Source organism: Nocardioides marmotae (assembly GCF_013177455.1).
Classification (GTDB): domain Bacteria; phylum Actinomycetota; class Actinomycetes; order Propionibacteriales; family Nocardioidaceae; genus Nocardioides; species Nocardioides marmotae.
In genome coordinates this window covers 1,580,586-1,808,012 of record NZ_CP053660.1, presented here as the reverse complement: position 1 = coordinate 1,808,012, position 227,427 = coordinate 1,580,586, and the positions used below count along the sequence as shown (strand labels likewise).

The window sequence follows — 227,427 nt, the reverse complement described above, 5'->3', positions numbered from 1 at the left end:
CGCTCAACGTCTGCTACTGCCTCTCCCCCGCCAAGGCGATGGCCGACGTCCGCAAGGTGCTCCCGCTCGGTGACGCCGGCGGGCTCCAGGAGTTCTCCGACGCCGTCGACCGGCGCAACCTGATCAGCCTGCTCACCGCCGAGGACTGGGGCTGGTACATGCCCACCACCGGCGGCGGCGCCATCCCGATCATCTGGGACCGCTCCCGCTTCCGGCTCCTCGAGGGCCGCACCATCAAGGTCCACCCGGCCGAGAAGGGCGTGACCCCGGCCCGCTACATCAACTCCGTGCGGCTGCGCGAGATCGCGACCGGCGAGGTCTACGGCATCGTCAACGCCCACACGATCGCCCGCGCCTCCCACGACGCCCGCCTGACCGACATGCGCCGGATCCCCCGGCTGCGCAAGCACCTCCAGCTGATGCGCGGGGAGATCGAGCGGCTCTTCGGGATGACCGAGCACGTCTTCGCCGCCGGCGACCTCAACGTCAACTACCTCGCCGACCGCAACCGCCGCAACGCCGGGCTGCCGACCAGCGCCTTCGGCGACCTGGTCAGCTTCGACATGCCGCTGATCGGCTCCCGCGGCACCAGGTCGCTGCTCGACTACACCCTCAGCGTCCGCGACGCCGGCGGGCTGGTCGCCACCGACCGCCGCGTGGTCCGCGGGTTCAACTCCGACCACGACGCCGTCGTCGTCACCTACCAGCCCCAGCAGCTGCTCGCCGACGGGCCGGTCTTCAACGACCCCACCGCCGACCCGGCCGACCGGACCGCCGTCCGCGACCGCCAGGTCCGCGCGGTCCGCAACGCCGAGCCCGGCGAGGTCGTCCGGCTCGCGACGGCCCGCCTCGACGACGCCGTGCTCGAGCAGGCGCTGCTCGCCGCGGCCGCCGAGGGTGTCGGGACGCGGGTCGTCGCCGGCGCGGTCACCCCCGCGCTCACCCGCCTCCAGGCCGCGCTCGGCACCGACGCCGGCGCGGCGTCGTACGCCCTGGCGTGCGGGGCGGACTGCCTCGACGGCGGTCGCCACGAGGTCGAGGCCCTGCTCGTCGACCGCGTCTCCCGCCCCACCGACCTCGCCGTCGTCGCCAGCGCCGCCGCGGTCCCGTCGAGCACCAAGTCCTGGACGACCGGGTTCATCTCCACCGACCCCGCGACGTACGACGCGTACGGCGCCGTCCTCGACCGGCTCGTCGCCGCCGCGGCCCTGCCCGGGCTGCCGACCGACCCGGGCACCGACCCGGCCCCCGTGCCGGTCCTCGTGCCGGCCGTGTCGTACCCGGTCGCCGCCGGCGCCGTCGACCCCGTGCTCGACGCCCTCGCCACCGTCGGGTGCGCCACCGGCCCCACCGCCGTCCGCGCGGTCGTCCGCTCCTGGGCGGGCGCCCGCGGCCGGCTCCTGGCCGACCGGCTCGCCGAGCTGCGCCGCGCCGGCTGCGACGTGGCCGTCGTGGTCGGGCCCGGCGTCCTGAGCGGCGTCCGCTCGCGCCTGACCGCCGGCGGTGTCCGGGTCACTCAGGCCAAGGTCGCCCAGACCACCCTCACCGTCTCCGGCGCCACCGAGCGCGCGTGGGTCGGCGGCCCGCCGTGGACCGACCGCGGCCTCACCAGCACCGGCCTCGCCCTCGAGGTGGCCGACCCCGGCGTCGTCACCGCCTACCTCGACGCGTTCACCCGGCTCGCCCCGCCCGCCTGACGCCCGCCCCACCCCGCCGCGGCCGACCCCGCCGAGTCGGCACTTCTGGCCGGTCGAGTCGGCACTTCCGGCCGGTCGAGTCGGCACTTCCGGCCGGTCGAGTCGGCACTTCCGGCCGGTCGAGTCGGCACGTCTGGCCGGTCGAGTCGGCACTTCTGGCAGGACGGCTCCGGAACTGCATTCTCGGCGCGCCACAAGTGCCGACTCGGCGCGCGAGAACTGCCGACTCGGCGGGTGCCGGGGTAGTCCGCCACACCTGCGCCCTTGGACCCCCGCACAAGGGCGCGCCTGTGTCGGACTATCCCGCCGGACGACCCGGAGAACGAGCACGAGAACGAGAACGAGCCGACCCGGGCCCCACGAAAGCGGTCAGGCGGCGGGGGTGACCGGGGTCTTGTTCCGGCCGAGCACCCAGGCCATCGCGCCGAGGGCGGCCAGCTGGAGCGGCCAGCCGAGGGCGACCTTGAGCACGCCGAGGATCGCGACGACGGTGTCGACGTCGATCGCGCCGCCGTGACCGGCGAACCACAGCGGGGCCTGGACGAGCACGCGCAGGAGGCAGGGCAGCACGAGCAGCCAGGTCAGGGTGGTGCAGAGCCGGACGATCTGGCGGTCCTCGTGCCAGGCGGTGGGGTCACCGGTGACGCTGCCGACCATGAAGCCGACCAGCGGCCAGCCGATCAGGCAGGTCAGCGCGAGCACGACGGTGTAGCCGCCGTTGTAGAGGATCCCGGGCAGGAAGTAGGCCAGCGCCTGGTCGTCCTCGCTCCCGCCGCGGCTGGCGGCGATCCGGACGAAGAGCCACCCGATGCCGATGCCGAAGAGCGCGTTGAGCGCGAACTGGACCGTCGAGCGCTGCACGATCCGGACCACGAGCATCGCGGTCGCGGCGGCGACGCTGATGGTGAGCGCGAGCACGAGCTCGCGGGTGGTCAGCCACAGCGCGGTGAACAGGATCGTCGGCACCGCGGCCTCGATCATCCCGCGGCGGCCGCCGAGGGCCTTGGCGAGCTGGGTGCGGACGACCGACTCGACGGTCTCGACGGTGGCGGGGTGCTCCTGCTCGGTGGTCACGGCAGGAGCTCGTAGCGGGGGTTGTAGATGGTCCGGACGCCGTCGTGGGTGCCGATGCGGCCCCGGACGTCGACCGAGCGGCCCGGGACGATCCCGGCGATCTGGCGACGGCCCAGCCACACGACGGTGATCACGCCGGAGCCGTCGAAGAGCTCGGCCTCCAGGGCGGGCACCCCGCCGCGGGGGCGCAGGGTCACGGTGCGCAGCGTGCCGCGCAGGTGGACCCGCTCGCGCTCGGGCGCGGAGGCGATGGTCGCGCAGTCGTCGGCGGCGTACGTCCGGCGCATGTCGCGCGCGTGCTGGTCGCCGCTGTCCGCCCAGCGGCTCAGGGTACGACGCAGCCGGCTCACCCCAGTCGCCTCGCGCTCTCCGGCATCGTCACCGGCAGCGGGTCGCCCGGCGGGACGGCGCCCGTGCCGCGGTGGACCGCGACGGTGGTGATGACGTCCTCCCACTCCCGGCCGGCCTCGGGGTCGACCGCGGGGCGGCCGAGCAGCGTGGCGCGCAGCAGCCAGCGCGGGCCGTCGATGCCGATGATCCGCGAGGGCTGGGTCGCGGCCTGGCCGTCCGCGAGGGTGACCGGGAGGTCGCAGATCAGCTCGGTGCCGAAGCGGCCCGGCCGCTCGGTCGCGGTACCGCCGCGCTGGGCCATCTCGGCCACGATGCGCGGGCGCAGCTCGCTCCAGAGGTCGCCGTTGCGCGGGGCGGCGAAGGCGCGCAGCTCCAGGGCGCCGTCGGAGCCGGTGAGCAGCACCGCCTGCACCTCGCCGGTGCGCTCGTCGACCTGCAGGCGCAGCTCGCGGCCGGGCGCGGCGGCGATGAGCAGCGAGCCCAGGTCGACGCGCTCGCCGTCACCGGGCGGGAGCTCGGAGGAGTCGTAGGGGCCGGTGGGGACCTCGGCCCCCGCGGCCTCGTCGGCGTGCGCGTCCGCGCCGGTCGACCCGCCCGCGGAGGTGGGGTCGGCGGACTTGCGGCGGAACTTCACGGACTTCTCCCTCACCTGGCTGGTCGGGGGCGGTCAGGCACGACCGAACCCCCCGGTAGAACCGTAGCCTCCGGTCCCGCGTGCGGAAGAAGGCAGGACGTCGACCTCCACGAACCGCGCGGTCTCCACGCGCTGCACGACCAGCTGGGCGATCCGGTCTCCGCGGCGCAGCTCGACCGGCTCGGCGGGGTCGAGGTTGACCAGGAGCACCTTCACCTCGCCGCGGTAGCCCGCGTCGACGGTCCCGGGCGCGTTGACGATCGACACCCCGTGCCGGGCGGCGAGCCCGGAGCGGGGGTGGACCAGCGCGACGTACCCCTGGGGCAGCGCGATCGCGATGCCGGTCGGCACCAGCGCCCGCTCCCCCGGCGCCAGCACCACGTCGACGGTGGTCACCAGGTCGGCGCCGGCGTCGCCGGGGTGGGCGTAAGCGGGCAGCGGGAGGTCCGGGTCGAGCCGCACCACGTGGACGTCCAGGTCACTTCGGGAGTCGGGCACAACGGGACCCTAGAGCAGCGGTCGGACGACCAGGTGGGAGGCTGGGACACGTGTCAACGCCCGTCCAGACCCCGCCCGCCGACCACCGCGAGCGCCTCCACGCACCTCTTCGCTGGTGGGTCCAGACGATCATGTTCGTGGCCTCCTTGTGGCTGGCCCTGGTCGTCGCCATCCCCGGTGTGATCGCCTGGAGCGTCTCCGCGCTGCTCCTCCTGATCGCCCTCGGCCTGCTGGCCGGGTACGGCGCCGCGCCGGTGGTCGTGGCCGACGGCGAGCTGCGCGCCGGCCGCGCGCGGATCGGCGTCGAGCACCTCGGCGAGGCCCGCGCCCTCGACGCGGAGGAGACCAAGCGGGTCGCCGGCCCCGAGGCCGACGCCCGGGCCTACCTGCTGCTGCGGCCCTACCTGAAGCGGGCCGTGCGCGTGGAGATCACCGACCCGGCCGACCCGGCGCCGTACTGGCTGATCTGCACCCGGCACCCCGACCGGCTCACCGCCGCGATCACCGCCGCGCGGGCCGGTGCCGGCGACATGCCCGCCTGAGGGCTGGGTACTGTCCCGCCATGGCATCAGACTCCTCCAAGGTGTGGTCGGCTTTCTCCCTCGTCTCCGCCCTCGGCGCCGCGGCGCTGGCCAAGAAGGGCCTGGACAAGGCCTGGCAGCTCGCGACCGGCAGGCAGCCGCCGGAGAACCCGGCCGACCCCGACGTCGAGCTGCGCGAGGCGGTCGCCTGGGCCATCGCCAGCGGTGTCGCCGTCGGGCTGGCGCGCATGCTCGCCCAGCGCCGGGCTGCGTCGTACTACGCGCGCTCGACCGGCCACCTTCCCCCGGAGCTGCGCAAGGACAACCAGCAGGGCTGACCCCCGCCCGACCCGTCCGCCCCCGCCACGGCGGGGTCGGACCACACCGGTGGACCACACCGGTGGACCACACCGGGCAAAAAGCGAAAGGCCCGCGACCGGATGGTCGCGGGCCTCTTGCGCTCAGGTGTCACACGCAGTCGCGGCAGATCATCTTCTTCTCGTCGGCCAGCTGGCTGCGGTGGTGGACCAGGAAGCAGCTCATGCAGGTGAACTCGTCGTCCTGCTTGGGCTTCACCTCGACGGCGAGCTCCTCGTGCGAGAGGTCCGCGCCGGGCAGCTCGAAGGACTCAGCCGCCTCCGCCTCGTCCTCGTCGACCTTCCCGGAGTTCTTGTCGTGGCGACGTGCCTTGAGCTCCTCGATGGACTCCTCGGACTGCTCTTCCTCGTTCTTGCGCGGTGCGTCGTAGTCCGTCGCCATGCGTCGCTCACTCCCCTCGGGCTCGAATGCCACCAACGGCGCCAGATTGTGCACCATCGGCGGGTGGATGCCCACACCGGGAGGGTGGGCAGGGCGGAAACATCAGGGTCAGGTGCCCTATTCCAGGGCTGCGTAACCCGACGCGACCACCGCGGCGCGAAACTCGTCGAACCCGTGGGCGGGCGCCGCGACCATCAGGTCGCGTCCACCGACGCCGGTCAGCAGCTCCGTGCGGGCGCCCGCGGCCCGCGCGACCAGCCCGCCCGCGGCGTGGTCCCACAGGTGGATGCCCTCCTCGACGTAGGCGTCGACGAGGCCCTCCGCGACGTGGCACAGGTCCAGCGAGCAGGCCCCCAGGCGGCGTACGTCGCGCACGCGCGGCAGCAGCCGCACCAGGGCCCGGGCCTGGAGCTCGCGCAGCCCGGCGTCGTAGGAGAACCCGGTCGCGACGAGCCGCCGGCCCAGCGGCGTCGGGGGCGCGACCCGGATCGGCGCCCCGTCGCGGGTCGCGGTGGCCGTGCCGTCGGCGGCGACGTGGGCGACGTACTCGGTGCCGGTCGCGGCGTTGACCACGACGCCCGCCACGACCTCCGCGGTGCCGTCGGGGCGGGTGACCTCGGCGGCGACCGAGACGGCGTACTGCGGGATGCCGTAGAGGAAGTTCACGGTGCCGTCGATGGGGTCGACGATCCAGCGCACCCCGCTGGTGCCGGGTACGTCGTCGCCCTCCTCGCCCAGGACGGCGTCGTCGGGGCGCCGCTCGCGCAGCATCGCCCGGACCAGCGTCTCGCTGGCCCGGTCGGCCTCGGTGACCACGTCGACCTCGCTGGTCTTGGTCGCCGCCACGCCCACGCCGCGCGCGGCGTGCTCGCGCACCACCTCGACCGCCGCGCGGGCCGCCTCCAGCGCGACGTCGCGCAGCTGCTCCCCCGACGGCGGGTCCGCCGCAGCGCTCACTGGTCGATCGGCTCGCGCTCGCCGGTCAGCGTCGGGACGGCGCCGCGCGGGTTGGCGCAGCAGCCGACCGGGCAGCGGTCCCACATCGGGCCGATGGAGCCGACCGCGGCGCGGGCGACCTCCTCGCCGCGCTCGACCGCGGCCCGCTCGAGCAGCAGGTCGCGGACCGCGCGGACGAAGCGCGGGTCGGTGCCGGCGGTCGCGGCGCGCCGGGCCGGGAGGCCGAGCTCCTCCGCGGTCGCCATCGCCTCGGTGTCGAGGTCGTAGATGACCTCCATGTGGTCGGAGACGAAGCCGACGGGGACCATCACGACCGCCGGGACGCCCTGCTCCTTGAGCGCCGCGAGGTGGTCGTTGACGTCGGGCTCGAGCCACGGCACGTGCGGCGCGCCGGAGCGCGAGCAGTAGACGAGCTCGTGCGGGTGCGCCCGCTCGGTCTCGGTGCGCACCCGGTCGGCGATGACCTCGGCGACGTCGAGGTGCTGGCGGACGTAGGCGCCGCCACCCTGGTCCGGCGGGCCGGACAGGTCGTTCATCTGGGTGGGGATCGAGTGGGTGACGAAGACCAGGTGGGCGCCGTCGCGTACGTCGTCGGGCAGGTCGGCCAGCGCGGCCAGGGTCGCGTCGACGACCGGCTCCACGAACCCGGGGTGGTTGAAGTAGTGGCGCAGCTTGTCCAGCTTCGGGGCCGTCGCGCCCTCGGGGAGGCCCTCGACGGCGGCGAAGAGGTTCTCGCGGTACTGCCGGCAGCTCGACCACGAGGAGTAGGCGCTGGTCATGAAGCACGCCGCCCGGCGCACCCCGTCGGCGGCCATCTGCGCCAGGGTCTCGGTCAGGTAGGGGTCCCAGTTGCGGTTGCCCCAGTAAACCGGGAGGTCGACGCCCGCCTCGGCGAGGTCGGCCCGCAGCTCCTTCAGGAACGCGCGGTTCTGGTCGTTGATCGGGGACTTGCCGCCGAAGAGGTAGTAGTGCTCGCCGACCTGCTCGAGACGCTCGCGCGGGATGCCCCGGCCGCGGGTGACGTTCTCCAGGAACGGCACCACGTCGTCGGGCCCCTCGGGGCCGCCGAAGGACACGAGCAGGAGGGCGTCGTACGGCGCCGGGTCGACGTTCGGAGCGGGGCTGGACATGGGCTCATCGTAGGGAGCGCGGCCAACGCCCCCGCGATTGGTGGGCGCCTCGGCGCGGACCTAGATTGGCCCGGCCATGACCGCTGTCGCCGCCTATCGCCGCATCCTCAAGAACCCCGGCGCCGCCCTCTTCAGCGCCACCGGACTGGTCGCCCGGCTCCCGATCTCGATGGCCGGCCTGGGCATCGTGCTGCTGGTGGAGTCCTCCACCGGCTCCTACGGCGTGGCCGGCGCGGTCTCGGCGGCGTACATGGTCGCCAACGCCCTGCTCGCCATCGTCCAGGGCCGCCTGCTCGACGCGCTCGGCCAGGGCCGGGTGCTGGCCACCGCCAGCGTCGTCTTCGGCATCGCCATGGTCGTGCTGGTCACCTCGGTGGAGGCGGGCTGGCCGATCGGCGCGACCTACGCCGCGGCGGCCTTCGCCGGCGGCTCGCTGCCCCAGATCGGCTCGTGCGTGCGGACCCGCTGGTCCTACGTGCTCGAGGCGCCGGCGGACAAGCAGACGGCGTACGCCCTGGAGGCGGTCGCCGACGAGACGGTCTTCATCATCGGCCCGATCCTCGTGACGCTGCTCGCGACGACCGTGGACCCCGTCGCCGGCCTGGCCGTGGCGATCGTCGCGGGCGTCAGCGGCAGCCTGGCCTTCGCCGCCCAGCGCGCCACCGAGCCGCCCCCGCACCGCCACGACCACTCCACCGGCGCCCGCCCGCCGATGCCGTGGCGCACGGTGGCGCCGCTGGCGGTCGGCAGCGCCGCGCTCGGCGTGCTCTTCGGGGCCGCCGAGGTGACCACCGTGGCCTTCGCCGACGAGCAGGGCAACGAGGCGTACGCCGGCGGGCTGCTGGCCGTGTGGGCGCTCGGCAGCCTGGTCGCCGGCTTCGTCACCGGCGCCGTCGCCTGGAAGCGCGGGCCGGCGGTCCGGGTGCGCTGGGGCGCCTTCGCGATGGCCTGTGCAATGGCCCCGCTCTACTTCGTCGACACCGTGTGGCTGATGGGCGTGGTCCTGCTCGCCGGCGGCCTGGCGATCGCCCCGACGCTGGTGGCGACCATGTCGCTGACCGAGCGGGTCGTGCCGGGCAGCCGGCTGACCGAGGGGATGGCGATCATGCAGACCGGCCTGGTCGCCGGGGTCGCGCCCGGCGCGACGATCAGCGGCTTCGTCGTCGACCACCAGGGCGCCTCGGCCGCCTACCTGGTCAGCCTCGGCGCCGGGGTGGTCGCGGCCCTCGCCGCGCAGCTGCTCCCCCGCGGCGACTGACCCGGCGACTGAGCCGACGACTGAGCCGACGACTGACCCGCGCCCGGCGATCCCCGCACCTCGCCGTGGCCCGCCGGATAGGTTGCCGCCGTGGAGTGGAGCAACTGGTCGGGGCTGGAGCAGGCACGTCCGAGCCGGGTGGTGCGGCCCGCCGACGCGGCCGCGATCGCGGCCGAGGTCGAGCGCGCGCGGCAGCGCCGCAGCACGGTGAAGATGGTCGGCACCGGCCACTCCTTCACCGCGATCGCCGCGCCGGAGGAGACGATGCTGGTCCCCTCGGCGATGGCCGGGATCGTGGCGGTCGACCGCGCGGCGCTGACCGTGACCGCGCTGGCCGGCACCCGGCTCCAGGACCTCAACGAGGGGCTCGAGCGGCTCGGCCTGAGCCTGCACAACATGGGCGACATCGCCGAGCAGACGATCGCCGGCGCGGTCTCGACCGGCACGCACGGCACCGGCGGGCTCGCGGGTGGGCTGGCCGCCCAGCTGGCCGGCCTGGAGCTGGTCACCGGCACCGGCGAGGTGCTCCGGGCGACGGCGGAGGAGAACCCCGAGGTCCTCGAGCTCGCCCGGGTCGGTCTCGGCGCGCTCGGGGTGCTGACCACGCTGACCTTCCGGGTCGAGCCGCTGTTCCTGCTGGAGGCCCGCGAGGAGCCGATGGCGTGGGACGCCGCGCTGGCGACGTACGACGAGATGACGGCGAGCAGCCACCACGTCGACCTCTACTGGTTCCCCCACACCGACCGGACGCTGGTCAAGCGCAACGACCGGCTCGCCGCCGACGTCTCCGAGGCCGAGCCGCTGCCGCGGTGGCGCTCCTGGCTCGACGACGACTTCTTGTCCAACTCCGTCTTCGGGGTGCTCAGCGCCGCCGCCAACCGCGCGCCGGGCGTGATCCCGCGGATGAACCAGGTCAGCGCCCGCGCACTCGGCGCACGGACCTACAGCGACGTCGCGCACCGGGTCTTCACCTCGCCGCGCCACGTCGTCTTCCGGGAGATGGAGTACGCCGTCCCGCGCGAGGTCGGGCTCGAGGTGCTGCGCGAGTGCCGCCGCGTCATCGACGCCTCCGACGTGACAGTGAGCTTCCCCGTCGAGGTCCGCTCGACGCCGGCCGACGACGTGCCGCTGTCGACGGCGTCCGGCCGGGACTCGTGCTACCTGGCCTTCCACACCCACCGCGACGCCGACCACCGCCGCTACTTCGCGCTCGTCGAGCCGGTGCTCCGCGCCGCCGGCGGGCGGCCGCACTGGGGCAAGGTGCACACGATGGCGGCCGCCGACCTCGCGGCCGTCTACCCCCGCTTCGGGGACTTCCTGGCCCTGCGCGAGCGGCTCGACCCCGACCGGGTCTTCGCCAACACCTACCTGCGGCGCGTGCTGGGCGACTGAGCCCGAGCTCAGCCGGCGGCGCGCGGAGCGGGTTCCCGCATCGTGCCGAGGGGTTGCGGGGACGGCTCTGAAACTTGTCGAGATCTCGTCTCGATATGCGGTCTGACCTGGGGAAACAGCGCCCTGACTGTCGGTGGCGAGTGCTTGAGTAGACCCATGGCCAAGGACTCGCGACACCACGCACACACCGTGTGCCGGGCTGTCGCAAAGTCCCGGAAGAAGACCCGTGCAGCGGCGACCGCGGAGCTGTGGTCGATGTCCGACGAGGACGTCGAAGCGACCCTGGTGGAGGTGTCGCGGCTGCGTGCGCAGGCCGAGGCGTTGGAGCTGCGGCTGGTCGCGGAGGCCGACCGGCGGCATGCCGGTGAGCGGGCCGGCGCGACCGACACCGCTTCGTGGTGGGCGCACCGCACCAGGCAGGAGCGTCGGGTGGCGAAGGGCCGGGCGCGGCTGGCGGAGTCCCTGGAGCGGCACGAGCCGACCTCGGCTGCGCTGGTCGAGGGTGCGATCAGCGTCGACCACGCCCGCGTCATCACCACGTGTGTCGACCGGCTGCCCGAGGACCTGGAGGATCCGACGGTCCCGGCGCGGGCCGAGCAACACCTCCTTTCCGAGGCGCAGCACCTCGACCCGAAGACGCTCGCGGTGCTCGCCAAGCATGTCCTGACCGTGGTCGCGCCCGAGATCGGGGAGGCCCGGGATGCCCGGGCCTTGGAGCGGGAGGAGCGGGAGGCTCGGGCGAATGCGTGGCTGACGATGTGCCCCGACGGCAAGGGATCGGTGCGCGGGAAGTTCTCCATTCCCGAGCTGCACGGCGCGATGCTGCACAAGATGCTGCTCGCGTTCGCCGCGCCGAAGCACCAGGCCACCACCAAGGACCCCGACGCCGAGGCAGCCGAGCAGGTCGAGCGACGCCCCTCGCCGGAGCGGATGGGCGATGCGTTCTGCGAGCTCCTCGAACGCCTCCCCACCGACCAGCTCCCCAAGCTCGGCGGGCTCAACGCCACCGTCGTCGTGACCATCGACGTCGACTCGCTCATGGACGGGCTGGCGCCCGGGGTGCTCGACGACGGCGGGGTCATCTCCGCCGCCACCGCCCGGCGGCTGGCGTGCGAGGCCGGACTGATCCCGGCCGTGCTGGGCTCGAGGTCCGAGCTGCTCGACCTCGGTCGGAGGACGCGGCTGTTCTCCGGTGCTCAGCGGCGGGGGCTGAACCTGACCCAGCCGACCTGCACCGCCGAGGGGTGCGACTGGCCGGCCCATCTCTGCCACGCCCACCACGACCAGCCCTGGTCCAGCGGCGGGACGACCGACCTGGCCAACGCCCGGAACCTCTGCCCCCGGCACCACACCCGGATCCACGACCCCGCCTACGAGACCACCCACCTGCCCGGCGGGCGGGTCGCCTTCCACCGAAGGACATAGACCGACCGAGCAGATCCACCGAAGCCGCATTCCTCGACCACAGCAGCCGACCCCAGCCCATCACGAGCCCAGTGGTGCCGATCGACGACCTGCACCGACGCCCCGCGGGACGACTGCGCATCCGCGACGCTCGACGGGCCGGTCGGCTCAATCCGGGCCGAGTGAGTCGACCGCTCATGCCGATGAGCGGACGCCCCGGCTCAGTGCGTGTAGTCCTCGAACTCCCAATACGCCCACCGGCCGAGTCGCTCGCCCACCTCGGCCCAGGTGTCGCCGGAGACCGCGCTCACCTTGGATTCGATCCAGGTCTGCAAGGCGCTCACGGAGAATAATTCGAAGTTGACGACGAGATGGTGGCGGCCGGGATAGAAGCCGCTGCCAGCCTGCCGCGCGAGCCACTCAGGGGTGCAGACCGTCAGGTCGAAGGACTCCTCGCCGGACCCGTCGGCAGGACCGGCGATGAAGCGAACGTCGACGGCAAAGTCGGCAGGCTCGATGGGGAGCGATCGCGGGTCCGGGCTCATGGTGAACGAGCGCAAGGCGGCGTGCATCGCGCCATCGTTTCAGTGACCGCCCGGATCTGCCGCGATCCGCGCTGCAAGGGCCGAGTGAGCCCCTACCCGCAAGGACCCGTTGGACGATTGCAGGTTGGTATCGACTCGCCGCCGCATCGCCACGCCTCGCAACCAGGCAGGACAATGCGGCATGCGGTGGCGGCGGGTGCTTCCCGGGGTGGTTCTCGGATTGGCAGCAGCGACTTCAGCCTGCTCCGCAGGCGAGACACAGGCGACTACGCCCGCGCTCGACACACCCGCCCACGCTGGTCCGAAGCCGATCCTCCTCATACACGAAACGAGACCGCGCTTTAGCGCTGGAGCCGTCATCGGCGGCGAACTCGTCGTCACGCGCCAACGCTGCGTCGGGATCCGGTTCAAGGACTTCCCTTCGGTCGAGGATGCCGACGAGACGTACGCGCTCGTTGCGCCCGCCGGGTCTTACGTCACCGCCGACGGCGCAGCCGTTCACTTCCCGCAGGAGGGGACTGTCCCGTTCGGCAGCGAGGTCACTTTTGGGGGCGCTTTCGGGAATACCGGTCGCTCAGTGAGGTCCCCGAGCCCTGGCGCCCTTGCTCAAACAGGCAGCACGGATTCGCAGCGGTGCACTCGACCTCCTGACGGCCGTTCGACCACCTGTCGTCCTGCCCATCATCAGCGCATTCCGGCCAGAAAGAGGCGCGCGGACGGCGGACTGAGAATCCTCCAGATTCAAGCCGGTGCCCCGTTCCCCGCCGACCCCGAGGCCGAGGACTACGCGCGAGCGGCCCTCACCCGGGCCGAGCCCGGCGACCACACCGTCGTCGTCGTCGTCGAGGTCCCCGTGCGGGCGCTCCTGCTGCTGGAGGAGACCGCGGCCGCCATCATGCGACTCGTCGCACACGCCCTCCTCACCGGCATCCCCGACCTGACCGCACACGCCCGCCACGTCCTGGCCGCCTGGCGCGAGCACGGCGCCCAGCCCTACCGAGGCCACACCCGCGCGATGCCGTACGCCGACATCATCGACTCCTACGTGCGACGCATCGGCGCCCATCGCGAGGTCACCTGGGCCGCGGAGCCTCCCGCGGCCGTCCTGAGCCGCTGAACCGCCGCCCTCGACCCACGCGCCCGCGGGTCACGCCGGCGGGCCCACCAGCCGGAACCGGAGGCACACGATGGGGGTCTGGTCCTCGACCGGGGTGCCGACCCGCTCCCAGTAGCGCCGGTGCCCGGCCCGCCAGTCCGCCAGGTCGGCGTCGCCCTCGCCCTCGGCCTGCGCGAAGGACCACGGGACGCCGTCGAACGGCGTCACCTCCACCCCGGTCACCTCGACCGTGCCGACGTGCGCGCCGTCGTCGTCGACCAGCGCGAGCCGCTCGCCGACGTGCTCGAGCTCCTCGCCCTCCTCGTCGTACTCGCTCAGCAGCCCCGCCGTCGCCTGCTTGTCCCCGGCCAGGACGAGACGGTTCAGCTCGGCGCGCAGCGCCCCGGGCGTCCCCAGCTCCAGCGCGCGGAGCCCGCCGACCCGCGGCCAGGTCACCACGCGTCCCGCGCGGGCGAGGAGGTGCACACGCACGCCTTGTTGCCGTCGACGTCCGCGACCACGGTGTACGCCGGCGCCTGGCTGTCGTCCACGACGATCCCGCCGGCGGCCACCGCCGCGGCGATCCGCTCCTCGGCGACCTCGGGCGCCACCCACACGTCGACGTGGAACCGCTGCCGCGGCGGCTCGTGGGGCTCGGTGTCCTGGAACCACAGCAGCGGCACCTGGCCGGTCGCGTCCCAGACGTCGCCGCCGCCCGCCCCCGCGCCCTGCGGCGAGCCGGTGAGGAGCGCTGCCCAGACCGGGGCGAGCAGCGCGGAGCGGGCCGTGTCGAGGGCGAGCTCGATCGTGGTGACCGACCCCGGCTCGGGGACCGCTCCCTGCTCGCCGGCGAGCTCGGTGATCCGGCGGGCGAGGTCGACGTCGCGCTGGGTCACCCACTCCACGACGTGCTCGACGCCCGCGGCGTCGCGGTGGACCGCGTCCGGGCTGACCAGGCGCAGGTCGACGTGGCCGCCGTGGGCGGTGACCCGGGGCGCGGCGGGACCGACCGCCCCGACCTCCTCGGCCGCGTCGGCCACCGCCGCGAGCAGCCGGCCCCCGGCGGCGAGGTCGGTGACGGCGTACCGGCCGTGCAGCGCCTGGCCGAGCTTGCGCCAGTCCGCGAGCCCGGCCGCGGCGATCTCGGCGTTGGTCAGCAGGTCCATGCCGGTGCTCCTCTAGGTCTTCCGGTTGTACAGGCGCAGCGCGATCGGGGCGAAGACGGCGGTGATCGCCACCGACAGCACCACGACGAGCAGGATGTCGCCACCGTCGGCGGCGTCGTTCATCAGGCCGCGGGCGGCCTCGACGAGCAGGGTGACCGGGTTGACGTCGACGAAGGACTGCAGCCAGCCCGGCATCGTCTCCGGCGGCGCGAAGACCGAGGAGACGAAGGTGAGCGGGAAGAGCACCATCATCGAGATGCCCATGACCGCGTTCGGTGTGCGGACCTTGAGCCCGACGATCAGCCACAGCCAGGTCAGCGAGACGCAGAAGAGCACCAGCAGCGCGACGGCCGCGACCACGCCGAGGAAGCCGCCGGGGGCGCGGTAGCCGATCGCCACGCCGACGGTGAGCACGACGGCCGAGGCGAGGACGTAGCGCAGCGCGTCGCCGAGCAGCGCCCCGACCAGCAGCGCCGGGCGCCACACCGGGAGCGAGCGGAACCGGTCGAAGACGCCCTTCTCGATGTCGGTGTTGATCGTCATCGCGGTGTACATCGTGATGAAGATGACCGTCTGGGTGAGGATGCCGGGCAGGGCGTACTGGAGGTACTCCCCCGGCGATCCGGCCATGGCCCCGCCGAAGACGTAGGTGAACATCAGCGTGAACATGATCGGGAACATGGTCACGTCGAAGAGCTGCTCGGGGACGTGCTTGATCTTCAGCAGCGCCCGCCACCCGTAGGTGAGCGAGGCCGAGACCGGACCGGCGTGCGGGGGGCGCTCGGCCCCGCCGACGGCGGCGATGACGGACGCGTCGAGCGAGGGCACTGCATCGCGGGTGGGCTCGCGGGGGGTGGGCTCGGCCCGGGTCGTGGTGGTCATGCCGGGACCTCCTCTGCGGTGGGCTCGTGGTCGGGATTCGGGTCGGCGCCGTCGTCGGCGGGACGGCCGGTGAGGGCCAGGAAGACCTCGTCGAGGCTGGGCTGGCCCAGGGAGTACTCGGTGACCCGCAGGCCGTGCTCGCCGGCGCGGTGCAGCGCGCCGGCCACCCGGGTCGGGTCGCCGACCCGGAAGGACAGCGAGGCGGGGTCGGAGTCGAGGACCGCCTCGGCGGCGAGCGCCTCGGCGAGCAGCGTCGCCAGCGCGGGCCGGTCGCCCGGGTCGGCGATGCGGACCTTCAGTGCGCCCGAGCCGACCGAGGCCTTGAGCTCGCCGCTGGTGCCCTCGGCGATCACCCGGCCGTGGTCGATGACCGCGATCCGGTCGGCGAGCTGGTCGGCCTCCTCGAGGTACTGCGTGGTCAGCAGCACCGTCGTGCCCGCCCGCACGAGGGCGCGGACGATCTCCCAGACCTGGTTGCGGCTGCGCGGGTCGAGCCCGGTGGTCGGCTCGTCGAGGAACATCAGGTCGGGCCGGACCACGATCGACCCGGCGATGTCGAGGCGCCGCCGCATGCCCCCGGAGTAGGCCTTGACCTGCTTGCGCGCCGCCTCGGTCAGGTCGAAGGCCGCCAGCAGCTCCGCGGCGCGGGCCTTGGCGGCCGCACGGGAGTAGCCCTGGAGCCGGGCGATGAGCACGAGGTTCTCCGTGCCGGAGAGGTCCTCGTCCAGCGAGGCGAACTGGCCGGTGAGCGCCACCTTCGAGCGGACCTCGTTGGCCTCGCGCACGACGTCGTGCCCCAGGACGCGGGCCGTGCCGCCGTCGGGTGGCAGGAGCGTGGCGAGCATCCGGATCGTGGTGGTCTTGCCGGCGCCGTTGGGCCCGAGCACGCCGTACACGCCGCCGGCGGGAACCGCCAGGTCGACGCCGTCGACGGCGCGGGTCTCGCCGAAGGTCTTGACGAGACCGTGGGTCTCGATGGCCAGGTCCGCTGTCATGCCGGTCACGGTGCCACCTCGCACCGACAGTGGTCACGGGGGTCTCGTCGGGTTCGCATGGTCCGTCCGACCCGGACCGGCCCTGGGACTCATCGGCGGGCCCCGTGAAGGACCGGTGGTGGACCGGCGCACGGCCCCGTCGACGGAGCGCCCGGCCGGGGCTCAGACGCTCGCGGAGCCGGTGGGCCGCGGGGCCTGCCATCCCCGGAAGATCGCGAGCAGCCGCCACACCAGGCAGACCATGGCGCCGGCGAACGTGACCAGGCTCTGCGGGGCGTCAAGCTCGGTGCCCATCACCGCGACGAAGGCGCCGGCCAGCGCCGGGGTGGCGTACAGCTCGCCGCGGAAGACCACCGGGACCCGCCCGGCCAGCAGGTCGCGCAGGATCCCGCCGCCGATCCCGGTCGTCATCCCGAGCAGCGCCGCCGGGATCGGGCCCAGGCCGTAGTCGAGGGCCTTGAGCGCCCCGGCGACGCAGAACAGCGCGAGACCGAAGGCGTCGAAGACGTTGATGGTGCGCTCCATGCGCCCCAGCGCCGGGTGGTAGCCGAAGGTCAGCAGGCCGGCCGCGACCGGCACGAACAGGTAGCGCCAGTCGGTGAGGGTCTCCGGCGGGGTCGCGCCGATGAGCAGGTCGCGGACGAAGCCGCCGCCCAGGCCGGTGGTGCCGGCGAGCAGGATCACGCCGAAGACGTCGAGGTCCTTGCGCACCGCGACCAGCCCACCGGAGATCGCGAAGACGAAGATCCCGGCCAGTTCGAGGGCGACGAGCGTCGGCACGCTCGGAGGCTACCCGTCCTAGCGATCGGTCTGGCGTAGGCTCTGGCCCCACGACCTGCAGGAACGACCGGGCAAGGACCAGACATCCATGGCGCACCTCGAGCTCACCGGAGTGAGCGAGGACGGGAAGCGCCTGCTGCTGACCGACGACACCGGTGCCGAGCACGAGCTCGACATCGACATGCGCCTCCGGAGCGCCCTGCGCGAGCACCCGCCGAGACGTTTGGAGAAGCAGATGGAGAGCACCCTGCGGCCCCGCGACATCCAGGCCCGGATCCGCTCCGGGGAGTCTGCCGAGGACGTCGCCGCAGCCGCGGGGACCACGGTGGACCGGATCATGGCGTTCGCGGGCCCCGTGCTCGACGAGCGCCGGCACGTCGCCGACCGCGCCCAGCGCTCGTCGGTACGCCGCCGGTCCGGCGAGACCGCCGGCACCGCCCGCACCCTGGGCGAGGCCGTCGAGGCGCACCTGCGCTCGCTGCACGCCGACCCCGAGCGGGTCGTGGAGTGGGACTCCTGGCGTCGCGACGACGGCCGCTGGAGCCTCGTGGCGGCGTACGAGACCCCGAAGCGGAGCGGGATCGCCGAGCTGACCTTCGACCTGCCCGGCAACTTCGTGCTGCTCGACAACGACGACGCCCGGTGGCTGGTGGGCGAGGTGCTGCCCGAGCCGGCCCCCGCCCGCGACGACCTCCAGCAGGTCCGCCAGCGCCGGCTGACCACCGTCGACCCCGTCGACCAGGAGCTCCCGCTCGGCGACGACGCCATCTCGCTGGTCCACGACGAGCCGGTCGACGCCTTCCTCGACACCGAGCCGCCGGCCGAGCCGGCCGTCGCCGCCCGCGAGCACGACCTCGGCGAGCAGGCCGCCGACGCGGTGGCCCTCGACGACGCCGCCGACGAGGCTCTCACCACCGAGCAGCCGGCCGTCCGCGACGACGCGGGCAACGCGGCCGGGGACCAGGCGAGCGACCAGGCGAGCGACCAGGCCGGCGACGAGCCCGCGCCCGCCGAGCAGCCCCCGCCGCGCCGCCCGGTCCGCAAGAGCCGCGGCCGCGCGTCGGTCCCCAGCTGGGACGAGATCATGTTCGGCGGCGGCAAGCAGGACTGAGCCGCCGCGCGGCGCGGCCGGCCGCGGTCAGTCCTGTCCGGTAGCGACCGGCCGGCTGGGGTCGGCGACCCACTCGCTCCAGCTGCCCGGCCACAGCGCGGCCCGCACGCCGGCGACCTCCATCGCCAGCACGTCGTGCGCGGCGGTCACCCCCGACCCGCAGTACGCCGCCACGTCGGCGTCCGGCGTGGCCCCGACGGCCGCGTAGACCGCGCGCAGCTCGTCGGCCTCGCGGAAGCGTCCGTCGGGCCCCAGGTTGCTGCTCGTGGGCACGTTCACCGCGCCGGGGACGTGCCCGGCGACCGGGTCGATCGGCTCGGTCTCGCCGCGGTAGCGCTCCGCGGCCCGGGCGTCGACCAGCACCCCCACGTCGAGGACCCGGTCGACGTCGACCACCGGCATCGAGCCCGGCCGCGCGGTGAAGTCCCCCGCCGGCGGCGTCGTCGGCCCGGTCTCCACCGGCCCGCCGGCCGCGAGCCAGGCCGGCCAGGCCCCATCGAGCACCCGCACGTCGGGGTGGCCGTGGAAGCGCAGCAGCCACCACGCCCGCGCCGCGGCGTGCCCGGCCCAGTCGTCGAGGACCACCACCGGCCGGTCGCCGCGGACCCCCGCGCGGCGCATCGCGGCCTCGAAGACCTCGACCGGCGGCAGCGGGTGGCGCCCCCGCGGGCCGGGCGGCGCCGCGAGGTCGCGGTCGAGGTCGACGTACGCGCTGCCCGGCACGTGGCCGCGCTCGAACTCCGCGCGACCCGGCGGCCCGCCGAGCCGGTAGCGCACGTCCAGCACCGTCGGCGCGGCGTCGCCGGCCAGTGCTTCGCGCAGCTCGTCGGTCGTGGTCAGGGGTGAGGTCACGACCCCATCCTGCCCGCCCGAGCAGCCCCCTGGCGGCCGGCGGCGAACGCGCCTACCGTCGCTGCATGCGAGCGCGCGGCGGGTGGCCCCTCGCGGCCGGGACGGTCGCCGCCGTGCTGGCGTTCCTGGTCAGCCCGCTCCCCGCCGGGGGCGCCCCGGGTGTCGCGGGACCGGCCGCGCTGCCCGACCGGCTGGCGGGCTACTCGTGGCTGACCGGGGACGTGTCGGACTCCGCGCCCGGGCGGGCGGTCGCCCTGCTCCAGCACGGGTACGGCGTCGAGTTCATGGACTGGCCCCAGGCGGTCGTCATGGGCTGGCGCGGGGACTCCTACCGGCGCGTCGGCGAGGCCGAGGATCGCGCGGGCGGCGAGACCCAGGGCGACCCGGCACCCATGCTGCTCTCTCCCGACGGCCGCATGGTGGCGGTCGGCGACCACCGCGCCGACGACCCGGACGCCCCGGACCTCGCCGTGGTCGACCTGGGGACCGGCGGGACGACGTACCGACCCCTGCCCGCGGGCGGGAGCATCCGCCCGCTGGCGTGGTCGGCGGACAGCCGGCTCATCGCCTATCTCGTGAGCGGCCCGACGAACCCCTACAGCAGGCCCGGCCAGGGCGGCGACCTCCTCGTGCTCGACCTCGCCACCGGCCGGGCCACCCCCGTGCCCGGCGCCGAGGACGTGGTGCGGGCGGCGTTCGACCCGACCGGGTCCCGGCTCGCCGTCCAGCACACCCGGGCCTCCGGTGGGGGTCTGGCCGTGGTCGACACCCGCGACGGGAGCACCCGGACGATCAGCCGCGCGGCGCTGCCGGGGCCGGCGGCGTGGTCCCCCAACGGTCGGCTCCTGGCGGTCCTCCGCGGCGGGGGCAGCACGCCGGCGGTGTCCTTCCTGGACCCCCGCACCGGCGCCCTTGTCGGCGACCCGGTGACCGTCGCGCCCGCGGTGCCCGGCTCCACCCTCGTGCTGGGGTGGACGGGTCCCGACAAGGTGGTCGCGTTCGTGCCGGGCCCGGCGGGTGCCGCGAGCGCAGGCGACGACGAGGACCGCGAGGTCGGTGAGGACGACTCCGTCTGGCTCGGGGTCGTCCCGCTCGACGGGGGCGAGCCGCGCACGCTCACCGAGCTCGGGGACCTCGACTCCTTCGGGGTGGCGACGTGGCAGCTGGCCCAGGACGCGCTCCCCGGACTCGAGATCCGCAGCGCCCCCGGCGCCGACCGCGGGCCCTGGCCGTGGCCGTGGCGGGCCGCGCTCGCCGGGGTCATCGGCGCCCTGGCCGCCTGGGGCACCACCCGGGTCACCCGCCATGACAGAATCCGCCGGTGGCGGAACTGCACTTCTTCACCGGGACGATGGACTCCGGCAAGTCGACCCTGGCGCTCCAGACCAACCACAACCACGCCGCACGCGGCCGGTCGGGCCGGATCTTCACCGCCCACGACCGGGCCGGCGAGGCCCGCATCTCCAGCCGGCTCGGGCTGACCCACGAGGCGCTCGAGGTCGGGCGGGACTTCGACTTCTGGCGCTACGTGGTCGACTCGCTCACCCGGGGCGGGCGGATCGACTACCTGGTCTGCGACGAGGCGCAGTTCTACACCCGCGACCAGGTCGACCAGCTCGCCAAGCTCGTCGACGAGCTCCAGATCGACGTCTTCGCCTTCGGCATCCTCACCGACTTCCGCACCGCCCTCTTCGAGGGCTCCCAGCGCCTCGTCGAGCTCGCGGACCGGATGAACGTCCTCCAGGTCGAGGCGCTGTGCTGGTGCGGCAAGCGCGCCACCCACAACGCGCGGACCGAGAACGGCGTCATGGTCGTCGAGGGCGACGTCATCCTCGTCGGCGACGTCGACGACGCCGGGACCGTGCCCGCCGACGTCGCCTACGAGGTGCTCTGCCGCCAGCACCACCGCCGCCGGCTCACCGCCGCCCGCGCCAAGGCCGTCTCGCTCGCCCCCGAGCCGCTGCCGTTCGGCTGACCGCTACGCCTGGGTCTCCCCCGGCGCCGGCCACACCGGACGCCCGTCGACCCAGCTGACGCCCTGGTTGCGGCACAGGCAGAACGGGTGGCCCACCGGGTCGACGTACACGCGGAAGCCGTACCCGTCGGCCTCGACGTGGTCCTGCTTCAGCTCGGCGCCGAGGCCGACCACCCGGGCGTGCTCGGCCTCGATGTCGTCGACCTCGAAGTCGAGGTGGAACTGCTTGGGGTGCTCGCTCTCCGGCCACCGCGGCGCCCGGTAGTCCTCCACCGGCGTGAACGCCAGCTCGACCTCACCGGCCTGGAGGCCCGCCCAGTGCTCGGTGCTGCCCTCCTTGACCGGCAGCCCCGTGACCGCCGCGTAGAAGCCCGCCAGCGCCATCGCGTCCGGGCAGTCGATGATGACGTCGGTCAGTCGCAGCATCCCGCGATCGTGCCACGCACCGGGCCCCTGCTGGTGGCACACTCCCCCGGGTGACGGTCGACGCAGCGCCTCGGGAGCAGACGTACGACGTGCCGACCTCGGCGTGGGTGCTGGCCTGGGCCTCGGTGGTGATGCAGCTGACCGCGCTGGCCGAACGCGGCGCCGCCAACGGCGAGGCTGCTCTCATCTCGGTGCCGCTGTCGGCGCTGGTCGTCGCCTGGTTCTCGGCCGGCGTCATCCGCGCCCGGATGGTCCGCACCTGGCTCGCCGGCATCGTCCTGCTGCTGGTGACCATCGGCAGCGTCGTCGACCTCGTCACCGGCCCGCCTCTGCTCGACCTCGTCGGGACGGCCGCCGCGGTCGCCGCCTTCGCAGCGTTCGTCTCCTACGTCCGCAGCGACTGCTTCGCCGCGCTCCGCGCCGACCGCGACGCCAGCCCCTCCGGCCTCGGCGGCCTCGTCGCCGTCGCGATCCTCGTCGGCGCGCTCGGCGGGCTCATCGCTCCCCTGGACGGCCCCGACCAGGGCCCTGGCGTCCACCTGCGCATCGGCCTGTAGCCCGGTTCCTCCAATGCGCGGGCATGTCGCGGATAGGTCCCGTCCACGGGTGGACCTCGCGGTGATCGGTCGAGAAGGATGGCGGCCATGGCCGACGACATCGTCACCGCTGCGTTGGAATCTCTGGCTGCCGGCAAACTGTGCCGCTCCGCTGCGGTCGACCTCGTTCCGAGGTCACCTGGCCTCTATGCCTTCCACGGCGACGGGGCCGCGTGGTCATCACTCGGCCTCGTTCCCGACTTCGAGAGCCAGCCCTTGTACGTCGGGAAGGCCGAGCGCAGCCTGAACGGCCGCGACGTCGGCACCCACTTCGCGACCGGGAAGACCGGATCTTCGACAGTACGGCGCAGTTTGGCGGCCCTTCTCGTCGATGAGCTCCTACTCATCGCCGTGCCGCGTAATCAGACGAAGCCTGACGGCAGCGCCAACTTCGCACTCGACAGCGCGAGCGACGAGCGCTTGAGCGCTTGGATGGATGAGCGGCTTGCGCTGTCGACCTGGGTGAAGCCTGACGGCGTCGTCGTCGACGAGGTCGAGACCGAGGTCGTCCGTCGCCTCCGTCCTCCGCTCAACCTCGACAAGGTTGGTGAGCCGCGGACGCGGCTGCGCGAGGCGCGCCGACGAATGGCCGATGTCGCCCGCGCCTGGGGGCCCGCGCTCCCGGCAGCGGACGAGGCCCAGGGCTTCGTCGCTCCCGAAGTCCCCGAGTTATCCGGATCTGAGTCGTTCGACGGCCTCGACGCTTGCGTCACCGACTTCTGGCGTTTCGCGATGAGCGACCTTCGTACGAACGCCGTCCGGGGCTATCTCGCCGAGTTCTTGGTCGCTCGCGCCGTCGGTGCGACCGGTCGGCGAGTCGAGTGGGACCCCTACGACGTGACAGCTCCCGACGGGACGCGCATCGAGGTCAAGTCGGCCGGATACCTCCAGGCGTGGGCGCAGCGGAAGCTCAGCACACCAATGTTCCGGGTCGCCGCCGCTTCCGCTTGGAATGCGGAGACGGGCAGCTGGTCCGCCGAGCGACAGTTCAACGCCGACGTCTACGTGTTCTGCCTCCAGACGGCCAAGACCCACGAGGACTACGACCCGCTAGATGTCTCTCAGTGGCAGTTCTACGTCGCAGACCGGATGCGCATCGAACGACGGTCCGCAGTCTCCATGGGACTACCCGCACTCGCGGCGCTGGCCGGTCAGCCAGTTCTCTACGCAGACCTTCGCGCCGCTGTCGTCGCTGCCGCCGAAGCCGGACGCGTCTCCTGAGAGGAACGGCCCCCGCCATGGGGACTGCGCGCAAGTCGTGCTGTCGAGCCCATCTATGGCGGCGAAGTGACGCACGCACACGGCCGCTCTCCCCAGTCGAGCGAGAGAGCGGCCGCTCCGGTATCAGCCCTTACCGAGGGTGCTACCGGCCTTCGACTTTGCGCCCTTGGATGATCCATCGGACGCGAGGGTCTTGCCCGCCTTCGACAGCGCGGGCTTGCTTGGCTTCTTGCTAGCCATGTCGTCACCTCCTCTCATCACCATGATGAGTGGAGCCACCGACAGTCCTGGCAGGTCTGCTCGACCGCCTCGCCGCGGCGATCACCCTAACGACGAATCCGTCGGGTCTGAGGAGCACGTCAGCGGCGATAAGACGCTTGTTCCCGTCGAAACGACTAGGCGCGCAGCGTACTTTGAGCCTGTGCCGAGGCTCGGGGTTGGCGCGCGAGCGACCCGCTAGGGTGCGTTCACTTCACCCACAGGAGCACCGTTGACTGTCCCTGCAGTTCCTTCAGACCCACCGGTCGTTCCATATCGACCTAATCCATTCGCGCCGCGCCCAGGCACGCGGCCACCGGTGCTGGCTGGACGCAGCGCGGAGATGGCAGCCGCCAAGCAGCGCTTGGACACCGTCGCTAGCGGTGGCGTGTTTGCTCCCGGTCTCTTCTTTCTGGCTCCGCGGGGGTTGGGAAAGACGGCACTGCTTGAGGAGATCGGGTCTCTCGCTGCTGAACGAGGCTTTGTTGTAGCGGCCGCGACCGCCGGCAATGGACAGGAACTTGTAGACGTAATCGCTTCCGCGATCCGACGTGAACTATCTAAGGGCCCTCAGGAACTTCGCCAACGTGTCGTAGATGTCCTCGCCCGCCTGAGTGTCACGGTTTCGGTGCCGGGCGTGCAGTTGGGCGTGTCAGCACCGCCTGTCAGTCAGTACGACGGCCTCCTAACTTTCGCGGCCGCGTTGCAAGAACTGAGTACCGCGGTGAGGGAGGCCGGGTACGCGGGCGTGGCCATCATCGTTGACGAGATACAGCAGGCAACGAACGAGAGCTTGAGGCAACTCCTTCCAGCTTTACAAGAGCTCGGAGGTAGGACGTTCAACTCTCCGGTGGCCTTCTTTGCGGCGGGCGTCGTCTCAACGCCGCGAACCCTGGCGGCGGTCTACGGATTCGCCGAACGGTTTGAGTATCGGATGCTTGAACGTCTCGACGACGTGTCGGCAGCCATCGCTTTCCACGCGAATCCCGAATCCGAAGTCGAATGGCTTCCCGGTTCATTGGACGCCGCAATCGCGGTGGCCGCAGGTCACCCGTTCATCATCCAGTCAGTTGGCCACTACGCCTGGGAGGAGAGCGGTGCTACACAGGCCCTGAAGCCCGGGATCGTGCGGGCCGACATCGAGGTGGCCAGCGAGTTGGCTGCTCGGGATCTGCAGCGCATCTTCTCTGCGCGTTGGGAAGATCGAACCGACGCGGAGCGTGAAGTGCTCGGTCAGGTCGCTCGCTACCCGGACGGTGTTAGCCGGTCCGTTCTGGCGCTCGCCATTGCCCTTCCTCGTGACGCTGTGGACAGGGCAGTCCGGGAGCTTTACGACGACGGCTGGCTCGACGTTCGGGGTCTCGAGCATGTGGTGTACGCATACGAGGGCATCAGAGCGGTGGTGACTGGAAGGCTCGGCTCGCACGGTGGCGCAACGCAGGTAACCGGGCAGTTTCCTTCGGCCGGCGATAGTTCATGAGCGTTTCCGTGTCCGGGACGCTCCCAGCCGAATCTGCGCGCGCACCATGTGATGCCAGCTGGAGTTGGTCGGGTGCAGGCGCACGGCACGCGGCGGAATGGGGCAGGTCAGACTGACACCGGACGGTGCAGCAGTCCCGACTGACTCCCAGAAGGTGCCTGCGTCTTGTTGCACTTCCTGGCTGCTACTCCGGAACGCGCCGCCAGTCACTTCGTCAGCGGATGCATGGATGTCGGAGTTGACGTGCAAGGTGCTTCCCAGGCGATCGCGAGAGGAGCATCAGTGCATTCGAGAAACAGAGAGGTGAGTTCGCGGTGAGGCGAGCTGAGCAGGTCAACCAACTGCGCGAGGGAGTCGTCGGCGTGTTAGCACCAGCTACTGACCCGCCACAGGACCGGCTGCTGACTGGGCTGGTCAAACTCGACGAGAACGCGATCGTCGCAAAGCTTGTCGCCGATGACGACGCCTTTGATGACGAGAGACTCCCAATCGACGCCGCGGCTGTTGGCGGAAGCACAGAAGCTGGCGACATCCTGCTCGTTGACCTCAGGACCCGAGGGGATGGCCCCGGTCAGCTTAGGGTCGCCAAGTACACGGCGCACGGGGTCCTCGTCGAGGTTGACCTGACGTTGGTCGACGCCGACCATGTCGCCGCCGTGCAGTTCGCATACCACGGGCTACACAACTGGCTCCCAGAGCGAATCTACAAAGACGATCCGCTCATCGAAGACGGCAAGCTTGTCGGTTGGAGCGCCGAGCTCCGCTATGCCAAGGGGATCACGGTCCCGCTCGACGACGGATTCACATTGCGGTTCAGCACGGGTTGGAACGTGGGGGGCGAGTTTGATCGTCGGACCTTCGCGACACCGCTCAACGTCACCGTCGAGTCCAAAGAGCGACGAAGCATCCGCGAACACATCGGTCGACTCGACGCCGTTCACGCGCTCCTCAACATCGCGCACCGCGAACGGGTTCAGGCATTCGGTGGCTCTGCAAGGTTGACCGAGGATTCCGACTGGTGCGCCTTCTGGGAGACGACATTCATGTCGAAGGACGGCACCCATGACGTCGCGCACTTCTTTCCCTACTTCGGCCTCGACGAGATAGGAGGCATCACGGCGGTCGCGAGATGGATCGACATCGCGCGGGGTCACAGGCGCGCGGTTACTCCAGTCGTGCGACATGTCCTCGAGCCCAGCCAAACCCCGGAGGCGCGACTCCTCTCAACTGCGGCTGCCATGGAGTCGTGGATAGCCGCGCATCGACGGAGTCAAGCCTGGGCGAAGAAGGTCGAGAACGAGGACCTGCCCGGTGCCATCATTCGAACGGTCGATCCATCCTGGAACGACTGGATCGGGGACTCGGACGAGTGGCTTCGCCAGTTCTGGGCGTCGTACAACCATGTCAAGCATCGGCCCGAGGACGACCTCGACCCCAACTTGGTGAACGCGCTCGAGATCGCTGGCCGCTGGCTACTTACTGCCGCAGTCCTAGACAAGTGCGCGGGCAACATGGAGCCGAGCCGACACCTCTTCGGCACCTCACTCGGAGTCGTCGGAGGCAACGTGCGCGGAGTGCTGGGAACATCTCTACGTTGATACTTGGCCGCCTGGCTCACCCGGCTGGAACGCGGCGAAGTTGGGCAGGTCACGCGCGAGTAGGTCACCTACTCGCAGAGTTCGCAGACTCCGGACACTGACCGCTCGATGAAGTGCACCTCGCACAGGCCGCCCCACTCGTCGAGACGTTGAGCTCCGCCGCCATTGTGCGGGGCAAACCAAGGAAGTTCGATGTGCTCGCGATCCCTGAAGTCGACGTAACCCTTGCCGATCCAGGATGCTCCTAAGCCGTTCACTCCCAGCGCGATGTAGGACTCGCTCGCCGGGATCCAGATCGAGTCGTGCTCGATTCCGACGATCGCCTTTCGGATAAGTCTCTTCGCCTCGTCCGTGCGGTGCCCGAAAGCCTCGAGCGCGTCGTCGAGAGACTCGAAGTACTTCCGCCCAACTCCCGCGATCTCCTTCTCGCAGTGCGAGCAGTAGCCGTTTTGATTGACCTGCTCGGGGGTAGCAGGGGTGAGTTCCGAAGTGCCCGACAGATGGGGACAAGCACGAATGTGGACCTTGCCCCTGGCGTGCGTAACGAAGATCTGTTCGCTCATCTCTGGCACGGGTCAACTCTAAGCCGACCCGCAGGTGCCCGCCCGATGCTTGCCTGCGCAGGCGGCGGGACGTCGCAGCCCTCTGAGTAGCCCATAGTGGGCGAAGTGCCCGTGATCTCGATCATCGCCGGGTTCGTCGCCGACGCAACGCCGGGAGCCGCCGGTATCTCGCGTCGCACGGTTCAGGCCGGAGGCACGGCCCGGGCGAGACGCGCATGCAGGTCGGCGACCTGCGCAGCATGCGGCCCGTCGGAGGCGAGGCGCGGGTAGAGCTTCTTCGGCCAGAGCACGTCGACCCCACGGGTGGTGAATGCGCCGCCGATCAAGGGCCAGTCGGACTCGATGAAGCACAGGACGCCGAGCACGGGGACGTCCTCGTCGACGATCAACCGGACGAGCTCGACCTGCTTGAGGACGCCGTCGACGAGCTTGGTCTGGTCGCGGGTGCCGACCATGAGCTTCTCGACCCGGGGGCGGAGGACGCCGCCCTCGACGCGGAGGGACGGGCGCTTGCCGACGTACCGCTTGGCGTCGATGACGTAGATGCCCGTCGGGGTGACGGCGAGGTGGTCGATGTTCGCGCGGGTGCCGGGGATCCGTCGGTCGTGGAGCACGCGGAGGGTGTCGGTCGCGAGCTCGTCGAGCCGGGTGCCGAGCCGCTCCTCCCCGAGCGCACCGGCGTCCCACGCGGTCGTCGACTGCGGGTCGTCGCTCAGGGCGAGGATCAGGCCGCCGAGCTTGGGATGCTTCGCGCGGATGCGCTCCTCGCGCTTCGCCTGGCGACGCTCGTACTCACGCCGGGCGGAGGCTCCGGCGACACCGGCATCGACCGGCCCGGCCTCCACCACGGCGACGCCCGCTCCAGGGGCTTCCGGAGCTGCGGGAGGCTCTCCGCCGATCACGACCGCGACGTCGGCCGACACCGGCGGGGAGCAGGACAGGCACCGGACGGTCTTGGTCGCACGTTCGTACACGGCTTCGGTGCGGGCGTCGAGCGCGGCGTTGCAGACCCGACAGGTCCCGGCGTAGCGCAGCCGCATCCGCTTCTCGGCGAGCTCCTGGGACACAGGACGACGCTAGAGGCCGACCCGCGTCCCCGCGGGAGAACGAGTCAGTCCACCAGCACCGGGATGAGCATCTCCTCGGGCGTGAGCGACCCGTGCAGGCCGACGAGCGTCTTCTCGTAGGCGAAGTCGGTGGTGGAGAAGATGCCATGGTCGCCGGTGGAGGCGACGACGACGTCGCCGAGGCGCGGGAGGACGGAGGCGTCGACGGGGCCGAACCAGCCGCGGCGGATCGCCTGCTCGCGGGTGAGCACGGTCGCCCGCTCCCCCAGCACCGACGACCAGGCGGCGGCGACGTCGTCGACGGCGCCGCGCTGGCAGTAGAGGTGGCGGAAGCGGGCCTCGCCGCCGAGCAGGGCCACGCCGTCGCGGAGCGCGGGGTGGTCGTCGACGTCGAGGCGGTGGTCGGGCGGGCAGTCGACCATGCCGTGGTCGGCGACGACGACGAGCCGGACGTCGGTGGGCAGCGCCTCGCGCAGCTGCTCGGCCTCGGAGTCGATGCTGGAGAGCTGCTGGAGCCACTGGCTGGAGGAGACGCCGTACTTGTGGCCGGTCCAGTCCAGGTCGCTGTCGTAGAGGTAGGTCAGCGAAGGCCGCTCGATCGAGGCGGCCACCGCGGCGGCGATGCGCTCACCGACCTTGTCGGCGCCGACGTACTCCGCGCCGCGCGAGCCCACCATCGTCAGCCCGCTGCCGGCGAACTCCCGCTTGTTGACCACCGTCGTCGTCACGCCGGCGGCGCGCAGCCGCGCGAAGGCGGTCGGGTGCGGCTGCCACTCGAGCGGGTCGACGTCCTTGGGCCACATCAGCGCGTTGAGCAGCCGGTCGGTGCCGGGCACCCGGGAGGTGAAGCCGACCAGGCCGTGCACGCCGGGCACCAGCCCGGTGCCGAGCGAGGTCAGGCTGGTGGCCGTCGTCGAGGGGACCCCGGCGGTCGCCGGCTCCTCGCGCAGCAGCGAGGAGAGGTACGGCGCGTAGTGGGCGTAGCGCTCCAGGAGCCGGTGGCCGAGGCCGTCGACCAGGAACACGACGTACGACGACGCCGGCGGCAGGACCAGCCCGGTGGGCGCGGGGCGATCCAGGCTGGTGGCCGGCTCGATTCCGAGCGCGACGGCCACCGCGGGCACGATGTCGGACAGCGACCGCTGCCCGTAGGCGGGCTCGTGGAACCCCGCCTCGCCGCCCCCCGTCACGACGACCCGGCTCAGCCGTGGGTGGCCGCGGAGAGCGACTCGGCGAAGGAGAGCAGCCCGTGCACGGCGTCGGCGCCGTCCGCGGCCGCCGAGACGCGCAGCGAGAAGTCGTCGGAGGACAGCACGCCGGTGTAGCCGTGGTCGGCGTCGCACTCGGGGTCCGAGCAGCCCGCGGGCTCCAGGTCGATCCGGGCGACGCCGCCCCACCCGACGGTCATGACGACCTCGGCGGGGCGCGAGGGGCCCTTGGTGGGGTTGGCGATGTTGCGGGTGACGACGACCGACTTCACCGCGGAGAGGCTGACGGCCTCGGTGGAGGTCGAGGTGTAGGGCTCGGGGAGGAGGTCGTCGCCGGGGTGCTCGTCGGTGTGGGCGAGGACCAGGCGGCTCGGGGTCAGCACCACGACGCTGAGGTGGCGACGGACCTCGTCGCGCTCGAAGGTGGGCTCGTGGTGGACGAAGAACGAGACGACCTGCTCGCCGCCGACCGCCGCGGCGACGCCGTCCGCGACGACCTCGGGGTAGTAGCCCGTGCGGTCGATGGCGTGCCGGAGCTCGGTGGCCCGGTCCCGGTCGTCGGTGGTGCGGGTGCGCATGCCAGAAGTGTGTCACGCGGCACCCCCGCGGCCCCAACGGCACCGGGGGTGGCTCGGGGCGGCTCGGGAGCGGCTCAGCCCGGGATGGTGTCGCCGGGCAGGGCCGGCATCCGCCGTACGAACCAGTCCGAGCGCGGGTCGGTGACCGGCTCCACGCGGGCGGCCGCGGTCAGCACGCTCGACCCGTGCGCCCCGGCGAGCACGAGCGAGAGCTCGAGCGACCGGACCTGCGGCAGGTCGTTCTGCAGCTGGGAGATCCGCAGGATCAGCCGCTCCACCTCGGCGACGTCGACGACCTCGCTGCCGCGGTAGCCGAAGAGCATCGGCGCGGCCTTGATCTCGCGCACCATCGCCGCGGCGTCCCGCTCGCTCAGCGGCGGGATCCGGTAGGAGCGGTCGCTGAGCAGGTCGGTGATCGGCCCGGAGATGCCGAAGGAGACGACAGGGCCGAAGAGCGGGTCCTCGATCGAGCGGATCGAGACCGGCACACCCGGCTGGGCGACCTTCTGCACCACGAAGCCGGCGCCGGCGGCGTCGCCGATGACCGAGGACAGCGACTCCCACGCGTCGGCCATCTCCTCGGGCGAGTCGATGTTGCGCCACACGTGGGCCAGGTCGGGCCGCTCGCGCAGGTGGTCGGCGGTCGCCTTGAGCACGACGTCCCAGCCCAGCTCCTCGCCGGCCCGGTGGGCCTCCTCGAGGGTGGCGACCCGCCGCAGCGGCCACAGCTCCACGCCGTACGCCGCCAGCAGCTCCGCCAGCGTCGTCTGGTCCAGCTCGGTGCCCTCCGGCTGCTCGCGCAGCACCCGGTCGACGACCGTCTGGGCGGCCCGGCGGTCGACGGCGTCGCCGACCCGCGGCGGGGCGTCGGGGGCGCGCAGCCACACGGCGTACTCCACGACCCGGGCGAGCGCGCGCACGGCGTACTCCACCGCGGGGTAGGACGGCACCGAGCCGCGGCCGGCGGTGGAGCCGGCCACGTCGGGCACGCGCAGCAGCTCGGGCACGCCCTCGGCGCCGAGGAAGGAGGAGACCAGCGGCTTGTCGGACTGCTCGCCGACGGCGGCCAGCACGTTCGCGACGTCCTCGCCGGAGACGTTGAGCGGCGGGATGTAGACCGCGACGACCGAGTCGATCTCGGGGTCGTCGATCGCGGCGTCGAGGGCGTCCTCGAAGTCCTCGGCGGTGGCGTCGGCGCCGAGGGCGACCGACTTGTTGACCACCAGCCCGACGGCGGCGGCGGCGTCGGCGGCGAGCAGGCCGAGCGCGTCGGAGTTGCCGACGATCGCGACCCGGCGCCCGCGCGGCAGCGGCTGGTGGGCCAGCAGCTGGGCGACGTCGAACATCTCCTCGAGGGTGTCGACCTGGATCACCCCGGCCTGGCGGAACATCGCGTCGACGGCCTGCGGCGGCGCGGAGATGCGGCGCACCGCGTGGCCCATCGGCACGCCCTGGGTGGTCCGGCCCGAGCGGACCGCGATGATCGGCTTGCGCAGCGAGACCCGCCGGGCGATGCGGGAGAACTTGCGCGGGTTGCCGATGGACTCCAGGTAGAGCAGGACGACCTCGGTGGAGTCGTCCTCCTCCCAGTACTGCAGCAGGTCGTTGCCGGAGACGTCGGCGCGGTTGCCGGCGGAGACGAAGGTGGACAGGCCCAGGCCGCGGTTCTGCACCTTCTCCAGGATCGCCGAGCCCAGCGCGCCGGACTGGCAGAAGAACCCGGCGCGGCCACGCGGCGGCATCACCGAGGACAGCGAGGCGTTGATCGAGACCGCCGGGTCGGTGTTGATGATGCCCAGGCAGTTGGGGCCGATCAGGCGCAGGCCGTAGGAGCGGGAGAGCCCCACGAGGCGGCGCTGACGCTGGCGGCCCTCCTCGCCGGTCTCGGCGAAGCCGGAGGAGATGACGACCAGGCCGTGCACGCCCTTGGCGGCGCAGTCGAGCACGACGTCCTGGACCGCCTCGGCCGGGACGGCCACGATCGCGACGTCGACCTCGTCGGGGATGTCGCCGACGGTCTTGTACGCCGGCATGCCGGACACCGCGGCGGCGGTCGGGTTGACGACGTACACGCGTCCGGTGAAGTCGCCGGTGACCAGGTGCCGCACGAGCGCCTGGCCGATGGTGTCCTGGCGCCGCGAGGCGCCGATGACCGCGACCGAGCGCGGGTTGAAGAACCGCTCGATCGAGGCGGCCTCGGCCTTGTGCTCGCGGCCCTGCATCAGCCCGATGGCGGTGTCGGTCGCGGTGATCGGGAACTCCAGGACCAGCACGCCGTCCTCGTACTCGCTGGCCACGTGGTAGCCGGCGTCGCGGAAGGTCTGGATCATCCGGGTGTTGTCGGGGAGCACCTCGGCGAGGAACTTCTCCACCCCGCGCTCCCGGCCGGCCTGGGCGAGGTGCTCGAGCAGCAGCTGGGCGATGCCGCGGCCCTGGTGCTTGTCCTCGACGAGGAAGGCGACCTCGGCCTCGCCGGGCCGGACCACGTCGTAGCGCCCGACCGCGATCATCTGCCCGCTCAGCGTCAGCACGAACGCCACCCGGTCGTGGTGGTCGACCTCGGTGAACCGCTTGACGTCGCGGTCGGAGAGCCGCGGCATCGGCGAGAAGAACCGGTAGTACTTGGAGGTGTCGGAGACCCGGGAGTAGAACTCGACCATCAGCTCGGCGTCGGCGGGGCCGATGGGCCGGATGTGGGCGGTGCGGCCGTCCCGGAGCAGGACGTCGGCCTCCCAGTGCCGGGGGGCGGTGGGGGCGTCCTGCTCGGTCACGAGGAGGAATCTAGCCGGTCGCCGGTGTGCCCCCGGTCCGCGCGGCCGGTGCGGCGGGGACAATGCCGACCATGGCACGACGTACGACTCCCCCGCCGCCCGAGGACTTCGAGGAGCACATCCTCGACACCGACATCCAGCAGGAGATGGAGTCGTCGTTCCTGGAGTACGCCTACTCCGTCATCTACTCCCGGGCGCTCCCCGACGCACGCGACGGCCTCAAGCCGGTCCAGCGCCGGATCCTCTACACGATGAACGACATGGGGCTTCGCCCCGACCGGGGCCACGTCAAGAGCGCCCGCGTCGTCGGTGAGGTCATGGGTCGGCTGCACCCGCACGGCGACGGCGCGATCTACGACGCGATGGTCCGGATGGCCCAGCCGTGGTCGATGCGGCTGCCGTTCATCGACGGCCACGGCAACTTCGGCTCGCCCGACGACTCCCCCGCCGCGATGCGCTACACCGAGGCTCGGATGGCGCCGGCCGCGGTGGCGATGACCGCCTCGATCGACGAGGACACCGTCGACTTCCGGCCCAACTACGACAGCCGCGAGCTCGAGCCGTCGGTGCTGCCGGCGGCCATCCCCAACCTGGTGGTCAACGGCACCACCGGCATCGCGGTCGGCATGGCCACCAACTGCGCCCCGCACAACCTGGTCGAGGTCGTCCAGGCGCTGCGCCACCTGATCAAGGACCCGAAGGCCGGCCTCGACGACCTGATGCGGTTCATCCCCGGCCCCGACCTGCCCACCGGCGGCAAGATCGTCGGCCTCGACGGCATCCGCGACGCCTACGAGACCGGCCGCGGCGTCTTCAAGATGCGCGCCAGCGCCCGCATCGAGAACGTCACCGCCCGCCGCAAGGGCATCGTGGTCACCGAGCTGCCCTACGGCGTCGGCACCGAGAAGGTCATCGAGCGGATCAAGACCCTCGTGCAGGCCAAGAAGCTCCAGGGCATCTCGGACATGAAGGACCTCACCGACCGCGAGCACGGCCTGCGGCTGGTCATCGAGGTCAAGAACGGGTTCGTGCCCGAGGCGCTGCTCGAGCAGCTCTACAAGCTCACGCCGATGGAGGACAGCTTCGGCATCAACAACGTCGCGCTCGTCGACGGCCAGCCCCGCACGCTCGGGCTCAAGGAGCTGCTCGAGGTCTTCCTCGACCACCGCTTCGACGTCGTGCGCCGCCGCTCGGCGTTCCGTCGCGGCAAGGCCGCCGACCGGCTGCACCTGGTCGAGGGCCTGCTCGTGGCGATCCTCGACATCGACGAGGTCATCCAGCTGATCCGCTCCAGCGACAACGCCGAGGAGGCGCGCGGGCGGCTGATGGACGTCTTCGAGCTGACCGAGCCCCAGGCGACGTACATCCTGGAGATGCAGCTGCGCCGGCTCACCAAGTTCTCCCGCATCGAGCTGGAGAAGGAGGCCTCGGAGCTGCAGCGCACCATCGAGGAGCTCGACGCGATCCTGGGCGACGACGCGCTGCTGCGGAAGGTCGTCTCCGACGAGCTCGCCGAGGTCGCCACGACGTACGGCACCCCGCGCCGCACCGTCCTGCTGGAGTCCGCGGGCGCGCCGGTGACCAGCGCCGTGCAGCTCGAGGTCGCCGACGACCCGTGCTTCGTCTACCTCTCCTCCTCCGGGCTGCTCGCGCGCACCGCGAACGACGAGCCGCCCGGCCGGGGCGGCGGGCGCGCCAACCACGACGTCGTGGTCTCCGCGGTGCGGGCCACCGTCCGCGGCGAGGTCGGCGGCCTGACCAGCACCGGCCGGCTGGTGCGCATCGGTGTGCTGGAGCTCCCGCAGCTGCCCGGCACCGCCAACGACCCGCACCTGGCCGGCGGCCTGCCGGTCACCGAGATCCTCGCCCTCGAGGCCGGCGAGCGGCTGCTCGGCCTGTGCACCCTCGCCGCCGACGGGCCGGGCCTGGCGCTCGGCACCCGCCAGGGCGTGGTCAAGCGGGTCAACCCCGAGGTGCTCAACCGCGACGACTGGGAGGTCATCCGGCTCGCCGACGGCGACGAGGTGGTCGGCGCCGTCGAGCTGGCGACCGGCGCGGAGTCGCTGTGCTTCGTCACCACCGACGCCCAGCTGCTGCACTTCGGCGCCGACGCGGTGCGCCCCCAGGGCCGCTCCGGCGGCGGCGTCGCCGGCGTCCGCCTCACCGACGGGGCCTCGGTGCTGTGGTTCGGCGCGGTCGACCCCGACGCCCCCGAGGGCTCGGTCGTCGTCACCGCCTCCGGCTCCTCGACGGCCCTGCCGGGCACCGAGCCCGGCGCGGTCAAGGTGACCCCGTTCTCGGAGTACCCGCCCAAGGGCCGCGCCACCGGCGGCGTGCGCTGCCACCGCTTCCTCAAGGGCGAGGACGCCCTGGTCCTCGCCTGGGTCGGCACCGCCCCGGCGCGCGCGGCGGCGGCCAGCGGGGCGCCGGTCGAGCTGCCGCCGGCCACCGGTCGCCGGGACGGCTCGGGCGTGCCCGGGAGCCAGCCGATCGCCGCCTGCGCGGGGCCCGTGGCGGCCCGGTTCGGTGTGCCGGAAGCCACCGAAGCGGCGCCCGGGGGTGTGGAAGGCTGACGACCATGCTCCGCTCCGTCGGCAGGTCGACCCCTGCCCTGCTGTCCGCGCTCGCCCTCTCCGCCGCCCTGCTCACCGGCTGCTCCGGGGGTGACGAGGACGGCCCGGTCGGGGAGGACCGGACGCCAGAGGAGGTCATGGAGCTGGCCAAGGAGGCCATCGACGAGACCAGCGGGCTCTCGCTCAGCCTGACCACCGACGACCTCCCCGAGGGCGTGACCGGCATCGTCGACGCCACCGGGATCGGCACCCACGCCCCGGCCTTCGAGGGCTCGCTGACCGTGCGGATCCTCGGCCAGGACGCCGAGGTGCCGGTGGTGGCGGTCGACGGCAAGGTCTACGCCCAGGTGCCGTTCACCGACGGGTGGCAGGACATCGACCCCGCGGAGTACGGCGCCCCCGACCCGGCCGAGCTGATGAGCACCGACGCCGGGTTCTCCGCCCTGCTTCCGGCGACGACCGACCTCGAGGAGGGTGAGTCGGTGCGCGGCGGCGCCAACAACGACGAGGTGCTGACCGAGTACACCGGCACCGTCCCCGACACGGTCGTGCAGAACGTCATCCCGGGCGCGGCGGGCGACTTCGACGCGACGTACACCGTCACGGCCGAGGGCCAGCTGCGGACCGCGGTGCTGACCGGGGTCTTCTACGCCGACGCGCCGTCGATGACCTACACGATCGGCTTCGACGACTACGGCACCACGAAGGACATCACCGCCCCGTGAGCCACTCCGACCCGGCGGCCGGGAGGCGCACACCCCGGCTGCTGCTCGTGCTCGCCTCGGTGGCCGTGGCCTTCGCCGCCGCCGACACCTACGTCGTCGTGCTGGCGCTGCCGGACATGATGACCGGCGCGGGGATCTCGGTGGAGCAGCTGCAGAAGGCGGCGCCGATCATCTCCGGCTTCCTGCTGGGGTACGTCGCCATGCTGCCGCTCATCGGGCGGATCGCCGACCTGCGCGGCCGCACCCCGGTGCTCGTCGCCGCGCTGGTGCTCTTCGCCTTCGGCTCGCTGGTGACCGCGGCCGCCTACGACCTGCCGAGCATGGTGGCGGGCCGGTTCCTCCAGGGCGTCGGCGGCGGCGGGCTCGTGCCGGCGACGCTGGCGCTGGTGGCCGACCTCTATCCCGCCGAGCGGCGCGGCGTGCCGCTCGGGCTGGTCTCGGCCGTCCAGGAGCTCGGCAGCGTCCTCGGCCCGCTGCTGGGCGCCGTGGTGCTCTCGGTCGCCGACTGGCGCGCGATCTTCCTGCTCAACCTCGCCGTCGGCCTCGTCCTCGCCGCGGCGATCGCCTCGCTGCGCTCCGCCGCGCCGGCGGGCGGCCTCGACGCCGCCGATCCAGCTGGGAGTCCACCGCGACGCGGCCTGCCCGACCTGCTCGGGCTGCTGCTGGCCGCGGTGGCCGCGGTGGCCGGTGGACTGGTCTTCCTGCGGCCCAGCCAGCTGCTGCGCGACCTGACCTGGGGCCAGCTGTTCGTGCCGTACGTCGGCGAGGGCCGTTGGCTGACCCCGGTCGGCCTGGTGGCGATCGGGGCGTCGGTGCTGCTCGTGGTCCGCTGCGCGACCGCGCGGCGCCCGCTGGTGGACCTGCGCTCGTGGTGGCGCGCGGCCCGCGAGGCCGACCTGACGGGCGCGCTGCTGCTGGCGATCGCCCTCGGCGGGGTGATCCTGGCCTTCGCGACCGCCGACCCGAAGGTGCAGGTCTTCTCCGACCAGGGCCTCTGGTACCTCCTCGGCGGCGCGATCGGCGCGGCCGCCTTCGTGGTGCACGTGCGCCGCGCCGAGGCGCCCCTCGTGCCGGCCGGTGCGCTGCGCCGCACGCCCGCGTGGGGCGCGGTGCTGGTCAGCTTCTTCGTCGGCGCCGCCCTCATCGCCGCGCTCATCGACATCCCCCTCTTCGCGCGCACCACGATCCACCGCGACTCCCAGCTGATGGCCGCCTTGGTGCTGCTCCGCTTCCTCGTCGCCCTGCCGGTCGGCGCGGTCGTCGGCGGCTGGCTGACCCGGCGCGTGGGCGCCGGCGTGATCACCGCCGCCGGGATGGGCCTGGCCGCGCTCGGCTTCGCGCTGATGACCCAGTGGGAGGTCGACAGCCTCGAGCACCTCTCCGCCGACCTCACCCTCGTCGTCTGCGGCTTCGGCTTCGGGCTGGCGCTCGCGCCGGTCAACGCCGCGGTGCTCGCCAGCACCGACGACGACGTGCACGGCGTGGCGAGCGCGATGGTCGTCGTCGCCCGGATGGTCGGCATGCTCGTCGGCATCTCCGCGCTCACCGCGATCGGCCTGCGCCGCTACTACGCCCACCTCGCCGACAACCCGCTCCCCTCGGCCCGCGAGGTCTGCGGGGACCGCACCCGCTGCGCGGCGTACTCCGACCTGCTCGCGGCCGCCGGCATCCCCCAGGAGCACGCCGTCTTCGCCGGCGCGGCCGTCGCCGCGGTGATCGCCGGCCTGCTCGCGCTCGTCGTCTTCCGGGGCGCCGCGACCAAGGCCGTCTCGACCGCCGAGGTGCTGCGCGCCCGCGCCTGAGCGTCCGCTACGTTGCGGTCCGTGGCTGACCCGGACTTCGACGACCTGCTCGCCGCGAACCAGCGTTTCGCGGAGACCTTCGACCTCGCCGGCTTCGATGGCGTCGCCCACGCGGGCGTCGCCATCGTGACCTGCATGGACTCGCGGATCGACCCGCTCGGGATGCTCGGGCTCAAGCCCGGCGACGCGAAGATCTTCCGCAACCCCGGCGGCCGCGTCACGCCGCAGGCGCTGGAGGCGCTCGTGCTCGGCGTGCACCTGCTCAACGTGGAGCGGATCCTCGTGGTCCCCCACACCCGCTGCGCCGTCGCCTCGAGCACCGAGGACGAGCTGCGCGAGCGGGTCGGCGCCTCCGCCGGGCAGGACGCCACCTGGCAGCCCTTCCCGGTCGTCACCGACCAGCGCGCCACGCTCGCCGACGACGTGCACAAGGTGAGCAGCCACCCGCTCGTCCCGGACTCGGTGAAGATCGGCGGCTTCATCTACGACGTCGACACCGGGCTGCTCGAGCGCGTCGTCTGAGCCGGTCCTCGCCGGAGGTCGGCGGCTGCGTCAGCAGCCGCGGCGCTCGACGCCGCTGACCGTGACCGGCAGCCGCCCGCGGGCGCGCTCCCGGCCGGCCAGCACGGCCACGAGCGCGCTCATCGAGGCCGGGTCCGAGCCGTACGTCGCGATCCGCACCGGCGCGGTCGAGGTGCCCAGCACCCACGGCCGGTCGGTGGCCACGACGATCCCCGAGCCCGGCGCGGAGCCGCCCGGGCCGACCAGGTGCACCGGCGTGCCGTCGACGACCTGCCGCGGCTCGGCGCGTCGCCAGGCGGCCAGCCGCCGGCGGTCCTTGCGCTTGTTGCCCGTGCGCTCGGGCCGCGGCGGCTTGACGTAGCGGACGGTGCCGAGGGCCAGGCCGGCCCGGCGGGCGGCCGCGCGGAACGACGCCACTGCGCCGGCCTCGCCCAGCGGCACGACCGGCCCGCGGGCGATCCGGCCCGAGCAGGGGCCGGCCACGACCGTGACCGCGCCCGCGGCGAGCCGCCGGGCCGCGCCCGCTGCGGAGCCGGGCGCGGCTCCCCTCCCGTCGTCCGCGTGGTGCTCCAGCAGCGCCACCATCCGGGTGGCTGACTGCTCGAGCCGGCGGCGCGAGAGCCGGCCCTCGCGGACCGCCCGCACGATCGAGGCGCGCGCCGCGGCCGGGTCGGCCGGCATCAGCACGACGTCGCCGCCCGCGGCCAGGAACCGCACCGCCGGCTGCGGCCGCCCGCGCACCGCGGCCATCTCCAGGGCGTCGCTGACCACCAGCCCCTCGAACTCGAGCCGCTCGCGCAGCAGGCCGTGCACCACCGGCCGCGACAGCGTGGCCGGTACGCCGGGGTCGACCGCCTGCACGGCGATGTGGCCGACCATGATCGCCGGCAGGCCGGCCTCCACGGCCGCCTCGAACGGCGCCAGGTCGGTGCGCGCCAGCTCGGCGACGCCTCGGCGCTGGACCGGCAGCCCCACGTGGCTGTCGGTGGTCAGCGAGCCGTGACCCGGGAAGTGCTTGACGACCGGCACCACGCCGGCCGCGCGCAGGCCTCGGGCCGCGGCGATCGACTGGGCAGCGACCACCGCCGGGGTCGACCCCGGTGAGCGGGACCCGATGACCGGGTCGCTCGGGCCCGCAGTCACGTCGGCGACCGGTGCCAGGTCGACGTTGAGCCCGAGACCGCGCAGCTCGGCGCCCAGCGCGCGGTAGGCCCGCTTGGTCAGGTCCCGGTCGGCGGCCGCGCCGGCGGCCATGAAGGCGGGGTAGGAGGTGGTGGCTCCCCCGACCCGCTCGACGATCCCGCCCTCCTGGTCGACCGCCGTCATCAGCGGCCACCCGCGGTCCGCGTCGCGCTGGAGGCGCCGCAGCGACGCGGCGAGCGCCTCGGGGCCGGCGACGTTGTCGGAGAAGACCACCACGCCGCCCAGGTGGAGCGAGCGCACTTGTCCGCTGGGTGCCCGCGTGCCGTCGTACCGCGCGACGATGAGCTGGCCCGCCAGCTCGGGCAGCCGCAGCCGCCGCACCTGCCGGGCTGCCCGGTCGAGCTCGGCCCGGGTCGGCCCCCAGCCGGTCTCCAGGCCGAGCCGCTCCGACGGGCTCGGCGGGGTCTCCGTGCTCTCGGGGCTCCCCGGGGACTGCTCGGCGCTCCCCTGCTCCCCTGGGCCGGCGGCCGGCGACGAGCCGTCACCGGTGCAGCCGGCGGTCAGCGCGAGCGCCGCGGTCGCGGCGACGAGCGCGCGGGCGGCGCGGCGGTTGCGGACGAGCACCCGGCCCATGCTGCCAGCCGGCCCTGCGCCGTCCCGCCCGCCCCGGGGCTCGTCGAGCGCATCGAGCAGCTCGCGCGGATGATCGACTCCGAGGGAACAGGATCGCCGACAGCAGCCCCCGCACTCCAGGCACGAGTGACCTGCGCTAGCGTCGGCGGGTGATCGAGACCACGGGGCCTGCAGACGTCCTGGTCGTCGACTCCCTGGTACGCCGCTTCGGCGACCTGACCGCGGTCGACGGGGTCTCGTTCCGGATCGCTCCGGGTGAGACCTACGGGTTGCTCGGGCCCAACGGCGCCGGCAAGACGACCACCATCTCGATGGTCTCCGGGCTGATCGCCGCGGACTCCGGCACGGTCACCGTCGCCGGCCGCCCGATGACGCCGCGCACCACCGAGCCCAAGAAGCACGTGGGTCTGGTGCCGCAGGAGCTGGCGATCTACCCCGACCTCTCGGCCCGGGAGAACCTCGTCTTCTTCGGCAGTCTCCAGGGCATGCGCGGCGCAGGGCTGACCTCCCGTGTCGACGCGGTGCTCGAGCTGATCGGCCTGACCGACCGGGCCAAGGACCTGAGCAAGGAGTACTCCGGCGGCATGAAGCGCCGGCTCAACATCGGCATCGGGCTGCTGCACCAGCCGACCCTGCTGATCCTCGACGAGCCGACCGTGGGGGTCGATCCGCAATCGCGCAACGCGATCCTGGAGTCGGTCGAGGCACTCTCGGTCGAAGGCATGGCGGTGCTCTACACCACGCACTACATGGAGGAGGCCGAGCGCCTCTGCGACCGCATCGGGATCATCGACTCCGGCAAGCTCCAGGCCGAGGGCACCCGCGATGAGCTGATCAGGCTCACCGGCGGAGTCGACACCATCAGGATCGCAGGCAGCGGGGACCTCGGGTCCGCCGCCGACACGCTGCGCGCGATCCCCGGGGTAGAACGGGTCGTCGCCGACCGGCACTCCGCCACTCTCACCGTGCGGGACGCCCCCGCGCTGATCGCCGAGGTGGTCGGCACCGCCGCCGGCCAGGGCGTCACCCTCTCCGACGTCGAGGTCTCCCGGCCCGACCTCGAGTCGGTCTTCCTCCATCTCACGGGCAAGGCCCTGAGGGACTGAGGGCGAGGACCGACCATGCGTCAGCTGCTGATCCTCACCCTGACCGACCTGCGGCAACGGATCCGCGACAAGTCGGTGCTGATCTTCGCCGTCGTCGTGCCCCTGGCCTTGATGTTCGTCTTCAACCTGGTCTTCGGCAGCACCGACGAGGTGGAGCTCGAGCCACTCACCGTCGCGGTCTCGGCGCCAGCCGGGGACGAGCTCGCCCAGGTCCTGACCAGCGTGGTCCGCACCCTCGACGGTGAGAGCGGCCTGGACGTCACGGTCCGCGAGGTCGACGCCGCGGCCGGCCGTCAGGAGGTCGAGGACGGCGACGCCGCGATGGCACTGGTCATTCCTCGCGGCTTCGGCCAGGCCGCCCAGGCAGGGGAGCCGGTCACCGTGGAGGCGGTGCGCGGCGACGAGGCCGGGGTCGAGGCGACCATCGTGCTCGCGGTCGTCGACGGGGTGCTCGACCAGTTCGCCCACGATGCGGCCACTGCCCGCGCAGGCCTGGCCGAGGGCGTCCCGCCCGAACAGCTGGCCGCGCTGGCGCAACGGGCCTCGAGTGACGGGCCGGCGTACAGCCTGACCCAGGGCGAGGCCTCGGACGAGCAGCTCGACCCCGGCGCCGCCCTGGTCGCAGGACAGACCGGTCTCTTCCTGATGTTCACCGTCAGCTTCGGGGTCACCGGCCTGCTGCTGGAACGAGAGACTGGGACGCTGAGGCGCCTGCGCTCGATGCCGATGCCCGCGTGGCGGATCGTCGCGTCCAAGGCTCTGGTCAGCTTCCTCCTCGGCGTGATCGCCAGTGCTGTTCTGCTCACCGTCGGCGGCCTCCTCTTCGATGCCAGTTTCGGCTCGCCGCTGGCCGTGGCCGCCCTCGTCATGTGCGTCTCGGCAGCCGCGACCTCGGTGATGTTCCTGATCGTGCGCATCGCCCGCACCAGCGAGCAGGCCAGCGTGGCCACCTCCATCGTCGCCGTGGTGCTCGGGGTCGGCGGCGGCGCCTTCTTCCCCGTCAGCGCGGCAGGCGCCTTCGCCCCGTTGCTCGACCTCAACCCCGTCGCAGCGCTGTCCCGCGGGCTGGGCATCACCGCCTCCGGTGGTGGCCTGGGAGACGTCGGCGCGCCGATCCTGGTCATGCTGGGCTTCGCCGCGGTGATGGTCCTGCTCTCTCGCCTCGCGCCTGACCGGGGAGCACTCTCGTGAGGGGGTCGTGGTGAGGAACGTCGCGACTGTGGCGGGCGTCGAGCTGCGGCTCTTCTTGCGCGACCGCGCCAACATCTTCTTCGCCTTCATCTTCCCGCTGCTGCTGGTGCTGATGATCGGCGCCCAGTTCGGTGTGGGAGCGACCACCGGCCGGGTAGCGGTCAGTGAGGGTGGCGACAGCGCCCTGGGTGCCGCTCTGGTCACAGGGCTCGAGTCCGAGGACGTCGAGGTCAGCGATCCGGGGTGGGAGGCCGCCCTGCAGCAGCTGGCCCGAGGCCGAATCGACGTCGCCGTCCGGGTGGACGACGCCGCGCAAGCGGCACACGAGTCGGGCGAAGGGGTCGCCCTGACGATGGTGCGCGGCTCGTCGCCTAATGCCCAGGTCGTGGAGCAGGAGGTGCGCAGTGCGATCGCCAACATCCAGGCAGCCCGCGGCCAGGTGGCGGCGCTCGAGGGGTACGGCGTACCAGCCGATCGCGCCGCGGCCGCCCTGGCGACCGCGCAGCAGGAGCTGAGCGAGCCAGTCCTGGAGGTCATCGACGTCGACGAGCTCAGCGAGGAGTTCGAGGGACTCGGGCAGTTCGACCTCGGAGCCTCGGGACAGCTGCTGCTTTTCGTCTTCCTCTCCACCCTGGCGGGCGCGGCCACGTTGATCCAGGCCAGGCGGCTCGGAGTCATCTCCCGGATGCTGGCCGGACCGATCTCGACCACCCAGCTGATCGCCGGCGAGACACTGGGCCGCTGGATGATCGGCCTCTTCCAGGGCGGCTACATCATGGTCGCCACCTCGTTGCTCTTCGGCGTCAGCTGGGGCAACCTCTGGCTCTCGTTGCTGGCGCTGGCCATCTTCGCCCTGGTCGCGTCCGGGGCGGCGATCCTGCTCGGCACGCTGTTGGAGAACCCGGGCGCGGCGGGCGGCGTCGGCATCGGACTCGGGCTGGTGCTAGCCGCGCTGGGCGGCGCGATGCTGCCGCTGGAGCTCTTCCCCGACACCATGCGCTCGGTCGCCCACCTCACCCCGCATGCCTGGGCGTACGACGCGTTCGCGGAAATCCAGCGCCGCGGCGGCGGCCTGCTCGACATCTGGCCCCAGCTCGGCGTGCTCGCCGGGATGGCGCTGCTCCTGCTGGCGCTCGGCGCCTGGTCGCTGCGGCGCAGCCTGTCCCGGGCGATGTGAGCACGACATGGCCGTCAACCGGAGCCGGAGGGCAACGGTCGCGCGTCGGCGCAAGCGCGGCATGGCCCACGTCGAGCACGATCTGACCGATGCCCAGTAGTCCGCGCTCAAGACCGCCTGGGGTGTGCCTACTGCTGCGGTGCGACCGACAAGGCGTTGCAGCGAGACTGTGTCCTGCCGATCTCGCGCGGCGGTCGCGACACGCTCACCACCAACGCGCCGGCCTGCGGGTCGTAACGCCAGCAGGTGCAACGACGAGGTGACCGCCTGGTTGCGGCGCAAGCGCCTGGACGAGCGGGCCTTCCTGGCGAGGGCGGGAGCGGACGAGCACCCGTCCCATGCTGCCAGGATCGGTCCGAGGGCGATGATTCCGGTGGCCCTCACCGGTCTGCCCGGCGGACCCGACCCGACCGCGCCCAGACCCGGAGGACCCGTGAAGCTGCTGCTCACCTCAGGCGGTGTCACCAACCCCAGCATCCACGCCGCGCTGGAGACCATGCTCGGCCGGCCGGTCTCGGAGTGCCACGCCCTGGTCGTCCCGACTGCGCAGTGGGGCCACCCCGCGTGCGGGCCGGGCTCCGTGCGCGGCCTGGTGGCCGCCCAGCCCACCTGGGCGCCCTCCACCGGCCTCGACTGGGCCTCGCTCGGGGTGCTCGAGCTGACCGCGCTCCCCTCGATCGGGCGCGAGCGGTGGGAGCCGTGGGTGCGCGAGGCCGACGTGCTCCTCGTCGACGGCGGCGACGCGACGTACCTGTGTCACTGGCTGCGGGAGTCCGGCCTGGCCGAGCTGCTCCCGTCCCTGCACGACACGGTCTGGGTCGGGGTGAGCGCGGGGAGCATGGTGCTGACGCCGCGGATCGGCGACTACTTCGTCGAGTGGTCGGGCGCGCCGGACGACCGGACGCTGGGCCTGGTGGACTTCTCGATCTTCCCGCACCTCGACCTGTTCCCGACCAACACGCTGGCCGACGCCGAGCGCTGGGCGGCCGACCTGGGCAACCCGGCGTACGTGATCGACGAGCAGACCGCGATCGCGGTCGTCGACGGCGTCCCCGAGGTGGTCTCCGAGGGCCGCTGGGTCGCCCTCGGCGAGCAGACCGTGGCCTAGCCGCCCACCTGGCGCACGAGCGCGCGGAGCGCCGGGCGGGCGTCTGCCCCATGCTGCCAGCCCGGTCCGACCCACCGACGTACCGAAGTGCTCGAGCCACCCGCGACACGCCGGTCAGCGAGCGTCCGAGCGGTTGTCGGTACGTCCGCCGGTCGCCCGGGCAGTCCCTAGCGCACGAGCGCGCGGAGCGCCGGGCCGACCTGCGCGCGCTCGAGCTGGCGCTCGCCGACGAGGGTGGCCAGGCCGTGCACGGTGCCCCAGAACGCCGTCCCCAGCGCCTCGAGGTCCTCGGCGGCGCGGCCGCGGTCGGCCAGCCAGGCCGCGACGCACTCGGCCAGCAGCGCCTCGTTGCGGGCGATGAGCGGCCCTCGCTCGGGGCCCGGGTCCTGCGGCGGGCACAGCTCGGGGTCGAAGACCAGTGCGAAGGCGTGCGGCCGCTCGGCTGCGAAGGACACGTAGGCCTCCCCGACCGCCACCAGGCGCTCGGCGGGGTCGCTCTCCGCGGCCGCGGCGCCCTCCTGCCGGGCCAGGAAGTCGGCCATGCACGCGTCGCCGATCGCCTTGAGCAGGCCGCCGCGGTCGCCGAAGTGGTGGTACGGCGCCGCGTGGCTCACCCCGGCCCGCCGCGCCACCTCGCGCAGGCTCACCCGGGCCGGCGCCTGCTCCTCCAGCAGCTCGGTGCCCGCATCGAGGAGGGCGCGGCGGAGGTCACCGTGGTGGTAGCCGGACGAGGATCTTGACACGCGAAAGATCCTAGCGCAGGCTGGTGGTGCCCGATCTTTACAGCGACAAGTTGGAGGCCATCGTGCCCCGAGTCCTCGTCATCGACGCCCACCCCGACGACCGGTCGCTGTGCGCGGCACTCGCCGAGCGGTACGCCGCCGGCGCCCGCGCAGGCGGCGCCGAGGTCGAGCTGCTCGCCCTGCGCGACCTGGAGGTCGACCTCAACCTGCGCCGCGGCCTGCACGGCGACCAGCCGACCGAGCCCGACCTCGTCCGCGCCCGCGCGGCCCTGGTCGCCGCCGACCACGTCGCGGTGATCACCCCCGTGTGGTGGGGCTCGGTGCCCGCGCTGCTCAAGGGCTTCCTCGACCGGGCGCTGGAGCGCGGCTGGGCCTACCGCTACCGCGACAACGGCATGCCGGAGGGCCTGCTGGCGGGCCGCTCCGCCCGGGTCGTCGTCACCACCGACTCCCCCGGCTGGTGGCTGCGCGGGCTCATGGGCGACAGCGCTGTGCGTCAGCTGACCCGCAGCACACTGCGCTTCTGCGGTCTGCGGCCCGTCCGCGCCACCCGGATCGGGCAGGTGCACGGCAGCACGGCCGACCAGCGCGCAGCCTGGCTCGACCAGGTCGAGGACCTCGGCCGCGCCGACACCCGGCGTACGCCGCGTCGCGGCAAGCTGATGCCGCCGCTGCCGGCCGCCGAGCCCGAGCCGGTCACCTGACCGTCAGCCCGCGCTCGGCTCGTGCTGGGCGCGGACCTGGGACTCCACGACCAGCAGCACCAGGGAGTTGGCGATCAGCAGCAACCCGAGGACGCCCAGCACCCACACCGCGCTCGCATGGGTCCCCTCCGGCCCGCCCGACACGTGGCACACGAGTGCCGCGACGAGGGTGAGGAAGCCGGACAGCAGCAGGGACGAGCCGAGGACGCGTGCGAGACGGTGAGCCATGGCCCCGCGTTACCCGGGTGGTCCGACAGCGACACCTGGCCGCGCGCCTCGGCGAGCACCCCGCGGCCGGCCGGCCCCCGGGCTCACGCGTCGATCGCCTCGACGTCGACCTCGTAGGCGCCCTGGACGATGAACTCCTTGCGCGGGGCGACGTCGGAGCCCATGAGCAGCTCGAAGACGTTGGCCGCGGCGTCGGCGTCGTCGACGGTGATCCGGCGCAGGGTGCGGTGGCGGGGGTCCATGGTGGTCTCGGCCAGCTGGTCGGCGTCCATCTCACCGAGGCCCTTGTAGCGCTGGACCGGGTCCTTCCACTTGACGTTCTTCTTCTTCAGCTCCGCGAGCTTCCGCTGCAGCTGGTCGTCGGAGTAGGTGTAGACGTACTTCTCCTGGCCCTTGCGCGGGTTGGAGATCTCGATGCGGTGCAGCGGCGGGACGGCGGAGTAGACCCGGCCCTCGCGGATCAGGTCGGGCATGTACTTGAAGAACAGCGTCGCCAGCAGGCAGCGGATGTGCGCGCCGTCGGAGTCTGCGTCGGCCATGAAGATGATCCGGCCGTAGCGGCGGGCGTCGAGGTCGAAGGTCCGGCCCGACCCGGCGCCGACGACCTGGATGATCGAGGCGCACTCGGCGTTCTTGAGCATGTCGCCGACCGAGGCCTTCTGGACGTTGAGGATCTTGCCGCGGATCGGCAGCAGCGCCTGGAACTCGGAGTTGCGCGCGAGCTTGGCGGTGCCGAGCGCGGAGTCACCCTCGACGATGAACAGCTCGGTGCGGTCGTTGTCGGTGGCGCGGCAGTCGGCGAGCTTGGAGGGCAGCGCCGAGGACTCCAGGGCGTTCTTGCGGCGCTGGGTCTCCTTGTGCTGGCGGGCGGCGATGCGGGTCTTGGCCGCGCCGGCCACCTTCTCCATGACCAGCTTGGCCTGGGCCTTCTCCTGGCGCTTGGTCGAGGTGAGGAACTCCTTGAGCTCCGCGGCGACCACCCGGCGTACGACGGTGCGCGCCGCCGGCGTGCCGAGGATCTCCTTGGTCTGGCCCTCGAACTGCGGCTCGGCGAGCCGCACGGTGACCACCGCGGTCATCCCCTCGAGCACGTCGTCCTTGGTGACGTCGTCGTCGTTGACCTTGAGCACCTTCGCGGCCTTCATCGCCTCGTTGAAGGTGCGGGTGATCGCCTGCTCGAAACCGCTGACGTGCGTGCCGCCCTTCGGGGTGGCGATCACGTTGACGAAGGAGCGGACCTCGGTGTCGTAGCCGGTCCCCCACCGCACGGCCACGTCGACCTCGAGCTCCCGCTCCACCTCCTGCGGGGTCATGTGGCCCTTGTCGTCGAGCAGCGGCACCGTCTCGGTGAACGTGCCCGACCCCTGGAGGCGCAGCACCTCGGTCACCGGCTCGTCGCTGGCGAGGAAGTCGGTGAACTCGGTGATGCCGCCGTCGTGGCGGAACTTGTCCTCGACCAGCTCCCCACCGTCGGCAGAGCCACGCAGGTCACGGATCACCAGCTCCAGGCCCGGGACGATGAAGGAGGTCTGCCGGGCGCGGGTGACCAGCTCGTCGTAGACGAAGGCGGCGTCCTTGGTGAAGATCTGGCGGTCGGGCCAGAAGCGGATCCGCGTGCCGGTGCGGCCCTTGGCCACCTTGCCGCCCTTGCGGGTCAGCCCCGAGCGCGGCTCGAAGTCGGCCGCCGGGCCCTCCTCGGCGAAGACGCCGGGGACGCCGCGCCGGAACGAGATGCCCTGGGCCGCCGGGGACCGCTCGACATCGATGTCCATCCGGGTCGAGAGCGCGTTGACCACCGAGAGGCCGACGCCGTGCAGGCCGCCGGTGGCGACGTACGACCCGCCGCCGAACTTGCCGCCGGCGTGCAGCTTGGTCGCCACGACCTCCACGCCGGGCAGACCGGTTTTGGGCTCCTTGTCGGTCGGGATGCCCCGACCGTCGTCGTGGACCTCCGCCGAGCCGTCGGGGTGCAGGGTGACCTCGACCCGGCGGGCGTGGCCGCCGAGGGCCTCGTCGACGCCGTTGTCGATGATCTCCCACAGGCAGTGCATGAGCCCGCGGGTGTCGGTCGACCCGATGTACATCCCGGGGCGCTTGCGGACGGCCTCCAGGCCCTCCAGGACCAGGAGGTGCGCGGCGTTGTAGGCGTTCTCGGCGATCGTGGGGCTCCTGCGGTGGGGCGGGTCCGGCGGCCCGGCAGGGCCGGCGCCGGGTCGTCGGCGGTCCGTCGACGGGCTCGTGTCGAATCTACCCACGACACGCCGCGGGCCCGGGGTGCCACGCCACGACCCGCCACCACTACGGTGAGCCGCAGCACAACCGCACCTCCCGAGCAGCGCCGCAGCACCCCGCTGGAGTCACGATGCGGACACGATCCACACCCGGTGGATCGATTCGCGCACCACGGCGACCAGCACCGCGTCACACTTCGTAGGACCAGGCGTTGTCCCCCAGAAAGGGTGAACGTGGTCCGGGCGACACCGTCCGGGGCATGGAAACCCCGAGATCGGGCAACTCTGTCCGTGATGAGATCGACGTGTCAGGCACCACGTGGCCGCGGGAATCCCTGGCCCCGCCTCTACGTTGAGCAAGACACCGAGACACTAGAAATGAGGCCGATGTGACCACCACCGTTGCACCCAGCGCCCCGCTGACGGCTGCGGACCGCTGCGACCGTTGCGGAGCCCAGGCCTACCTCCGTGTGGAGCTCCAGACCGGCGGAGAGCTGCTGTTCTGCGCCCACCACGCACGCGAGCACGGCGACAAGCTCAAGGAGATCGCGGCCAACGTCGTCGACGAGACCCACAAGCTCTCCGGCGCCCCTGCGGCCGCCTCGGACGACGAGCGCTGACCACCAGACCACCAACAGACGTCGACGGCCCCGGACCACGTCCGGGGCCGTTCTTCATTTCCGGCGGCGGTGCGCAGGGCGTGGGAGGGTGGCGCCCGTGAGCCTGCTCGAAGTCCTGGTCGCCCTGGCCATCCTGGTCGGCATCATCGGGATCGTGGTCCCCGTGCTGCCCGGCACGCTGCTGGTGCTGGCGGCGGTGCTGGTCTGGACCATCCAGGTCGGCGGCGCGACCGCCTGGAGCGTCCTCGCGGTCGCCACCGCCCTCCTCGCGCTCGGCGCGGTGGTCAAGTACGCCGTCCCGGGCCGTCGCCTCAAGGACGCCGGCATCCCCGGGTCGACCCTCGTGGTCGGCGGCCTGCTCGGCGTGGTCGGCTTCTTCGTCGTCCCCGTGGTCGGCCTGCTCCTCGGCTTCGTGCTCGGCGTCTACCTCGCCGAGCACCGGCGGGTCGGGCCGGCGCTGGCGTGGCCCTCGACCAAGCACGCCCTGCGCGCCGCCGGCCTCAGCCTCCTCATCGAGCTCCTCGCCGCGCTGGCCGCGGCCGCGGTGTGGGTCGTCGGGGTCGTCGCGACCTGATGGGCGCCCTGCTCGCCCTGGGCGCGGCCCTCGCCTACGGGGTCGGCGACTTCGTCGGCGGCTTCGCCTCCCAGCGGGTCTCGCCCTGGGCCGTCGTGCTGACCGCGCAGCTGGGCGGCGCGGCCGCCGTGCTCGGCGTGGCCACGGTGGTCGACGGTTCGCCGACCGGCGCCGACCTCGCCTGGGCCGTCCTCGGGGGCGTGGGCAACGGCCTCGGCACCGCCTGTCTGTACCGCGGGCTCTCCTCGGGCCGGATGGGCGTGGTGGCCCCGGTCTCCGGGGTCAGCGCGACGCTGCTCCCCGTGCTCGTCGCCGTCGCCTCGGGCGAGCGCCCCGGCGCCCTGGTCTGGCTCGGGACCGCCGCCGCCCTCCCGGCCATCTGGCTGGTCGCCCGCGAGCCCGCCTCCGCCAGCGTGCCGCCCCGCCTCGGACTCTCGCCGCGCCCCCGGACCGGCGCGCTCGACGGCCTCCTGGCGGGGCTCGGCTTCGGCACGCTCTTCGTCGCCCTGGCCGAGATCCCCGAGGAGGCGGGGCTGCTCCCCCTCGCCCTCAACCAGCTCGTCGCCGGCCTCGCCGTCGTCGCGGTGGCCCTCGTCGTCCGCGCCGCCTGGGTCCCCCGGCAGCGGTGGGCCGCGGTGGGCCTGGTCAGCGGGGTGCTCGGCGCCACCGCGACCGGGTGCTTCATGCTCGCCACCCGCGAGGGCTACCTCACGGTCGCGGCCGTGCTGACCTCGCTCTACCCCGCCGTCACCGTGGTGCTCGCCGCGGTGCTGCTGCGCGAGGCGGTGCACCGCAGCCAGGCCCTCGGGCTGGTGCTGTGCGCGGGCGCGGTCGTGCTGGTCGCCGCCGGCTGAGCGGCGGTCCCGGCCCGCGAACGCGAGAGCCCCGCTCCTCCGGCCGGAGGTGCGGGGCTCTCGTCGATGGGACGGTGTACGTCAGTCCAGGTAGTCGCGCAGGACCTGCGAGCGCGAGGGGTGACGCAGCTTCGACATCGTCTTGGACTCGATCTGGCGGATCCGCTCGCGGGTCACGCCGTAGACCTTGCCGATCTCGTCGAGGGTCTTCGGCTGCCCGTCGGTGAGGCCGAAGCGCATGCTGACCACGCCGGCCTCGCGCTCGGAGAGCGTGTCGAGGACCGCGTGCAGCTGCTCCTGGAGCAGCGTGAAGGAGACCGCGTCGGCGGGGACGATCGCCTCGGAGTCCTCGATCAGGTCACCGAACTCGCTGTCGCCGTCCTCGCCGAGCGGAGTGTGCAGCGAGATGGGCTCCCGGCCGTACTTCTGGACCTCGATGACCTTCTCGGGGGTCATGTCGAGCTCCTTGGCCAGCTCCTCCGGGGTGGGCTCGCGGCCCAGGTCCTGGAGCATCTGGCGCTGGACGCGCGCGAGCTTGTTGATGACCTCGACCATGTGCACCGGGATGCGGATGGTGCGGGCCTGGTCGGCCATCGCGCGGGTGATCGCCTGGCGGATCCACCACGTGGCGTACGTCGAGAACTTGTAGCCCTTGGTGTAGTCGAACTTCTCGACCGCACGGATGAGGCCGAGGTTGCCCTCCTGGATCAGGTCCAGGAAGAGCATGCCGCGGCCGGTGTAGCGCTTGGCCAGCGAGACGACCAGGCGGAGGTTGGCCTCGAGCAGGTGGTTCTTGGCGCGACGGCCGTCCTCGGCGATCCACTCAAGCTCCTCGTGGAGCTTCGGGCTGATCTTGCCGCCCTTGGCGAGCTTCTCCTCCGAGAACAGGCCGGCCTCGATCCGCTTGGCGAGCTCGACCTCCATCTCGGCGTTGAGCAGCGGGACCTTGCCGATCTGCTTGAGGTAGTCCTTGACCGGGTCGGCGGTCGCGCCGGCGACCATGACCTGCTGCGCCGGCTCGTCGGTCTCGTCGGCGGAGGAGACGACGAAGCTCGAGGTGGCCGTGGCCTCCTCCTCGTCGGCCTTGATCGTCGGGTCCTGGGCGACGTCCTTCTCGAACTGCTCGTCCGGGACGTCGGGGAGGATCTTCTTGCCGTCGGGGCCGATCACCGGGGCGGCCGCGACCACGGGCGCCACCGCGGGCTCCGCCGCCGGAGCGGCGGCAGCCTTCTTGGCGGCCGCGGAGGTGGCCTTCTTGGCCGGCGCCTTCTTGGCGGTCTTGGCCGTGGTGGTCTTGCGGGCGGTCGTCGCGGCGACGGCGCGCTGGGCGCTGGCGCTCACGTCGACGGAGATGCCCAGCGAGCTCAGGTGGGCCAGCAGCGACTTGAGGTGCCGCGGCTCGACGGCCGCGTCCTCACTGGCCTGGCGGACATCCTCCGGGCTCAGGCTGCCCGACGGCTTACCCCGCTCGATGAGGGCCACGACGGCTGGGTGCGAGAGCACCTCGGCAGGGATCTTGCGCGCGGTCGAGGACACGAACACCTCTCGTCAAACGACTGTGGAGCAACGGCGGGGCGACTCTCGGGCGCAGCAGAGCCCGCACACGTCAAGAGCCGCATGGACATTCTGCCACGGGGTCGGTGAGGACGTGCCATCCGGACGCCTTTCGCCGGGCCGACCGGCCGAAGTGGTCCAGAGCGGACGGGGTCCGGGCGGGCGCGGAGCAGGTCTGAGCGGCGGCGTACGGCGGGGTCAACGGGTCAGCCCGCGGTCTTGGCCTTGGCGGCCGCCTTCGCGGCCTTCTTGAAGTCGCGCACCTTCTGCAGGGAGTCGCCGTCGACGACGTCGGCCACGGAGCGGTAGCCCTCGAGGGCGTAGTCGCCCACCGCCTGCTCCCAGCCCTCGGGGCGGACGTCGAGCTGCTTGGCGAGCAACGCGACGAAGATCTGCGCCTTCTGCTTGCCGAACCCCGGCAGGGCCTGGACCCGCTTGAGCAGGTCCTTGCCCGAGGCCGCCTCGGTCCACAGCCGCTCGGCATGGCCGTCGTACCGCTCCTGCACCAGCGCCGCGAGCTCCTGGAGGCGGGCCGCCATCGACCCCGGGAAGCGGTGGATCGCCGGCGGGGTCGCGCACACGGACGCGAACTCCTCGGGGTCCGCCGCCGCGATCCGGGCCGGGTCGAGCGTGCCGAAGCGCTCCAGGACCTTGGCCGGGCCGCGGAAGGCGTGCTCCATCGGGTACTGCTGGTCGAGCATCATCCCGACGACCAGTGCGAAGGGGTCCTCGGCGAGGACGCGGTCCGCGGCCTCGTCACCGGTGATGTGGATGGCAGGGGTGCTGGGCATGGGTCCATCCTGCCCAACCTCCGCGCACCGCGGGCGGGCACGTCCTGGGGACGCAGGCAGGGGCAGGAGTCGGGCGTGACGTCAGGCCCGGAAGAGGGCCAGCTCGCTCCCCCAGTCGTCGATGACCGGCGCGAGAGCGGGCTCCGCGAGGGACCGGTCGAACGCTCGGCACGCCGCCTCGACCCGGTCGAACGTCTCGCGGATCGCCGAGGGGTCCCCGTCGAGGGTCCGTCGCAGGAGGCCGAGCAGCTCCTCGGCGGGCCAGCCCGGCAGCGGATGGTGCTCGAGCTCCCAGGGCAGGTACTTGTGGTAGGGCCGGACGCGTCCGGCCAGCGTGAAGACGGTGTCGAGCAGCCAGGGGACGGACTCCGCCGCGTCCAGGCGTCGCTCGAGCGCCCGCCCGTCCCGGTCGCTCTTGAGCGCCCGGTACGCGTAGTTGATCCACCCGTCCAGCCGGTCGTGGTCGACGAGGATCTCCCGCGCCTCCGTCGGCGAGACCGTGGCCTGCGCGTGCGCCAGGGACGCCAGGGTCCCGCCGGTCCGGTCGTCGATGACCGGCGCCCACGCGAAGGACCACCGGTACCACCAGCCCTCGCTGCCGAAGGTGGGGAGCTCCTCCAGCTCGGAGAGAGCCAGGGGCACCTCGTCCACCGTCGCGGAGTGGGTGGTCCTGCGGTCGGCGGCGGCCTCGTCGGTCAGCACGACGTACACGTCCAGGTCCGACCGTTCCGTCGCGAGTCCGCGGGCGACCGATCCCGAGAGGATCAGCCCGAGCAGGGCCGGGCCGTGCGCCGCGTCATTGCGTACCACGACCTCCACCAGGAGGTCGCGCCGCTCCGCCGACAGTCCGGGAGGGAGGTGGAAGGCGGGATCGGCGCTGGTCACGCCGAGAACCTGTCAGGCGGGCGGCCGAGACGCCACACGTTTCGTGGTGGTCGCCCGTGGCACGACCGACCACGGCACGGTGGCCGGCGGCTCCTGGCCGAGCGCGACGCGGGCGCAGGCTGCTCCCTGGTCGCGCAGCGACTGGGCGACGGTGGTCAGGCCCAGCTCCGCGGCGACCGGGAGATCGTCCCACCCGGTCACCGCCAGGTCGTCCGGGACGGCCCGGCCTGCCGCGCGAGCGGCCCGGACCACACCGGCCGCCATCTGGTCGCTCATGGCGGCGATGGCATCGGGCGGTCGCGCGGAGCCGAGCAGGCCCCGGGTGATCTGCTCCGCCTCGGTGGCGTCGTTGCGCGAGCAGACGGCGACCAGCACGTCGTTCCAGTCGACACCGGACTCCTCGGCCGCCTCCCGGTATCCCGCGAGCCGCGCCCGGGTCACCGGGAACGCGACGGAGTCGACGTCGATGCCGCGGCCGACGTGGCTGCGCCGGTCGCGGTCGAGGGGCTGGCTCACCACGGCGGGGCGCCGGGCCCCGGCGAAGGCCAGGGCTCCGACGGCCCGGGCCGCCGCCCGGTCGTCGATGGTCACGACGGTCGCGCCGGCCCCGGCCGGTCCCCCGTGGACCACCGCCGGCCGCCTCGTCGCCCGGATCGCCGCCAGCGCGGGGTCGTCCTCGGAGGTCGTCCACACGACGAACCCGTCGACCGCCGCGTCGGTGATCCGGCGCGCGTCCTCCGCGGCGCCTGTGAGCGGCAGGATCGTCATCCCGTACCCGCGATCGGCGCAGACCTCTGCGATCCCGGCCATGAAGGCCACCGCTCCGGGATCGTCGAAGGCATAGGTCAGGTACTCCCCCAGGACCACCCCGAGGGTGAGCGTGGTCCCGCGCCGCAGCGACCGGGCCCGCGGGTCGGGCCCGGGATAGCCGAGCTCGGCGGCGGCCGCGAGCACCCTGCCCCGAGCCCGCTCGGACACCCGCCCCGGACGGCTGTAGGCGTAGGAGGCGGTCATCAGGGACACCCCGGCGCCGGCGGCGACGTCCGCGAGCGTCGACCGCCTCCGCTCCGAAGGCACGCCGGAAGCCATGTGTGTAACGCTACACAAATGGCGGGTCTGCACCGCGACCGAACCACCTGGACGGCGTACGTCGTCCTGGGCTGGTTCGCCTACCTGCAGGCGGCGCCCGGCCTGGTCGTCCCGCACCTGCGCGACGAGCTGGAGCTGGACTACGCGACGGGCGGGCTGTACGTCACGGCGTTCGCGGGCGGCAGCACGGTCGCCGGGCTGCTGTCGGCGAGGCTCGAGCACGCGCTCGAGAGGCGCCTCCTGCTCTCGTCGTCGGTCGGCCTCATGGCGGTCGGGGCGATCGGGTTGGCCGGCACCGACACCGTCGCTGGGACCCTGGGCGCCACCGCGATCATGGGTCTGGGCGGCGGCGGGGTGCTCGCGACCGTCCAGGCCACGCTGGCCGATCACCATGGCGACCTCCGCGCGGTCGCACTGACCGAGGCCAACGTCGCGGCGAGCTGTGGCTACCTCCTGCTGGTCGGAGCGCTGGCGACGACGTCCGCCCTCGGAGCCGACTGGCGGCTCCCGCTCCTGATCTCCCTCCTCGTCCCGGTCGCGACCTGGTGGCAGACCCGCGGTCCGTCGGTGGACGCGGTGCCGCCACGGGCCGCGCAGCGCGACCGGACGCGGCTCCCCGCCGCCTTCTGGGTCGCGGTGGCCCTCGTCGCCTGCACGACCGCCGTGGAGTGGTCGGTCACCGCATGGGGCGCCACGCTGATCCAGGAGCGGACCCGGGTGTCAGCCGCGACCGCGGTGGCGCTGATGGCCGCCTACTTCGGCGGTTTCCTCGCCGGTCGGGTCGTGGGGAGCCGCATCGTGCTGCGCGTCGGTCCCACGCGCCTGCTGGGCTGGGCGCTCGCGCTGAGCGCCATCGGGTTCGCCGTCGTGTGGCTCTCGGCGGACCCGGCGCCGTCGACGGTGGGCCTGGCACTGCTCGGCACGGGGATCGGGAACCTGTTCCCCCTGGCCCTCTCCGCCTCGGTCGCGATCGCTCCCGACCACGCGGCGCAGGTCAGCGGCCGGGTGGTCGTCGCCTCGGCCGGCGCGGTCCTGCTCGCTCCGCTGACCATCGGGGTGCTGGCGGACGCGACGACCTTGCGGGCCGCGCTCCTCGCGGTCGCGGCCCTGCTGGGCCTCGCGGCCGCCTGCCTCGCCCGGCTGCACCGCTCCGGACAACCGCAGCCGCGACCCGCGTGAGCACCAGCCCGCGAAGACGCGCTCAGTGGGCGTCGCGCGTGCCGGTCACGACGGTCAGCAGGACGGCGGCGTCGGTGACCGCCTCGAGGTCGTGGCGCACCACCGGGACGATCAGCAGGTCGCCCTCCAGCCCCTCCCACGTCTCGGTGCCGGCGTGCAGCCGCACCGACCCGCGCAGGACCTGGAGGGTGGCCTCCCCCGGTGCCTCGTGCTCGCCCAGCGACCGGCCGGCCGCCAGCGCGATCAGCGTCTGGCGCAGCCGGTGCTCCTGGCCGCCGTACGTCGTGTGGGAGCTGCGGCCGGCCTCGGCGGACCGGGCCAGCGCGAGGTGCTCCTCGACCAGCGGGCCGAGCGACGCGGCGTGCACCTCAGTCACCCGCCTTGACCGCGAGCACCGGGCAGGTGGCGTCGAGCAGGATCCGCTGGGCGTTGCTGCCGAGGATGAGCTTGCCGACCGGGGAGCGGCGACGCAGGCCGATGACGATCAGCTCGGCGTCGTTGGCGTCGGCGATGCTGATCAGGTCCTCGGCCGGCTCGAACCCGCGGATGAGGTGACGCACCTCGTGCTCCACCCCGCAGCCCTCCAGCCGGGCCTGGACGGCGGCCAGCTCGGCCTCCGCCGCCTCGGCATCGGCCGGGTCGGCGTCGGGGCCGCCGCGGTGGGAGTTGACCACCACGAGCTTCGCCCCTCGCAACCTGGCCTCGTCGATCGCCTTCGCCAGGGCTGCCTCGCCCTCGGGCTTCGGTACGTAGCCGACCACCACGGTTCCCATGCGCGGCACGGTAGCGGATCACCGGTGAGAGACCCTGTGGAGAGCGCCGGCGTGCCGGGGCACACCCGCGAGAGGCTGGGCCGGTGCCCCGCCCACCGACCCCACCTCCGGACATCGACACCGGCGCCGGCGTGCCCGTGCCGGTGCCGGCCGACCTCGGTCGGCTGCTGCGGACCGCCGTGCTCCAGCACGCCCAGGGCGAGCGGCGGCGGGTGCACCTGCCGCTGGTCCACGTGGGCCTGCCCGGCGGCGCCGAGCGGGTGCTCGCCGTGCGCCCGGAGGACCACCTCGACCACGCCCTGCGCGCGGACGCGGTCGCGGCGATGCGACGCGCAACGGCCCGCGCGGCCGGGCGCGAGCCGCTGGTGTGGCTGACCCGCACCGGGGCGCTCGAGCTCCAGGACGTCGACGCCGCCTGGCTGGCGGCCGCGCGCACGGCGTACGCCGAGGCGGGCGCGGCGCTGGTGATGGTCGTGGCCAACCGGCACGGCTGGTGGGACCCGCGCTCGGGCGCCGGCCGCACCTGGCGGCGCCTGCGGGAGCGGTGAGCCCAGGCGATCAGTCCCAGGTGTGCACCGGGTCGTTGGTGTGCATCCGCCCGCGGTACTCCAGCAGCGTGGCGCGCAGCGCGTCGTACCGCTCCTCCCCCGCCCGCTCGCCCATCCGGCGCGCGAACCACTCCGCACCGTTGACCCCGGTCGAGCACCGCTGCTCGATGATCCCGAGCAGCCGGTCGGACTCCGCGCCCTCGACGCCCCAGGCGTCCAGGCCGGCGCGCGCCATCGGCAGCAGCCGTCGCAGGACCAGCTCGGTCGCCCGCACCTGGCCCACCCCGGGCCAGTAGACGTCCGCCTCGATCCCCTGCCGCGCGGCGACGTGGAAGTTCTCCTCCGCGGCGCTGAAGGACATCTGCGACCACAGCGGGCGCTCGCTCTCGGCCAGGTGCCGCACGAGCCCGAAGTAGAACGCGGCGTTGGCCACCGTGTCCGCGACGGTGGGGCCGGCCGCGAGCACCCGGTTCTCCACCCGCAGGTGGGGCACGCCGCCGGCGACGTCGTAGACCGGCCGGTTCCAGCGGTAGATGGTCCCGTTGTGCAGCCGCAGCTCGGGGAGGTTCGGGGTGCCGCCGCCCTCGAGCACCGCGAGCGGGTCCTCCTCGTTGGTGATCGGCAGCAGGGCCGGGAAGTAGCGGACGTTCTCCTCGAACAGGTCGAAGACCGAGGTCACCCACCGCTCGCCGAACCAGACCCGCGGCCGCACCCCCTGGGCCTTGAGCTCCTCGCTGCGGGTGTCGGTCGCCTGCTCGAACAGCGGGATCCGCGTCTCGCGCCACAGCTCCTTGCCCAGCAGGTACGGCGAGTTGGCGCCGACGGCCAGCTGGATCGCGGAGACGGCCTGCGAGGCGTTCCAGTACGACGCGAAGTCGGCCGGCGAGGTCTGCACGTGGAACTGCGTGCTGGTGCACGCCGCCTCGGGCACGATCGAGTCCGTGGTGGTGCCCAGCCGCTCCGGGCCGTCGATCGAGATCGAGATGTCCTCGCCGCGGGCGGCCAGGATCTGCTCGCTGAGCAGCTTGTAGCGCGGGTTCGGGCTCAGGCTCGCGGGGTCCATGTGCTCCCCGGTCAGCGTCGGCAGGATGCCGATCATCACCAGGTGCGCCCCCACGGCGGCCGACTTGGCCTCGGCGTCGTTGAGGCTGCGCCGCAGGCTCTCCTCGAAGGTGGTCAGGCCCCCTTCGCGCAGCCGCGCGGGCGGGACGTTGATCTCGATGTTGAACTGGCCGAGCTCGGTCTGGAAGTCGGGGTCGGCGATCGCCTCGAGCGCCGCGGCGTTGCGCAGCGCCGGGTCGCCGAGCGCGTCGACGAGGTTCAGCTCGACCTCGAGGCCGGTCATCGGGTCGTCGGTGTCGAAGCGGGAGTCGCGCAGCATCCGGGCGAACACGTCCAGGCAGCGGCGGACCTTCTCGCGGTGCCGCGTGCGGTCCGCCCGGGAGAACTCCTGGGAGTCGACCTCCTCACCCATGGTGACCACCCTCCCAGACGCGGGGACCCCTCAGCGCGCTCGACACGTGCGAGAGGTACCCACATCGATCACTCCCCCAGCCGGACCCGAGCCGGGGCCTCAGCCGGCCCCGCGCCCGGCGCCCCCGTCATCCGCACGACCGGCGCCCGGCTCCCAGACCGACGGCGGGATCGCCTGGGTGAGCACGTGGGCGATGTAGCCCGCGAGCCGGTGGCCGGGGGCGACGTCCTGGCAGCGGTCGACGGCGCACCAGGCCAGGGCGCCATGCCCGCAGAGCCAGGCGGCGAAGGCGAGCACGGCCGCGGGGTCGGCCAGGAACGCATCGGGCGTGCGCCGGACGACGTCGGTCCAGAACCGGGCGTGCCGGTCGGCGTCGGCGCGCCCCATCAGCCCCCACACCGCGTCGCGCACCGCGACGTCGAGCATCGCCACCACCAGCCGCGCCACCTCGGCGTCGGTCGGGCTCGTGCCGTCGGCGACGTGGCGGCCGACCAGGGCAGTGGCCCACCCGCTCTCGACGGCCACCGACGACTCACCGCCCGGCAGCGCGACCACCGCCTCCAGGACGGCGTCCACCGCCTCGGGCCGGGGCGCCAGGGAGTCGGCCAGCTCCTCGCGCGAGCCGAGGGTGACCCGGCCCTCCAGCACGGCCTGGGCGGTGAACGGATGCGCCGAGACGTCGTAGGGGACGCCGTGGGCCGGCACCGCGCCGCGGGGCCCGCAGGCGACGTACCACCGCCCCTCGTGGGCCCGGATCGCCTCGACGACGTCGATGCCGGCCCGGGTGAAGGCCCGGATCGTGGCGCGGGCGGCCCGGGCGCCGGCCCGCTCGTTCCCGGTGAGGACGACGACCGCGACGACGCGCACGCCGTGGCGCAGCGACGGCTCGAGCAGGGTCTGGGCGGTGGCGTCGGCGTCGGCCTGGGTCAGGGGCAGGTCGACGCGGGCGTGGAAGGGGTGGTCGGCGCCGAAGGTCAGCAGCACGACCGACTCCTGCGGGCGGAAGCCGAGGACGACGGGCACGGCGGCGAGGAGGTCCTCGGGGGTGCGGGCGGTGTACCGGGAACGGCCGGTGGCCGGGAGGGATGTGGTCATGCCCCGACGCTCCCCGCGGGCACCCGCCGAGCCGGGGTGCGACGGGCGTCGCTGTGGAGGACCCGCGGCGGCCGGCGGCTGTGGACGCGAGGTGGGCCGCGGGTAGGTTCCGGGCCATGACCGGGCGGACGGGGCGCTGACGTGCGCGCACACGCCTCGGTCCTCCACCTCGACCTCGACGCCTTCTTCGCCGCCGTCGAGCAGCGCGACAAGCCCTCCCTGCGCGGCAAGCCGGTCGTCGTCGGCGGGGTCGGCGGCCGGGGCGTGGTCTCGACGGCCTCCTACGAGGCCCGGGTGTACGGCGTCCGCTCGGCCATGTCGACCCGCGAGGCGCGCTCGCGGTGCCCGCACGCGGCGTTCCTCAGCGGCCGCTTCCACGCCTACCGCGACGCCTCGCACGCGGTCATGTCGCTGCTGCGCTCGGTCTCCCCGCTGGTCGAGCCGCTGTCGCTGGACGAGGCGTTCGTCGACCTCGAGCGGGCCGACCTGCCCGACCTGGAGGTGCCGACGGTGACCGCGTTCGCCGAGGAGCTCCGCGGGCGGGTGACCGAGGCGACCCGCGGGCTCACGGCGTCGGTCGGCGTGGGCACGAGCAAGTTCATCGCCAAGGTCGCCAGCGACCTCGACAAGCCCGACGGGCTCGTGGTCGTCCCACCCGGGACCGAGCAGGAACTGCTGCGGCCGATGCACGTCAGCGTCATCCCCGGCGTCGGCCCCGCGACGGTCGAGCGGCTGCGCCGGGCGGGGATCCACACGGTGGCCGAGCTGGAGTCGGTCGACCTCGACGAGCTCGTCCGCCTGGTCGGCAAGGCCCACGGATCGGGCCTGTTCCACCTCGCCCGCGCCCTCGACGACCGGCCGGTGGTGGCCGAGCGCGAGGCGAAGTCGGTCAGCGTCGAGGGCACCTACGACACCGACCTCACCGACCGGCGGCTGATGGAGGCCCTGCTCACCCGGCAGGCCGGCGAGGTCGCGGGGCGGCTGCGCAAGCACGGGCTCTCGGGACGCACCGTGACGATCAAGGTGCGGCTGCACGACTTCACCACCCTGAGCCGGTCCACCACGCTCGCCTCCCCCACCGACAGCTCCGCCACCGTGGCCCGGCTCGCCCGCACCCTCCTGGCCGACCTCGACACCTCCGGCGGCGTCCGGCTGCTCGGCGTCGGCGTCTCCGGGCTGGCCGACTGGGTCCAGGAGGACCTCTTCGGCGAGGCCGAGGCCGAGGAGGAGCTGCCCGCGATCGAGATCCCCCACCACTCCCGCCGCACCTGGGCGCCCGGCATGGACGTGGTGCACACCGACCACGGCCGCGGCTGGGTGTGGGGATCGGGCCGGGGCGTGGTGACGGTCCGGTTCGAGACCGCGGAGAGCCCCGCCGGTCCGGTGCGCTCCTTCGCCGAGGACGACCCCGCGCTCAGCGCGTGGGTGCCGCCGCCGCTCCCCGGTGAGGACCCCGAGGACCCCGAGGACCCCGAGGAGCCGCTCGTCGAGCCACCTACGCCGGAATGAACCGGACCTCCTCGCCCGGGCGCAGCTGCGCGCACCGCCACAGGTCCGCGGGGTCGACGACCGCGACGACCGGGTAGCCGCCGGTGACCGGGTGGTCAGCGAGGAAGACCACCGGCCGCCCGTCGGGCGGCACCTGCACCGCGCCGAGGACCATCCCCTCGCTCGCCAGCTCCCCCGCCCGCGAGCGCTCCAGCGGCGGGCCGTCGAGCCGGAGGCCGACCCGGTTCGACGCCGCCTGCACCGTGTACGCCGCGGCGCACAACCGGGCGAGCGGGTCGCCGGCGAACCAGTCGGCCCGCGGGCCGGGGTGCACGCGCAGCGGACCGGCCGCGGGCGGCCGGGGCGTCTCGTGGGGCGCCGGCCCGCCCCCGGGCTCGCCGACGGGGAGCACCGCGCCGTCCACCACCCGGGGCGGGCCGGTCCAGCCGAGCGTGTCGGTCGAGCGGGACCCGAGCACCGGCTCGACCGCGAGACCCCCGCCGACGGCGACGTAGGAGCGGACCCCGCGCCGCGGCGTACCGATCGAGAGGGCGGAGCCGGCGGGCAGCCACTCGGCGCGGGCGTGCCCGCGGGGCGCTCCGTCGACGTGCACCGGCCCCTCGGCGCCGGTCACCGCGACCCAGCGGCCGACCTCGGCGCGGACGACCAGCCCGCCGAGGGTCACCTCGAGCACGGCGGCATCCGCGGGGTTGCCGACGAGCCGGTTCGCGAGCGCGGCGGCGGGCCCGTCGAGGGCGCCGGCGCGGGGCACGCCGAGGTGCGCGTGGCCGGGGCGCCCCCGGTCCTGCACGGTGGTGAGGTGGCCGGCGGCCAGGACCCGCAGGCTCATGCGCGCACGAACCGCACGCGGGTGCCCGGCGCGAGCAGGGCCGGCGTCGGCCGGTCGGGGTCCCAGAGCGCGACGTCGGTGCGCCCGAGGATCCGCCAGCCGCCCGGCGAGGCGGTCGGGTAGACACCGCACCAGGTGCCGGCCAGCGCGACCGACCCGGCCGGGACCCGCGGCCGCGGGGAGTCCAGCCGCGGCACGGCGAGCTCGTCGGGCAGCCCCGTGAGGTAGGCGAAGCCGGGCGCGAACCCGCAGAAGGCGGAGACGAACGCGGTCGCTGCGTGCCGCTCGACCGCCTCGTCGATGTCCACGCCCCAGCGCTCGGCGACGTAGGCGAGGTCCTCGCCGTCGTAGACGACCGGCACCTCGACCAGCCCGCCCGCCGGCGCCGCGGCCTCGGGGGTCCACCCGGCGAGGGCGTCCAGCACGACCGCGGGGTCGGTGCCGTCGAGCAGCACGGTCGCGGCCGCGGGCACCACCTCGACGACGGGCAGCCCCTCCGTGCGGACCCAGGCCGCCAGCGCGAGCGCCTCCGCGGGCCCGTCGACCTCGACCAGCACCGCGGACGGCCCGAACGGCCGGGCGCGCACGCTCACGCCCGGCCCAGCCCGCGCAGCTCCCACCCCGCGCCGACCAGCGCGGAGCGGACGGCGCTCGCGTGGGCGACCGCGCCGGGGGTGTCGCCGTGCAGGCACAGCGAGTCCACGCCGGGCGCGAGCCGCAGCGCCGCGGAGGCGATCGCCCCGGCGTCCTCGAGGACCGCCCCGGGCTCGCCGCGCGCCACGAGCCGCCCGTCCGCGGCGTACGCCCGGTCCGGGAAGCCCTCGTGCCACACCTCCCGGCCCGCGGTCAGCGCGAGGTCGAGGAAGCGGCCCGGCATGCCGAGCACGGGCAGGTCGCCGGAGCCGGCGAGCACCGCCGCCGCCTGCTCGGCGTCGTCGATCACCCGGTGGTAGAGCGCCCCGTGCGGCTTGACGTAGCGCACCGAGGTCCCGGCCGCGGCGGCGATCGACGCCAGCGTGCCCACCTGGTCGGCGACCTGCTCGCGCAGCACCGCGGCCGGTACGTCGCGGGCGACCCGGCCGAAGCCCTCCCGGTCGTCGTAGGAGACCTGCGCGCCCACGACGACCCCGCGCTCGGCCGCCTCGGCGCACACCGCGCGCATGATCGCGGCGTTGCCGGCGTGGTAGCCGCAGGCGACGTTCGCGCTGGTCACGATGGCCAGCAGGGCGGTGTCGTCGGTGACCTCCTCACCCAGGTCGGCGTTGAGGTCGACGGCGGGTCGGGTGTCCACGGGCCCGACGCTAGCGTTGCCGGCATGCACCCCCCCGTCGTCCCACCCGTCGCCGCCCGCCGCCCGACCAGCCGAGAGATCCACGGGCTCACCCGCGTCGACGACTACGAGTGGCTGCGCGACAAGGACTCCCCCGAGGTCCTCGCGCACCTCGAGGCCGAGAACGCCTACACCCAGGAGCGCACCGCGCACCTCGCCGACCTGCGCGCCACGATCTTCGAGGAGATCAAGGCGCGCACCCGCGAGACCGACCTGTCGGTCCCGACCCGCAACCGCGGGCACTGGTACTACGGGCGCACCTTCGCCGGCAAGGAGTACGGCGCCACCTGCCGCGTCCCGGTGACCGACCCCGACGACTGGACCCCGCCGACGCCCGCGGAGGACTGCGCCCCCGACGAGCCGGCGCTGCCCGGCGAGCAGGTGCTGCTCGACCTCGACGAGCTGGCCGAGGGGCACGAGTTCTTCTCCCTGGGCGGGTCGGCGGTCAGCCCCGACGGGAACCTGCTGGCCTACTCCACCGACACCGTGGGCGACGAGCGCTACACCGTCCGGGTCAAGGACCTCACCACCGGCGAGCTGCTGCCCGACGAGATCACCGGCGTGATCGGCGGCGCCACCTGGGACCGCGCCGGGGAGCACCTCTACTACACGACCATCGACGACTCCTGGCGCGCCGACAAGATCTGGCGCCACCGGCTCGGCACCACCCAGGCCGACGACGAGCTCGTCCACCACGAGACCGACGGCCGGTTCTGGGTCGGCGTGGGCCGCACCCGCTCGGACCGGTTCATCGTCGTGGCCGCCGGCTCCAAGGTCACCTCGGAGTACCGCTACCTCGACGCCGACCACCCCGAGCTCGGCCTCCAGGTCTTCGCCGAGCGGGTCGAGGGCGTCGAGTACACCCTCGACCATGCCGTCATCGCCGGCGAGGACCGCTTCCTGGTGCTGCACAACGCGGCCGGGCCGGACTTCGAGATCGGCCTCGCCCCGGTCGCCCCGACCCCGATCGCCGACCTCGTCCCGCTGGTGCCGCACGACCCCGCCGTCCGCCTCGAGGACGTCGACGCCTTCGCCGGCCACCTCGTGGTCCACCAGCGCAGCAACGGCCTGACCCAGCTGCGGATCATCGAGCTCGGCGAGGACGGCCCGGGCGAGGACTACCTCGTGGAGTTCGACAGGCCGCTCTACACCGTCGGCTCCGGCGGCAACCCCGGCTTCCACCAGCCCACCGTCCGGATCGGCTGGACCACGATGGTGGTGCCGTCCTCGGTCTACGACTACGACGTGCGCACCCGCGAGCTGACCCTGCTCAAGCAGGCGCCGGTGCTCGGCGGCTACGACCCCGCCGACTACCAGGAGCACCGGCTCTGGGCCACCGCGGAGGACGGCGAGCGGATCCCGATCTCCATCGTCTGCCGCCGCGACGCCCGCGAGGACGCCACGATGGGCACCGCGCCGGTCCCGACCCTCCTCTACGGCTACGGCGCCTACGAGGCCTCGATCGACCCCTACTTCTCCATCGCGCGGCTCTCCCTGCTCGACCGGGGTGCGGCCTTCGCCATCGCCCACGTGCGCGGCGGCGGCGAGATGGGCCGGCGCTGGTACGACGACGGCAAGCTGATGCGCAAGCAGAACACCTTCTCCGACTTCGTCGCCTGCGCCCGCCACCTCGTCGACCGCGGCTGGACGACCCCGGAGACGCTGGTCGCCGAGGGCGGGAGCGCCGGCGGGCTGCTCATGGGCGCGGTCGCCAACCAGGCGCCGGAGATGTTCGCCGGGATCGTCGCGGGCGTCCCGTTCGTCGACGCGCTGACCACGATGCTCGACGCGACGCTCCCGCTGACCGTCACCGAGTACGACGAGTGGGGCAACCCCGAGGCCGACCCGGAGGTCTACGCCTACATGGCCTCCTACGCGCCGTACGACAACGTCGCGGCCCGCGGCTACCCGCCGATCCTGGCCGAGACCTCCCTCCACGACACCCGCGTGCTCTACGTCGAGCCGGCCAAGTGGGTGGCCCGGATCCGCGCGGCCGAGCCGGAGGCCGACGTGCTGCTGCGCACCGAGATGTCGGCCGGCCACGGCGGCGTCTCCGGGCGCTACAAGGCCTGGCACGACCGGGCCTTCAGCCTTGCCTGGATGCTCGACCGGATGGGCCTGGCCGACCGCTGACCCGTGCCTCTTCGCGGCCCGGGCATCCGTCCGGGCCGCGGCGTCGAACACCTCGCGAGGAGAGCGTGTCCTGAGAAGTGCCTAAGAGTAGGAAACCCCTGCAACTCCAGGCGTTTCTCACTCGTCCTCCTCGGTGAGAGCACTCAGGTTTGCCCCGGGAATCGCCGGGACACCGGGTGCGTTGTAGACGGCGTGAGGTGCCCGGCAGGCCCTCACAGTGAGGGAGGCATCACATGGCGACACGCACCGCACAGTCCGGGGCACGTGAGATCGAGGGGCGCGACAGCGTCGGTCTCTACCTGGACGAGATCGCCCGCAACGCCTTGCTGGACGCCGCCGCCGAGGTCGAGCTCTCCAAGACCATCGAGGCCGGCCTGTACGCCGAGCACCTGCTCGCCGAGGGCCGCGTGGGGCGCCGCAAGGGCGGGGCCCCGATGACGGCCTCCCGCGAGGAGCTGGAGTGGCTCGCGGAGGAGGGCCGCAAGGCCGTCGACCAGTTCATCACCGCCAACCTCCGTCTCGTCGTCTCGATCGCCCGCAAGTACGGCCGCGCGCAGATGCCGATGCTCGACCTGATCCAGGAGGGCAACACCGGCCTGATCCGCGCGGTCGAGAAGTTCGACTACACCAAGGGCTACAAGTTCTCCACCTACGCCACCTGGTGGGTGCGCCAGGCGATCACCCGTGGCATCGCCCAGCAGGCCCGGGTCGTCCGACTCCCCGTCCACGTGGTCGAGGAGCTCAACCAGGTCGGCGGCGCGCGCCGCACCCTGGAGCGCCAGCTGGGCCGCGACCCCGAGCCGCACGAGATCGCCACGGAGCTCGGCATGGACGTCGACCGCGTGCTGGACCTGATGTCGTGGGGCCGCGAGCACGTCAGCCTCGACTCCCCCGTCGACGACGACGGCGACACCTCGCTGGGCGACCTGATGGCCCAGGAGACCGCCCCGGGGCCGGACCTGACGGTGCTGGACACCGAGTCCCGCGACCGGCTCAACAGCCTGGTCGGTCACCTCGACGACCGGGCCGCCGACATCATCCGCTCCCGCTACGGGCTCACCGACGGCCGCCAGCACAAGCTGGCCGACATCGGCGCCAAGCACGGGATCTCCGCCGAGCGGGTCCGCCAGCTCGAGCGGGAGGCGCTGCAGAAGCTGCGCCGGATCGCCGACCCGGACCTGGCCGCCTGACGGCGACCGCTCCTCCGTCTAGTCCACCTCAGTACATCGCGTCGAGCTCGCGGGAGGCCTCTCCCGCGAGCTCGACGACATCTCCAGGCACCTCGACCTCGTCCGCGACCCGCTGCTGCCACAGCTGGAGCGCGACGACCATGGCGGCGGCCTCCTCGGCCCGCTCGCGGGTGACCTCGCCGGTCTCGATCGCCTCGGTGACGACCGCGTGGGTGTGGCGGGTGTCGGGCGGCATGAGCAGCAGGTCGGCGCCGGCGTTGAGCGCGGTGACGGCCGGCTTCTCGCGGCCCATGACGGCGCCCATGCCGAGGGAGTCGGTGATCGTGACGCCGGCGAACCCGACGTCCTCGCGCAGGAAGTCATAGACCGGCGCGGAGAGGCTCGACGGCACGCCCGGGTCGATCGCCTCGACGTCGAGGTGGCCGATCATCACCGCCGGCGCCTGCGCCTCGACGGCCGCCTCGAACGGCGGCAGGTCGGTCGTCGCCAGCTCCTCGGCGGTGCGCCCCAGCACCGGCAGCGACTCGTGGCTGTCCGCGGTCACCGACCCGTGGCCGGGGAAGTGCTTGGTCGTCGAGACGATCCCGGCCGCGTTGAAGCCGGCGACGGCCTCCTGGACCGCGGCGGAGGCGAGCGCGGGGTCGGTCGAGGGCGAGCGGGTGCCGATCGTCGGGTCGGCCGCGCCGACGGTCACGTCGGCCACGGGCGCGAAGACCCAGGTGAACCCGAGGTCGCGCAGCTCCAGCCCGGTGGTCTCGGCCGCACGGCGTACGACCTCGCGGCCGGCCGGGCCCTGCTCGACCGCGGGGCCTGCGTGGGCGAAGGAGGGGAACTCCGTGGCGATCCCGCGCAGGTGGCTGACCGACCCGCCCTCCTGGTCCACGCCGAGGATCGCGGGGAAGGTGCGGCCGTCGGCGGCGACCGCCTCGGAGACCGCGGCGTTGAGCGCGCGGACCTGCTCGGCGTCGACGACGTTGCCGGAGGTCACGCACAGGCCGGAGAGGTGCAGGTCGCGCACCATCGCGGCGGCCTCCTGGGCGTCGTGGCCCTGGAAGCGGCCGACGATGACCTGCCCGGCCAGCCGGGCGGCGTCCCAGTCCGCGACCAGTGCGCGGGCCTGCGCCAGCTCGCCCTCCGTGGGGCCCCAGCCGGTGGGCGCGTCGGGGTCGGCGGGCGCGCTCGACGCGGTCGCGGAGGAGGAGGCGCCGGACCCGGCGCCGGCCGAGCCCTGCTGCGCGCCGTCGCCCGCGCCCGAGCAGGCGCCGAGGGTGAGCACGGCGGCCAGGCCGAGGGCGGGCAGGGCGCGCCTCACGCGGCTCCCCCGACGAGCTCGGCGTGGACCTCCAGCACGCGGCGGCGCAGGTCCTCCAGGGTGCCGGTGTTGTCGATGACGTGGGTGGCGATCGCCAGCCGCTGCTCGCGGGTCGCCTGGGCCCGCACCCGGGCCTCGGCGTCCTCGCGGGTCATGCCGCGCAGCTCGAGCATCCGCTGCACCTGCGTCTCGACCGGCACGTCGACGACCAGGACGGCGTCGAAGGTCGGCGCGCGGCCGGACTCGGCGAGCAGCGGGATGTCGTGGACGACGAGGGCGTCGGGGTCGGCGGAGCCCTCGAGCTCGACGATCCGCTCGAAGACCAGCGGGTGCACGATCGACTCGAGCTCCTTGCGGCGGGCCTCGTCGGCGAAGACGATCGCGCCGAGCGCGGGGCGGTCCAGGTCGCCCTCCGCGGTGAGGATCCCGGACCCGAAGGCCTCCACGACCCGCTGGAGGCCGGGCGTCCCCCGCTCGACCACCTCGCGGGCCAGGGCGTCGCCGTCGATGACGACGGCGCCGAGCTCGCTGAGGATCGCCGACACCGTGCTCTTGCCCGACGCGATGCCGCCGGTGAGTCCCACGCGCATGGGCGCCAACGTACGTCACCGGGCCGGGCGCTCCCGAACCGGCCGAGCACCCCGCGGCGGTCGGTGGACCCAGGTCACCCGCCGCTCACTACGCTGCCGCGGTGACCTCCCCGGCCCGCCCCCAGCTCGCGACCGGCGACCGGGTCGCCCTCCTGGTGCCCGGCTCGACGACGTACCTCGACGCGGTGCTCTCGCTGCTCGCCCGCGGGGTCTTCCCCATCCCGCTCGACCCGCGCCTGACGCCCCACGAGCGCGATCGCGTCCTCGCCGGGCTCGACCCCACGCTGGTCGTCGAGGACGAGGCGACGCTGGCGGCCCTGGTCGACCCGGGCTGCCGTCGCAGGCTGCCGCGGGGCCGGCCGATGCACGTCACCAGCGGCACCACCGGCACCCCGAAGGGGGTCTTCAGCGGCCTGCTCGGCGAGGACGACGCCCGGGCGCTCGTCGCGGAGGAGCGCGACCTGTGGGGCTTCGCCGCCGACGACGTGAACCTGGTGCTCAGCCCGCTCTACCACTCAGCGCCCCTGCGCTTCGCGATGGGCACGGCGCTGGCCGGCGGCCGGGTGGTCGTGCCAGGCCCGTTCGATCCCGCCCGGGTCACCGCGGCGATCGTGGCCGAGCGGCCCACCACGATGTTCTGCGTGCCGACCCACCTCCAGCGGCTCTTCGCGCACTGGGACGCCGAGGGGTGGCCGGACCTCTCCTGCTTCCGGCTCGTCGCCCACGCGGGCGCGCCCTGCCCCGATGCGGTCAAGCGGCGCCTGGTCGAGGCGTTCCCCGCGGGGTCGACATGGGAGTTCTACGGCTCGACCGAGGGTCAGTTCACCGCCTGCCGCAGCGAGGAGTGGCTCGAGCGGCCCGGCACCGTCGGGCGGGCCCGCCCCGGCCGGCGGCTGCGCGTCGCCGAGGACGGCACGATCTGGTGCGCCGTGCCCGACTTCGCCCGGTTCACCTACTACGGCGCACCCGAGAAGACCGCGGCCGCCTGGCAGGGCACGGAGTTCACCGTCGGCGACCTCGGCCGCCTCGACGACGACGGCTACCTCTTCCTCGACGGTCGCCGGGAGGACCTGGTGATCAGCGGCGGGGTCAACGTCTACCCGCTCGAGGTGGAGCAGACCCTGCGCGAGCACCCGGGGGTCGAGGACGTCGCGGTGTACGGCGTGCCCGACGAGCAGTGGGGCCAGCGGGTGTGCGCCGCGGTGGTCGGGACCGCGGCCGAGGCCGACCTGGCGACGTACGTCCGCGAGCGGCTGGCGCCGCCGAAGCGGCCGAAGACCTGGTCCTTCCTCGAGGAGCTCCCCCGCACCCTGACCGGGAAGGTGCTGCGCGCCCGGCTGCCCCGGTGAGGGGCGCCCTCAGCAGGCGAACTGGCGCCGGTAGGCCTGGGGGCTGACGCCCCGCACGCGCGCGAAGTGGTGGCGCAGCGTGGCCGCGTTGGCGAAGCCGACCTCGCCGGCGATCCACTCCACCGGCCGGTCGGTGCGCTCGAGCAGGTGCTCGGCGCGCAGCACCCGCTGCCGGGTCACCCAGGCGTGCGGGGTCGCGCCCGTCTCGGCGCGGAAGCGCCGGGCGAAGGTCCGCGGCGACATCAGCGCGCGCCGGGCCAGGGACTCGACGTCGAGGTCGGCGGCGAGGTTCTCCAGGATCCAGCTCAGCAGCGGGCCGAGCGTCTCGGCGTCGCAGTCGGGCACGGCGTGGGCGATGAACTGCGCCTGGCCGCCGTCGCGGTGCGGCGGGACGACCATCCGCCGCGCGGCCGAGGCCGCCGTCGCCGCCCCGAACTCCTCGCGCAGCAGGTGCAGCGCCGCGTCCAGCCCGGCCGCCGACCCCGCGCCGGTCACCACCCGCCCGTCGTGGACGTACAGCACGTCCGGGTCGACCTCGGCGGCCGGGAACCGCTCGACCAGCTCGGCGACGTGGCGCCAGTGCGTGGTGCACCGGCGGCCGTCGAGCAGGCCGGCCTCGCCCAGGACGAAGGCGGCGGTGCAGTGGGCGAAGACCGTCGCGCCGCGCTCGTACGCCGCGGCGACGGCCGCAGCGACCTCCGGTGACGGCGCGAGGTGGTCACGCTTGGGGCACACGCACACCAGGTCGGCCTGCTCCACCACGTCGAGGCCGTGCTCGACGTGCAGGTCGAAGCCGGACGCGCCACGGACCCGCCCGGGTCGGGGGGCGGCGACCTTGAAGTCGAAGACCGGGTTGTCGTCCTCGGGGTGGTACGGCTCTGCCCACACCTCGCACATCGACCCCAGCCCGAAGGGCTCGGCACCGTCCTGGACGAGGACCACCACGTTGCGCACCCGACGAGTCTGCGCGCGATGTGGCAGGAAATCAACGGGCCATGTCATCCCTGCCACTCGTGGCGGGATCGCGACGAGAGCAGAGTTTCTGCCATGACCGGACTGATCCTGCTCCTGCTGGTCGCGACCGCGCTCGCCGTCGAGACCGTCCGCCGCACCCGTCACGACGGCTCCGGGCCGTCCCGTCCGCCCGCCTCCCACGTCGAGGACCCGCGGTTCCACTCCCCCACCCGCCGCTGAACCACCCGCCGCCGACCCACCCGCCGCCGAATCATGTGCGGCGGGAATGCCGAAGGCCCGGCCACCTCGCGGTGACCGGGCCTTCGAACGGTTGCGGAACTACCCGCGGACCAGAGGGATCAACGAGTGATCACTGGCCGCCGGTGAGCTTCTCGCGGAGCGCCTGCAGCGCCTCGTCAGAGGCGAGCGAGCCGCCGCCGGTGCCACCCTCGGCGACCTCGGACTCGTCCGTGCCACCGCTGGAGTACGAGGTGGCCTCGCCGGCCTCGACCTCGGCCTTGGCGGCCTCCTGCTGCTGCTTGACGTGGGCCTCCCAGCGGGCGTGGGCCTTGGCGTACTGGTCCTCCCAGATCGCGCGCTGCTCCTCGTAGCCCTCGAGCCACTCGCCCGTCTCGGGGTCGAAGCCGTCGGGGTAGACGTAGTTGCCCTGCTCGTCGTACGTGGCGGCCATGCCGTAGAGCGTGGGGTCGAACTCCTCCACGTCGGAGGCGGCAGCGGTCTCGTTGGCCTGCTTGAGCGACAGCGAGATCCGGCGACGCTCGAGGTCGATGTCGATGATCTTGACCATGACGTCGTCGTTGACCTGGACGACCTGCTCGGGGATCTCCACGTGGCGCTCGGCCAGCTCGGAGATGTGCACCAGGCCCTCGATGCCCTCCTCGACGCGGACGAACGAACCGAAGGGCACCAGCTTGGTGACCTTGCCCGGCACGATCTGGCCGATCTGGTGGGTGCGGGCGAAGTGCTGCCACGGGTCCTCCTGGGTCGCCTTCAGCGACAGGGAGACACGCTCGCGGTCCATGTCCACGTCGAGGACCTCGACGGTGACCTCGTCGCCGACGGCGACGACCTCGGACGGGTGGTCGATGTGCTTCCAGGACAGCTCGGAGACGTGGACGAGGCCGTCGACGCCGCCGAGGTCCACGAACGCACCGAAGTTGACGATCGAGGAGACGACACCCTTGCGGATCTGACCCTTCTGGAGCTGGGTCAGGAAGCCGTGGCGAACCTCGGACTGGGTCTGCTCGAGCCAGGCACGGCGCGACAGGACCACGTTGTTGCGGTTCTTGTCGAGCTCGATGATCTTGGCCTCGAGGGTCTGGCCGACGTAGGGCTGCAGGTCGCGGACGCGACGCATCTCCACGAGCGAGGCCGGCAGGAAGCCGCGCAGACCGATGTCGAGGATCAGGCCGCCCTTGACGACCTCGATGACGGTGCCCTCGACGACGCCGTCCTCCTCCTTGACCTGCTCGATCGTGCCCCAGGCGCGCTCGTACTGGGCGCGCTTCTTGGACAGGATCAGACGACCTTCCTTGTCCTCCTTCTGGAGGACGAGGGCCTCGACCTTGTCGCCGACCGCGACGACCTCAGAGGGGTCGACGTCGTGCTTGATCGACAGCTCGCGCGAGGGGATGACGCCCTCGGTCTTGTAGCCGATGTCGAGCAGGACCTCGTCACGGTCCACCTTGACGATGGTGCCGTCGACGATGTCGCCGTCGTTGAAGTACTTGATGGTCGCGTCGATCGCGGCGAGGAAGTCCTCTTCGGACCCGATGTCGTTGATCGCCACCTGGGGCGCGTCGTAGTCCGGAAGAGTAGAGATGGTGCTCGTCATGTAGAGACAGATCCTTGGGTGGGCAGAAGTCGTACGGGCGCGCGCAAGGAGGTCCTTTTCACTACCGGTGGTGTCCTGCCCGAGAGCCGCGGAGCGGCAGGAGGGCTGATAGCGAGCGAGGGTCCGCTCCGTCCGGGACGCAGGCAGACCTCTGGCGCAACAGCCAGCGTACGCCGCCGCGCGTGACGGAGCCAACTCCGGCCCGCACCGGGGTCCGCCCGTGTCCCATCTCCCCGCCGGCGCGCCCCGCTAGGTTTCACCACATGCCCCTCCTGCCCGCACTCCTCGGCGCCGCGACCCTCCCGGTCCGCCTGGCCGCGGCGGCCACGCAGACCACCCTCCAGCTCGGCCACCTCGCCTCCCCCGACGGCCCGTTGCGCCGGCCCGGGGGCTACGCCGACCTGCTGCTGCGCGTGATCGGCGAGCAGGGGTACGCCGAGCAGCTGACCCGCCTGCTGGCCGACGAGGACGGCCCGATGCGGCTGGCCGGGGCGCTCGCCGACCTGGTCGCCGCCGACCGTCCGCTGGGCCGGCTGCTCCAGCGCGACGGCGTGCTCGACCGGCTGCTCGCCGAGGACGGCCCGCTGGTCCGGCTCCTGGCCGACGGCGGCGCGCTCGAGCGGCTGCTCGCCGACGGCGGGCCGCTGGACCGGCTCGCCGCGCACGAGGGCGTGCTCGACCGGCTGGTCGCCGCCGGCGGGGCGCTGGACCGGCTGACCGCGGAAGGCGGCGTGCTCGACCGCGTGCTGGCGCCCGGCGGGCTCGCCGACCGCGTGCTGACCGAGGACGGCTTCGTCGAGAAGCTCGTCGCCGAGGGCGGCACGCTCGACCAGCTGGTCGCGCTCGGCGAGACCCTCGAGACGATCCAGCCCCGGCTCCAGGAGCTGGCCCTCCTCATCCCCTCGCTGGCCGACTCCGCGGACGCCCTCGGCCGCGCGGTCGGGCCGATCGGCGACCTCGCCGGCCGGCTGCCGCTCAGCCGGCGCCGCGCACTCGGGGCGGGCCCGGCATGAGCACCTCCGGCGGCTCGCCCGACGCCCCCGACTCCCGCCACCACCCGCCGCTGCCCCCGGTCCGCGTCGAGCGCCGGGCGGTCAGCGAGGCCGAGTCGCGGCAGGCGAACGGGCCGGACTGGGACCGCTACGCCGATGAGTACCAGGCCACCCACGGCGAGTTCCTCGGCGACGTCGGCTTCGTGTGGGGCCCGGAGGGCTTCACCGAGGCCGAGGCCGGGATCCTCGGGGAGGTCGAGGGCCGCGACGTGCTCGAGGTCGGCTCCGGCGCCGGGCAGTGCTCGCGCTGGGTCCGCGCCCGGGGCGGCCGGGCGATCGGCCTGGACCTCTCGCTGCGCCAGCTCCAGCACTCCCGCCGCATCGACGAGGCCACCGGCGTGGTCGTGCCCTCGGTACGGGCCACGGCCACCGCGCTGCCGTTCCGCGACGCGTCGTTCGACGTGGTCTTCTCCTCCTTCGGCGCGCTGCAGTTCATCAGCGACCTGGAGGTGGCGGTCGCGGAGACCGCCCGCGTGCTGCGGCCCGGCGGGCGCTACGCCTTCTCCATCACCCACCCGACCCGGTGGATGTTCGCCGACGACCCGGGCGAGGAGGGGCTGGTGGCCAGCCAGTCCTACTGGGACCGCACGCCGTACGTCGAGGTCGACGACGCCTCCGGCGAGGTCTCCTACGTCGAGCACCACCGCACCCTGGGCGACTGGGTCGCGGTGCTGGCCGGCGCCGGGTTCGTCATCACCGACCTGCTCGAGCCGGAGTGGCCGGCCGGCCACGACCGCGTCTGGGGCGGCTGGTCCGAGGTCCGCGGCCGGCTCACCCCCGGCACCGCGATCTTCGGCGCCACCCGCGCCTGAGCGCCGCCCTCCCCCGGGTCCGTGCAACGCGCCGTCCGTCGCCTGCCGCGCCGGTCCGACGACTACCGCGCCGTCGGGTCGGCGCGGTAGTCATCTGGACAGCGCGTCACATCCCGGGTCGCATCCCCCGCGCCCCGCAGAAACGAGCGGGACGGAGCAGGTGCCTGCCGGAGGATCAGGCGGGCGCGGCGGCGGCGTGGGCGCTGTGGGCCGCCTGGGACCGCCGGCCCATGAGGAGCAGGACGGCGCCGAGGGCGAGGGCGATGGCGCCGCCGATGAACCCGATCCGCGGGACGGTCTCGGTGATCAGCGTGAGGTTCGCGGCATTGTCCTTGGCCTCGCTCAGGCTGGTGGCGAGCTGGTCGTCGGTGAAGGCGACGTTCAGGTCGAGGACCTCCGTGCCGTCCTCGAGGTAGCGCTGCTGGGACTGCTCCTGGTTGACCACGGCGCCGGTGATCGGCTCGACGTAGATGTCGACGGCCTGGCTGTAGGTGCCGGGGGTGCCCTCGGCGACCTCGATCGCCTCGTCCTCGACGCTGGCGGCGAAGTGGTAGACGGTCAGGCCCTCCATCTCGGTCTCCTCGAGGAACTCCATGTCGACGGTGCGACCGAGGGTGCCGTCCCAGTAGGGGTAGTCGGTCTTCTCGGTGTCGAAGGGGAACTTGTTCACGATGCCCTCGTAGGGCGTGGAGCCCTCCGGGAGGTTCTCGTGGTCGCGGCCCAGCGCGGTCACCCGGTCGGTGGCGAAGGTGCCGACGGTCGCGGAGACCAGCCGCTCGTCCTCACCGTCGACGCAGTCCGGCGCGTTGCCGTCGGTGTTGGCCACCACGCAGGAGGTGTTCACCCAGATCGTGGTGTCGTCGGTCGACGCCTCGCTGTCGGCCTTGGTGATGCTGGTGACGTTCACCGCGAAGGTCTCCCCCAGCTTGGTGGCCTCGCCGTCCAGCCGCGTCGTCTGGTCGACGTCGACCGGCGTCTTCTTCACCACCCCCGGGGCCCACACGGACGTCAGCAGCCCCGCCACCACGAGAAACCCTCCGATGGCGATCAGGACTCGCCCGGCAATCTTTCGCATCGCATTCCCTCCCCAGGAAAGTCACAACGCGGCGAACGTAACCTGCATCACACCGAACGTGCATCATTTCGGACAAAGGAGTCCGTACTTCGTCCCCCGGCGCCGGAGCCGGGCAGACTTCGCCGGGTGCGCGCAGCGATGAGACGAGCGGCCCGAGCGTCCGACCGCCCGGCACCCACCGGCCCGCACGTCGTGCTCGCCGCGGCCGTGGCCATGGTCCTGGCCCAGCTCGGGTTCCGGGCCTGGGCGGTCGCGGGCGGGTTCTTCTACGGCGACGACTACCAGCTCGTCGACGAGGCCCGGGCCGCGGACGGCCTGTCCGCAGGCCAGGTCGTCGAGCCGTACGCCGCGCAGTTCATGCCGTGGGGCCGGTTCCTGGCGTGGCTCGCCTCGACGACCGAGTCGCTGTCCTGGCCGCTCCTGGCTGCGACCAGCCTGGCCGTCCAGGCCCTCGCGAGCGCGGCCTGCGTGTGGATGCTGGTCACCCTCTTCGGGCGCCGCCCGCTGATCCTGGTCCCGCTGGCGCTCTACCTGAGCACCGCCGTCACCATGCCGGCGCTGATGTGGTGGGCGGCGGCGCTGAACCAGCTGCCGGTCCAGGCGGTGTTCTTCGCCGCGGTCGCCGCCTGGGTGCGCTACCTGCGCTCGCGCCGGCTGCTCTGGCTCGGCATCACCCTCGCGATCCTGGCCCTCGGGCTGTGCTGCTACGTCAAGACGCTGCTGGTCTTCCCGGTCCTGGCGTTCCTGGCGCTGGCGTTCTTCGCCCGGGGCGGGCCGGTGCGCCGGGTCGTCGAGGTCGCCCGGACCTACTGGCCGGCTGTCCTCGCCGGCGTCCTCGGGGGCGCCGCCTTCCTCGTCTACTACCTGCTCGAGGTCCCCCAGATCAGCTCCGACGAGCGCCCGGTCGGCGCCGGCGAGCTGGCCCACCGGATGATCGGCGACTCCTTCGGCACCGGCGTCCTCGGCGGGCCCTGGCACTGGACCACCGACATCGCGCCGGTCGCCCGGGCCACGCCCCCGGAGTGGGCGGTGCACCTGACCTGGATCGTCATCGCGCTGGTCGTCGTGGGGACCGTGCTGCGCCGCGAGCGCACGCTGCGCGTCTGGCTGCTGCTCGCGGCGTACGTCGGCGCCGACTTCGTGCTGCTGCTGACCACGCGCGCGCAGGTGGTCGGCTCGGTCAGCGGCACCGAGTACCGCTACCTCACCGACGCCGCCTGCGCGGTCGTGCTGTGCCTGGGCCTGGCCACGATGGAGCTCCTCGACGCGCCGGACTCCACCCGGACGCGGCCCGAGCCGCTGCTGACCCGGGTGCCCGGCCCGCGGGTGGTCGCCGCGGCGACCGCGCTCGTCGCGTTCTCCGGCCTGGCCAGCTCGTGGGCCTACGCCAAGGTCTGGCACGACCAGCACCCCGGCAAGACGATGCTCGGCGCGGCCGTCGAGCAGCTCGAGGGCGTCGCGTCGGTGGACCTGGCCGACCAGGGCCTGGCCTCCGACGTCAGCGGCGCGTTCGGCCCGCCGTACAACTCCCTCGAGGTGCTGCTGCCGATGCTCAGCCCGGCCGCGCGCTTCCCCGACAGCACCGAGCGGCTGCACGTGCTGGAGGAGGACGGCACCGTGGTGCCCGCGCAGGTCGAGGACACCCTCGCCGCCGAGCCCGGCCCGGTGCCCGGCTGCGGCTGGCGGGTCCGCGAGGAGGGCCGGACGATCCCGCTGGAGGGACCGGCCATCCCGGTCGGCTGGTGGCTCCAGATCGACTACCTCGCCTCCGCCGACAGCGGGCTGCGGGTGGAGGCCGGCGGCGGCACCACGATCGCGGACGTGGTGCGCGGCCTCGGCACCGTGTTCGTCAAGGTGCTGCCCGAGGAGCGCTTCGACACGATCAGGCTCGAGGGCCTCGACCCGGGTGTCACGCTGTGCGTGGACACGCTCGTGGTGGGCCAGCCCGAGCCGGAGGAGGACGCATGACGACCGTCGCGGCGGCACCCGTCGAGCTCGACGTGAGCGACCCTCCCCACTTCCCCGCCCTCGACGCGCTCCGCGCCGTGGGGGCCCTGGCGGTGCTGGTCACCCACGTCGCCTTCTGGTCCGGGGACTACGGCCGCCACGGGTACGCCGGCACCCTGCTGTCCCGCCTCGACGTGGGCGTCGCGATCTTCTTCGTGCTCTCGGGGTTCCTGCTCTCCCGCCCCTACCTCGCCCGCGCGGCCCAGACCCTGCCGCCGCCCTCGACGCGCAGCTACCTGTGGCGGCGGTTCCTGCGGATCACCCCGGTGTACGTCGTCGCGGCGCTGCTCGCGCTGGCGCTGCTCGACGACAACGCCGACCTCGGCGCACCCACGTGGGCGACCACGCTGCTGCTGGGCAACACCTTCGTCGACCCGCTGCCGCCGGCCGGGCTGACCCACATGTGGAGCCTGGCCGTCGAGGTCTGCTTCTACCTGCTGCTGCCGCTGCTCATGCTCGCGGCCACCGGCCGACGCGGTCGCGGGCTCTCCACGGCCCGCGTCGTCACCGTCCTGGTCGCGATGACCGCGGTGACCGCGTGGTGGCACCTGCACGGCGCGGACTGGGCCGACACCTGGACCGGGGGCGCCCCCGGCCAGTGGCTGCCCGGCTACCTCAGCTGGTTCGCCGCCGGCATCGGGCTCGCGCTCGTCCACGTGCTCGCCACCCGCGGCAGCGCGACCGCCCGCCGGCTGCTCGCCCCGGGCCGCCAGGCCGGGGCCTGCTGGACCCTCGCGGGTGCGCTGCTGCTCGTGGCCGCCACGCCGCTCGCCGGCCCGACCGTCCTCGTCGCGCCGACGACCGCGGAGTCGCTGACCAAGAACCTGCTCTACACCGCGATCGGCGTGCTGCTGGTCCTCCCGGCGCTGGTCGCCGACGAGCGCAGCGGCTTCGGGCGCGCGTTCGGCCACCCGCTCGCCCGGCGCCTCGGGGTGGTGTCGTACAGCCTGTTCGCCTTCCACCTGCTCGTGCTGCACGCGGTGATGGCGGTGACCGGCTGGCAGGTCTTCAGCGCCAACGGCCCGCTGCTGCTCCTCGCCTCGCTCGCGGGCAGCCTGGTCCTCGCCGAGGTGGGCTACCGCGTGCTCGAGGTGCCGGCGATGCGCTTGAAGCGCCTCGTGCCGCCCCGCCGGGCCGAGCCGATCGTGGCCACCACGGCGACCAGCGGCACGACGGAGAGGTAGCCGACCCAGGCCTGGTCCCCCGCCCAGCCCGCACTGCTCCCCCACGGCGTCACCGCGTACGCCGCCGCGGCGGCCAGCAGCGGGAGGGCCAGCGCCCAGGGCGCGACCTCGGGGGCGCGCCGGACCAGCAGCACGGTCAGGCCGATGGCGACCGCGCCGACCAGCAGCCCGACCGTGCCGGCGACCAGGCCGGCCCCGGCGAGCGCGACGACGGCCGCGGCCGCCGGCGGCACCCGCCGGTCGGTGAGCGCCGGCGGCACCGGCCCGGCCCAGCGCCGCCGGGTCAGCACCAGCACGACCAGCAGCCCGACCAGCGCCACGGCGCCGCCCAGCAGGCCGGCCCGGTAGGTGGTGTCGGGGGCGAAGCGGACCTCGACCGGCCCGTCCCCGGCGAGGCGGAAGCCCTGCTGCCAGCCGTCGAGCACGACCGGCTCGAGCTCCTCGCCGTCCTGGGTGGCGACCCAGCCGGCGTTGGCGTTCTCCCGGAGCGCGACCACGGCGTCACCGGGCGCGGGGGCGAGGACGCGGCGCACCGGGCCGTCGAGGTCCTCGACCGCGGGGGCCGGAGCCGACGCGGGCCCGGGGTCGGTGGTGGAGGTCAGCACGACGGAGGCGGCGTCGAAGGCGTCGCTGCGCTCGGCGGCGACCGCGACGGCGCCGGCGGGCAGCGCGAGCGGCCCGGCCGTGCCGGGCCCGCAGGGGCGGGCGGGGACCGTGGCGCCCTGGAGCAGCTCGAGGGCGGAGGCGGTGACGGCGGTGCGGAGCCGGCGCGGCCCGATCTGGAGGTCGGGGCCGGTCCCGCACGCCCGGGTGACCGGTCGGTCGGTGAGGCCGAGCGGCAGGAACGGCACGCCGGTCACCGAGACCTCCCCCACGCCGACCGGCACGAGGCGCGAGGAGCCGTCGAAGGCGAGGTCGGATGCCTGCTCGGCGGAGAGCACCTGGATCCGCAGGCCGTCGGCGCGGACCCCGCCGAAGACCGCCCGGCCGTCGCGGCCGAGCTCGACCTCGCGCACCTCGACGGTGCGCCCGCCGCGGGTGAAGGTCAGCAGCACCCGGTCGGGCAGCCGCGCCGCCACGTCCGCGTCGAGGTCGAGGTCCAGGCCCGTGACCAGGCGCGCGCCCAGCCACGAGAGCCGCAGCTCGACCTGGTCGTCGTCGGGGTCGGCCAGCCACGTGGTCGACCGGTCGCCGTCGATCGCGGCGACCGCGCCGGCCCGCGGGTCCGGCAGGGCCAGCGAGGAGGCGGTCGCCCCGACGGGCTGGTCGCGCAGCACGAGCTGGTCGAGGGCGACGCCCGCGCGCGGGCGCACGGTAAGCGACGCGTCGTACGACGCCGGGGCGGGGAGCTCGAAGGATCGCCGGACCACGGGGCCGTCCTCCGAGGCGCGGTCGCGCCCGGCCGCGCAGCGGTCGCGGAGAGCCACCTCGACGCAGCCGGTGCGGGCGTCGAGGTCGGCGCGGAGGACGATCGCGTCCGGCGCGCCCCACTCCTCGGGCAGCGTCGGGAGGTCGAGCACGCGCCGCACCACCAGCCCGGGCACGTCGACCTCGGCGACCGCGAGCCGCGCGGCCGACGGTCCCCCGACCCCCTCGACGCGCAGCCAGTCCACGGTGGTGCTGCCGTCCTCGCCGGCCGGGAGCAGCACCCGGCGGGTGCCGCCGGGGCTCAGCTCCACCGGCTCGGAGGCGCCGTGCTCGGTGACCACGCGCAGGCGCTGGCGCCCGTCGTGGGCCGCCGCGGTGACGGTGAGCTCCTCGACGTCGAGCGGCTCCTCGAGGTCCACACGCCACCAGGACGTGTCGTCATTGCGGAAGCCGGAGTCCCAGGCGGTGTCGGGGGCGCCGTCGAGGGCGGCGTAGGGCAGCGCGCCCCGCTCGCTGCCGCCGGCGGTGCCGCCGTCGGAGACCGAGGAGGAGGCGGAGATCGCGGCGGCGCCCTCGAGGCGGGCGGTGGTCGTCCAGCGGTCCATGTCACCGGGGCCGCCGAGCGGGTAGTCCGGGACCGGCCGGTCCTCCCGGCGCACGTCGCCGGGCGTGGTGACCGCGGAGCTGCCGTCGTGGATGCGGGCGAAGGAGCGCTCGCGCTCGCGCAGACCGTCGGTCAGCACGACCCGGCCCGGGTCGGCGGCCGCCTCGGCATCCGGCGCGAGCACCGTCGGGGCACTGCCCAGGACGTCGAGGTCGAGCAGGTCGGGCAGGTCCTCGGGGCCGGCGGCGAGCACGGTCGGCTCCGCCGCGGAGACCGCCGCGGGCGCCGGCCCGACGGCGTACACCTCGACGGCGGCGCGCTCGGCCTGCCAGCCGCCGTTGACCAGCACCCGCTGCTGGTCGTCGCGCAGGTGGGCGTCGCCGCCCACCGTGGGGCCGAACGCCGCGACCTGCTCGATGCCCGGCGAGGACGCCAGCGCCTGGTGGACCAGCACGGGGTCGGGGACGTCGTCGGAGCGCTGGAGGTCGTTGCGGACCACGAGGTGCTCCACGCCCGCCCGGCGCAGCGCGGCGGTCAGGCCGGGCGAGCCGTGGCCCTCGGCCATCCGGCGCTCGATGCCGTCGAGCATCCGGATCGTGGCCGGCGGGGTCAGCGGGATGACGTTGCGGACCGCCCAGCGGGAGTCGGCGAGCCACTGCATCGGCTCGTCGGCGGTGTCGCCCCACAGGTACTCCCCGAACGGCGAGCCCGGCAGGAGCAGGGCGGTGCCGCCGTCGGACTCGGCGGCGACGTAGTCGGCCGCCTGCTGCCAGTAGTCCGGCACGCCGAGGGTCGCCCCGGCGGGCTCGATGCGGCCCTGGACGGCCGGGGCGGCGCAGCCGACGACGGCGAGGACGACCGCGGCGACCAGCACCCGGCGGTTGACGCGATCCGCGCGTGGGGCGTCCCGCTGCTCGCGCAGCGCGGTGAGGGTGCGGTCGACGACGAACGCGAGGCCGATGACCAGGGGCAGCCGGATGATCGGGTCGAACTTGTGCACGTTGCGCAGCGGCGCCAGCACGCCATCGAGCAGCTCGGCGACCGGCACGGAGAGCCAGCCCTCCACGACGCCGCGGTGGCCCGCGGTCACCATGAGCACCCCCACCAGCAGGGAGAGGCCGAGGAACGCCCGGTGCGGGGTACGCCGGTCCAGCAGGCCCGCGACGCCGAGCAGGAGCAGCACCCCGCTGAGCACGATCACCCAGGAGGTGCGGAGCAGGTCGTTGCCGGCGCGGGAGCCGGCGTCGGCGTACGGCACCCAGTTGGAGGTGCCGCGCAGCGCGTCGAAGAGCGTCGTCGGGAAGGTCGTCACCGACGTGGTCTCGATGAAGTCGAGGAACGGCGGGCTGTAGGCGCCCATCACGAAAAGCGGCACCAGCCACCACGCGGTGGCCAGCGCGGTGAACAGCGGCCACCACAGCATCAGCGCGCGGCGGCGCGGGCCGGGCGTGCGGGTCAGCAGCCACACGATCCCGAGCGGGAGCACCGCGAAGGTCGCGGCCGCGTTGACGCCGCCGACCATCGCCACGCCGAGCGCAGCCAGCGCGGCGGCGCGGCGCGGCGAGCCCTGCGTGGCGCCGCGGACCAGCGGCAGCAGGACCCACGGCGCGAGCGCGCTCGGCCAGGCCTCGATCGAGATCGGGCCGAGGGTGGTGAGCAGCCGCGGGGAGAGCGCGAAGGCGAAGCCGGCGACCAGGCAGGCCAGGTCCGAGCGGACGCCGAGCGCCCGGGCCACCTTCGCGGCCCCGGCCAGCGCCACCGACATGACCAGCCCCTGCCAGAGCCGTTGGACGACCCAGCCCGGCAGGTCGACCAGCCAGCCCAGGACGAAGAACGGGCCCATCGGCCACAGGTAGCCGTAGGCCTGGTTCTGCAGCTGGCCGAACGCGCCCTCGGCGTCCCACAGGTGCAGGGCGCGGCTGAGCCAGTCGACCGGCGCCAGCGCGAGGTCGAGCTTGGTGTCGGCGGCCAGCAGGCCGGGGCCCTGGACGAACGCGAGCCCCACGAGCACCGCGCAGGCCGCGAGCAGGCGGAACCGGAAGACGCCCTCCGGGCTCCGGTCGGCGGGGGCGACGGCGCGCGGGGCCGAGGCCGAGTCCGAGGCCGGGTCCGTGATCGGGTCCGGGGCCGCGCCCCGGCGGGTGCGCGGCTCGGCGCCCCGGGCGGTCCGCGGCTCGGTGCCCGGGTCGGTGCCCAGGTCGGTGTCGGGGCTGGTGCTCATCGCTTCCGCAGGACGATCACGAGGTTCCAGGTCACCAGCTCGCGCACCACCGGGACGTGCAGCAGGAACCGCGACCAGCGCGGGTTGTAGCGCGGGGTGAGGTCGACGACCTCGGCGACGCCGAGGTCCTGCTGGGCCCGGGCCCAGCGCAGGCCGGCCCCTGCGGTGACGGCGAAGAGCGACTCGCCGTACTTGTTCTTCGGCTCGTGGCCGTGCTTGGCGGCGTACCTGCGGCGTGCGCGCCGGCCGCCCAGGTAGTGCCACGGCGCGGTCTCGTGACCGCCCCAGGGCCCCCACCACAGCGTGTAGGAGATGAACACGGTGCCGCCGGGGCGGGTGACCCGGAGCATCTCGTCGGCCATCCGCCACGGGTCGGGCACGTGCTCGAGGACGTTGGAGGAGTAGCAGACGTCGACCGCGCCGCTGCGGAACGGCAGCTCCATCCCGCTGCCCACGACGGTGCCGGAGGCGATCTCGCCGAGACCGGCGAGCTCGCCGACGTCGGCGTCGAGGGCCCAGTACGTCGCCCCGGCCTCGCGGAAGGCGTCGCGGAAGTAGCCCGGCCCGCCGCCGACGTCGAGCAGCACGGCGCCGTCGAGGTCGACGTAGGTCGAGAGCTGGTCGGCGGAGTCCTCGGCCAGCGCGGTGTAGAACCGGGCCGGGTCGGGCTGCTCGTAGCCGAACTCGCGGAAGAGTCGCACCGAGCGTCGGAGCGTCGCCTTCCACGGCCGCCGGGAGCGGGTCGCGAGGGGGGTCTGGCTCGGCACGCCGGAACCTTACCCACTGGTACCTTCCCCCGGATGGGAGACGGAGCAGACGGGGCGCTCGAGCCGCTGGAGGGCACGCACGTGGCCTTCCTCAGCTGGCGCGACACGCGCAACCCGGAGGGCGGCGGCGCCGAGCGCTACCTGGAGAAGATGGCCGCCGGGCTCGTGGCCCGCGGCGCCCGGGTGACGATCTTCTGCGCCGCCCACGCGGCCGCCCCGCCGGAGGAGGTCGTCGACGGCGTCCGGTTCGTGCGGCGCGGCTCGAAGCTCTCGGTCTACCCCGCCGGCATGTGGGCGCTCGCCTCGGGCCGGCTGGCCCGCGGCTCCGGCCCGGTCGACCTCGTCGTCGACGTGCAGAACGGCCTGCCGTTCTTCAGCCGCCTGGTCACCCGCGCCCCGGTCGTCGTCCTCGTCCACCACGTGCACCGCGAGCAGTGGCCGGTCGTCTACAGCGGGGCGACCGCGCGCGTCGGCTGGTGGATCGAGCGCCGGCTCGCCCCCTGGCTCTACCGGCGCTCCCAGTACGTCGCAGTCTCCCGCGCCACGCGGGCCGAGCTGCGGGGGCTGGGCGTGCACGGCCCCCGCGTGGCCGTCGTGCACAACGGCACCGACCCGGTCGTCCCCGTCGACCCCGGGCCCTCGCCGACCCCGATGATCGCCGTCGTGGGCCGGCTCGTGCCGCACAAGCAGGTCGAGCACGCCATCGACGCCGCGCTGGCGCTGCGCGAGGAGCACCCCGACCTGCGGCTGCACGTCGTCGGCGGCGGCTGGTGGGAGGCCGAGCTGCGGGAGTACGCCCGCGCCCGCGGCGCCGGGGACACCGTCGTCTTCGAGGGGCACGTCGACGAGGCCCGCAAGCACGAGGTCTACGAACGCGCCTGGGTGCTGGCGCTGCCCTCGCTCAAGGAGGGCTGGGGCCTGGTCATCGGCGAGGCGGGGATGCACACCACCCCGACGGTCGCCTACCGCTCGGCGGGCGGCACCCGGGAGTCGGTCGCCGACCAGCGCTCCGGGCTGCTGGTCGACACCGCCGAGGAGCTGACCGCCGCGATCGGGTTGCTGCTGCGCGACCCGGCCGAGCGGGAGCGGCTGGGCCGGGGTGCGCGGGAGATGAGCCACGCCTACACCTGGCAGCACGCCCAGCAGTCCTTCGCGCTGGTCGTCCAGGCGGCGCTGGCCGGCCGGCTCGTGGACAGCCAGGACCCCGAGGACCCCGACGAGCTGCTCGCTCCGCGTCGCCGGCGGCGGGTGCGGCGCCAGGGCTGAGCCCGAGCGGACTACCCCCTCTCGTCCTCAGCCCCGGGACCGGTCCCGGCAGACGAGGCGGGGCCTGCGTCCGCGCGGTGGGTGGGCGCGTAGGCGAGCACGTCTCCGGGGGTGCACTGCAGCTCCCGGCAGATCGCGGTCAAGGTGTTGAACCGGATCGCCTTGGCGTGGCCGTTCTTCAGCACCGACATGTTCGCGATCGTCACCCCGACGCGGTCTGCGAGCTCGGTCAGGGTCATCCCGCGGTCGGCCAGCAGCGCGTCCAGCCGCACCACGATGTGGTGTTCGGAGGACCGTCTCGCGCCCTCGACCGGCCCGGTGTCCGGCGCGTCGCCCCGCTTGCGGCTCACACCAGTCCCTCGACGTCGGCGCGCAGCGCGGCGCCCTGGCGGAACACCTCGGCGGCGACCGCGACCCCCAGGCCGGCCGGCGAGGAGCGGCGTGAACGAGATCTCGACGCCGGAGTGCACGTACGGGGCGGTCTGCGGGTGGTTCAACACCGTGGCCCTGCCCCACGCCTCGAGCAGCACCACCGCCTGCCCGCCCAGACCGACGGCAGCGGCGATCAGGTACAGCCGCCGCGCGTTCGCGGCGTTGAAGGGGTCGCCGCCCGTTGTTCGCCTGACCACGGGCCGGGCGCCCGGGCGTTCCGGGCCCGGAACGCGCTCGACCGAGCGTGCCTGGTGGCAACGCCCGGTCGGTCGGGGGACGAGACCCGGGGGTCTCGTCAGGTCACGTCAGTGACGCAGGGTCTCAGCCCTCGGAGCCGTACTGGATGACCGGCTGGTTGACGTTCGCCGGCGAGTCACCGCTCGGGCTGGTCTGCGCGGAGACCACTCCGACGATGGTGGCCGAGGCGACGATGCCGCCGATGGCCAGGCTGCCGAAGGTGCTCAGGATGCTTCCCACGTGAAAACCCTTCCCTAGGTTCGACCAGAACGGTAACAGCGTGCTCCGCGGAGCGCCGCATTTCCGAGACATCGATCACGTCGGCACGCCAGCCACCCGTCCGCGGCGCACGCGGCGGGCGACCGCGAGGCCGGGCGCGGCCAGCAGGCAGGCGCCCCACAGGCACCACGCCGTGGTGGCGGCGACCGCCCAGGACGTCGGCACCGGCCGGTCGGCGACAGACCCGTCGAGCTCGACGACGAGCAGCTCGGTGGAGTCGAGCAGCACCCGACCGGCCACGGCGGGCGCCTCGCCGGGGGCGAGCCGGTCGACGGTGACGACGCCGATGCCGAGGTCGGCCAGCCGGGCGGCCCGTTCCTCCGGCGAGCCGGCCGCGAGCGCGGCCGCGGCCTCCCCCACCCGTGGGTCCTCCCCCGCGATCGTCGTCTCGTCCACGACCAGCTCGTCGCTGGCGACCACGTCGCGCGGCAGGTGGCGGGGCAGCGGGTCGAGGACCTTGCGGTCGTGGTTCCACGACGGCTGCCGGTAGCTCGACAGCGGCAGCGCGAGCACGTCGCCCGGCCCCGCGCCGTCCACGGCGTCGCGTGCCGCGGCGTACGACGCCGGGTAGGTGGTCGGCTCGAGCCGGCCGGAGAGCCCGAGCGCGGCGTCGGGCAGCAGGGTGATCGGCAGCAGGGCCAGCGCGCCGGCGAGGACGAGGCGCGGGGTGCGCTCGGGGACCCCGTCCAGCAGCGCGGCCGCACCGCAACCGGCGAGCACCGCGACCAGCGGCGCGCACAGCACGAGCAGCCGCGAGCCGTCGCGGAGCAGTCCCCCGCCGGGCACGTGCGCGGCGAGCGCCGCGACCGCCCCGGGGGCCGCCCAGGTCACCAGCGCCAGCAGCAGCCCGACCACCCAGCAGGCGACGAGCGCGACGACGTCGCGCCGCTCGGAGCGTCGCGCCCACCTCCGCAGGCCGGCCGCGGCGAGCCCCACGAGCACCGCCAGCCCCAGCCAGGCCAGGACGCCGTCGCGGGAGGGCAGGACCACCTCGCCGTTCCAGATGCCGCCCAGGGCCAGCGCCGCCAGCGGCGGCGGGAGCGCCCCGTCCGCGCCGAGCGCGAACAGCTCCGCGCCGGCAGCGTCGGTCCGCGCGTCGGCGGCGTGCAGGGCGCCGGTGACCAGCCACGGCAGGTTCGCGACGAGCGCGAGCAGCACCACCGGGCCGGTACGCCGCCGCCCGGCCGCGGCCGCGAGCAGCGCGACCGCGGTGGCCACCCCGGCGCTCGCGCTGAGGCTGCCCAGCGGGGCGAGCGCGAGCAGCATCGCCGGCGGTGCGCCGGTCTCCCGCCAGCGGCGACCCGCGAGCAGGACCCACGGGAGCACGGCGTACCCCACCAGCACCGGCCAGTGGCCGATCGCCAGCCGCTCGGCGACGTACGGGTTCCACTGGTAGACCGAGACCGCGACCAGCTGCGCGGCCAGCGACCGCTCCGGCACCAGCCGGCGGGCGCCGAGGCCGCCGGCGACGAGGGCGACCAGCAGCACCGCCTTCTGCAGCAACGCACCCGGCACCACCTCGTCGAGCACGGCGACGACCGCGTCGGAGGGGACCGCGCGGGGCAGGCCCGACCCGACCCCCCACACGTCGGGGCGCACGGGCAGGTCCGGCACCCACACCATGTCGTAGGTCAACAGGAGGCCGGGGCCGAGCGCCGGGCCGAGCAGGAGCAGCGCCAGGACGAGCGACCACGCGCGCGGCACCCATGCTCGCCAGTCGGACACGCGGCGATCCAACCATCCCCGGCGAGCGGCGCACGGCCGCCCCTTAGGCTTCCCCGCGTGTCAGAGACCCCCGGCGGCTTCCGCGCGCTGCTGAGGAGCGGCGCGGCGCTCGCCGTGGCCATGGCCGTGATGAACGTGGCGACCTACGGCTACACCGTGCTGGTCGCCCACCTCGTCGGCCCGAGCGACTTCGGCGCCTTCTCCGCGATCATGGGCGTCCTGCTCGTGGTCAACGTGCTCTCCCTCGGCCTGCAGGCCACGGGCGCGCGCCGGATCTCGGCCGAGCCCGCGTCGGCCGCCGCCGTGGAGCGGGTGGTGCTCACGGTCTCCTACCGCAGCGCCCTGGTCCTCGCGCTGGCGCTCGCCGCGCTCGCGCCGGTCCTCGACGCCGTGCTGCGCCTCGACAGCATCCCGACCGCCCTGCTCGTCGCGGTCACCGCGGCGCCGCTGACGGTGATGGGCGGGCAGGCCGGCGTGCTCCAGGGCGAGCGCCGGTGGGGTCCCCTGGCGCTGGTCTACCTCGCCCAGGGCGTCGGGCGCGTGGGGGCCGGCATCGGCTTCCTCCTGGTCTGGCGCACCGAGTTCGCCGCGGTCCTCGGCGTCGCGATCGGCGCGTGGCTGCCGGTGCTCATCGGGTACGTCGCGCTGCGCCGATCGCGCCCCGCCACCACCGCCTCGGTGGTCTCCGCGAGCGGGCTGATGCGCGAGGTCGCGGGCAGCAGCCAGGCGCTGCTGGCGTTCTTCGCCCTCTCCAACGCCGACATCCTGCTGGCCCGCGCCGTCCTCGACGACCACACCGCAGGTCTGTACGCCGCCGGCCTGATCCTGGTCAAGGCGATCTTGTTCCTGCCGCAGTTCGTCGCGGTGATCGCCTTCCCCTCGATGGCCACCCAGGGCGCGAGCAGCAGCACCCTGGTCAAGGCGTTGCTGGTCGCGCTCGCCCTCGGCCTGTGCGGCATGGTCGGCACCCTGCTCCTGCCCGACCTCGCCCTGGTCTTCGTGGGCGGCTCGGACTTCGAGGAGGTCAAGAGCCAGCTCTGGCTCTTCGCGCTGGTCGGCACGCTCCTCTCGATGGTGCAGCTGCTGCTCTACTCCGCGCTCGCGCGCCAGCAGTGGCGGGCCATCCTGGCGATCTGGGCGACCCTCGTCGCGCTGCTGTGCAGCGCCCCGTTCGTCCACTCCCTCGACGGGCTGGTCACCCTGGTCCTCGGCCTCGACGCCGCGCTGTTCCTCGTGCTCGTCACCGTCGCGCTCCTCGGCCGCTCCACGACCGCCGCCCGCGAGCCCGCAGACGCCCGCACCTGACGAAGTGGGACTCCTGCAGGTCCGAAGTGGGACTCCTGCAGCCGCGAGGTGGCACTCCTGCAGGCACGAGGTGGCACTGCTGCAGGCATGGCGCTGCAGCAGTGCCACCTCGACGCTGCAGCGGTGCCACCTCGACGCTGCAGCGGTGCCACCTCGGCCCGCCGGGGGCGGGGGTCAGTGGGCGGCGTCGTGCCAGCTGCGGCCGGTGCCGACCGAGACGTCGAGGGGGACGGCGAGGTCGGCGGCGCCGGCCATCTCGCGGCGTACCAGCGTCTCGAGCGCCTCGCGCTCGCCCTCGGCCACCTCGAGCACGAGCTCGTCGTGGACCTGGAGGAGCATCCGCGACCGCAGGCCGGCCTCACGGATGGCCTTGTCGACGTTGAGCATCGCGATCTTGATCAGGTCCGCGGCCGAGCCCTGGATCGGGGCGTTGAGCGCCATCCGCTCGGCCATCTCCCGGCGCTGCCGGTTGTCGCTGGTCAGGTCCGGCAGGTAGCGGCGGCGACCGTAGATGGTCTCGGTGTAGCCGCTGCGCCGGGCCACGTCGACCACGCCGCCGAGGTAGTCGCGGATCCCGCCGAAGGTCTCGAAGTACTCATCCATGAGCACCCGCGCCTCGGCCGGGTCGATCGTCAGCTGCTGGCTCAGCCCGTAGGCCGACAGCCCGTAGGCCAGGCCGTAGTTCATCGCCTTGATCTTGGCGCGCTGCTCGGGCCCGACCTCCTCGGCGGGGACGTCGAAGACCCGCGCGGCGGTGACGGAGTGGAAGTCGCGCCCGGACCGGAAGGCGTCGATGAGCAGGGCGTCCTCCGAGAGGTGCGCCATGATCCGCATCTCGATCTGGCTGTAGTCGGCCGTCATCAGCGACTCGTAGCCGGGGCCGACGACGAACGCCTCGCGGATCCGGCGGCCCTCCTCGGTGCGCACCGGGATGTTCTGCAGGTTCGGGTCGGTGCTGGAGAGGCGACCGGTCGCGGCGATCGTCTGGTTGAAGGTGGTGTGGATCCGCCCGTCGGGCGCCACCGTCTTGAGCAGCCCCTCGATCGTCTGGCGCAGCCGCGCGACGTCGCGGTGCCGCAGCAGGTGCAGCAGGAAGGGGTGCTCGGTCTTGACGTAGAGCGCCTGGAGCGCGTCGGCGTCGGTGGTGTAGCCGGTCTTGGTGCGCTTGGTCTTCGGCATGTCGAGCTCGTCGAAAAGCACCACCTGCAGCTGCTTGGGCGAGCCGAGGTTGATCTCCTTGCCGATGACGGCGTAGGCGTCCTCGGCGGCGAGCTTCACCTCGCCGGCGAAGTGCCGCTCGAGGTCCTCGAGGTGCTCGGTGTCGACGGCGATGCCGGTGCGCTCCATCGTGGCCAGCAGGTCGACCAGCGGCAGCTCGATGTCCTCCAGCAGGCGGGTCCCGCCGCGGTCGGCGAGCTCCTCGTCCAGCGCGGCGGCCAGGTCGAGCACGGCGCGGGCGTGCAGCATCTCGACCTGCCCCGCCGCCTCGTCGGTGATCCCGTCGAGGCTGAGCTGGCCGTCGTCGGCCGGGCCCGTGCGCAGCTCGCGCTTGAGGTAGCGCACGGTGAGGTCGGCGAGGTCGTAGGAGCGCTGGTCGGGGCGCGCGAGGTACGCCGACAGCGCGGTGTCGCGGGCGAGGCCGGCCAGCGGCATGCCCCACGCGTCGAGCGCCAGGATCGGCCCCTTGGCGTCGTGGAGCACCTTGAGTCGGGCCGGGTCCGCGAGCCAGGCGCGCAGCGCCTCCTCGTCGGCGGGGTCCATCGTCTCGGCGGTGACGTACGCCGCCGCCCCCTCCACCGTCGCCAGGGCCAGCGCGTCGACGTCGCCGGTGCCGGCGCCCCAGCGACCCGCGACGTGCACGCCGACCCGGTCACCGCCGGAGGCGTGCTCGGCCAGCCAGCCGGCCAGCTCGCCGGCGCCGAGCACGCTCATCGCCACGTCGAACCCGGAGTCGTCGATCTCCTCCTCCGAGCTGAGCGTCTCGAAGAGCCGGTCGCGCAGCACCCGGAACTCCAGGCCGTCGAAGAGCGTGTGGACCTCCTGGCGGTCCCACGGCCGGATCGCCAGGTCCGCCGGGGCGAGCTCGAGGTCCAGGTCGCGCACGAGCGCGTTGAGCCGGCGGTTGCGGATGACGTCGCCGAGGTGGGCGCGCAGCGCCTCGCCCTTCTTGCCGGTGATCTTGTCGGCGTGGGTGATGACGTTGTCGAGGCCGTCGTAGGTGTTGATCCACTTCGCGGCGAACCCGACGCCGACCCCGGGCACGCCCGGGAGGTTGTCGGAGGTCTCCCCCACGATCGCGGCGATCTCGGGGTAGCGGTGCGGGGGCACGCCGTACTTCGCCTCGACCGCCTCAGGCGTCATCCGGGCCAGGTCGGAGACCCCGCGCATCGGGTAGAGCACCGTCGAGCGGTCGGTGACCAGCTGCAGGGAGTCGCGGTCACCGGTGAGGATCAGCACCTCCATGCCGTCGGCGAGCGCCTGGGTGGTCAGCGTGGCGATGATGTCGTCGGCCTCGTAGCCGTCCTTCTTCAGGAACGGGATCCGCAGCGCGTCGAGCACCTCCTCGATCAGCGGCAGCTGGCTGCTGAACTCCCCCGGCGACTTGGCCCGCTTGGCCTTGTACTCGGCGTACTCCTCCAGGCGGAAGGTCTGCCGCGAGACGTCGAAGGCGACCGCGACGTGCGTGGGCTGCTCGTCGCGCAGCACGTTGATGAGCATCGAGGTGAAGCCGTAGACGGCGTTCGTGTGCTGGCCGGTGGTGGTGGAGAAGTTCTCCACCGGCAGCGCGAAGAACGCGCGGTAGGCCAGCGAGTGGCCGTCGAGGAGGAGCAGGCGCGGAGGCGCGGCCGACGTCGGGGACGAGGTGGGAGCATCGGGCACCCGCCGACTCTATCCGCCGTCACCGACAGCCGAGCGGTCGGCAAGAATGCCCCGCATGGACGTCGAGGAGTACCTGGCGCAGATGCCGCAGGGCATGGGCACGCTGAACGACAAGATGGGCATCGAGCTGGTCGAGGTCTCCGCCGAGCGCATCGTCGCGACGATGCCCGTCGAGGGCAACGGACAGCCCTACGGCCTGCTCCACGGCGGGGCGTCGGTCGTGCTCGCCGAGAGCCTGGGCTCGATCGGCTCGGGCATCCACGCCCACCCCGACCGGGTGCCGGTCGGCGTCGACATCAACGCCACCCACCACCGCTCGGCCACCAGCGGCCTGGTCACGGGCGTCGCCACCCCGATCCACCTCGGCCGGACGTCGGCGTCCTACGAGATCGTCATCACCGACGAGCGCGGCAAGCGCGTGTGCACCTCGCGGATCACCTGCGCGCTGATCCCCAAGGAGCGGGTCGGCCTCTAGGTCGGGCCCACCGGCCGCGACCGGCCGGCCGATCGGGAGGGCCTAGCCCGCCGCCTGCGAGCGCCGCTGCGAACGGCGCGCGGCCAGCACCTGGGTGAGCTGGCGGCCACCGCGCTCGTGGGCGGGACGCAGCGCGGTGAGACGGGCGCGCAGGGCGTGGGTGCTGGCGACGCGGAGCACCGCCTGCGGGCCCAGCCCGAGCCGCGCCATGAACCGGTTGGCGTCGCGCGACCCGGAGGTCGCGGCGGTGGCGACGTGGCCCACGCCCTGCTCCTCGGCGAACGTCACGGCCGCCTCCATCAGGGCGCGACCCACGCCGTGGCGGCGGTACTTCGGCAGCACGTGCGGCGAGAGCGCCTGCACGGTGAGGTCGGGGTTCAACGGGTTCAGCGTGCTGACCCGCAGCAGCACCGCGCCGGCCGGGTTGCCGTCGTACTCGGCCACGACGATGCGCTGCTCGGGCGACTGCGCGGCGGTCTTGATGACCAGCTCCACGTCGGCGACCTGGTCGTGCTTGTCGGCTCGGCGCAACGCGTCGGCCCACAGGTCCGCGAGCATCGGCGCGTCCGCGGGTTCGGCACATCGCAAGGTCACCACGGAGCGGTGCATGTGCCCTGCCTTCCCCCAGGACCCTGACGGGCCCATGACGATCGAGCGGTCGGTGTCCGGTCCCCGAGGACCCGACTCGCACCGGCGAGACTACGCTCCCTGCGCCGGTCTTGTCAGACCCGTGTGAGGAGCGCCGTGGTCCCCGGAGTCGGAACGCTGGTCAACGTCCTCGCGGTGCTCGTCGGCGGCCTCCTCGGCCTGCTGCTCGGCAACCGCCTGCCGGTGCGGACCCGCGAGGTCGTGACCGACGGGCTGGGCCTGGTCACGCTGCTCATCGCGGGTACGTCGGCGATGGCCGTGCTCGACGTGGACCTCGCCGACGCCGTGGGCGACAGCGCCCCGATGCTCATCGTGCTCGGCGCCCTGCTCCTCGGTGGGATCGTCGGCTCCCTGCTGCGCCTCGAGCAGCGCATCGAGTCGCTCGGCGGGCTGCTGCAGAAGGCGCTGGCCGGCGACCGCGGCTCGGTCGAACGGCGGCGGTTCGTCGAGGGCTTCGTGGTCTCCTCGCTGATCTTCTGCACCGGGCCGCTGACGATCCTCGGCTCGCTCGAGGACGGCCTGGGCAACGGCGCGGACCAGCTGTTCCTGAAGTCCGCGCTCGACGGGTTCGCCGCGATCGCCTTCGCCGCCTCCTTCGGCTGGGGCGTGCTCGCGGCCTCCCTCACGGTGCTGGTCGTCCAGGGCTCGCTGACCCTCGTCGGCGTCGCGCTGGGCGGGGTGGTGCCCGACGCCCACCTGGCCGCGGTCACCGCGACCGGCGGCCTGCTGCTCGTCGGCGTCGCCCTGCGGCTGCTGCGGGTGCGCGACGTGCCCGTCGCCGACCTGCTGCCGGCGCTGGTGGTCGCGCCGCTGCTGGTCCAGCTCGTCGTCACCCTCGGCTGAGCGGGCGGGTGACCGGCCGGGTGACCGGGCGGGTGACCGGCCGGGTGACCAGCGTCGGTGACGTAACGGTTTGGTGACGAGAGGGTGTGGTTCGCCACACCACCCCCCGACCGGATCTACGGTGGCGGGGCCAAGACCGGCCTCCGGGGGTCGGGAACCTGCGGTTAGCTGCGCCAAACCTGACAGAAAGGTTCACCCACGTGAATCGAACCACCACCGCGTCCTGGATGAAGTTGATGGCCGGCACCGCCGTGCTGTCCCTCACCCTGGCTGCCTGCGGCTCCGAGGACGACTCCGAGCCCGCCGCCGAGGACACCCCGACCGCGTCCACCTCGGAGTCGAGCGACGCCGTCGCCGAGGAGTTCACGAACGACAAGTGCGGCAACGGCACGACCAGCGCCGACACCTACAAGGTCGGCGGCATCCTGCCCTTGACCGGCAACCTGGCCTACCTCGGCCCGCCGGAGATCGCGGGCGTCGGCCTGGCCGTCTCCGACATCAACGCCGCCGGCGGCGTCGCCGGCGCGGACGCCTGCCACCAGATCCTCGACTCCGGTGACACCACCGACCTCGCGGTCAGCACCTCCTCGGCCGGCAACCTGGTCAACGCCAAGCCGTCGATCGTGGTCGGCGCCGCCTCCTCCAGCGTCACGCTGAACGTGGTGGACACCTTCACCGACGCCAAGATCGTCCAGGTCTCCCCCGCCAACACCGCGGTCGACCTCTCGGGCTACTCCGACTTCTTCTTCCGCACCGCCCCGCCGGACGGCATCCAGGGCGCGGCCCTCGGCACGCTGATCTCCAGCGACGGCTACTCGCGCATCGGCTTCCTGGTCTTCAGCGACACCTACGGCACCGGCCTGCGCAACGCGGTCCAGGAGACCGTCGAGGCCTCCGGCGGCGAGTGCACCTACGGCTGCAAGGGCGACGGCAACGAGTTCCCCGCCGGCCAGACGACGTTCTCCTCCGACGTCAGCGCGGTGCTCGCCACCAACCCCGACGCCATCGTCATCCTCGCGTTCGACGAGACCAAGGCGATCGTGCCCGAGCTCGTCTCGCAGGGCTGGGACATGTCGAAGACCTACCTGACCGACGGCAACACCGCGGACTACTCCAAGGACTTCGACGAGGGCACGATGGAGGGTGCCCAGGGCACCATCCCGGGTGCTGACGCCTCCACGGACTTCAAGGACCGGCTCCAGGGCTGGAACCAGCAGGTCAACGGCGAGGAGCTCACCGACTACGCCTACGCCGCGGAGTCCTACGACGCCACCATCCTCGGCGCCCTCGCGGCGATCAAGGGCGGCGGCTCCGACCCGGTGACGATCCAGAAGAACTACGCCGCCGTCTCCGGCGCCACCGACGGCGAGGAGTGCACCACCTTCGCCGACTGCGCCGCGCTGCTCGAGGAGGGCTCGGAGATCACCTACACCGGCCCGTCGGGCATCGGTCCGATCGATGACGAGAACGACCCGTCCTCGGCCTTCGTCGGCATCTACGCCTACGACGCCGCCAACAAGAACATCTTCTCCTCCACCGTCGAGGGCAACAAGTGACCTCCTGACCTCACGGTCAACGGTGGCGGGTCGACCCGCACCACACCAGCAGGGCCCCGGACCTCACGGTCCGGGGCCCTGTTGCTTGCCCTGGGCAGCTGCCCGAGCACGTGCCCGAGCGCCGGCCTGAGCACGTGGGGAAACGACGACGCCGCCCACCCGGAGACCGGGTGGGCGGCGTCGGTACGTCGTGGGGCGGGCCTGCGCTCAGGCCTCGCCTCCCTGGCGCTGGTCGTCGACGTCCTTGGCGAGCGTGCCGAGGTACAGCTCGATCACCTTGGGGTCGTTGGCGAGCTCGCGGCCGGTGCCGCTGTAGGCGTCCCGGCCCTGGTCGAGGACGTAGCCGCGGTCGCAGATCTGCAGGCAGCGGCGGGCGTTCTGCTCGACCATCACCACGCACACGCCGGTCTTGTTGATCTGGCGGGTCCGGATGAACGTCTCGTCCTGGCGCACCGGCGACAGGCCCGCGGAGGGCTCGTCGAGCAGCAGCACCTTGGGCTCCATCATCAGCGCGCGGGCCATCGCCAGCGACTGCCGCTCGCCGCCCGACAGGGCTCCGGCGCTGCGGTCGCGCCGCTCGTGCAGCGTCGGGAACAGGTCCCACATCGCACCGAGCCGCTCCTGGAGCTTCTTGGGCCGCAGGAACAGCCCCATCCGCAGGTTCTCCTCGATGGTCAGCGAGGGGAAGACGTTGTTGGTCTGCGGCACGAAGCCGACGCCCATCTGCACGAGCCGGTTGGCGCGGGAGTTGGTGATGTCCTCACCGTGCAGCGTCACGCTGCCGGAGTGGATCTTCACCAGCCCGAACATCGCCTTGAGCAGGGTGGACTTGCCGGCGCCGTTCGGGCCGATGATGCCGATCATCTCGCCGGGGTGGGCGACCAGGCTGCAGCCGTTGAGGATGTTCACGCCCGGCAGGTAGCCGGCCACGAGGTCCGTGGCCTCGATGACCGGTTGCTGGGAGCCGGCCGCCGGCGAGGCGGTCTGGGTCTGGGTCACGACTTGTCTCCCTCGTGCTTCTCGTGCGCCGCCTCGTCGGCGCGCACCTCCGCCTCGATCTCCTCGAGCGCGCTCTCGCTGAGGACCTCGTCGTCACCGAGGTCGGTGTCGTGGTGGGCGCCGAGGTAGGCGTCGATCACGGCCTGGTTCGACATCACGGTGTCGGCGGTGCCCTCGGCGACGACGCGGCCCTCGGCCATGACGACGACCCAGTCGGAGATGTGGCGGACGACGTGCATGTCGTGCTCGACGAAGAGCACCGTCATCCCCTCGTCGCGCAGCGACTGGATGTGGCCCAGCAGCGACTGGGTCAGGGCCGGGTTCACCCCGGCCATCGGCTCGTCGAGCATGATCATCTTCGGGTCGCTCATCAGGGCCCGGGCCATCTCGAGGAGCTTGCGCTGGCCGCCGGAGAGGCTGCCGGCGTAGTCGTCCTTCTTCTCCAGGAGCTTGAACCGGTCGAGCAGCTCCTTGGCCTTCTCCTCGACCTGCTTCTCCTGGCCGCGCCACAGCGGCTTGAAGACCGACTTCAGCAGGTTCTCACCGTCCTGGTCCTGCGCGCCCAGCATCATGTTGTCCATCACCGTCATCCGGTTCAGCGACTTGGTGAGCTGGAAGGTGCGGACCATGCCGGCCTGGGCGACGCTCGAGGCCGACGTCTTGTTCAGCGCCCGGCCGTCGAACTCCCAGTGCGCGCCGGAGCCGGCCGAGCTGGGCTTGTCGAAGCCGGTGATCAGGTTGAAGAAGGTCGTCTTGCCGGCGCCGTTGGGGCCGATGAGCGCGGTGATGATGCCGCGCTGGACCTCGAGGTGCTCGACGTCGACGGCGGTGATGCCGCCGAAGCGCCGCTCGATCTTGTCGACCTTGAGGATCGGGTCCGGCTTGGCCGAGCCCGGCTCGGGCGCGACGCCGGACATGAGCGCGCGGCGCGCGGCCGGGTCGGCCAGCGACGACGCGCTGGTGGTGGTCTCAGACATTGAACCGGAGCTCCCTCTTGTTGCCGAGGATTCCTTGTGGTCGGAAGATCACGAGCAGGACCAGGGCGACACCGACGACGATGAAGGAGAACTGCTCGGTCTGCTGGCTGCTCATGATGCTGTCGGGCACGTAGGCACGCGCCGACTCACGGATGAGGATGCGGGCGGAGAAGAACAGCACGGTACCCAGCACCGGCCCGAAGATCGTCGCCGCGCCACCGAGCAGCAGCGCGGTGTAGGCGAAGAACGTGATCTGGCGGCCGAGCGCGTCGGGCTGCACGGTCGAGGCGAGCACGTAGACCATGCCGCCCAGGGCGCCGAACAGGCCGCCGATGACCAGCGACTGCATCTTGATCGCGAAGACGTTGCGACCGAGGCTGCGCATGGCGTCCTCGTCCTCGCGGACGCCGCGGAGCAGGCGGCCCCAGGGGCTGCGGACCAGCAGGTAGATGATCAGCGTGCTGATCGCGACCAGCGTCCAGGCCACCGCGCGGACCCACCAGCCGTTGACGCCGGAGCGGTTGTAGGTGACCGGCATCGCGAAGAACAGCGCGTAGAGGCCGACGAGCACGAGCACCACGACGAGCAGCTTGTGCATCGTCGAGCGACGACGCTCGGACGCGTCGGCGCCCGGGGCGTCGCCGCGCTTGGCGCGGCGTACCAGGACGACGATCGCCACGACGCAGGCGACGAAGACCAGGCCGCCGAGGGCGCGGACCCAGCCGGCCCCGTCGGCGACGTCGGTGTAGTTGAACGGCGCCAGGGTGAAGGCGCCGTCACCGAAGAACGACAGCTCGACGAACGCCGGCTGGTAGGTGCGGCCCTGGATGCCCTGGGCGCCGCCGGTGAGCTCCTTGAGGTTCGAGAGCCGTCCGACGAACCTGATGATCTCCGCTGCGGAGATCGTCACGATCGCCAGGTAGTCACCACGTAGCTGCAGGGTCGGGATGCCGAGGACCAGGGCGAAGACGAAGGCCAGCCCGAGCCCGATGAGCACGGCCAGCGGCAGCGGGATGTCGTGGACCAGCGAGATCGCGAAGCCGTAGGCACCCAGGAGCATGAAGCCGGACTGGCCGAAGTTGAGCAGGCCGGTGTAGCCGAAGTGCAGGTTCAGGCCGATGACGGCGATGGCGACCGCGGCGGTGCCGGGGCTGATCGCCTCGCGGATGACCGCGCTGAGGATGTCGAGGATGGTGTCCATGCGTAGAGTCCCTCTCCCTCTCAGCCGACCCGCTCGGCGCGGCCGAGGATGCCCTGAGGCCTCACCAGCAGCAGCACGATCAGGATGCCGAGGGCAACGGCGTACTTGAGGTCACCGGGCGCGCCCAGCGGTCCGGCCAGCTCCACGACGAGCCCGATGATGATCGAGCCGACGAAGGCGCCGAAGGCCGTACCGAGGCCACCCAGGGTGACGGCGGCGAACAGCAGCAGCAGGATCTGCATGCCGGTGTCCCACCGGATGCCGTTGCTGATGACCAGCGCGTAGAGCACGCCGGCCAGGCCGGCGAGACCGGCCGCGGCCGTCCACACCAGCCGGATGATCTTGTCCACGTCGATGCCCGAGGCGGCCGCGAGCGCGGGGTTGTCGGAGACCGCGCGGGTGGCCTGACCGATGCGGGTGCGCAGCAGCACGAAGCCGACGGCGGCGATCGCCACGATCGCGACGCCCATCGCGAGGAAGGAGAGGTTCGTCAGCGTCACCGGGCCGAAGCTGGTGGTGCCGAAGTCGCGCACCACGACCTTTTGCAGCGAGGCGCCGACGAAGAACTGGTAGGCGTACTGCGCGGCCAGCGCGAGACCGATGGTCACGATCATCAGCTGGGTCAGGCCCAGCCCGCGGCGGCGCAGCGGTTGCCAGAGCAGGCGGTCCTGGAGGTAGCCGGCGGCGGCGCAGATCACCGTGGTCAGCACGATGCCGACCCACAGGTTGATCCCGGCGAGGTTCACCAGGCCGTAGGCGACCATGCCGCCGAGCGTCACCAGCTCGGCGTGGGAGAAGTTCGAGAGGCCGGTGGTGCCGTAGATGAGCGAGAGGCCGAGCGAGGCCAGGGCCAGGAGCAGGCCGAGGCGCAGCCCGTTGACCACCGACTGGGCGATCTGGTCGCCGAACGACACACCCCCGGCGTCGTAGTCCTCGTCGCGGACCTCGACGATCGGGGAGACCGAGGAGCCGAGCTTCGCGGTGACCTTGACCGACCCGTCGGGGCCGGCGATGGCCGCGCGCGGCGGGAGCTGCTCGAGGCCGTCGGGCAGCGTCTCCTCGTCGAGGACGACGAAGTACTCCCCCGCCTCGGTGACGGCGAAGCTGAACTTGCCGTCCTCCTCGGTCGTCACGGTCTCGACCTCGGCGCCCTCCGCGTCACGCAGGATCACGTCGACGCCGGCGACGGGCTCGGCCCGGGAGCCCACGGTGCCGCTGATGCAGCCCGTCTCGTCCGGCTTGGGGAGGCACAGGGTGGCCGCTGTCGCGCTCGAGGTGCTGCTCAGCAGCAGGAGCGGGACCAGCAGGCACAGCAGCAGCGCACCGACCAGACCCTTCCTCGCGGCCCGCGCACCGGTCGTGCGGACGTGGTGACGAGACTTCAAACCGGTCCTCCCATCCAAGGCACCCGGCGGGCACCGCGCGGAGAGTCTAGGGGGACGGCGAGTGGCCTGGGGCACATCAGGGCACCCTCGCCCGGCCTTTACCGGACCGTGATGTGGCGGTGACCTGCGTGGTGACGTGGGCGGACGTGCCCGACCGGACGTCAGCCGGCGACGCCGGGCCCGTGCTCGACGACGCCGTCGGCGACCTGGCGCATCGAGAGGCGCAGGTCCATCGCGGTCTTCTGGATCCAGCGGAACGCCTCGGGCTCGGAGAGGCCGAGCTGCTGCTGGAGCACCCCCTTGGCCCGGTCGACGGACTTGCGGGTCTCGAGCCGCTCGGTGAGGTCGGCGACCTCGGCCTCGAGCAGGGAGAGCTCGGAGAACCGGCTCACCGCCATCTCGATCGCCGGCACCAGGTCGGACTTGGAGAACGGCTTGACGAGGTACGCCATCGCGCCGGCGTCGCGCGCCCGCTCGACCAGCTCGCGCTGGGAGAACGCGGTCAGGATGACCACGGGGGCGATCCGGTCGCGGGCGATCGCCTCCGCCGCGGCGATCCCGTCCAGGACCGGCATCTTCACGTCGAGGATCACCAGGTCGGGCCGCAGCTCCTGGGCCAGCTCGATGGCCCGCGCGCCGTCGCCGGCCTGGCCCACGACGTCGTACCCCTCCTCGCCGAGCATCTCGGCGAGGTCCATGCGGATGAGCACCTCGTCCTCGGCGATCACGACGGTGCGCGTGGTGCTGCTGGCACTCGGGACGGCAGAGGGCTCGGTCACGGGCCCCAGGGTATCGGCGCCGCGCGCACCCGTCCGCCGGACGCCACCCGGGATCGCCCGGCGTGCGCGGCATCACGCCGGCCGGCGTCCGCGCGCCTCCTCGACCCGCTCGACGTACGCCGCGGCGTCGGCCCGCTCGAGGAGCCGGCGGCTGCACGCGACGGAGGCCCCCCGGGCGTTCGCCACCGCACGCTCGTTGCTCTCCGCCGCCCACCGCCAGGGTCTCGTCCAGGTCATCCTGAAACTGTAGCGCTCCACTCGACTTTCGGGAACCGTCTCGGTGGACGCTAAGGTTCCTCGAACCCTGCCGGGTTGGCGGAACGGCATACGCGGTGGTCTCAAACACCACTGTCCGCAAGGACTTGTGGGTTCGAATCCCACACCCGGCACCCTTCCCCTCTCCCCCGACGCCACTGTCGGTGCGCCCCGCGAGCATCGGCGCATGGCCCACGTCCGCCCGCTCGCGACCGTCGAGAGCGCGCTCCGCGCGTCGGACGCCGGCGTGCCGGACCGGGAGAACGCCGCGGCCCACGGCGTCGCGGTCAAGACGATCCGTCGGTGGCGCCGGGAGTACCAACGGCGCGGCCGACCGCGAGGTCAGACCCACCTGGCCCCGCCGTGCCCGCGGTGCGAGGACGGGCCACTGGACGAACCGGCGTACGCCGAGCTCCTCGGCTGGTACCTCGGCGACGGCCACATCTCGCTCGGGCGGCGCGGGGTCCACGCACTGCACGTCTACGACGACGCCCGGTACGTCGCTGACATCGCGCGCATCCAGGAGCTGATGCGAGCGGTCAAGCCGGGCGGTCGCCCCCACACCCGACAGGTGCCGGGTGCCGTGGTGGTCACGGTCTCGTGGAAGCACTGGCCCTGCCTGTTCCCCCAGCACGGCCCCGGCCGGAAGCACGAGCGCCCGATCGTGCTGGAGGCCTGGCAGCGCGAGATCGTCGCGGCGCACCCGGGGCCGTTCCTGCGCGGTCTGTTCCACTCCGACGGCTCCCGCGTGCGCAACTGGGCGACCCGGACGGTCGCGGGGACCACGAAGCGCTACGACTACCCGCGGTGGCAGTTCAGCAACCGCTCCGAGGACATCCACGGCCTCTGCACCTGGGCCCTCGACCTCGCCGGGATCCCCTGGCGCCGGTCGGGCCGGTGGACGACCTCGGTCTCCCGCCGCGACGCGGTCGCGGCGCTCGACCGGCTCATCGGCCCGAAGTCGTGAGCCTCAGGTCGCGCGGCGGTACGCCGGCGCGACGCCCTTGATGGCGTCGCCCATGCGGTGGATGCGCAGGGCGTTGGTCGAGCCGGGGATGCCCGGAGGGGCGCCGGCGATGATGACGACGAGGTCGCCCTCCTCGACCCGCCCGATGCGGAGCAGCTGCTCGTCGACCTGGCGCACCATCTCGTCGGTGTGCTCGACGGGAGCGGTCTTGAAGGTCTCGACCCCCCACGAGAGGGAGAGCTGGGAGCGGACGGCGGCCTCGGGGGTGAAGGCGAGGACCGGCACCGACCCGCGCAGCCGCGACATGCGGCGGGCGGAGTCGCCGGACTGGGTGAAGGCGACGACGTACCGCGCGCCGACCCGCTCGGCGACCTCGAGCGCGGCCTTAGCGATCACGCCGCCCTTGGTGTGCGGGTCCCAGTCGATGGCGGAGACCCGGTCGACCGCCTCGGCGGCGAGGGCGTGGCGCTCGGTGGCCTCGACGATCCGGGCCATCGTCTCCACGGTATGCACGGGGTACTCCCCCACGCTCGTCTCGCCCGAGAGCATCACCGCGTCGGCGCCGTCGAGGACGGCGTTGGCGACGTCGGAGGTCTCGGCGCGGGTGGGCGCGGGGTTGCCGACCATCGACTCCAGCATCTGGGTGGCGACGATGACGGGCTTGGCGTTGAGCCGCGCCTTCTCGATGATCCGCTTCTGCAGGAACGGCACGTCCTCGAGCGGGCACTCCACGCCGAGGTCGCCGCGAGCGACCATGAAACCGTCGAAGGCGGCGACGACGTCGTCGAGGTTCTCGATGGCCTGCGGCTTCTCGATCTTGGCGATGACCGGCACCGAGACGCCGACCTCGCGCATGATCCGCCGCACGTCCTCGGCGTCCTCGGCGCTGCGCACGAAGCTGAGCGCGACGAAGTCGACCGCGAGGCTCAGGGCGAAGCGCAGGTCGCGCTCGTCCTTGTCCGAGAGCGCGGGCACCGACACCGCGACGCCGGGCAGGTTGATGCCCTTGTGGTCGCTGACGCGGCCGCCGACGAGGACCTCGGTGTGCACGTCCGTGCCCTCGACGCCGGTCACGCGGAGGCGGACCTTGCCGTCGTCGATGAGGATCGGGTCGCCGACGTTGACGTCGCCGGGCAGGCCCTTGTACGTCGTGCCCGCGGCCTCGCTGTCGCCGGGGACGTCGCGCGTGGTGATCGTCCAGGCCTGGCCGCGGCGCAGCTGGACCGGCCCGCCGGCGAACGTCTCCAGGCGGATCTTCGGGCCCTGGAGGTCGGCGAAGATGCCGACCCCGTGGCCGCTGGCGTCGGCCGCCTCGCGCACCAGCCGGTAGGCCTCGGCGTGGTCCTCGTGGGACCCGTGGCTCATGTTCAGCCGGGCGACGTCCATGCCGGCGTAGACCAGCTCCCGGATCCGCCGCGGGGAGGAGGTGGCGGGACCGAGGGTGCAGACGATCTTGGCTCTACGCACCTGTCCAGCCTAGCGACCTTTTGATCGTTCCAACACTCGGTCGAGGCAGGTGGCCGACGTGCGGGGGTCACCGGCGGACCGGGGACCCCCGCACGCGGCGTCAGACCATCGGTCAGACCATCAGCGGGCGGTCGGTCGGCTTGACCGGCGCCGGCAGCGCGGTCGTGCCGGTCAGGTAGGTGTCGACCGCCGCCGCGGCGGCGCGACCCTCGGCGATCGCCCACACGATGAGCGACTGCCCGCGACCCGCGTCGCCGGCGACGAACACGCCGGGGACGGTTGTCTGGTAGCCCAGGTCGCGCTTGATGTTGCCGCGCTCGTCGAGCTCGACGCCGAGCTGCTCGACCAGTCCGGGCCGCTCGGGGCCGGTGAATCCCATCGCGAAGAGGACCAGCTCGGCGGGGATGTCCCGCTCGCTGCCCTCGATCTCGACCAGCTTGCCGTCCTCGAGCTTGACGTCGACGAGCTTGAGCGCGCGGACGTTGCCGTCCTCGTCGCCGAGGAACTCCTTGGTCGAGACGGCGTAGACCCGCTCGCCGCCCTCCTCGTGCGCGGAGGAGACCCGGAAGGTCATCGGGTACGTCGGCCACGGCTGGCCCGCGGGCCGGCTCGTCGGCGGCTCGGGCATGATCTCGAGCTGGGTGATCGAGGCCGCGCCCTGACGGGTGGAGGTCCCGAGGCAGTCCGCGCCGGTGTCGCCGCCGCCGATGATCACCACGTGCTTGCCGGTCGCGGTGATCTGGCCCTCGACGCTCTCCCCCAGCGCGACCCGGTTGGCCTGCGGGAGGAACTCCATCGCCTGGTGGATCCCGCCGAGCTCGCGGCCCGGGGCCTGGAGGTCGCGCGGGACCGTGGACCCGATGGCGACGACCACGGCGTCGTACCGCTCGCGGAGCTTCTCGGCGGTCAGCGCACCGCTGCCCACCTCGACGCCGGCCCGGAAGACCGTGCCCTCGCGCCGCATCTGGTCGAGGCGGCGGTCGAGGTACTTCTTCTCCATCTTGAACTCGGGGATGCCGTAGCGCATCAGCCCGCCGATCTTGTCGGCGCGCTCGTAGACCGCGACGGTGTGGCCGGCCCGGGTGAGCTGCTGGGCGGCGGCGAGACCCGCCGGGCCCGAGCCGATCACCGCGACGGTGCGGCCCGAGAGCCACTCCGGCGGCTGCGGGCGGACGTACCCGGAGTCGAACGCGCGGTCGGCGATCGTGACCTCGACGTTCTTGATCGTCACCGGGTCCTGGTTGATGCCCAGGACGCAGGCCGCCTCGCACGGGGCGGGGCAGAGCCGGCCGGTGAACTCCGGGAAGTTGTTCGTCGCGTGGAGCCGGTCGATCGCGTCGTCCCAGTCATCGCGCCAGACCAGGTCGTTCCACTCGGGGATCAGGTTGCCCAGCGGGCAGCCCTGGTGGCAGAACGGGATGCCGCAGTCCATGCACCGGCCGGCCTGCGGCCCGATGATCGGCAGCAGCGCGCGACCGGCCGAGCCCGGGTAGACCTCGTTCCAGTCCTGGACGCGCTCCTCCACCGGGCGCCGGGCCGCGACCTCGCGACCCTCCTTCAGGAATCCCTTCGGGTCAGCCATGGAGGGCTCCCATCATCGCGTTCGCGGTCTCGGTCTCGTCCAGGCCCTCGGCCTCGGCCTTGGCCTTGGCCTCGATGACCTTGCGGTAGTCGGTCGGCATGATCTCGGTGAAGCGGGCCAGGGCGGCCGGCCAGTCGGCCAGCAGCGCCGCCGCGACCTCCGAGCCGGTCTCCTCGTGGTGCTCGCGCACCAGCTGCTCGAGCTCGACGGCTTCGTCCCCGGTGACCGGGCCGAGCTCGACGAGCTCGGTGTTGACCCGCTCCGGCTTGAGGTCGAGCACCCACGCGACGCCGCCGGACATGCCGGCAGCGAAGTTGCGGCCGGTCTTGCCCAGCACGACCACGCGGCCGCCGGTCATGTACTCACAGGCGTGGTCGCCCACGCCCTCGGTGACCGCCCAGGCGCCGGAGTTGCGGACGCAGAAGCGCTCGCCGACCCCGCCGCGCAGGAAGATCCGGCCCGAGGTGGCGCCGTAGCCGATCGTGTTGCCGGCGATGATCTGCTCCTCGGAGCGGAACGGTGCCGAGCGGTCGGGCCGCACGACGATCCGGCCGCCGGAGAGGCCCTTGCCGACGTAGTCGTTCGCGTCGCCCTCGAGGCGCAGCGTCATCCCGTTCGGCACGAACGCGCCGAAGGACTGGCCCGCCGAGCCGGTGAAGGTGAGGTCGATCGTCCCGTCGGGCAGCCCGGCGCCGCCGTACCGCTTGGTCACCTCGTGGCCGAGGATCGTGCCGACGGTGCGGTTGACGTTGCGGATCTCCACCTGCGCCCGCACCGGCTCGCCGCGCTCGAGCGCGGCCTGGGCCAGCGGGACGAGCGTGGTGACGTCGAGCGCCTTCTCCAGGCCGTGGTCCTGGCCGGTGGTGTTGCGCAGCGCGGCACCCTCGGGCAGCTCGGGCACGTGGAGGACCGGGGCGAGGTCGAGCCCCGCGGCCTTCCAGTGGTCGACCGCGGCGACGGTGTCGAGCGCGTCGACGCGGCCGACGGCCTCGTCGATGCTGCGGAAGCCGAGCTCGGCGAGGTACTCACGCACCTCCTGGGCGATGAACTCGAAGAAGTTCACGACGTACTCGGCCTTGCCGGTGAACCGCTCGCGCAGGACGGGGTTCTGCGTCGCGACGCCCACGGGGCAGGTGTCGAGGTGGCAGACCCGCATCATCACGCAGCCCGAGACGACCAGCGGCGCGGTCGCGAAGCCGAACTCCTCGGCGCCGAGCAGCGCCGCCACGACGACGTCGCGGCCGGTCTTGAGCTGGCCATCGGCCTGCACGACGATCCGGTCGCGCAGGTTGTTCAGCAGCAGGGTCTGCTGGGTCTCGGCGAGGCCGAGCTCCCAGGGACCGCCGGCGTGCTTGAGCGAGGTCAGCGGCGAGGCGCCGGTGCCGCCGTCGTTGCCCGAGATGAGCACGACGTCGGCGTGCGCCTTGGACACACCCGTCGCGACCGTGCCGACGCCGACCTCGGAGACCAGCTTCACGTGGACGCGGGCCGCCGGGTTGGCGTTCTTCAGGTCGTGGATCAGCTGCGCCAGGTCCTCGATCGAGTAGATGTCGTGGTGCGGCGGCGGGCTGATCAGGCCCACGCCCGGCGTGGAGTGCCGGGTCTTGGCCACCCACGGGTAGACCTTGTGGCCGGGCAGCTGCCCGCCCTCGCCGGGCTTGGCGCCCTGGGCCATCTTGATCTGGATGTCGTCGGAGTTGGTGAGGTACTCCGCGGTCACGCCGAACCGGCCCGAGGCGACCTGCTTGATCGCGCTGCGCCGCTCGGGGTCGTAGAGCCGCTCGGGGTCCTCGCCGCCCTCGCCGGTGTTCGACTTGCCGCCGAGCCGGTTCATCGCGATCGCGAGGGTCTCGTGCGCCTCCTGGCTGATCGAGCCGTAGGACATCGCGCCGGTCGAGAAGCGCTTGACGATCGAGGCGACCGACTCGACCTCCTCGACCGGGATCGGCTGACGGCCGGTGGACTCGGCGTCCTTGAACCGGAAGAGCCCGCGCAGCGTCATCAGCCGCGCCGACTGGTCGTCGACGCGCTGGGTGTACTGCTTGAACACGTCGTAGCGACCCGCACGCGTGGCGTGCTGGAGGCGGAAGACGGTCTCGGGGTCGAACAGGTGCGGCTCGCCGTCGCGGCGCCACTGGTACTCACCGCCCGTCTCGAGCTCGCGGTGGGCCGGCGAGATGCCGCCGCGGGGGTACGCCGCGGCGTGGCGCCGGGCGACCTCCTCGGCGAGGGTGTCGAGCTCGACACCGCCGAGCTTGGAGGTCGTGCCGGTGAAGTACTGGTCGACGACCGCCTGGGAGAGGCCGACCGCCTCGAAGATCTGCGCGCCGGTGTAGGAGGCCACCGTGGAGACGCCCATCTTCGACATCACCTTGAGCACGCCCTTGCCGAGCGCCTTGACCAGGTTCTTGACCGCGGCCTCGGGGTCGGCCTTGACGTAGTAGCCGTCGCGGGCGAGGTCCTCGACGGACTCCATCGCGAGGTAGGGGTTCACCGCGGCCGCGCCGTACCCGACGAGCAGGGCCACGTGGTGGACCTCGCGGACGTCGCCGGCCTCGACCAGCAGGCCGACCTGGGTGCGGGTCTTCTCCCGGACCAGGTGGTGGTGGACCGCACCGGTGAGCAGCAGCGACGGGATCGGCGCGAGCTCGGCGGTGGAGTGCCGGTCGGAGAGCACGATGACGCGCGCGCCCTCGGAGATCGCCTTGCTGACCTCCGCGCAGATCTCCTCGATCCGCCGGGCGAGCGCCGCGCCGCCGCCCTCGACCTCGTAGAGGCCGCGGGCGACGTGGGTGATGAAGCCCGGCATGTCGCCGTCGCGGTTGATGTGGCGGATCTTGGCCAGGTCGTCGTTGGAGATGACCGGGAACGGCAGGACCACCTGCCGGCACGAGGCCGGCTGCGGCTCGAGCAGGTTCGACTCCGGGCCGATGGTGCCGTTGAGCGAGGTGACGAGCTCCTCGCGGATGGCGTCCAGCGGCGGGTTCGTGACCTGCGCGAAGAGCTGGTTGAAGTAGTCGAAGAGCAGGCGCGGCCGGTCGCTGAGCGCCGCGATCGGGGTGTCGGTGCCCATCGAGCCGATCGGCTCGGCGCCGGTGTTGGCCATCGGCGTGAGGATGACCCGCAGGTCCTCCTGGGTGTAGCCGAAGACCTGCTGGCGCCGGGTGACCGAGGCGTGGGTGTGGACGATGTGCTCGCGGTCGGGGATGTCGTCGAGGTGGATGAGGCCGGCGTGCAGCCACTCCTCGTAGGGGTGCTCCGCGGCGAGCTCGGCCTTGACCTCCTCGTCCTCGATGATCCGGTGCTCGTCGGTGTCGACGAGGAACATCCGGCCCGGCTGGAGCCGGCCCTTGCGGACGACCTTGGCGGGGTCGATGTCGAGGACGCCGACCTCGGAGGCCAGGACGACGAGGCCGTCGTCGGTGACCCAGTAGCGCGAGGGGCGCAGGCCGTTGCGGTCCAGCACGGCGCCGATCTGCGAGCCGTCGGTGAACACGACGCAGGCCGGGCCGTCCCAGGGCTCCATCAGGGCGGAGTGGAACTCGTAGAACGCGCGGCGCTTGGCGTCCATCTCGCCGTGGTTCTCCCACGCCTCGGGGATCATCATCAGCACGGCGTGCGGCAGCGAGCGGCCACCCATGTGCAGCAGCTCGAGGACCTCGTCGAAGGACGCGGAGTCCGAGGCGCCCGGGGTGCAGATCGGGTAGAGCCGCTCGAGGTCGCCCGGGATCAGGTCGGAGTCCAGCAGCGCCTCGCGGGCCCGCATCCAGTTCCGGTTGCCCATGACGGTGTTGATCTCACCGTTGTGGGCGATGTAGCGGAACGGGTGCGAGAGCGGCCAGCTCGGGAAGGTGTTGGTGGAGAACCGCGAGTGGACCACGGCCATCGCCGAGGTCATCCGCTCATCGCGCAGGTCGGGGAAGACCTCGTCGAGCTGGGCGGGGGTGAGCATGCCCTTGTAGACCAGGGTGCGCGAGGACAGCGACGGGAAGTAGACGTCGGTCTCCCGCTCGGCGCGCTTGCGCAGGCAGAAGGCCATCCGCTCCAGGCCGAGGCCGGTCAGCCGGCTGCCCTTGCCCGCGACGAAGAGCTGGGCGAAGGTCGGCATGACCCCCAGCGCGGTCTGCCCCAGCGGCGAGGGGTCGACCGGCACCTCGCGCCAGCCGAGGACGTCGAGGCCCTCCTCGCCGGCGATCTCCTCGACGCGGCGGCGGGTGGCGGCGACCGCCTCCTCGTCACCGGGGAGGAACGCCGTGCCGACGGCGTACGCGCCGCGGCCCGGGAGCTCGAAGTCCACGACCTCGCGCAGGAACGCGTCGGGGACCTGGAGCAGGATGCCGGCACCGTCGCCGGAGTTGGCCTCGGCGCCCGCGGCTCCGCGGTGGTCGAGGTTGAGGAGCGCGGTCACGCCCTGGCGGACGATCTCGTGGCTCGCTTCGCCCGACAGGTTCGCGACGAAGGCCACACCGCACGCATCGTGCTCGTGGCTGGGGTCGTAGAGCCCTTGGGGCGGCGGGAACGCGTGCGAGTAGGGCACTGGGTTCTCCCGTCGTCGAGCCGGGCCGGGTGGAGGCACCGAGGTGGCTCCGACCGGGCGTCCGGCTGGTCGGCACATGCAGGAATCAGCGCGCTCGGGCCGGGGCCCGGGTGCTGAGGGGGTGCAGGGACGACATTGGCCCACGCGGAGGCGTCAGGTTACCACCGTGTTGCGGGCGGGATCACCGCACGACGTCGTCGCGGACGTCGTCCAGGTCACGCCCGTCGGTGTAGACGCTCTCCTCGCGGCCCGGGTGGCGCCGCGCGGACCACACGAAGTACGCCGCCGCGGCCACGAACAGCACGATCGAGGTCCACACGTTGAACCGCAGGCCACCGACGTCGGCGAGCTCGACGTCGTCGATGCGCAGCATCTCGATCCAGCCGCGGCCCAGCGTGTAGGCCATCACGTAGAGCGCGGCGACCCGGCCGTGACCCAGGCGGAAGCGGCGGTCGAGCCAGACCACCAGGGCGAACGCCGCGAGGCTCCACAGGCACTCGTAGAGGAACGTCGGGTGGAACGTCGCCTGGTCGAGGTAGCCCGAGGGCCGGTGGACCGGGTCGATCTCGAGCGCCCACGGCAGGTCGGTGGGCTTGCCGAACAGCTCCTGGTTGAACCAGTTGCCCCACCGGCCGATCGCCTGGGCGACCAGCACCGTCGGGGCGATGGCGTCGAGGACCGGCAACAGCTTGATGCCCTTGCGCCGGGCGCCGATGATCACGCCGACCGCGCCGAGCGCGATCGCGCCCCACACGCCGAGCCCGCCGCGCCACACGTACAGCGCGGTGATCGGGTCGTTGCCCTCGCCGAAGTAGCGACTGCTGTCGGTGGCGACGTGGTAGAGCCGGCCGCCGACGAGGCCGAACGGCACGCCCCAGATCGCGAGGTCCTGGATGTCCCCGGGCGTGCCGCCACGGGCGACCCAGCGCCGCTCGGAGAGCCAGACGGCCACGACGATGCCGAGGATGATGGCGAAGGCGTAGCCGCGCAGCGGCACCGGCCCGAGGTACCACGTGCCCTCCGCGGGGCTCGGGATGCTCATCACCACGAGGCCGGCGAGGCCGGTGCTCACGCGTCCCCCAGGAGGCTCGAGACGTCGTGGGCGAACTGCGCGGCCGAGGTCGACTGGCGCCAGAACATCGGCGCCCGGTCGTTGCCGTCGACGGCGATGACGTAGGTGCCGTGGCTGCCGAGGTCGTAGCCGCCGGACGCGAGCTCCTCACCGTCGGCGACGAAGACCCCGACCGACTCGGCGACGGCCTTGGTCGTCTCCAGGTCGCCGCGCACGCCGACGTACGACGGGTCGAACCGGTCGAGGTAGTCGCGCAGGACGGGGCCGGTGTCGGTAGCGGGGTCGGTGGTCACGAAGACCACCTCGACCTGCTCGCGCTCGGCGTCGTCGAGCTTGTTCAGCCCCGAGGTCAGCGTCTGCATGACCAGCGGGCAGACGTCGGGGCACTGGGTGTAGCCGAAGAACACCAGGGTGAGCCGGGCGTCGGTGTCCTCGGCGAGCGAGAACGGCTTCCCGTCGGTGTCCTTCATCGGCGTCGCGGCCACCTCGAAGGGCGGGTCGACGACGCTGCCGGTGACCTCCTGCTCCTCCCCTCCCCCGCCGCAACCGGTGAGGAGGAGGGCGGCGGCGAGCGAGGCGGCCAGGGTGGTGCGCAGCCGAGCCCTCCTAGCCACGCCGCACCCCCGCGGCGATGTCCTCGGTCAGGGCGCGGAGCGCGCGCAGGCCGGCGGCGCGGTCGTCGGCGTGGTCGAGCAGGGTCCGCACGAACGCCGAGCCGACGATGACACCGTCGGCGCCGATCCCGTCCTTGGCGGCGATCTCCGCGGCCTGGTCGCCGTTGCTGACGCCGAGCCCGACACCGACGGGGAGGTCGGCGCCAGCGGGGCGCAGCCGCTTGGCCCGGGCCACGAGCGGCCCGGCGAGGTCGCTGGTGGTCGCGCGGGCGCCGGTGACGCCCATGACGGCGGTGGCGTAGACGAAGCCGCGGCAGGCCGCGGTGGTCATCGCGATCCGCTCGTCGGTGGAGGACGGCGCGACGAGGAAGACCTTGTCCAGGCCGTGCTCGTCGGCGGCGGCGATCCACTCCGGCGCGCTGTCGGGGGTCAGGTCGGGGGTGATCAGGCCCGATCCCCCGGCGTTGGCGAGGTCCGCGGCGAACCGCGGCACGCCGTACCGCTCGACGGGGTTCCAGTAGGTCATCACCAGCGTGGGCGTGCCGGTCGCGGCGACCGCCTCGACGGTGCGCAGGACGTCGGAGGTGCGCACGCCGCCCTCCAGCGCGGCCTGCGCGGCCGCCTGGATCGTCGGGCCGTCCATGACCGGGTCGCTGTAGGGCAGGCCGATCTCGATGATGTCGCAGCCGGCGTCGACCAGCACGCGCAGCGCGTCGATGCCGCCGGCGACGTCGGGGTAGCCGGCCGGCAGGTAGCCGACCAGCGCGGCGCGGTCGTCGGCGCGCGCCTTCTCGAAGGCGGTGGTGCTGCTCAGCGTCATCCGACGGGCTCCTCGGTCACGTCGTCGGAGACCTCGGCCTCGGTGCGGCCCAGGCCGAACCACTCGATCGCGGTCCCCATGTCCTTGTCGCCGCGGCCCGAGAGGTTGACCAGGACGGTCGCCTCGGGGCCCTTCTCGGCGGCCAGCTCGCGGGCCACGCGCATCGCGCCGGCGACGGCGTGGGCGGACTCGATCGCCGGGATGATGCCCTCGGTGCGGCTCAGCAGCGCCATGGCCTCCATCGCCTCGGCGTCGGTGACCGGGGTGTACGTCGCCCGGCCGGTCGCCGCGAGGTGGGCGTGCTGCGGGCCCACGCCCGGGTAGTCCAGGCCGGCGGAGATCGAGTGGGACTCGATCGTCTGGCCGTCGGCGTCCTGGAGGACGTAGGTGCGGGCGCCGTGGAGCACGCCGCTGTCCCCGGCGTGGATCGTCGCCGCGTGGCGCGGGGTGTCGACGCCCTCGCCGCCCGGCTCGAAGCCGTGGATCGCGACGCCCTCGTCGTCGAGGAAGGCGGCGAACAGCCCGATCGCGTTCGACCCGCCGCCCACGCACGCGGCGATCGCGTCCGGCAGCACGCCGTAGCGCTCCAGGCACTGGGCGCGCGCCTCGTCGCCGATGCCGCGGGTGAAGTCGCGGACCATGCTCGGGAAGGGGTGCGGGCCGGCCGCGGTCCCGAAGAGGTACGCCGTGTGGTCGACGCTGGCGACCCAGTCGCGCAGCGCCTCGTTGATCGCGTCCTTGAGCGTGGCGCTGCCCGACTCCACCGGGACCACCTTGGCGCCGAGCAGGTGCATCCGGGCGACGTTGAGCGCCTGGCGGCGGGTGTCGACCGCGCCCATGTAGACGGTGCAGTCGAGCCCGAAGTAGGCCGCGGCCGTCGCGCTGGCGACGCCGTGCTGGCCCGCGCCGGTCTCGGCGATGACCCGGGTCTTGCCCATCCGCTTGGTCAGCAGCGCCTGGCCCAGCACGTTGCGGATCTTGTGCGCGCCGGTGTGGTTGAGGTCCTCGCGCTTGAGCAGGATCCGGGCGCCGACCTGCCGGCTGAGCCGCTCCGCGTGGTACAGCGGGCTGGGCGTGCCGGCGTAGTCGCGCAGGATCGCCTCGAAGTCGGCGACGAAGGCCGGGTCGGCCATCGCCTCCTCCCAGGCCGCGGTCAGCTCATCGAGCGCGGAGACCAGCGCCTCGGGCATGAAGCGGCCGCCCCAACCGTGCTCGGGGCCGCCGAACCAGCCGCGCTCGTCGGCGTCGTAGGTGCCCGTGCGTCCGGCCTCGGTCGTCATGCCCCTGCTCCCGTCATCGCGCGCACCGCGGCTCGCGGGTCGCCGTCCTTCACCAGGGCCTCGCCGACCAGCACCGCGCGGGCGCCCTCGCCCACGAACCGGGCGACGTCGGCGGGCGAGAAGATCCCCGACTCCGCGACCTTGACCCGGTCGTCCGGGACGAGCGGCGCGAGTCGCCCGAAGGTGTCGGCGTGGATCTCCAGCGTCTTGAGGTTGCGGGCGTTCACGCCGACCAGCTCGGCGCCGAGGTCGACCGCGCGCTCGGTCTCGGCCTCGTCGTGGACCTCCACGAGCACCGTCAGGCCGAGCTCGCGGGCCTCGTCGTACAGCCGGCGCAGCTCGTCGCCCGGCAGGGCGGCCACGATGAGCAGCGCCAGGTCGGCGCCGGCCGCGCGGGCCTCGACGAGCTGGTAGGACGAGACGATGAAGTCCTTGCGGAGGACCGGCACGTCGACCGCCGCGCGGACCGCGCGGAGGTCGGCCAGGCTGCCGCCGAAGCGGCGCTGCTCGGTGAGCACGCTGATCGCGGCGGCGCCGCCGGCGGCGTACTCCTTGGCCAGCACGGCGGGGTCGGGGATGTCGGCCAGGTCGCCCTTGCTGGGGCTGCGGCGCTTGACCTCCGCGATGACGCTCGAGCCGGGCGCACGGAAGTGCGGCATCGGGTCACGGGGCGGGTCGGCGTCGGCCAGGGCCGCACGCACGTCGGCGAGGGGCAGGGCCGCCTCGCGCTCCGCGAGGTCGGCCCGGACCCCGGCGACGATGTCGTCGAGCACGGACACGGGTCCTCCTCGGGCTTGGATCGGGGTGGATCGGCTGGATCGGGCTGCGCCGATCTGCCTCCCGAGAGTCTGACACGCCGGCCGCTACGGTCCTCGCACGGGCCGGCGCCGTGGGCGCCCGGCCGTGACCCCGAGGAGACCCCGTCATGAGCTACACCGATCCGCCCCCGCCGTCTGGGCCGTACGGCGGGGAGCAGCCGCCCTCCGGCGGCCAGCCGCCCTCCGGCGGCCAGCCGCCCTACGGGGGCCAGCCGCCCTACGGCGACCAGCCGTACGGCGCCGGCCAGCCGGGCCAGCCGCCGCGGACCTCCGGGAAGGCGACCGCCGCGATGGTGACCGGCCTGGTGGGCCTGTTCACGATCTGCTGCGGCTTCTTCGTCGCCTCGAGCATCGCCGCCGTGGTCCTCGGCTTCCTGGCCCGCAAGGAGATCGAGGCCTCCGGCGGCGCGCTCGGCGGTCGCACGCAGGCCCTGACCGGGATCATCGCCGGCTGCATCGGGATCGCGGCGTTCCTGCTCTCGATCGTGCTGGTCGCCACCGGCGCCGTGGACTACGACTTCGACTACAGCACGTCCTGATCCACGTCCTGATCCACGCCTGATCCGCGCCTGATCCAGGCGGCACGCGACCTGCCCGGTCAGGGCGCCAGCCAGGCCCCGGCCGGCAGGTTGCGGAGCACCGCGAAGACCACGGCCACCACGCACAGCGTGACCGTGCCGCCGACCACGAAGCGCTGGTCGGGCTCGCGGGTCTCCCCGCGCCAGCGCCGCGCGACCCACCACAGGTAGAGCGCGGCCAGCACGGGCAGCAGGCCGATGAGGAGCAGGTTGCTCGACGCCGCGTCGGCGAAGCGCCCGTTCGTCAGGTCGTTGACCGCCCGCAGGCCGCCGCAACCGGGGCACCAGAAGCCCAGCGCGGCGCTCGGACAGGAGCCCCACGAGCCGCGCTCGTGGGGGTCGCGCAGGTGCAGCGCGAGCGTGGCGGCCGCGAGGCCGCCGAGGGTGACCGCGGGCGCCAGGAGGCGCCGACCGCGGGTCACCGGGTGATCACCCGTGCAGGCCCATCTTGTCCATCACGATGAACAGGACGAGGGCGCCGACGACCATGGCGACGCCGACCCAGAAGATCACGAAGCTGATCGGGTCGAGCATCAGCCCGACCCCGCCCACGATGAAGCCGATCATGGCGACCACGACGGCGGTCCAGGCCGCGGGGGTGTTGCCGTGGTTGTCGTTAGACATGCGTGGAGCTCCTCGATCGGGGGTTCGGTGCGGGGCGGAACGCGGCTGATCCTAGCGACACCGGGGCGGCGGTCAGGCCGTCGGGTCGTGCCCCTCGTCCATCGCCTTCCACAGCTCGATGTTGCTGGCGTCCTCGGGGGCCACGGCCTTCGCCGGGGCGGCGGGGCCACCGGCCGGGGCGTCGTACCGGCTGCCCATCTCCGGCCACGCCGGGGCCAGGCGCACCGCGAGCACGCTCGCGACCAGGGTGAGGACCGCGCCGAGGGCCGAGGCGGCGTACCACGCGGTCCGGGTGATGTCGGGCTCGACGCCGGAGCCGGCGTACACGGCCTGGACGTCCTCGACGGTCGAGGACCAGCCGGCGACGACGGCCACGACCAGGCCGAGCGCCGCGACCGCTCCGAGGAGGGCGACCGCGCGGCGCACCCGGCGGCGGGTGACCAGCACGACGCCCCAGCAGGCGAGCACGACGAGCGCGGCTGCGGTGGCCGCGGGCATCTCGCCGGCGTCGCTCACGGCGTAGCCGGCCAGGGCGGCCGCTCCCCCGTCGGAGCCGGCCTCGGCCCAGGGCCGGCTGCCGCCGACCGCGGCGAGCGTGCCGCCGGCGAGGCCGGCCAGCACGACCGGCCCGAAGGTCTTGCGCCGGTCGCGGCGGACGGTCTCCTGCTCAGCCACAGGTCGGCAGCTCCACGGCGTCGAAGCAGGTGCGGTCGCCGGTGTGGCAGGCGGCGCCCTCCTGGTCCACGGCGACGAGCAGGGTGTCGCCGTCGCAGTCGAGGCGGACCTCCTTGACCCACTGGACGTTGCCGGAGGTCTCCCCCTTGACCCAGTACTCCTGGCGGGAGCGGGACCAGTACGTCGCCCGGCCGGTCGTCAGGGTGCGGTGCAGCGCCTCGTCGTCCATCCAGCCGAGCATCAGCACCTCGCGGGTGTCGTGCTGCTGGACCACCGCGGGCACCAGGCCGTCGGCGGTGCGCTTGAGGCGGGCGGCGATGTCGGGTGCCAGGGAGCTCACCTGCTCAGTATCCCCGGCCACCGTCACCGGGTTCCGGGCTGGGGCCCGGTGACGGGATAGTCCGCCACGCACGCGCCCTTGACCCGGCCGGAAAGGGCGCGGGTGTGTCGGACTATCCCGCCGGGGCGTGGGTACGCCGGGCCGGCTGCGGGTCGTGGGTGCCGGGGCGGCTCCCGCGTCGGCGGCCCTCAGCTGCCCTGCTGGGCCACCCAGGAGGCGTGGAGGCCGGCGTACACGCCGCCCTCCTCGGCCACGAGCGCTGCGTGCGGCCCGCGCTGGACGACCTGTCCGCGGTCGACGACGACGACCTCGTCGGCGTTCTCCGCGGTGGAGAGCCGGTGGGCGATCGTGACCGAGGTGCGCCCGCGCATCAGCCGCTCCAGCGCGCGGCCGATCCGCATCTCCAGGGCGGGGTCGACCGCGCTGGTCGCCTCGTCGAGGACGAGCAGGTCGGGGTCGGCGAGGTGGGCGCGCAGGAGCGCGACGAGCTGCCGCTCCCCCGCCGAGAGCGACTCGCCGCGCTGGCCCACCGGGGTCTGGATCCCGCGGGGCAGGCCGGCGATCCAGTCGCCCAGGCCGAGCTCGGCGGCGCTGGCCAGGATCTCCTCGTCGGTGGCGTCGAGCTTGCCGTAGCGCACGTTCGCGGCGAGCGTGTCGTCGAAGAGGAAGCCCTCCTGGGGCACCAGCACCACGCTGCTGCGCAACGAGGCCGAGCCGATGTCGCGGACGTCGACGCCGTCGAGCAGCACCCGCCCCTCGGAGGGGTCCATCAGCCGGGTCAGCAGCTTGGCGACCGTCGACTTGCCCGAGCCGGTCTCGCCGACGACCGCCACGCGGAGGCCGGCGTCGATCGCCAGGTCGATGTCGCGCAGCACCAGCGGGCCGCCGGGGTAGGCGAAGGAGACGTGCTCGAAGCACACGTCGATCGGGCCGCGCGGCAGGACGGCACCGTCCGGGCCGGGGTCGACCAGGTCGGCCGGCGTCTCCAGGATGCCGATCACCCGCCGCCAGCCGGCGATGGCGTTCTGGGCGTCGGTGAGGATCTGGGTGCCCATCTGCACCGGGCCGACGAACAGCGTCACGAGGAACGCGAACGCGACCACCTCCCCCGCGGTGATGTCGCCGCCCCACAGCCGGCCCTGGCCCAGCCAGATGCCGACGATGAGCACGCCGGCGTTGGCCAGGCCCGCCGAGACGCCGCCGAGGGAGAAGGAGAACGCGGTGAAGCCCTGCGCCCGGGTGCTGGCCGCCTTGTGGGCGTCGATCGCCTCGTCGATGCGCCGCTGGGTGCGGTCCTCGACGGCGTAGGAGCGGACCACGGCCGCGCCGACGACCGGCTCGGACACGGCCGAGAGCATCAGGCCGACCTGGCGACGTACGGTGCCGTAGGCGTCGGAGAGCTTGCGCTGGAAGTAGCGCAGGGACAGGAACAGCGGCGCGAAGCACAGCCACACCACGAGCGCGAGCTGCCAGCTGTAGACGACCATCACGACGGTCGCGACGAGCACCTGCCCGACGCTGACGACGAACAGCAGGCCGCCGAAGACGAGGAACTGGCTGACCTGGTCGACGTCGCTGGTGACGCGGGCGACCAGGGCGCCGCGGCGCTCGGTGTTCTGGGTCAGCAGCGGCAGGTCGTGGACGTGGCGGAAGGCCTTGGTGCGCAGCGTCGCCAGCCCGCGCTCGGCGGAGGTGAAGAGCCGGGTGGTCATCTTGTACGACGCCCAGCTCGTGACCACGATGGCGAGCGCGGCGATGACGCCGGCCCAGACGGTGAAGGAGACGTCCGGCCCGCTGGGGCCGTTGATGCCGCGGTCGAGCACCTGCTGGACCACGATCGGTACGACGACCTGGCCCGCGGAGGCGACCACCGCCAGCGCGAGCGTCCCGCCGATGCCCTCCTTGAGCTCGGGTGAGAAGTGCACCCCGCGCCGGATGGTGCGGATGGCGCCGATGTCCTCGCCGGAGTCCATGACGGTGCTCATGCGGTCACCTCCGCGTGCTCGTCGTCGTGCTCCTGCTCGTAGGCGTTCACCAGGTTGGCGTAGGCGGCGCTGCGGGCCAGGAGCTCGGCGTGGGTGCCGCGGTCGGCGATCCGGCCGTCCTCGAGGTGGACGACCTCGTCGGCGAGCGCGATGGTCGCCTTGCGGTAGGCGACGACCACCAGCGAGGGGCCCTCGCCTGACTCGTCGCGCAGGGCGGCGAGGATGCGCGCCTCGACCTCGGGGTCGACCGCCGAGGTGGCGTCGTCCAGCACGAGCAGTCGAGGGCGGCGCACGAGCGCGCGGGCCAGGGAGATCCGCTGGCGCTGGCCGCCGGACAGCGAGGTCCCGCGCTCGCCGAGGCGGGTGTCGAGCCCGTGCGGGAGGGCCGCGACGAAGCCGTCGGCCTGGGCGGCCCGCAGCGCGGCCCACACCTCCTCGTCGGTCACGTCGGCGCCGAGGGCGACATTGCCGCGGACGGTGTCGTCGAAGAGGAACGGCGTCTGGGGCACCGCCGCGACCGCCCGGGCCAGCTCGCCGCGGGCCAGGTCGCGCAGGTCGGTGCCGTCGAGGAGGATCCGGCCGGCGTCGGGGTCGACGAGCCGGCTGAGCAGCATCGTCAGGGTGCTCTTGCCCGACGCGGTCGCCCCGACGACGGCCACGGTGCGACCCGGCTCGACGGTCAGGTCGACGCCGTCGAGCAGCCGGCGGTCGGGGTCGTAGGAGTAGCTCAGCCCCTCCACGCGCAGGGCCGCCCCGCGGGCGCCGGTCGCGACCACGCCGGTCGAGGTGCGGTCGCCGTACGGCATCTCGCCGGCGGCGTCGAGGACGCTGCGCACCCGCTGGTAGCCCACGACGCTGCGCGGGAACTCACCGAGCAGCCAGCCGATCGAGCGGATCGGGAAGGAGACGATCGTGAGGAGGTAGGCCACCGTCACCACGTCCCCGGCGTCGGTCGCGCCGCTGAGGACGCGGGAGACGCCGACGGCGAGGACGACCAGCACGCCGAGGTTCGGCAGCGCGGCCAGCGTCGGGTCGAAGGCCGCGCGGATGCGGCCGGCCTTGATGTTGACGTCGCGCAGCTCGCGGGCGCGGGCGGCGAACCGCTCGGTCTCCTCGCCCTCGCGGCCGAGGGTCTTGACGACCATCGCGCCGTCGAAGGACTCGTGGGCGATCTCGCTGACCTCGGCGCGCAGCTGCTGCGCGCGGGTCATCCAGCCCTGGGCGAGCCGCTGGTAGGCGACGTTCACGGCGATGACGACCGGGAAGATCGTGAGGCCCACCAGCGCGAGCACGACGTCGGCGAAGAACATCTGCGCGACCGCGATCACCATCATCGCGACCGTGCCGACCGCCATCGGCAGCGGCGCGATCGGCCCCCACGCGGCCTCGACGTCGGCGTTGGCGTTGGAGAGCAGCTGGCCGGTCGGGTGGCGCTGGTGCCACTCCATCGGCAGGGTGAGGTACTGGCGGGTGACCGCGCGGCGGGTGTGGGCCTGCATCCGGTACTGCATGACGCCGGCGCCGAGCCGTCGCGCGACGATCCCGACCGCGCGGAGGATGGCGACGCCGAGGAACAGCGCGAGCACCGCGAGCAGCATGTCGGCGCCGACCTCGCCGGTCTCGAAGGCCGGCAGCACGACGTGGTCGGTCGACCAGCCGAGCACCCACGCGTCCGCGACGGTCAGCGCGCCGAACAGCACGCTCCCGAGCGTCGAGACGGTGAAGATCCACGGCTCCCGCTTGATCGCCACCCACAGCACGCGGAACCCCGCTGCTGTGGACCCTCGACCCTGATGCTGCTCGTCCGTCACCCGCTCCTGCTTCCCTCGACCTCCGCCCAACAGCCGGGCCGCGCCACGATATTCCGCAGCCCCAACCCGGCCGACGCCTCCCCCATGCCGCCGAGGTGGCACTCCTGCAGGGTCGAGGTGGTACTCGTGCAGGGTCGAGGTGGTACTCGTGCAGGGTCGGGGCCAGGTGTCGGAGTCACCGGTTAACCGGTGACTCCTGCACATACCGGGGCAGATCTGCCCCGATAAGTGCAGGGGTCACCTGAGAAGTGGTACCCGCGTGACCACTGGGGCCGGGTACGCCGCGAGCGGCCGCCGGCGTACCGGCGACCGCTCGAGGACGGGGCAAGCTGTGGAGTTGTCAGTGCGTCCCGGGCCAGCCGGTCACGGTCAGCGCTTGTCGGCAGCGCGCTGGGTGGCGTCGAAGACCATGTTCACGGTGTTGCCCAGACCCTGGAACTCGTTGCCCGCAGCCGCCGGGAACGACAGCGTCACCCGCAGGTTCGAGACCTTCGCGTCCGTGTTCAGCGCCGTGGTCGCCGCGGCCAGGTCCAGGTTCGCACCCACCACCGGACGCGAGGCCAGCACCTGGGTGGTGGTGCCGGCGCACTTCAGGGCCCCGTTGGCCTTGGCCGGGTCGACCTTCACCCAGGCCACCGAGCACTGGTCGACGGCCAGCTGCAGACCGTTGGTGATGTCCGTGGTCAGCAGGTTGCTCGTCGCGCCGGTCGTGGTGAGCTTGACCGACCCGAACTTCTCATCCGTCGCGCCGCGGGTCAGCACCACGTCGCGCTCGATCGTGTCACCGGGCACCAGGCCGGCCGCCGCGATGCTCGGGCCCTGCGTGCTCGTGCCCTTGCCCAGGGTGATCCGGCCCGCGTCGACCTGCTCGGTGGCCGAGGTGGTCGAGGTGAACGCACCGAAGGTGCCCAGGCCCGCCACCGACGCAGCACCCGCGACCAGCGCCACCGAGGCCACGATCTTGACCGCGGTGGTCCGGCTGCGACGCGAGACCTTCCGACCCGTGACGGCCTTGCGGGAGCCGGTGGCCTTGCGGGAGGTGGTGGAGGTCATCGGAGGAGCCTTTCGAGAAGGGGATCCGCCGGCATCTCCGGCGGGGTGTTCCTTGATGACCAGAACTCTGCCGCCCCCACATCAAGGCACCACCCGCCACAACCACGACGTTCCCTCAAGCCCTCCGCAAGACCCCTGAGACAGCGCTGCGGCACCTCGGGAAGGGCAACCCCGGCACGACATCCCGGCCCGGTCAGTGCGTGGGGCGGACCTCGGCGGCCTCGTCGCCGAGGCGGATGGCGCCGGAGGTGAGGGCGCGCAGGATCGAGCCGCCGCGTCGGCGCAGCGCCGCGGCGCCGCCGGGCCCCATCGAGGTCTCCATCACCCGGCACGGGGCGGCGACGCGGACGACCTCGAGCAGCACCTCGCCGACCTGGAGGCGGACGCCGGGCTCGGTGGGGACCGCTCCCCCGCCCACCGTGACCGTACGTCGCGTGGCGCTCGGCGGGACGGCCCGGCCGAGGGCGGCTGCGGCTTCGGCGAGCGCCTCGGCGGACTGGACCGAGACGTGCCGGTGCCGCGTGCCCCACCACCGGTCGCCGACGACGCCGCGGCCGGCGACGACCTCGATGCTCGTCCGCGCCTGCATCGGCGCGTGCCGCTCGGGCGCGACGTGCAGCGCCGTCACCCGCCCGAGCGAACCGGTCACCGGACGGGGTGACCGGCCTCGTCGAGCGCGCGCTTGACGTCGCCGATGCGCAACGTGCCGAAGTGGAAGACCGTGGCCGCGAGGACCGCGTCGGCGCCGGCCTCGACGGCGGGCGGGAAGTGCTCGACGCGGCCGGCGCCGCCGGAGGCGATGACGGGGATCGAGACCTCGCGACGTACCGCCGCGATCAGGTCGAGGTCGAAGCCGTCCTGGGTCCCGTCGGCGTCCATCGCGTTGAGCAGGATCTCGCCGGCGCCGAGCTCGGCGGCGCGCACGGCCCACTCGACCGCGTCGATGCCGGCGGACTTCCGGCCGCCGTGGGTGGTGACCTCGAAGCCGGAGGCGGTGCCGGCGGCGCGGCGCGCGTCGACCGACAGCACGAGCACCTGGTTGCCGAACCGGTCGGCGATCTCGGCGACCAGCTCGGGCCGGCGGATGGCGGCGGTGTTGACCGCGACCTTGTCCGCGCCGGCCCGCAGCAGCCGGTCGACGTCGGCGACCGAGGCGACACCGCCGCCGACCGTGAGCGGGATGAAGACCTGCTCGGCAGTGGCCGAGACGATCTCCATCGTGGTCGAGCGGCCCTCGTGGGAGGCGGAGATGTCGAGGAAGGTCAGCTCGTCGGCGCCCTCGGCGTCGTAGACCTTGGCCAGCTCGACCGGGTCACCGGCGTCACGCAGGTCCTGGAAGTTGATGCCCTTGACCACCCGACCGCCGTCGACGTCCAGGCACGGGATGACCCGGACCGCGAGCGTCACGACGCCCCGCCGCGGGTCAGGGCGAGCGCGTCCTCGAGGGTGAACCGGCCCTCGTAGAGCGCGGTGCCGGCGATCGCGCCCTCCACGCCGACGGGCACGAGGTCCATCAGCGCGCGGATGTCGTCGAGCGTGCTCACCCCGCCCGAGGCGATGACCGGGCGGTCCGTGGCGGCGCAGACGTCGCGCAGCAGCTGGAGGTTGGGGCCCTGGAGCATGCCGTCCTTGTTCACGTCGGTGACGACGTAGCGCGCGCAGCCCTCGGCGTCGAGGCGGGCGAGGGTCTCGTAGAGGTCGCCGCCGTCCTTGGTCCAGCCGCGGGCGGCCAGGGTGGTGCCCCGGACGTCGAGGCCGATCGCGATCCGGTCGCCATGCTCGGCGATGATCCGCGCGCACCACGCCGGGTTCTCCAGTGCGGCGGTGCCGATGTTGACCCGCCGGCAGCCGGTGGCCAGCGCCGCCTCCAGCGACTCGTCGTCGCGGATGCCGCCGCTCATCTCCACGTCGATGTCGAGCGCGCCGACGATCTCGGCCTGCAGCTCGCGGTTCGAGCCGCGCCCGAACGCCGCGTCGAGGTCGACCAGGTGCAGCCACTCCGACCCGGCGTCCTGCCACCGGCGCGCGGCCGCGACCGGGTCGCCGTACACGCGCTCGGAGCCGGCGACGCCCTGGGCGAGCTGGACGGCGCGGCCCTCGGTGATGTCGACGGCGGGCAGCAGCTGGAGGTGGGACATGGTTCTCGCTTCCAAGGTGGGGACGGGCGCTGGGCTCCGGAGGTGCTCAGCGTCGGAACAGCAGGGTGAACAGGACGGGCGCGGCGAGCACCGAGACCACGAGCGCGCCCAGCCGGGCCGACCACTCCGGCACGAAGACCCAGACCGCGACGTTGGCGACCAGCAGGCCGGCGAGCAGCCACTGCCACTGACGGCGGCGCCGCGCGGCGAGGATCCCGGTCGGACGGGTCCGCCGCGCGGGCAGGCGCGAGGTCATCGCCCGGACGCGCGCGTCGCGGCGCTCGCGACGCTCGGCCTCGGCCGCGCGGGCCGCCGTGAGGACCGCGGCCTCGCGCTGCCGCTCCTCGCGACGCCGGGCCCGCTCCTTGCTCATCGGGGGCTCATCGGGGGCTCACCGGGGGCTCACCGGACGTTCACCGGTCGGCGCTCACAGGGAGGCGACCCAGTTGCGGAACAGCGCCGCGCCCGCGTCGCCGGACTTCTCCGGGTGGAACTGGGTCGCGGTGAGCGGGCCGTTCTCGACGGCCGCGACGAACCGGTCGCCACCGTGCTCGGCCCAGGTCACCAGCGGCGCGCGCGTGCGGTTGTTGGTGACCAGCTCCCAGTCGCGGACGCCGTAGGAGTGCACGAAGTAGAACCGCTCCTCCTCGATGCCCGCGAAGAGCGTGGAGCCCTCGGGGACCTCGACGGTGTTCCAGCCCATGTGCGGGACGACCGGCGCCTGGAGCCGCTCGACCACGCCCGGCCACTCGTCGCAACCGTCGGTCTCCACGCCGTGCTCGACCCCGCGGCCGAAGAGGATCTGCATCCCGACGCAGATGCCGAGGATCGGGCGCCCGCCGGCGAGCCGGCGACCGATGAGCCGGTCGCCCTTGATCGCGCGCAGGCCCTCCATGCACGCCGCGAACGCCCCGACGCCCGGCACGAGCAGGCCGTCCGCGGCCAGGCAGGTGTCGAAGTCCGAGGTCAGCTCGACCTCGGCGCCGGCCCGCTCGACCGCGCGCACCGCGGAGCGCAGGTTGCCCGAGCCGTAGTCGAGGACCGCGACCTTCGCAGTCACATCGACCCCGCGGGATCGGGGTCCCCGCGGCGTCGTCCGGCGGAGGAGCGCAGCGGAGGAGCCGGGGAACGTCGCGGGGTGATCACAGCGCCCCCTTGGTCGAGGGGATGCCCGTCTCGCGGGGGTCGAAGGCGACCGCGTCGCGGAAGGCGCGGGCGAACGCCTTGAACTGGGTCTCCACGATGTGGTGCGGCTCGCGGCCGGCGAGGACGCGCACGTGCAGGGCGAAGTGGCCGTGGAAGGCGATCGACTCGAAGACGTGCTGGGTCAGCGAGCCCAGGTAGGCCGGGGTGCTGCCACCGAGCTGGACGTACTGCTGCCCCTCCGGCTCGCCGGTGTGCACGCAGTAGGGCCGGCCCGAGACGTCGACGACGGCGTGGACGAGCGCCTCGTCCAGCGGCACCGTGGCGTCGCCGAACCGCCGGATGCCGACCTTGTCGCCCAGCGCCTGGCGCAGCGCCTGGCCCAGCGCGATCGCGGTGTCCTCGGTGGTGTGGTGGGCGTCGATCCAGTGGTCGCCCTCGGACTGCACGGTCAGGTCGACCAGGCTGTGCCGCGCGAACGCGGTGAGCATGTGGTCGTAGAACCCGATCCCGGTCGAGACGTCGTGGCGGCCGCTGCCGTCGAGGTCGACCTCGACGAGCACCTTGGACTCGCTGGTCTGCCGCTCGATGCGTGCGGTACGGCTCATCGGTCCGTCCCCTTCCCTGCTTCGGTGTCCATGACCTGGCTCAACGCTCCACGGAACGCATCCATCTCCCCGGCTGTTCCGATCGAGACCCGCAGCCAGCCCGGCGGGCCGACCTCGCGGACGAGCACCCCCCGGTCCAGCAGGCCCTGCCAGACAGCATGCCGGTCGGCGAAGGTGCCGAACAGGGCGAAGTTGGCGTCGCTCTCGGCGACCTGGAGTCCCTGTTCGCGCAGCCAGGCCACCGTGCGGTCGCGCTCGGCGCGCAGCTCGTCGACCTTGCCGAGCAGCTCCGGGGCGTGCCGCAGCGCCGCGACGGCGGCGGCCTGGGTGACCGAGGAGAGGTGGTAGGGCAGTCGCACCACGCGGATCGCGTCGCAGATCGCCGGGTCGGCCGCGAGGTAGCCCAGCCGCAGGCCGGCGGCGGCGAACGCCTTGCTCATCGTCCGCGTGACGACCAGGTTGCGGTGGACCGGGAGCAGCTCGAGCGCGCTCGGGACGCCGGCGCGGCGGAACTCGCCGTACGCCTCGTCGACCACGACCAGGCCCTGCGGCTCGTAGGCCGCCGCCGCCTCGCACAGCACGGTGACCGCCTCGGGCGGCAGCGCCGTGCCGGTCGGGTTGTTCGGCGAAGGCAGCAGCACCACGCTCGGCCGGTGCTCGCGCACCAGCGCCGCGGCCGCGTCGAGGTCGAGGGAGAAGTCGTCCTCGCGCCGCCCCTGGACCCAGGTGGTGGAGGTGTCGCGGGCGTACTCCGGATACATCGAGTACGTCGGCGCGAAGCTCAGCGCCGAACGGCCCGGACCGCCGAAGGCCTGCAGCAGCTGCAGCATGACCTCGTTGGAGCCGTTGGCCGCCCACACCTGCTCGACCGCGATCCCGTGCGGGGTGTCGCGCGCGAGGTACTCGGCCAGCGCGGTGCGCAGCGCGACGTGCTCGCGGTCGGGGTAGCGGTGCAGCCCCCGCGCGGCCTCCGCGACCGACGCCGCGATGTCGGCGACGCAGGCCTCGGAGGGGCCGTAGGGGTTCTCGTTGGTGTTGAGCTGGACCGGCACGTCCAGCTGGGGGGCGCCGTACGGCTCGAGGCCGCGCAGCTCCTCCCGGATCGGGGGGAACACGACGCGATCAGCCCCCGAAGCGGACGCGCACCGCGGCGCCGTGGCCCGGCAGGTCCTCGGCCTCGGCGAGGGTCACCACGTGGTCGGCGACCTCGGCGAGCGCCTCGCGGGAGTAGTCCACGACGTGCACCGACTTGGTGAACGCGCGCACCGAGAGACCCGAGGAGTGGCAGGCGCAGCCGCCGGTCGGCAGCACGTGGTTGGAGCCGGCGCAGTAGTCGCCGAGGCTGACCGGGGCGTGCGGGCCGACGAAGATCGCGCCGGCGTTGCGGACCCGGGCGGCCCAGGCGGCGGCGTCCTCGGTGTGGATCTCGAGGTGCTCGGCGGCGTAGGCGTTGACCACCTCGAGGCCCTGCTCGAGGTCGGAGACCAGCACGACGCCGGACTGCGGGCCGGTCAGCGCGGTGCGGATCCGCTCGGTGTGCTTGGTGGCGTAGACCTGCTTCTCCAGCTCGGCCTCGACGTCGGCGGCCAGCCGCTCGGACGGGGTGACCAGCACCGAGCCGGCCAGCGGGTCGTGCTCGGCCTGGCTGACCAGGTCGGCGGCGACGTACGCCGCGTCGGCGGTGTCGTCGGCGAGGACCGCGATCTCGGTGGGACCGGCCTCGGAGTCGATGCCCACCAGGCCCTTGAGCAGCCGCTTGGCGGTGACGGTGTAGATGTTCCCCGGACCGGTGACCAGGTCGACCCGCTCGCACGGGCCGGTGCCGTAGGCGAACATCGCGATGGCCTGGGCGCCGCCGACGGCGTACACCTCCTCCACGCCGAGCAGCGCGCACGCCGCCAGGATCGTGGGGTGCACCTGGCCACCGAAGTCCTTCTGCGGCGGCGAGGCCAGCGCGATCGACTCCACGCCGGCGACCTGGGCGGGCACGACGTTCATCAGCACGCTGGAGACCAGCGGTGCCAGGCCGCCGGGCACGTAGAGGCCGACGCGGCGGATCGGGACCTTGCGGTGCGTGACGCGGGCGCCCGGACCGAGGTCGGTGACCGCGTCGTGCTCGAGCTCGGCCGTGCAGGTCGCGCGCAGGCGCCGGATCGACTCCTCCAGCGCGGCGCGGATGGCGGGGTCGAGCCGCTCGAGCGCCGCGGTGGTCGCCCCGGCGGGGACGCGGAGCTCGTCGAGCTCCACACCATCGAAGGTGCGGGCGTACTCCTTGATCGCGTCGACGCCGCGGGTGCGCACCGCCTCGCAGATGGCATGCACCGCGGGCACCGCAGCCTCGACGTCGAAGTCGGCCCGGGGGACGACGTCGCGGTAGTCGACGGGACCCGTGGTCCCGCGCAGGTCGATGCGGCGGATCATGGCGCCGATCCTACGTTCGCCGCTGCCGCCGTCCCGAACCGGTGACGCTGGCCGGACGCACCGGTGCCGCGGACTAGGTTGGTGCCGTGACCGACACGCTGCCGCTGTTCCCGCTCAACGCGGTGCTCTTCCCCGGCGTCAGCGTGCCGCTGACCGTCTTCGAGGACCGCTACCGCGCGATGGTGCACCACCTGCTGCGTGTCGAGGACCCCGCCGAGCGGGTCTTCGGCTCGGTCGCGATCCGCGAGGGCTACGAGGTCGGCGACCACGGCGCGCAGTCGCTGCACCGGATCGGCGTGCGGGTGCAGATGACCGAGGTCGAGCCGCACCCCGACGGCTCCTTCGACATCGTCGCCGTCGGGCTGGACCGCATCGAGCTGGAGCGGCTCGACACCACCGGGCTGTTCCCCGTCGGGCACGTCCACGACCGGCCCGAGCCGGTCCGTCCGGTGCCCGAGGGGCTGCTCGAGCAGGCACGCGCGACCTTCGTGGCCTACCGGGCGGCGCTGGCCGAGATCCGCACGGACCCCTACGACGGCACGCTGCCGCGCGACGCGTCGTACCTCTCCTGGACGCTGGCGGCCTGCGCTCCCCTGCCGATGCCCGAGCGGCAGATGCTGCTCGAGGCCGAGGACGCCGAGGAGCGGCTGGTGCTCGTCACCGACCTGCTGCGCACCGAGCTGCGCGCGATGAACGTGATCCCCTCCCTGCCCGCCACCGACGTCGCCCGCACCCGCTGGTCGCCCAACTGAGAGCACAGCGCACGCGAGGAACGAGCGAGCGCGTCGTGCGCGAAGATCGAGCAAGCGCACAGCGCACGCGAGGGACGAGCGGGCGCGTCGTGCGCGAAGATCGAGCAAGCGACGCGACCGAGGGACGAGGTCGCGCGAGCGTGTCGAGATCCGGTGAGGGACGCGTCCACGCGCACGCGAGGAACGAGGTCGCGCGAGCGTGACGAGATCCGGCGAGGGGCGCGCCGAGCGCAACCACGACCGCCGGGAGGAGAGACCATGGCCAAGAAGAAGGCAGCGCGCGCCGGCGGCACCCCCGCGACCGTCGCGCTGAGCGCGGCCGGGATCGCGTTCACCACCCACGAGTACGACCACGACCCCCGCGCCGCGTCCTTCGGCCTGGAGGCCGCGGAGGCGCTCGGCCTGGAGCCGGCGTGCGTGTTCAAGACACTGATGGCGAACCTCGACGGCGCGCTCGTCGTCGGCATCGTCCCGGTCGACCGGCAGCTGGACCTCAAGGCACTCGCCCGGGCGCTCGGCGGCAGCAAGGCCGCGATGGCGGAGGTCGCCGCGGCCGAGCGGGCCACCGGGTACGTCGCCGGCGGCATCTCCCCGGTCGGCCAGAAGCGGGCCCACCCCACCGTCGTCGACGCCAGCGCGCTCGACCACCCGACGGTCTACGTCTCCGGCGGCCGGCGCGGGCTCGACCTCGGCCTCGCGCCGGCCGACCTCGTCGCCGTCACCTCCGCGACGGTCGCGCCGATCGCCCGCTGAGGGCCCCGCCGCGCGGGGCTCAGGGGTCCAGGGACTCAGATCTCCAGGGACTCGGGGCCGCGGGGCCCCGAGCGCTTGGTGGTGACGAGGAAGACGACGGCCATCCCGATCAGCGCGCCGCAGGGGAAGGTGAGCCAGGCGTGCGGCAGGTCGACCTCGAGCGCGCCGTCGAGCTCGGTGCCGTCGGCGGCGGTGCGGGCGAGCACCTCGGGGTCGGCGGGGCTCCACGACAGCCCCAGGCGGAGCATCACGTAGCCGCCGAGGGAGGCGCCCACCACGACGGCGGCCAGGGTGACCAGCTCGGAGCGGTCGAAGACGTACGCCGCCACCGCACCGACCACGAGGCTGGTGGCCGCGGCGACCACGACGTACCACCCGGTCCCGGCGAAGGTGCTGCGCAGGCCGTCCTCGTCGGTGAACCACTGGCCGTCGCGGACGACGCCGGTGACCGGCGACCACACCTGGAACCAGATGCCGGCCGCGACCACCCCGGCGACCACGAGCAGCGCGACGACCGCGAGCGCCTCGAGGGCGACCCGGAGCGCGCCCCCGCGTGGGGAGCGCGACACCCGGCGGGGCCCGTGGGGTGGCGTCAGCTGGTGAGACACCCGGGGCCCAGCAGCTGCTTGAGGTCGGCGAACAGCGCCGGGCTCGGCGTCACCCGGTGGTGGTCGCCGATCCGCATGACGAGGGTCTTGTCGCGCATGAGCACGCGCAGGTGCACCTCGGTCACGCCGGGATGGGTGGAGAGCACGTCCTTCAGGTGAGCGACGACGTCGGAGTTCACACGTGTCTGGGGCACCTTGATCACCACGGGGCCCGAGGGCCCGTCGGAGATGTCGGGGACCGTGACCTCCTGGCCGTGCAGCTCGGGCTGGTCCTTGCTGCGCGAGAGCCGGCCCTTGACGGTGAGGATGGCGTCCTCGGTCAGGTAGGTGCTGGCCAGCTGGTAGGCGCTGGGGAACAACAGCACGTCGATGGCGCCGTCGAGGTCCTCCAGCGTGATCATCGCCCACGCGTCGCCGCGCTTGGTGATCTTGCGCTGCACCGAGGTGACCAGCCCGCTGACGGTGATCGGCGACCCGTCGGCGCGGTCCTCGTCGAGCATCAGCTGGCCGATCGTGCAGTCGCTGCTGTTGGCCAGCACGTGCTCGAGACCGAGCAGCGGGTGGTCGGAGACGTAGAGACCGAGCATCTCCCGCTCGTGGCCGAGCAGCGTCATCTTGTCCCAGTCGTCGATGTCGGGGATCGCCACCGAGACCCCGAAGCCCGAGGTGTCGTCGAGCCCGCCGAACAGCGAGTCCTGGCCGATCGCCTCGTTGCGCTTGATGTCGACGTACTGGTCCACGGCCGTCTCGTGGATGGCGACCAGCGCGCGGCGCCGGTGCTTGAGGTCGTCGAAGGCGCCGGCCTTGATCAGCGACTCGATGACCCGCTTGTTGCAGACCTGGGTCGGCACCTTGTCGAGGAAATCGTTGAAGTCGGTGTAGCGCCCCTTCTCCTCCCGCGCCGCCACGATGCCGTCGACCACGTTGGCCCCGACGTTGCGGATCGCGGTCAGGCCGAAGCGGATGTCGCCGCCGACGGGGGTGAAGTCGTGGGCGGAGGAGTTGACGTCCGGCGGGAGCACCTGGATCCGCATCCGGCGGCACTCGTTGAGGTAGATCGCCAGCTTGTCCTTGTCGTCCTTCGCGGAGGTGAGCAGGGCCGCCATGTACTCGGCCGGGTAGTTGGCCTTGAGGTAGGCGGTCCAGTAGGTGATGACGCCGTACGCCGCGGAGTGGGACTTGTTGAAGGCGTAGTCGGAGAACGGGAGCAGGATCTCCCAGAGCTTGTCGATCGCGTCCTGGGGGAAGCCCCGCTCGAGCATGCCGGCCTGGAAGCCGGCGTACTGCTTGTCGAGCTCCTCCTTCTTCTTCTTGCCCATCGCGCGCCGCAGGTTGTCCGCGGCGCCCAGGGTGAAGCCCGCGAGCACCTGGGCGATCGCCATGACCTGCTCCTGGTAGACGATCAGGCCGTAGGTCTCCCCCAGGACCGGCTCGAGCGCCTCGGCGAGCGCGGGGTGGATCGGCTCGATCGGCTCGCGGCCGTTCTTGCGACGTGCGTACTTGTTGTGGGAGTCCGCACCCATCGGGCCCGGACGGTAGAGCGCGCTGACGGCGGTGATGTCGGCGAACTGGTCGGGTTGCATCGAGCGCAGCAGCGCGCGCATGCCGCCGCCGTCGAGCTGGAAGACGCCCAGGGTGTCGCCCCGGCCCATCAGCTCATAGGTCGCCCGGTCGTCGAAGGGCAGCTCCTCCAGGACGACCTTCTCGCCCCGGTTGGCCTCGATGTTGACCAGCGCGTTCTCCAGGATGTGGAGGTTGCTCAGGCCGAGGAAGTCCATCTTGACCAGCCCGAGCGCCTCGCACATCGGGTAGTCGAACTGGGTGATGATCGCGCCGTCCTGCGGGCGCTGCATGATCGGCACGATGTCGATCAGCGGGTCGCTGGACATGATCACGCCGGCGGCGTGGACGCCCCAGTTGCGGATCTGGCCCTCGAGGCCGACCGCGGTCTCATAGATGGTGCGGACGTCGACGTCGGAGTCGTGCAGCGCACGGAACTCCCCGCCCTCGCCGTAGCGCTTGTGGTCGGGGTTGAACAGCTCCTTGAGCGGGACGCCCTTGCCCATCACGTCGGCCGGGAGGGCCTTGGTGATCTTGTCGGAGATCGCGAAGCCGTAGTCGAGCACGCGCGCGGCGTCCTTGATCGCGGCCTTGGCCTTGAGCCGGCCGAAGGTCGCGATCTGGGCGACCCGGTCCGCGCCGTACTTGCGGGTGACGTAGGCGATGACCTCGCCGCGGCGGTGGTCGTCGAAGTCGATGTCGAAGTCGGGCATCGAGGGGCGCTCGGGGTTGAGGAACCGCTCGAAGAACAGCCCGTGCTCCAGGGGGCACAGGTCGGTGATGCGCAGGGCGTACGCCGCGATCGAGCCCGCACCCGAGCCACGACCCGGGCCGACACGGATGCCGTTGTCCTTGGCCCACTGGATGAAGTCGGCGACCACGAGGTAGTAGCCGCAGTAGCCCTTGGCCGAGATGACGCCGAGCTCCATCTCGACGCGGTCCTTGACCTCCTGGTCGAGCCGGTCGCCGGGGTAGCGCGACTCGATCCCGCGCCAGACCTCCTTGCGGAACCAGCTCTCCTCGGTCTCGCCCGCGGGGATGTCGGCGCGCGCCATGTAGCCGCCGGTGGACTCGACGAACTCCACCTCGCAGCGCTCGGCCAGCGCCAGGGTGTTGTCGCAGGCCTCGCGCATGCCGTTGCGGTCGGCCCACAGCTCGCGCATCTCGGCCGCGGACTTGATGTAGTAGCCGCCGCCGTCGAACTTCAGGCGGTTGGTGTCGGAGAGCCGCTTGCCCGAGGCGACGCAGATGAGGGCGTCGTGGGCCGCGGCGTCCTCGGGGTTGTTGTAGTGGGAGTCGTTGGTCGCCAGCGGCGGGATGCCGAGCTCGCGGCCGAGCTTGAGCAGGTCGTCGCGCACCCGCTTCTCCACCGAGATGTCGTGGTCCATCAGCTCGAGGAAGACGTTGTCGCGGCCGAACATGTCCTGCAGCTCGCCGGCCTCGCGGACCGCCTCGTCCCACTGGCCCAGCCGCAGCCGGGTCTGGATCGCGCCGCTGGGGCAGCCGGTGCTGACGATGATCCCCTCGCTGTGCTCGGCGAGGATCTCCTTGTCCATCCGCGGCTTGTAGAAGTAGCCCTCGAGGCTGGAGCGCGAGGAGAGCCGGAAGAGGTTGTGCATGCCGGCGGTGTTCTCCGCCCACATCGTCATGTGGGTGTAGGCGCCGCCACCGGCGACGTCGTCGCCGCCCTCCTCCTTGACGTCGCCCTTGCCCCACCGCACGCGCTTGCGCTCGCCGCGCGGGGTGCCCGGAGTCACGTACGCCTCGATGCCGATGATCGGCTTCACGCCGTGCTTGCGCGCCTTGGACCAGAAGTCGAAGGCGCCGTGCAGGTTGCCGTGGTCGGTCATCGCGATGGCAGGCATCCCGAGGTCCGCGACGCGGGTGAAGAGTCCGTCCAGGAGCGACGCCCCGTCGAGCATCGAGTACTCGGTGTGGACGTGCATGTGGACGAAGGAGTCCTGGGAGCCGGTCGACATCGGCGGTATCGATCTCCTGGGGTTCGCAGCGGTGGACGGGCAGCACCAGCCACCGGGTGGACGGCCCGGCGTCGATCCTGGGGAAGGACGTCAGGCTACTTCACGGCTGCGGCAGAGCCTGTCACTCGCCGCCGACAATGCGGGGACCGTGACGAAGGCGTCAGCGGGCAGCGTCGAGCGAGGCGGTGATGATCGCGTCGACGACCGGGACGAGCCGGTCGGTGCCCAGCTCGGGCACCCGCCGGGCGATCCGCTCGGCCACCTCCCGCTCCCGCGCGGGGTCGCGCGAGGGGTCGGTCTTGAGCGGCTGGATCGCGCGGGTCAGCGCCGCGCGGCGGGCCAGCAGGTCGCCGAGCTCGGCATCGACCTCGTCGACCAGCCCGCGCAGGAAGGCGACCGGGTCGCGGCCGGGCCAGGCCATCCGGATGTCGGGGCTGCGCTCCTCGTTGGCCGAGCCGTCGGTCCGCTCGAGGGCGAGCAGCCCGTGGAGGGCGTAGAAGGCACGAGCCGGGGTGTTGGACTCGAAGACCCACAGGCAGAAGCCGTCCGGGAGCCGGTCCTTGACGACGTCGAGCAGCAGCGTGCCGACCCCGCGGCGGGCGGCCGACGGGTCGACGTACAGGTCGTCGAGCCAGCTCGCGGTGTGCCGGGCGTAGCCGACGACCCGCTCCCCCGCCTCGGCCACCCAGACCTGGTCGGCGCCGATGCGCGTGGCGAGGAACGGCGCGAGGGTGGAGTCCGGGTGGGCCGGCTCCGGCATCGGCGCGGCCCGGCGGGCGCGCAGGTGGACCGCGGCGAGGTCGCCGACGTCGGCCGGCACCGCCGGCCGCACGGTCACGTCCGGCAGGGGCCCCGGGCCGGACTCAGCTGGCGCCACGGATGACCTCGAGCGCGTGGGCCAGGTCGTCGGGGTACGTCGACTCATAGCTCACCTGCTCGCCGGTCTCGGGGTGCTCGAAGCCGAGCCGCACGGCGTGCAGCCACTGGCGCTCCAGGCCCACGCGGCGGGCCAGCGTCGGGTCGGCGCCATAGGTGATGTCGCCGACGCAGGGGTGCTTGAGCGCGGCCATGTGCACCCGGATCTGGTGGGTGCGGCCGGTCTCGAGGTGCACCTCGAGCAGGCTGGCGAAGCGGTGCGCCTCGAGGGTGTTGTAGTGCGTCACGCTCGGGCGGCCGTCGGCCATCACCGCGAACTTGTAGTCCGCCTTCGGGTGCCGGCCGATCGGGGCGTCCACGGTGCCCTCGAGCGGGTCGGGGTGGCCCTGCACGAGCGCGTGGTAGGTCTTGTCGACGGTGCGGTTGCGGAAGGCGTTCTTCAGCACCGAGTAGGCGTGCTCGGACTTCGCGATCACCATGACGCCGGAGGTGCCGACGTCGAGACGCTGGACGATGCCCTGGCGCTCCGAGGCGCCGCTGGTGGCGATCCGGAAGCCCGCGCCGGCCAGGTGACCGACGACGGTCGGGCCCGACCAGCCCGGCGAGGGGTGGACCGCGACGCCGACGGGCTTGTCGATCACCACGATCGCGTCGTCGTCGTGGATGATCCCGATCCCCTCGACGATCTCCGGCACGATCTCGAGCGGGTCGACCAGGCTCGGGATGGTGACGTCGAGGACCGCCCCGGGCAGGACGCGGTCGCTCTTGCCGACCTCGGCGCCGTCGAGGCGCACGTTGCCGTCGGCGATCAGGTCCGCGGCGCGGGTGCGGGAGACGCCGAAGAGCCGCGCCATGGCGGCGTCCACGCGCTCTCCTCCGAGAGCCTCGGGGATGGTCAGCGTGCGGTGGTCGTCCTGGGTCATCGTTCCTCCCGGGTGCCGTCGATGCGCACGCCGCGGAACGCCTGGAGCAGGATCAGCCCCGCCGCGACGTTGATGCACATGTCGGCGACGTTGAAGACCGGCCAGTTCGGCAGCATGAACATGTCGATGACGTGCCCCCGCATCGGGCCCGGCGCGCGCAGGAGCCGGTCGGTCAGGTTGCCGGCCACGCCCGCGAGCAGCACGGCCAGGGCGACGGCCCACAGGACGTTGCCGACCCGGCGCGCCAGGAAGAGCACCACCAGGACCGCCGCGATCGCGATGCAGGAGAGCACCACGGTGTACTCGGTGCCGGCGCTGAACGCCGCGCCCGGGTTGCGCACCAGGTGCAGCACGAACAGGTCGCCGAGGATCTCGACGTCCGGGCGGCCGGTGAGGTGCTCGACGGCGAGGATCTTGGAGACCACGTCGGTGACGTAGAGCACCGCGAACACCCCGGCGAACAGGAGCCGCAGCCGGACCTTGCTCGGAGCCGAGGGGGCGGTGGCCGGTAGGACGGTGTCGTCGTCGTCGTTCAGCGACGTTCCTCGCGCTGCTTGCATGTCATGCACAGTGTGGCACGGGGAAATGCCATCAGCCGCATCTTGCCGACCGGCTCCCCGCACGACTCGCACACGCCGTACGTCGCGTCGTCGATGCGCGCCAGGGCTCGGTCGATCTGGGCCACCTTGTCGCGCTCGTTGATCAGCACGGTCAGCTCGTGATCGCGCTCGAAGGAGGTCGAGCCGACGTCGGCCTGGTCCTGCCCCGCCCCGTCACCGGAGTCGCGCATCAGCCCCGACAGCTCGTCGTCGAGGTCGCGGATGATGGCCTCGCTGTGCTCGCGCTGCTCGTGGAGCTCATCGACGACCTCGGCGAGCTCCTCGCTCGTCCAGGGGTCCTCGCCCTCCTTGACGACCAGGTTGGCCAGGCGCGCCCGGGCCTCGGCGGCCTTGCCGCGGGCGCCGGTGCCTGCCGCCTTGGCGGTGGCCTTCTTGCCGTTCGTCTGCTTCGTCTGCTTGGTCTGCTTCGAGCCGGACTTCTGAGTCGTCTCGGTCACCGGCGCTGCCTTCCTCGGGGTGGATGCCTCTCGGCGGGGCTACTTCGCTGGAGCCTGCTGCGCACGGCGACCGGTGGGCCAACGTGTTGGGCGGAGGGTAGTCCAGCCCGCCAACCGGGCCAACCGTGCGCTTCCGAGGCGCGGACGTACGACGGACGGCCGGCCACGAGGGCCGGCCGTCCGGGAGGTCGTGCTGTGCCGCGCGGGGCGGCGGGGTCCCTACCTCAGGACTCGTCCTCGCCGAGGATCGAGCGGAGCCGCTTGGGGGCGGGCTGCTCGTCGGTCGGCGCGGCGCTCTCGGTGGTGCCGAGGGCCTCGAGCTGCTGGGTGAAGTAGGTCTTCAGGCGGGAGCGGTACTCGCGCTCGAAGGAGCGGAGGGTCTCCACCTCGTTGCTGAGGCGGTCCCGCTCGCGCTCGAGCTCGCCGAACATCTGCTGGCGGCGCTCGGCGGTCTCGGAGTCCAGCATCTGCGCGCGGGTGCGAGCGTCGGACTCCAGGCGGTCGGCCTTGGTCTTGGACTCCGACTCGAGCCGCTCGGCCTTGGTGCGGGCCTCGCCGACGATCTTGTCGGCGTCGTTCTTGGCCTCCTCGACGAGCTCGTCCGCGTTGCGCGTGGCGATCTCGAGCAGGCGGGCCGCGGCGTTGGAGGCCTGCGGGACGGTCTCCACGCGGATCGTCTCGACCGGGCCGCCGACGTTCGCGGCGACGGGCGCTGCGACCGGGGCCGGCTCGGGCTCGGGCGCCTTCTGCGGCGCCGGGGCCGGCGTCGGCTCGGGCTGGGCGACCGGCACCGGCTGGGTGCCCGACTGCACGGAGGACAGCTTGGCCCGGAGGTCGTCGTTCTCCTTCGTGAGCCGCGCGAGCTCGGCCTCCACCTCGTCGAGGAACTGGTCGACCTCCCCCATGTCGTAGCCCTCACGGAGCCGGACAGGAGTAAAGCGCTTGTTGCTCACGTCCTCAGGCGTCAGCGGCATGACCTCACCCATTCGTTGTCGTGTCGGTTGTGGCGGTGCGCGTGCACAGACATGCGTGTGCCAGCTGCTCGGTCGAACAATAGCGCCTGGTCCGGGCCGGGTGTGATCCGGCGGACCCGCTGGTCAGACGGGCGAACCCGGCGGTGCGCAAACCCCTAGGACAGGAAGATCGCGCGGTTGACCTGGAGGAGCACGTAGGCGGTGATCATCACGAGGATGAAGCTGAGGTCCAGCGCCACGCTGCCCAGGCGCAGCGGCGGGACGACCCGCCGCAACGCCTTGATCGGCGGGTCGGTGAGGGAGTAGACGACCTCGAGCACCACCAGCAGCGGTCCGGTCGGCGACCAGGAGCGGGCGAAGACCTGCACCCAGTCGACGACGAACCGCACCCACAAGAGCGCGATGAAGACCCAGAGGACGATCTCGATGATCGACCCGACTACGTGCACCTGACCTCAGCTCTGGTTGAAGAAGCCGCCCTCGGCGATGCGCTGCTTGTCCTCAGCGGCGACCGAGACGTTGGGCGGAGACAGCAGGAAGACCTTGTTCGTGACGCGCTCGATGGTGCCACGGGTGGCGAAGACGAGGCCGGCGGCGAAGTCGACCAGGCGCTTGGCGTCGGCGTCGTCCATCTCCGAGAGGTTCATGATCACCGGGACGCCCTCGCGGAAGTTCTCCCCCACGGTGCGCGCCTCGTTGTATGTGCTCGGGTGCAGGGTGGTGATCCGGCTGAGCTCGGCGACCACGCCCGGCGAGGGCACCGGCGCCACCGGGCGGCGGCGCTCGGCGAGGTCGGCGACCGGGGCCGGAGCGGCGGCGCTGCGCGGACGCGGCGCACGGGCCGCAGCGGCGACCGGCGTCGTCTCCTGCGTGTGGTAGTCGTCGCCGTCGTACTCGTCGTACCGGCCGGTGTCCTCGAGCAGGCCGAGGTACTCACCGATCCTGCGCATCGCGCCGCTCATGGGTGTGACCTTTCGGGACTCAGCGCCCGCGGGGGGCACTCATGGGATGATCTGGACACTACTTGTCCGTGGGCCTCGAACCGAGGACCGCGGAGCCAATCCGCACGTGTGTCGCGCCGTGGCGCACCGCGTGCTCGAGATCGCCGGACATGCCGGCGGACAACCAGGACGCCGAGGGGTGCTCGGCGACGAACGTGGCGCGGATCTCGGCCAGCCGGGCGAACGCCGTGGCCGGGTCCTCGCCGAGCGGGGCGACCGCCATCAGCCCGCGCAGCCGCAGGCGCTCCTCGCCGGCCACCCGCTCGGCCAGGGCCGGCAGGGCGTCGGGGTCGACGCCGGCACGGCCCTCGCGACCGGGCGGGTCGAGGCTGACCTGGAGCAGGACGTCGAGGGGCTCCTCGCGCGTCGCCGCCCCGCGGGCCAGCGGGCCCACCAGCTTGGGCCGGTCGACGGACTCCACGACGGAGGAGTACGCCGCCACCGCGGCCGCCTTGTTCGACTGCAGGCCGCCGATGAAGTGCCATCGCAGGCCGAGGTCGGCGCACTCGGCGGCCTTCGCCTCGGCCTCCTGGTGGCGGTTCTCCCCCACGTCGGTGACGCCGAGGTCGGCCAGCAGCCGCACGTCGGAGGCCGGGAAGAACTTGGTCACCACCACGAGCGTGATCTCTTCGGCGTCGCGGCCGGACGCGGCGCACGCGCCGGCGATCCGCTCCCGGACTGCGCCGAGGCCGGCTGCGAGCTCCTCGCGGCGGCTCACGGAAGCCTCCGCACAAGCCCGGCGAGCCGTCCGGCTCCCCGGCCGTCGCGACGGTGGGAGTAGAGGTCCGGCGCCTCCCGGGTGCACCGGGCGGCCTCCGGGGCCTCGGCGACCTCGACCCCCAGCCGCTCGAGCTGGGCGCGCACCCCGGCGCCGAGATCCAGGGACGGGGTGCCCCACGTCGTCGTCGCGAGCGTCGTCGGCTCCACCGCCACCACCTCCTCCTGCATCTGCGTCGGTACCTCGTAGCAACCCCCGCACACGTGCGGGCCGATCCAGGCGACCACCTCGGTCGCCCCCAGCTCACGCATCCGCTCGACGGTGGCCGGCACGACTCCCGCCACGACCCCCGCGCGGCCGGCGTGGGCCGCGCCCACGACCGTCCCGCCGGCGAGCAGCACCGGCACGCAGTCGGCGACGCGGACCATCAGCACCAGGTCGGTGCGGGTGGTGACCAACCCGTCGCCGGTCGCCCGCTCGAGCGGCCCGTCGGCGGTGACGACCTCGCGGCCGTGCACCTGGCGCAGGTCGGCCAGCGCAGCATCCGGGGCGAGCTCGGCGAGGACTCGGCGGAGGTTCTCCGCGCGGTCCTCCGCGGCGTCCGGACCCTCCGCGGCGAGGTTGAGCTCGTCGTACGGCGCGCTGCTGACCCCGCCGAGGCGGTCGGTGAAGGCGAGCTCCACGGACCGGCCGGCGGGGCCGTGCGTCGTGCGGAAGGCGAACAAGGGCGTTACTTCAAGAAGTCCGGCACGTCCAGCTCGTCGTCGTCGAACTGGACCTGACGGGGCGCCGGCCGGTGCGCGGGCTGCGCCGGGGCGGCGGGGGGCTGCTGCGGGCGGGTCGCGGCGGGGACCGGCTCGCGCTGCTCCTGGCGGGCGGGTACGTCGTCGCGACGGGTGCTCGCGAGCGCCTGGGCGGCGTTGCGGGTCTCCTCCTGCGACTGCTGCGGCTTGGTCTCGCGGCGCAGCACCGTGCCCTCGTCGCGACGCTTCGGCGTACCGCCGTCGAAGCCGGCGGCGATGACGGTGACCCGCACCTCGTCGCCGAGGGCGTCGTCGATGGTCGCGCCGAAGATGATGTTGGCCTCGGGGTGGACGGCCTGGGCGACGAGAGCCGCGGCCTCGTTGATCTCGAACAGGCCGAGGTCGGAGCCGCCGGCGATCGAGAGCAGCACGCCGTGCGCGCCGTCGATCGAGGCCTCGAGCAGCGGGCTGGAGACGGCCATCTCGGCAGCGGCGACCGAGCGGTCCTCGCCGCGGGCCGAGCCGATGCCCATCAGCGCGGAGCCGGCGTTGGCCATGACCGACTTGACGTCGGCGAAGTCGAGGTTGATCAGGCCGGGGGTGGTGATCAGGTCGGTGATGCCGGAGACACCCTGGAGCAGGACCTGGTCGGCCTGCTTGAAGGCGTCGAGCACCGAGACGTTGCGGTCGCTGATCGAGAGCAGGCGATCGTTCGGGATCACGATGAGGGTGTCGACCTCCTCGCGGAGCGCGGCGATCCCCTCCTCCGCGGAGTTCGCGCGGCGGCGACCCTCGAAGGCGAACGGCCGGGTGACCACACCGATGGTCAGCGCGCCCAGGGAGCGGGCGATCCGGGCGACGACGGGGGCACCGCCGGTGCCGGTGCCGCCACCCTCGCCCGCGGTCACGAACACCATGTCGGCGCCCTTGATGACCTCTTCGATCTCGTCGGCGTGGTCCTCGGCGGCGCGGCCGCCGACGTCGGGGTTGGCGCCCGCGCCGAGGCCACGGGTCAGCTCACGGCCGATGTCGAGCTTGACGTCGGCGTCGCTCATGAGGAGGGCCTGGGCGTCGGTGTTGATCGCGATGAACTCGACACCCTTGAGCCCCACCTCGATCATCCGGTTGACGGCGTTGACGCCGCCACCGCCGACGCCCACGACCTTGATGATGGCCAGGTAGTTCTGTGCAGCTGCCACGGCGGCTTCGCCTTTCGCTGGTGGTCGGTCCGGTGGGGTGCGGGGATGACCCGCTGGAAGTTCGTCCGACGCGGCCGGGCCTCAACTCTGACCCTCAGGTGGAGGGTTATAGTTATGTCAACCTCGTCGTAGCGACGACAGTAGGCACCCGGCGCGGTCCGCTCCGGGAGGACACGCCGCGTGTCGCGCGTCTTCCTTCGCGCCGAGGTGGCACTCGTGCAGCCGCGAGGTGGCAGTGCTGCAGCCTCCAGGTGGCAATGCTGCAGGGCTCGATCCTGCAGCGCTGCCACTTCGACCCTGCAGGGGTGTCACCTCGACCCTGCACGGGCGCCACCTCGACCCTGCAGGGGTGCCACCTCGACGGGTCAGGAGTCTCCGCAGACGGCGGGTTGGGTGCAGACGGTGGGCTGGCCGGGGGCGGAGACGTCGTAGATGGGCGCCTGCTGGGCTTCCAGCAGGCCGGCGAGGACCTCGGCCTTCTGCTCGGAGTCCTCCGCGCTCCCCCACCGGACCGTGCGTCCGTCGTGCAGCTCGAGCGTGACCTGGTCGACGGTGCGGACCTCGACGTGGTCGACGCGGGCGGCGAGGTCGGCGGGCAGCGCGGCCACCACGGCCGCGGCCTCGACGAGCGCGTCGTCGGCGACGTCGGCGGTGACCTCGACGCGCGGCAGGCCCGCCGGCGCCCGGCGGAACCGGTCGAAGACGACGCCCTCGGCGTCCAGCCCGCGGAACTCCCCGCCGATGGAGACCACCGCGACCGGCACCCGCTCCTCGACCACGACCAGCACCGAGTCCGGCCACTGGCGCGAGACGTCGACCTCGCGGACCGCGGCCAGCGTCTCGATCCGGGCCTCGATCGCGGCCAGGTCGAGGGTGGCGAGGGGCTCGCCGGTGGGCACGTCCGCGGCGCTGCGGACCTCGCCCGCGCTCAGGCTCTCGGTGCCGCGCACCTCCACGCCCTGGACCGCCAGCCGCTCGGAGAAGAACACCAGCCAGGTGACACCGACGACGAGCGCCAGCGCGACCGCCACGACGAGCGCCGTGAGCCACCGGCGGCGCCGGCCCGCGCGCTGCCGGCGGGCGAACCGGCGGCGGGTGCGCTCGAAGGTGTCGGTGCTCGACCGGTCAGCCATGGTCGGGCAGGAGCTCCAGGACGCGGGGGCCGACGGTGGTGATCGTGCCGGCGCCGAGGGTCAGCACGAGGTCGCCGGGGCGCGCGCGGCGCACCAGCTCGGCGGCGACGTCCTCGAGGTCGGGCACGAACGCGACCCGGTCGGCCGGCAGCGGCACCGAGGCGGCGACGTACGCCCCGGTGACCTCGGGGTCGGGGTCCTCGCGGGCGAGGTAGACGTCGGCCACGACGACCTCGTCGGCCGCGCCGAGCGCCTGGCCCATCGCCTCGCCGAAGATCCGGGTGCGCGAGACCAGGTGCGGCTGGAAGGCGACGACCAGGCGCCCCTCCCCCGCCAGCGCCCGCGCGGACTGCAGGTCCCCGACGATCTCGACCGGGTGGTGGGCATAGCTGTCGTAGACGCGGACGCCGCCGGCCTCGCCCTTGGGCTCCATCCGCCGCTTCGTCCCCGTGTACGACGCCAGGCCGGCGCGCAGCGCGTCGGGGTCGAGCCCGAGGGTGATCCCGGCGGCCAGCGCGGCGAGCGCGTCGGCGAGGTAGTGGTCCCCCGGCGACCAGAGCGTGACCCCGGCGAGCGCGTCCGGCCCGACATCGACCGAACCACCGACCGAACCACCGACCGAGCCGTCGGCCGCACCGTCTGCCCGGGTGGAGACCGTGACGACGCGGCGGCCGAGGTCCCGCTGGCGGGCGGCCAGCGCCGCCGCTCCCGGGTCGTCGACCACGCAGACGAGGAACCCGTCGGGGTCGAGGGTGTCGGCGAACTCGTCGAACGCGGCGGCGTAGGCCTCCGGGGTGCCCCACTGGTCGAGGTGGTCGGCGTCGACGTTGGTGACGATCGCGGCGTACGGGCTGTAGTGCAGGAACGCGCCGTCGCTCTCGTCGGCCTCGGCGACGAACAGCTCGCCGGCGCCCTCGGCGGCGTTGGTGCCGGTGGCGGCGAGCTCCCCGCCGACGGCGTAGGTGGGGTCGGCGCCGGCGGCCTGGAGGGCGACGGTCAGCAGCGAGGTGGTGGTGGTCTTGCCGTGGGTGCCGGCGACGGCGACGACCCGGCGGCCGGCCATCACCGAGGCGAGCGCGGTGGAGCGCGGCAGGACGAGGAGGCCGCGGCGGACGGCCTCGAGGTACTCGGGGTTGTCCTCGCGCACGGCGGTGGAGACGACGAGGGTGTCGGCGTCGGCGACGTGGGCGTCGTCGTGCCCGACGTGCACGGTCGCGCCGGCCGCCCGCAGCGAGGCCAGCGTCGGGCTGTCGACGCCGTCGCTGCCGCTGACGGCGATGCCGCGGGCCAGCATGATCCGGGCGATGCCGGACAGGCCGGCGCCGCCGATGCCGACGAAGTGGACGCGCCCGAGGTCCTCGGCGGCGGGGACGGTGGCGGGGACGGGGACCTTCACGCGCCGACCTCGAGGACGATGCGGGCCAGCTTCTCGTCGGCGTCGCGCGGGATCAGCCCGCTGGCGGCGGCGCTCATCGCGGCCAGCCGCTCGCGGTCCCGGGCCAGGGCGGGGACGGTCCGGGCGACCCAGTCGGAGGTGAAGGCCGCGTCGGAGACCAGCAGCGCTCCCCCGGCGTCGACGACCGGGCGGGCGTTGTGGGCCTGCTCGCCGTTGCCGATCGGCAGCGGCACGAAGATCGCCGGGACGCCGGTCGCGGCGGCCTCGGTGACGCTGTTGGCGCCGCCGCGGCAGACCATGAGGTCGGCGGCGGCCAGCGCGAGGTCCATCCGGTCGACGAAGTCCACGACGACGTACGGCGTGCCGGTCGGGGCCGGCGTGGCCTCGCCCTTCGGGCCGACGACGTGGAGCACCTGCACCCCGGCCTCGCCGAGCGCGGCGGCCGCGCCGGAGACCGACTGGTTGAGCCGGCGCGCTCCCTGGGAGCCGCCGGTGACCACGAGCGTGGGCAGGTCGGGGTCGAGGCCGAAGAACGCCCGGGCCTCCCCGCGCAGGGCCGCGCGGTCCAGCGCGGAGATCATCCGGCGGATCGGCAGCCCGACGTGCTCGGCCTTGGGCAGCGGGGTCTCGGGGAAGGAGACCGCGACCCGGCGGGCGACCCGCGCGCCGACCTTGTTGCCGAGCCCGGGCACGGCGTTCTGCTCGTGGACGACGACGGGGAGGCCCCGGCGCCGAGCGGCGAGGTACGCCGGCACCGAGACGTACCCGCCGTACCCGACGACCACGTCGGGCCGGACCCGGTCGAGCACGTCGTTGGTCGCGCGGACGGCGGCGCGCAGCCGGCCGGGCACGCGCAGCAGGTCGGCGCCGGGCTTGCGGGGAAGCGGCACCGGCGGGATCAGCTCGAGGGGGTACCCGGCCTCGGGGACCACGCGGTTCTCCAGACCGCGGGGTGTGCCGAGGCAGGTGATCTCGACGTCGGGCCGCAGCCGCTTCAGGGCGTCGGCGGTGGCGAGCAGGGGCGAGGTGTGGCCGGCGGTTCCTCCGCCGGCGAGCAGGACGCGCATCGCGGGTCAGCCTACGAGCGTGCGGCTGCGGGCGCGCTTCCGGTGGGCCAGTGCGCGCGCCGCCTCGGGCTCGCGGCGGGCGAAGCCGATGAGCAGGCCGAGGGCGACGAGGGACGGGAGCAGCGCCGAGCCGCCGTAGGAGATCAGCGGCAGTGGGATGCCGATGACCGGCAGCAGGGCGAGCACCATGCCGACGTTGATGATCATCTGGCCGATCAGCCAGACCACGATGCCGAAGGTGCAGTAGCGCACGAACGGGTCGGCGGTCTCACGGGCGACCCGCAGGGCGGCGTAGGCGATGGTCAGGAAGAGCCCGACGACCAGGAGCGTGCCGATCAGGCCGAGCTCCTCGCCGAGCACCGCGAAGATGAAGTCGGTGTGGGCCTCGGGCAGGTCGCCCCACTTCTGCTGGCTCGCGCCGATGCCCTGGCCGAAGACGCCGCCGGTGGAGAGCGCGTAGAGGCCGTGGGCCGGCTGCCAGCCCGCGTCGTGGTAGTCCTGGAAGGGGTCGACGAAGTTGGTGATCCGGCCCAGCCGCTCCGAGCTCGTGGAGGCGATGAAGATCGCCAGCACGCTGAGGATCGAGAGGCTGAAGCCGAAGAACCGGGCCGGGGCGCCGACCACCCACAGCAGCCCGAGCAGGATCGCCACGAAGACCAGCGCGGTGCCGAGGTCGCGGCCCGCGACGACCAGGCCGGTGGCCAGCAGCAGGCCCGGCACGACCGGGACCATGATCTGGTGCAGCTGGCCGAGCCGGCGCTCCTTGTTGGCGTAGGTCGCCGCCGCCCAGATCACCAGCGCGAGCTTGGCGATCTCCGAGGGCTGGATCTGGACCGGACCGAGGGCCAGCCAGTTCTGGTTGCCGTTGACGGTGACGCCGAGGAAGGCGGTCATCAGCAGCAGCACCAGCGCGATGAGGTAGCCGGGGAACGCGAGCCGCTTGAGCCAGCGCGTCGAGAGCCGGCTGGCGACGTACGCCGCCGGCAGGCCGAGCGCGACCCACATGAGCTGGCGGGTGACGATCGCGTAGGAGTTGTCGAAGACGCGGAAGGAGTACACGCTCGAGGCGCTGAGCACCATGATCAGCCCGATGGTGAGCAGCAGGCTCGAGGCGCCGAGCAGCAAGTAGTAGGCCGTCAGCGGCTTGTCGAGCGCCTCGCGGGCCGCCGCGAACCAGGCGAACCGGCTCGGCCGGTCCGGCTCGGAGGTGCCGGCTGCATCGGTGGCGGGAGGCTCGACGGTGGTGGCCACTGCCCGCCTCCTCGCTCAGTCCCGACCGGTCCTTCTCCGTACGGCCGCCGCGAACTGCTCCCCGCGGTCGGCGTAGCTGGGGAACAGGTCCATGGAGGCGCAGCCGGGAGCCAGCAGGACCGTGTCGCCGGGTCGGGCCAACGTGGCCGCCGCCTCCACGACGCGCTCCATGGGAGCCTGTTCGGGACCAGTCTCACCGGCGCCCACGTCGATCACCGGCACATCGGGCGCGTGTCGCGCGAGCGCCTCGGCGATGACGGCCCGGTCCCGCCCGAGCAGCACCACGCCGCGCAGCCGGTCGCGCACGGCGCGCACCAGGCCGTCGAAGGAGGCGCCCTTGGCCAGGCCGCCGGCGATCCACACGACGGGGTCGTGGGCCTGCAGCGAGGCGAGCGCGGCGTGGGGGTTGGTGGCCTTGGAGTCGTCGACCCAGGTGATCCCGGCGTGCTCGGCGACGACCTCGGTCCGGTGCGGCTCGAGGCGGAAGCCGCGCAGCCCGTCGCGCACCGCCTGCTGGGAGACGCCGTGGGCGCGGGCGAGCGCGGCGGCGGCCAGCGCGTCGGCCACCAGGTGCGGCGAGGAGCCGGGCAGGTCGTCGATCGTGCAGAGCTCGGCCGCGCTGGTGCCGCGCTCCTCGATGAAGGCCCGGTCGACCAGGATGTCCTCGACCAGCCCGAGCATCCCGACGCCGGGCATCCCGAGGGTGAACCCGACCGCGCGGGCGCCCTCCTGCACGTCGGCCTCGCGGACGAGCCGCTCGGTCTCGGGGTCGGCGACGTTGTAGACGCACGCCCGCTGGACGTTCTCGTAGATCCGGCCCTTGTCGGCGGCGTAGGCACCCAGCGGGTCGGGGCCGGCGTACCAGTCGAGGTGGTCCTCGGCGATGTTGAGCACCGCCGCGGACTCGGCGGCCATCGAGCGGGTGTCGTGGAGCTGGAAGCTGGAGAGCTCGACGGCGAGGACGTCGTACGGCGCGGGGTCCATGACCACCTCGACGAGCGGCAGGCCGATGTTGCCGGCGGCCACGCTGGCCAGGCCGGCCGCGCGCAGGATCGCGTCGAGCATCAGCACGGTGGTGCTCTTGCCGTTGGTGCCGGTGACCGCCAGCCACGGCGCGGCGGACTCGGGATCGCGCAGCCGCCAGGCGAGCTCGACCTCGCTCCAGACCGGTACGCCGCGCGCGCGTGCCTGGGCGAGCAGCGGGGCGTCGGGTCGCCACCCGGGGCTGGCGACCAGCACGTCGACGTCGTCGGGCAGGACCGCGGTGGTGCCCTCCCCCAGCCGGACGGAAGCGCCGAGGACCTCGAGCAGCTCGGCCTTCTCCTCCTTGCCGGCCGGAGACTCGTCGAGCGCGGTGACCGTGGCGCCGAGGTGGAGCAGGTTGTCCGCGGCGGCGAAGCCGGAGACACCGAAGCCGGCGACGACCGCGCGCACGCCCTCCCAGGCGTCGCGGCGGCCCAGGCTCTCGACCGGGGGTCGGTGGTCGGCCACTAGATCCCCGCGACCCACTCGGCGTAGAAGATCCCGAGGCCGGCGGCCACGCACAGCCCGGTGACGATCCAGAACCGGATCACCACCGTGACCTGCTCCCACCCGAGCATCTCGAAGTGGTGGTGGATGGGCGCCATCCGGAAGATCCGCTTGCCGCCGCTGAGGCGGAACCAGCCGACCTGGAGCATCACCGAGAGGGTCTCGACGACGAAGACGCCGCCGAGGACGATGAGCAGCAGCTCGGTGCGGGTGAGGATCGCGAGCCCTGCGAGCGCGGAGCCGAGCGCGAGCGACCCGGTGTCGCCCATGAAGATCTGGGCCGGCGAGGCGTTCCACCACAGGAAGCCGAAGCAGGCGCCGGTGATCGCGGCCGCGATCACGGCGAGGTCGAGGGGGTCGCGGACCTCGTAGCAGGTGGCGCCGGGCGAGATCGCGCAGGACTGGTTGTTCTGCCAGATGTTCACCAGCGTGTAGGCGCCGAAGACCATCACGCTCGCGCCGGTGGCCAGGCCGTCGAGGCCGTCGGTGAGGTTCACCGCGTTCGAGGTGGCGGTCACGATCAGCCAGATCAGCGCGAGCACCACGACGGTGGGCAGCGCGATGGCGGTGAAGTCGCGGATGAAGGAGATGTGGTTCGAGGCCGGGGTGCGGCCGCGGTCGTCCTCCAGCCACGGGGAGAGCGCGAGCAGCCCGAAGACCACGGCGATGACGGTCTGGCCGACCATCTTGGCCTTGCTCCGCAGGCCGAGGCTGCGCTGCTTGGAGATCTTGATGAAGTCGTCGAGGAAGCCGACCAGGCCCATGCCGACGAAGAGGAAGAGCAGCAGCAGCGCCGAGGCCGAGGGCGCCGAGGTGGTGATCAGCTTCGCTGCGAAGTAGCCGACGACCGTCGCGGCGATGATGACGACGCCGCCCATGGTCGGCGTGCCGCGCTTGGTGTGGTGGCTCGTGGGCCCGTCGTCGCGGATCTCCTGGCCGTAGCCCAGCCGGGTGAACTGCGTGATCGCGACCCGGGTGCCGAGCAGGGAGATGAGCAGGGAGAGCCCACCCCCGAGCAGTACGGCTCTCACGTCACGTCCTCCAGCAGTCCCTCGGCGAGCACCTCGAGCGCGGCACCGCGTGAGGCCTTGACGAGGACGGCGTCCCCGGCCCGAGCATTCTCCCGCACCCAGGCGAGTGCTTCGTCCCGCCCCGCCGTGAGCATCGCCTCACCGGTCCAGTCCGGCACCGATCGGGCGCCCTCGGCGACGCCGGCCGCCGGCTCGCCGACCGCGACGACGACGTCGATGCCGGCCTCCGCGGCCGCGCGGCCCACGCCGACGTGGTCGTCGTGGCTGGTGGGGCCGAGCTCGCGCATCTCCCCCAGCACCGCGACGGTACGCCGCGTGCCGCTCCGCCCGATGGCGGCGAGCGCGTCGATGGCGGCGACGGTCGAGGCGGGGTTGGCGTTGTAGGCGTCGTTGATGACCACCAGGCCGTCGGCCCGCTCGCGCAGCTCCATCCGCCACCGCGAGGCGCTCTCGGCGCTCGACAGCGCGGCCGCGACGTCGGCGAGGTCGCAGCCGGCCGCCAGCGCCATGGCGGCGGCCGCGGCGGCGTTGGCGACCTGGTGGGCGCCGACCTGCCGCAGCGCGACCGGGTGCCACGTGCCCGCGGTACCGAGCTCGAAGGAGGCCCGGCCGAGCTCGTCGAGCACCAGCCCGCGCCAGGTGATCTCGCCGGCCTCGCCGAAGGTGAGCACGCGCGCCGCCGTCCGCGGGGCCATCGCGGCGACCAGCGGGTCGTCGGCGTTGAGCACGGCGGTGCCGCCCGCGGGCAGCGCCTCGACGATCTCGCCCTTGCCCTGCGCGATCGCCTCGCGGCTGCCGAACTCGCCCAGGTGGGCGGTGCCGACGTTGAGCACCGCGGCGACGACGGGCGGGGCGACGCGGCACAGCTCGGCGACGTGGCCGATGCCGCGCGCGCCCATCTCCACCACCAGGTGGGTCGTGTCGGGGGTCGCGCGCAGCACGGTGAGGGGGACGCCCAGCTCGTTGTTGAAGTTGCCCCGGGTCGCCACGACGCTGCCGGGCACGCCGCTGCCGGCGACGGTGGCGAGCACGTGCGCGAGGTAGTCCTTGGTGCCGGTCTTGCCCTGGGAGCCGGTCAGGGCGAGCACGGTCGCCCCGGTGCGGTCGAGCACGTGGCGCGCCAGCCGGCCCAGCGCCGCGACCGGGTCCTCGACCACCACGGTGGGGCGCCCGGTCGGGCGGCTGCCGAGGACGGCGTGGGCGTGCTCGGCGTAGGCGTGCCCGTCGACCCGCTCCCCCGCCACCGCGACGAACAGCCCGCCGACGACCGGCTCGCGGCTGTCGACGTACGCCGGGCCCGTGACCTGCGTGCTGCCGTCCCCGTCGACGGCGCCGCCGACCACCGCGGCGACCTCGTCCAGCGTCATCGGGATCACGCGCGCACCTCCAGCTCCTCGCGGACGACCTCGCGGTCGTCGAACGGGTGGACCACGCCGGCCACCTCCTGGCCGGTCTCGTGCCCCTTGCCGGCGACGAGCACCACGTCACCGGAGCCGGCCCGGCCGAGCGCCTCGCGGATCGCCGCGCGCCGGTCGCCGACCTCGACGACCTCGGCCCCGCCGGTCGCGCCGGCGAGGACGGCGGCGCGGATGGCGGCCGGGTCCTCGGTGCGGGGGTTGTCGTCGGTGACGACGAGCACGTCGGCGAGCCGGGAGGCGATCTCGCCCATGATCGGCCGCTTGCCGGGGTCGCGGTCGCCGCCGGCGCCGAGGACCACGATCAGCCGGCCCTCGGTGACCGGGCGCAGCGCGGCCACGGCCGCCTCGACGGCGTCGGGCTTGTGGGCGTAGTCGACGACCACGACGAAGTCCTGGCCGGCCTCGACGCGCTCGAGGCGGCCGGGTACCCCACCCCCGCCGGCGATGCCCGCGGCGACCCGCTCGGCCCCGAGACCGGCCTCGGCGCACGCGGCGACCGCGGCGAGGGTGTTGGCGACGTTGAAGGCGCCGGGGATGGGGCAGGCGGCCTCGACCACGAGCCCGTCGGGCCCGAGCACCCGGAAGCGCGAGCCGTGCGGGTGGAGCTCGACGTCGACGGCCCGCCAGTCGGCCTCCGCGCCCGCCGCGGAGAACGTGCGCACCGGCACGGTCGTCTCGGCGGCCAGCCGCCGCCCGTGCTCGTCGTCGACGTTGACCAGCGCGAGGCGGGCCCGCTCGGGGGTGAACAGCGAGGCCTTGGCGCGGTAGTAGTCCTCGACGTCGGCGTGGAAGTCGAGGTGGTCGCGCCCGAGGTTCAAGAAGACCGCGACGTCGAAGACGATGCCGTCGACGCGCCCCATGACCAGCGCGTGGCTGGAGACCTCCATCGCGCACGCCTCGACGCCCTGCTCGACCATCGTGGCGAACAGGCCGTGCAGGTCGGGTGCCTCCGGGGTGGTCAGGGTCGTGCGCACGTCGGCTCCGCGCACGCGGGTGCCGACCGTGCCGATGACCGCGGCCGGCACGCCCGCGGTCTCCAGCCCGCCCTCGGCGAGCCGGGTCGTGGTGGTCTTGCCCTGGGTGCCGGTGACGCCGATCATCCGCATCCGCGTCGCCGGGTCGCCGTAGACCCGGGCGGCCAGCCGCCCGAGCAGCGCCCGCGGGTCCTCCGCGACCACCAGGGGTACGTCGCCGGGCGCTCGCTCGGCGCCGGCCGGGTCGGTCAGCACCGCGGCCGCGCCGGCCTCGACCGCCGCGGCGGCGTACTCGATCCCGTGCACGCGGGCGCCCGGGAGCGCGGCGTACAGGTCGCCGGGCTCGACGCGCTGGGAGCTGAGCGAGACCCCCGTGACGACGGTCTCCTCACCTCGCTCACCGGTGCGGACGAGGTCGAGGTCGCCCACCTCGGCGACCAGGTCGGACAGGGACGTGCGCCGCGGGTGCCGCGGCCGGAGAGGGCTTGTCATGACGCAGCGAGGGTATCGCCGCGGCTCACCACTCGACCGGGAGGCGGGAGGGCTCGGCGCCCGTCGGGGGCACCCCGTAACGGCGCAGGGCGTAGCCCATGAGCTTGGCGAAGGCCGGTCCGGCGACCGAGCCGCCGCCCCCGCCGTTGCTCGGCTCCTGGACGACGACGTAGACGGTGAACCGCGGGTCGTCGGCGGGCGCGAAGCCGGCGAAGGAGACCGTGAAGCCGTCGTACCCGCCGGCCACCGCGCGCTGGGCCGTGCCGGTCTTGCCGGCCACCCGGTAGCCCGGGACGGCGGCGCCGGGGGCGACCCCCTCCTCGGGGTCGACGACCAGCTCCATCATCTTCATCGTCTGCGTCGCCGCCCGCTCGCTGACGACGCGTCGGCGGGTCGCGACCTCGGTGCCGACCTCGGTGCCGTCGCCGAGGACCGCCGTGCCCTGGATCAGGCTGGGGTCCACGCGCACGCCGCCGTTGGCGATGGTGTTGACCGCCGCGGCCATCTGCACGGCGTTGACCGAGAGCGCCTGGCCGAAGGCGATGCGGTCCTCGGTCTGGTCGGTCCACAGGGCGCCGCTGGGCAGGATGCCGGCGGACTCGCCGGGCACGCCGAGGCGGGTGTGGGAGCCGAGGCCGAAGTCGACGAGGTAGTCGCGCAGCTCGCCCTCGTCGAACTCGTCGGCGGCCAGCACGGTGCCGATGTTGGAGGACTTCGCCAGCACGCCGGCGAGGGTCAGATTGATCTCGCCGTGGTCGAACCAGTCGCCGATGGGGCTGTCCTGGCGCCGGAGCAGCGGCGGCACGGTGATCCGGGTGCGGGGGGTGACCTTGCCGGCGTCCATCAGCGCCGCCATGGTCAGCACCTTCTGGACCGAGCCGGGCTCGTAGACGTCACCGAGGGCGCGAGAGACGCGGTTGACCTTCTTGGCCCGCTCGGGCGCGTTCGCGTCGAACGTCGGGTAGTCGGCCAGCGTCAGCAGGTCGCCGGTCCGGCTGTCCATGATCACCGCGAAGGCGGACTTGGCCCCGGCGGTCCGGGTGGTCTGCGCCAGCACGCGCTGGGCGTACCACTGCATGTCGCGGTCGATCGTGGTGACCAGGTCCTTGCCGTCGACCGGGGCGACCTTGACGTTGTCGCCCAGCGGCAGCTTGTTGCCGCCGCCGACCTCGTAGCGGGCCGAGCCGTCGGTGCCGGCCAGCCAGTCGTCGAAGGCCAGCTCCAGCCCGACGAGGGGCCGGTCGCCCTCGACGGGGTCGGGGATGCCGAGCGCGCCGACCACGTTCGCGGCGACGTCGCCGGCGGGGTACTCCCGCACCGGGTCGCGCTGGGTGAAGATCCCGTCGTAGCCGAGCTCGCGGGCCTCGGAGACCACGTCCATGGCCAGCGTCGAGGGCACCTGACGCGCGATGTACTCATAGCGGCTGCCCTCCTCGCGGAGCCGCTCGAGCGTGGTGACGTACTCGACGTCGAGGCGACGGGCGAGGAAGGTCGCGATCTCCGAGGCGTCGTCGGTGGTCAGCTTCGGGTCGGCGACCACCATCAGGCCGTCGACGGAGTCCGCGAGCGGCTCGCCGTTGCGGTCGAGGATGTCGCCGCGGGCGGCGGGGAGCACGACGTTGCGCGAGCCCTCCGCGGCCGCCATCTCGGCGTAGGACCGGGGATCGAGGCCCTGGAGCTGCACCAGCCGCCCGCCGAAGATCGAGAGCACCATCGCGATGAGGACGAACCCGACCCGCAGGCGCAGGTGCGGCGAACCTCGCAGACCGCCTCGAGCGCGAACGGGGCGGGTACGGCGCACGGAGTGTCTCCCTGATCCTGCTGCTCGGTGGTCCTGCTCGGTGGTGCTGCTCGGCGGTCCTGCCAGCGGAGGTCAGCGGTTCCGCTGCTGGTTCTGCTGCTGGTTCTGGTTCTGCTGCGTCTGCTGGGAGCCCTGGGGCTGCTGGGGCTCAGCTGAGTTTCTACCCCCGTCGCGGCCCCGGTCGCCGTCACCGCGGCCCGTGTCGCCGGAGTTTCCGCGGCCGCCGTCCCCAGGAGCGCCCTCGCCACGACCCTCGTCACGGCCCTCGGGCAGCACGCCCTCCGGCGGCGCCTCGACCTCGACGACGTTCGGCGACGGGGCGAGCACGGCCGGGAGGGCGGGCGGCGCGGGGTTGATCGGCAGGCTGGCCTCGGGCCCGGCCGGCGCCGTCGCCCCGCGCACCTCGCCGGTGTCGAGGTCGAGGAACGTCGGGGCGGTCGGCACGACCATCCCGAGCCGGGTCGCCCGGGTCGCGATGTTCTGCGGGTCGCGCAGCCGCTCGATCTCCATGGTGAGGGTCTGCTCGCGGGCCGCGAGGTTGGCGGCCTGCTTCTCCAGGGCGGTGGCCGCGAACGACGCCTGCTGCATCTGGGTGTTGAACAGCAGCAGCCCGACGACGCCGCCGAGCAGCAGCACCGTCACCAGCGTCACGAACGGGACCCGCGTGGTGCGCACCCGCGTGCTCGGGACGACGGTCAGCCGGGCGCGCTCGACCGCGGCCTCGGCCAGCCGCGGGACGCGGTGGCGGAGCTGGGCCGCGGCGCTGCTCGAGGTGGTGCTCATGAGGCTGCTCCCTGGGATGCGCGAAGCCGTTCGATGGCACGCAGGCGGACCGAGGCCGCTCGCGGGTTCTGGGCGATCTCCTGCTCGTCGGCCTGCTCCGCACCGCGGGTGACCAGGCGCAGCGCCGGCTCGCTCCCCTCGGGCACGAAGGGCAGGTCGAGCGGGACGGTGGACCGGGTCGCGGCGGTGAAGGCCTGCTTGACCAGCCGGTCCTCCAGCGAGTGGTAGGACTCCACGACCACGCGGCCGCCGACCCCGATGGCGTCGATGGCCGCCGGGATCGCGCGGCGCAGCACGGCCAGCTCGTCGTTGACCTCCATGCGCAGCGCCTGGAAGGTCCGCTTCGCCGGGTGCCCGCCGGTACGGCGCGCCGGTGCTGGGATCTCGGCGTACAGCAGCTCGACCAGGGGGCCGGAGGTGGTGAACGGCTCGGACTCACGGCGGCGGACGATGGCGTGGGCGATCTTCTTGGCGAACTTCTCCTCGCCGTAGTCGCGCAGCACCCGGGTCAGCTCGCCGGCGGAGTAGGTGTTGAGCACGTCGGCCGCGGTGGGGCCGGTCGTGCCGTCCATCCGCATGTCGAGCGGGGCGTCCTCGGCGTAGGCGAAGCCGCGCTCGCGCACGTCGAGCTGCATCGAGGAGACGCCGAGGTCGAAGAGGACCGCGTCGACCGAGGCGAGGCCGAGGTCGTCGAGGACGTCGGGCAGCTCGTCGTAGACCGCGTGCACGCCGGTGAACCGGTCGCCGTACGCCGCCAGCCGCTCGCCGGCGCGGCGCAGCGCCTCGGTGTCCCGGTCGATGCCGATGACCCGGGCGGTGCCGATCCGCTCCAGGACGGCCTCGGTGTGCCCGCCGAGGCCGAGGGTGCAGTCCACCAGGACGGCGCCGTCGTGCTCGAGCGCGGGCTGCAGCAGGGCGACGACCCGGTCGAGCAGCACCGGTACGTGACGGGGCGCGCTCATCGCGGGTCAGCCCCCGAGCCGGGTGAGCAGGAGGAAGGTGGCGGCCAGCCCGATCGAGCTGAGCGCGGAGAAGGCCATCAGGGCGGCGGCCTCGCGGGCCTGGTGCCGCACGCGCGGAGCGGCACCGTCGCTCGTCCTCGCGGACGTCACGTGCGTGGTGCTCATCGGTTCGACCCCTGCTGTCGGTGGTGCCGGGTGGTGCGTGGTGGTGCCCGTGGGTGGGGCGAGGTGGGGCGGTGGTGCGGTGGTGCGTGGTGGTGCGTGCACGGGGTGCTGCGGCGCCGCAGGGCCAGGTCTCCTGCCCGCTCCCCCCTGTGGGGGAAGGCCGCCACCTGGCACCGGGGAAGGTGCGCCAGCTGGCAGGGAGAGCGGGCCAGAGACCTGGCCCTGCGGATCCGTTGTTCGGTTCTGTCTGTGGAGCTCGGTGCTGCCGTGTGGCTGGTCAGTCCTCGCCGGCCTCGTCGAGCTCGGCGAACTTGCGCTGGGCCTCGGTGGAGAAGGCCTCCCAGCGAGCCGGGTCCCAGATCTCGATCCGGTCCATCACGCCGATGACGACCACGTCCTTCTCCAGCGACGCGTAGTCGCGGAGGTTGGCGGGGATCGAGATGCGGCCCTGCTTGTCCAGCGACCCCTCGTCCGCGCCGGCGAAGAGCACGCGGGCGTACTCACGGGCGGACTTGTTGGTCATCGGCGTCGCCCGGGCCCGTTGTGCCTCCTGCATGAAGACGTCGCTCGGCCACACGACCAGGCAGTTCTCCTGACCCTGCGTCACCACGAGCCCCTCTGCGAGTCGGTCCCGGAACTTCGCCGGGAGGAACAGCCGCCCCTTCTCGTCGAGCCGGGGGGTGTAGGTGCCCATGAAGAACATCGGGCACCTCCGTCGGGCAGTTCCTCCACTTCGCACCACTTTAACCCACTTCTCCCCACCGTCAACCACAACGAGCGTGTTGCGCGGGGGTTTCGGGCGGTCGCGCCCGGGCCGCGCTCGGCGGTGGCGTCGCGCCGGACGCCCGGCGCGGCCGCCCCGGGCGGCGGCATCCGCGCAGGTCAGAGCGGGTTCTCGCGCCTCCCGACCCGTGGAGTCCCGCCCGGTGGGGCGTGGGTGGGGCGCGGAGGTGGGGCGGAGTGGGGCGTGGGGTGGGGCGTGGGGGGACGACCGGGCCGTCCCCGCTCCCCCACCGCGCTCCACCCGGGTCCACCGGTCACCCGGCCGGGGTGGAAGGGCGCCCGTGTTGCCGCCACCACTTACGGTGGTGCCAGGGTGGACGGAACGAAAGGGTCGACGTGAGTGCTCCGACAGCGGGAGGTGCTGACCTCGAGACGCTCGCGCGCGTGGTCGCGCGGATCCGGTCCAACGTGGAGCGGGTGATCGAGGGGAAGCCCGACGTCGTGTCGGCCTCCCTCGTCGTGCTGCTCGCCGAGGGTCACCTCCTCATCGAGGACGTCCCCGGCGTCGGCAAGACCATGCTGAGCAAGGCGCTGGCCCGCAGCATCGACTCCACGGTCCGACGCATCCAGTTCACCCCGGACCTGCTCCCCTCCGACGTCACCGGGGTCTCGGTCTTCAACCAGGACACCCGCGAGTTCGAGTTCCGGCCGGGCGGGATCTTCGCCAACATCGTGGTCGGCGACGAGATCAACCGCGCCTCCCCCAAGACCCAGTCCGCGCTCCTGGAGTGCATGGAGGAGCGCCAGGTCACCGTCGACGGAACGACCTACCAGCTCGACACCCCGTTCATGGTCATCGCGACCCAGAACCCGATCGAGATGGAAGGGACCTACGCCCTCCCCGAGGCCCAGCGCGACCGGTTCATGGCGCGCGTCTCGGTCGGCTACCCCGTCGAGGCGGCCGAGATCGCGATGATCGGCACCCACGCCGGCGCGAGCCCGCTCGACGACCTCGAGCCGGTCACCGACGCCGCGGAGATCCGCAAGCTCACCGCGATCGTGGGCCAGGTCTACGTCTCCGACGCGGTGCAGCGCTACGTCGTCGCGCTCACCGGCGCGACGCGGCGCACCGACGACCTCACCCTCGGCGCCTCCCCCCGCGCGACGCTGCACCTGGTCCGCGCCGCCAAGGCGTACGCCGCCATGGACGGCCGCGACTACGTCCTGCCCGACGACGTGCTCGCCCTGGCCCGCCCCGTCCTCGCCCACCGGCTGCTGCTGAGCGTGGAGGCCGCGATGAGCGGGCGGACGAGCTCGGCCGTCCTCGACGGCGTCCTCGCCTCCGTTCCGGTCCCCGACGGGCACCGCTCGTGACCGTGCCCACGACCGTGCCCGCCCGCACCGCCCGCCCCGCTCGCGGCGGGACGGGTCGTGCGTGAGGCGCTCGCGGCGCTGACCGTCCGCGGACGGGCCTTCGTCGCGGCCGGCGTGACCGCGGTCGTCTGCGCGATCGTGCTCGGCCAGCCGGCGCTGACCCGGGTCGGGGTCCTCGTGCTGGCGCTGCCGGTGGTGACCGCCGCCGTGCTCGCCCGCAGCCGCTACCGGCTCGCGCTGGTCCGCACCGTCGCCCCGCAGGTCGTCAGCGCGGGCCAGTCCGCGCGGGTGAACCTCACCCTCACCAACGAGGGCCGCACGCCCAGCGGCGTGCTGCTGCTGGAGGACCAGGTCCCCTACGTGCTCGGGTCCCGGCCGCGGTTCGTCCTCGAGGGCATCGCCCACGGGTGGCGCCGCCACGCGTCGTACCAGGTCCGCTCCGACGTGCGGGGCCGCTTCGAGCTCGGGCCGATGTCGGTGCGGGTCGCCGACCCGTTCGGCCTCGTCGAGCTCGGCCGCTCCTTCCGCACGACTGCGACGCTGACCGTCACCCCGCGCACCGTCGCCCTCCCCTCCATCCCGCTGGGGGGCGGCTGGACCGGCGCCGGCGACAACCGCCCGCGCGCCTTCGCGACCGGCTCGGCCGAGGACGTGGCCGTGCGCGAGTACCGCCGCGGCGACGACCTGCGCCGGGTGCACTGGCGCAGCTCGGCGCGCACCGGCGAGCTGATGGTGCGCCGCGAGGAGCAGCCCTGGCAGTCCCGGGCGACGCTGTTCATCGACAACCGCGCCTCCGCACACCGCGGCCACGGTGTCGCCTCCTCGCTGGAGGCCGCCGTCTCCGCCGCTGCCTCGGTCGCGGTGCACCTGACCCGGCGCGGCTTCGCCGTCCGTCTGGTCACCGCCGCCGGCGAGGACGTCGGCGCCGCGTGGCACCAGCGGGAGGCCGGCGTGGGCGCGGGCCCGTTGCTCGAGGCGCTCGCCGTGCTCCAGCCGGTGACCTCCCCCCGGCTCGACGGCTCCTGGCTCGGCGAGCACGGCCACGGCGGGCTCACCGTCGCGGTGCTCGGCGCCGTGGAGGCGCTCGACGTGCCGGTGCTGCGCCGGATGCGCCACCACGCGGGCTCCGGCCTCGCCGTCGCGCTCGACGTCGACGCCTGGGTCGACGTCGACGGCACGCCCGGCGGCGCCGTCCCGGTGCTCGCCCAGCAGGGCTGGCGCGCCACGACCCTCCAGCCGGGCGACCGGCTCGACTCGGCCTGGCAGGAGCTCGGCTCCGCCGTCGGCCGCTCGTCCCGGCCCCGCGGCGCGGAGGTCGCCCGGTGACGAGCCGCCGCGCGAACCTGCGCACCACCCTCGCGGTCTCCGCGGCCGCCGCCGCGACGACCTGGGTCGCCATGCTCTCCTGGCGCCCCTTCACCGAGCTCCCGGGCCGCTACCTCGGGCCGCTGCTGCTCATCGGCGTCGTCGTCGTGGGCACGGGCGCGCTGGCTCGCTGGGCCCGGCTGCCCGGCGGGGTCGTCGTGCTCGCCCAGCTGCTCACCGGCGGCGTCGCCACCTGCCTCGCCCTGACCGGCTATCCGCTGCCGGTCGGGCCCGGGCGGGTGGAGCTGGAGGCGGTGCTCCGCGCTGCGGTCGACAGCGCCAACCAGTTCGCCCCGCCCGTGCCCGCCTCGGCGCCCGGCGTGCACCCGCTGCTGGTGGCCGGCGGCCTCGGCTGCTTCCTGCTCGTCGACGTGCTGGTCTCCACCCTGCGCCGGGTCTCGCTGGCGGGCCTGCCGCTGCTGACGATCTACAGCGTCCCGGTGAGCCTGGTCGGCGGCGGGCTCGCGTGGTGGGTCTTCGCGCTGACCGCCGGCGGGTTCCTGCTGGTGCTCTACCTCCACGAGGGCGACCGGGTCACCCGGTGGGGCCGGACGGTCGAGGACGACCCCTCGGCCTTCGACGTCCGCACCGGACGGGTGCGGGGCACCGCCCTGGCCATCGGCGCCATCGCGGTGGCGCTCGCCGTCGCCGTGCCGACGGCGGTGCCGACCCTCGACGTCCGGCTCGTCGACTTCGGGGCCGGCCCCGGCGGCGACGACGACATCGAGCTGACCAACCCGCTGGCCAACCTCAAGCAGGACCTGGTCCGCGGCCCGGACGACCCGGTGCTGCGGTTCACCACCGACGACCCCGACCCGTCGTACCTCCGCACCACCGCGCTGACCTGGTTCAACGGCGACACCTGGAGCGCCGGCGACCGCGCGGTGCCCACGAAGAACCTCGCGGCCGGCGACCTGCCGCCGCTGCTGGGGGTCGAGTCGGGCCTGAACCGCACCTCCTACGACTACCGGGTCAACGTCTACGACAACTTCGAGTCCACCTGGTTGCCGGCGTGGACGACCAGCACCGCCGTCGAGGCGCCCGGTGACTGGCGCTACGACGTCCAGACCCGCGACTTCCTCGCCGCCGACGACGACCTCAGCACCCGCGGGCTGCAGTACCGGATGTCCGCGGTCCGGCTGGAGTACGACGCCGCGGACATGGCCCGCGCCCCGTCGTCCGGCGGCCTGGTGCCCGCCGCCTACACCGAGCTGCCCGACGGCATCCCGAGCGAGGTGCGCAACCTGGCCCTCCAGGTGACCCGTGAGGCGCCGACCCGCTACGAGAAGGCCGTCGCGCTGCAGCGGTGGTTCCGCGAGACCGGCGGGTTCGAGTACACCACCGAGGGCGTCGACGGCAACGACATCCAGGACCTCGTCTCGTTCCTGCGGCCGGACGGTCGCCGGGGCTACTGCGAGCAGTACGCCGCCTCGATGGCGATCCTGGCGCGGATGCTCGACATCCCCGCGCGGGTCGCGATCGGCTTCCTGCGCCCCTCCCGGATCGGCACCAACACCTGGGAGTACAGCGCCCACGACCTGCACGCCTGGCCCGAGCTGTTCTTCCCCGGCAGCGGGTGGGTGCGCTTCGAGCCGACGCCGGCCGCCCGCGCGCGCAGCGTGCCGCAGTGGACCCGCCAGAACGTCCCCGCCCCCGACCCGGCCGCCACGGACCGGAGCGACACCGCCGCGCCGGACACCCCGGACCGTGTCGACGGCCAGCCCACGGCGCCCGTGGAGGAGGAGCAGGCGGATGACGCGGCGGCCGCCGGCGACGGCCGCGCCCGGCTCCTGCCGCTGCTCGGCGGGCTGCTCGGCGCGGGCGTCCTCGGCGGGCTGCTCCTACTCCCCCGCCTGGTGCGGGCCCGGCGTCGTACGCATCGGGTCTCCGCCGGCCCCGAGACCGTCTGGGCCGAGCTGCGCGACACCTGCGTCGACCTCGGCCTGCCCTGGCCCGCGGCACGCTCCCCGCGGCAGACCCGCGACTGGCTGGTCCAGCAGTTCGGGGCACCACCCTCGGACGAGCTCGCCGGCGGGCAGCCCGCCCGCGGGCCCGACCTCGCCCCCGACGCGGTGCTCGCCCTCGACCGGATCGTCGCGGCCCTGGAGCTGCGGCGCTACTCCGAGCGCGGGCAGGGCACCACCCCGACCTTCCGCGCGGAGGTCGAGACGGTCAGCGAGGCGCTCCACGCCGGCGCCGCACGCGGCGCCCGGCGGCTCGCGACCTGGTGGCCGCGGTCGGTGCTCACCCGCCCGGCCGGTCCCGTCGTCCCGCGCACCTCCGAGCCGAGCGAGACGCGGTACGGCAGCGTGGTCGACCACGTCGGCTGACCCGTCGCCCGCTCGTGAGGAGCGCTGGGTCCCGTACCGTCCCCTGCATGGGGACTGCCGACCAGATCGCCTCGTGGGACGCCGAGGCCGACGGGTTCGACGAGCCGGCCGACCACGGCCTGACCGACCCGGCCGTCCGGCGCGCGTGGCGTGACCTCCTCCTGGGCGTCCTCCCCCGGCCCCCGGCGCGCATCGCGGACCTGGGCTGCGGGACCGGCACGCTGTCGGTCCTGCTCGCCGGGTGCGGGTTCGAGGTCGACGGCCTGGACTTCTCGCCCCGGATGATCGAGCTGGCCGAGCGCAAGGCGGACGGGGTCGACGGGGTGCGGTTCACCCGGGGGGACGCGTCCGACCCGCCGCTCCCGGAGGCGGCGTACGACGTCGTCCTCTGCCGTCACGTCCTGTGGGCGATGCCCGACCCGGCCGAGACCCTGACGCGGTGGCTCCGGCTGTTGACGCCGGCAGGTCGTCTCGTGCTCGTCGAGGGGAGCTGGTCGACCGGCGCCGGCCTGTCCGCCGAGGAGACCGTCCGGCTGGTCGAGGGAACGGGGCGGTCCGCCTCCCTGACCCGTCTCACCGAGCCGGCGTACTGGGGTCGGAGCATCGACGACGACCGCTACCTCGTTGCGAGCGCTGCCGACGGCTAGAGGCTCGTCGACGCTCGCGGGGGCTCGCTCAGAAGCCGCCGTTCTGGTCGCGGCGGCGGCGCCAGCGCTCCTCCATCCGCTCCATGAACGGAGCGGAGGAGCGGCGGTTGCGACGGCTGCGGCCCCGGCGGCCACCGTCGATGACGGTGAAGCCGCTGGAGGGGTGGGCGGCCTGACGGGGGTCGGCCGGCGCCGCGGCGGCCGCGGCCTGGCCGCGCATCGCGGTGAGGCCGACGGTGGCCGAGCCGAGCATGACGAGGAATCCGGCCACCCCGACGACCGCGAGCTGGGTGACCGCACCGGTCATCAGCAGCGCGACACCGACCACGAAACAGGCGCCGGCGATCATCGCGCGGCGCCGCGCCGAGCGTCGCAACGACGTCCCGCGCAGGGTGGAGGCGAACTTCGGATCCTCCTCCGAGAGCGCGCGCTCCATCTGCTCGAGCAGTCGCAGCTCCTCTTCGGAGAGTGGCACGGTTCCTCCACTGGTCGTACGAGCGGTAGACGTCCCATGCGGGTCGTAGAGCAAGTCTAGGCAGGCGTTCTGGAACGCGGTAGCCGCGTGGGTGAAATTGGTCTCCGCGCCTGTGTCCGGCCCGCGGCGGGACCGGCCGCGTCAGCCGGCGTCGGCCTCCGGCCGCCCCTCGGACCGGCCCTCGGACCGGCCGGTGGCGCCGGGGAGCAACGCGGCCGGACGGACGGCCCCGGCGCCGAACCTGGAGGTCGCCCGGTCCATCGCGCGGTCGGCGTCGGACCAGCCGTGCTCCCGCTCGCCGAGGACGCGCTGGCGGTGCACGCGGGCGCTCGGCACCAGCCCCTCGACCCGCACCCCGACGAGCCGCAGCGCGTCCCGGCGGCCCGGCCGGCCGCGCTGCTCGCGCCGCAGCGTGTCGAGAAGCACCGTGGCGGCGGCGTACACCTCCTGGGTGACGTCGGTCGGCTCGGGCAGGGCACGCGAGCGGGTGAGCGTGGTGAAGTCGGCGTAGCGGGCGGTCAGCACGACCGTCCGGCCGGCCACCCCGCCGGCGCGGAGCCGCCGGGTGACCTTGGCGGCGAGCCCGAGCACCTCGCGCAGGATCTCCTCGCGGTCGGTGAGGTCGTGGGCGAAGGTCCGCTGCGCACCCATCGACCGGTCGGGCTCCTGCGGCCCGCGGCGCTCGTGGAGCTCGGACCGGTCCCGCCCCCAGGCCAGCACCTGCAGCTGGGAGGCGGTGCCCGGGCCGACCGCGGCGCGCAGCTCCTCCAGCGGCGCGTGGGCCAGCTGGCGGACCGTCCGGAGGCCCGCCCGCCGCAGCCGGGTGGCGGTCGCCGTGCCGACGCCGTACAGCTCCTCGACGTCGAGGGCGTGCAGGAACGCCACCACCTCCTCTGGCGGGACGACCACGACGCCGTCGGGCTTGGCGTGCCGGCTGGCGATCTTGGCCACCGACACCGTCGGCGCGACCCCGGCCGAGCAGGTGATGCCCTGCTCGTCGTGGACCGTCGCCCGCACCAGCTCGGCGATGGCGTACGGCGACCCGAGCCGCCGGGTCGCGCCGCGGACGTCGAGGAACGCCTCGTCCAGCGAGGCCATCTCCACCAGCGGGGTGATCCGGCGGAAGATGTCGCGCACCGCCGAGGAGACCGCCGAGAACGCCGCGTGGTCCCCGGGCACCGAGATCAGCTGCGGGCACAGCCTGCGCGCGCGCAGGCCGGACATCCCACCGCGCACGCCGTAGGCGCGGGCCGCGTAGTTCGCTGAGAGCACCACCCCGCGGTGCCCACCGCCCACCGCGACCGGGACGTCGTGCAGCTCGGGCCGGTCCCGCAGGGCGACGGAGGCGAAGAACGCATCCATGTCGACGTGCAGGATCGGGCACTGCCAGGAGCGGTCCGCGGCGTCGTGCGGGCCGGGGGCCGCCACCCGCGCCGGGCCGCCGCTCACGGGGCGCGGAGGCAGGCCCCGGCCGCGGCCCCGAGGTCAGTGCGCGAGCAGGTGCAGCTGCGTCGCGAGCGGGAGGTACTCGGGGCGGTCGGCCACCGCGCGCTCGAGCTCGACCAGCGCCGCGGCGGCGCCGGGCTCGGAGTCGAGCAGCGAACCGGGCACGAGGTCGGCGAAGACGCGGACGGCGTGGACGGTGTCGACCTCGAAGCCGGCCGCGGCGAGCAGGTCGCCGATCTCGGAGCGGGTGAACCGGCGGCCGGACCGACCGGGCTGCGCCGCACCCGCGGACTCCTCCAGCAGCGCGAGCGCCTGCTGGAAGTGCCCGGCCATCGCCCGGGCGACGACGGCCGCGTGGCGCTGGGCGACGAGCAGGCTGAGCGTGCCCCCGGGCCGGAGCACCGCGCGGAGCGCGCCGAGCGCCGCCGAGGGGTCGGCGACGACCTCGAGCACGCCGTGGCAGAGCACGACGTCGGCCGCGTCCGCGCCGACGACGTCGGCGAGGGTCGAGAGGTCGCCCTGGTGCGAGGCGACCTGGACGCCGACCTCGCGCGCCCGCCGGTCGAGCGCGGCGAGCGCGTCCGGGCTGGGGTCGACCACGGTGACCCGGTGGCCGAGCTCGGCGACCCGGACCGCAAAGCCGCCCGTGCCGCCGCCGATGTCGAGCACGTCGAGCGGGCCCTCGCCGAGGACCGGCCCGAGACCTCCCCACACGACGGCGGTGCGGGCCGCGCCACGCCGCTCGCTGGGTCGGTCGGGCCGCTCGGTGACAGGCATGGCGCCCAGCCTAGGGCGTGCCCCCGGGCCTCCCGCGGCACCCGACCGTCCCGACGGGCCGGGACGGCAGCTGCCCTCATCTGGCCGGCCGTCATCGGGCCGGCCTCATCCGACGCGGCGAACGACGTGCACCCGGACGGGGACGTGCGGCACCAGGCCGAGGGCCTGCTCGACGACGGCGAGGAACCGGTCGGCGTCCCGCACCAGGTCGTCGGCCTCCCGCTCGGTGACCGCGCGGCGCGACCCCGCCTCGGCCGCGGCGCGCTTGCCCGCACCGGCGGCGAAGAACCGGGCCCACTCCTCGAGCTCGGGGGCCACCTCCACCAGGAGCACCCACGCGTTCTTCTGCGGGCGACGGCGCACCGGGGCGGGCCGGGCGCGAGCGGCGAGCAGGGCGGCCGCGGCGCGCAGCGCGGCCACGTGGGCGTGCGCGTAGCGCTCGGTCACCTCCGTCGCGGCGATCGCCTCGCTCAGCGACTCCGCCGACCGGGCGAGGTAGGCGTGGGTCGTCGCCGGCAGCGCGTAGGGGCTCGGCTGCTCCCCCGGGCCGGGCACGCGGCTCACTCCCCCACCCCCGAGCCCGCGCCGAGCAGCTGCCACCGGCCGACACGGAGGTCGTGGGCCAGCTCGAAGACGTCGGCGGGCCGGCCGCCCTGGTCCAGGCGCCCGCGCCCGGCGGCGACCCGCCACAGCTCGCGCCGGGGCAGCTCCTGGCTGCGCCGCTCGAGCACCTCCTTGACCTTCCACAGTCGCCCGCGCCACAGGAACTGGGCGGGGCCCTCCTGCCCGCCCGTGCCCGTCCGCACCTCGACGGGGTCGTCGTACCGCACCATGCTCGCCTCGCTCCTCGGGCCTGCGCCCGGCTCCGTCGACCCCTCCGACCCCGGTCTTCGCGACCCGGCGGGGACGGGGGTCGAGGTCGCCCCGCCGGGGTTGTTCGAACAAAGGTTCGAACGAGACGAAGGTACACCGAGGCACCGACAGGACGTCAAGACCTGCCGGGAGGGGCGGCGCGGACCGGGAGGGGCAGCGCGGACCGGGAGGGGCAGCGAGGACCGGGAGGGGCAGCGCGGACCGGGAGGGGCAGCGAGGACCGGGAGGGGCAGCGAGGAGCCGACGGCTCAGGCGGCCCGGCTCAGGGAGACGGCGCTCAGGAGGCTGGGGTCAGGAGGCGGAGGTGTCGCGCCCGCGCACGTACGCGTTGGTGGCCGGGCTCCACAGGAGCACGAGGATCGCGACGTCGACGACCAGGGAGACGACGGCGGCCACCACGAAGGGTGCCGGCGGGTCGGTGCGCAGGCCGGCGACCGTGGCGAGCGCGGCCATCACGACGGTGGCGGCCAGCGACTGGCGCGCCCAGCCGGTCCCGACGAGGAAGAACGGGATGAGCGTGGCGACCAGGCAGACGAAGACGATGAGCAGCACGACGGCGACGGGGACGAACGCCGGCTGCTGGATGTCCGCCGCGACCGGGTGCCCGGCCGACCAGGAGTCGAGGAGCTCGTCGCGCAGCAGCACCCCGAGGACCGTCGTCAGCACGGCAAGCCCGACCAGGACCCAGAGCAGGCGGACCGCGCGCCGCACGGCCACCGGCCGGTCCGTCGTCGCAGAGGCCGTCGTGTTCTGGGGCGTCATGGGGCTCCTCGGGCGGATGTGGTCGGTCGGCGCGCGCGACCGGCGGACGGTCGACGTACGTCGCCGCGCGGCCGTCGGAGCGGTGCCCTAGGGTCGCGCCATGACGACCGAGCACCCCTCGATCACGCGCTTCCGCGAGGAGCACGCACGACGTGGCGGCACGGGCGACGTGGTCATTCTGCCCGACGCCGTGCACACGGCGGCACTCGCCGCCGAGGCGCTGGGCTGCGAGGTGGGCGCGATCGCCAACAGCCTGCTCTTCGAGGCCGACGGCGCCCCCGTCCTCGTGCTGACCTCCGGCGCCCACCGCGTCGACACCGCGAAGGTCGCCGCCGAGATCGGCGTGGCCCGCCTGGGGCGCGCGAGCGCGGAGCTGGTCCGCGAGGCGACCGGCCAGGTCATCGGCGGCGTCTCCCCGATCGGGCACCCGGCCCCGGTCCCGACCTACCTCGACCGCTGGCTCGCGCGGCACCCGGTCGTCTGGGCCGCCGCCGGCCACCCGGCGGCGGTGTTCTCGACGACGTACGACGAGCTCCTCGCGCTGACCGGCGCCACCGAGCTCGACGTGGAGTGATGGTGGAGTGATGGTGGAGTGAGGCGACCGCGATGAGCATCGAGATCTGGCTGAACCCGGCGTGCAGCAAGTGCCGCACCGCCGTCGCCGAGCTGGAGGCCGCGGGGACCGACTACACGGTGCGCCGCTACCTCGACGACCCGCCGACGGCCGAGGAGCTCCGCGACGTCGTCGCACGCCTGGGCCTGGAGCCCTGGGACGTCGCCCGGGCCACGGAGGCCCGCGAGGCCGGCATCGACCTGCCGCGCGAGCCGGGCGCCCGCGAGGACTGGCTCGCCGCGCTGGCCGCCCACCCGCGGGCGATCCAGCGCCCGATCCTGACCGCCTCGGACGGCACCACGGTCATCGGCCGCGACGCCGACGCCCTGGGCCGCGTGATCAGCCGGGGCTGACGTGGAGTCCCTCGCGCTCGCCTTCTCCAGCGGCTGGGCCAGCGGCGTCAACGCCTACCTGGTCGTGCTGGTCCTCGGCATCGCCGACCGCGTGGGCGGGCTGGCGCAGGTCCCGGACGCGCTGGGCCGCTGGGACGTGCTCGGGGTCGCGGCGCTGCTCTACTCGATGGAGTTCGTCGCCGACAAGGTGCCCTACCTCGACTCGACCTGGGACGCGATCTCCACCGCGATCCGCCCGACGGTCGGCGCGGTGATCGGCATCCTGCTCTCCGGCGACGCGCGCACCCTCGACCAGGCGGTGCTCGGCACGGTGGGCGGCGGCACCGCCCTGCTCTCCCACCTGACCAAGGCCGGCGGCCGGCTCGCGATCAACTCCTCACCGGAGCCGGTGAGCAACGTGCTGGCGAGCATCACCGAGGACGTGGCCGTGCTCGCGGTCGTCTGGTTCGCCATCGAGCACCCCCGCGCCGCCGCCGCGATCTCCGCCGTCCTGCTGGCCGGCGGCCTGGTCGTGCTCTACCTGGTCGCCCGGCTGGTCCGGCGCGGGTGGCGCCGCTGGGCCTCCCGGTCGGGCCCGCCCGCCGACGGCGTCGGCGCGGCCCCCTAGGGTCGACCCGTGGCACGCGTGGTGGTCGTCGGAGGCGGGTTCGCCGGGCTGGCGGCCGCGGCCCGGCTGGCCAAGCTCGGCCACGAGGTCACCCTCCTCGAGCGGTCCGCGACGCTCGGCGGCGCGCTGGGGCGGGTCGAGGCCGACGGGTTCACCTGGGACGCCGGGCCGAGCTGGACAACCCTGCCGGCGGTCGTGCGCGACCTGTTCCGCAAGAGCGGGCGCCCGGTGGAGCGCGAGCTGGACCTGGTGCCGCTCGACGTCGTGCGCGAGCACCGGTTCGCCGACGGCACGTCGGTCCGCGTGCCGCCCTCGCGCGCCGGCCAGGTCGCCGCCTTCGACGCGCTGGGCCCCGGCCTCGGGCAGCGGTGGGCCGAGCACGTGGCGTCGTACACCGAGGTGTGGGAGACGCTGCGGCGGGAGTACCTCGAGGTGCCCTGGGACCCCGCCGCCCCCTCCCGCGAGCTGGCCGCGCTGCTGGACTCCCGGCAGACCATGCACCGGCTCCTGCGCCGCCGGTTCAAGGACGAGCGGCTCGCCCTGGTCGCCGGGCACCCCGCCGTCGCCGAGGGCCACGACCTGCGCAACGTGCCCGCCTGGGCCGGCGTGACGGCGTACGTCGAGCAGCGCTTCGGCGCCTGGACCGTCGAGGGCGGCATGGCCCGGCTGGCCGACGCACTGACCGCCCGCCTGGCCACCCGAGGCGTCACCGTCCGCACCGGCACGACGGTGCGCGACCTCGTCGTGCGCGGGGGCCGCGTCGTCGCCGTCGACCTGGGCGCCGGCGAGACGCTGGACGCCGACGTCGTGGTGGTCGCGGTCGACCCGCGCCTGCTCCCGACCCTCGCGCCGCTGGTCGCGCGGACCATGCCGGCGATCCCGCCGGTCGTCGCCCACCTCGGCCTCGAGGGCGAGGTGCCCGACCTTCCCCACGAGCTCGTCCTCCACGGCGACCCGCTGCTGGTCGTGCGCACCGGCGGCGGTGCGCCCGAGGGCTCGTCGGCCTGGACCGTCCACGGCCGCGGCAAGCTGGCCGAGGACCTGCTGCGCGCGCTCGCCCGCCACCGCATCGACGTGCGCGCCAACGTCGTCACCCGCCTGGACCGGACACCGCGGGACCTGGTCGAGCGCTGGGGCGGCTCCCCGCTCGGCGTGGTCTGGCAGGGCCGGTCCACCGTCCGGCGGCGGCTCGGCCCGACGACCCCGGTCGCCGGGGTGTACGCCGCCGGGGCGCACGCGACCCCGGGCGCGGGCCTGCCCTATGTCGGGCTCTCGGCCGCGCTGGTCGCCCAGGCCATCGGCCCGGCCTGAGCCGACCCACCGGGCCGATCACCGGGCCGACTCACCGCGCCGACCCACGGGGCCGCCCCACCGGGCCGGCGGGGGTCAGCTGGAGACGTTGAGCCGGTCGAAGATCTCGAGCGTGGCCCGCGACCGGTTGAGCGTGTAGAAGTGCAGCCCCGGGGCGCCGCCGGCGAGCAGCTCCTCGCACAGCTCGGCCGCGACCGCGATGCCCTCGGCGCGCACCCGGACGGGGTCGCCGGTGTGGGCGGCGATCCGGGAGACGATCTCCTGGGGCACGTCGGCGCCGATGAGCTCGCCCTGGCGGCGGATCGCGGCGAGGTTCAGGATCGGCATGATGCCGGGGAGGATCGGCATGTCGACGCCCCGGTCGCGGACCCGCTCGACCAGCCCGAAGTAGTCCGCGGCGCGGAAGAACATCTGGGTGACCGCGAACTCCGCGCCCGCGCGGGCCTTGGCGACCAGCACGTCGGCGTCGTGGTCGAGCGACTCGGCCGTGGGGTGGCCCTCGGGGAACGCGGCCACGCCGACGCGGAAGTCACCGCGCGAGCGGACCAGCTCGACCAGCTCGGTGGCGTAGGTCAGCCCGCCCTCGGTCGGGGTCCACGCGGCGCGCGGCCCGTCGGCGGGGTCGCCGCGCAACGCCATCACGTGGTGCACGCCGGCCTCGCGGTAGGAGTCGAGGATGCGCTCGAGCTCCTCGCGGGTGTGCCCCACGCAGGTCAGGTGCGCCATCGGGATCAACGAGGTGTCGCGGGCGATCCGGCCGGTGATCCGCACGGTCGAGTCGCGGGTGGAGCCGCCGGCGCCGTACGTCACGGACACGAAGGTCGGCCGGTAGGGCTCCAGGGCGCGGATCGCGTCCCACAGCTGCTGCTCCCCGGCCTCGTCCTTGGGCGGGAAGAACTCGAAGGAGAAGGACTTGCCACCCTCGCGGATCATCTCCGCGAGCGAGCGCCCCGGTCCGGTCACCATGGCCGAAGCGTACGTTCGGCACCGCCCCGGGGAAGCATCCGTCCACCCTCTAGTCTCGTCGGCGTGACGGCCGCCGGATGGGACAGCAGCGCCTTCCGAGACCGGGTGCAGCAGGCGCTCGACTCGTTCCTCGACGAGCAGGCGGTGCGACTCGCGCCGCTCGGGCCCGACGCCGCCCGACTCATCACCGAGGCGCGGACCACCGTCCGCGGCGGCAAGCGGTTCCGCGCCGCGTTCTGCTGGTGGGGCCACCTCGCGGTCGCCCCGCCCGCCGACGAGGACGCGCTGGTCCGCGCGTGCGCCGCCCTGGAGCTGCTGCACGCGAGCGCGCTGGTCCACGACGACCTCATGGACGCCTCCGACACCCGGCGCGGCCGGCCCGCCACCCACCGCCAGCTGGAGTCCGAGCACCGCGGCGCGGGCTGGACCGGCGACCCCGAGCAGTACGGCACCGCCGCGGCGATCCTGCTCGGCGACATGCTGCTCAGCTGGGCCGATGAGCTGCTGCGCCGCTGCGGCCTGCCGCTGACCCAGGTCGCCCCCGCGCTCGAGGTCTTCGACCTGTGCCGCTCGGAGGTCGTGGCCGGCCAGTTCCTCGACGTCTCGGTGCAGGCCCGGGGCCGCGCGGACGTGGAGACCGCGATGACCGTGCTGCGCTACAAGTCCGCGAAGTACTCCATCGAGCGCCCGCTCCACATCGGGGCCGCGCTCGCCGGGGCCGACCGGGCCGGGCTGGACGCGCTCTCGGCCTTCGGCCTGCCGCTGGGCGAGGCCTTCCAGCTGCGCGACGACCTGCTGGGGGTCTTCGGCGACCCCGAGACCACCGGCAAGCCCGCCGGCGACGACCTGGTCGAGGGCAAGCGCACCGTCCTCGTGGCCCTCGCCCTCGACGCGGCCCCGCCCGCCGAGGCCGCGCTGCTCGACCGTTCCCTCGGCAGCCCGCTGGACGGGGCGGCGGTCGCCCGGCTCCGCGAGATCATCGACTCCTCGGGCGCCCGCGCCCAGGTGGAGGCGGTCATCGAGCAGCTCACCGACCTCTCCTTGGCCGCGCTCGACCGGGCCACCGTCGACCCCGGCGCACGCGAGGCGCTGCGCGGGCTCGCCGCGGCCGCGACCCAGCGCACCCTCTGAGCGCGCCGGCGCGCCTCAGTCCAGGTCCGGGACGTGGACCTCGGGGCCGTCCCCGCGGAGCAAGACGGCGAGCCCGGAGTCGGTCAGCAGCCGCAGGATGATCCCGAAGACCCGGCCGTCCTCCCGGGCCAGCGGGCCCCAGCCGTCCCACAGCACGACGGTGCGGTCGGTGTCGAGGTCGCGCAGGCAGTCGGCCAGCGCGTCGAGGTTGCGCCCCCACCACCCGGGCAGGGCGAGCGCCTCGCCGAGCGCCTCGAGGGTCTCGGCGCGGGTCGGGTGGGTCCAGCCGTCGACGTGCGCGAGGCGCCAGCCGGCGTGCTCGACGCTGCGCCGAACCTCGCTGACGTCGTACGCCGCGTGCCAGCGGTAGGCGGCCGGCGGCACCCGCCCGGCGAGCAGCCCCGCGAGCCCGCTCACGGGACCACCTCGGCGAAGGAGGCGTAGTGGTCCTCGGTCCAGTACCACTCGCGCGGCTCGCCCTCGACGATCCGGCGCGGGCCGCGGTGGCCGAGGCCGGGCGTCGGCACGGTGTACTCCCGGTAGTAGCCGCGGGAGCGCTCGGGCAGCAGGCCCTCGTAGTTGCCGAAGACCGTGCCGTCGTGCTCGGGCTCGGGGAACGGGCCGCCGTCCTCGATCAGCGCGATCGTTCGCCGGGCCTCCGGCGGCAGGTCGGCCAGCGCGACCGTCGGCAGCCCGGACGTGCCGGACGTGTCGGTCGCGCTCCGGTCCGGGGCGGGCGCGCCGCCGTCCCGCGAGGCGTCCTGGCCGGTGAGGAGCGCGGCGAGGACGCCGAGCACGACGACCGCCACGAGGGTGGCGGCCGCGCGTGACCGCGCCGTCACGAGGGATCCCGGCGTGCGGTCAGAACGCCATCGCCTGGGCGCGACGCTTGACCTCCGCGCCGCGGTTCTCCAGCAGCGCGTCGATCGGGCGGCCCGGGAGCTCCTGGTCGAGGTAGAGCCACGCGATGCACTCGCGGTCGTCGTACCCGCCGTCGTGGAGGACGGTGAGCAGGCCCGGCAGGCCCTTGAGCGGGAAGCCGTCCTGGATGAAGTCGGCGGGCACCTGCTGGCCGGCGCCCGGGGACGGCACCGCGGCCGCGAGCTCGTGGTCGCGGATCATCGTGCGGACCTTGGCCACAGTGACACCGAGCAGACGGGCCGCCGCGGCCCAGTCGAGCCACTCCGGCACGAGGGCGGCGAGGTCGTGGTCGGCGAGCGGGATGTCGGTCATGGGGCCATCCTCCCACCGGCCCGCGGCCCGCCGCGCCACGCCGGTCGCCGTGCTCACCCGCAGGGAGGGGCGACGCTCCGTACGATGGTCCCCGCCGAGGACTTCCCCCCTCGGCTCGCAGGAGGGTCGTCGTGACGTCAGATCGTCATGCCCGGTCGGGCGCGGACGAGCCCTCGACCGACCCCTCCCCCCGCTGGGACGGCCGGCGGCTCGAGGGCCGCCTCCTCGACGGCCGCTACCGGGTCGGCCCGCGGATCGCCCGCGGCGGCATGGCCAGCGTCTACGAGGCCACCGACATCCGGCTGGACCGCACGGTCGCGGTCAAGGTGATGCACCCCGGGCTGGGCGACGACGAGGAGTTCGCGGCGCGCTTCGTCCGCGAGGCCCGCGCCGCGGCCCGGCTCTCCCACCCCAACGTGGTCGCGGTCCACGACCAGGGCGCCGACGACGGCGTGGTGTTCCTCGCCATGGAGCTGGTCCCCGGCCACACCCTGCGCGACGTCATCGCCAAGGAGAGCCCGATGCCGCCCGCGCGGGCGCTGGCGCTGCTCGAGCCGGTGCTCTCCGCGCTGGCCGCCGCCCACCGCGCCGGCCTGGTCCACCGCGACGTCAAGCCCGAGAACGTCCTCATCGCCACCGATCCCGACACCGGCACGAGCCGGGTCAAGGTCGCCGACTTCGGCCTGGCCAAGGCGGTCAGCGCCGACACCCAGCACACCGCGACCGGCGGTGTGCTCATCGGCACCGTCTCCTACCTCGCGCCCGAGCTCGTGGTCGACGGTCGCGCCGACGCCCGCGCCGACGTGTACGCCGCCGGCGTGCTGCTCTTCGAGCTGCTCACCGGCCGCAAGCCGCACGAGGGCGAGTCCCCGATCCAGGTGGCCTACAAGCACGTCCACGAGGACGTCCCGCTCCCCTCGACGCTCGTCCCCGGCCTCCCCGCGTACGTCGACGCGCTCGTCGCCCGCGCGACCGCCCGCGACCGAGGCCAGCGCGCGGCCGACGCCGGCGTGCTCCTGCACCAGCTGCGCCGCGTGGCCACCGCCGTGACGACCGGCGTCCGCGAGGACCCCGACCTCGTCGCCGACCTGATGCCGCGCCCGCCCGCGCCCGACACCGACCCCGTCACCGGGGTCACCGGGTCCGGCGACACCAGCGAGCACACCCAGCTGCTGCGCACGGCCGAGGTGCCACCGGCCGTCCAGCGGGCCGAGCGGCCGGGTCAGCCGGGCCGGCCGGACCAGCCGGGTCGCACCGACACCGCCGCGGACCCCTGGGACGAGGACGAGATGGCCGCGCTGCTCGCGCCGTCGACGGCCGCCATCACCGCGGGGCCGGCCGCGCCCGAGCCGACCCGGACCGTGCCCGTCGGGGCGACCCCGGCGCCGCGACGTACCCGTCGGTCCCGGAGGGGCCTGCTCGCGCTCGTGCTCGCGCTGCTGCTGGCGACCGGCATCGGCGCCGGCGCCTGGTGGTTCGGCGTCGCCCGCTGGACGACCACCCCGGGCGTCCTCGGCCTGGACCGCGCGGCGGCGGTCGAGCGGCTCGAGGCCGCCGGCCTGGAGGCGGAGATCGGCCCGCGGGCCTTCTCCCGCACCGTCCCGGCCGGCGAGGTGATGTCCACCGACCCCGCTCCGGGCGACCGCGTGCTCGACGGCGGCACCGTGACGGTGACGATCAGCAAGGGCGAGGAGCTCTACGACGTCCCGAAGCTGCGCGGGATGACCGAGGACGAGGCCCAGGACGCCCTGGCGGAGCTGAAGCTGGAGTTCGGCGGCTCGACGCAGCGGTGGTCCGAGGACGTCCCGCAGGGCGTCGTCCTGGCCAGCGACCCCAAGCCCGGCACCACGCTGCGGCCCGGCTCCGTGGTCGACCTCGTGGTCTCCAAGGGCCGCAAGCCGATCAAGGTCAAGGACTGGACCGGTGAGGACGCCGACACCGCCCGGCAGCGGCTGGAGGCCCAGGGCCTCGTCGTCGAGGTGACCGGCGAGGAGCACTCCGACGAGGTGGCCGAGGGCGACGTGATCAGCCAGGACCCCGTCGGCGCGACCCTCTTCAAGGGCGACACCGTCGAGCTCGTCGTCTCCCTCGGCCCCGAGCTGGTTCCGGTCCCCAACGTGCGCGCCTCCGGGGTCGACGCGGCCCGCGAGGAGCTCGAGGCGCTCGGCTTCGAGGTCGAGACGCGGAAGGCCGCGGGCTACCTCGGCCTGGGCTACGTCTTCTCCCAGGACCCGGGCTCGGGCGAGATGGTCCCGAAGGGCACCACGATCACGCTGACGCTCATCTGACCCAAGCACGGACCGGTCGCGGCGGCACCCTAGGCACAGGGGTGCTGCTCGCCTAGCGTGCCGGGATGAGGTGGCGTCGCGGCCCGCGGGGTGAGGCCCCCGCACGGACGGCCACGACCGACCTGCCCCCGATCGACCTGCCCCCGATCGACCTGCCCCCGCGAGCCGATCGCGGTGCGCTCGTCGTCGTGCTGGCCCCGACCCGGGCACGCGCCGCCGAGGCGCTGGACGGCACGGCTTGGGCGACCGCCGGACGCCGGGTGCTCACCGCGCGCGGCCTCGACCGGTTGCACGCCCGGATCAGCCGGCTCCCCCGGGTCGACCTCGTGCTCGACCTCCGCTCGTCCTGGGGCCCGGGCCAGCTGGCGCGCTGGCGGCGCCTCTTCGGCCATGTCGGGCCGGGGGGCAGCTGGGTCGCCGTCCGCACCGCGGCGGTGGCGGGCCGCCGCGAGCGCCTGGCCGAGCGCCATGCCGTCGCCGCCGGACCGGTCCGGCTGGTGCAACGGCACCAGCGCCTGCTCAAGATCCGCGACGCCGAGGCGGTCGAGCTGCTCGGCACCCGGGAGCCGGCACTTTCGGTCACCGTCCTGGGCCGCCTGCCCGGCGGCGTCCTGGACCGCCGGGGAGCGGGCGTGCACCACCACGGCGGCCCGGTGGCGCCGCTGGCCGACGACCTGCCGTACCCGCCCGCCCAGATCCGCCACTACCGGGGTCCCGTGCACGTCGCGGCCGGCCGGGCGTACGTCGTGCACGGTCGCTCGCTGCTGCCCGAGAGCTTCCGCTGGCACCTCAGCGACCATCCGGTGAACCGGTCCCTGGTCGACGTCGACTCCTGGTTCGCCTCGCAGCGCCGCTCCGCCGACCCCCACCCGCCTACGCTGCCGGGCCGGTACTTCCACCTCGACTACACCAACCCCGGCCACTACGGCCACCTGATGACCGAGGGGTTCTCGCGGCTGTGGGGCTGGCCCGTCGCCAAGGCCGCCGACCCGTCGCTGAAGCTGCTGCTCGCGCTGCACCGGCGCCGCGACGTGCCGGCCTCCCGGCGCCCGGAGTCGGTCCTCCTGCCCGCGCTCGGCATCGCCCCCGACGACGTCGTGTGGCTGCGCGGGCCGGTGACCGTCACCTCGCTGGTGGGCACGACCCCGCTGTGGCACAACGCCGCGCCGTTCCACGCCCACCCCGCCGTGCGCGAGACCTGGGAGCGACTCCGCGACGGGCTGCTGGCCCTCCCCGACGCCGCCCCGCTCGGCAGCACCCACCTGTTCGTGACCCGCCGCGCCGGCAACCGGCCGGTGCGCAACCTGGCGGAGGTCGAGGAGCTCGCCGCTCGCGCCGGCTACACGGTGGTCGACCCGGGGGTGATGAGCATCCCCGAGCAGGCGGCGACCTTCGCCGCCGCCCGGGTGGTCGCCGGCTTCGGCGGGACCGGGATGTTCAACCTCGTCTTCGCCCGGCACCTCGAGGCGATCGTGGTGCTCAGCCACAGCTCGTACGCCGCCGCCCGGAACGAGGAGCTCCTCGCCGCCCTGCACGGCGCCGAGGCGCACTTCTTCTGGAGCCCGCCCGACCTGGCCGAGGGCGCCGACCCCACCTCCTACCGGGCCTTCCAGGCGCCCTGGCGCTTCGACACCGAGCGGCACGGCGAAGCGCTGCGCCGAGTGCTGCGCGACCTGGTTCACTGATCGACGTGCCCGACCCGACGAGCTCCGTGCCGGTCTCGGTCCTGTGGAGCCACGCCCACCGGGCCGACGGCGCGGTGCGACTGGTGCTGGTGCTGCCCGCCGAGGCCCCCGTCGTCGCAGCGCAGGTGTGGCTGCGGCTCGAGCTGGGCGAGGCGGCGCTCCGCGTCCCGGCCTCGGTGGAGCCCGACGAGCACGGGTTGCGGCTGAGCGCCGCCGTGCCGCAGGACCGCCTGGCTGCCGGCCTCTGGCGGCTCCGCGTGCGGGTGGGGCGAGGCGGGCCGCTGCTGGGGCTCCAGGCCCGCCTGCTCCTGGCACCGGACCGGCCGGTCGCGCTGCTGCCCGGCCCGCGGCCGGCGCTGCGCGCGCCCGCCGCCGGCGGCGGCTCGCCGTACTGAACCGCCCGCTCAGCCCACCGTGGCCGGCTGGTCGAGCCCTGAGGCGCGCACCAGCTCCCGCACCCGGGACCGGGCCCGCTCCGGCTCCGCGCCCTGCAGCTCGCGCAGCCCCCGCCAGAGGGGAAGCGCGAGCAGGCGCTCCGCGTCGAAGGCCCGGGTCCGGCCGAGGACCTCGGCCGGCACGTGCTGGGGGTCGCTGGTGACGAGCTCGGGCACGAGGTCGTCGTAGGCCTCGAGCAGCACCCGGCTGCGGGCGTCGAGCCCGAGCACCACGAGGACCCCCGTCGGCTTGGTGTCCACCTCGAGGCAGATCAGGTCGGGGCGGTGGCGCCGCAGGACCGGCAGCACCTTGTACACGTCGCCGGTCCACATCCCGCGGGCCCGCCCGAGCGCCCGCTCCCGCGCTGCGACGTCCGGGTGCGGCGGCAGCATGTCGTCCAGGACCAGGACCGAGGCGGGGTGGGTGTACCGCTCGAGGTTGATGACGTCGCGCAGCGCGTACTCCGCCAGGTGCATGCCGTCGACGAACGCCAGGTCCACCTGCGGCTCGTCGAGGTGCTCCAGCGGCGCCTCGCGCGCGAAGAACTCATCGCTCGTCGTGCGCACCAGGTGCAGGTCGCACCGCAGCTCGTGCTTGACGGTGAAGAACGGGTCCACACCGATCGACCGGGTGCGCGAGAGCGCCATGCTGGCGCCCGTGCTGACCCCCACCTCGAGGTAGGAGCGCGGCTGCAGCAGCCCGTGCAGCCGGGCGAGCAGGTCGTGGCGCCGCATGGCGACACCCTAGGGCGGCCGACCGGGCGCGCCCAGGAGGTCGACCCAGGAGGCCGGCCCAGGAGGTCGACCCAAGAGGTCGGCACAGAGGCGTAGGGGACGAATCGGCCGAGGGCACCCCGCGCTCGTAACATGCCTGGGTGCTGGACCCCGATCAGATCGCGCTGCGCAACCCCGTCGGCACCCACGTCACGGTCGGCAAGGGCCTCGTGACCGGGGCGCTCGCCTCGGCCGATTCGCTCGGCTGCGAGACCTTCCAGGTCTTCTGCGGCAACCCCCGCGGGTGGGCGCTCACCGCCGGCAAGCCCGCCGAGGACGCCGCCTTCCGTGCCGAGGTCGGACGACGCGGCACCCGGGTGTTCGTGCACGCGCCGTACCTGGTCAACCTCGGCTCCCCCACGCCGCTGACCTACGAGCGCTCGGTCGCCAGCGTCGCGCACAACCTGCGCCGCGCCGCCGAGATCGGCGCCGAGGGCCTGGTCGTGCACACCGGCTCCTACGTCGCGCCCGACGACACCACCGAGCGGTACGACGCCGCGCTGCGCCAGGTCCGCGAGGGGCTGCTGCCCCTGCTGGAGACCCTCGACGCGGCCGGCGACGACGCGCCCTGGCTGCTGCTCGAGCCGACCGCCGGCCAGGGCCGCTCGCTGTGCGCGGGCGTCGACGACCTCGCGCCGTACCTCGCCGCGCTCGACCACCACCCCCGCGTCGGCGTGTGCCTGGACACCTGCCACGTCTTCGCCGCGGGCGCGCCGCTCGACGAGCCCGGCGGCGCCGCGGCCACCCTGGACCGGCTCGAGGAGGTCGCCGGCCCCGGCCGGCTGCGGCTCGTGCACGCCAACGACTCGATGGACGTCCGCGGCGCGTTCAAGGACCGCCACCAGAGCATCGGCGACGGTCACATCGGCGCCGAGCCGTTCCTCGAGCTGTTCGCCCACCCGGCCACCGCGGGCGTGCCGTTCATCGCCGAGACCCCGGGCTCGCGGGAGGTCGGCGGCGACGTGCAGGTGCTCCAGGAGCTCCGCGCGAAGGCGCTGGGGTGAGCGCCGGGGCGAGCGCGGCTCCGGCCGCCCGCCCCACGCCGGACCGTCGTACCTCGCTGCTCGCCGCGGGGGCGCTGCTGGCGATGACGGCCTGCTGGGGCAGCACGTTCTTCCTCATCAAGGACCTCCTCGACCGGGTCCCCACCCTGGACTTCCTGGCGGTGCGCTTCGCGATCGCCGGCGTGGTGATGGTGCTGGTCGCCCCGCGCGCGGTGCAGCGGCTCTCGCCCGAGTCCCGACGGCACGCGCTCGTCCTCGGCGGGGTCTACGGGCTGGCCCAGATCCTCCAGACCTCGGGCCTGGCCCACACCGCGGCGTCGGTCTCGGGCTTCATCACCGGCATGTACGTGGTGCTCACCCCCGTCCTGGCCGCGCTGCTGCTGCGCACCCGGACCACCCGGACCACCTGGGCCGCGGTCGCGCTCGCGACGGCCGGGCTCGGCGTGCTGACGCTGGACGGCGTGGCGGTCGGCTTCGGCGAGGCGATCACGCTGGTCAGCGCCGTGCTCTACGCCCTGCACATCGTCGGGCTCGGCGCCTGGTCGAACGCCCGCGAGGCGCTCGGCATGTCGATCGTGCAGCTGCTCGTGATCGCGGTGGTGTGCCTGGTAGCGACCGCTCCGGACGGCATCGTGCTGCCGCCGACGCCCGCCGACTGGCTCTCGGTGGTCTACATGGCGCTGTTCGCCGGGGCGCTCGCGCTCATCGGCCAGACCTGGGCGCAGGCCCACCTGCCGCCGACCCGCAGCGCGATCATCATGAGCATGGAGCCGGTCTTCGCGGCGTTCTTCGCGGTGCTCCTCGGTGGGGAGGCCCTGACCGCACGGATGGCGCTCGGCGGGCTGATGGTGCTCGCCGCGATGCTGGTCGTCGAGGCGCTGCCGCGGCGGCGCAAGGTCGAGGCCGAGGTCCAGCACCTGGCCGTGTGAGGCCACCGGGGATCCCGCCTGGATCCCACATGGTGGGAGCGGCGCGAGGTGGGACGGGTGGGCCGCTAGGTTTCCGGACGTGACGCGCACCTATCTGTTTCGACGCCTGCCGGGAGCCCCCGTGCCGGCCGTCCTGTCCTAGGTACGCCGCACTCCATCCAACGCCCCCGGCTCCGGCCAGGGGCGTTCGTTGCGTCCCGGGGCGTCGGAGCCGCCCGGGCCGCTCGAGAAAGAGGAACACCATGGTCGTCGTCATGTCCCCGGACGCCACCGACAGCGACGTCGCGAACGTCGTCGCCCGCGTGGAGGGCGTCGGTGGCGAGGCCTTCGTCAGCAAGGGCGTCGTCCGCACCATCATCGGCCTGGTCGGGGACCTCGAGTCCTTCCACCACCTCAACCTGCGCACGCTGCGGGGCGTCGCGGACGTGCGCCGGATCTCCGACCCCTACAAGCTCGTGAGCCGCCAGCACCACCCCGACCGCAGCACCGTGTGGGTCGGTGCGCCGGGTCGGCAGGTGCCGATCGGGCCGGACTCCTTCACCTTCCTGGCCGGACCGTGCGCGGTCGAGACCCCGGAGCAGACCCTCGCCGCGGCGCAGATGGCCAAGGGCGCCGGCGCCACGATCCTGCGGGGAGGCGCCTACAAGCCGCGCACCTCGCCGTACGCCTTCCAGGGCCTGGGCGTCCGCGGCCTGGAGATCCTCGCCGACGTCGGGCGAGCCACCGGCCTGCCGGTGGTCACCGAGGTGGTCGACGCCCGCGACGTCGCGGTGGTCGCCGAGCACGCCGACATGCTGCAGGTCGGCACCCGCAACATGGCCAACTTCGGGCTGCTCCAGGCGGTCGGCGAGGCCGGGAAGCCGGTGCTGCTCAAGCGCGGCATGACCGCGACCATCGAGGAGTGGCTGATGGCCGCGGAGTACATCGCCCAGCGCGGCAACCTCGACGTCGTGCTGTGCGAGCGGGGCATCCGCACCTTCGAGCCCGCCACCCGCAACACCCTGGACATCTCCGCGGTGCCCGTCGTCCAGGCCACCAGCCACCTCCCGGTGATCGTCGACCCGAGCCACGCCGCCGGCCGCAAGGACCTGGTCGTGCCGCTCTCCCGCGCGGCGATCGCGGTCGGGGCCGACGGGATCATCGTCGACGTCCACCCCGACCCGGAGACCGCGCTGTGCGACGGCCCCCAGGCGCTGCTCGGCACCGAGCTGCGCGAGCTGGCCCAGGCGGTACGGCGGCTGCCGGGGGCCGTGGGCCGTGTCGACGCCGCCGAGCTGACTCGGACGGCCTGACCGGCACGGCCTGACCCGGGCAGCGTGACCGGGACGGGCCCCCTCGCGAGCCGGTCGCTACCCTCGTCCCCCGTGGAGACGACCTGCACCGCCTGCGGCGCCCGGCTCGGCCCCGGCCGCGCCTGCGCCGCCTGCGGCCACCCGGTCGAGGGGCCCGACCTGACCGACTGGCGCACCGACACCGCGGAGCGGCCGGCGATCAAGGCCGTGCCGCCCGCGCCGCGCTACCCGCTGTACGCCGACGAGCCGCCAGCCCCTCCGCCCGCCCGTTCGCCGGCCACCGGGTCGCCGGCCACCGGGTCGCGAGGCGACCGGTCCGGGCAGCCCGGCCGGCTGGCGTGGGTGGCCGGCCTCGCGACGCTGGCGCTGCTCGCCGGCCTCGGCACCGCGCTGGTGATCGGCGGCGATGACGAGGGCGGCGAGCCGGCGGCGGCCGACGCACCGACCTCCTCCCCCGCGAACCGTCCCTCCGGCTCGGCCGACCCGAGCCCGTCGACCGCACCGACGCCGCCCGCGCAGCCGACGCGGACCGCCGGCGCCGAGCTCAGCCGCAAGCCGGAGCCGCGCGACCCCGAGGACGTCGCCGGCGCGGCCCGGGTCCGGGTGCCGGCCACCGCACCGACCAGCCGCGGCCTCGACGGCACCCGCACGGCGTACGACGCCGGGAACCTCGTCGACGGCGACCGCACCACCGCCTGGCGGATGCGCGGCGACGGCACCGGCCAGGAGCTCGTGCTCCGCCTGGACCGCCCGACCACGATCACGCGGGTCGGGCTGGTCAACGGCTACGCCAAGCGCGCCCGCGGCCCCCGCGGCGGGGTCCTGGACTGGTACACCGGCAACCGCCGGGTCCTGGCCGTGGCGTGGGTGCTCGACGACGGCACGGTCGTGCGCCAGCGGCTCGGGGAGTCCCGCCGCGTGCAGACCGTCGACGTCGGTGCGATCACCACCCGCCGGGTCCGGCTGCGGCTCGTCGAGGTCTCCGCCCCCGGCTCGGGTCGCGCCGGCCGCGACTACACCGCGATCAGCGAGCTCTCGGTCGTCGGGCTGCCGGGCTGATCCGGTCCCGGCCCGCTCCGCTGACCCGCTGGAACGACCGCCGAGGCGCGAGGCGTCAGAGCGCGCCGAGCGCGGCGGCGGCCTTCTCGGCGTCGGCGCGGGTGACGTCGAGGTGGGTGACCAGCCGGACGGTGGTCGGGCCGACCATCGAGACGCGGACGCCGGCCTCGGCGGCGCGGGCCACGAAGTCCGGGGCGTCGGGCCGCGGGACGACCACGATGTTGGTGTCGACGCTCGCGGGATCGACCCCGCACGCCTCGGCCAGCAGCCGGGCGTGGGCGTGGTCCTCGGCGAGCCGCTCCACGTGGTGGTCCAGGGCGTGCAGGCCGGCCGCGGCGAGGATGCCGACCTGACGCATGCCGCCGCCCATCCGCTTGCGCCACACCCGCGCCTCGGCGATCACGTCGGCCGAGCCGATCGTGAGCGAGCCGACCGGGGCGCCGAGCCCCTTGGACAGGCACACCGCCATGACGTCGGCGACCGCGCCGTACTCCGCCAGCGGGGTGCCCGTCGCGACGTGGGCGTTCCAGATCCGGGCGCCGTCGACGTGGACGGCCGCCCCGGCCGCGGTCGCGAGCTCGCGGAGGTCGCGCAGGTCCTCGATCGGCAGCACGGCGCCGCCGGCGAAGTTGTGCGTGCACTCCACCGAGACCGCCGCGGTCCGGACGAAGAACGGGCCGAGGTCCGGGGCGTACATCCGCCGGACCATCGGCAGGTCGACCTGGCCGCGCGGGTGGTACCAGGTGCGCATCGTGACGCCGGAGTACGCCGCGTGGGCGCCGAGCTCGGCCCGCGCGATGTGGGCGGAGGCCTCGCAGAGCACCTCCTGGCCGGGCTGCACGAGCGCGCGGACCGCCAGCACGTTGGCCATCGACCCGGTCGGCATGAACAGCGCGGCCTCGTGGCCGAACAGCTCCGCGACCCGGTCCTCGAGCGCGAGGACGGTCGGGTCCTCGCCGTACACGTCGTCGCCGACCTCCGCGCGGGCCATCGCCTGACGCATCGCCTCGGTCGGGCGGGTCAGGGTGTCCGAGCGGAGGTCGATCACGCCTTGCGCAGCATCTCTGCGACGAGGAAGGCCAGCTCGAGGGACTGCACGCGGTTCAGCCGCGGGTCGCAGACCGACTCGTAGCGGTTGCCGAGGTCGACCTCGAGCAGGTCCTCGCCGCCGCCGACGCACTCGGTGACGTCGTCGCCGGTGAGCTCGACGTGCAGGCCGCCGGGCCAGGTGCCGAGGGAGCGGTGGACGTCGAAGAAGCCCTGGACCTCGTCGATGACGTCGTCGAAGCGGCGGGTCTTGTAGCCCGAGCTCGCCTCGAAGGTGTTGCCGTGCATCGGGTCGCAGACCCAGGCGACCTCGACGCCCTCGGCGGTGACCTTCTCGACCAGGTTCGGCAGGCCGTCGCGGATGCGGCCGGCGCCGAAGCGGGTGATGAAGGTGAGCCGCCCGGGCTCGTTGAGCGGGTTGAGCCGCGCGGCCAGCGCCAGCGCGTCGTCGGGCGTGGTGCTCGGGCCGAGCTTGACGCCGATCGGGTTGCGGATGTGGCTGAGCAGCTCCACGTGCGCCTGGTCGAGCTGGCGGGTGCGCTCGCCGATCCAGACCATGTGGCCCGAGACGTCGTAGGGCATCTGGGTGCGCGAGTCGATGCGGGTCATCGCGTGCTCGTACTCCAGCACCAGCGCCTCGTGGCTGGAGTGGAAGTCGACGCGGTGGAACTCGACGGGGTCGGCGCCGATGGCCGACATGAACGTCAGGGCCCGCTCGATCTCGCCGGCGACCGCCTCGTAGCGCTGGCCGACCGGCGACTCCTTGACGAAGTCGGTGTTCCAGGTGTGCACCTGGCGCAGGTCGGCGTAGCCGCCGGTGACGAAGGCGCGGATCAGGTTCAGCGTCGCCGCGGAGGAGTTGTAGACGTCCACGAGGCGCTGCGGGTCGGGCACGCGCGCCTCGGGGGTGAAGTCGAAGCCGTTGACCGCGTCGCCGCGGTAGGCCGGCAGGGTGACGCCGTCGCGGGTCTCGAGGTCGGAGGAGCGCGGCTTGGCGTACTGCCCCGCGAGCCGGCCGACCTTGACGACCGGGACGGAGGCGGCGTACGTCAGCACGACCGCCATCTGCAGCAGCACGCGCAGCTTGTTGCGGACGTTGTCGGCGGTGACGCCGGCGAACGTCTCGGCGCAGTCGCCGCCCTGGAGCAGGAACGCCTCGCCGCGGGAGACCGCGGCGATCTTGTCCTTGAGCTCGTCGCACTCACCGGCGAAGACCAGCGGCGGCAGCGTGCGCAGCTTCGCGACGGCCGCGTCGACGGCCTCGGAGTCCGGGTACGTCGGCTGCTGGGCCGCGCCCAGGGCGTGCAGGGTCGCGAGGTCGGGGATGCTCACCCGCCCAGGGTACGTGCGCGAGCGGGCCCGCCCGGAATCATCGCCCCGCCGTGGACGGGCCCGCGGCACGGGCCCACGGAGCCGGCCCACGGAACCGGCCCACGGAACCGGCCCACGGGACGAGCTCACTCCTCGAGGTGCTCGATCTCGCGGAACCCGGTCTTCTTCGCGCGGATGCCGCGGTTGGTCATCCAGGTCAGCACCCACAGCACGACGCCGATGAGGATGAGCACGCCGGCGATGGAGTACTGCACGTAGTCGTCCTCGTTGCGCGCCCAGGGGCCGACGAGGAAGGCCGAGGCGACGGCGCCGACCCACGGGGCCCAGCGGGGCGCGCGGAAGACCGGCTCGGTGTCGCGGTCGCGGCGCAGCACCAGGCAGCAGATGTTGACGACGGTGAAGACGCAGAGCAGGAGCAGGCCGGTGGTGCCGGCCAGCGCCACCACCACGTCGCTCTCGGAGCGCAGCCGCACGTAGGTGATCAGGCCCAGCGCCATGACGGTGGTGAAGATGATCGCCGCCCACGGCGAGCGCCGGCCCGGCAGGACCGCAGCCAGCGAGCGGGGCAGGACGTCCTGCTTGGCCATCCCGTAGACCAGCCGGCTGGCCATGAGCATGTTGATCAGCGCGGTGTTGGCGACGGCGAAGACGGTGAGGAAGGGGAAGATGGTGTCGATCGGGATGCCCGGCGCCCCCACCCGGACGACGTCGAGCAGGATGCCCGCGTCGGGGTTGACCGGGTCGGCGATGTCGCCGGGCGGGATCACCACGACCACCGCCACCGCGACCAGCATGTAGAGCACCGCGCAGATCCCGAGCCCGGTGAGCATGATCCGCGGGAAGGTGCGCCCGGGGTCCTTGGTCTCCTCGACCATGTTGACGGAGTCCTCGAAGCCGACCATGGCGAAGAACGCGACAGTGGTCGCGATGGTGATCGAGACGAACGCGTTCTTCTCCCCCGAGGACTCGAAGACCACCACCCGGCCCAGGTCGCCGTCGGTGGCCATCGCCCAGAAGCCGATCGCGATGATGATCCCGAGCGCGAGGACCACGACGCTGGTGAGCACGACGTTGAACTTGACGCTCTCCCCCACCCCGCGCAGGTTGATCAGCGCCAGCAGCACCATGAAGCCCAGGGCCGCGACGAGGGTGGCGGTCGTCCCGGTGGGCACGCCGCCGAAGACGTCGTCGAGGCCGGCCAGGAGGTTGGAGGCCACCAGGCTCGAGGACGTCGACGCGCTGGTGATGCCCGAGCAGACCACCGCGAAGGCGACCAGGAACGTCACGAAGTGCAGGCCGAACGCCTTGTGCACGAAGAGCGCGGCGCCGGCGGCCTGGGGGTGCTTGGTCACCAGCTCCAGGTAGGACAGCGCGGTCAGCGAGGCCACCGCGAAGGCCACCAGGAACGGCAGCCAGGCGACCCCGCCCACCTCGCTGGCGACGTCGCCAGTGATCGCGAAGATCCCCGCGCCGATGATGTCGCCGATGATGAAGAACAGCAGCAGCTTGGGGCCCATCACCCGCTTGAGCTGCTCACCGCCCGGCTCCGAGGTCGTCTCGTCGACCGTGGCCTCCGCATTCATGGCCACCCCGTGCCCCGCGGGTGGCCGGGGAAAACCCGGGCGCGGGGGCCGGTCCGGTCAGCCGAAGAAGACCTGCGCCTCGGCGTACTCCTCGGGGCTGACGACCTTGAGCTCGCCGGTGCCCTCGGCGAGCGGCACCCGGACGATCTTCGTCCCGCGCAGCGCCATCATCGTGCCGAAGTCGCCGTCCGCGACCGCGTCGGCGGCCTGGAGGCCGAACCGCGTGGCCAGCCAGCGGTCGAAGGCCGTCGGCGTGCCGCCGCGCTGCACGTGGCCCAGGACGACCGCGCGGGCCTCCTTGCCGGTGCGGGCCTCGATCTCCGAGGCGAGCCGGTCGCCGATGCCGCCGAGGCGGACGTGCCCGAAGGCGTCCTTCTGGCCGGAGGCGAGCGTCATGTCGCCCCCCTCGACGGGGACCGCGCCCTCGGAGACCACGATGACCGGCGCGTACTCGCTCTGGAAGCGGGTCTCGACGTGCGCGCAGACCTTCTCGATGTCGAAGGGCTGCTCGGGGATGAGCACCGCGCTGGCCCCGCCGGCGATGCCCGCGTGCAGCGCGATCCAGCCGGCGTGGCGGCCCATGACCTCCACGACGAGGACACGGTGGTGGGACTCGGCGGTGGTGTGCAGCCGGTCGATCGCCTCGGTGGCGATGTTGACGGCCGTGTCGAAGCCGAAGGTGAAGTCGGTGCCCGAGAGGTCGTTGTCGATGGTCTTCGGCACGCCGACCACGTCGACACCGAGCTCGGCCAGCCGGGTGGCCACGCCGAGGGTGTCCTCGCCGCCGATGGCGACCAGCGCGTCGACGCCGTGCGCGGCCAGGTTGTCCTTGATCCGCTCGACGCCGCCCTCGATGGCGAAGGGGTTGGTGCGCGAGGAGCCGAGGATGGTGCCGCCCCGCGGCAGGATCCCGCGGCACTGCTCGATCCCGAGCTCCATCGTCAGGCCCTCCAGCGGGCCCTTCCAGCCGTCGCGGAAGCCGACGAACTCGAAGCCGTGCTCGCGCACGCCCTTGCGGACGACAGCGCGGATGACCGCGTTCAGACCGGGGCAGTCGCCCCCACCGGTGAGCACTCCGACGCGCACAGGACCTCCATCAGGATCGGGAACGGGGGTTGGAACGTTCCAGCCGCCGACCCTAGTAGGCCGCCGCTCACACCGGTAGCGGGTCCACCCGGTTGGTCACCTGCTCGGCCGCGACGGGCAGCACCCGGCCCAGCCGCACCGCGAGCAGCGCGCCGACGAGGGAGACGCCGGTGAGCACGAGCCACACCGGCGCGGCGCCGCGGTCGAGCAGCCAGGCGAAGCTCACCGGCGCGACGGTGCCGGCGAGGTTCCAGGCGAGCTGGACCAGCGAGAGGTAGCGCCCGCGCAGGTGCTCCGGGGCCGCCTCCGCGCCCAGCGCGCCGAGCACCGGCCCGCCGAGCAGCTCGCCCGCGGTGTAGACCGCGGTGCCGAGGAGCACGACCGCGACGCCGACCGCCACCCCGACCCGGCTCGCCCCGAGCAGCACCACGAAGGACGCCGCGAAGACCAGGTTGGCCAGCACCAGCACCCGCCAGCGGCGGACGCCGGTCATCGCGCGGACCACCAGCCCCTGGCCGAGCCCGACCATCACCGTGTTGAGCGTGAACACCGCGCCGGTCACCCAGCCCGAGAGCCCCAGGACGGTCGTGGCGTAGACCGGCATCGCCACGTTGAGCACCATCATCGAGAAGCAGTAGCCGAGCTGGACGGTCCACAGCAGCCAGTAGGGCCGGTCCCGCAGGACGGTCGCCCACGACCCGGCCGCCGGGCGGTGGCCGGTCCGCGCCGTGGCGGGCACCGCCAGCAGCAGCACCAGCGCGACGACGTACGACACGGCGTTGACGACGACGATCGAGGCGTAGGCCGCCTGGGTGCCGACGGTGATCGCGGCGCCCGCGACCAGCCCGCCGACCGCGAAGCCGACGTTGCGCAGCGCGCCGAGGAAGCCGAACCAGGTCTCGCGCTCCCCCGGCCGGGAGATCGCCGCGACGATGGTGCCGTAGGAGCCCCAGAAGGCGGTGCGCCCGACGGTGACGACGACCGTCCAGAAGGTGAGGCCGGCGAAGGAGTCGGTGACGAGGTACGCCGCGAAGCCGACCGCCTGGAGCAGGTTGCCGGCCAGCAGCACCTGCTTGGCGCCGAGCCGGTCGACCACGCCGCCGAGCAGCGGGCCGACCGGGAGGGCCAGCAGCGAGGCCAGCGAGAGCACGCCGCCGACCTGGACCAGCGAGAGGTCGGTGGTCATCAGGAAGTAGAGGACCGAGACCGGCATGAAGACACCGCTGCCGACCGCGTCGATCGCGACGGCGGTCACGAACCGGCGGTGCGGTCCGACCGAGGGGAACCCGAGACGCTGGAGCACCGGCTGATCCTGCACCCGCGACCGCCCGGGGCCCGGCAGCGCGCCGCGGAGCATCACGCGTGTTGCTCGCTACCCTCCCGCCATGACGTTCTCGATCGTGGCCCGCTCCGCCGACGGTGAGTCCTGGGGGGTCGCCGTCGCCTCGAAGTTCCTCGCGGTCGGGGCGGTCGTGCCCGCCGCGGTCGCCGAGGTCGGCGCGATCGCGACCCAGGCCGACGCCAACGTGGCGTACAAGGGCATCGCGCTGTCCCACCTCGACGAGGGCGCCACGGCCCAGGTGGCGCTGGACCGGCTGCTGGAGGAGGACGACGGGCGCGCCGACCGGCAGGTCGGGATCGTCGACGTCGACGGGAACGCCGCGACCCACACCGGCGAGGCCTGCCTGGACTGGGCGGGCGGGGCGACCGGCGAGGGGTACGCCGTGCAGGGCAACGTGCTCACCGGGCCCGAGGTCGTCGAGGCCATGCAGCGCGCGTTCGAGGGGTCCGACCCCGCCGCTCCCCTGGCCCGGCGGCTGCTGGCGGCCCTGGCCGCGGGCGACGAGGCCGGCGGCGACAAGCGCGGGCGGCAGTCGGCGGCCCTGCTGGTGGTCAGCGAGGGAGCGGGGTACGCCGGCGGCGACGACATCGCCGTCGACCTCCGCGTCGACGACCATGCCGCGCCGGTCACCGAGCTGGCCCGGCTGCTCGACCTCAACGACCTCTACCTGACCGCCTCGACCGAGGAGGAGAAGGTCGCCGTCGACGACGAGCTGCGCCGCGAGCTCGAGACATGGGCCGGCGAGCGCGGCCACCGCGACTTCGCCGCCTGGGTCGGCACCGAGAACTACGAGATGCGCGTCGACCCGGACCTGGCGTGGATCGACCAGCAGGTGCTGGCGATCGTGCGGGGCCAGGCGTGAGCATCCTCGCGATCGACGCCGGCACCACCGGCGTCACCGCGGTCGTCGTCACCCGCGACGGGCGGATCGCCGCCAAGGGCTACCAGGAGTTCGCCCAGCACTTCCCCCGGCCCGGGTGGGTCGAGCACTCCCCCGAGGAGATCTGGCAGGCCACGCTCGAGGCGTGCCGCGAGGTGCTCGCGCAGGTCGACCGCGCCGAGCTCGAGGGCATCGGCATCACCAACCAGCGCGAGACCGTGCTGCTGTGGGACCGCGAGACGCTCGGCTCGCCGCGCCGCGCCATCGTCTGGCAGGACCGCCGCACCGCCGACGTCTGCACCCGGCTGCGCGAGGCCGGCCACGAGGAGCGGGTCACCGAGCTGACCGGGCTGCGGCTCGACCCGTACTTCTCGGGCACCAAGCTGGCCTGGATCGCCGAGCACGAGCCACACACCTGGGCGCTCGTCGAGGACGGCCGGTACGCCGTCGGGACGGTCGACTCCTACCTCGTCGCCCGGATGACGCGCGGCCTGCACCACGTCACCGACGTCTCCAACGCCTGCCGCACGCTGCTGATGGACCTCTCCACCGGCGACTGGAGCGAGGAGCTGTGCTCGCTGTTCGGCGTGCCGCGCGACGCGCTGCCCGACCTGGTGCCCAACTGGGGCGAGCTCGCCGTGACCGACCCCCGCTCCTTCCTCGACCTCTCGCTGCCGATCGCCGGCCTCGCCGGCGACCAGCAGTCGGCGCTCTTCGGGCAGACCTGCTTCGACGTCGGCGACTCCAAGTGCACCTACGGCACCGGCTCGTTCATCCTCACCAACTGCGGCACCGAGCTGCCCCGCTCCGACGCCGGCCTGCTCTCGACCGCCGCGTGGCGCTCCCCCGACGGCGAGCTGACCTACGCCCTCGAGGGCGCGATCTTCGTGACCGGCGCCGCGGTGCAGTGGCTGCGCGACGGGCTCCAGATCGTCGGGTCGGCCGCCGAGACCGCCGCGATCGCCGCCACCGTCCCCTCCTCCGAGGGCGTGGTCTTCGTCCCCGCGCTCACCGGGCTCGGCGCGCCGGACTGGGACCCCCACGCCCGCGGGCTGATCATCGGCGTCACCCGCGGCACCACCCGCGCCCACCTCGTCCGGGCCACCCTCGAGGCGATCGCCTTCGAGGTCCGCGACGTCCTCGAGACCATGCCCGCCGCGCTGTCCTCGCTGCGCGTCGACGGCGGCGCCTCCGCCAACGACCTGCTCTGCCAGGTGCAGGCCGACCAGATCGGCGTCCCCGTCGAGCGGCCCCGGCTGGTCGAGACCACCGCCCTCGGCGCGGCCTTCCTCGCCGGGCTCGGCACCGGCGTGTGGTCCTCCACCGACGAGCTGCGCGACACCTGGGCCCTCGACCGCTCCTTCACCCCCGGCCGCGACCGCACGGCGTACGACTCCGCCCACGCGCGCTGGCGCGCCGCTGTCGAGCGCTCCAAGGGCTGGGCGCTCGTCTGATCCGCTCCTGGGGGCGGGTCGGGTCGCTCCGTCGGGGTGGTCGCTCCTGTCGGGATAGTCCGCCACACCAGCGCCCTCACCGACCCCCGAAAGGGCGCGTGCGTGTCGGACTACCCCGAGGGCCCGTCCAGCGCCGATCGGCCGCGTCGCGGACACGGGGCGGGGCGGGGCCCTCCCTGTCGGGATAGTCCGCCACACCAGCGCCCTCACCGACCCGCGAAAGGGCGCGTGCGTGTCGGACTATCCCGACAGCCGGTCCAGGGCATCACGAGCCGCGTCTCGGGCGCGGGTGAGGTCGTCGAGGGAGGCGCGGGCCTCGTCGCGGGTGTCCTCGGCCTCGGCGAGCTCCTCGTCGAGGGCGTCGTGCTCCTCCTCGAGCTCGGCGATCCGCGAGCGGAGCTCGTCGATCTCGGCCTGGAGCTGCAGCCCGCGGGCCTCCAGGCGGGAGACCTCCTCCCCCGCCTCGTCCAGCCCCGTCTGCGCGTCGGCGAGCTCGGCCTCGGCCCGGGCGAGCTCCGCCTCGGCGGCGCGTCGCACCTTGAGGTCGGCCTCGGGGTCGGGGACGACCTCGAGCTGGGGCCGGGACGGCGGCGGGGCGGCGGTCACCGACGCGCGCGGCACCGCGGCGAAGCCGAGCGCCTCGGGGAGCGCGACCGCCGCGCCGGCGTCCACCTCGTCGACGCCCGTGGCCTCGATCGTGGTGACGAGCAGCCCGCTGCGCACCGCCTTCGCGCAGCCCTCGTCGACCATCGCGGCGGTCAGGGTGGCGGCGACCTGGTCGGCGACCGCGTCGGTGACGCGTACGCCGCGCTCCTTGGCGACCGCGCGGGCCTGGCTGGTGACCGCGGCGGTGAGCTGGCGGCGCTGCTTGGTGAGCGTGCGCAGCTCGTCGGCCGACATCGAGGCCTGCGCCGCGCGCAGGGCCGCCCCGACGGCGAGCACCTGGTCGACCTGCTCGGTCTCGTGCCGCACGAGCAGGTTGACGACCCACGCCGCCGTGGACGGCTTGCGCAGCGACTTCACCGGCTTGGCGAGGTCGGTCCCCTTGAGCTCCTTGGCGCGGGCGTCGCGGGCCGGGGTGAACTCCGCGAGGTCGAGGGCGTAGAGCTCGTCGGCGATCGCCAGCAGCTCACCCGTCGCATCGGCCATGACGGGAACCTACCGACCGCGCCGCTCACGAGCGCAGGCCGGCCACCAGCATCGTCGTCGCCACGTCGACCAGCGCCTCCCGGTCCGAGCCGGGCGGGCGGAACAGCGCGATGCGCAGCGCGGTCGCCACGACGACGCCCATCGTCATGAACACCAGCGCCTCCAGCCGTTCGGGAGGTACGTCGGGCAGGTGGCGCCGCGGGATCACCGCGGCGAGCTGGAAGAGGTCGCGCTCGATCTCGGGGAGCACGTTGGCGTTGCTGCCGCCGGGCTGGGCGTCGACCATCGCGAGCACCACCGGGCCGTGCTGCTCGAAGCCGGTCACGAGCGTGGCCACGATCTCGCGCACGGCGTCGTCCAGGCTCAGGTCCAGCGCGCGCACCACCGCCTCCCGCAGGTCGCGGTCGACCGCGGCGACCGCCTCGTCGCGCAGCGCGGTGATGATCTCGGCCTTGTCGTTGAAGTAGCGGTAGAAGGTCCCGGTGCTGACGTGGGCGCGCTCGACGATCGCGGTGGTCGTCAACCGCTGCGCCCCGCGCTCCTCCAGAAGGTGAAGCGCGGCGTCGAGGAGCGTCCGCCGCATCTGCACCGCGCGCTGCTGGGTCGGTCGGATCCGCTGCTTGTGCGCCACGCGGGAGACCTCCGGGGCCGGCCGAGAAGTGAATGGAAGGTGAGACATCCTCACTTCTAGGCTCGCTGGCATGCAAGCGACCGGCCACCCGCGGCCCACCACCCTGCGCCACGTCGAGCTCGCCGAGCAGCGCTACCCGCAGCTCGCCTCGACGTACGTCGCCGCCATGTGGGACGGCGACCCGCTCGCCGACGCCTTCGTCGACGACCTCGCGCGGATCGGCCACGGCAAGGGCATGCGGATGCTGCGCACGGCGTGCCGGCAGGGCATCGACGCGGTGCCGGACGCCCCGGAGTCGCTGCGGGCGCTCTTCGCCCAGCTCGACGACACCCCCGACTGGGTCGACCTCGACGCGATCGACCGCGCGACGGTGCACCTGGGGCGCTACACCCGGCAGGCCGGCATCGTCCTCGGCGCGGCGTCGCTGGTCAGCGGCTACGCCAACTCCGCGGCCTCGCGCCCCCTGGAGATGACGGGCCGCTACATCGAGAACGCCGGGATGCGCACCATCGAGGTCGCCTCGTGGCTGGTCGCGGCCAACCAGCAGGGCGGGCTCGGGCGGCACGAGGAGGGCTTCGAGCTGACCGTGCGCGTGCGGATCATCCACGCGCTCGTCCGCCGGTCCCTGCTGCGCGACGAGCGCTGGGACACCGAGGCGTGGGGCGTGCCGATCTGCCAGTCCTACCTCGCCTACACCCTCATCGAGTTCTGCCTGATCCCGCTGCGCGGCATGCGCGCGATCGGCGCGCCGTACCGCCCGCACGAGCAGGCGGCGTACTACGCCCGCTGGCGCTACATCGGCCACCTGCTCGGGATCGACGCGAGCCTGCTGCCCACCGACGAGGCCGAGCAGGAGGCGCTCGAGGGGATCTACCTGCTCACCCGCCCGCCGGTCGACGAGTACTGCCGCGAGCTGGTCGGCGCGATCAACAGCGAGTTCCTCGTGCCCGAGATCGAGCAGCTCGTGCCCGCGCGACTGCACCCGGCCGCGCCGAAGGTCGTCGCCGCGCTGGAGCGCGTCTTCATCGGCGACGGCATCGCCGACGAGCTCGGCGTCGCCGACACCCGCCTCAAGCACCTCGTCCGCGCCGCCGGGCCGGTGATCGGCGGCCTCAACGCCGCCCTCGACCGGGTGCCGTTCACCCTCGGGCCGCGCACGCGGATGGGCGAGCGGTACCGCGAGGCGCAGGACCAGCGGCTCCGCACGCGGTACGGCGTCCAGCACGACCTCGTCGACGCCTCCCCCGGCGGCGGCAAGCCGCACCCGGCCCGCGGCTCCTGACCGGGCGGCCGGTCAGTCGGAGTCCAGCCCCTGCTCGATCGCCCAGCGGGTCAGCTCGACCCGGTTGTGCATCTGCAGTTTGCGCAGCGTGTTCTGCACGTGGTTCTGCACCGTGCGGTGGGAGAGCACGAGCCGCTCGGCGATCTGCTTGTACGACATCCCCTTCGCGACCATCTTCAGCACCTCGGTCTCCCGCTCGGTCAGCTGCGGCTGGGCGGGGTCGGCGGAGGCGGAGGGGTCCGCGAGCCGGCGGAACTCGCCGAGCACCAGGCCGGCGAGGCCGGGGGTGAAGACGGTGTCGCCGCGGGCCACGCGACGTACGGCGTCGAGCAGCTCCTCCCGCGAGGCGGACTTGACCAGGTAGCCGGTGGCGCCGGCCTTGACCGCCTCGAGCACGTCGGCCTGCTCGCCGGAGGCGCTGAGCACCAGCACCCGCGCCGAGGGGTCGTGGGCGAGCGCCTCGCGGGTGACGCCGACGCCGTCCGGCTCGGGGATCTGCAGGTCGAGCACGACGACCTGGGGCCGGGCCGCCTTGAACCGGGCGAGCGCCTCCTTGCCGGTCGCCGCGACCGCGACCACGTCGAAGCCCGCCTGCTGCAGGTCGCGCTCGACGGCGTCGCGCCACATCGGGTGGTCGTCGACGACCATCACGCGGATGGGCTCGATCGTCTCCTCGGCCGGGGCGGCACTCATCGGGTCTCCTTCTCCTGGGCGGGTCCGGGGCGGGGTCCGGGGCCGGTCCCGGGGGCAAGCCGCAGCCAGCGGCCGCGCCGGTGGCCGAGCGGGTCGACGTCCTCGCCGGCGACGGCCTCGACGAGCCGACAGGTCACGAGCACCGACCAGCCGACCTCGCGCTCGTCCTCGAGCTCGAGGCCGGCCCAGGTCGTGGCCGAGGCGAGCCGCGGCCCGTACGCCGTGTCCTCGAAGGCCGCCTGGCGGAAGAGGCCTCCGGGCGCCGGGGCCGTGCCGGCGAACATCTCGGCGAGCCCGCGGTCGGCCCAGGACAGCACCTGGACCACCGAGCGGCCGGTCGAGCGCAGGGCGTCGACGAGGTCGGCGTCGGGGTCGAGCAACGCGAGCACGCGCGGGGTCTCGCCGTTGGCGACCATCAGGGAGGTGACGGTCAGGCCCGCCCGGTCCTCCGGGGGCCCGGCGGTCCACAGCGTCACGGTGCCGCCGAGGCGGCCGCGGAAGCGACGTACCGGGTCGTCCTCGCCGGCGAAGGGGTGGCTGTCGTGGATGGTCATCGGGGCCGAGGCTAGCGAGCCGGTCACCAGCGGTTGTGGACGTCCTCGGCCCAGCCGACGACGTCGGCGACCCGCACCCACGCGCCGCTCTCGTCGCGCACCCGCCCGGCCCAGGTCCCGAAGCACTGGTGGGTGCGGGAGGCGAAGACCTTGAGGTCGGTGACCGAGCGCTTGAGGTGGAACGGGGTGAACGTGAGGTCGACCGTCTCGCCGGTGACGCTCCAGGGCGCCAGCCAGTCCTCGCGGTCGTAGTCCCAGACCAGCTCCTCGCTGATCTTGGTCAGCCGGCCGTCGACGTACAGGGAGTTCTCGACCGTGCCGGTGCCGTCGGTCCACTGCCCGCCGACCTGGATGCCGATCACCCGCCCATCGGTGCGGCCGGCGCCGGCACCCCAGTTCCACCGCACGTCGTAGGGCCAGCGGCCGCGGCCGTGGTCGAGGGTCGCCCACGACTCCCCCGCCGGTACGTCGGCGGCGACCCCGTCGAGCCGGATCGTGCCGGTCGCGGGGCGGGCGACGTCCTTGACGGTGTACTGGAAGAGCCGGTCGGTCCACGGCACCACGACCCCGAGGCTCTCGTGGCCCTCGGGACGGTGCGCGACGACGTCGACCTCGATCCGCGCGCCGCGGGCCCGCAGGCGGGTGCCGCCCGCGACCTCGTCGACGTCGATGACGACCTGCTTGGTGCGCGAGCGCACCGGGCCCGCCCCGAGCGTGCCGGGCAGGGTGGCGCTGCGCCCGGTGACGCCGATCGCGTCGTGGGCGACCGCCTCGCCGGTGCGCCGGTCGAGCAGCCAGAGGCCGTGCACGGCCGCGTAGTCGATGTCGGAGGTGACCAGCGCGACGACGTGGGCGGGGGTGGTCACCGCCCAGTACTCCCACCGCTTGTTCCGGCCCCGGCCGCGGCGGCCGCGGCCGACGCCGTCGGTGACCACCAGCGGGGTGCGGGTCCAGCCGACCGCCTCGGGGTTGAGCCGGCCATCGGGCAGCGTGAGCGCGACGGGCGCGGTGATCTCGCGCTCGGTGACGGGGCGGGGCTGGTCGGGCACGCCCGGAGACTAGTGCCGGGGCGTGCCCGGGGGTACGCCGTCGTCGAAGCGGACGGGGACGACGATCTCCCACTCGGTGCCGAAGGCCCCGGTGGTCAGCGTGGCCGTGCCGCCGAGGTCCGCGACCCGGCCGCGGATCGACTCGCTCACCCCGAGCCGGCCCTCCGCGGCCGCCTGCTCGAGCCGGCCGGCCGGGATGCCCGGCCCCTCGTCGCGCACCGAGAGCTCGACCCGGTCCCCGAGGGCCTCGAGCAGCACCCAGGCCGGGGCGTCCGCGCCGACGTGCACGGCAACGTTGTCCAGGCAGGCGCCGACCACCGCGCACAGCTCGTCGACGACCGCGGCCGGCAGCTCGACCGGCGTGGCCGGCGCCGCGACGCTCACCGCTCCCCGCGACTCCAGCCGGCCGAGCTCGGCGGCCAGGTCCAGCACCACCGGCCCGCCGCTCTCCCCCGGGCCCGTCACCTCGGCGGTGCGCTCCTGGGTGCGGATGAGCGTCCGCAGCCGCGCCTCCTGCTCCCCGGCGAGCCGGCCCAGCTCGGCGGCCTCGCCACCGAGCTCGGCCCCACGGCGCTGGACCAGCGAGAGCACCTGGAGCACGCCGTCGTGCACCGCGCGGGCCAGCCGGGCGCGCTCGGCGGCCGCGGCGGCGGTGCGCTCGGCGCGGTCGCGCTCGGCGGCCATCTGCTGCAGCGAGCCGCACATGAACCCCACCAGCGGACCACCGATGACGATGAGGAAGACGTTGCCGTAGTTGGACTGGCTGATCTCCTCGCGGATGAGCAGGTCGGGCACCGCCAGCACCAGCGCGGCCACCAGCCCGCCCACCCAGCGGTAGTGGACCGCCCAGGCCAGCAGCGCCCCGGCGATCCAGAAGCCGGGCACGGTCGCCTGGAAGCCCTCGCCCTTGACGAACGGGGTGACCGCGAGGAGCGCGACCGCGACGGCGAGGTCCGCGACCAGCAAGGCGGCCGTCCGGCGGCGCGGCGCGGCGTACGCCCCGACGGCGAACGCCGTCCAGGCCACCATCCCCAGCACGCAGCCGACGCCGGCGGCCGGCCGCGCGACGTCATCGAGGCGGTAGAGGTTGAGCACCACCGCGTTGGCGAGGGTGACCACCCGCAGGACGGCCAGGGCTCGGAAGAGCCGGTCCTCGACGGCCAGACCCGGGGCGGACGCACCGCCCGCCAGGTCGGGGACTGCGCTCAGGACGCCTTCTTCTGCTGGTCGGCGGGCTGCTCGCCGCGCTCGGCCTTCTTCGCCTCGGCCTCGGCCTTCTTCGCCTCGGCGTCGGCCTTCTTGGCCTGCGCGGCGTAGGTGTCGACGTACTCCTGGCCCGAGAGCCGCATGATCTCGTACATGATCTCGTCGGTCACCGAGCGCAGGATGTAGCGGTCGTTGCTCATCCCCTCGTACCGGGAGAAGTCCAGCGGCTTGCCGAACCGGACGACCGGGCGGGTGAAGGTGCCGAAGGTCTTGCCGGGAGGCGCGACCACGTCGGTGCCGACGACCGCGACCGGGATGACCGGGACGCCGGTCTCGAGGGCGAGGCGGGCGACGCCGGTCTTGCCGCGGTAGAGCCGGCCGTCGTGGCTGCGCGTGCCCTCGGGGTAGATCCCGAACAGGCCGCCCTTCTCCAGGAGGATCCGCTTGGCCGCGGTGAGCGCGCCCTCGGCCGCGCTGGCGCCGCCGCGGTCGATCGGCACCTGGCCGGCGCCGGAGAAGAACTGCTTCTGGAACCAGCCCTTGATGCCCGGGCTGGTGAAGTACTCCGCCTTCGCCACGAAGGTGACGCGCCGCGGGAGCGTGAGCGGCATGAACAGCCAGTCGGCGTAGGAGAGGTGGTTGCTGGCGAGGATCGCCGGGCCCTCGGCGGGGACGTTCTCCGCGCCGGTGACCTGGGGTCGGAAGATGACCCGGAGGAACGGCCCGAGGGCCACCCACTTCAGGAACCAATAGAACACGCGGCGCACCTTCCCCGACCCGGCCCGGACGGGGCAACCCTAGACCTAAGGTGCCGCCATGACGATCCACCCGACGCTCCACCCGCTGGCCTCGCCCCTCTCCGTCCCCGCGCGCCCGGAGCTGACCGGCGGTCGGCGCATCGGCGTGCTGCTCAGCCACGGCTTCACCGGCCAGCCGGCGTCGATCAAGCCGTGGGGCGAGGCGCTCGCCGAGCACGGGTACGGCGTGGAGGTCCCGCGGCTGCCGGGCCACGGCACGACCTGGCAGGACTGCAACACCACGACGTGGGAGGACTGGTACGCCGAGCTGTCCCGCGTCTTCGCCGACCTGCGCCGCACCCACGACGCGGTCGTCATCGGCGGGCTCTCGATGGGCGGCGCGCTCACCCTGCGCCTGGCCGCCGACCACGGCGACGCCGTCGCGGGCGTCGTGGTCGTCAACCCCGCGGTGGCCACCGGCCGCAAGGACGTCAAGCTGCTCCCCGTCCTCAAGCACGTCCTCGGGTCCTTCCCCGGGATCGCCAACGACATCAAGAAGCCGGGCGTGGAGGAGCACGGCTACACCCGCACGCCGCTCAGGGCCGCCCACTCGATGTTCCGCGCCTGGCCGGGCCTGGTCGCCGACCTGCCGCGCGTCACCGCGCCGCTGCTCTACCTGCGTTCGACCGTCGACCACGTGGTCGACGACCTCACCCAGCCGCTGGTGGTCTCCGGGGTGTCCTCGCGCGACGTGACCGAGGTGTCGCTGCCGGAGAGCTACCACGTCGCCACCCTCGACAACGACCTGCCGACGATCATCGAGGAGACCGCAGCGTTCGTGAAGCGGGTCACGGCGGCGTAGCCTCGACCTCGTGAAGCGGGACGACGAGGACGACGCCTGGCGCTCGATCGTCGAGAACTACGGGGACCGGCCCACGCTCGACGAGGACCCGCCCCCGACCCTCGCCACCCCGGTGGACACCGGCCCCGTCGAGGGCCCCGACGCCGGCCCCGTCGACGCCGGCCCGCCGACGTACCACGTGGACCTGCCGGAGGAGCCGGAGAGCGACCTCGGCCGGGCCGACGAGGAGCGGTTCGTGCCGCCGCCTCCCCCGCCGCTGCCCCGGCCCCGCGGGGTGCGCGCGGCCGCCTGGGCGGGCGTCTTCGGCGCACCCGCCGTCCTGCTGCTGTGCCTCGTGCTCGCCGTCGACCTGCCGCAGTTCGTCGGCTACCTCCTCGTGGGGGCCTTCGTCGGGGGCTTCCTCTACCTCGTGCTGCAGATGCCCCGCGGCCCCCGCGACCCCTGGGACGACGGCGCGCAGCTCTAGCCGCGACCGCGACGTTTCATCGGCCGGCCGACAAAGCTCTCGGTGGGCCGATGGAACTTCATCGGCCCACCGTCAGGTCCATCGGCCGGCCGATGAAATGTGCGACCGAGCGGCCGAGCCGCGCTACCGCCCGCGGACGAGGAGCGCCCCGCCGACGACGCCGGCCTCGGGCCCGAACCGCGCGCGAACGACCGGCGGGAGGGAGCGGTGCGGGGCGCCCACGAGGGAGCGGGCGAGCGCGCGCCGGGCGGGTTCGAGCAGCAGGTCGCCCGCCGCGGAGACCCCGCCGCCGACCACGACCAGCGGCGGGTCGAAGGAGGCGACGAGGTTGGCGATGCCCACGCCGAGCCAGTCCCCGACCGACGCGAAGGCCGCCAGCGCGACCGCGTCGCCGCCGGCCGCGGCCTCGGTGACCATCGGGCCGACGAGCGCGTCGGGGTCCCCGCCGCACAGCCCCTCGAGCACGGTGGGCTCCTGGCCCAGGCGGCTGCGGGCGTGCCGGACGAGCGCGTTGCCGCTGGCGTACTGCTCCCAGCAGCCTGCGCCGCCGCACTCGCAGGGGCGGCCGTCGGGCACGACCTGGGTGTGGCCGAACTCGCCGGCCATCCCGTTGCGCCCCCGGCGGACCCGGCCGCCGAGCAGGACCGCCCCGCCGATCCCGGTCCCCATCGTGACGAGCAGGAAGTCCTCGACCCCGACGGCGGCGCCCAGCGCGCTCTCGGCGAGCGCGGCGCAGTTGGCGTCGTTGTCCAGGGCGACCGTGGTGCCCCACCGCTCGGCGAGCCGGCGGCGTACGTCGTCACCCTGCCAGGGCAGGTGGGGGGCGAAGACCACCCGCTCGCGGGCGGCGTCGACGAAGCCCGCCGCCGCGAGCCCCACCCCGTCGACCGGCCGGCCGCCGGCGACCTCCGCGACGGCCTCGGTCAGCGCCTGCTCCACGAGGGCCGCGTCGACCCGGCGGCCGGGGGTCGCCCGACGAGCGGTACGCCGCACGGTGCCGTCGGCCTCCACCTCGGCGGCGAGCACCTTGGTGCCGCCGACGTCGACGCCGATGTGGAGGCTCACGCGCCCGGCCTCAGCGGCGGGCGAGGTCGGCGGCGCCGATGAGACCCGCGCGGTTGCCCAGCCGGGCGCGGCGGATCTCCAGCGTGGGCCGGTGGCCACGCGCGGGCAGCTCGGCCATGAACGCGGTGCGGATGGGACCGAGGAGCAGCTCGCCGGCCTCGCTGACCCCGCCGCCGACGACCACGACCGCAGGGTCGAGCACGGTGGCCAGCGACGCGATGCCCTCGCCGAGCCAGCGGCCCAGCTCGGCCAGCGACGCGACCGCGAACGGGTCGCCCGCCCGCGCCGCCTCGGTGATCAGGGGTCCGGTGATCGCCAGCGCGTCACCGCCCGCCCGGGCGAGCAGGTCGCGGGCCGCGAGGGACCCCTCGACCGCCGCGGCGCGGGCGTCGCGGACGAGCGCCGAGCCACTGGCGTACTGCTCGAAGCAGCCGCGGTTGCCGCAGCCGCAGCGGACGCCGTCGGGGACGACCCGCAGGTGGCCGATCTCCGCACCGGCCCCGAAGGCTCCGCGGTGCAGCTGGCCGTCGAGCACGATGCCGCCGCCGATGCCGGTGCCGACGGTGACGAGCATGAGGTCGTCGACGTCGTGGCCGGCGCCGAAGACGAACTCGCCCCAGGCGGCGGCGTTCGCGTCGTTCTCCACCACGACCGGCAGCTCGACGCGCTGCTCCAGCTCGGCCTTGAGCGGTACGTCGCGCCAGGCGATGTTCGGCGCGAACATCACCACCGCGCGGGCCTTGTCGACGTAGCCGGCCGCCCCGACGCCGACGGCCGTGATCTCGTGGCGGGTGCGCAGGTCCAGGACCAGCCCGGCGATCGCGTCCTCGATCGCCTCGGCGTCGGTCGCGGGCGACTCCACCCGCGCCTGCTCGAGGATCGTGCCCTCGCTGTCCACGACGCCGGCGGCGATCTTCGTCCCGCCGACGTCCACGCCACACGTGAGCGTCATCCCTCGTCCTCCGGCCAGTCGTCGGCCCCCTCGTCGGGGTCCAGGTCGATCCGTTCCACGCCCGGCGAGCCGTCCGGGGGCGGGCGCCGGTCGGGCGGCACCGCGGTGGCCATCGCCTCCGCGGCCGCCTGCAGCAGCGAGGAGGCGGCGGCGCCCAGGTGGGCGCGCACCTCCGGGCTCGTGCGTCGCACGGCCTGGACCGCGCGGCACACCGGGCACCACGTGCACTCGGGCGCACCGGTCGCGAGGTGCTCGTCGAGCCCGTGGGCGGCCGCCGCGGCCTGCGCCGCGAACCCCGAGAGGCCGGCGCCCAGCCCGGCACCCAGGCCCGCGCCCTCGTCCTGGGCCCAGTCCCCGAGCGCGCCGAAGAGCTTGGCGGCCTCCTCGGCGACGCTGCCCACGCCCTCGCCGGGATCCTGGCCGGGCCCGTGGCCAGGCTCCTGGCCGGGCCCGTGGTCCTCGCTCATGCGGTCGCCCCCCGGGCGGACGCCGTGCGGGGGTCGCGGAACCGCACCTGGAGCTCGCCGTCCTCGACGCGCGCGCCGGCGACCTCGAGGTGCACCAGCGCGGCCGGCAGCGTGATCGGGCGGCGGTAGGACCCGACGGTCACCACCAGCTCGTCGTGGGCGCGGGCCAGGTCGACGTCGTCGCGCGCGACCAGCGGCAGCCGCAGCCGCAGCACCGCGCCCTCGGCGGTCCGCGAGACCCGGAACGGCCCGTCGGCGGCGGGGAGCGCGAGCGGGTCGGCGCCGGCGTACACCTCCGCGGCGAGCGCGCGCAGTGCCTCGACGCCGACCGGCTCGGCCGGGCGGTACGCCGAGCGCCACACGGGCAGCCCGACGAAGGACTGGTCGACCTCGGCGAGGACGCGCTGCTGGGCCTCGACCCAGCCCGCGCGCCAGGCGTCGCCGTCGGCGGGCGGGAAGACGCGGTTGGCCACGACGCCGTCGACGCGGTAGCCGTAGAGCGAGAGGCTGGTCCAGCTGCGGCGGGCCTCGGCGACGACGACGGACTCCGGGGTGAGCACGAGCCGCACGCTGGCGTCGGGGCCCTGCAGCAGGGAGCGGACCTCGTCGAGCTCGGCGTGCAGCCGCTCGACGGCCTCGAAGACCGAGCCGCCCGGCATCGGGACGCCCGCGGCACGGCTGAGCACCGGCTTGAGCGCCTTGACGACGCGGGCCTGGGTGGGCAGGACGCGGTCCATGTACCAGCCGAGCGCCTCGGGCAGCGCCAGCAGCCGCAACGTCTCCGCGGTCGGGGCGCAGTCCACGACCACGACGTCCCACGCGCCGGAGAGGACCTGGAGGCGCAGCTCGAGCAGCGCCAGCACCTCCTCGGCGCCGGGCAGGACGGTCAGCTCCTCGGCAGCGAGCCGGTCGACGCCCGCGGAGTCGAGCACCGAGAGGAGGTAGCGCTGCACCTCGCCCCAGGACTCCTGGAAGCGCAGCTGGGCGTCGACCTGCTGGACGAAGAGACGCTCGGCGACCTCGGTCGGGTCGGGCCCGACCGGAGCCCCGAACGCGTCGGCCAGCGAGTGGGCCGCGTCGGTGGAGAGCACGAGCGTGCGGTGGCCGGCGGCGGCCGCGAGCGCCGCCGTACCGGCTGCGACCGTGGACTTGCCGACACCGCCCTTGCCGGTGAGGAGGAGGAGGCGCATCGGGCGCGTCAGCGCGACTCGACGCGCTTCTTCAGACCCTTCAGCGCCGTGTCGATGAGGATCTTCTCGCCCTTGCGCTTGAGCATCCCGATGAGCGGGATCGAGACGTCGAGGGCGAGCCGGTAGGTCACCTCGGTCGAGCCGCCGAGGTCGCGGAGCACGTAGGCGCCGTCGAGGGCGCGCAGCATCTTGCCCTCGACCAGGGTCCAGGTGACCTCGCGGTCGCCGTCCCACTGGTACTCCAGGGTGTACTCGTCCTTGATCGGCGAGACGTCGAGGGCGAAGAACACCCGCTCGGCGCGGCCGTCGGGGTAGGTCGAGACGACGTCGGCCGTCTGCACGCCCTTGGCCCACGCGGGGTACGCCGCGAAGTCGGCGATCACCGCCATCACCTCGGCCGGCGCGGCGTCGACGGTGATCGACGACGTGGTCTGTTCGGCCATGGCGGGTCCCCCTGGAGGTCGCGGGTGCTGAGCGGGGTCGGCGGGTGGATCGATGCGGCAGCGTACCGGATGAAAAGCCCCCCGCCGGGCGGCGGTAGCCTGCGATGGGCGTCCGTTCGGGCGTCTGAACGACGTGTCCGGAGGAGTACAGCGTGCGGGAGTTCTCCACGCCCCTGACGATCGAGGTCCCGGGGACGGGCAACCTGACCGACGACGTGGTGCGCAACGCCGCGGAGGCGCCCGACGCCGTCGTGTTCAGCAGGCCCGCCGCCGGCGGCGGCTGGGACGACGTCACCGCAGCGGAGTTCCTCGCCGAGGTCTCGGCGGTCGCCAAGGGGCTGGTCGCGGCCGGCATCGAGACCGGCGACCGCGTCGCCCTGATCTCCAAGACCCGCTACGAGTGGACGCTGCTCGACTACGCGATCTGGTTCGCCGGCGCCGTGACGGTGCCGATCTACGAGACCTCCTCCGCGGAGCAGATCGAGTGGATCCTGCGCGACAGCGGCGCCCGCGCGGTCGTCGCGGAGGGCGACGACCACGTGGCGCGGATCAGCGAGGTCCGCTCCGGGCTCGAGGCGCTCAACCACGTGTGGTCGCTGAGCGACAACGCCGTCGACGTCCTGAGCCGCCTCGGCGCCGACATCGCCGACGACGACCTCGAGAAGCGGCGTACGACGGCGACGCCGCTGGACCTCGCGACCCTGATCTACACCTCGGGCACCACGGGCCGGCCCAAGGGCTGCATGCTCACCCACGGCAACTTCATGTTCGAGCTCGGCGTCGCGGTCGACGAGCTGCACCGACTTTTTGAGTCCGACGGCGCCTCCACGCTGCTGTTCCTGCCGCTGGCCCACGTCTTCGCCCGGATCATCCAGGTCGGCTGCGTGAAGTCGCGGGCCCGCATGGGCCACTCCCCCGACATCAAGAACCTGCTGCCCGACCTCCAGTCCTTCCAGCCGACGTTCATCCTCGCGGTGCCCCGCGTCTTCGAGAAGGTCTTCAACACCGCCTCGCAGAAGGCGACCGCCGAGGGCCGCGGCAAGATCTTCAACCGCGCCGCCGACGTCGCGATCGCGTGGTCCCGCGGCCTGGACAAGGGCCGCCCCTCGCTGGCCGTGCGCGCCCAGCACGCGCTGTTCGCCAAGCTCGTCTACGGCAAGCTGCTCACCGCGCTCGGCGGCAGCTGCCAGTTCGCGGTCTCCGGCGGCGCGCCGCTCGGTGACCGGCTCGGCCACTTCTACCGCGGCATCGGGCTGACCGTCCTCGAGGGCTACGGGCTCACCGAGACGACCGCCGCGCTGACCGTCAACCTCCCCGACGCCCAGAAGATCGGGTCCGTGGGTCGCCCGCTGCCGGGCACCGCGGTCCGGGTCGCCGACGACGGCGAGCTGCTCTTCCAGGGCGGCCAGGTCTTCGCCGGCTACTGGGAGAACGAGGAGGCCAGCCGCGAGGCGCTCGAGCCCGACGGCTGGTTCCACACCGGCGACGTCGGCGAGGTCGACGAGGAGGGCTTCGTCAAGATCACCGGCCGCAAGAAGGAGATCATCGTCACCGCCGGCGGCAAGAACGTCGCGCCGGCCGTGCTCGAGGACCGCCTGCGGGCCCACGCCCTCGTCGACCAGTGCGTCGTCGTCGGCGACGGCCAGCCCTTCATCGCCGCCCTGGTCACCCTCGACCGCGAGGCGCTGCCGGTGTGGGCCGAGGCCCGCGGGAAGTCCGCGGACATCGAGGAGCTCGTCGACGACGCCGACCTGCGGGCCGAGATCGAGGCCGCGGTCGAGGACGCCAACAAGGCGGTCTCCAAGGCCGAGTCGATCCGGAAGTTCTCCATCCTCACCGCGGAGTGGACCGAGGAGGGCGGACAGCTCACCCCGAGCCTGAAGCTGAAGCGGAACGTCGTGATGCGCGAGTTCCGCAGCGACGTCGACGCTCTTTACTCGTGAGGAACCTGCCGGCGGATCACCCCGAGGGGTGAGGTTCGACAGTTCCGTCCCATTCGTCCACGAGAAGTGGTCGGGGGGCCTAGCATCGGTGCTCGGCGCCGCAGCCCGCTCGGGAGGGAGCAGGCCGGTGCCGTCATGGGAATGCTGGACCGTCGGAGGGGGCTCCCGACGTTCCCTCACAGGACGGAGAGGTTCTGTCGATGGACCGACGAAGGATCCTGCTCGTCGCCGCGGCGCTCGTCGCAGCGCTGGGCACGGTGCTGGTCTTCCTCTACGTGCGCGGCGCGGACGCGCGGGCCGAGGACCGCTTCACCACGGTGGAGGTCCTGCGGGCGACCGCACCGATCGCCAAGGGCGAACGGATCGAGGACGCGCTGGCCGCCGGCAAGGTCGCGCTCGAGCCGGTCGTCTCGGACCAGGTCCTCGACGGCGCGCAGGCCGACACCTCCCTGTTCACCGACCAGCTCGCGCTGGTGCCGATCTACCCCGGTGAGCAGCTGATCCCCGCCAAGTTCGGCGGCGCCGCCCAGGTGTCGGCCGACACCGGCCTGCAGCTGCAGAAGGGGCAGGTCACCGCGACGGTCAACCTCACCGACACCGCCCGCGTCGCCGGCTTCGTCAACCCCGGCTCGCAGGTGGCGGTCTTCTTCAACGGCGCCGACCCGACCAGCGGCCAGCCCTTCACCCGGCTGCTGCTGCCCCGGGCCACCGTCCTCGCGGTCGGCTCGACCACCCCGGTCTCGACGACGACCACCGACCAGACCGGCCAGCAGACCGTCGAGCAGCTGCCCCGCACCCTCATCACCCTCGCCCTGAGCCAGGAGCAGGCCGAGCGGGTGATGTTCGCCCAGGGCAACGGCGAGCTCGCCTTCGCGCTCGTCGGCGAGGGCACCACCGTGCGCCCCGGCCCCGCGGTGACCAACCAGAACCTCTTCCGGTAACCGGCGTGCCTGTCGTCGTCGATCCCGAGAACGCCACCCTCGGCGCGCTCCTGGCCGGGCTCCCCGCCGGCGCCCAGGGCGTCTTGTCGGTCGACCGGATGCACGGGTGGCTGACCCAGCACACCGACGAGTACGTCGTCGTGCTGGGCCCCCACCTCGCGCTGGCCGACACCGTCGCGGTGTGCGAGGGGCTGCGCACCACCCGGCCGACCGTCAGCGTCGTGCTCGTCCGCGACGAGCTCGACACCGCGACCCTGGCCGGGGCGATGAAGGCCGGCGCCCGCGACGTCGTCCAGACCGCCGACGTCCCGGCGCTCGAGGCGGCCGTCGACCGCGCCTACCAGCTGCACCTCGCGCTCCGCGGCCCCACCGGCGCCGCGCACGTCGGCCGCGTGGTCACCGTCTTCTCCCCCAAGGGCGGCGTCGGCAAGACCACGATGGCGGTCAACCTCGCGCTGGCCCTGACCGAGCAGGGCGCCCGCAAGGTCTGCCTGGTCGACCTCGACCTCGGCTTCGGCGACGTCGCGATCACCATGCAGCTCTTCCCCACCCACTCCATCGAGCACGCCGTCGGCGCCGAGGACTCCCTCGACGCCGCCATGCTCGAGGGGCTGCTGACCCGGCACCAGGAGTCGCTGATGGTGCTCGCCGCGCCCGCGCACCCCGACGTGCGCGACCGGATCACCGCGGCCCTGGTCACCCGGGTCCTGCGCACCCTGCGCGAGACCTTCGACCACGTCGTCGTCGACACCGCCCCGGCCTTCGACGAGCAGACGCTGACCGCCCTGGACGAGACCGACGAGTGCGTGATCGTCGCGACCCTCGACGTCCCCACGCTGAAGAACGTCAAGGTGGCGCTCGAGACGCTGGAGATGCTCGACATCGCGCGCGGCCACCGCCACCTGCTGCTCAACCGCGCCGACGACGCGGTCGGCATCGGGCCCGACAAGGTCGAGGCCATCCTCGGCATGGGGGTCGCCGCCCAGGTCGAGAGCTCCATCGACATCGCCGCCGCGACCAACGCCGGCACCCCGATCGTGCTGGAGAACCCGGCCCACCAGTCGAGCACCGCCATCCGCGCCCTCGCCGCCCGTCTGGCGGGCGACACGGTCGCGGCCCCGCGCTCCGCCGCCGCGTCCTCCCTGGAGGACCCGCCGGCGGAGAGCGAGAAGCCCGCCCGCCGGTTCCGCCTCCGGAGGTGACCAGATGAGCTCCCTGTCCGAACGCCTGGCCGCCGCCCGCCGCGCCGACGCGGCCGGCTCCCCCGGCACCGACGCCGGCCCGACCGCGGCCGACGTCGCGACCGACCCGGCCGTCGCCCCGGCCCTCTCCCCCGCTCCCGCAGGCCGCAAGCCCGACCCCGCGCCGCGTCGTACCCTCGGCGCGTCGCAGACCGACCGCATCGAGGAGCTCAAGGCCAGCGTCCACGCCGAGCTGCTCCAGGAGCTCGGCCCGCACCTCTACGACGCCGACATGGACCAGGACGAGCTCGACCAGCGGGTCCGCACCGTCCTCGCCGACGTCCTCTCCTCCCAGGACCGACCCCTGAGCAGCAGCGACCGCGCGCGGGTCACCCAGGAGATCAGCGACGACATCCTCGGCTACGGGCCGATCCAGCCGTTCCTGCGCGACCCGGACGTCTCGGAGGTCATGGTCAACGGCCACAGCTCGATCTGGCTGGAGAAGAGCGGGCGGCTGCAGCCGGCCGACGCCCACTTCCTCGACGAGGCGCACCTGCGGCGGACCATCGACAAGATCGTCTCCCGCATCGGCCGGCGCGTGGACGAGTCCAGCCCGATGGTCGACGCGCGCCTGCCCGACGGCAGCCGCGTCAACGCCGTGGTCCCGCCCCTGGCGGTCGACGGCTCGGCGCTGACGATCCGCAAGTTCGCCACCGACCCGCTGACGGCCGAGGACCTGGTCCGGTTCGGGTCGCTGACCCCGCAGACCCGCGACTTCCTCGACGCCTGCGTGCGCGGGCGGCTCAACATCATCGTCTCGGGCAGCACCGGCGCCGGCAAGACCACCACCCTCAACGTGCTCTCCTCCTTCATCCCCTCCGACGAGCGGATCGTGACGATCGAGGACGCCGCCGAGCTCCAGCTCAAGCAGGACCACGTGGTGCGGCTGGAGTCGCGGCCGGCCAACATCGAGGGCAAGGGCGCGGTGCACATCCGCGACCTGGTCCGCAACAGCCTGCGCATGCGGCCGGACCGGATCATCGTCGGCGAGGTCCGCGACGCCTCCGCGCTGGACATGCTCCAGGCGATGAACACCGGTCACGACGGCTCGATCTGCACCCTGCACTCCAACGGCCCGCGCGACACCCTCTCCCGCATGGAGACGATGGTGCTCATGGCCGGCATGGACCTGCCGGTGCGCGCGATCCGCGAGCAGGTCGCCTCGGCGGTCGACCTCATCGTCCACCAGACCCGGTTCAAGGACGGCACCCGCCGGATCACCCACATCACCGAGGTGGAGCGGATGGAGGGTGACGTCATCACCCTCCAGGACATCTTCGTCTTCGACTCCTCGGCCGGCTTCGACGGCCAGGGCCGCACCCTCGGGCGGCTGCGGCCCACCGGCCTGCGGCCGCGGTTCCTCGACAAGATGACCTACGCCAACGTCAGCGTCGACCCGATGCTGTTCGCGACGGACCGCCTCTGATGCGACGGGCCACGCTCCGCCTCCTCGCCCTGGTCGCCGCGGTCGCGCTGGGCCTCGCCCCGTCCGCCGCGCTGGCCGTCGACGGGTCGATCGCCCACGTCGAGCCGACCGCGGACGGGCTGCAGGTCCTGGTCTCGGTGCCCGCGGACGTGGAGGTCGACCTCGGTCAGGTCGGCGTCACCGTCGACGGCGTCGACTCCCCCGCCACGGCCGCCCTCGCAGGCACCTCGACCGCCGTACGGCGTACCGCCGTGCTGGCCATCGACACGAGCAACTCGATGAGGGGCGACCGCTTCGGCTCGGCGAAGGCCGCCGCGCTCGCGTTCGTCCGCACCGTGCCGGAGGACGTCGAGCTCGGCATCGTCAGCTTCGCCGGCACCGTCACCGAGGCGCTCGCGCCCACCACCGACCGCGACGCCGCCCGCGAGGTCATCCGCTCGCTGTCGCTGAGCCGGCAGACGATGCTCCACGACGGCGTGCTCGCCGCCGTGCGGATGGCGGGCACCGAGGGCCAGCGCTCCCTGCTCGTGCTCTCCGACGGCGCCGACACCTCCCAGACCCCGCTGGCGGAGGTGACCACAGCGGTCGAGGAGGCGGGCGTCGCGCTCGACGTGGTCGCGCTCGAGCAGGGCGAGCGGGCGCTGGCCGCGCTGCGCGAGATGACCGCCGCCGGCTCCGGCCGGGTCGTCGAGGCCGAGCGCACCGCGCTGGGCGAGGCGTTCTCCGCCGAGGCCGAGGCGCTCGCGCGCCAGGTCCTGGTCACCACCTCGGTGCCCGCGGGCGTCACCGACCCCGAGGCCACCGTCGAGGTGACCCTCGGCGGGGCCGACCCCGTGGTGGCGCGGGCCTTCACCACCGTCCAGAGCGCGGCGACCCCCGCGTCGTCGGCCCCGTCGCCGGTCGTCGCGGACGCCGGCTGGGTCCCGCCGACCTGGGTGATGTACGCCGGCGTCGGCACGCTCGGCCTCGGCCTGGTCGCCCTCGTGGTGCTCCTGGTGCCGCGCGGGCCGGCGCCGCTCACCGCCGAGCAGCGGTTGACCCGCTACGCCGCCGCCACCGACCCGGGCTCCCCAGGCTCCCCCGCCCCCGGCGGCTCGCGCGTCGACGCCGAGCACGCGTTCGCGCAGGCCAAGGGCGCGGCGGCCGGCGTGCTGGAGCGCAACAAGTCCCTCGACGCGCGGATCACCCACCGCCTCGAGGGCGCGGGCAGCGAGCTGAAGTCCTCCGAGTGGCTCCTGGTCCACGTCGGTGTCCTGGTCGCCTCGGGCCTGGTCGGCCTGCTGCTGGGCGGCGGGAGCATCGGCGTCGGGCTGTTGCTCCTCGCCCTCGGCGCCCTCGGGCCTTGGCTCTACCTCGGCATCCGCCGCTCGCGCCGCCGCAAGGCGTTCAACGCCCTCCTCCCCGACACCCTGCAGCTGATGTCCGGCTCGCTCGCGGCCGGCCTCTCCCTGGCCCAGTCGATCGACACGATCGTGCGGGAGGGGGCCGACCCGGTCTCCACGGAGTTCAAGCGGGTGCTGGTCGAGACGCGCCTCGGCGTACCGCTCGAGGACGCGCTGGAGGGGGTCGCCGAGCGGTTCGAGTCCAAGGACTTCGAGTGGGTCGTCATGGCGATCAAGATCCAGCGCCAGGTCGGCGGCAACCTCGCCGAGCTGCTGGACACGGTCGCGGCGACGATGCGCGAGCGGGAGTACCTCCGACGCCAGGTGGCCGCACTCGCCGCGGAGGGCAAGCTGTCGGCGTGGGTGCTCGGCTGCCTGCCGCCGTTGTTCATGTTCTACCTGTTCCTCACCCAGCGCGACTACGTCATCGTGATGTTCACCGAGCCGCTCGGCATCCTCATGCTGGTCGGGGCCGCGGTGATCCTCAGCGTGGGGGCGTTCTGGATGAGCAAGCTGGTCAAGGTGGAGGTCTGAGGTGGTCCTGCTCCTCGTGCTGGGCGTCGTGCTGGTCCTCGTGGCGATCCTGCTCCTCGGCCTGGCGCTCTCCCCCGACGCCGGGCAGACCACGGGCGTCGCGCGCTCCCTGGCCGCCATCGAGGCGATCACCTCGGCGCCGAAGGCGCTGCGCGACGAGCTCGACCGGCCCTTCGGCGAGCGGGTCCTCGAGCCGCTGCAGGCCCGCGCCCTGCGGATCGGGCGCCGGCTCTCCGGCGCCGACTCCGCCGAGCGGATCCGCAAGAAGCTCGACCTCGCCGGCAACCCGCGCGACTGGAGCGTCGACCGGGTCGTCTCGGGCAAGGTGATCGGCGCGATCGCGCTCACCCTGGTCGGCGGCGCCCTCGCCCTCGTGCTGGGCGTCTCGGTGTCGGTGGCGGTCGTGATGCTGCTCGGCGGGCTGGTGGTCGGCTTCTTCGTGCCGGACCTGTACCTGTACCAGAAGACCTACGAGCGCACCGAGCGGATGCAGCGCGAGCTCGCCGACGCGATCGACCTGATGACCATCAGCGTCGAGTCCGGGCTCGGCTTCGACGCCGCCGTCCAGCAGGTCGCCCGCAACACCGAGGGACCGCTGGCCGAGGAGTTCTCCCGCGTGCTGCGCGAGATGCAGATCGGCCAGGGCCGGGCGCACGCGCTGCGCGCGCTCGGGGACCGGACGAACGTGCCCGACCTCAAGACCTTCGTGGGCGCGATGGTGCAGGCGGACTCCTTCGGCATCCCGATCTCGCAGGTGCTGCGGATCCAGTCCGCCGAGATGCGGCTCAAACGCCGTCAGCGCGCCGAGCACAAGGCGCAGCAGGTTCCTGTCAAGATCACCGTGCCCCTGATCTTCTGCATCCTGCCGTGCTTGTTCATCGCGGTCATGGGGCCCGCGGTGATCAGCATCATGGAGAACATGGGATGACCCGGTCGGACCTGCCGTTCGCGCGACTCACCCTCGCCGCCCGCGGGTTCGTCCTGCTCGCGCTCTGCCTCGCCGCGCTCGTCGCCGACGAGCAGGACATGATCCTGGCGCTGATCGCGATCGGCGCGACCTGGGTCGTGGTCCAGCTCGCGGAGTTCCGCCCCGGCGTCTCGACGGCCTTCGCCACCACCTTCGACGCGGTGGTCGTCGGCCTGGTCTGCGGCATCACCGTCGGCGACAGCCTGCCCGTCCTGGCCGCGCTGGCCGTGCCTCCCTTCACCGCCGGCCTGCACCGGGGCGTGGTCGGCGTCGCGCTCGCCATGGCGGCCCAGCTCGTGGCGCTGATCGGCGTCGCGTTCCTCGGGTACGACGGGCTCGCCGGCGCCCAGGCGATCGGGGTCTTCACCTGGGGCATGACCGGCCTGGGCCTCGGCCTGATCGGCGCGTTCCTGCACTCTGCCCTCGAGCGGTCGGTCGACCCCCTCGCGCCCTACCACTACGCCCAGACGCTCCTGCGCCAGCTCATCGACCTCTCCGGCGGGCTGAGCTCGGGGCTGGACCCCAACGCCCTCGGCGGGGCCATCGTCAGCACCGCCCGCGACGAGCTGCCCATCGCCACGCTCGTCCTCTACGTCCCGCGCGGGGAGACGCTGACACCCCTGGTCGAGAAGCACCTCGACGGCGACTCGACCGACTGCGAGGACGTCGCACTCGAGGCTTGGGCCCGCGGCGAGAACGTCGTCAACGGTCGGTCCTTCGCGATCCCGCTCGACGACGCCGCGGTCCTGGCCGGCGTCCTCTCCGACCGGCTCGACCCGGGCCGGCTCGACCTGGCCGGGCGGATCCGCAAGCTTCAGCGCCGGCTCGCGCCCAGCGCCGTGCACCTCGACACCGCCCTGCTGTTCGCGTCCTTCCGCGACGCCGCGACGGCCGAGGAGCGGCGCCGGCTCGCCCGGGAGATGCACGACGGCGTCGCCCAGGAGATCGCCTCCCTCGGCTACCTCGTCGACGCGCTGGCCGCCCAGCCCGGGTCCCCGGAGCAGGCCGAGCGGATCGCGCTGCTGCGCGACCGGGTCAGCCACGTCGTCGGCGAGGTCCGCCAGTCGGTGCTGACGCTGCGCACGAGCGTCGGCGAGAACGAGAGCCTCGGGGCCGCGATCAGCTCGGTCGCCCGCAACCTCAGCGAGGTGGCCGGCGTACCCATCCAGGTGACGCTCGAGGAGCACACCACCCGGTTGCGCCCGGAGGTGGAGGCGGAGCTGTTCCGCATCACCCAGGAGGCGATGAACAACGCGATCCGGCATGCGCAGGCCTCGGTCATCGACGTCCACTGCCGGGTGCACGCACCTCGCGCGGTCATCACCGTCTCCGACGACGGCCGCGGCATGCAGCAGCCCCGGTCGGACTCCCACGGCCTGGAGATCATGCGCGAGCGCGCGATGCTCATCGGCGGACGGCTGAGCATCGACCCCGTTCACGGAGGCGGCCTGATGGTCACCGTGGCGGTGGGCACGGACCTCCAGCGCGACATCCCCGACGTCGCCGGCGTGCACCCCGAGCAGGACACCGAAGGGAAGAAGGTGAAGGCATGAGCGACCGCCACATCCGCGTGCTCCTCGTCGACGACCACCAGCTCATCCGGGACGGGCTCTCCGGCGTGCTGGACCTCGAGCACGACATGAGCATCGTCGGCGTCGCCGCGACGGTCGCCGAGGCCATGGCCTCCTACGAGGAGCTCGCCCCCGACGTGGTGGTGACCGACCTGCAGCTGCAGGACGGCACCGGCCTCGACATCGTCCGCGCGGTCCGCAAGCGCAGCAACGACACCGGGCTCATCGTGCTGACCATGCACTCCGGGGACGACCAGATCTTCGCCGCGATGCAGGCCGGGGCGTCCGGGTTCGTCGGCAAGGACGCCCCCTCCAGCGAGGTGGTCAAGGCGGCCCGGCATGCCGCGGTCTCCCCCCGCTCCTTCATCTGCACCGGCCTGGTCGGCGCGATGATGCGGCGGCAGGCCGGGGACTCCACGAAGCTCTCCGACCGCGAGCACGAGGTCCTGCTGCTGCTGGCCGACGGGCTCGGCGCTGCCCAGATCGGCGACAAGCTCTACCTCAGCGAGTCGACCGCGAAGTCGCACATCGCGAAGATCTACCAGAAGCTCGGCGCCGCCAACCGGGCCCAGGCGCTGGTCACCGCGATGCGGATCGGGCTGCTCTCCAGCGTCAAGCCGGCCAACTCCTGAGCGCCGGGTAGCCCACCTGGCCACGACGGCCGACGACCGGTGGTAGTCCGTTCGGACTACCCAGCTCGAGACGGTGACGCGATTCGCTGACCTGCGGTTCCGGCGAGGATTCCGGTCGTGAGGTTCTTCGGCCTCACGCCGAGGAACTACCCCCGTCACAGCACCTCAAGGAGCCCCGTCATGGTCGACTACTTCCGCATCCTCATCAACGCCCGCCTCGCCGAGATGGAGGAGCGCGGCGCCTCCGCCGTCGAGTACGGCCTGCTCATCGCCGGCATCGCCGCCCTGATCGTCGTCGCCGTGTTCGCGCTGGGCCCGGTCGTCAAGGAGGCGTTCGCGGACACGTGCGCCTCGATCAGGGGCGGCAACTCCAACATCGCCGCAACCTGCTGAGAATGCGACGTCGCGACTGCCATCGAACAGCTCTGGAGGTTCACGCGAAGTGAGCAGGGCCCCTGGGCCGTCGCGTACGGAGTGCAGACCACGGCATTGCTGCGTTCATCGTCGTGCCGTCGCTGCGCCGGGTGCCAGGATCTAGGCGCAGCATCACCGGCAGTTGCTCAATGAGGTACCTGCATCGGGGGCCGCGTTCCACGCGGCCCCCGATCGCGCTTTGGATCAGCGCGCGCGCCCGAACCGGTCGAGCACCCCGGGATGGCTCCCGAACCACCAGTGAGCCAGGCCGGGCGGAGTCGGGTCGGCCAGCGACTTCTCCGCCAGCCGCACCTGCAGCCCGACGAACGCGTCGGGATCCCGCGTCACCCGCAGCGCGTCGACGTCGGCCCGGGTCTCGACCTGGCGGCTGATCCCGTTCTGCACCGGGCTCGCCAGGAAGCCCCCGACCGCGAAGAGCGCGAGGGCCAGCGGGGCCACCGCCGCCTCGCTCACCGCCGGCCACCCGCGCCGGCCGAACCAGCCCAGGCACAGCGCCAGCAGGCCCACCCCCGCGACGGCGCTCGCAGCGCCCAGCACCGTGCCGACGACCACGTCGTCGTGCTTCGCGTGCGCCAGCTCGTGCGCCACCACCGAGAGCGCCTGGTCGACCGGCAGGTCCTCGACCAGCGTGTCGTAGAGCACCACCCGCCGGCTCGCCCCGAAGCCCGAGACGTAGGCGTTGAGCGTCGACGTGCGCCGCGAGGCGTCCGCCACGAGCACGTCCCCGATCTCCACGCCCTCCGCGTCCGCCAGCTCCTCGATGCCCTGCCGCAGCGGGCCGTCCGCGAGCGGCTCGAAGGAGTTGAACGCCGGCTCGACGACGACGGGGTAGACGAACGAGCCGAGGACGACCAGCGCCGCGACGAGCAGCCCCGCGACCGCCGGCCAGGCCCGCGGCAGCCACCGCGCCAGGCCGATGACCACGAGCAGCGCGATCGAGGCCACCCCGATGCCGAGCACCTCGTTGCGGACGAGGTCGGCGGCGTACCCGGCCCACGACCGCGTCGAGAGCCCGTAGTCGCGGCGGCGCTGCTCGAAGGCGATGCCGAACGGGAGCGTGACGAGCCGCCTGGCCAGCTCGACGGCCGCCACCAGGACCACGACCTGGACCCACCACGGGCCGGGGGCCCGCCGCGCCCAGGCGCGGCCCCGCCGGCTCAGGCCGAGGTAGCAGGCGACGGCGAGCGAGACGGCGAGGGAGGAGTAGCTGAGGACCCGCGCCCACCGGGAGTACTCCTCGGCCCGGGCGAGGTGCGCGACGCTGAAGTAGTCCTCGGCGCGGACCGGTTCGACCGGCCCGCCCGGGACCGGGTCCCACGGCACGAGCCACCAGGCGAGGAGGACGAAAGCCGCTCCGCCGGCGCCGACGAGCGTCCACGAGAGTCGGCGGGCGGTCGGCGTCACACCGTCGAGTCTGACAGGCCGGCCAGGTCGGCCAGCCGCGAGCGCCAGGCCCGGACCAGGTCCGCCTCGCTCCACCCCGCGACGTCGCGCAGGGCCTCCTCGAGACCGGTCCGGCCGGCCGCGCGGTAGAGGTCGACCAGGCGCGTCTCCCCCACCCGGTCGGCGAGGACGACGCAGGCCAGCCAGGCGGCCTCGTACGTCGCGCCGAGATGGGTCGTCGCGGTGTCGAACTCCGCCGGCCCGGGCAGCGCCCGCGGCAGGCCGTCCTCGCGGACCTGCTCGATGACCTGCCCGGCCGTGGTGGTCAGGGGCAGGCCCACGTCGCGCAGCGCCACGTAGTCCGCGAAGCCCTCGAGCAGCCACAGCGGCTGGGTGGTCACCGGGGCGCGGGTCGCCACGTGGGTGGCCTCGTGGCTCATCACCACCTGCGCGCCCCGGGCGCCGAGGGTGCCCAGCACGTCGGGGTTGACGAAGACGTGCAGGGGCGCGTCGGGGGCGACCGAGCCGTCAGGGGCAGCGGTGACGGCCGCCACGGCGTCGTACTGCCCGTCCTCGGCGCCGAGGACGTCGCCGAGGCCCTCGGCGGACGCGGGGACCTCCACGACGAGGCGGGAGCGCCATCCGGCGAGCACGCGCCGGACGACCGGCACGGCGGCCTCGGCGTGGCGGCCGATCGACGCGACGTCGGTCCCGGTGGCGCCGACGACGAGGACCCGCTCGGAGCGCAGCACCTCGACCGGCCCGGTGAGCCAGAGCGGGCTCCGGCCCTCGCCACCGCCGACCGAGGTGAGCACGGCCTCGGCACCGTCCGCGGTGAACGTCATCTCGACCTCGGTCCGGGCCGGCCGGGCGTCGAAGCCGCCGAAGCGCCAGGTCACGTCGACGGCCGCGCGGAGGCTGTCGTCGGTCCGCGCGACGGTGTCGACGTAGCGGAGATCGAGGTCGCGGACCCGCAGGCGGGCGGCGTTGCGGGCGATCCCGGCGGGCGCCCCGGCGAGGGCGGCCGCATCACCGGCGGCGACGGCCTCCTCGAGCCGGTCGAGCGCGGCGTCGACGGCGCGGGGACCGATCGCCGCGGCCGCCTGGTCCTCCGGCGTCGCGACGTAGGGCTCGTCCCGGAGGACCAGCCAGCCGGCGACGGCGGCGGCCACCAGCACCGCGAACGCGACGAGGCCGGCCACCCACCGTCGTGGGCGACCGGCCTCGGTCGGGGGTGCTGGCTCAGCCAGGGCGCACCGCGCCGACGTACGGCATCGAGTGCAGCGGCGCGGTGGTGACACCGGCGCCGGGGTTGGCGGCGTGGACGATCATGCCGTTGCCGATGTACATGCCGACGTGGCTGATCGGGCTGTAGTAGAAGACCAGGTCGCCGGGCTGGAGGTCGCTCTCGGCGACGCGCGGCCCGGAGGAGTACTGGGCGCTGGAGGAGTGCGGCAGCGACACGCCGGCCGCGCCCCACGCCATCATGGTCAGGCCGGAGCAGTCGAAGGCGCTCGGCCCGGCTGCGCCGTAGACGTAGGCGTCGCCGACCTGGGCCATCGCGTAGGCGATCGCGGCGCCGGCGCGGCCGGAGGCCGGGACGGAGGCCGGCGGACGGGTGGTGTCGCGCGAGACCAGCTTCTCGCGCTCCTTCTCCTCGAGCCGGGCGAGGAGGGCCTGGGCCTCCTCGAGCTTCTCGTCGATCTCCGACTTCTCCTCGGCGAGCTGCGCCTTGACCTCGGCGACCTGGTCCGCGCGGTCCTCGGTGGCCTCGCGGCGGATGTCGAGCGCCTTGAGCTCGGCGGTGTAGTCGCCGTACATCTGGTCCTGCAGGTCGTCGAAGGCCGACATCGTCGAGAGCTCGGAGAGGAAGCCCTGCGGGTCGTCGGAGACCAGGACCTGGCCGACGGCGGAGAGGCCCTGGCCCTGGTACTGGCGGACCACCGAGCGCTCGACCTGCTCGCGTACGCCCTCGAGGCGGTCGCCCTGGCGGTTCTCGTCGGCCTTGAGCGAGCGCAGGTCGCGCTTGAGCTCGCGGAGCTCGATGCGCGCGTCGTTGAACCGCTCCGAGGCCTGCTCGGCCTCGTGGAAGAGCTGGTCGACCCGGGACTCGACGTCCTTGATGTCTGGCTCGGCCTGCGCCGGGACAGAGGGGCCGAATCCGACGATGCCGACGATGGCGAGCCCGGTGAGGGCGGGGATGATGCGCTTCCGGCCGTTGAGCACGAGCGGAGGGTCTCCTCGGTGTCGTACGCCTACCGGGTGAGCTGACGGGTTCGGGCACGACAGGCCCTACTCCCGCTCCTCACCGCTGTGCGGTGCCTCACGGGCGATTCACCCCAGTGGCGCTGCACGCAGCGCCGGTGGTTCCCCGGCTCCCGGACCACCGAAGCGGGCCGGGACTCGACGCGGTGCCCGCGTAGACCGGTTGGTCCACTGCCACGGGCACCTGAACTCGACACGTTAGTCGCCGCCCCGCGGTCTCGCGAAACTTCTGGAGCATGTCGCGGTGTGATCTGGGGAGGACGACGCGGATGGTGACCCATCGATCCCTCTGGTCACATCCGTCACGCCGATTCCACGTCGTACCCCTCCATCGGGCGCACCAGCCGCAGCGGCGGCACCAGCCCGCCCTCCGCCAGCAGGTCCAGCGCCCGGCGCTCGTCGTCGTCGAAGGTCAGCTCCGGCGGCGGCCCGAGCAGCACCGTCACCACGCAGTCGTGGCAGGCCAGACCCCGCACCACGCAGGTGTCGCAATCGATCCGTGTCGTCATGGGCACACCGTGACACCGGCCACCGACAACGCCGATCGGGTCAGCTGATCAGCGAGGCCAGGGCGTCGACCGAGGCGCCCCGAGCGCCCGCGCGGGTGACGTCGGCGAGGACGGCCTGGTCGCCGGTGACGACCACGACGACCCGACCGGGGGGCTCGGCCGCGACGAGGTCGCGGATGACGTCGTCGGCGATGGTCCCCTCCGGGCTGAAGTAGACCCGGACCCCGCGGGGCGCGGCGACGACCGGGCGCGCGCCCTGCCCGACCTGGCCGGCGTCGAAGACGACGGTCGTGTCGGCGCCGGTCCGGGCGACCAGCGGCGCGAGCGCGTTGACGAGCCGGATCCGCTGCGCCTCCAGCGGCGAGGTCGGCCAGATGCTCTTGCTCACGTTGTAGCCGTCGACGACGAGCCGGGCGCGCGGCATCGCGAGGTACTGCTCGAGCAGCCCCGCCGACGCCCCGGTCAGCAGCCGGGCGCCCTCGGCGACGCCGGCAGAGAGCCCGGCCTCGACGCGGTCGGCGGGCGCGCCGGTCACCGACGGCAGGCCGAGCTCGCGGCGCAGCCCCGCGGCCGCCTCGACGACCGTCTCCAGCAGCACCCGCGCCCGGACGGTCGCCTCGTCCCGCTCGGCGCGTACGGCGCGGCGCCCCGAGGCCGCGTCCGCCTCGAGCTCGGCGACCCGGGCCCGCAGGCGGCGTACCTCCCGCTCCTGGGCGGACGCGAGGGCCTCGACCTCGCGCCGCAGCCCGTCGACCTGGGCGGCGGCCTGCTCGCCCGCGGCCCGGGCGGCCTTCTCGGCGGCGCGGGCCTCACCGAGCCGGCGGCGGAGCGTGGTGTTCTCGGCCTTGACCTCGTCGACCTGGGCGCGGTGCATCGCGCGCTGCTCGCGCGCGGCCCGCTCGGCGGCGTCGAGCCGGTCGCGCAGCCGGGCAACCTCCGACTCCTCGCGGGTCGGGCCGGCCGGGGTGACCTCGTCGAGCGCGGCCGCCAGCTCGGCCTCCCAGGCACCCGCCCGGACCAGCCAGGCCACCGCGGCGCGGTCCACCGGCGTCGAGGTCGCGGGCGGCTGCACCGCGAGGTGGGAGGCGACCCGGGCACGCAGGTCCTCCTCCCGCAGCGCCGTGGCGATCGCGGTCGCCCCCAGCTTCGCGCGCCGCGCGGGCGCGAAGGTCGCCACCCGGCGCAGCGCCGGAGGCAGCTGGCCGAGCGCGGGCAGCACGTCGGCCGCGAGCGCCACGACGCGGGCGCGCACGGGCTCGGGCAGCTGCGCCAGGGCGGGCACCGGCGGCGAGGTGGACAACAGGACTCCAGAGGGGTGACGGACGAACCGCGCCGAGCCTATTGCGCGAGCCGTCACGGGATTGTCGGTGCCCGCGCCTAGCGTCGCCCGCATGAGCAGCACCCTCCACGCCGAGCAGCCGGGCACCAGCTCCCGAGGGACACCGGACCGGTGGGAGTCGCAGCGCAGCTTCGACGAGCTGGGGCGCCCGCTGCGCGACATCACCTTCACCGTGGTCGACCTCGAGACCACCGGCGGCTCGGCCGAGGGCGGCTCGATGATCACCGAGATCGGCGCGGTCAAGGTCCGCGGCGGCGAGGTGCTCGGGGAGTTCCAGACCCTGGTCGACCCGCGGCAGCCCATCCCGCCGTTCATCGCGGTCCTCACCGGCATCAGCAACGCGATGGTCGCCGACGCGCCGCCGGTCGAGTCGGCGCTGCCCGCGTTCCTGGAGTTCGCGGCCGGGACGGTCCTGGTCGCCCACAACGCGCCGTTCGACATCGGGTTCCTCAAGTACTTCTGCGAGCAGCAGGGGCGCCCGTGGCCCACCTTCGAGGTGCTGGACACCGCCCGGCTGGCGCGCCGGGTCATCACCAAGGACGACGCCCCGAACTGCAAGCTGTCCTCCCTGGCGCGGGCCTTCGGCTCGACCACCACCCCCAACCACCGCGCCCTCTCCGACGCCCGGGCGACCGTCGACGTCCTGCACGGGCTGATGGAGCGGCTCGGCGGGCTCGGCGTGCACACCCTCGAGGAGCTGCAGACCTTCTCCGGCCGGGTCAGCACCGCCCAGCGCCGCAAGCGCCACCTCGCCGAGGGTCTCCCCCACGCCCCGGGCGTCTACCTCTTCCGCGACCACGAGCGCCGGGTGCTCTACGTCGGCACGTCGAAGGACCTGCGGACCCGCGTCCGCACCTACTTCACCGCCTCCGAGACCCGGTCCCGGATGGGCGAGATGGTCGGGATCGCCGACAGCGTCACCGGCATCGAGTGCGCCACGCCCCTGGAGGCGGAGGTCCGCGAGCTCCGGCTGATCGCCGAGCACAAGCCGCGCTACAACCGCCGCTCCCGCTTCCCCGAGAAGACCACCTTCATCAAGCTGACCCGCGAGCCGTGGCCGCGTCTCTCCCTGGTCAAGCGGGTCCTCGACGACGACGCCGACTACCTCGGGCCGTTCTCCTCCCGCAAGGTCGCGGAGAAGTGCCTGGCCGCCCTCCACGACACCTTCCCCCTGCGGCAGTGCTCGGACCGGTTCGGCAAGACGCCCTCCCGCACCCCCTGCGTCCTCGCCGAGCTCGGCCGGTGCCTGGCCCCGTGCGACGGCACCGTGGACCACGACACGTACGCCGCGGTCGTGCGGCAGCTGCGCGACTCGCTGCTGCACCGCCCCGACCGCGTCGTCGAGCAGATCAACGCCCGGATGGAGGCGCTCGCCGCCGACGAGCGCTTCGAGGAGGCCGGCGTCCACCGCGACCGCCTGGCCGCCTTCATCCGCGCCGCCAGCCGGACGCAACGGCTCAGCGCCCTGACCCGCTGCCCCGAGGTCGTCGCGGCCCGCCGGGGCGACGACGGGCGGTGGGCGGTGCACGTCGTGCGGCACGGCCGGCTCGCCGCCGCCGGGGTCATCCCGCCGGGCACGGACGCCCACACCTACGTCGCCTCGCTGCGGGCCTCCGCCGAGACCGTCGCCGGCGGCCCGGGGCCGGTGCCGGTGGCGACGGCCGAGGAGACCGAGAAGATCCTGCGCTGGCTGGAGTCCCCCGGCATCCGGCTGGTCGACGTCGAGGGCGAGTGGGTCTGCCCGGTCGACGGCGCCACCCGGCACCTCGCCCTCCACGACGCGGTGGCCCGCTCGCGGACCGAGCTGGTCCCCTTCGACGACCGGCGCGACCTCACCCCCGTCCACCAGCCCGCCCGCTGAGTCCGGCCCCTGCGGCCGACCCCCGAGGCTGGCCCGGTCCGGGCGTCGTCCCGGCTAGGGTCTGGCCCATGATCACCGCCATCGTCTTCGTGAAGGCTGACGTCGCCCGCATCCCCGAGGTGGCCGAGGAGATCGCAGCCCTCGACGGCGTCAGCGAGGTCTACTCGGTGACCGGGCAGATCGACCTCATCGCCCTCGTCCGCGTCCGCGACCACGACGACGTGGCGCGGGTCGTGGCCGACCGGCTGAACAAGGTCGACGGCGTCACCGCGACCGAGACCCACATCGCCTTCCGCACCTACTCCCAGCACGACCTCGAGTCGGCGTTCTCGCTCGGCCTGGACTGAGGCCGCCGAGCGGCCCACCCACCGGCTGGTTCGCGGATAGTCCCTTCGGGTCATCTTCGCACCAGTCGGGCACACCTCGCTGACGTCGCTGTCCTCAGGCCTCCGCGCTTCCTAGCCTCTCCCGAAGAGGAGGCGAGATGGACGAATCAACGTTCGTGCTGGTGCCGATGTTCAACGAGGCGACAGTGGTCGGCGGAGTCGTGCGCGCGCTGCGGGCGCACTTCGCGAACGTCGTCTGCGTCGACGACGGGAGCAGGGACGACTCCTTCGACGTGGCAAGAGACGCCGGGGCCGTGGCCCTCCGCCACCCCGTGAACCTCGGTCAAGGCGCTGCTCTGCAGACGGGTTTCGACTTCCTCACCCGCCGCGCACTGCCGGAGCGCACCGTCACCTTCGACGCCGATGGCCAGCACCGCGTCGAGGACGCCGTCGCGATGGTCGAGGCGAGCCGACGAAGCGGCGTGGACGTCCTGCTCGGGTCCCGAGCCCTCGGGTCGGCGACGGACCAGCCGGTCGCGCGCCGTCTCCTCCTCGCGGCCGCCCTCCGCTACTCACGCTGGTCCACCGGGTTGGACCTCACCGACACCCACAACGGCTTGCGGGTGCTCAGCAGGCGGGCAGTCGAGCTCATCAGGTTGCGGCAGCCTGGCATGGCTTACGCGACCGAGCTGGAGTCCATCGTCGGGCGGTCCGGGCTCAGCTGGGCGGAACATCCCACCACGATCGCCTACACCGAGTACTCCCGCGCCAAGGGACAGTCGAACCTCAACGCGTTCAACATCCTGTGCGACCTCACCAGCCAGCGGTTGAGGTCTGCGTCGTGATCATCAAGGTGTTCCTGATCGGCAGTGTCGCGCTGGCGGCCGCATGGCTCTTCCGGAGCAGCGGCGGTCGTCAGCTGGCCGCCACCCGCTTGACGAGCCTGGCGTTCGTGTTCACTTGGGTCACGGCGGTGCTCGCGCCGGACCTCGTCAGCAGCGTGGCCAACGTGATGGGGGTGGGGCGGGGGACAGACCTGGTCCTGTACGTCCTCGTCGTCGCTTTCCTCTTCAGCTCGATCGCCCAACGCCGGCGCCTCGCCAACCTCGAGGAGCAGCTCGCCACCGTCGCGAGGTCGCACGCACTCCTCCAGATCGACGTGGCGCACGCCACCCGCGAGGACCGCGTGTCGCACGCATGACTGTCGGCGTGATCGACATCGTGGTCCCGTTCTACGGGCGTGTCGACTACCTCGCGGAGACCGTCGACAGCGTGCTCGCGCAAGACGATCCCGCATGGCGGTTGACCGTCGTCCAGGACGGGGAGCACGCCGGTCTCACGACCTCGGACTGGGAGCGGAGACGGTCCGACCCACGGGTCCGGTGGGTGACGAACCCGCACCGACTCGGGCTACCGGGCAACTTCCAGCGATCGCTCGACCTCGTCGAGCACGACTGGTGCGTGTTCCCCGGTTGCGACGACGTCCTGCTGCCGTCGTACGTGCGGACCGTCCGACAGGTCTTGAGTAGTCGGGAACGGGTCGACATGGTGCTCCCGGGGGTCCGGGTCATGGACGCTGAGAGCAGCCCGTCTACCCCCCTGGCCGACCGGGTGAAGACGCTTCTCCGCAGGAGGCACGGTCGCGGCGACCTGTCCGGTGAGCGGCTGGCCACGTCGCTCATGCACGGCAACTGGCTCTACTTCCCTGCCCTGTGCTGGCGCAGCGCGCGCATCACACCGATCGGCTTCCGCCAGGACCTGCCCACGACGCTCGACCTCGCGCTCGCCGCCCAGGTCGTCCTGGCTGGGGGCGTCCTCGCACTCACCGAGGTCGAGGCGTTCCGCTACCGACGCCACGGCCTCAGCGAGTCCTCGAGGGCTGCGGCGACCCGAGCCCGGTTCGCGGAGGAACAGCGACTGTTCGAGGAGCTGCAGGCGTCGTTCGAGGCGGCCGGGTGGACCGATGCCGCGCGGGCGGCGCGGTGGCACGTCACGAGCCGTGTGCATCGGGGCTTGGCACACGTCGCCAGGCTCTGGCCGACCGGCGCACCGTGGGCTTCGGCGCCGGGGGCGAGATGAGGGCCCGGGCCCTGCGCGCAGCTACCTGGTTCGTCCTCGGCACCTGGTGCCTCCAGGCGGCCTGGATCTTCGCGGTGCCTCCCTACCGCGGCCTCGACGAGCACGAGCACGCCTACAAGGCCGCTGCTGTGGCGCGTGGTGACTGGAGCCCCCGCCACCCGAGCTCCCCCGACGGCTGGGGGGACCGGATGACGGTCCCCGCAGACGTGGTCGACAGCGCGCGACCCGTGTGTGAGTCCCTGCCGTATACGACCCCCGACAACTGCCGCGGGTCGAGCGCCGACGACGGCCTCCGGACGGTCGCGAGCTCCGCGGCCCGATACAACCCCCTCTTCTACGCGGTCATCGGGAGCGCGGCGCTGCCGTTCGAAGGCACGACCGCCCTCTACGTGATGCGGCTGTCGACCGCGCTCCTCTGCTCGTTGCTCCTCGGCGCGGCCGCCTACGTGACAGCGCGGCGCGGAAGCTCGATGTGGGGGTGGGTGTGCTTCTCAGGGGCGCTGACCCCGATCGTGCTCTACTCCAGCGCCATGGCCGCGCCCAACGGGGTCGAGCTCGCTGCGGCGGCCCTGGTCTGGTCCGGCGTCGTGGCTCTGGGTCGTCACGGCGTGCCGCGCGGGCACTCCGACCTGCCGTACGTCACGGCGATCACCGCCGGCGGCGCGGTCCTCGCGACGGTGCGGACCCTGGGGCCGCTCTGGTTGGTGCTCATCCTTGCTGCCGCCGCACTCTTCCTCGGGAGGCAGCGGACGCGACAGGTCCTCGGCAACAGAGCGGGAGGTGCCGCGACGTCGGTCCTGGCCGTGGCATGCCTCGCAGGACTCGCCTGGACGGCCGCGGCGAGGACCAACGATCCGGGAGGACCTCTGAGGGTCACCGGTGAGGCGTGGGCTGCGCTCCCGGGGGGTTGGGCCATGTGGCTCTTCCAGTCGATCGCTGCGTTCCCCGCCCGCGACGAGATCGCGCCCCTGGGCCTGTACGCCGTCACGCTGACTGTCTGGGCCGTCATCCTGCTTCTCGGTCTCCGCGCGGGGAGGCGCCGACTCGGTACGGCCGTCGCGCTGGTCGTGGCGTGCTCACTCCTGGTCCCATCGGCGGCCACCCTCATGACTCACGCCGAGCTGGGCATCGCGTGGCAGGGCCGCTACGGCTATCCCGTGGCGATGGGGGTGATCATGCTCTGCGCAGCAGCGGAACCGCGCCCCCCGGGCGCGGTCGCTCCGGCGCTCAAGATCCTCGGCGTCGTCCTCCCCGCCGCCACCGTCGGCCTGATCGGCGTGCTCGACGTCGTCCGCGGCGAGCGCGTCGACAGCCCGCTGGCGGGGACGTCCGCCTGGATCGTGCCGCCGGATGCCAGCTTGGCACTGTTCGTCCTTGCGGGGGCCGTGATGTGGGGCCGAGCGGCGATCGTGGCGACGCGCCCGCAGCGCGGCTCGGATCCAGCACCCCATGTGTCGCCGACTCGCCGCGTCAGTACCCTCCCCGAGTGACCTGGCTCGCGGACCACTGGCTGGACCTGGTCGGCTGGGGCGGGAGCGCGCTGCTCGTCTACTCGCTGCTGCAGGCGCGGGTGCTGCGCTTCCGCACGCTCAACCTGCTGGGCTGCCTGGTGCTGCTGGTGTTCAACTCCCTCATCGGGGTGTGGCCGATGGTGGGGATGAACATCGTGCTGGCGGTCATCAACGTCTATTGGATCGTCCGGCTGACCCGCGACCGGCACGACGAGTCGGCCTTCGAGGTCGTCGAGGTCCGGCCCGAGGACGCCTACCTGCGCCACGTGCTGCGCACGCACGCCGAGGACATCCGCCGGTTCCAGCCCGACTTCGACCCGGCGCCCGCCGGCAGCCAGCACGCCTTCGTCGTGCTCAAGGGCGACGAGACGGTGGGCATCGTGGTGCTGCGCAAGGACGGCGACGTCGCCCACGTGCAGCTGGACTACGTCACGCCCCGCTACCGGGACTTCTCCCCCGGCGAGTTCGTCTGGCGGCGCAGCGGCGTGCTCCGCGACCTCGGCCTCCGCCACGTGCTGACCCCGCCCGGCATGGTCGGCGCCTACTACCCCAACCTGGGGTTCCGCCCGAACGGGAAGCAGTTCGTCCTCGACCTCTGACCAGGTCGGGCCGGAGCCGAGCCGGAGCTGGGAGGGTCAGGCGGAGGACGCCTCGACCCAGCGCTCCAGCGTGGCCGCCGCGGCGCCGCTGTCGATCGCCTCGGCGGCGCGGCGGATGCCCTCGGCGAGGGCGTCGGCCGCGGGCGAGGCCGGCTCGGCGTGCACCGCGAGGGCGGCGCCGGCGTTGAGCAGCACCGCGTCGCGCACCGGCCCGCGCTCCCCGGCGAGCAGGCGGCGTACGACGTCGGCGTTGTGCGCGGCGTCGCCGCCGCGCAGGTCCTCCGCCGTCGCCGGCGCCAGGTCGTACGACGCCGGGTCGACGGTCTCGGCGACCACCTCGCCCGCGTGGACCCGCCACAGCCGCGACGTGGTCGTCGTCGTGAGCTCATCGAGCCCGTCGTCGCCGCGGAAGACCCACGCGTCGACACCCCGGGCGGCGTACACCCCGGCCATCACCGGCGCGACCCGCCCGTCCGCGCAGCCGATGGCCTGCGCGGCCGGCCGGGCCGGGTTGGTCAGTGGTCCGAGCAGGTTGAACGAGGTGCCGATGCCCAGCTCACGGCGCGGGACGGCCGCGTGCCGCATGGCCGGGTGGAACGCGGCGGAGAAGCAGAAGGTGATCCCGGCCTCGGTGGCGACCTCGGCGACCCGGGCGACGGGCAGGTCGAGCCGGATGCCGAGCGCCTCGAGCACGTCGGCGGAGCCGGACTTCGAGGAGGCCGAGCGGTTGCCGTGCTTGACCACGAGCGCGCCGGCCCCGGCGGCGACGATCGCCGACATGGTCGAGATGTTGACCGAGAACGACCGGTCCCCGCCGGTGCCCACGACGTCGAGCAGCCGGCCCGCGACGTCGAGGGGGTTGGCGGCCGCGAGCATCGCGTCGGCCAGGCCGCGCAGCTCCTCGGTCGTCTCGCCCTTGGCGCGCAGCGCGACGGCGAACCCGGCGACCTGGGCCGGCGTGGCCTCACCGGCCAGCACCTCCCCCATCGCCCAGGCGCTCTGCTGCGCGCTCAGGTCCTCCCCGGCGACGAGCGTGCCGAGGACCTCGGCCCAGGTCGACACCTCAGGAGGTGGCGGTGCTCGTGGCGGGCACCCGCGAGCGGAGCAGCCCGACGACGGTCTCCGCGAGCTGGATCGGGTCGATCGGGTGCGGCACCGCCGCCTCGGCCCGCGACCAGGTGGCCAGCCACGCGTCCTGCGGGCGGCCGGTCAGCACCACGACCGGCGGGCAGAGGTAGATCTCGTCCTTGAGCTGCTTGGCGATGCCCATCCCGCCGGCCGGCACGGCCTCGCCGTCGAGGATCACCAGGTCGACGTGGCCGGCGTCCATGTTCG

219 protein-coding genes, 1 tRNA gene and 1 riboswitch (2 of these 221 running past the window's edge) are annotated in these 227,427 nt (G+C 73.7%); of the genes, 84 read left to right on the top strand and 136 right to left on the bottom strand.

Annotation, left to right across the window (positions count from 1 at the left end):
- Positions 1-1,697, top strand: partial view of an exonuclease/endonuclease/phosphatase family protein gene (locus HPC71_RS08730; protein ID WP_154614567.1) — the 3' portion only. 208 nt of this gene lie to the left of the window's left edge; only the last 1,697 of its 1,905 coding nucleotides appear in the window; its start codon lies off the left edge, out of view; the stop codon is at positions 1,695-1,697.
- A 369-nt stretch (positions 1,698-2,066) separates the two neighbouring features.
- Here HPC71_RS08730 and HPC71_RS08725 read toward each other — a convergent pair whose 3' ends face one another.
- From HPC71_RS08725 to dut, 4 genes are read right to left on the bottom strand one after another with little or no spacing between them, the layout of a single operon-like run.
- Entirely contained in the window at positions 2,067-2,771 is a 705-nt protein-coding gene (locus HPC71_RS08725; protein WP_253943959.1) for a DUF3159 domain-containing protein, read from the bottom strand.
- The gene (locus HPC71_RS08720; protein WP_171896574.1) at positions 2,768-3,121 is read right to left on the bottom strand and encodes an OB-fold nucleic acid binding domain-containing protein; all 354 of its coding nucleotides are present in this window, start codon (positions 3,119-3,121) and stop codon (positions 2,768-2,770) included. The genes HPC71_RS08725 and HPC71_RS08720 overlap by 4 nt, the downstream gene beginning before the upstream one ends.
- Entirely contained in the window at positions 3,118-3,756 is a 639-nt protein-coding gene (locus tag HPC71_RS08715; protein WP_171896573.1) for a DUF3710 domain-containing protein, read from the bottom strand. Before HPC71_RS08715 ends, HPC71_RS08720 begins: the two co-directional genes overlap by 4 nt.
- 33 nt (positions 3,757-3,789) lie before the next feature.
- Positions 3,790-4,254 carry a dUTP diphosphatase gene (gene dut / locus HPC71_RS08710; RefSeq protein WP_171896572.1) on the bottom strand — a complete coding sequence of 155 codons (465 nt, stop codon included), beginning with the start codon at positions 4,252-4,254 and terminating at the stop codon, positions 3,790-3,792.
- Between the two features lie 50 nt (positions 4,255-4,304).
- Between dut and HPC71_RS08705 the strand changes: the two genes are divergently transcribed.
- Positions 4,305-4,796 carry a DUF3093 domain-containing protein gene (locus HPC71_RS08705; protein WP_171896571.1) on the top strand — a complete coding sequence of 164 codons (492 nt, stop codon included), beginning with the start codon at positions 4,305-4,307 and terminating at the stop codon, positions 4,794-4,796.
- A 20-nt stretch (positions 4,797-4,816) separates the two neighbouring features.
- Entirely contained in the window at positions 4,817-5,113 is a 297-nt protein-coding gene (locus HPC71_RS08700) for a DUF4235 domain-containing protein (protein ID WP_154611872.1), read from the top strand.
- A 130-nt stretch (positions 5,114-5,243) separates the two neighbouring features.
- Here the strand turns inward: HPC71_RS08700 and HPC71_RS08695 are convergent, their stop codons facing one another.
- The 3 genes from HPC71_RS08695 to HPC71_RS08685 all read right to left on the bottom strand — a co-directional run bounded on the left by HPC71_RS08695 (position 5,244) and on the right by HPC71_RS08685 (position 7,621).
- Positions 5,244-5,534 carry a DUF4193 domain-containing protein gene (locus HPC71_RS08695; RefSeq protein ID WP_154611873.1) on the bottom strand — a complete coding sequence of 97 codons (291 nt, stop codon included), beginning with the start codon at positions 5,532-5,534 and terminating at the stop codon, positions 5,244-5,246.
- A gap of 117 nt (positions 5,535-5,651) precedes the next feature.
- On the bottom strand, positions 5,652-6,491 hold the full coding sequence (locus HPC71_RS08690; RefSeq protein WP_171896570.1) for an inositol monophosphatase family protein: 840 nt from the start codon (positions 6,489-6,491) through the stop codon (positions 5,652-5,654).
- Complete coding sequence (locus tag HPC71_RS08685; RefSeq protein ID WP_154611874.1) at positions 6,488-7,621, bottom strand: ferrochelatase; 1,134 nt, start codon at positions 7,619-7,621, stop codon at positions 6,488-6,490. The genes HPC71_RS08690 and HPC71_RS08685 overlap by 4 nt, the downstream gene beginning before the upstream one ends.
- A gap of 76 nt (positions 7,622-7,697) precedes the next feature.
- Between HPC71_RS08685 and HPC71_RS08680 the strand changes: the two genes are divergently transcribed.
- The 3 genes from HPC71_RS08680 to HPC71_RS08670 all read left to right on the top strand — a co-directional run bounded on the left by HPC71_RS08680 (position 7,698) and on the right by HPC71_RS08670 (position 11,696).
- Positions 7,698-8,879, top strand: coding sequence for an MFS transporter (locus HPC71_RS08680; RefSeq protein WP_154615199.1), 1,182 nt, complete (start codon positions 7,698-7,700; stop codon positions 8,877-8,879).
- A gap of 90 nt (positions 8,880-8,969) precedes the next feature.
- Positions 8,970-10,271, top strand: a complete 1,302-nt coding sequence (locus tag HPC71_RS08675; RefSeq protein WP_171896569.1) for a D-arabinono-1,4-lactone oxidase — start codon at positions 8,970-8,972, stop codon at positions 10,269-10,271.
- Between the two features lie 255 nt (positions 10,272-10,526).
- Positions 10,527-11,696 carry an HNH endonuclease signature motif containing protein gene (locus HPC71_RS08670; RefSeq protein ID WP_171896568.1) on the top strand — a complete coding sequence of 390 codons (1,170 nt, stop codon included), beginning with the start codon at positions 10,527-10,529 and terminating at the stop codon, positions 11,694-11,696.
- Positions 11,697-11,896: 200 nt separating this feature from the next.
- Here the strand turns inward: HPC71_RS08670 and HPC71_RS08665 are convergent, their stop codons facing one another.
- A complete protein-coding gene (locus HPC71_RS08665; RefSeq protein WP_154615197.1) occupies positions 11,897-12,247 on the bottom strand; it encodes an Imm8 family immunity protein in 351 nt (116 codons plus the stop codon).
- 826 nt (positions 12,248-13,073) lie between these two features.
- Here HPC71_RS08665 and HPC71_RS08660 point away from each other — a divergent pair.
- The gene (locus tag HPC71_RS08660) at positions 13,074-13,337 is read left to right on the top strand and encodes a hypothetical protein (RefSeq protein ID WP_154615196.1); all 264 of its coding nucleotides are present in this window, start codon (positions 13,074-13,076) and stop codon (positions 13,335-13,337) included.
- A 30-nt stretch (positions 13,338-13,367) separates the two neighbouring features.
- Here the strand turns inward: HPC71_RS08660 and HPC71_RS08655 are convergent, their stop codons facing one another.
- The 5 genes from HPC71_RS08655 to HPC71_RS08635 form a co-directional block, all read right to left on the bottom strand.
- Positions 13,368-13,808 carry an ASCH domain-containing protein gene (locus HPC71_RS08655; protein ID WP_216656577.1) on the bottom strand — a complete coding sequence of 147 codons (441 nt, stop codon included), beginning with the start codon at positions 13,806-13,808 and terminating at the stop codon, positions 13,368-13,370.
- Positions 13,769-14,482 carry a VOC family protein gene (locus HPC71_RS08650; RefSeq protein WP_154615195.1) on the bottom strand — a complete coding sequence of 238 codons (714 nt, stop codon included), beginning with the start codon at positions 14,480-14,482 and terminating at the stop codon, positions 13,769-13,771. The genes HPC71_RS08655 and HPC71_RS08650 overlap by 40 nt, the downstream gene beginning before the upstream one ends.
- Before the next feature lie 12 nt (positions 14,483-14,494).
- Positions 14,495-15,364 (bottom strand): ABC transporter permease, encoded by an 870-nt coding sequence (locus tag HPC71_RS08645; protein ID WP_154615194.1) that lies wholly within the window; start codon positions 15,362-15,364, stop codon positions 14,495-14,497.
- The gene (locus HPC71_RS08640) at positions 15,361-16,359 is read right to left on the bottom strand and encodes an ATP-binding cassette domain-containing protein (RefSeq protein ID WP_154615193.1); all 999 of its coding nucleotides are present in this window, start codon (positions 16,357-16,359) and stop codon (positions 15,361-15,363) included. Before HPC71_RS08640 ends, HPC71_RS08645 begins: the two co-directional genes overlap by 4 nt.
- Positions 16,360-16,521: 162 nt before the next feature.
- Positions 16,522-17,139 (bottom strand): trimeric intracellular cation channel family protein, encoded by a 618-nt coding sequence (locus tag HPC71_RS08635; RefSeq protein ID WP_171896567.1) that lies wholly within the window; start codon positions 17,137-17,139, stop codon positions 16,522-16,524.
- A gap of 88 nt (positions 17,140-17,227) precedes the next feature.
- Between HPC71_RS08635 and sepH the strand changes: the two genes are divergently transcribed.
- The gene (gene sepH / locus HPC71_RS08630; protein ID WP_154615192.1) at positions 17,228-18,250 is read left to right on the top strand and encodes a septation protein SepH; all 1,023 of its coding nucleotides are present in this window, start codon (positions 17,228-17,230) and stop codon (positions 18,248-18,250) included.
- Between the two features lie 27 nt (positions 18,251-18,277).
- Here sepH and HPC71_RS08625 read toward each other — a convergent pair whose 3' ends face one another.
- Positions 18,278-19,102: a sulfurtransferase gene (locus HPC71_RS08625; RefSeq protein WP_171896566.1), complete on the bottom strand. Its 825-nt coding sequence runs from the start codon at positions 19,100-19,102 to the stop codon at positions 18,278-18,280.
- A gap of 65 nt (positions 19,103-19,167) precedes the next feature.
- On the opposite strand from HPC71_RS08625, the gene HPC71_RS21070 reads away from it, so the two are divergent.
- Positions 19,168-20,583: a TolB family protein gene (locus HPC71_RS21070; RefSeq protein WP_230084357.1), complete on the top strand. Its 1,416-nt coding sequence runs from the start codon at positions 19,168-19,170 to the stop codon at positions 20,581-20,583.
- Complete coding sequence (locus HPC71_RS08620) at positions 20,475-21,077, top strand: thymidine kinase (protein WP_230084369.1); 603 nt, start codon at positions 20,475-20,477, stop codon at positions 21,075-21,077. Before HPC71_RS21070 ends, HPC71_RS08620 begins: the two co-directional genes overlap by 109 nt.
- 3 nt (positions 21,078-21,080) lie before the next feature.
- Here the strand turns inward: HPC71_RS08620 and HPC71_RS08615 are convergent, their stop codons facing one another.
- Positions 21,081-21,503, bottom strand: coding sequence for a VOC family protein (locus HPC71_RS08615; RefSeq protein ID WP_154615191.1), 423 nt, complete (start codon positions 21,501-21,503; stop codon positions 21,081-21,083).
- 50 nt (positions 21,504-21,553) lie between these two features.
- Between HPC71_RS08615 and HPC71_RS08610 the strand changes: the two genes are divergently transcribed.
- The 4 genes from HPC71_RS08610 to HPC71_RS08595 all read left to right on the top strand — a co-directional run bounded on the left by HPC71_RS08610 (position 21,554) and on the right by HPC71_RS08595 (position 26,656).
- Complete coding sequence (locus HPC71_RS08610) at positions 21,554-22,060, top strand: hypothetical protein (RefSeq protein WP_154615190.1); 507 nt, start codon at positions 21,554-21,556, stop codon at positions 22,058-22,060.
- A gap of 87 nt (positions 22,061-22,147) precedes the next feature.
- Positions 22,148-23,320, top strand: a complete 1,173-nt coding sequence (locus tag HPC71_RS08605; RefSeq protein WP_154615189.1) for a GIY-YIG nuclease family protein — start codon at positions 22,148-22,150, stop codon at positions 23,318-23,320.
- Between the two features lie 577 nt (positions 23,321-23,897).
- Positions 23,898-25,058, top strand: coding sequence for an ATP-binding protein (locus HPC71_RS08600; RefSeq protein ID WP_257866212.1), 1,161 nt, complete (start codon positions 23,898-23,900; stop codon positions 25,056-25,058).
- A 314-nt stretch (positions 25,059-25,372) separates the two neighbouring features.
- Positions 25,373-26,656, top strand: a complete 1,284-nt coding sequence (locus HPC71_RS08595) for an ApeA N-terminal domain 1-containing protein (protein ID WP_154615187.1) — start codon at positions 25,373-25,375, stop codon at positions 26,654-26,656.
- 68 nt (positions 26,657-26,724) lie between these two features.
- Here the strand turns inward: HPC71_RS08595 and HPC71_RS08590 are convergent, their stop codons facing one another.
- The 5 genes from HPC71_RS08590 to HPC71_RS08570 form a co-directional block, all read right to left on the bottom strand.
- On the bottom strand, positions 26,725-27,228 hold the full coding sequence (locus tag HPC71_RS08590; RefSeq protein ID WP_154615186.1) for a hypothetical protein: 504 nt from the start codon (positions 27,226-27,228) through the stop codon (positions 26,725-26,727).
- A gap of 173 nt (positions 27,229-27,401) precedes the next feature.
- Positions 27,402-28,286: a nuclease-related domain-containing protein gene (locus HPC71_RS08585; RefSeq protein WP_253943958.1), complete on the bottom strand. Its 885-nt coding sequence runs from the start codon at positions 28,284-28,286 to the stop codon at positions 27,402-27,404.
- Between the two features lie 44 nt (positions 28,287-28,330).
- A complete protein-coding gene (locus tag HPC71_RS08580; RefSeq protein ID WP_171896564.1) occupies positions 28,331-29,476 on the bottom strand; it encodes an alkaline phosphatase family protein in 1,146 nt (381 codons plus the stop codon).
- An 11-nt stretch (positions 29,477-29,487) separates the two neighbouring features.
- Complete coding sequence (locus HPC71_RS08575) at positions 29,488-30,072, bottom strand: DUF5998 family protein (protein WP_154611892.1); 585 nt, start codon at positions 30,070-30,072, stop codon at positions 29,488-29,490.
- Between the two features lie 74 nt (positions 30,073-30,146).
- A complete protein-coding gene (locus tag HPC71_RS08570; protein ID WP_171896563.1) occupies positions 30,147-32,843 on the bottom strand; it encodes a bifunctional acetate--CoA ligase family protein/GNAT family N-acetyltransferase in 2,697 nt (898 codons plus the stop codon).
- Between the two features lie 71 nt (positions 32,844-32,914).
- Between HPC71_RS08570 and HPC71_RS08565 the strand changes: the two genes are divergently transcribed.
- Genes HPC71_RS08565 through HPC71_RS08550 form a run of 4 tightly spaced genes read left to right on the top strand, consistent with a single transcriptional unit; the run spans position 32,915 to position 38,465 of the window.
- On the top strand, positions 32,915-35,416 hold the full coding sequence (locus HPC71_RS08565; protein ID WP_154615185.1) for a DNA gyrase/topoisomerase IV subunit A: 2,502 nt from the start codon (positions 32,915-32,917) through the stop codon (positions 35,414-35,416).
- A 5-nt stretch (positions 35,417-35,421) separates the two neighbouring features.
- A complete protein-coding gene (locus HPC71_RS08560; RefSeq protein ID WP_154615184.1) occupies positions 35,422-36,141 on the top strand; it encodes an LppX_LprAFG lipoprotein in 720 nt (239 codons plus the stop codon).
- Positions 36,138-37,943 carry an MFS transporter gene (locus tag HPC71_RS08555; protein ID WP_171896562.1) on the top strand — a complete coding sequence of 602 codons (1,806 nt, stop codon included), beginning with the start codon at positions 36,138-36,140 and terminating at the stop codon, positions 37,941-37,943. Before HPC71_RS08560 ends, HPC71_RS08555 begins: the two co-directional genes overlap by 4 nt.
- 21 nt (positions 37,944-37,964) lie before the next feature.
- Positions 37,965-38,465, top strand: a complete 501-nt coding sequence (locus tag HPC71_RS08550) for a beta-class carbonic anhydrase (RefSeq protein ID WP_171896561.1) — start codon at positions 37,965-37,967, stop codon at positions 38,463-38,465.
- Between the two features lie 30 nt (positions 38,466-38,495).
- Here the strand turns inward: HPC71_RS08550 and HPC71_RS08545 are convergent, their stop codons facing one another.
- A complete protein-coding gene (locus tag HPC71_RS08545) occupies positions 38,496-40,232 on the bottom strand; it encodes a glycoside hydrolase family 3 protein (protein WP_171896560.1) in 1,737 nt (578 codons plus the stop codon).
- Positions 40,233-40,390: 158 nt separating this feature from the next.
- On the opposite strand from HPC71_RS08545, the gene HPC71_RS08540 reads away from it, so the two are divergent.
- From HPC71_RS08540 to HPC71_RS08525, 4 genes are all read left to right on the top strand, one after another.
- Positions 40,391-41,347, top strand: a complete 957-nt coding sequence (locus HPC71_RS08540; protein ID WP_216656576.1) for an ABC transporter ATP-binding protein — start codon at positions 40,391-40,393, stop codon at positions 41,345-41,347.
- Between the two features lie 15 nt (positions 41,348-41,362).
- Positions 41,363-42,538, top strand: coding sequence for an ABC transporter permease (locus HPC71_RS08535; RefSeq protein WP_154611900.1), 1,176 nt, complete (start codon positions 41,363-41,365; stop codon positions 42,536-42,538).
- Positions 42,539-42,548: 10 nt separating this feature from the next.
- Positions 42,549-43,715, top strand: coding sequence for an ABC transporter permease (locus tag HPC71_RS08530; RefSeq protein ID WP_171896559.1), 1,167 nt, complete (start codon positions 42,549-42,551; stop codon positions 43,713-43,715).
- A gap of 433 nt (positions 43,716-44,148) precedes the next feature.
- Positions 44,149-44,823 carry a Type 1 glutamine amidotransferase-like domain-containing protein gene (locus tag HPC71_RS08525; RefSeq protein WP_171896558.1) on the top strand — a complete coding sequence of 225 codons (675 nt, stop codon included), beginning with the start codon at positions 44,149-44,151 and terminating at the stop codon, positions 44,821-44,823.
- 167 nt (positions 44,824-44,990) lie between these two features.
- Here HPC71_RS08525 and HPC71_RS08520 read toward each other — a convergent pair whose 3' ends face one another.
- A complete protein-coding gene (locus HPC71_RS08520; RefSeq protein ID WP_154615181.1) occupies positions 44,991-45,566 on the bottom strand; it encodes a TetR/AcrR family transcriptional regulator in 576 nt (191 codons plus the stop codon).
- A 62-nt stretch (positions 45,567-45,628) separates the two neighbouring features.
- Here HPC71_RS08520 and HPC71_RS08515 point away from each other — a divergent pair, with 62 nt between their 5' ends.
- A complete protein-coding gene (locus HPC71_RS08515) occupies positions 45,629-46,270 on the top strand; it encodes an NAD(P)H-dependent oxidoreductase (RefSeq protein ID WP_171896557.1) in 642 nt (213 codons plus the stop codon).
- A gap of 3 nt (positions 46,271-46,273) precedes the next feature.
- On the opposite strand, the gene HPC71_RS08510 is transcribed toward HPC71_RS08515, so the two are convergent.
- A complete protein-coding gene (locus HPC71_RS08510) occupies positions 46,274-46,498 on the bottom strand; it encodes a hypothetical protein (RefSeq protein WP_154615179.1) in 225 nt (74 codons plus the stop codon).
- 83 nt (positions 46,499-46,581) lie between these two features.
- Positions 46,582-48,753, bottom strand: a complete 2,172-nt coding sequence (locus HPC71_RS08505; protein ID WP_257866210.1) for a DNA gyrase/topoisomerase IV subunit B — start codon at positions 48,751-48,753, stop codon at positions 46,582-46,584.
- Positions 48,754-49,118: 365 nt separating this feature from the next.
- On the opposite strand from HPC71_RS08505, the gene HPC71_RS08500 reads away from it, so the two are divergent.
- The 3 genes from HPC71_RS08500 to HPC71_RS08490 all read left to right on the top strand — a co-directional run bounded on the left by HPC71_RS08500 (position 49,119) and on the right by HPC71_RS08490 (position 50,777).
- The gene (locus tag HPC71_RS08500) at positions 49,119-49,349 is read left to right on the top strand and encodes a DUF7455 domain-containing protein (RefSeq protein ID WP_171896556.1); all 231 of its coding nucleotides are present in this window, start codon (positions 49,119-49,121) and stop codon (positions 49,347-49,349) included.
- Between the two features lie 97 nt (positions 49,350-49,446).
- A complete protein-coding gene (locus tag HPC71_RS08495) occupies positions 49,447-49,923 on the top strand; it encodes a DUF456 domain-containing protein (protein ID WP_216656575.1) in 477 nt (158 codons plus the stop codon).
- Complete coding sequence (locus tag HPC71_RS08490) at positions 49,923-50,777, top strand: DMT family transporter (protein ID WP_154611907.1); 855 nt, start codon at positions 49,923-49,925, stop codon at positions 50,775-50,777. The genes HPC71_RS08495 and HPC71_RS08490 overlap by 1 nt, the downstream gene beginning before the upstream one ends.
- 81 nt (positions 50,778-50,858) lie before the next feature.
- On the opposite strand, the gene HPC71_RS08485 is transcribed toward HPC71_RS08490, so the two are convergent.
- From HPC71_RS08485 to HPC71_RS08470, 4 genes are all read right to left on the bottom strand, one after another.
- Positions 50,859-52,319 carry an RNA polymerase sigma factor gene (locus HPC71_RS08485; RefSeq protein ID WP_253943957.1) on the bottom strand — a complete coding sequence of 487 codons (1,461 nt, stop codon included), beginning with the start codon at positions 52,317-52,319 and terminating at the stop codon, positions 50,859-50,861.
- 218 nt (positions 52,320-52,537) lie between these two features.
- Positions 52,538-53,122, bottom strand: coding sequence for an HhH-GPD-type base excision DNA repair protein (locus tag HPC71_RS08480; protein ID WP_154615178.1), 585 nt, complete (start codon positions 53,120-53,122; stop codon positions 52,538-52,540).
- A gap of 81 nt (positions 53,123-53,203) precedes the next feature.
- Positions 53,204-54,007, bottom strand: a complete 804-nt coding sequence (locus tag HPC71_RS08475; RefSeq protein WP_154615177.1) for a nucleotidyltransferase domain-containing protein — start codon at positions 54,005-54,007, stop codon at positions 53,204-53,206.
- Positions 54,008-54,019: 12 nt separating this feature from the next.
- Positions 54,020-55,096, bottom strand: a complete 1,077-nt coding sequence (locus HPC71_RS08470; RefSeq protein WP_154615176.1) for a LacI family DNA-binding transcriptional regulator — start codon at positions 55,094-55,096, stop codon at positions 54,020-54,022.
- Positions 55,097-55,114: 18 nt separating this feature from the next.
- Between HPC71_RS08470 and HPC71_RS08465 the strand changes: the two genes are divergently transcribed.
- Positions 55,115-56,275, top strand: a complete 1,161-nt coding sequence (locus HPC71_RS08465; RefSeq protein WP_154615175.1) for an MFS transporter — start codon at positions 55,115-55,117, stop codon at positions 56,273-56,275.
- Positions 56,276-56,297: 22 nt separating this feature from the next.
- On the opposite strand, the gene HPC71_RS08460 is transcribed toward HPC71_RS08465, so the two are convergent.
- Together HPC71_RS08460 and HPC71_RS08455 are read right to left on the bottom strand one after the other, a co-directional pair.
- Positions 56,298-56,651: a cupin domain-containing protein gene (locus tag HPC71_RS08460; RefSeq protein WP_253943956.1), complete on the bottom strand. Its 354-nt coding sequence runs from the start codon at positions 56,649-56,651 to the stop codon at positions 56,298-56,300.
- Positions 56,644-57,048, bottom strand: a complete 405-nt coding sequence (locus tag HPC71_RS08455) for a universal stress protein (protein ID WP_154611915.1) — start codon at positions 57,046-57,048, stop codon at positions 56,644-56,646. Before HPC71_RS08455 ends, HPC71_RS08460 begins: the two co-directional genes overlap by 8 nt.
- Before the next feature lie 83 nt (positions 57,049-57,131).
- On the opposite strand from HPC71_RS08455, the gene HPC71_RS08450 reads away from it, so the two are divergent.
- Positions 57,132-57,596, top strand: coding sequence for a hypothetical protein (locus tag HPC71_RS08450; RefSeq protein ID WP_253943955.1), 465 nt, complete (start codon positions 57,132-57,134; stop codon positions 57,594-57,596).
- 10 nt (positions 57,597-57,606) lie between these two features.
- Here the strand turns inward: HPC71_RS08450 and HPC71_RS08445 are convergent, their stop codons facing one another.
- Both HPC71_RS08445 and HPC71_RS08440 read right to left on the bottom strand, forming a co-directional pair.
- On the bottom strand, positions 57,607-59,070 hold the full coding sequence (locus HPC71_RS08445) for a glutamate-cysteine ligase family protein (protein ID WP_154615174.1): 1,464 nt from the start codon (positions 59,068-59,070) through the stop codon (positions 57,607-57,609).
- A 99-nt stretch (positions 59,071-59,169) separates the two neighbouring features.
- On the bottom strand, positions 59,170-60,165 hold the full coding sequence (locus HPC71_RS08440; protein WP_154615173.1) for a DUF4192 domain-containing protein: 996 nt from the start codon (positions 60,163-60,165) through the stop codon (positions 59,170-59,172).
- Positions 60,166-60,306: 141 nt separating this feature from the next.
- Here HPC71_RS08440 and HPC71_RS08435 point away from each other — a divergent pair, with 141 nt between their 5' ends.
- Positions 60,307-61,674 carry a DNA polymerase IV gene (locus HPC71_RS08435; RefSeq protein ID WP_171896554.1) on the top strand — a complete coding sequence of 456 codons (1,368 nt, stop codon included), beginning with the start codon at positions 60,307-60,309 and terminating at the stop codon, positions 61,672-61,674.
- Here the strand turns inward: HPC71_RS08435 and HPC71_RS08430 are convergent.
- From HPC71_RS08430 to HPC71_RS08420, 3 genes are read right to left on the bottom strand one after another with little or no spacing between them, the layout of a single operon-like run.
- Positions 61,661-62,503, bottom strand: coding sequence for a 5-oxoprolinase subunit C family protein (locus tag HPC71_RS08430; protein WP_154611919.1), 843 nt, complete (start codon positions 62,501-62,503; stop codon positions 61,661-61,663). The genes HPC71_RS08435 and HPC71_RS08430 overlap by 14 nt on opposite strands.
- Positions 62,500-63,096, bottom strand: coding sequence for a 5-oxoprolinase subunit B family protein (locus HPC71_RS08425; RefSeq protein WP_216656574.1), 597 nt, complete (start codon positions 63,094-63,096; stop codon positions 62,500-62,502). The genes HPC71_RS08430 and HPC71_RS08425 overlap by 4 nt, the downstream gene beginning before the upstream one ends.
- Positions 63,093-63,794 (bottom strand): 5-oxoprolinase subunit PxpA, encoded by a 702-nt coding sequence (locus HPC71_RS08420; protein WP_171896552.1) that lies wholly within the window; start codon positions 63,792-63,794, stop codon positions 63,093-63,095. The genes HPC71_RS08425 and HPC71_RS08420 overlap by 4 nt, the downstream gene beginning before the upstream one ends.
- A gap of 24 nt (positions 63,795-63,818) precedes the next feature.
- Between HPC71_RS08420 and HPC71_RS08415 the strand changes: the two genes are divergently transcribed.
- Both HPC71_RS08415 and HPC71_RS08410 read left to right on the top strand, forming a co-directional pair.
- Positions 63,819-65,966, top strand: coding sequence for a S9 family peptidase (locus HPC71_RS08415; protein ID WP_154615172.1), 2,148 nt, complete (start codon positions 63,819-63,821; stop codon positions 65,964-65,966).
- A gap of 233 nt (positions 65,967-66,199) precedes the next feature.
- Positions 66,200-67,156, top strand: a complete 957-nt coding sequence (locus HPC71_RS08410) for a sigma-70 family RNA polymerase sigma factor (RefSeq protein WP_154611922.1) — start codon at positions 66,200-66,202, stop codon at positions 67,154-67,156.
- A 28-nt stretch (positions 67,157-67,184) separates the two neighbouring features.
- Here HPC71_RS08410 and HPC71_RS08405 read toward each other — a convergent pair whose 3' ends face one another.
- On the bottom strand, positions 67,185-68,468 hold the full coding sequence (locus tag HPC71_RS08405; RefSeq protein ID WP_171896551.1) for a glycoside hydrolase family 3 N-terminal domain-containing protein: 1,284 nt from the start codon (positions 68,466-68,468) through the stop codon (positions 67,185-67,187).
- A complete protein-coding gene (coaE, locus tag HPC71_RS08400) occupies positions 68,465-69,058 on the bottom strand; it encodes a dephospho-CoA kinase (RefSeq protein ID WP_154615115.1) in 594 nt (197 codons plus the stop codon). Before coaE ends, HPC71_RS08405 begins: the two co-directional genes overlap by 4 nt.
- Before the next feature lie 101 nt (positions 69,059-69,159).
- Here coaE and HPC71_RS08395 point away from each other — a divergent pair, with 101 nt between their 5' ends.
- Complete coding sequence (locus tag HPC71_RS08395) at positions 69,160-70,407, top strand: class I adenylate-forming enzyme family protein (protein WP_171896549.1); 1,248 nt, start codon at positions 69,160-69,162, stop codon at positions 70,405-70,407.
- Positions 70,408-70,416: 9 nt separating this feature from the next.
- On the opposite strand, the gene HPC71_RS08390 is transcribed toward HPC71_RS08395, so the two are convergent.
- Positions 70,417-71,361 (bottom strand): GlxA family transcriptional regulator, encoded by a 945-nt coding sequence (locus tag HPC71_RS08390; protein ID WP_253943954.1) that lies wholly within the window; start codon positions 71,359-71,361, stop codon positions 70,417-70,419.
- 93 nt (positions 71,362-71,454) lie between these two features.
- Between HPC71_RS08390 and HPC71_RS08385 the strand changes: the two genes are divergently transcribed.
- Entirely contained in the window at positions 71,455-71,601 is a 147-nt protein-coding gene (locus HPC71_RS08385; protein ID WP_154615113.1) for a hypothetical protein, read from the top strand.
- A gap of 130 nt (positions 71,602-71,731) precedes the next feature.
- On the opposite strand, the gene rpsA is transcribed toward HPC71_RS08385, so the two are convergent.
- Positions 71,732-73,216, bottom strand: a complete 1,485-nt coding sequence (gene rpsA, locus HPC71_RS08380; protein ID WP_154615112.1) for a 30S ribosomal protein S1 — start codon at positions 73,214-73,216, stop codon at positions 71,732-71,734.
- 263 nt (positions 73,217-73,479) lie between these two features.
- On the opposite strand from rpsA, the gene HPC71_RS08375 reads away from it, so the two are divergent.
- Complete coding sequence (locus tag HPC71_RS08375; RefSeq protein WP_154611927.1) at positions 73,480-74,229, top strand: ABC transporter; 750 nt, start codon at positions 73,480-73,482, stop codon at positions 74,227-74,229.
- Complete coding sequence (locus HPC71_RS08370; RefSeq protein ID WP_154615111.1) at positions 74,226-75,080, top strand: class I SAM-dependent methyltransferase; 855 nt, start codon at positions 74,226-74,228, stop codon at positions 75,078-75,080. Before HPC71_RS08375 ends, HPC71_RS08370 begins: the two co-directional genes overlap by 4 nt.
- 175 nt (positions 75,081-75,255) lie before the next feature.
- Here the strand turns inward: HPC71_RS08370 and pgfA are convergent, their stop codons facing one another.
- Positions 75,256-76,155: a cell envelope lipid trafficking protein PgfA gene (gene pgfA / locus HPC71_RS08365; RefSeq protein WP_154615110.1), complete on the bottom strand. Its 900-nt coding sequence runs from the start codon at positions 76,153-76,155 to the stop codon at positions 75,256-75,258.
- 126 nt (positions 76,156-76,281) lie between these two features.
- Between pgfA and HPC71_RS08360 the strand changes: the two genes are divergently transcribed.
- Positions 76,282-78,123 (top strand): hypothetical protein, encoded by a 1,842-nt coding sequence (locus HPC71_RS08360; RefSeq protein WP_154615109.1) that lies wholly within the window; start codon positions 76,282-76,284, stop codon positions 78,121-78,123.
- Entirely contained in the window at positions 78,120-79,346 is a 1,227-nt protein-coding gene (locus HPC71_RS08355; protein ID WP_154615108.1) for an acyltransferase family protein, read from the top strand. The genes HPC71_RS08360 and HPC71_RS08355 overlap by 4 nt, the downstream gene beginning before the upstream one ends.
- Here the strand turns inward: HPC71_RS08355 and HPC71_RS21170 are convergent.
- Together HPC71_RS21170 and HPC71_RS08345 are read right to left on the bottom strand one after the other, a co-directional pair.
- Positions 79,238-83,539: an alpha-(1->3)-arabinofuranosyltransferase domain-containing protein gene (locus HPC71_RS21170; protein ID WP_154615107.1), complete on the bottom strand. Its 4,302-nt coding sequence runs from the start codon at positions 83,537-83,539 to the stop codon at positions 79,238-79,240. The two genes, HPC71_RS08355 and HPC71_RS21170, sit on opposite strands and share 109 nt — an antisense overlap.
- The gene (locus tag HPC71_RS08345) at positions 83,536-84,306 is read right to left on the bottom strand and encodes a class I SAM-dependent methyltransferase (RefSeq protein ID WP_216656573.1); all 771 of its coding nucleotides are present in this window, start codon (positions 84,304-84,306) and stop codon (positions 83,536-83,538) included. Before HPC71_RS08345 ends, HPC71_RS21170 begins: the two co-directional genes overlap by 4 nt.
- Before the next feature lie 33 nt (positions 84,307-84,339).
- Between HPC71_RS08345 and HPC71_RS08340 the strand changes: the two genes are divergently transcribed.
- The gene (locus tag HPC71_RS08340; RefSeq protein ID WP_154615106.1) at positions 84,340-85,572 is read left to right on the top strand and encodes a glycosyltransferase family 4 protein; all 1,233 of its coding nucleotides are present in this window, start codon (positions 84,340-84,342) and stop codon (positions 85,570-85,572) included.
- Between the two features lie 11 nt (positions 85,573-85,583).
- On the opposite strand, the gene HPC71_RS08335 is transcribed toward HPC71_RS08340, so the two are convergent.
- The 3 genes from HPC71_RS08335 to HPC71_RS08325 all read right to left on the bottom strand — a co-directional run bounded on the left by HPC71_RS08335 (position 85,584) and on the right by HPC71_RS08325 (position 88,245).
- A complete protein-coding gene (locus HPC71_RS08335; protein WP_412033868.1) occupies positions 85,584-85,922 on the bottom strand; it encodes a helix-turn-helix domain-containing protein in 339 nt (112 codons plus the stop codon).
- A gap of 403 nt (positions 85,923-86,325) precedes the next feature.
- Positions 86,326-86,481, bottom strand: a complete 156-nt coding sequence (locus tag HPC71_RS08330; RefSeq protein ID WP_154611935.1) for a hypothetical protein — start codon at positions 86,479-86,481, stop codon at positions 86,326-86,328.
- A gap of 75 nt (positions 86,482-86,556) precedes the next feature.
- Positions 86,557-88,245 carry an MmpA family trehalose lipid delivery protein gene (locus tag HPC71_RS08325; RefSeq protein ID WP_154615105.1) on the bottom strand — a complete coding sequence of 563 codons (1,689 nt, stop codon included), beginning with the start codon at positions 88,243-88,245 and terminating at the stop codon, positions 86,557-86,559.
- A 57-nt stretch (positions 88,246-88,302) separates the two neighbouring features.
- Here HPC71_RS08325 and HPC71_RS08320 point away from each other — a divergent pair, with 57 nt between their 5' ends.
- A complete protein-coding gene (locus HPC71_RS08320; RefSeq protein WP_154611937.1) occupies positions 88,303-89,550 on the top strand; it encodes a lipopolysaccharide biosynthesis protein in 1,248 nt (415 codons plus the stop codon).
- A 174-nt stretch (positions 89,551-89,724) separates the two neighbouring features.
- Here HPC71_RS08320 and polA read toward each other — a convergent pair whose 3' ends face one another.
- Positions 89,725-92,430, bottom strand: a complete 2,706-nt coding sequence (polA, locus tag HPC71_RS08315) for a DNA polymerase I (RefSeq protein WP_171896545.1) — start codon at positions 92,428-92,430, stop codon at positions 89,725-89,727.
- A 55-nt stretch (positions 92,431-92,485) separates the two neighbouring features.
- On the opposite strand from polA, the gene HPC71_RS08310 reads away from it, so the two are divergent.
- On the top strand, positions 92,486-92,905 hold the full coding sequence (locus tag HPC71_RS08310) for a hotdog fold thioesterase (protein ID WP_230084299.1): 420 nt from the start codon (positions 92,486-92,488) through the stop codon (positions 92,903-92,905).
- Between the two features lie 42 nt (positions 92,906-92,947).
- On the opposite strand, the gene HPC71_RS08305 is transcribed toward HPC71_RS08310, so the two are convergent.
- Positions 92,948-93,463 carry a GNAT family N-acetyltransferase gene (locus HPC71_RS08305; protein ID WP_230087033.1) on the bottom strand — a complete coding sequence of 172 codons (516 nt, stop codon included), beginning with the start codon at positions 93,461-93,463 and terminating at the stop codon, positions 92,948-92,950.
- A gap of 186 nt (positions 93,464-93,649) precedes the next feature.
- Between HPC71_RS08305 and HPC71_RS08300 the strand changes: the two genes are divergently transcribed.
- Positions 93,650-94,396, top strand: a complete 747-nt coding sequence (locus HPC71_RS08300) for a DUF554 domain-containing protein (RefSeq protein WP_171896543.1) — start codon at positions 93,650-93,652, stop codon at positions 94,394-94,396.
- 200 nt (positions 94,397-94,596) lie between these two features.
- Positions 94,597-95,952: an ABC transporter substrate-binding protein gene (locus HPC71_RS08295; RefSeq protein ID WP_216656572.1), complete on the top strand. Its 1,356-nt coding sequence runs from the start codon at positions 94,597-94,599 to the stop codon at positions 95,950-95,952.
- A gap of 207 nt (positions 95,953-96,159) precedes the next feature.
- Here HPC71_RS08295 and HPC71_RS08290 read toward each other — a convergent pair whose 3' ends face one another.
- The 6 genes from HPC71_RS08290 to HPC71_RS08260 all read right to left on the bottom strand — a co-directional run bounded on the left by HPC71_RS08290 (position 96,160) and on the right by HPC71_RS08260 (position 101,530).
- Positions 96,160-96,951, bottom strand: coding sequence for an ABC transporter ATP-binding protein (locus tag HPC71_RS08290; protein ID WP_171896541.1), 792 nt, complete (start codon positions 96,949-96,951; stop codon positions 96,160-96,162).
- Positions 96,948-97,928 (bottom strand): ABC transporter ATP-binding protein, encoded by a 981-nt coding sequence (locus HPC71_RS08285; RefSeq protein ID WP_154615103.1) that lies wholly within the window; start codon positions 97,926-97,928, stop codon positions 96,948-96,950. The genes HPC71_RS08290 and HPC71_RS08285 overlap by 4 nt, the downstream gene beginning before the upstream one ends.
- Positions 97,921-99,129: a branched-chain amino acid ABC transporter permease gene (locus HPC71_RS20885; RefSeq protein ID WP_216656571.1), complete on the bottom strand. Its 1,209-nt coding sequence runs from the start codon at positions 99,127-99,129 to the stop codon at positions 97,921-97,923. The genes HPC71_RS08285 and HPC71_RS20885 overlap by 8 nt, the downstream gene beginning before the upstream one ends.
- Positions 99,130-99,149: 20 nt before the next feature.
- Entirely contained in the window at positions 99,150-100,514 is a 1,365-nt protein-coding gene (locus tag HPC71_RS08270) for an ABC transporter permease subunit (RefSeq protein ID WP_154615102.1), read from the bottom strand.
- Between the two features lie 161 nt (positions 100,515-100,675).
- Positions 100,676-101,293 carry an ANTAR domain-containing response regulator gene (locus tag HPC71_RS08265; RefSeq protein WP_171896539.1) on the bottom strand — a complete coding sequence of 206 codons (618 nt, stop codon included), beginning with the start codon at positions 101,291-101,293 and terminating at the stop codon, positions 100,676-100,678.
- A 72-nt stretch (positions 101,294-101,365) separates the two neighbouring features.
- Complete coding sequence (locus tag HPC71_RS08260) at positions 101,366-101,530, bottom strand: hypothetical protein (protein WP_154611943.1); 165 nt, start codon at positions 101,528-101,530, stop codon at positions 101,366-101,368.
- Positions 101,531-101,599: 69 nt separating this feature from the next.
- Here HPC71_RS08260 and HPC71_RS08255 point away from each other — a divergent pair.
- Positions 101,600-101,682, top strand: a tRNA-Leu gene (locus tag HPC71_RS08255).
- Between the two features lie 53 nt (positions 101,683-101,735).
- Positions 101,736-102,515, top strand: coding sequence for a transcriptional regulator (locus HPC71_RS08250; RefSeq protein ID WP_154615101.1), 780 nt, complete (start codon positions 101,736-101,738; stop codon positions 102,513-102,515).
- Positions 102,516-102,518: 3 nt separating this feature from the next.
- Here the strand turns inward: HPC71_RS08250 and pyk are convergent, their stop codons facing one another.
- From pyk to trpC, 8 genes are all read right to left on the bottom strand, one after another.
- Entirely contained in the window at positions 102,519-103,982 is a 1,464-nt protein-coding gene (pyk, locus tag HPC71_RS08245; protein WP_171896537.1) for a pyruvate kinase, read from the bottom strand.
- A 112-nt stretch (positions 103,983-104,094) separates the two neighbouring features.
- The gene (locus HPC71_RS08240) at positions 104,095-105,564 is read right to left on the bottom strand and encodes a glutamate synthase subunit beta (RefSeq protein ID WP_154615100.1); all 1,470 of its coding nucleotides are present in this window, start codon (positions 105,562-105,564) and stop codon (positions 104,095-104,097) included.
- Positions 105,557-110,101, bottom strand: a complete 4,545-nt coding sequence (gene gltB / locus HPC71_RS08235) for a glutamate synthase large subunit (RefSeq protein WP_253943953.1) — start codon at positions 110,099-110,101, stop codon at positions 105,557-105,559. Before gltB ends, HPC71_RS08240 begins: the two co-directional genes overlap by 8 nt.
- A gap of 181 nt (positions 110,102-110,282) precedes the next feature.
- Entirely contained in the window at positions 110,283-111,173 is an 891-nt protein-coding gene (lgt, locus tag HPC71_RS08230) for a prolipoprotein diacylglyceryl transferase (RefSeq protein ID WP_253943952.1), read from the bottom strand.
- Positions 111,170-111,787 carry an SCO family protein gene (locus HPC71_RS08225; RefSeq protein WP_154615098.1) on the bottom strand — a complete coding sequence of 206 codons (618 nt, stop codon included), beginning with the start codon at positions 111,785-111,787 and terminating at the stop codon, positions 111,170-111,172. The genes lgt and HPC71_RS08225 overlap by 4 nt, the downstream gene beginning before the upstream one ends.
- The gene (gene trpA / locus HPC71_RS08220; RefSeq protein WP_216656570.1) at positions 111,780-112,607 is read right to left on the bottom strand and encodes a tryptophan synthase subunit alpha; all 828 of its coding nucleotides are present in this window, start codon (positions 112,605-112,607) and stop codon (positions 111,780-111,782) included. Before trpA ends, HPC71_RS08225 begins: the two co-directional genes overlap by 8 nt.
- Entirely contained in the window at positions 112,604-113,887 is a 1,284-nt protein-coding gene (gene trpB, locus HPC71_RS08215; RefSeq protein ID WP_154615097.1) for a tryptophan synthase subunit beta, read from the bottom strand. The genes trpA and trpB overlap by 4 nt, the downstream gene beginning before the upstream one ends.
- Positions 113,884-114,666: an indole-3-glycerol phosphate synthase TrpC gene (trpC, locus tag HPC71_RS08210; RefSeq protein WP_171896535.1), complete on the bottom strand. Its 783-nt coding sequence runs from the start codon at positions 114,664-114,666 to the stop codon at positions 113,884-113,886. The genes trpB and trpC overlap by 4 nt, the downstream gene beginning before the upstream one ends.
- 146 nt (positions 114,667-114,812) lie before the next feature.
- Here trpC and HPC71_RS08205 point away from each other — a divergent pair, with 146 nt between their 5' ends.
- Positions 114,813-115,244 (top strand): DUF4190 domain-containing protein, encoded by a 432-nt coding sequence (locus tag HPC71_RS08205; protein WP_154615096.1) that lies wholly within the window; start codon positions 114,813-114,815, stop codon positions 115,242-115,244.
- Between the two features lie 59 nt (positions 115,245-115,303).
- Here HPC71_RS08205 and HPC71_RS08200 read toward each other — a convergent pair whose 3' ends face one another.
- From HPC71_RS08200 to hisD, 15 genes are all read right to left on the bottom strand, one after another.
- Positions 115,304-115,705: a DUF2752 domain-containing protein gene (locus HPC71_RS08200; RefSeq protein WP_171896534.1), complete on the bottom strand. Its 402-nt coding sequence runs from the start codon at positions 115,703-115,705 to the stop codon at positions 115,304-115,306.
- A gap of 7 nt (positions 115,706-115,712) precedes the next feature.
- Complete coding sequence (locus HPC71_RS08195; RefSeq protein WP_154611949.1) at positions 115,713-115,907, bottom strand: HGxxPAAW family protein; 195 nt, start codon at positions 115,905-115,907, stop codon at positions 115,713-115,715.
- 72 nt (positions 115,908-115,979) lie between these two features.
- A complete protein-coding gene (locus HPC71_RS08190) occupies positions 115,980-116,582 on the bottom strand; it encodes a Trp biosynthesis-associated membrane protein (RefSeq protein WP_154615095.1) in 603 nt (200 codons plus the stop codon).
- Positions 116,575-116,922 carry a phosphoribosyl-AMP cyclohydrolase gene (hisI, locus tag HPC71_RS08185; protein ID WP_171896532.1) on the bottom strand — a complete coding sequence of 116 codons (348 nt, stop codon included), beginning with the start codon at positions 116,920-116,922 and terminating at the stop codon, positions 116,575-116,577. The genes HPC71_RS08190 and hisI overlap by 8 nt, the downstream gene beginning before the upstream one ends.
- Positions 116,923-117,110: 188 nt before the next feature.
- A complete protein-coding gene (locus HPC71_RS08180) occupies positions 117,111-118,907 on the bottom strand; it encodes an ABC transporter ATP-binding protein (protein ID WP_154611951.1) in 1,797 nt (598 codons plus the stop codon).
- A complete protein-coding gene (locus HPC71_RS08175; RefSeq protein WP_171896530.1) occupies positions 118,904-120,718 on the bottom strand; it encodes an ABC transporter ATP-binding protein in 1,815 nt (604 codons plus the stop codon). Before HPC71_RS08175 ends, HPC71_RS08180 begins: the two co-directional genes overlap by 4 nt.
- A 369-nt stretch (positions 120,719-121,087) precedes the next feature.
- The gene (locus HPC71_RS08170; RefSeq protein ID WP_195849523.1) at positions 121,088-121,771 is read right to left on the bottom strand and encodes a hypothetical protein; all 684 of its coding nucleotides are present in this window, start codon (positions 121,769-121,771) and stop codon (positions 121,088-121,090) included.
- A 193-nt stretch (positions 121,772-121,964) separates the two neighbouring features.
- Complete coding sequence (locus HPC71_RS08165; protein WP_216656569.1) at positions 121,965-122,399, bottom strand: MOSC domain-containing protein; 435 nt, start codon at positions 122,397-122,399, stop codon at positions 121,965-121,967.
- A gap of 17 nt (positions 122,400-122,416) precedes the next feature.
- Entirely contained in the window at positions 122,417-123,178 is a 762-nt protein-coding gene (gene hisF / locus HPC71_RS08160; protein ID WP_171896528.1) for an imidazole glycerol phosphate synthase subunit HisF, read from the bottom strand.
- Positions 123,175-123,909 carry a bifunctional 1-(5-phosphoribosyl)-5-((5-phosphoribosylamino)methylideneamino)imidazole-4-carboxamide isomerase/phosphoribosylanthranilate isomerase PriA gene (gene priA / locus HPC71_RS08155; RefSeq protein WP_154615093.1) on the bottom strand — a complete coding sequence of 245 codons (735 nt, stop codon included), beginning with the start codon at positions 123,907-123,909 and terminating at the stop codon, positions 123,175-123,177. Before priA ends, hisF begins: the two co-directional genes overlap by 4 nt.
- 46 nt (positions 123,910-123,955) lie before the next feature.
- Positions 123,956-124,282 carry a hypothetical protein gene (locus HPC71_RS08150; RefSeq protein ID WP_154615092.1) on the bottom strand — a complete coding sequence of 109 codons (327 nt, stop codon included), beginning with the start codon at positions 124,280-124,282 and terminating at the stop codon, positions 123,956-123,958.
- A gap of 54 nt (positions 124,283-124,336) precedes the next feature.
- On the bottom strand, positions 124,337-124,969 hold the full coding sequence (hisH, locus tag HPC71_RS08145) for an imidazole glycerol phosphate synthase subunit HisH (protein ID WP_171896526.1): 633 nt from the start codon (positions 124,967-124,969) through the stop codon (positions 124,337-124,339).
- 82 nt (positions 124,970-125,051) lie between these two features.
- The gene (gene hisB / locus HPC71_RS08140) at positions 125,052-125,660 is read right to left on the bottom strand and encodes an imidazoleglycerol-phosphate dehydratase HisB (RefSeq protein ID WP_154611956.1); all 609 of its coding nucleotides are present in this window, start codon (positions 125,658-125,660) and stop codon (positions 125,052-125,054) included.
- Complete coding sequence (locus HPC71_RS08135) at positions 125,657-126,775, bottom strand: histidinol-phosphate transaminase (RefSeq protein ID WP_171896524.1); 1,119 nt, start codon at positions 126,773-126,775, stop codon at positions 125,657-125,659. Before HPC71_RS08135 ends, hisB begins: the two co-directional genes overlap by 4 nt.
- A gap of 7 nt (positions 126,776-126,782) precedes the next feature.
- A complete protein-coding gene (hisD, locus tag HPC71_RS08130) occupies positions 126,783-128,081 on the bottom strand; it encodes a histidinol dehydrogenase (RefSeq protein WP_154611957.1) in 1,299 nt (432 codons plus the stop codon).
- An 86-nt stretch (positions 128,082-128,167) separates the two neighbouring features.
- Here hisD and HPC71_RS08125 point away from each other — a divergent pair, with 86 nt between their 5' ends.
- Entirely contained in the window at positions 128,168-128,833 is a 666-nt protein-coding gene (locus HPC71_RS08125; protein WP_171896522.1) for an LON peptidase substrate-binding domain-containing protein, read from the top strand.
- A 258-nt stretch (positions 128,834-129,091) separates the two neighbouring features.
- On the top strand, positions 129,092-129,586 hold the full coding sequence (gene ybaK / locus HPC71_RS08120; protein WP_154615091.1) for a Cys-tRNA(Pro) deacylase: 495 nt from the start codon (positions 129,092-129,094) through the stop codon (positions 129,584-129,586).
- A 35-nt stretch (positions 129,587-129,621) separates the two neighbouring features.
- Here ybaK and HPC71_RS08115 read toward each other — a convergent pair whose 3' ends face one another.
- The 25 genes from HPC71_RS08115 to mraZ all read right to left on the bottom strand — a co-directional run bounded on the left by HPC71_RS08115 (position 129,622) and on the right by mraZ (position 155,921).
- Positions 129,622-130,155: a hypothetical protein gene (locus HPC71_RS08115; protein ID WP_154615090.1), complete on the bottom strand. Its 534-nt coding sequence runs from the start codon at positions 130,153-130,155 to the stop codon at positions 129,622-129,624.
- Positions 130,156-130,178: 23 nt separating this feature from the next.
- Complete coding sequence (dnaE, locus tag HPC71_RS08110) at positions 130,179-133,733, bottom strand: DNA polymerase III subunit alpha (protein ID WP_154611960.1); 3,555 nt, start codon at positions 133,731-133,733, stop codon at positions 130,179-130,181.
- 160 nt (positions 133,734-133,893) lie between these two features.
- Entirely contained in the window at positions 133,894-134,571 is a 678-nt protein-coding gene (locus HPC71_RS08105; protein ID WP_171896520.1) for a GNAT family N-acetyltransferase, read from the bottom strand.
- A 25-nt stretch (positions 134,572-134,596) separates the two neighbouring features.
- A complete protein-coding gene (locus tag HPC71_RS08100; protein WP_154611962.1) occupies positions 134,597-135,532 on the bottom strand; it encodes an RluA family pseudouridine synthase in 936 nt (311 codons plus the stop codon).
- Positions 135,529-136,092, bottom strand: coding sequence for a signal peptidase II (lspA, locus tag HPC71_RS08095; RefSeq protein ID WP_154615088.1), 564 nt, complete (start codon positions 136,090-136,092; stop codon positions 135,529-135,531). The genes HPC71_RS08100 and lspA overlap by 4 nt, the downstream gene beginning before the upstream one ends.
- Complete coding sequence (locus HPC71_RS08090) at positions 136,065-136,589, bottom strand: TraR/DksA family transcriptional regulator (RefSeq protein ID WP_253943951.1); 525 nt, start codon at positions 136,587-136,589, stop codon at positions 136,065-136,067. Before HPC71_RS08090 ends, lspA begins: the two co-directional genes overlap by 28 nt.
- Positions 136,590-136,813: 224 nt before the next feature.
- Positions 136,814-137,563: a DivIVA domain-containing protein gene (locus HPC71_RS08085; protein WP_230084298.1), complete on the bottom strand. Its 750-nt coding sequence runs from the start codon at positions 137,561-137,563 to the stop codon at positions 136,814-136,816.
- 155 nt (positions 137,564-137,718) lie between these two features.
- Positions 137,719-138,012 carry a YggT family protein gene (locus HPC71_RS08080; RefSeq protein WP_171896518.1) on the bottom strand — a complete coding sequence of 98 codons (294 nt, stop codon included), beginning with the start codon at positions 138,010-138,012 and terminating at the stop codon, positions 137,719-137,721.
- A 6-nt stretch (positions 138,013-138,018) separates the two neighbouring features.
- Positions 138,019-138,525: a cell division protein SepF gene (locus tag HPC71_RS08075; RefSeq protein WP_154611965.1), complete on the bottom strand. Its 507-nt coding sequence runs from the start codon at positions 138,523-138,525 to the stop codon at positions 138,019-138,021.
- A 58-nt stretch (positions 138,526-138,583) separates the two neighbouring features.
- Positions 138,584-139,282, bottom strand: a complete 699-nt coding sequence (locus HPC71_RS08070) for a YggS family pyridoxal phosphate-dependent enzyme (protein ID WP_171896516.1) — start codon at positions 139,280-139,282, stop codon at positions 138,584-138,586.
- A complete protein-coding gene (locus HPC71_RS08065; protein WP_171896514.1) occupies positions 139,279-140,007 on the bottom strand; it encodes a purine nucleoside phosphorylase YfiH/LACC1 family protein in 729 nt (242 codons plus the stop codon). The genes HPC71_RS08070 and HPC71_RS08065 overlap by 4 nt, the downstream gene beginning before the upstream one ends.
- A gap of 5 nt (positions 140,008-140,012) precedes the next feature.
- Positions 140,013-141,224, bottom strand: a complete 1,212-nt coding sequence (ftsZ, locus tag HPC71_RS08060; RefSeq protein ID WP_171896513.1) for a cell division protein FtsZ — start codon at positions 141,222-141,224, stop codon at positions 140,013-140,015.
- Between the two features lie 365 nt (positions 141,225-141,589).
- Complete coding sequence (locus HPC71_RS08055; protein ID WP_154615086.1) at positions 141,590-142,357, bottom strand: cell division protein FtsQ/DivIB; 768 nt, start codon at positions 142,355-142,357, stop codon at positions 141,590-141,592.
- On the bottom strand, positions 142,350-143,753 hold the full coding sequence (gene murC / locus HPC71_RS08050; protein WP_171896511.1) for a UDP-N-acetylmuramate--L-alanine ligase: 1,404 nt from the start codon (positions 143,751-143,753) through the stop codon (positions 142,350-142,352). Before murC ends, HPC71_RS08055 begins: the two co-directional genes overlap by 8 nt.
- Positions 143,750-144,820 (bottom strand): undecaprenyldiphospho-muramoylpentapeptide beta-N-acetylglucosaminyltransferase, encoded by a 1,071-nt coding sequence (gene murG / locus HPC71_RS08045; protein WP_154615085.1) that lies wholly within the window; start codon positions 144,818-144,820, stop codon positions 143,750-143,752. Before murG ends, murC begins: the two co-directional genes overlap by 4 nt.
- A 6-nt stretch (positions 144,821-144,826) precedes the next feature.
- A complete protein-coding gene (ftsW, locus tag HPC71_RS08040) occupies positions 144,827-146,071 on the bottom strand; it encodes a putative lipid II flippase FtsW (protein ID WP_171896509.1) in 1,245 nt (414 codons plus the stop codon).
- A gap of 15 nt (positions 146,072-146,086) precedes the next feature.
- Positions 146,087-147,562 (bottom strand): UDP-N-acetylmuramoyl-L-alanine--D-glutamate ligase, encoded by a 1,476-nt coding sequence (murD, locus tag HPC71_RS08035; RefSeq protein WP_171896507.1) that lies wholly within the window; start codon positions 147,560-147,562, stop codon positions 146,087-146,089.
- Positions 147,562-148,632 carry a phospho-N-acetylmuramoyl-pentapeptide-transferase gene (gene mraY / locus HPC71_RS08030; RefSeq protein WP_171896505.1) on the bottom strand — a complete coding sequence of 357 codons (1,071 nt, stop codon included), beginning with the start codon at positions 148,630-148,632 and terminating at the stop codon, positions 147,562-147,564. Before mraY ends, murD begins: the two co-directional genes overlap by 1 nt.
- Positions 148,629-149,999 (bottom strand): UDP-N-acetylmuramoyl-tripeptide--D-alanyl-D-alanine ligase, encoded by a 1,371-nt coding sequence (locus HPC71_RS08025; protein ID WP_154615161.1) that lies wholly within the window; start codon positions 149,997-149,999, stop codon positions 148,629-148,631. The genes mraY and HPC71_RS08025 overlap by 4 nt, the downstream gene beginning before the upstream one ends.
- Before the next feature lie 5 nt (positions 150,000-150,004).
- The gene (locus tag HPC71_RS08020; RefSeq protein ID WP_154615084.1) at positions 150,005-151,516 is read right to left on the bottom strand and encodes a UDP-N-acetylmuramoyl-L-alanyl-D-glutamate--2,6-diaminopimelate ligase; all 1,512 of its coding nucleotides are present in this window, start codon (positions 151,514-151,516) and stop codon (positions 150,005-150,007) included.
- 25 nt (positions 151,517-151,541) lie between these two features.
- The gene (locus HPC71_RS08015; protein WP_253943950.1) at positions 151,542-153,317 is read right to left on the bottom strand and encodes a peptidoglycan D,D-transpeptidase FtsI family protein; all 1,776 of its coding nucleotides are present in this window, start codon (positions 153,315-153,317) and stop codon (positions 151,542-151,544) included.
- A 72-nt stretch (positions 153,318-153,389) separates the two neighbouring features.
- Positions 153,390-154,100 carry a cell division protein FtsL gene (ftsL, locus tag HPC71_RS08010; RefSeq protein ID WP_154615083.1) on the bottom strand — a complete coding sequence of 237 codons (711 nt, stop codon included), beginning with the start codon at positions 154,098-154,100 and terminating at the stop codon, positions 153,390-153,392.
- Positions 154,097-155,062: a 16S rRNA (cytosine(1402)-N(4))-methyltransferase RsmH gene (gene rsmH, locus HPC71_RS08005; protein ID WP_154611971.1), complete on the bottom strand. Its 966-nt coding sequence runs from the start codon at positions 155,060-155,062 to the stop codon at positions 154,097-154,099. The genes ftsL and rsmH overlap by 4 nt, the downstream gene beginning before the upstream one ends.
- A gap of 6 nt (positions 155,063-155,068) precedes the next feature.
- Complete coding sequence (locus tag HPC71_RS08000) at positions 155,069-155,227, bottom strand: hypothetical protein (protein WP_154611972.1); 159 nt, start codon at positions 155,225-155,227, stop codon at positions 155,069-155,071.
- Positions 155,228-155,504: 277 nt separating this feature from the next.
- Positions 155,505-155,921, bottom strand: a complete 417-nt coding sequence (gene mraZ / locus HPC71_RS07995) for a division/cell wall cluster transcriptional repressor MraZ (protein ID WP_316932047.1) — start codon at positions 155,919-155,921, stop codon at positions 155,505-155,507.
- 425 nt (positions 155,922-156,346) lie between these two features.
- Here mraZ and HPC71_RS07990 point away from each other — a divergent pair, with 425 nt between their 5' ends.
- From HPC71_RS07990 to HPC71_RS07975, 4 genes are read left to right on the top strand one after another with little or no spacing between them, the layout of a single operon-like run.
- Positions 156,347-157,324 (top strand): AAA family ATPase, encoded by a 978-nt coding sequence (locus HPC71_RS07990; protein ID WP_171896501.1) that lies wholly within the window; start codon positions 156,347-156,349, stop codon positions 157,322-157,324.
- A 57-nt stretch (positions 157,325-157,381) separates the two neighbouring features.
- Positions 157,382-158,650, top strand: a complete 1,269-nt coding sequence (locus HPC71_RS07985) for a DUF58 domain-containing protein (protein WP_171896499.1) — start codon at positions 157,382-157,384, stop codon at positions 158,648-158,650.
- Positions 158,647-161,019 carry a transglutaminase TgpA family protein gene (locus tag HPC71_RS07980; RefSeq protein WP_154615082.1) on the top strand — a complete coding sequence of 791 codons (2,373 nt, stop codon included), beginning with the start codon at positions 158,647-158,649 and terminating at the stop codon, positions 161,017-161,019. Before HPC71_RS07985 ends, HPC71_RS07980 begins: the two co-directional genes overlap by 4 nt.
- 47 nt (positions 161,020-161,066) lie before the next feature.
- Entirely contained in the window at positions 161,067-161,666 is a 600-nt protein-coding gene (locus tag HPC71_RS07975) for a class I SAM-dependent methyltransferase (protein ID WP_154615081.1), read from the top strand.
- Positions 161,667-161,694: 28 nt separating this feature from the next.
- On the opposite strand, the gene HPC71_RS07970 is transcribed toward HPC71_RS07975, so the two are convergent.
- From HPC71_RS07970 to HPC71_RS07945, 6 genes are all read right to left on the bottom strand, one after another.
- Positions 161,695-162,141, bottom strand: a complete 447-nt coding sequence (locus HPC71_RS07970; RefSeq protein WP_171896497.1) for an SCO2097 family morphological protein — start codon at positions 162,139-162,141, stop codon at positions 161,695-161,697.
- Between the two features lie 141 nt (positions 162,142-162,282).
- Positions 162,283-163,590 carry a DNA polymerase IV gene (gene dinB, locus HPC71_RS07965; protein WP_253943949.1) on the bottom strand — a complete coding sequence of 436 codons (1,308 nt, stop codon included), beginning with the start codon at positions 163,588-163,590 and terminating at the stop codon, positions 162,283-162,285.
- A gap of 36 nt (positions 163,591-163,626) precedes the next feature.
- A complete protein-coding gene (locus HPC71_RS07960; RefSeq protein WP_154611976.1) occupies positions 163,627-164,364 on the bottom strand; it encodes a methyltransferase domain-containing protein in 738 nt (245 codons plus the stop codon).
- A gap of 105 nt (positions 164,365-164,469) precedes the next feature.
- A complete protein-coding gene (locus tag HPC71_RS07955; RefSeq protein WP_171896496.1) occupies positions 164,470-164,928 on the bottom strand; it encodes an SAV_6107 family HEPN domain-containing protein in 459 nt (152 codons plus the stop codon).
- Positions 164,925-165,197, bottom strand: coding sequence for a DUF6504 family protein (locus HPC71_RS07950; protein WP_154615080.1), 273 nt, complete (start codon positions 165,195-165,197; stop codon positions 164,925-164,927). The genes HPC71_RS07955 and HPC71_RS07950 overlap by 4 nt, the downstream gene beginning before the upstream one ends.
- A 331-nt stretch (positions 165,198-165,528) precedes the next feature.
- On the bottom strand, positions 165,529-165,999 hold the full coding sequence (locus HPC71_RS07945) for a hypothetical protein (RefSeq protein WP_154611978.1): 471 nt from the start codon (positions 165,997-165,999) through the stop codon (positions 165,529-165,531).
- Positions 166,000-166,099: 100 nt separating this feature from the next.
- Here HPC71_RS07945 and HPC71_RS07940 point away from each other — a divergent pair, with 100 nt between their 5' ends.
- From HPC71_RS07940 to HPC71_RS07925, 4 genes are read left to right on the top strand one after another with little or no spacing between them, the layout of a single operon-like run.
- Positions 166,100-166,573, top strand: a complete 474-nt coding sequence (locus tag HPC71_RS07940; RefSeq protein ID WP_154611979.1) for a YbaK/EbsC family protein — start codon at positions 166,100-166,102, stop codon at positions 166,571-166,573.
- A gap of 32 nt (positions 166,574-166,605) precedes the next feature.
- Entirely contained in the window at positions 166,606-166,965 is a 360-nt protein-coding gene (locus tag HPC71_RS07935) for an ArsC/Spx/MgsR family protein (RefSeq protein ID WP_154615079.1), read from the top strand.
- 1 nt (position 166,966) lies between these two features.
- A complete protein-coding gene (locus HPC71_RS07930) occupies positions 166,967-167,572 on the top strand; it encodes a DUF4126 domain-containing protein (protein ID WP_171896494.1) in 606 nt (201 codons plus the stop codon).
- 9 nt (positions 167,573-167,581) lie between these two features.
- Positions 167,582-168,883 (top strand): phytoene desaturase family protein, encoded by a 1,302-nt coding sequence (locus tag HPC71_RS07925; protein WP_171896493.1) that lies wholly within the window; start codon positions 167,582-167,584, stop codon positions 168,881-168,883.
- A 75-nt stretch (positions 168,884-168,958) separates the two neighbouring features.
- Here HPC71_RS07925 and metF read toward each other — a convergent pair whose 3' ends face one another.
- Positions 168,959-169,849 (bottom strand): methylenetetrahydrofolate reductase [NAD(P)H], encoded by an 891-nt coding sequence (gene metF / locus HPC71_RS07920; protein WP_154611981.1) that lies wholly within the window; start codon positions 169,847-169,849, stop codon positions 168,959-168,961.
- 63 nt (positions 169,850-169,912) lie between these two features.
- Here metF and HPC71_RS07915 point away from each other — a divergent pair, with 63 nt between their 5' ends.
- The gene (locus HPC71_RS07915) at positions 169,913-170,980 is read left to right on the top strand and encodes a polyprenyl synthetase family protein (RefSeq protein WP_171896491.1); all 1,068 of its coding nucleotides are present in this window, start codon (positions 169,913-169,915) and stop codon (positions 170,978-170,980) included.
- A gap of 15 nt (positions 170,981-170,995) precedes the next feature.
- Here HPC71_RS07915 and HPC71_RS07910 read toward each other — a convergent pair whose 3' ends face one another.
- Genes HPC71_RS07910 through HPC71_RS07900 form a run of 3 tightly spaced genes read right to left on the bottom strand, consistent with a single transcriptional unit; the run spans position 170,996 to position 172,213 of the window.
- The gene (locus tag HPC71_RS07910) at positions 170,996-171,397 is read right to left on the bottom strand and encodes a barstar family protein (RefSeq protein ID WP_171896489.1); all 402 of its coding nucleotides are present in this window, start codon (positions 171,395-171,397) and stop codon (positions 170,996-170,998) included.
- Positions 171,394-171,822 (bottom strand): guanyl-specific ribonuclease, encoded by a 429-nt coding sequence (locus tag HPC71_RS07905; protein ID WP_171896487.1) that lies wholly within the window; start codon positions 171,820-171,822, stop codon positions 171,394-171,396. Before HPC71_RS07905 ends, HPC71_RS07910 begins: the two co-directional genes overlap by 4 nt.
- Positions 171,823-171,841: 19 nt before the next feature.
- The gene (locus tag HPC71_RS07900) at positions 171,842-172,213 is read right to left on the bottom strand and encodes an Rv2175c family DNA-binding protein (RefSeq protein ID WP_171896485.1); all 372 of its coding nucleotides are present in this window, start codon (positions 172,211-172,213) and stop codon (positions 171,842-171,844) included.
- A 131-nt stretch (positions 172,214-172,344) separates the two neighbouring features.
- Here HPC71_RS07900 and pknB point away from each other — a divergent pair, with 131 nt between their 5' ends.
- The 3 genes from pknB (at position 172,345) to HPC71_RS07885 (ending at position 176,581) form a co-directional block, all read left to right on the top strand.
- On the top strand, positions 172,345-174,501 hold the full coding sequence (gene pknB / locus HPC71_RS07895; protein ID WP_171896484.1) for a Stk1 family PASTA domain-containing Ser/Thr kinase: 2,157 nt from the start codon (positions 172,345-172,347) through the stop codon (positions 174,499-174,501).
- Positions 174,502-174,566: 65 nt separating this feature from the next.
- Complete coding sequence (locus tag HPC71_RS07890) at positions 174,567-176,186, top strand: glycosyltransferase family 61 protein (RefSeq protein WP_154615077.1); 1,620 nt, start codon at positions 174,567-174,569, stop codon at positions 176,184-176,186.
- 5 nt (positions 176,187-176,191) lie between these two features.
- Positions 176,192-176,581: a hypothetical protein gene (locus tag HPC71_RS07885; RefSeq protein WP_154615076.1), complete on the top strand. Its 390-nt coding sequence runs from the start codon at positions 176,192-176,194 to the stop codon at positions 176,579-176,581.
- A 9-nt stretch (positions 176,582-176,590) separates the two neighbouring features.
- Here HPC71_RS07885 and HPC71_RS07880 read toward each other — a convergent pair whose 3' ends face one another.
- A complete protein-coding gene (locus HPC71_RS07880; RefSeq protein ID WP_154615075.1) occupies positions 176,591-177,355 on the bottom strand; it encodes a class I SAM-dependent methyltransferase in 765 nt (254 codons plus the stop codon).
- A 140-nt stretch (positions 177,356-177,495) separates the two neighbouring features.
- Between HPC71_RS07880 and HPC71_RS07875 the strand changes: the two genes are divergently transcribed.
- From HPC71_RS07875 to HPC71_RS07860, 4 genes are all read left to right on the top strand, one after another.
- Positions 177,496-178,398: a deoxyribonuclease IV gene (locus HPC71_RS07875; protein ID WP_171896482.1), complete on the top strand. Its 903-nt coding sequence runs from the start codon at positions 177,496-177,498 to the stop codon at positions 178,396-178,398.
- Positions 178,395-179,327 (top strand): DMT family transporter, encoded by a 933-nt coding sequence (locus HPC71_RS07870; RefSeq protein ID WP_253943948.1) that lies wholly within the window; start codon positions 178,395-178,397, stop codon positions 179,325-179,327. The genes HPC71_RS07875 and HPC71_RS07870 overlap by 4 nt, the downstream gene beginning before the upstream one ends.
- A gap of 254 nt (positions 179,328-179,581) precedes the next feature.
- Positions 179,582-180,619, top strand: a complete 1,038-nt coding sequence (aroF, locus tag HPC71_RS07865) for a 3-deoxy-7-phosphoheptulonate synthase (RefSeq protein ID WP_230084297.1) — start codon at positions 179,582-179,584, stop codon at positions 180,617-180,619.
- Positions 180,620-180,691: 72 nt separating this feature from the next.
- Positions 180,692-181,678 carry an NADase-type glycan-binding domain-containing protein gene (locus HPC71_RS07860; RefSeq protein ID WP_154615073.1) on the top strand — a complete coding sequence of 329 codons (987 nt, stop codon included), beginning with the start codon at positions 180,692-180,694 and terminating at the stop codon, positions 181,676-181,678.
- Positions 181,679-181,733: 55 nt separating this feature from the next.
- Here the strand turns inward: HPC71_RS07860 and HPC71_RS07855 are convergent, their stop codons facing one another.
- The 5 genes from HPC71_RS07855 to HPC71_RS07835 form a co-directional block, all read right to left on the bottom strand.
- The gene (locus HPC71_RS07855; protein ID WP_171896480.1) at positions 181,734-182,726 is read right to left on the bottom strand and encodes a threonine aldolase family protein; all 993 of its coding nucleotides are present in this window, start codon (positions 182,724-182,726) and stop codon (positions 181,734-181,736) included.
- The gene (locus HPC71_RS07850) at positions 182,723-184,057 is read right to left on the bottom strand and encodes a class II 3-deoxy-7-phosphoheptulonate synthase (protein ID WP_171896478.1); all 1,335 of its coding nucleotides are present in this window, start codon (positions 184,055-184,057) and stop codon (positions 182,723-182,725) included. Before HPC71_RS07850 ends, HPC71_RS07855 begins: the two co-directional genes overlap by 4 nt.
- 125 nt (positions 184,058-184,182) lie before the next feature.
- Complete coding sequence (locus HPC71_RS07845; RefSeq protein ID WP_154611987.1) at positions 184,183-185,640, bottom strand: APC family permease; 1,458 nt, start codon at positions 185,638-185,640, stop codon at positions 184,183-184,185.
- A 57-nt stretch (positions 185,641-185,697) separates the two neighbouring features.
- Positions 185,698-186,726: a 6-phosphofructokinase gene (locus tag HPC71_RS07840; RefSeq protein WP_171896476.1), complete on the bottom strand. Its 1,029-nt coding sequence runs from the start codon at positions 186,724-186,726 to the stop codon at positions 185,698-185,700.
- 67 nt (positions 186,727-186,793) lie between these two features.
- Positions 186,794-188,029 carry an MFS transporter gene (locus tag HPC71_RS07835; RefSeq protein ID WP_253943947.1) on the bottom strand — a complete coding sequence of 412 codons (1,236 nt, stop codon included), beginning with the start codon at positions 188,027-188,029 and terminating at the stop codon, positions 186,794-186,796.
- A gap of 82 nt (positions 188,030-188,111) precedes the next feature.
- On the opposite strand from HPC71_RS07835, the gene HPC71_RS07830 reads away from it, so the two are divergent.
- Both HPC71_RS07830 and HPC71_RS07825 read left to right on the top strand, forming a co-directional pair.
- Positions 188,112-188,930: a DUF1028 domain-containing protein gene (locus tag HPC71_RS07830; protein WP_154611988.1), complete on the top strand. Its 819-nt coding sequence runs from the start codon at positions 188,112-188,114 to the stop codon at positions 188,928-188,930.
- Positions 188,927-190,402: an FGGY family carbohydrate kinase gene (locus HPC71_RS07825; protein WP_171896475.1), complete on the top strand. Its 1,476-nt coding sequence runs from the start codon at positions 188,927-188,929 to the stop codon at positions 190,400-190,402. Before HPC71_RS07830 ends, HPC71_RS07825 begins: the two co-directional genes overlap by 4 nt.
- 240 nt (positions 190,403-190,642) lie before the next feature.
- Here HPC71_RS07825 and HPC71_RS07820 read toward each other — a convergent pair whose 3' ends face one another.
- On the bottom strand, positions 190,643-191,551 hold the full coding sequence (locus HPC71_RS07820) for a hypothetical protein (protein WP_154615071.1): 909 nt from the start codon (positions 191,549-191,551) through the stop codon (positions 190,643-190,645).
- A 25-nt stretch (positions 191,552-191,576) separates the two neighbouring features.
- The gene (locus tag HPC71_RS07815; RefSeq protein ID WP_171896473.1) at positions 191,577-192,182 is read right to left on the bottom strand and encodes a TetR/AcrR family transcriptional regulator; all 606 of its coding nucleotides are present in this window, start codon (positions 192,180-192,182) and stop codon (positions 191,577-191,579) included.
- 70 nt (positions 192,183-192,252) lie between these two features.
- Here HPC71_RS07815 and HPC71_RS07810 point away from each other — a divergent pair, with 70 nt between their 5' ends.
- Entirely contained in the window at positions 192,253-193,464 is a 1,212-nt protein-coding gene (locus HPC71_RS07810; RefSeq protein ID WP_154611992.1) for an oxygenase MpaB family protein, read from the top strand.
- 12 nt (positions 193,465-193,476) lie between these two features.
- On the opposite strand, the gene HPC71_RS07805 is transcribed toward HPC71_RS07810, so the two are convergent.
- The 5 genes from HPC71_RS07805 to HPC71_RS07785 are packed head-to-tail and all read right to left on the bottom strand — an operon-like array spanning position 193,477 to position 197,724.
- Positions 193,477-194,157: a response regulator gene (locus HPC71_RS07805; RefSeq protein ID WP_154611993.1), complete on the bottom strand. Its 681-nt coding sequence runs from the start codon at positions 194,155-194,157 to the stop codon at positions 193,477-193,479.
- Positions 194,154-194,711: a flavin reductase family protein gene (locus HPC71_RS07800; protein WP_154611994.1), complete on the bottom strand. Its 558-nt coding sequence runs from the start codon at positions 194,709-194,711 to the stop codon at positions 194,154-194,156. Before HPC71_RS07800 ends, HPC71_RS07805 begins: the two co-directional genes overlap by 4 nt.
- 23 nt (positions 194,712-194,734) lie before the next feature.
- Positions 194,735-195,760, bottom strand: coding sequence for a DUF2804 domain-containing protein (locus tag HPC71_RS07795; RefSeq protein ID WP_171896471.1), 1,026 nt, complete (start codon positions 195,758-195,760; stop codon positions 194,735-194,737).
- A gap of 9 nt (positions 195,761-195,769) precedes the next feature.
- A complete protein-coding gene (macS, locus tag HPC71_RS07790; RefSeq protein ID WP_257866208.1) occupies positions 195,770-196,924 on the bottom strand; it encodes a MacS family sensor histidine kinase in 1,155 nt (384 codons plus the stop codon).
- A gap of 41 nt (positions 196,925-196,965) precedes the next feature.
- On the bottom strand, positions 196,966-197,724 hold the full coding sequence (locus HPC71_RS07785; protein ID WP_171896469.1) for a lysophospholipid acyltransferase family protein: 759 nt from the start codon (positions 197,722-197,724) through the stop codon (positions 196,966-196,968).
- A 58-nt stretch (positions 197,725-197,782) separates the two neighbouring features.
- Here HPC71_RS07785 and HPC71_RS07780 point away from each other — a divergent pair, with 58 nt between their 5' ends.
- Positions 197,783-198,565, top strand: coding sequence for an alpha/beta hydrolase (locus HPC71_RS07780; protein ID WP_154615069.1), 783 nt, complete (start codon positions 197,783-197,785; stop codon positions 198,563-198,565).
- A gap of 10 nt (positions 198,566-198,575) precedes the next feature.
- A complete protein-coding gene (locus HPC71_RS07775) occupies positions 198,576-199,031 on the top strand; it encodes a hypothetical protein (protein ID WP_154615068.1) in 456 nt (151 codons plus the stop codon).
- 123 nt (positions 199,032-199,154) lie between these two features.
- Here HPC71_RS07775 and HPC71_RS07770 read toward each other — a convergent pair whose 3' ends face one another.
- Genes HPC71_RS07770 through HPC71_RS07750 form a run of 5 tightly spaced genes read right to left on the bottom strand, consistent with a single transcriptional unit; the run spans position 199,155 to position 203,148 of the window.
- A complete protein-coding gene (locus tag HPC71_RS07770) occupies positions 199,155-200,096 on the bottom strand; it encodes an ROK family protein (RefSeq protein ID WP_171896467.1) in 942 nt (313 codons plus the stop codon).
- Between the two features lie 10 nt (positions 200,097-200,106).
- Positions 200,107-201,048, bottom strand: a complete 942-nt coding sequence (locus tag HPC71_RS07765; RefSeq protein WP_154611997.1) for an ROK family glucokinase — start codon at positions 201,046-201,048, stop codon at positions 200,107-200,109.
- A complete protein-coding gene (locus HPC71_RS07760) occupies positions 201,045-201,515 on the bottom strand; it encodes a hypothetical protein (RefSeq protein WP_154615067.1) in 471 nt (156 codons plus the stop codon). Before HPC71_RS07760 ends, HPC71_RS07765 begins: the two co-directional genes overlap by 4 nt.
- The gene (locus HPC71_RS07755) at positions 201,512-202,705 is read right to left on the bottom strand and encodes an ArsA family ATPase (protein WP_154611999.1); all 1,194 of its coding nucleotides are present in this window, start codon (positions 202,703-202,705) and stop codon (positions 201,512-201,514) included. The genes HPC71_RS07760 and HPC71_RS07755 overlap by 4 nt, the downstream gene beginning before the upstream one ends.
- A gap of 8 nt (positions 202,706-202,713) precedes the next feature.
- Positions 202,714-203,148 carry an SRPBCC family protein gene (locus tag HPC71_RS07750; protein ID WP_154612000.1) on the bottom strand — a complete coding sequence of 145 codons (435 nt, stop codon included), beginning with the start codon at positions 203,146-203,148 and terminating at the stop codon, positions 202,714-202,716.
- 152 nt (positions 203,149-203,300) lie between these two features.
- Between HPC71_RS07750 and HPC71_RS07745 the strand changes: the two genes are divergently transcribed.
- From HPC71_RS07745 to HPC71_RS07705, 9 genes are all read left to right on the top strand, one after another.
- Positions 203,301-205,091: an AMP-dependent synthetase/ligase gene (locus HPC71_RS07745; protein ID WP_171896465.1), complete on the top strand. Its 1,791-nt coding sequence runs from the start codon at positions 203,301-203,303 to the stop codon at positions 205,089-205,091.
- A gap of 200 nt (positions 205,092-205,291) precedes the next feature.
- Positions 205,292-206,032 (top strand): Flp pilus assembly protein CpaB, encoded by a 741-nt coding sequence (gene cpaB, locus HPC71_RS07740; RefSeq protein ID WP_154612001.1) that lies wholly within the window; start codon positions 205,292-205,294, stop codon positions 206,030-206,032.
- A 5-nt stretch (positions 206,033-206,037) separates the two neighbouring features.
- Complete coding sequence (locus HPC71_RS07735) at positions 206,038-207,234, top strand: CpaE/TadZ family protein (RefSeq protein ID WP_154612002.1); 1,197 nt, start codon at positions 206,038-206,040, stop codon at positions 207,232-207,234.
- Between the two features lie 4 nt (positions 207,235-207,238).
- Complete coding sequence (locus tag HPC71_RS07730) at positions 207,239-208,699, top strand: TadA family conjugal transfer-associated ATPase (protein ID WP_154615066.1); 1,461 nt, start codon at positions 207,239-207,241, stop codon at positions 208,697-208,699.
- A complete protein-coding gene (locus HPC71_RS07725; protein ID WP_154615065.1) occupies positions 208,699-210,615 on the top strand; it encodes a type II secretion system F family protein in 1,917 nt (638 codons plus the stop codon). The genes HPC71_RS07730 and HPC71_RS07725 overlap by 1 nt, the downstream gene beginning before the upstream one ends.
- A 1-nt stretch (position 210,616) precedes the next feature.
- Complete coding sequence (locus HPC71_RS07720) at positions 210,617-211,543, top strand: type II secretion system F family protein (RefSeq protein WP_154615064.1); 927 nt, start codon at positions 210,617-210,619, stop codon at positions 211,541-211,543.
- Entirely contained in the window at positions 211,540-213,135 is a 1,596-nt protein-coding gene (locus HPC71_RS07715) for a sensor histidine kinase (protein WP_154612006.1), read from the top strand. The genes HPC71_RS07720 and HPC71_RS07715 overlap by 4 nt, the downstream gene beginning before the upstream one ends.
- Positions 213,132-213,785: a response regulator transcription factor gene (locus HPC71_RS07710; RefSeq protein ID WP_154612007.1), complete on the top strand. Its 654-nt coding sequence runs from the start codon at positions 213,132-213,134 to the stop codon at positions 213,783-213,785. Before HPC71_RS07715 ends, HPC71_RS07710 begins: the two co-directional genes overlap by 4 nt.
- A gap of 117 nt (positions 213,786-213,902) precedes the next feature.
- Positions 213,903-214,178 (top strand): Flp family type IVb pilin, encoded by a 276-nt coding sequence (locus tag HPC71_RS07705; RefSeq protein ID WP_230084296.1) that lies wholly within the window; start codon positions 213,903-213,905, stop codon positions 214,176-214,178.
- 225 nt (positions 214,179-214,403) lie between these two features.
- On the opposite strand, the gene HPC71_RS07700 is transcribed toward HPC71_RS07705, so the two are convergent.
- The 5 genes from HPC71_RS07700 to HPC71_RS07680 form a co-directional block, all read right to left on the bottom strand.
- Positions 214,404-215,624 carry a M48 family metallopeptidase gene (locus tag HPC71_RS07700; protein ID WP_171896463.1) on the bottom strand — a complete coding sequence of 407 codons (1,221 nt, stop codon included), beginning with the start codon at positions 215,622-215,624 and terminating at the stop codon, positions 214,404-214,406.
- Positions 215,621-216,805 carry a hypothetical protein gene (locus HPC71_RS07695; protein ID WP_154615063.1) on the bottom strand — a complete coding sequence of 395 codons (1,185 nt, stop codon included), beginning with the start codon at positions 216,803-216,805 and terminating at the stop codon, positions 215,621-215,623. Before HPC71_RS07695 ends, HPC71_RS07700 begins: the two co-directional genes overlap by 4 nt.
- A 40-nt stretch (positions 216,806-216,845) precedes the next feature.
- Positions 216,846-217,829, bottom strand: a complete 984-nt coding sequence (locus HPC71_RS07690; RefSeq protein WP_171896461.1) for a C40 family peptidase — start codon at positions 217,827-217,829, stop codon at positions 216,846-216,848.
- Between the two features lie 11 nt (positions 217,830-217,840).
- A riboswitch (cyclic di-AMP (ydaO/yuaA leader) is annotated at positions 217,841-218,011 on the bottom strand.
- Between the two features lie 159 nt (positions 218,012-218,170).
- Entirely contained in the window at positions 218,171-218,377 is a 207-nt protein-coding gene (locus HPC71_RS07685) for a hypothetical protein (RefSeq protein WP_154612010.1), read from the bottom strand.
- 40 nt (positions 218,378-218,417) lie between these two features.
- A complete protein-coding gene (locus tag HPC71_RS07680) occupies positions 218,418-219,677 on the bottom strand; it encodes an NYN domain-containing protein (RefSeq protein WP_154615061.1) in 1,260 nt (419 codons plus the stop codon).
- A gap of 91 nt (positions 219,678-219,768) precedes the next feature.
- Here HPC71_RS07680 and HPC71_RS07675 point away from each other — a divergent pair, with 91 nt between their 5' ends.
- From HPC71_RS07675 to HPC71_RS07645, 7 genes are all read left to right on the top strand, one after another.
- Positions 219,769-221,577, top strand: coding sequence for a DEDD exonuclease domain-containing protein (locus HPC71_RS07675; protein WP_154615060.1), 1,809 nt, complete (start codon positions 219,769-219,771; stop codon positions 221,575-221,577).
- A 68-nt stretch (positions 221,578-221,645) separates the two neighbouring features.
- The gene (locus tag HPC71_RS07670; RefSeq protein WP_154612014.1) at positions 221,646-221,924 is read left to right on the top strand and encodes an Lrp/AsnC family transcriptional regulator; all 279 of its coding nucleotides are present in this window, start codon (positions 221,646-221,648) and stop codon (positions 221,922-221,924) included.
- 137 nt (positions 221,925-222,061) lie between these two features.
- Entirely contained in the window at positions 222,062-222,748 is a 687-nt protein-coding gene (locus HPC71_RS07665) for a glycosyltransferase family 2 protein (RefSeq protein WP_154615059.1), read from the top strand.
- Positions 222,745-223,104, top strand: a complete 360-nt coding sequence (locus tag HPC71_RS07660; RefSeq protein WP_171896459.1) for a DUF2304 domain-containing protein — start codon at positions 222,745-222,747, stop codon at positions 223,102-223,104. The genes HPC71_RS07665 and HPC71_RS07660 overlap by 4 nt, the downstream gene beginning before the upstream one ends.
- Entirely contained in the window at positions 223,101-223,982 is an 882-nt protein-coding gene (locus HPC71_RS07655; RefSeq protein WP_154615057.1) for a glycosyltransferase family 2 protein, read from the top strand. Before HPC71_RS07660 ends, HPC71_RS07655 begins: the two co-directional genes overlap by 4 nt.
- The gene (locus tag HPC71_RS07650) at positions 223,955-225,472 is read left to right on the top strand and encodes a DUF2142 domain-containing protein (protein WP_171896457.1); all 1,518 of its coding nucleotides are present in this window, start codon (positions 223,955-223,957) and stop codon (positions 225,470-225,472) included. Before HPC71_RS07655 ends, HPC71_RS07650 begins: the two co-directional genes overlap by 28 nt.
- Positions 225,469-226,092, top strand: coding sequence for a GNAT family N-acetyltransferase (locus HPC71_RS07645; RefSeq protein WP_171896455.1), 624 nt, complete (start codon positions 225,469-225,471; stop codon positions 226,090-226,092). Before HPC71_RS07650 ends, HPC71_RS07645 begins: the two co-directional genes overlap by 4 nt.
- A gap of 36 nt (positions 226,093-226,128) precedes the next feature.
- Here the strand turns inward: HPC71_RS07645 and trpD are convergent, their stop codons facing one another.
- The gene (trpD, locus tag HPC71_RS07640; protein ID WP_171896453.1) at positions 226,129-227,154 is read right to left on the bottom strand and encodes an anthranilate phosphoribosyltransferase; all 1,026 of its coding nucleotides are present in this window, start codon (positions 227,152-227,154) and stop codon (positions 226,129-226,131) included.
- A 1-nt stretch (position 227,155) separates the two neighbouring features.
- On the bottom strand, positions 227,156-227,427 hold the 3' portion of the coding sequence (locus HPC71_RS07635) for an Rv3143 family two-component system response regulator (protein ID WP_216656568.1). The gene runs 154 nt beyond the window's last position; 272 of the gene's 426 nt are visible here — the last part of the coding sequence; its start codon lies off the right edge, out of view; the stop codon is at positions 227,156-227,158.

Bases quoted from the DNA above. Each gene is read 5' to 3' on its own strand.
- hisD (WP_154611957.1), bottom strand. From the start codon at position 128,081: ATGATCCGCCGCATCGACCTGCGCGGGACCACGGGTCCCGTCGACTAC.
- HPC71_RS07975 (WP_154615081.1), top strand. From the start codon at position 161,067: ATGGGGACTGCCGACCAGATCGCCTCGTGGGACGCCGAGGCCGACGGG.
- HPC71_RS08375 (WP_154611927.1), top strand. From the start codon at position 73,480: ATGCCCCTCCTGCCCGCACTCCTCGGCGCCGCGACCCTCCCGGTCCGC.
- HPC71_RS08440 (WP_154615173.1), bottom strand. From the start codon at position 60,165: ATGACCACATCCCTCCCGGCCACCGGCCGTTCCCGGTACACCGCCCGC.
- HPC71_RS08085 (WP_230084298.1), bottom strand. From the start codon at position 137,563: ATGCCGCTGACGCCTGAGGACGTGAGCAACAAGCGCTTTACTCCTGTC.
- HPC71_RS07710 (WP_154612007.1), top strand. From the start codon at position 213,132: ATGAGCGACCGCCACATCCGCGTGCTCCTCGTCGACGACCACCAGCTC.
- HPC71_RS08340 (WP_154615106.1), top strand. From the start codon at position 84,340: ATGGGAGACGGAGCAGACGGGGCGCTCGAGCCGCTGGAGGGCACGCAC.
- HPC71_RS07670 (WP_154612014.1), top strand. From the start codon at position 221,646: ATGATCACCGCCATCGTCTTCGTGAAGGCTGACGTCGCCCGCATCCCC.
- HPC71_RS08410 (WP_154611922.1), top strand. From the start codon at position 66,200: ATGGCGACACGCACCGCACAGTCCGGGGCACGTGAGATCGAGGGGCGC.
- HPC71_RS08195 (WP_154611949.1), bottom strand. From the start codon at position 115,907: ATGTCTAACGACAACCACGGCAACACCCCCGCGGCCTGGACCGCCGTC.
- HPC71_RS08075 (WP_154611965.1), bottom strand. From the start codon at position 138,525: ATGAGCGGCGCGATGCGCAGGATCGGTGAGTACCTCGGCCTGCTCGAG.
- murG (WP_154615085.1), bottom strand. From the start codon at position 144,820: ATGCGCGTCCTGCTCGCCGGCGGAGGAACCGCCGGCCACACCTCGCCC.
- HPC71_RS07760 (WP_154615067.1), bottom strand. From the start codon at position 201,515: ATGAGCGAGGACCACGGGCCCGGCCAGGAGCCTGGCCACGGGCCCGGC.
- HPC71_RS08510 (WP_154615179.1), bottom strand. From the start codon at position 46,498: ATGGCTCACCGTCTCGCACGCGTCCTCGGCTCGTCCCTGCTGCTGTCC.
- ybaK (WP_154615091.1), top strand. From the start codon at position 129,092: ATGGCCAAGAAGAAGGCAGCGCGCGCCGGCGGCACCCCCGCGACCGTC.
- metF (WP_154611981.1), bottom strand. From the start codon at position 169,849: ATGGTGACCGGACCGGGGCGCTCGCTCGCGGAGATGATCCGCGAGGGT.
- HPC71_RS08685 (WP_154611874.1), bottom strand. From the start codon at position 7,621: ATGTCCAGCCCCGCTCCGAACGTCGACCCGGCGCCGTACGACGCCCTC.
- HPC71_RS08535 (WP_154611900.1), top strand. From the start codon at position 41,363: ATGCGTCAGCTGCTGATCCTCACCCTGACCGACCTGCGGCAACGGATC.
- HPC71_RS07665 (WP_154615059.1), top strand. From the start codon at position 222,062: ATGGACGAATCAACGTTCGTGCTGGTGCCGATGTTCAACGAGGCGACA.
- aroF (WP_230084297.1), top strand. From the start codon at position 179,582: ATGTCCCCGGACGCCACCGACAGCGACGTCGCGAACGTCGTCGCCCGC.
- HPC71_RS07765 (WP_154611997.1), bottom strand. From the start codon at position 201,048: ATGACGCTCACGTGTGGCGTGGACGTCGGCGGGACGAAGATCGCCGCC.
- HPC71_RS07950 (WP_154615080.1), bottom strand. From the start codon at position 165,197: ATGGTGCGGTACGACGACCCCGTCGAGGTGCGGACGGGCACGGGCGGG.
- pgfA (WP_154615110.1), bottom strand. From the start codon at position 76,155: ATGCGAAAGATTGCCGGGCGAGTCCTGATCGCCATCGGAGGGTTTCTC.
- HPC71_RS08100 (WP_154611962.1), bottom strand. From the start codon at position 135,532: ATGACCCAGGACGACCACCGCACGCTGACCATCCCCGAGGCTCTCGGA.
- HPC71_RS08695 (WP_154611873.1), bottom strand. From the start codon at position 5,534: ATGGCGACGGACTACGACGCACCGCGCAAGAACGAGGAAGAGCAGTCC.
- HPC71_RS08455 (WP_154611915.1), bottom strand. From the start codon at position 57,048: ATGGGAACCGTGGTGGTCGGCTACGTACCGAAGCCCGAGGGCGAGGCA.
- HPC71_RS08665 (WP_154615197.1), bottom strand. From the start codon at position 12,247: ATGCACGCCGCCTTGCGCTCGTTCACCATGAGCCCGGACCCGCGATCG.
- HPC71_RS08490 (WP_154611907.1), top strand. From the start codon at position 49,923: ATGGGCGCCCTGCTCGCCCTGGGCGCGGCCCTCGCCTACGGGGTCGGC.
- HPC71_RS08370 (WP_154615111.1), top strand. From the start codon at position 74,226: ATGAGCACCTCCGGCGGCTCGCCCGACGCCCCCGACTCCCGCCACCAC.
- HPC71_RS08480 (WP_154615178.1), bottom strand. From the start codon at position 53,122: ATGCCCAGCACCCCTGCCATCCACATCACCGGTGACGAGGCCGCGGAC.
- HPC71_RS08565 (WP_154615185.1), top strand. From the start codon at position 32,915: ATGGCACGACGTACGACTCCCCCGCCGCCCGAGGACTTCGAGGAGCAC.
- HPC71_RS08020 (WP_154615084.1), bottom strand. From the start codon at position 151,516: ATGACAAGCCCTCTCCGGCCGCGGCACCCGCGGCGCACGTCCCTGTCC.
- HPC71_RS07940 (WP_154611979.1), top strand. From the start codon at position 166,100: ATGACGACCGAGCACCCCTCGATCACGCGCTTCCGCGAGGAGCACGCA.
- HPC71_RS07675 (WP_154615060.1), top strand. From the start codon at position 219,769: ATGAGCAGCACCCTCCACGCCGAGCAGCCGGGCACCAGCTCCCGAGGG.
- HPC71_RS08700 (WP_154611872.1), top strand. From the start codon at position 4,817: ATGGCATCAGACTCCTCCAAGGTGTGGTCGGCTTTCTCCCTCGTCTCC.
- HPC71_RS08470 (WP_154615176.1), bottom strand. From the start codon at position 55,096: ATGGCTTCCGGCGTGCCTTCGGAGCGGAGGCGGTCGACGCTCGCGGAC.
- HPC71_RS07725 (WP_154615065.1), top strand. From the start codon at position 208,699: ATGCGACGGGCCACGCTCCGCCTCCTCGCCCTGGTCGCCGCGGTCGCG.
- HPC71_RS08640 (WP_154615193.1), bottom strand. From the start codon at position 16,359: ATGACAGCGGACCTGGCCATCGAGACCCACGGTCTCGTCAAGACCTTC.
- trpB (WP_154615097.1), bottom strand. From the start codon at position 113,887: ATGACGACCGAGGCCGGACGCACGGGCACCTACGACGCCGACGAGCGC.
- HPC71_RS08205 (WP_154615096.1), top strand. From the start codon at position 114,813: ATGAGCTACACCGATCCGCCCCCGCCGTCTGGGCCGTACGGCGGGGAG.
- HPC71_RS07810 (WP_154611992.1), top strand. From the start codon at position 192,253: ATGCAAGCGACCGGCCACCCGCGGCCCACCACCCTGCGCCACGTCGAG.
- sepH (WP_154615192.1), top strand. From the start codon at position 17,228: ATGGCGCACCTCGAGCTCACCGGAGTGAGCGAGGACGGGAAGCGCCTG.
- HPC71_RS08180 (WP_154611951.1), bottom strand. From the start codon at position 118,907: ATGAGCACCGTCATGGACTCCGGCGAGGACATCGGCGCCATCCGCACC.
- HPC71_RS08025 (WP_154615161.1), bottom strand. From the start codon at position 149,999: ATGACGCTGGACGAGGTCGCCGCGGTGGTCGGCGGCGCCGTCGACGGG.
- cpaB (WP_154612001.1), top strand. From the start codon at position 205,292: ATGGACCGACGAAGGATCCTGCTCGTCGCCGCGGCGCTCGTCGCAGCG.
- HPC71_RS07960 (WP_154611976.1), bottom strand. From the start codon at position 164,364: ATGCCTGTCACCGAGCGGCCCGACCGACCCAGCGAGCGGCGTGGCGCG.
- HPC71_RS07805 (WP_154611993.1), bottom strand. From the start codon at position 194,157: ATGAGTGCCGCCCCGGCCGAGGAGACGATCGAGCCCATCCGCGTGATG.
- HPC71_RS07935 (WP_154615079.1), top strand. From the start codon at position 166,606: ATGAGCATCGAGATCTGGCTGAACCCGGCGTGCAGCAAGTGCCGCACC.
- HPC71_RS08670 (WP_171896568.1), top strand. From the start codon at position 10,527: ATGTCCGACGAGGACGTCGAAGCGACCCTGGTGGAGGTGTCGCGGCTG.
- HPC71_RS20885 (WP_216656571.1), bottom strand. From the start codon at position 99,129: ATGGACACCATCCTCGACATCCTCAGCGCGGTCATCCGCGAGGCGATC.
- HPC71_RS08650 (WP_154615195.1), bottom strand. From the start codon at position 14,482: ATGGACCTGCTGACCAACGCCGAGATCGCCGCGGCCGGGCTCGCGGAC.
- HPC71_RS07945 (WP_154611978.1), bottom strand. From the start codon at position 165,999: ATGACGCCCCAGAACACGACGGCCTCTGCGACGACGGACCGGCCGGTG.
- dnaE (WP_154611960.1), bottom strand. From the start codon at position 133,733: ATGTCGACCGGCTCCCAGGACTCCTTCGTCCACATGCACGTCCACACC.
- HPC71_RS21170 (WP_154615107.1), bottom strand. From the start codon at position 83,539: ATGAGCACCAGCCCCGACACCGACCTGGGCACCGACCCGGGCACCGAG.
- ftsL (WP_154615083.1), bottom strand. From the start codon at position 154,100: ATGAGCACCACCTCGAGCAGCGCCGCGGCCCAGCTCCGCCACCGCGTC.
- HPC71_RS07880 (WP_154615075.1), bottom strand. From the start codon at position 177,355: ATGCGGCGCCACGACCTGCTCGCCCGGCTGCACGGGCTGCTGCAGCCG.
- HPC71_RS08575 (WP_154611892.1), bottom strand. From the start codon at position 30,072: ATGCGCACCCGCACCACCGACGACCGGGACCGGGCCACCGAGCTCCGG.
- HPC71_RS08055 (WP_154615086.1), bottom strand. From the start codon at position 142,357: ATGGCTGACCGGTCGAGCACCGACACCTTCGAGCGCACCCGCCGCCGG.
- HPC71_RS08240 (WP_154615100.1), bottom strand. From the start codon at position 105,564: ATGGCTGACCCGAAGGGATTCCTGAAGGAGGGTCGCGAGGTCGCGGCC.
- HPC71_RS08260 (WP_154611943.1), bottom strand. From the start codon at position 101,530: ATGACCTGGACGAGACCCTGGCGGTGGGCGGCGGAGAGCAACGAGCGT.
- hisB (WP_154611956.1), bottom strand. From the start codon at position 125,660: ATGAGCCGTACCGCACGCATCGAGCGGCAGACCAGCGAGTCCAAGGTG.
- HPC71_RS08170 (WP_195849523.1), bottom strand. From the start codon at position 121,771: ATGACCTCCACCACCTCCCGCAAGGCCACCGGCTCCCGCAAGGCCGTC.
- HPC71_RS07685 (WP_154612010.1), bottom strand. From the start codon at position 218,377: ATGACGACACGGATCGATTGCGACACCTGCGTGGTGCGGGGTCTGGCC.
- HPC71_RS07845 (WP_154611987.1), bottom strand. From the start codon at position 185,640: ATGAATGCGGAGGCCACGGTCGACGAGACGACCTCGGAGCCGGGCGGT.
- HPC71_RS07900 (WP_171896485.1), bottom strand. From the start codon at position 172,213: ATGACCGACATCCCGCTCGCCGACCACGACCTCGCCGCCCTCGTGCCG.
- HPC71_RS07800 (WP_154611994.1), bottom strand. From the start codon at position 194,711: ATGACCATCCACGACAGCCACCCCTTCGCCGGCGAGGACGACCCGGTA.
- coaE (WP_154615115.1), bottom strand. From the start codon at position 69,058: ATGCGCGTGGGACTCACCGGCGGCATCGCGTCGGGCAAGAGCACGGTG.
- HPC71_RS08615 (WP_154615191.1), bottom strand. From the start codon at position 21,503: ATGCTGCGACTGACCGACGTCATCATCGACTGCCCGGACGCGATGGCG.
- HPC71_RS08605 (WP_154615189.1), top strand. From the start codon at position 22,148: ATGGCCGACGACATCGTCACCGCTGCGTTGGAATCTCTGGCTGCCGGC.
- HPC71_RS07750 (WP_154612000.1), bottom strand. From the start codon at position 203,148: ATGGCCGAACAGACCACGTCGTCGATCACCGTCGACGCCGCGCCGGCC.
- trpA (WP_216656570.1), bottom strand. From the start codon at position 112,607: ATGACGCTGAGCAGCACCACCGCCTTCGAGAAGGCGCGCGCCGACGAC.
- HPC71_RS21070 (WP_230084357.1), top strand. From the start codon at position 19,168: ATGCGAGCGCGCGGCGGGTGGCCCCTCGCGGCCGGGACGGTCGCCGCC.
- HPC71_RS07755 (WP_154611999.1), bottom strand. From the start codon at position 202,705: ATGCGCCTCCTCCTCCTCACCGGCAAGGGCGGTGTCGGCAAGTCCACG.
- HPC71_RS08000 (WP_154611972.1), bottom strand. From the start codon at position 155,227: ATGAGCACCACGCACGTGACGTCCGCGAGGACGAGCGACGGTGCCGCT.
- HPC71_RS08560 (WP_154615184.1), top strand. From the start codon at position 35,422: ATGCTCCGCTCCGTCGGCAGGTCGACCCCTGCCCTGCTGTCCGCGCTC.
- HPC71_RS08305 (WP_230087033.1), bottom strand. From the start codon at position 93,463: ATGCTCGCGGACCTGTGGGCCGACGCGTTGCGCCGAGCCGACAAGCAC.
- HPC71_RS08355 (WP_154615108.1), top strand. From the start codon at position 78,120: ATGACGACCGTCGCGGCGGCACCCGTCGAGCTCGACGTGAGCGACCCT.
- HPC71_RS08250 (WP_154615101.1), top strand. From the start codon at position 101,736: ATGGCCCACGTCCGCCCGCTCGCGACCGTCGAGAGCGCGCTCCGCGCG.
- mraZ (WP_316932047.1), bottom strand. From the start codon at position 155,921: ATGGGCACCTACACCCCCCGGCTCGACGAGAAGGGGCGGCTGTTCCTC.
- HPC71_RS07715 (WP_154612006.1), top strand. From the start codon at position 211,540: ATGACCCGGTCGGACCTGCCGTTCGCGCGACTCACCCTCGCCGCCCGC.
- HPC71_RS07820 (WP_154615071.1), bottom strand. From the start codon at position 191,551: ATGGCCGATGCGACGGGTGAGCTGCTGGCGATCGCCGACGAGCTCTAC.
- HPC71_RS07780 (WP_154615069.1), top strand. From the start codon at position 197,783: ATGACGATCCACCCGACGCTCCACCCGCTGGCCTCGCCCCTCTCCGTC.
- HPC71_RS08385 (WP_154615113.1), top strand. From the start codon at position 71,455: ATGACCGGACTGATCCTGCTCCTGCTGGTCGCGACCGCGCTCGCCGTC.
- priA (WP_154615093.1), bottom strand. From the start codon at position 123,909: ATGTCCCACCTCCAGCTGCTGCCCGCCGTCGACATCACCGAGGGCCGC.
- HPC71_RS07890 (WP_154615077.1), top strand. From the start codon at position 174,567: ATGAGGTGGCGTCGCGGCCCGCGGGGTGAGGCCCCCGCACGGACGGCC.
- HPC71_RS08150 (WP_154615092.1), bottom strand. From the start codon at position 124,282: ATGAGCAAGGAGCGGGCCCGGCGTCGCGAGGAGCGGCAGCGCGAGGCC.
- HPC71_RS08680 (WP_154615199.1), top strand. From the start codon at position 7,698: ATGACCGCTGTCGCCGCCTATCGCCGCATCCTCAAGAACCCCGGCGCC.
- HPC71_RS07655 (WP_154615057.1), top strand. From the start codon at position 223,101: ATGACTGTCGGCGTGATCGACATCGTGGTCCCGTTCTACGGGCGTGTC.
- HPC71_RS07730 (WP_154615066.1), top strand. From the start codon at position 207,239: ATGAGCTCCCTGTCCGAACGCCTGGCCGCCGCCCGCCGCGCCGACGCG.
- rsmH (WP_154611971.1), bottom strand. From the start codon at position 155,062: ATGAGCGCGCCCCGTCACGTACCGGTGCTGCTCGACCGGGTCGTCGCC.
- HPC71_RS08285 (WP_154615103.1), bottom strand. From the start codon at position 97,928: ATGTCTGAGACCACCACCAGCGCGTCGTCGCTGGCCGACCCGGCCGCG.
- HPC71_RS08465 (WP_154615175.1), top strand. From the start codon at position 55,115: ATGGCGGGTCTGCACCGCGACCGAACCACCTGGACGGCGTACGTCGTC.
- HPC71_RS08445 (WP_154615174.1), bottom strand. From the start codon at position 59,070: ATGGGTGAGGAGGTCGACTCCCAGGAGTTCTCCCGGGCGGACCGCACG.
- HPC71_RS08310 (WP_230084299.1), top strand. From the start codon at position 92,486: ATGGACGTCGAGGAGTACCTGGCGCAGATGCCGCAGGGCATGGGCACG.
- HPC71_RS07830 (WP_154611988.1), top strand. From the start codon at position 188,112: ATGACGTTCTCGATCGTGGCCCGCTCCGCCGACGGTGAGTCCTGGGGG.
- HPC71_RS08430 (WP_154611919.1), bottom strand. From the start codon at position 62,503: ATGAGCCTGCGGGTCCTGGCCGCCGGCCACCTCACCACCGTGCAGGAC.
- rpsA (WP_154615112.1), bottom strand. From the start codon at position 73,216: ATGACGAGCACCATCTCTACTCTTCCGGACTACGACGCGCCCCAGGTG.
- HPC71_RS08645 (WP_154615194.1), bottom strand. From the start codon at position 15,364: ATGACCACCACGACCCGGGCCGAGCCCACCCCCCGCGAGCCCACCCGC.
- HPC71_RS08415 (WP_154615172.1), top strand. From the start codon at position 63,819: ATGCACCCCCCCGTCGTCCCACCCGTCGCCGCCCGCCGCCCGACCAGC.
- lspA (WP_154615088.1), bottom strand. From the start codon at position 136,092: ATGCAAGCAGCGCGAGGAACGTCGCTGAACGACGACGACGACACCGTC.